This is a genomic window from Acinetobacter corruptisaponis (assembly GCF_030053775.1).
GTDB classification, from domain to species: Bacteria; Pseudomonadota; Gammaproteobacteria; order Pseudomonadales; family Moraxellaceae; genus Acinetobacter; species Acinetobacter corruptisaponis.
The window spans coordinates 1,959,313-2,189,998 of sequence record NZ_CP125669.1 but is presented as its reverse complement, the minus strand read 5'-3'; the positions used below and the strand labels follow the sequence as shown (position 1 = coordinate 2,189,998).

207 protein-coding genes, 9 tRNA genes, 3 rRNA genes, 3 pseudogenes and 1 riboswitch (2 of these 223 running past the window's edge) are annotated in these 230,686 nt (G+C 43.9%); of the genes and pseudogenes, 149 read left to right on the top strand and 73 right to left on the bottom strand.

Going from position 1 to position 230,686, the window contains the following annotated elements; genetic code table 11:
* From acnD to QLH32_RS10305, 20 genes are all read left to right on the top strand, one after another.
* Positions 1 to 1,959 carry the 3' portion of a Fe/S-dependent 2-methylisocitrate dehydratase AcnD gene (gene acnD / locus QLH32_RS10400; protein ID WP_283266167.1) on the top strand. 672 nt of this gene lie to the left of the window's left edge, so the window shows 1,959 of its 2,631 coding nt (coding positions 673–2,631); its start codon lies off the left edge, out of view; it ends in the stop codon at positions 1,957 to 1,959.
* A gap of 63 nt (positions 1,960 to 2,022) precedes the next feature.
* Positions 2,023 to 3,339: an AAA family ATPase gene (locus QLH32_RS10395; protein ID WP_283266166.1), complete on the top strand. Its 1,317-nt coding sequence runs from the start codon at positions 2,023 to 2,025 to the stop codon at positions 3,337 to 3,339.
* Positions 3,332 to 4,090 (top strand): hypothetical protein, encoded by a 759-nt coding sequence (locus QLH32_RS10390; RefSeq protein ID WP_283266165.1) that lies wholly within the window; start codon positions 3,332 to 3,334, stop codon positions 4,088 to 4,090. The genes QLH32_RS10395 and QLH32_RS10390 overlap by 8 nt, the downstream gene beginning before the upstream one ends.
* Positions 4,091 to 4,199: 109 nt before the next feature.
* Positions 4,200 to 4,343: a zinc ribbon-containing protein gene (locus tag QLH32_RS10385; RefSeq protein WP_267981847.1), complete on the top strand. Its 144-nt coding sequence runs from the start codon at positions 4,200 to 4,202 to the stop codon at positions 4,341 to 4,343.
* Between the two features lie 126 nt (positions 4,344 to 4,469).
* Positions 4,470 to 5,048, top strand: coding sequence for a DUF4126 domain-containing protein (locus QLH32_RS10380; protein WP_283266164.1), 579 nt, complete (start codon positions 4,470 to 4,472; stop codon positions 5,046 to 5,048).
* A gap of 15 nt (positions 5,049 to 5,063) precedes the next feature.
* Entirely contained in the window at positions 5,064 to 5,759 is a 696-nt protein-coding gene (locus QLH32_RS10375; protein ID WP_283266163.1) for a hypothetical protein, read from the top strand.
* A gap of 172 nt (positions 5,760 to 5,931) precedes the next feature.
* On the top strand, positions 5,932 to 6,819 hold the full coding sequence (locus QLH32_RS10370; RefSeq protein WP_283266162.1) for a DMT family transporter: 888 nt from the start codon (positions 5,932 to 5,934) through the stop codon (positions 6,817 to 6,819).
* Positions 6,820 to 7,390: 571 nt separating this feature from the next.
* Positions 7,391 to 7,840: a hypothetical protein gene (locus QLH32_RS10365; RefSeq protein ID WP_283266161.1), complete on the top strand. Its 450-nt coding sequence runs from the start codon at positions 7,391 to 7,393 to the stop codon at positions 7,838 to 7,840.
* A 96-nt stretch (positions 7,841 to 7,936) separates the two neighbouring features.
* Positions 7,937 to 8,602 (top strand): pseudouridine synthase, encoded by a 666-nt coding sequence (locus tag QLH32_RS10360; RefSeq protein ID WP_283266160.1) that lies wholly within the window; start codon positions 7,937 to 7,939, stop codon positions 8,600 to 8,602.
* 19 nt (positions 8,603 to 8,621) lie between these two features.
* Positions 8,622 to 9,095, top strand: a complete 474-nt coding sequence (locus QLH32_RS10355) for a GNAT family N-acetyltransferase (RefSeq protein ID WP_283269322.1) — start codon at positions 8,622 to 8,624, stop codon at positions 9,093 to 9,095.
* A 120-nt stretch (positions 9,096 to 9,215) separates the two neighbouring features.
* Positions 9,216 to 9,581, top strand: a complete 366-nt coding sequence (locus QLH32_RS10350; RefSeq protein ID WP_283266159.1) for a ribonuclease E inhibitor RraB — start codon at positions 9,216 to 9,218, stop codon at positions 9,579 to 9,581.
* Positions 9,582 to 9,891: 310 nt separating this feature from the next.
* A complete protein-coding gene (locus QLH32_RS10345) occupies positions 9,892 to 10,716 on the top strand; it encodes an ABC transporter permease (protein WP_279960396.1) in 825 nt (274 codons plus the stop codon).
* Positions 10,713 to 11,384, top strand: coding sequence for an ABC transporter ATP-binding protein (locus tag QLH32_RS10340; RefSeq protein WP_279960395.1), 672 nt, complete (start codon positions 10,713 to 10,715; stop codon positions 11,382 to 11,384). The genes QLH32_RS10345 and QLH32_RS10340 overlap by 4 nt, the downstream gene beginning before the upstream one ends.
* Positions 11,365 to 12,465 (top strand): KpsE/RkpR family capsule polysaccharide export protein, encoded by a 1,101-nt coding sequence (locus QLH32_RS10335; RefSeq protein WP_283266158.1) that lies wholly within the window; start codon positions 11,365 to 11,367, stop codon positions 12,463 to 12,465. The genes QLH32_RS10340 and QLH32_RS10335 overlap by 20 nt, the downstream gene beginning before the upstream one ends.
* Positions 12,466 to 12,469: 4 nt before the next feature.
* Positions 12,470 to 14,143, top strand: a complete 1,674-nt coding sequence (locus QLH32_RS10330) for a polysaccharide biosynthesis/export family protein (protein WP_283266157.1) — start codon at positions 12,470 to 12,472, stop codon at positions 14,141 to 14,143.
* A gap of 241 nt (positions 14,144 to 14,384) precedes the next feature.
* Positions 14,385 to 15,431, top strand: a complete 1,047-nt coding sequence (locus tag QLH32_RS10325) for a hypothetical protein (protein WP_283266156.1) — start codon at positions 14,385 to 14,387, stop codon at positions 15,429 to 15,431.
* Positions 15,428 to 16,399, top strand: coding sequence for a hypothetical protein (locus QLH32_RS10320; protein WP_283266155.1), 972 nt, complete (start codon positions 15,428 to 15,430; stop codon positions 16,397 to 16,399). Before QLH32_RS10325 ends, QLH32_RS10320 begins: the two co-directional genes overlap by 4 nt.
* Positions 16,389 to 17,045 carry a 6-hydroxymethylpterin diphosphokinase MptE-like protein gene (locus QLH32_RS10315; RefSeq protein WP_283266154.1) on the top strand — a complete coding sequence of 219 codons (657 nt, stop codon included), beginning with the start codon at positions 16,389 to 16,391 and terminating at the stop codon, positions 17,043 to 17,045. The genes QLH32_RS10320 and QLH32_RS10315 overlap by 11 nt, the downstream gene beginning before the upstream one ends.
* Positions 17,046 to 17,050: 5 nt before the next feature.
* Complete coding sequence (locus QLH32_RS10310; protein WP_283266153.1) at positions 17,051 to 17,950, top strand: FkbM family methyltransferase; 900 nt, start codon at positions 17,051 to 17,053, stop codon at positions 17,948 to 17,950.
* A 111-nt stretch (positions 17,951 to 18,061) separates the two neighbouring features.
* Positions 18,062 to 18,442, top strand: a complete 381-nt coding sequence (locus tag QLH32_RS10305; RefSeq protein WP_283266152.1) for a hypothetical protein — start codon at positions 18,062 to 18,064, stop codon at positions 18,440 to 18,442.
* A 73-nt stretch (positions 18,443 to 18,515) separates the two neighbouring features.
* Here QLH32_RS10305 and QLH32_RS10300 read toward each other — a convergent pair whose 3' ends face one another.
* The 6 genes from QLH32_RS10300 to QLH32_RS10275 form a co-directional block, all read right to left on the bottom strand.
* Positions 18,516 to 18,992, bottom strand: a complete 477-nt coding sequence (locus QLH32_RS10300; RefSeq protein WP_283266151.1) for a YqiA/YcfP family alpha/beta fold hydrolase — start codon at positions 18,990 to 18,992, stop codon at positions 18,516 to 18,518.
* Positions 18,989 to 19,231, bottom strand: coding sequence for a hypothetical protein (locus QLH32_RS10295; RefSeq protein WP_283266150.1), 243 nt, complete (start codon positions 19,229 to 19,231; stop codon positions 18,989 to 18,991). Before QLH32_RS10295 ends, QLH32_RS10300 begins: the two co-directional genes overlap by 4 nt.
* A gap of 23 nt (positions 19,232 to 19,254) precedes the next feature.
* Positions 19,255 to 20,409, bottom strand: a complete 1,155-nt coding sequence (locus QLH32_RS10290; protein WP_283266149.1) for a glycosyltransferase — start codon at positions 20,407 to 20,409, stop codon at positions 19,255 to 19,257.
* A gap of 144 nt (positions 20,410 to 20,553) precedes the next feature.
* Positions 20,554 to 21,411, bottom strand: a complete 858-nt coding sequence (kdsA, locus tag QLH32_RS10285) for a 3-deoxy-8-phosphooctulonate synthase (protein WP_283266148.1) — start codon at positions 21,409 to 21,411, stop codon at positions 20,554 to 20,556.
* A 97-nt stretch (positions 21,412 to 21,508) separates the two neighbouring features.
* Positions 21,509 to 22,039: a KdsC family phosphatase gene (locus tag QLH32_RS10280; protein WP_279960386.1), complete on the bottom strand. Its 531-nt coding sequence runs from the start codon at positions 22,037 to 22,039 to the stop codon at positions 21,509 to 21,511.
* Positions 22,039 to 23,028, bottom strand: coding sequence for a KpsF/GutQ family sugar-phosphate isomerase (locus tag QLH32_RS10275; protein ID WP_283266147.1), 990 nt, complete (start codon positions 23,026 to 23,028; stop codon positions 22,039 to 22,041). The genes QLH32_RS10280 and QLH32_RS10275 overlap by 1 nt, the downstream gene beginning before the upstream one ends.
* A gap of 295 nt (positions 23,029 to 23,323) precedes the next feature.
* On the opposite strand from QLH32_RS10275, the gene QLH32_RS10270 reads away from it, so the two are divergent.
* Entirely contained in the window at positions 23,324 to 25,324 is a 2,001-nt protein-coding gene (locus QLH32_RS10270; RefSeq protein WP_283266146.1) for a capsule polysaccharide biogenesis protein, read from the top strand.
* Positions 25,276 to 26,517 (top strand): capsule polysaccharide biogenesis protein, encoded by a 1,242-nt coding sequence (locus QLH32_RS10265; protein ID WP_432442282.1) that lies wholly within the window; start codon positions 25,276 to 25,278, stop codon positions 26,515 to 26,517. Before QLH32_RS10270 ends, QLH32_RS10265 begins: the two co-directional genes overlap by 49 nt.
* A gap of 15 nt (positions 26,518 to 26,532) precedes the next feature.
* Here the strand turns inward: QLH32_RS10265 and QLH32_RS10260 are convergent, their stop codons facing one another.
* On the bottom strand, positions 26,533 to 27,000 hold the full coding sequence (locus QLH32_RS10260; protein WP_279960383.1) for an Lrp/AsnC ligand binding domain-containing protein: 468 nt from the start codon (positions 26,998 to 27,000) through the stop codon (positions 26,533 to 26,535).
* Positions 27,001 to 27,139: 139 nt separating this feature from the next.
* Here QLH32_RS10260 and QLH32_RS10255 point away from each other — a divergent pair, with 139 nt between their 5' ends.
* The 3 genes from QLH32_RS10255 to QLH32_RS10245 are packed head-to-tail and all read left to right on the top strand — an operon-like array spanning position 27,140 to position 29,899.
* Positions 27,140 to 28,396, top strand: a complete 1,257-nt coding sequence (locus QLH32_RS10255; protein ID WP_283266145.1) for a D-amino acid dehydrogenase — start codon at positions 27,140 to 27,142, stop codon at positions 28,394 to 28,396.
* Positions 28,397 to 28,420: 24 nt separating this feature from the next.
* Positions 28,421 to 29,524: an alanine racemase gene (gene alr, locus QLH32_RS10250; protein WP_283266144.1), complete on the top strand. Its 1,104-nt coding sequence runs from the start codon at positions 28,421 to 28,423 to the stop codon at positions 29,522 to 29,524.
* 15 nt (positions 29,525 to 29,539) lie between these two features.
* A complete protein-coding gene (locus QLH32_RS10245) occupies positions 29,540 to 29,899 on the top strand; it encodes a RidA family protein (RefSeq protein ID WP_283266143.1) in 360 nt (119 codons plus the stop codon).
* A gap of 83 nt (positions 29,900 to 29,982) precedes the next feature.
* Here QLH32_RS10245 and QLH32_RS10240 read toward each other — a convergent pair.
* Both QLH32_RS10240 and QLH32_RS10235 read right to left on the bottom strand, forming a co-directional pair.
* Positions 29,983 to 30,058 (bottom strand) — tRNA-Gly (locus tag QLH32_RS10240).
* Between the two features lie 45 nt (positions 30,059 to 30,103).
* Positions 30,104 to 30,179 (bottom strand) — tRNA-Gly (locus QLH32_RS10235).
* 227 nt (positions 30,180 to 30,406) lie between these two features.
* Between QLH32_RS10235 and QLH32_RS10230 the strand changes: the two genes are divergently transcribed.
* The 5 genes from QLH32_RS10230 (at position 30,407) to QLH32_RS10210 (ending at position 33,240) form a co-directional block, all read left to right on the top strand.
* Entirely contained in the window at positions 30,407 to 30,715 is a 309-nt protein-coding gene (locus tag QLH32_RS10230; RefSeq protein ID WP_283266142.1) for a BolA family protein, read from the top strand.
* A gap of 9 nt (positions 30,716 to 30,724) precedes the next feature.
* Positions 30,725 to 31,117, top strand: a complete 393-nt coding sequence (locus QLH32_RS10225) for a SirB2 family protein (protein WP_283266141.1) — start codon at positions 30,725 to 30,727, stop codon at positions 31,115 to 31,117.
* 81 nt (positions 31,118 to 31,198) lie between these two features.
* Entirely contained in the window at positions 31,199 to 32,041 is an 843-nt protein-coding gene (locus QLH32_RS10220) for a ParA family protein (RefSeq protein WP_283266140.1), read from the top strand.
* Between the two features lie 9 nt (positions 32,042 to 32,050).
* Positions 32,051 to 32,440 (top strand): hypothetical protein, encoded by a 390-nt coding sequence (locus QLH32_RS10215; protein ID WP_267981814.1) that lies wholly within the window; start codon positions 32,051 to 32,053, stop codon positions 32,438 to 32,440.
* Between the two features lie 209 nt (positions 32,441 to 32,649).
* Entirely contained in the window at positions 32,650 to 33,240 is a 591-nt protein-coding gene (locus tag QLH32_RS10210; protein ID WP_283269319.1) for a LysE family translocator, read from the top strand.
* A 7-nt stretch (positions 33,241 to 33,247) separates the two neighbouring features.
* Here QLH32_RS10210 and QLH32_RS10205 read toward each other — a convergent pair whose 3' ends face one another.
* Entirely contained in the window at positions 33,248 to 33,886 is a 639-nt protein-coding gene (locus QLH32_RS10205) for a DedA family protein (RefSeq protein WP_283266139.1), read from the bottom strand.
* Positions 33,887 to 34,121: 235 nt separating this feature from the next.
* On the opposite strand from QLH32_RS10205, the gene QLH32_RS10200 reads away from it, so the two are divergent.
* Both QLH32_RS10200 and QLH32_RS10195 read left to right on the top strand, forming a co-directional pair.
* On the top strand, positions 34,122 to 34,544 hold the full coding sequence (locus tag QLH32_RS10200) for a DoxX family protein (RefSeq protein WP_267981812.1): 423 nt from the start codon (positions 34,122 to 34,124) through the stop codon (positions 34,542 to 34,544).
* 134 nt (positions 34,545 to 34,678) lie between these two features.
* On the top strand, positions 34,679 to 35,053 hold the full coding sequence (locus QLH32_RS10195; protein ID WP_283266138.1) for a NirD/YgiW/YdeI family stress tolerance protein: 375 nt from the start codon (positions 34,679 to 34,681) through the stop codon (positions 35,051 to 35,053).
* Positions 35,054 to 35,116: 63 nt separating this feature from the next.
* Here the strand turns inward: QLH32_RS10195 and QLH32_RS10190 are convergent, their stop codons facing one another.
* Positions 35,117 to 36,343, bottom strand: a complete 1,227-nt coding sequence (locus tag QLH32_RS10190) for a DUF445 family protein (RefSeq protein WP_283269318.1) — start codon at positions 36,341 to 36,343, stop codon at positions 35,117 to 35,119.
* Between the two features lie 435 nt (positions 36,344 to 36,778).
* On the opposite strand from QLH32_RS10190, the gene guaA reads away from it, so the two are divergent.
* From guaA to QLH32_RS10145, 9 genes and pseudogenes are all read left to right on the top strand, one after another.
* Entirely contained in the window at positions 36,779 to 38,347 is a 1,569-nt protein-coding gene (gene guaA / locus QLH32_RS10185) for a glutamine-hydrolyzing GMP synthase (protein WP_283266137.1), read from the top strand.
* A 101-nt stretch (positions 38,348 to 38,448) separates the two neighbouring features.
* Positions 38,449 to 39,120, top strand: a complete 672-nt coding sequence (locus QLH32_RS10180) for an HNH endonuclease (protein ID WP_283266136.1) — start codon at positions 38,449 to 38,451, stop codon at positions 39,118 to 39,120.
* A 183-nt stretch (positions 39,121 to 39,303) separates the two neighbouring features.
* Positions 39,304 to 39,831 carry a PadR family transcriptional regulator gene (locus QLH32_RS10175; RefSeq protein ID WP_283266135.1) on the top strand — a complete coding sequence of 176 codons (528 nt, stop codon included), beginning with the start codon at positions 39,304 to 39,306 and terminating at the stop codon, positions 39,829 to 39,831.
* A gap of 14 nt (positions 39,832 to 39,845) precedes the next feature.
* Positions 39,846 to 40,235 (top strand): Fur family transcriptional regulator, encoded by a 390-nt coding sequence (locus QLH32_RS10170; RefSeq protein WP_283266134.1) that lies wholly within the window; start codon positions 39,846 to 39,848, stop codon positions 40,233 to 40,235.
* A 21-nt stretch (positions 40,236 to 40,256) separates the two neighbouring features.
* Entirely contained in the window at positions 40,257 to 40,559 is a 303-nt protein-coding gene (locus tag QLH32_RS10165) for a DUF3861 domain-containing protein (protein WP_283266133.1), read from the top strand.
* A 19-nt stretch (positions 40,560 to 40,578) separates the two neighbouring features.
* On the top strand, positions 40,579 to 40,854 hold the full coding sequence (locus tag QLH32_RS10160) for a DUF2798 domain-containing protein (RefSeq protein ID WP_283266132.1): 276 nt from the start codon (positions 40,579 to 40,581) through the stop codon (positions 40,852 to 40,854).
* A gap of 150 nt (positions 40,855 to 41,004) precedes the next feature.
* Positions 41,005 to 41,953, top strand: a pseudogene (locus QLH32_RS10155) (pirin family protein).
* Entirely contained in the window at positions 41,950 to 42,348 is a 399-nt protein-coding gene (locus tag QLH32_RS10150) for an OsmC family protein (protein ID WP_283266131.1), read from the top strand. Before QLH32_RS10155 ends, QLH32_RS10150 begins: the two are co-directional and overlap by 4 nt.
* 96 nt (positions 42,349 to 42,444) lie before the next feature.
* Positions 42,445 to 43,098 (top strand): glutathione S-transferase family protein, encoded by a 654-nt coding sequence (locus tag QLH32_RS10145; protein WP_283266130.1) that lies wholly within the window; start codon positions 42,445 to 42,447, stop codon positions 43,096 to 43,098.
* Positions 43,099 to 43,160: 62 nt separating this feature from the next.
* Here QLH32_RS10145 and QLH32_RS10140 read toward each other — a convergent pair whose 3' ends face one another.
* The 6 genes from QLH32_RS10140 to QLH32_RS10115 all read right to left on the bottom strand — a co-directional run bounded on the left by QLH32_RS10140 (position 43,161) and on the right by QLH32_RS10115 (position 48,695).
* Positions 43,161 to 43,769: an SPOR domain-containing protein gene (locus QLH32_RS10140; protein ID WP_267981801.1), complete on the bottom strand. Its 609-nt coding sequence runs from the start codon at positions 43,767 to 43,769 to the stop codon at positions 43,161 to 43,163.
* A 212-nt stretch (positions 43,770 to 43,981) separates the two neighbouring features.
* Positions 43,982 to 45,772, bottom strand: coding sequence for an arginine--tRNA ligase (gene argS, locus QLH32_RS10135; protein WP_283266129.1), 1,791 nt, complete (start codon positions 45,770 to 45,772; stop codon positions 43,982 to 43,984).
* 180 nt (positions 45,773 to 45,952) lie between these two features.
* The gene (locus tag QLH32_RS10130; RefSeq protein ID WP_283266128.1) at positions 45,953 to 46,549 is read right to left on the bottom strand and encodes a hypothetical protein; all 597 of its coding nucleotides are present in this window, start codon (positions 46,547 to 46,549) and stop codon (positions 45,953 to 45,955) included.
* Positions 46,550 to 46,629: 80 nt separating this feature from the next.
* Positions 46,630 to 47,433 (bottom strand): zinc ABC transporter permease subunit ZnuB, encoded by an 804-nt coding sequence (znuB, locus tag QLH32_RS10125; protein WP_283266127.1) that lies wholly within the window; start codon positions 47,431 to 47,433, stop codon positions 46,630 to 46,632.
* A 3-nt stretch (positions 47,434 to 47,436) separates the two neighbouring features.
* Positions 47,437 to 48,225, bottom strand: a complete 789-nt coding sequence (gene znuC / locus QLH32_RS10120; protein ID WP_283266126.1) for a zinc ABC transporter ATP-binding protein ZnuC — start codon at positions 48,223 to 48,225, stop codon at positions 47,437 to 47,439.
* Positions 48,198 to 48,695, bottom strand: coding sequence for a transcriptional repressor (locus QLH32_RS10115; RefSeq protein ID WP_283266125.1), 498 nt, complete (start codon positions 48,693 to 48,695; stop codon positions 48,198 to 48,200). Before QLH32_RS10115 ends, znuC begins: the two co-directional genes overlap by 28 nt.
* A gap of 225 nt (positions 48,696 to 48,920) precedes the next feature.
* On the opposite strand from QLH32_RS10115, the gene QLH32_RS10110 reads away from it, so the two are divergent.
* From QLH32_RS10110 to QLH32_RS10060, 11 genes are all read left to right on the top strand, one after another.
* Positions 48,921 to 49,760: a metal ABC transporter substrate-binding protein gene (locus tag QLH32_RS10110; protein WP_283266124.1), complete on the top strand. Its 840-nt coding sequence runs from the start codon at positions 48,921 to 48,923 to the stop codon at positions 49,758 to 49,760.
* Positions 49,761 to 49,930: 170 nt separating this feature from the next.
* Entirely contained in the window at positions 49,931 to 50,329 is a 399-nt protein-coding gene (locus QLH32_RS10105; protein ID WP_010589287.1) for an ATP synthase subunit I, read from the top strand.
* A 100-nt stretch (positions 50,330 to 50,429) separates the two neighbouring features.
* On the top strand, positions 50,430 to 51,305 hold the full coding sequence (gene atpB / locus QLH32_RS10100) for a F0F1 ATP synthase subunit A (RefSeq protein ID WP_283266123.1): 876 nt from the start codon (positions 50,430 to 50,432) through the stop codon (positions 51,303 to 51,305).
* Positions 51,306 to 51,387: 82 nt separating this feature from the next.
* Complete coding sequence (gene atpE / locus QLH32_RS10095) at positions 51,388 to 51,633, top strand: F0F1 ATP synthase subunit C (RefSeq protein ID WP_000424060.1); 246 nt, start codon at positions 51,388 to 51,390, stop codon at positions 51,631 to 51,633.
* A gap of 39 nt (positions 51,634 to 51,672) precedes the next feature.
* The gene (locus QLH32_RS10090) at positions 51,673 to 52,143 is read left to right on the top strand and encodes a F0F1 ATP synthase subunit B (protein WP_283266122.1); all 471 of its coding nucleotides are present in this window, start codon (positions 51,673 to 51,675) and stop codon (positions 52,141 to 52,143) included.
* Between the two features lie 11 nt (positions 52,144 to 52,154).
* Complete coding sequence (locus tag QLH32_RS10085; protein WP_283266121.1) at positions 52,155 to 52,691, top strand: F0F1 ATP synthase subunit delta; 537 nt, start codon at positions 52,155 to 52,157, stop codon at positions 52,689 to 52,691.
* 42 nt (positions 52,692 to 52,733) lie between these two features.
* Positions 52,734 to 54,278, top strand: coding sequence for a F0F1 ATP synthase subunit alpha (gene atpA / locus QLH32_RS10080; protein ID WP_004656522.1), 1,545 nt, complete (start codon positions 52,734 to 52,736; stop codon positions 54,276 to 54,278).
* A gap of 77 nt (positions 54,279 to 54,355) precedes the next feature.
* Complete coding sequence (atpG, locus tag QLH32_RS10075) at positions 54,356 to 55,225, top strand: F0F1 ATP synthase subunit gamma (RefSeq protein WP_004674080.1); 870 nt, start codon at positions 54,356 to 54,358, stop codon at positions 55,223 to 55,225.
* Positions 55,226 to 55,254: 29 nt separating this feature from the next.
* Complete coding sequence (gene atpD, locus QLH32_RS10070; RefSeq protein WP_267981791.1) at positions 55,255 to 56,649, top strand: F0F1 ATP synthase subunit beta; 1,395 nt, start codon at positions 55,255 to 55,257, stop codon at positions 56,647 to 56,649.
* Positions 56,650 to 56,677: 28 nt separating this feature from the next.
* Complete coding sequence (locus QLH32_RS10065) at positions 56,678 to 57,097, top strand: F0F1 ATP synthase subunit epsilon (protein WP_283266120.1); 420 nt, start codon at positions 56,678 to 56,680, stop codon at positions 57,095 to 57,097.
* 146 nt (positions 57,098 to 57,243) lie between these two features.
* Positions 57,244 to 59,391, top strand: coding sequence for a hypothetical protein (locus tag QLH32_RS10060; RefSeq protein ID WP_283266119.1), 2,148 nt, complete (start codon positions 57,244 to 57,246; stop codon positions 59,389 to 59,391).
* Positions 59,392 to 59,393: 2 nt separating this feature from the next.
* On the opposite strand, the gene QLH32_RS10055 is transcribed toward QLH32_RS10060, so the two are convergent.
* The 4 genes from QLH32_RS10055 to QLH32_RS10040 all read right to left on the bottom strand — a co-directional run bounded on the left by QLH32_RS10055 (position 59,394) and on the right by QLH32_RS10040 (position 62,801).
* Positions 59,394 to 60,002, bottom strand: coding sequence for a hypothetical protein (locus QLH32_RS10055; protein WP_283266118.1), 609 nt, complete (start codon positions 60,000 to 60,002; stop codon positions 59,394 to 59,396).
* Between the two features lie 130 nt (positions 60,003 to 60,132).
* On the bottom strand, positions 60,133 to 60,678 hold the full coding sequence (locus QLH32_RS10050) for a glutathione peroxidase (protein ID WP_283266117.1): 546 nt from the start codon (positions 60,676 to 60,678) through the stop codon (positions 60,133 to 60,135).
* Positions 60,679 to 60,793: 115 nt separating this feature from the next.
* Positions 60,794 to 61,567: an AraC family transcriptional regulator gene (locus QLH32_RS10045; protein WP_283266116.1), complete on the bottom strand. Its 774-nt coding sequence runs from the start codon at positions 61,565 to 61,567 to the stop codon at positions 60,794 to 60,796.
* 13 nt (positions 61,568 to 61,580) lie between these two features.
* Positions 61,581 to 62,801 carry an MFS transporter gene (locus QLH32_RS10040; protein ID WP_283266115.1) on the bottom strand — a complete coding sequence of 407 codons (1,221 nt, stop codon included), beginning with the start codon at positions 62,799 to 62,801 and terminating at the stop codon, positions 61,581 to 61,583.
* Positions 62,802 to 62,940: 139 nt separating this feature from the next.
* On the opposite strand from QLH32_RS10040, the gene QLH32_RS10035 reads away from it, so the two are divergent.
* Together QLH32_RS10035 and QLH32_RS10030 are read left to right on the top strand one after the other, a co-directional pair.
* Entirely contained in the window at positions 62,941 to 63,594 is a 654-nt protein-coding gene (locus tag QLH32_RS10035) for a TetR/AcrR family transcriptional regulator (protein ID WP_432442281.1), read from the top strand.
* 105 nt (positions 63,595 to 63,699) lie between these two features.
* Entirely contained in the window at positions 63,700 to 64,620 is a 921-nt protein-coding gene (locus QLH32_RS10030) for a DMT family transporter (RefSeq protein ID WP_283266113.1), read from the top strand.
* Positions 64,621 to 65,028: 408 nt separating this feature from the next.
* Here the strand turns inward: QLH32_RS10030 and tsaC are convergent, their stop codons facing one another.
* Genes tsaC through QLH32_RS10015 form a run of 3 tightly spaced genes read right to left on the bottom strand, consistent with a single transcriptional unit; the run spans position 65,029 to position 67,942 of the window.
* The gene (tsaC, locus tag QLH32_RS10025; protein WP_283266112.1) at positions 65,029 to 65,598 is read right to left on the bottom strand and encodes an L-threonylcarbamoyladenylate synthase type 1 TsaC; all 570 of its coding nucleotides are present in this window, start codon (positions 65,596 to 65,598) and stop codon (positions 65,029 to 65,031) included.
* Between the two features lie 36 nt (positions 65,599 to 65,634).
* Positions 65,635 to 66,774, bottom strand: coding sequence for a DNA-processing protein DprA (gene dprA / locus QLH32_RS10020; protein WP_283266111.1), 1,140 nt, complete (start codon positions 66,772 to 66,774; stop codon positions 65,635 to 65,637).
* Between the two features lie 13 nt (positions 66,775 to 66,787).
* Positions 66,788 to 67,942: a LysM peptidoglycan-binding domain-containing protein gene (locus tag QLH32_RS10015; RefSeq protein ID WP_283266110.1), complete on the bottom strand. Its 1,155-nt coding sequence runs from the start codon at positions 67,940 to 67,942 to the stop codon at positions 66,788 to 66,790.
* Positions 67,943 to 68,062: 120 nt separating this feature from the next.
* On the opposite strand from QLH32_RS10015, the gene def reads away from it, so the two are divergent.
* The 3 genes from def (at position 68,063) to QLH32_RS10000 (ending at position 71,211) form a co-directional block, all read left to right on the top strand.
* The gene (gene def, locus QLH32_RS10010; protein ID WP_267981776.1) at positions 68,063 to 68,593 is read left to right on the top strand and encodes a peptide deformylase; all 531 of its coding nucleotides are present in this window, start codon (positions 68,063 to 68,065) and stop codon (positions 68,591 to 68,593) included.
* 20 nt (positions 68,594 to 68,613) lie between these two features.
* Positions 68,614 to 69,048 carry a DUF2946 family protein gene (locus QLH32_RS10005; protein WP_283266109.1) on the top strand — a complete coding sequence of 145 codons (435 nt, stop codon included), beginning with the start codon at positions 68,614 to 68,616 and terminating at the stop codon, positions 69,046 to 69,048.
* A 75-nt stretch (positions 69,049 to 69,123) separates the two neighbouring features.
* Entirely contained in the window at positions 69,124 to 71,211 is a 2,088-nt protein-coding gene (locus QLH32_RS10000) for a TonB-dependent copper receptor (protein ID WP_283269316.1), read from the top strand.
* 45 nt (positions 71,212 to 71,256) lie between these two features.
* Here the strand turns inward: QLH32_RS10000 and QLH32_RS09995 are convergent, their stop codons facing one another.
* From QLH32_RS09995 to QLH32_RS09985, 3 genes are all read right to left on the bottom strand, one after another.
* The gene (locus tag QLH32_RS09995) at positions 71,257 to 72,036 is read right to left on the bottom strand and encodes a sulfite exporter TauE/SafE family protein (protein ID WP_283266108.1); all 780 of its coding nucleotides are present in this window, start codon (positions 72,034 to 72,036) and stop codon (positions 71,257 to 71,259) included.
* A gap of 101 nt (positions 72,037 to 72,137) precedes the next feature.
* Positions 72,138 to 73,802, bottom strand: a complete 1,665-nt coding sequence (locus QLH32_RS09990; RefSeq protein WP_283266107.1) for a bifunctional protein tyrosine phosphatase family protein/NAD(P)/FAD-dependent oxidoreductase — start codon at positions 73,800 to 73,802, stop codon at positions 72,138 to 72,140.
* A 12-nt stretch (positions 73,803 to 73,814) separates the two neighbouring features.
* A complete protein-coding gene (locus tag QLH32_RS09985; RefSeq protein WP_283266106.1) occupies positions 73,815 to 74,501 on the bottom strand; it encodes an MBL fold metallo-hydrolase in 687 nt (228 codons plus the stop codon).
* Between the two features lie 256 nt (positions 74,502 to 74,757).
* On the opposite strand from QLH32_RS09985, the pseudogene QLH32_RS09980 reads away from it, so the two are divergent.
* Positions 74,758 to 75,675 (top strand): annotated as a pseudogene (locus QLH32_RS09980) (sigma-54 interaction domain-containing protein); the annotation flags it as partial.
* A 50-nt stretch (positions 75,676 to 75,725) separates the two neighbouring features.
* Here the strand turns inward: QLH32_RS09980 and QLH32_RS09975 are convergent.
* Together QLH32_RS09975 and QLH32_RS09970 are read right to left on the bottom strand one after the other, a co-directional pair.
* Positions 75,726 to 76,487 (bottom strand): hypothetical protein, encoded by a 762-nt coding sequence (locus tag QLH32_RS09975; protein WP_283266105.1) that lies wholly within the window; start codon positions 76,485 to 76,487, stop codon positions 75,726 to 75,728.
* A 312-nt stretch (positions 76,488 to 76,799) separates the two neighbouring features.
* Positions 76,800 to 80,294, bottom strand: coding sequence for a hybrid sensor histidine kinase/response regulator (locus QLH32_RS09970; protein ID WP_279960401.1), 3,495 nt, complete (start codon positions 80,292 to 80,294; stop codon positions 76,800 to 76,802).
* Positions 80,295 to 80,479: 185 nt separating this feature from the next.
* On the opposite strand from QLH32_RS09970, the gene QLH32_RS09965 reads away from it, so the two are divergent.
* Complete coding sequence (locus QLH32_RS09965) at positions 80,480 to 80,812, top strand: DUF485 domain-containing protein (RefSeq protein WP_267981773.1); 333 nt, start codon at positions 80,480 to 80,482, stop codon at positions 80,810 to 80,812.
* A 1-nt stretch (position 80,813) separates the two neighbouring features.
* Positions 80,814 to 82,529 (top strand): cation acetate symporter, encoded by a 1,716-nt coding sequence (locus tag QLH32_RS09960; protein ID WP_283269315.1) that lies wholly within the window; start codon positions 80,814 to 80,816, stop codon positions 82,527 to 82,529.
* Between the two features lie 48 nt (positions 82,530 to 82,577).
* On the opposite strand, the gene QLH32_RS09955 is transcribed toward QLH32_RS09960, so the two are convergent.
* A complete protein-coding gene (locus tag QLH32_RS09955; protein ID WP_283266104.1) occupies positions 82,578 to 83,786 on the bottom strand; it encodes an oxygenase MpaB family protein in 1,209 nt (402 codons plus the stop codon).
* 85 nt (positions 83,787 to 83,871) lie between these two features.
* Between QLH32_RS09955 and QLH32_RS09950 the strand changes: the two genes are divergently transcribed.
* The 13 genes from QLH32_RS09950 (at position 83,872) to cysK (ending at position 97,576) form a co-directional block, all read left to right on the top strand.
* Positions 83,872 to 84,468 (top strand): TetR/AcrR family transcriptional regulator, encoded by a 597-nt coding sequence (locus QLH32_RS09950; protein WP_267981771.1) that lies wholly within the window; start codon positions 83,872 to 83,874, stop codon positions 84,466 to 84,468.
* A 45-nt stretch (positions 84,469 to 84,513) separates the two neighbouring features.
* Complete coding sequence (locus tag QLH32_RS09945; RefSeq protein ID WP_283266103.1) at positions 84,514 to 85,209, top strand: ion channel; 696 nt, start codon at positions 84,514 to 84,516, stop codon at positions 85,207 to 85,209.
* Positions 85,210 to 85,362: 153 nt separating this feature from the next.
* Positions 85,363 to 87,342, top strand: coding sequence for a BCCT family transporter (locus tag QLH32_RS09940; RefSeq protein WP_283266102.1), 1,980 nt, complete (start codon positions 85,363 to 85,365; stop codon positions 87,340 to 87,342).
* 763 nt (positions 87,343 to 88,105) lie between these two features.
* A 16S ribosomal RNA gene (locus tag QLH32_RS09935) occupies positions 88,106 to 89,642 on the top strand.
* A 59-nt stretch (positions 89,643 to 89,701) separates the two neighbouring features.
* Positions 89,702 to 89,778, top strand: a tRNA-Ile gene (locus QLH32_RS09930).
* A gap of 68 nt (positions 89,779 to 89,846) precedes the next feature.
* Positions 89,847 to 89,922 (top strand) — tRNA-Ala (locus QLH32_RS09925).
* Between the two features lie 381 nt (positions 89,923 to 90,303).
* Positions 90,304 to 93,198, top strand: a 23S ribosomal RNA gene (locus QLH32_RS09920).
* Positions 93,199 to 93,375: 177 nt separating this feature from the next.
* A 5S ribosomal RNA gene (gene rrf / locus QLH32_RS09915) occupies positions 93,376 to 93,490 on the top strand.
* The 16S, 23S and 5S rRNA genes sit together here with 2 tRNA genes alongside, the layout of an rRNA operon.
* A gap of 148 nt (positions 93,491 to 93,638) precedes the next feature.
* Positions 93,639 to 93,791, top strand: coding sequence for a hypothetical protein (locus QLH32_RS09910; protein WP_283266101.1), 153 nt, complete (start codon positions 93,639 to 93,641; stop codon positions 93,789 to 93,791).
* Positions 93,792 to 93,931: 140 nt separating this feature from the next.
* Complete coding sequence (locus QLH32_RS09905) at positions 93,932 to 94,315, top strand: dihydrodipicolinate reductase C-terminal domain-containing protein (RefSeq protein WP_283266100.1); 384 nt, start codon at positions 93,932 to 93,934, stop codon at positions 94,313 to 94,315.
* A 48-nt stretch (positions 94,316 to 94,363) separates the two neighbouring features.
* Complete coding sequence (locus tag QLH32_RS09900; RefSeq protein WP_283266099.1) at positions 94,364 to 94,756, top strand: hypothetical protein; 393 nt, start codon at positions 94,364 to 94,366, stop codon at positions 94,754 to 94,756.
* A gap of 37 nt (positions 94,757 to 94,793) precedes the next feature.
* Positions 94,794 to 96,401, top strand: coding sequence for a Na/Pi cotransporter family protein (locus QLH32_RS09895; protein ID WP_283266098.1), 1,608 nt, complete (start codon positions 94,794 to 94,796; stop codon positions 96,399 to 96,401).
* 173 nt (positions 96,402 to 96,574) lie between these two features.
* The gene (cysK, locus tag QLH32_RS09890) at positions 96,575 to 97,576 is read left to right on the top strand and encodes a cysteine synthase A (protein ID WP_283266097.1); all 1,002 of its coding nucleotides are present in this window, start codon (positions 96,575 to 96,577) and stop codon (positions 97,574 to 97,576) included.
* A 56-nt stretch (positions 97,577 to 97,632) separates the two neighbouring features.
* Here the strand turns inward: cysK and QLH32_RS09885 are convergent, their stop codons facing one another.
* Positions 97,633 to 98,199 (bottom strand): lytic transglycosylase domain-containing protein, encoded by a 567-nt coding sequence (locus QLH32_RS09885; protein ID WP_283266096.1) that lies wholly within the window; start codon positions 98,197 to 98,199, stop codon positions 97,633 to 97,635.
* 317 nt (positions 98,200 to 98,516) lie between these two features.
* On the opposite strand from QLH32_RS09885, the pseudogene QLH32_RS09880 reads away from it, so the two are divergent.
* The 5 genes and pseudogenes from QLH32_RS09880 to QLH32_RS09860 all read left to right on the top strand — a co-directional run.
* A pseudogene (locus tag QLH32_RS09880) lies at positions 98,517 to 98,669 on the top strand (MerR family transcriptional regulator); the annotation flags it as partial.
* A 13-nt stretch (positions 98,670 to 98,682) separates the two neighbouring features.
* Positions 98,683 to 99,876 carry an MFS transporter gene (locus tag QLH32_RS09875; RefSeq protein ID WP_283266095.1) on the top strand — a complete coding sequence of 398 codons (1,194 nt, stop codon included), beginning with the start codon at positions 98,683 to 98,685 and terminating at the stop codon, positions 99,874 to 99,876.
* A gap of 123 nt (positions 99,877 to 99,999) precedes the next feature.
* The gene (locus tag QLH32_RS09870) at positions 100,000 to 100,506 is read left to right on the top strand and encodes a hypothetical protein (RefSeq protein WP_283266094.1); all 507 of its coding nucleotides are present in this window, start codon (positions 100,000 to 100,002) and stop codon (positions 100,504 to 100,506) included.
* Positions 100,507 to 100,675: 169 nt separating this feature from the next.
* Positions 100,676 to 103,048: a YgiQ family radical SAM protein gene (locus QLH32_RS09865; RefSeq protein WP_283266093.1), complete on the top strand. Its 2,373-nt coding sequence runs from the start codon at positions 100,676 to 100,678 to the stop codon at positions 103,046 to 103,048.
* 323 nt (positions 103,049 to 103,371) lie between these two features.
* Positions 103,372 to 103,908 (top strand): DUF2726 domain-containing protein, encoded by a 537-nt coding sequence (locus QLH32_RS09860; protein WP_283266092.1) that lies wholly within the window; start codon positions 103,372 to 103,374, stop codon positions 103,906 to 103,908.
* On the opposite strand, the gene QLH32_RS09855 is transcribed toward QLH32_RS09860, so the two are convergent.
* The 8 genes from QLH32_RS09855 to mdtD form a co-directional block, all read right to left on the bottom strand.
* Positions 103,905 to 104,261, bottom strand: coding sequence for a RidA family protein (locus tag QLH32_RS09855; protein ID WP_283266091.1), 357 nt, complete (start codon positions 104,259 to 104,261; stop codon positions 103,905 to 103,907). The genes QLH32_RS09860 and QLH32_RS09855 overlap by 4 nt on opposite strands.
* Positions 104,262 to 104,335: 74 nt before the next feature.
* Entirely contained in the window at positions 104,336 to 104,530 is a 195-nt protein-coding gene (locus tag QLH32_RS09850; RefSeq protein WP_283266090.1) for a hypothetical protein, read from the bottom strand.
* Between the two features lie 61 nt (positions 104,531 to 104,591).
* Positions 104,592 to 105,971, bottom strand: coding sequence for a cell envelope integrity protein CreD (gene creD / locus QLH32_RS09845; protein WP_283266089.1), 1,380 nt, complete (start codon positions 105,969 to 105,971; stop codon positions 104,592 to 104,594).
* Between the two features lie 75 nt (positions 105,972 to 106,046).
* Positions 106,047 to 107,513, bottom strand: coding sequence for a two-component system sensor histidine kinase CreC (creC, locus tag QLH32_RS09840; protein WP_283266088.1), 1,467 nt, complete (start codon positions 107,511 to 107,513; stop codon positions 106,047 to 106,049).
* Positions 107,514 to 107,527: 14 nt separating this feature from the next.
* Positions 107,528 to 108,244: a two-component system response regulator CreB gene (gene creB / locus QLH32_RS09835; RefSeq protein WP_283269314.1), complete on the bottom strand. Its 717-nt coding sequence runs from the start codon at positions 108,242 to 108,244 to the stop codon at positions 107,528 to 107,530.
* Between the two features lie 299 nt (positions 108,245 to 108,543).
* Positions 108,544 to 109,611: a DNA polymerase IV gene (dinB, locus tag QLH32_RS09830; protein ID WP_283266087.1), complete on the bottom strand. Its 1,068-nt coding sequence runs from the start codon at positions 109,609 to 109,611 to the stop codon at positions 108,544 to 108,546.
* Positions 109,601 to 110,362 (bottom strand): glycoside hydrolase family 25 protein, encoded by a 762-nt coding sequence (locus tag QLH32_RS09825; protein WP_283266086.1) that lies wholly within the window; start codon positions 110,360 to 110,362, stop codon positions 109,601 to 109,603. The genes dinB and QLH32_RS09825 overlap by 11 nt, the downstream gene beginning before the upstream one ends.
* Before the next feature lie 28 nt (positions 110,363 to 110,390).
* Positions 110,391 to 111,779 (bottom strand): multidrug transporter subunit MdtD, encoded by a 1,389-nt coding sequence (gene mdtD / locus QLH32_RS09820; RefSeq protein WP_283266085.1) that lies wholly within the window; start codon positions 111,777 to 111,779, stop codon positions 110,391 to 110,393.
* A 163-nt stretch (positions 111,780 to 111,942) separates the two neighbouring features.
* Between mdtD and QLH32_RS09815 the strand changes: the two genes are divergently transcribed.
* On the top strand, positions 111,943 to 113,967 hold the full coding sequence (locus QLH32_RS09815) for a choice-of-anchor I family protein (protein ID WP_283266084.1): 2,025 nt from the start codon (positions 111,943 to 111,945) through the stop codon (positions 113,965 to 113,967).
* 41 nt (positions 113,968 to 114,008) lie between these two features.
* On the opposite strand, the gene QLH32_RS09810 is transcribed toward QLH32_RS09815, so the two are convergent.
* Positions 114,009 to 114,629 (bottom strand): LOG family protein, encoded by a 621-nt coding sequence (locus QLH32_RS09810; protein ID WP_283266083.1) that lies wholly within the window; start codon positions 114,627 to 114,629, stop codon positions 114,009 to 114,011.
* Positions 114,630 to 114,954: 325 nt separating this feature from the next.
* Between QLH32_RS09810 and QLH32_RS09805 the strand changes: the two genes are divergently transcribed.
* From QLH32_RS09805 to QLH32_RS09795, 3 genes are all read left to right on the top strand, one after another.
* The gene (locus tag QLH32_RS09805) at positions 114,955 to 116,538 is read left to right on the top strand and encodes a TerC family protein (RefSeq protein ID WP_283266082.1); all 1,584 of its coding nucleotides are present in this window, start codon (positions 114,955 to 114,957) and stop codon (positions 116,536 to 116,538) included.
* 81 nt (positions 116,539 to 116,619) lie between these two features.
* Entirely contained in the window at positions 116,620 to 117,090 is a 471-nt protein-coding gene (locus tag QLH32_RS09800; RefSeq protein ID WP_283266081.1) for a YchJ family protein, read from the top strand.
* Positions 117,091 to 117,142: 52 nt separating this feature from the next.
* Positions 117,143 to 117,787, top strand: a complete 645-nt coding sequence (locus QLH32_RS09795) for a trimeric intracellular cation channel family protein (RefSeq protein WP_267981608.1) — start codon at positions 117,143 to 117,145, stop codon at positions 117,785 to 117,787.
* Positions 117,788 to 117,889: 102 nt separating this feature from the next.
* Here the strand turns inward: QLH32_RS09795 and QLH32_RS09790 are convergent, their stop codons facing one another.
* Both QLH32_RS09790 and QLH32_RS09785 read right to left on the bottom strand, forming a co-directional pair.
* The gene (locus QLH32_RS09790; protein ID WP_283266080.1) at positions 117,890 to 118,564 is read right to left on the bottom strand and encodes a CatB-related O-acetyltransferase; all 675 of its coding nucleotides are present in this window, start codon (positions 118,562 to 118,564) and stop codon (positions 117,890 to 117,892) included.
* Between the two features lie 77 nt (positions 118,565 to 118,641).
* Positions 118,642 to 122,220, bottom strand: coding sequence for a hypothetical protein (locus QLH32_RS09785; protein WP_283266079.1), 3,579 nt, complete (start codon positions 122,218 to 122,220; stop codon positions 118,642 to 118,644).
* A gap of 351 nt (positions 122,221 to 122,571) precedes the next feature.
* Between QLH32_RS09785 and parC the strand changes: the two genes are divergently transcribed.
* Positions 122,572 to 124,791 (top strand): DNA topoisomerase IV subunit A, encoded by a 2,220-nt coding sequence (gene parC, locus QLH32_RS09780; RefSeq protein WP_283266078.1) that lies wholly within the window; start codon positions 122,572 to 122,574, stop codon positions 124,789 to 124,791.
* Between the two features lie 157 nt (positions 124,792 to 124,948).
* A complete protein-coding gene (locus QLH32_RS09775) occupies positions 124,949 to 126,628 on the top strand; it encodes an AMP-binding protein (protein WP_283266077.1) in 1,680 nt (559 codons plus the stop codon).
* Positions 126,629 to 126,950: 322 nt separating this feature from the next.
* Here the strand turns inward: QLH32_RS09775 and QLH32_RS09770 are convergent, their stop codons facing one another.
* Together QLH32_RS09770 and QLH32_RS09765 are read right to left on the bottom strand one after the other, a co-directional pair.
* Positions 126,951 to 127,340, bottom strand: coding sequence for a hypothetical protein (locus tag QLH32_RS09770; protein WP_283266076.1), 390 nt, complete (start codon positions 127,338 to 127,340; stop codon positions 126,951 to 126,953).
* A gap of 297 nt (positions 127,341 to 127,637) precedes the next feature.
* On the bottom strand, positions 127,638 to 128,204 hold the full coding sequence (locus tag QLH32_RS09765; protein ID WP_283269313.1) for a TetR/AcrR family transcriptional regulator: 567 nt from the start codon (positions 128,202 to 128,204) through the stop codon (positions 127,638 to 127,640).
* A 717-nt stretch (positions 128,205 to 128,921) separates the two neighbouring features.
* Here QLH32_RS09765 and QLH32_RS09760 point away from each other — a divergent pair.
* Positions 128,922 to 129,320, top strand: a complete 399-nt coding sequence (locus tag QLH32_RS09760; RefSeq protein ID WP_267981602.1) for an MAPEG family protein — start codon at positions 128,922 to 128,924, stop codon at positions 129,318 to 129,320.
* 115 nt (positions 129,321 to 129,435) lie between these two features.
* Entirely contained in the window at positions 129,436 to 129,963 is a 528-nt protein-coding gene (gene ppa / locus QLH32_RS09755; protein ID WP_005060879.1) for an inorganic diphosphatase, read from the top strand.
* A gap of 102 nt (positions 129,964 to 130,065) precedes the next feature.
* Here the strand turns inward: ppa and QLH32_RS09750 are convergent, their stop codons facing one another.
* The gene (locus tag QLH32_RS09750) at positions 130,066 to 131,352 is read right to left on the bottom strand and encodes an OprD family outer membrane porin (RefSeq protein WP_283266075.1); all 1,287 of its coding nucleotides are present in this window, start codon (positions 131,350 to 131,352) and stop codon (positions 130,066 to 130,068) included.
* Positions 131,353 to 132,087: 735 nt separating this feature from the next.
* Here QLH32_RS09750 and QLH32_RS09745 point away from each other — a divergent pair.
* Together QLH32_RS09745 and QLH32_RS09740 are read left to right on the top strand one after the other, a co-directional pair.
* The gene (locus QLH32_RS09745; protein WP_283266074.1) at positions 132,088 to 132,855 is read left to right on the top strand and encodes a TorF family putative porin; all 768 of its coding nucleotides are present in this window, start codon (positions 132,088 to 132,090) and stop codon (positions 132,853 to 132,855) included.
* 454 nt (positions 132,856 to 133,309) lie between these two features.
* Positions 133,310 to 134,074 carry a TorF family putative porin gene (locus QLH32_RS09740; RefSeq protein ID WP_267981600.1) on the top strand — a complete coding sequence of 255 codons (765 nt, stop codon included), beginning with the start codon at positions 133,310 to 133,312 and terminating at the stop codon, positions 134,072 to 134,074.
* A 52-nt stretch (positions 134,075 to 134,126) separates the two neighbouring features.
* Here the strand turns inward: QLH32_RS09740 and QLH32_RS09735 are convergent, their stop codons facing one another.
* Positions 134,127 to 135,614, bottom strand: a complete 1,488-nt coding sequence (locus tag QLH32_RS09735) for a YifB family Mg chelatase-like AAA ATPase (RefSeq protein WP_283266073.1) — start codon at positions 135,612 to 135,614, stop codon at positions 134,127 to 134,129.
* 69 nt (positions 135,615 to 135,683) lie between these two features.
* On the bottom strand, positions 135,684 to 135,911 hold the full coding sequence (locus tag QLH32_RS09730; RefSeq protein WP_004674247.1) for an accessory factor UbiK family protein: 228 nt from the start codon (positions 135,909 to 135,911) through the stop codon (positions 135,684 to 135,686).
* A 275-nt stretch (positions 135,912 to 136,186) separates the two neighbouring features.
* Here QLH32_RS09730 and glnK point away from each other — a divergent pair, with 275 nt between their 5' ends.
* From glnK to QLH32_RS09695, 7 genes are all read left to right on the top strand, one after another.
* Positions 136,187 to 136,525, top strand: a complete 339-nt coding sequence (gene glnK / locus QLH32_RS09725) for a P-II family nitrogen regulator (RefSeq protein ID WP_000780326.1) — start codon at positions 136,187 to 136,189, stop codon at positions 136,523 to 136,525.
* Positions 136,526 to 136,593: 68 nt separating this feature from the next.
* On the top strand, positions 136,594 to 138,009 hold the full coding sequence (locus QLH32_RS09720; protein ID WP_283266072.1) for an ammonium transporter: 1,416 nt from the start codon (positions 136,594 to 136,596) through the stop codon (positions 138,007 to 138,009).
* Between the two features lie 167 nt (positions 138,010 to 138,176).
* Entirely contained in the window at positions 138,177 to 138,641 is a 465-nt protein-coding gene (nrdR, locus tag QLH32_RS09715) for a transcriptional regulator NrdR (RefSeq protein ID WP_267981597.1), read from the top strand.
* 12 nt (positions 138,642 to 138,653) lie between these two features.
* Complete coding sequence (gene ribD, locus QLH32_RS09710; protein ID WP_283266071.1) at positions 138,654 to 139,739, top strand: bifunctional diaminohydroxyphosphoribosylaminopyrimidine deaminase/5-amino-6-(5-phosphoribosylamino)uracil reductase RibD; 1,086 nt, start codon at positions 138,654 to 138,656, stop codon at positions 139,737 to 139,739.
* Positions 139,736 to 141,028, top strand: coding sequence for a DNA adenine methylase (locus QLH32_RS09705; protein WP_267981595.1), 1,293 nt, complete (start codon positions 139,736 to 139,738; stop codon positions 141,026 to 141,028). Before ribD ends, QLH32_RS09705 begins: the two co-directional genes overlap by 4 nt.
* 370 nt (positions 141,029 to 141,398) lie before the next feature.
* The gene (locus QLH32_RS09700) at positions 141,399 to 142,238 is read left to right on the top strand and encodes an MIP/aquaporin family protein (RefSeq protein WP_283266070.1); all 840 of its coding nucleotides are present in this window, start codon (positions 141,399 to 141,401) and stop codon (positions 142,236 to 142,238) included.
* Positions 142,239 to 142,390: 152 nt separating this feature from the next.
* Positions 142,391 to 143,050 (top strand): riboflavin synthase, encoded by a 660-nt coding sequence (locus QLH32_RS09695; RefSeq protein ID WP_267981594.1) that lies wholly within the window; start codon positions 142,391 to 142,393, stop codon positions 143,048 to 143,050.
* Positions 143,051 to 143,095: 45 nt separating this feature from the next.
* Here the strand turns inward: QLH32_RS09695 and blhA are convergent, their stop codons facing one another.
* Genes blhA through QLH32_RS09680 form a run of 3 tightly spaced genes read right to left on the bottom strand, consistent with a single transcriptional unit; the run spans position 143,096 to position 145,618 of the window.
* Positions 143,096 to 143,722 carry a cell division protein BlhA gene (gene blhA / locus QLH32_RS09690; RefSeq protein ID WP_283266069.1) on the bottom strand — a complete coding sequence of 209 codons (627 nt, stop codon included), beginning with the start codon at positions 143,720 to 143,722 and terminating at the stop codon, positions 143,096 to 143,098.
* A gap of 36 nt (positions 143,723 to 143,758) precedes the next feature.
* Positions 143,759 to 144,166 carry a DNA polymerase III subunit chi gene (locus QLH32_RS09685; RefSeq protein WP_004674261.1) on the bottom strand — a complete coding sequence of 136 codons (408 nt, stop codon included), beginning with the start codon at positions 144,164 to 144,166 and terminating at the stop codon, positions 143,759 to 143,761.
* 3 nt (positions 144,167 to 144,169) lie between these two features.
* Positions 144,170 to 145,618, bottom strand: coding sequence for a leucyl aminopeptidase (locus QLH32_RS09680; RefSeq protein ID WP_283266068.1), 1,449 nt, complete (start codon positions 145,616 to 145,618; stop codon positions 144,170 to 144,172).
* 156 nt (positions 145,619 to 145,774) lie between these two features.
* Between QLH32_RS09680 and lptF the strand changes: the two genes are divergently transcribed.
* From lptF to QLH32_RS09660, 4 genes are all read left to right on the top strand, one after another.
* Positions 145,775 to 146,875 (top strand): LPS export ABC transporter permease LptF, encoded by a 1,101-nt coding sequence (gene lptF, locus QLH32_RS09675; protein WP_279960240.1) that lies wholly within the window; start codon positions 145,775 to 145,777, stop codon positions 146,873 to 146,875.
* Positions 146,875 to 147,945, top strand: coding sequence for an LPS export ABC transporter permease LptG (gene lptG, locus QLH32_RS09670; RefSeq protein ID WP_267981590.1), 1,071 nt, complete (start codon positions 146,875 to 146,877; stop codon positions 147,943 to 147,945). Before lptF ends, lptG begins: the two co-directional genes overlap by 1 nt.
* A gap of 120 nt (positions 147,946 to 148,065) precedes the next feature.
* Positions 148,066 to 149,610, top strand: coding sequence for a 2,3-bisphosphoglycerate-independent phosphoglycerate mutase (gpmI, locus tag QLH32_RS09665; RefSeq protein WP_283266067.1), 1,545 nt, complete (start codon positions 148,066 to 148,068; stop codon positions 149,608 to 149,610).
* 71 nt (positions 149,611 to 149,681) lie between these two features.
* Positions 149,682 to 150,860 carry a S41 family peptidase gene (locus tag QLH32_RS09660; RefSeq protein ID WP_283266066.1) on the top strand — a complete coding sequence of 393 codons (1,179 nt, stop codon included), beginning with the start codon at positions 149,682 to 149,684 and terminating at the stop codon, positions 150,858 to 150,860.
* A 46-nt stretch (positions 150,861 to 150,906) separates the two neighbouring features.
* Here QLH32_RS09660 and QLH32_RS09655 read toward each other — a convergent pair whose 3' ends face one another.
* Genes QLH32_RS09655 through gacA form a run of 3 tightly spaced genes read right to left on the bottom strand, consistent with a single transcriptional unit; the run spans position 150,907 to position 154,580 of the window.
* Positions 150,907 to 152,340, bottom strand: coding sequence for a sigma-54-dependent transcriptional regulator (locus QLH32_RS09655; RefSeq protein WP_283266065.1), 1,434 nt, complete (start codon positions 152,338 to 152,340; stop codon positions 150,907 to 150,909).
* A gap of 22 nt (positions 152,341 to 152,362) precedes the next feature.
* On the bottom strand, positions 152,363 to 153,928 hold the full coding sequence (locus QLH32_RS09650; RefSeq protein WP_283266064.1) for a sensor histidine kinase: 1,566 nt from the start codon (positions 153,926 to 153,928) through the stop codon (positions 152,363 to 152,365).
* A 16-nt stretch (positions 153,929 to 153,944) separates the two neighbouring features.
* The gene (gene gacA / locus QLH32_RS09645; protein ID WP_267981582.1) at positions 153,945 to 154,580 is read right to left on the bottom strand and encodes a response regulator transcription factor GacA; all 636 of its coding nucleotides are present in this window, start codon (positions 154,578 to 154,580) and stop codon (positions 153,945 to 153,947) included.
* A 211-nt stretch (positions 154,581 to 154,791) separates the two neighbouring features.
* Here gacA and pbpG point away from each other — a divergent pair, with 211 nt between their 5' ends.
* Together pbpG and QLH32_RS09635 are read left to right on the top strand one after the other, a co-directional pair.
* Positions 154,792 to 155,868, top strand: a complete 1,077-nt coding sequence (gene pbpG / locus QLH32_RS09640; RefSeq protein WP_283266063.1) for a D-alanyl-D-alanine endopeptidase PBP7/8 — start codon at positions 154,792 to 154,794, stop codon at positions 155,866 to 155,868.
* A 215-nt stretch (positions 155,869 to 156,083) separates the two neighbouring features.
* Positions 156,084 to 156,986, top strand: coding sequence for a hypothetical protein (locus QLH32_RS09635; RefSeq protein WP_283266062.1), 903 nt, complete (start codon positions 156,084 to 156,086; stop codon positions 156,984 to 156,986).
* Between the two features lie 59 nt (positions 156,987 to 157,045).
* Here the strand turns inward: QLH32_RS09635 and thrC are convergent, their stop codons facing one another.
* Both thrC and QLH32_RS09625 read right to left on the bottom strand, forming a co-directional pair.
* Complete coding sequence (thrC, locus tag QLH32_RS09630) at positions 157,046 to 158,185, bottom strand: threonine synthase (RefSeq protein WP_283266061.1); 1,140 nt, start codon at positions 158,183 to 158,185, stop codon at positions 157,046 to 157,048.
* 58 nt (positions 158,186 to 158,243) lie between these two features.
* The gene (locus QLH32_RS09625) at positions 158,244 to 159,545 is read right to left on the bottom strand and encodes a homoserine dehydrogenase (RefSeq protein WP_267981574.1); all 1,302 of its coding nucleotides are present in this window, start codon (positions 159,543 to 159,545) and stop codon (positions 158,244 to 158,246) included.
* Positions 159,546 to 160,036: 491 nt separating this feature from the next.
* Between QLH32_RS09625 and posA the strand changes: the two genes are divergently transcribed.
* Positions 160,037 to 164,017, top strand: a complete 3,981-nt coding sequence (posA, locus tag QLH32_RS09620; RefSeq protein ID WP_283266060.1) for a delta-poly-L-ornithine synthetase PosA — start codon at positions 160,037 to 160,039, stop codon at positions 164,015 to 164,017.
* 49 nt (positions 164,018 to 164,066) lie between these two features.
* Here the strand turns inward: posA and QLH32_RS09615 are convergent, their stop codons facing one another.
* Both QLH32_RS09615 and xerD read right to left on the bottom strand, forming a co-directional pair.
* Positions 164,067 to 164,882: a DsbC family protein gene (locus QLH32_RS09615; protein ID WP_283266059.1), complete on the bottom strand. Its 816-nt coding sequence runs from the start codon at positions 164,880 to 164,882 to the stop codon at positions 164,067 to 164,069.
* Positions 164,883 to 165,015: 133 nt separating this feature from the next.
* Positions 165,016 to 165,936 carry a site-specific tyrosine recombinase XerD gene (xerD, locus tag QLH32_RS09610; protein ID WP_283266058.1) on the bottom strand — a complete coding sequence of 307 codons (921 nt, stop codon included), beginning with the start codon at positions 165,934 to 165,936 and terminating at the stop codon, positions 165,016 to 165,018.
* 148 nt (positions 165,937 to 166,084) lie between these two features.
* On the opposite strand from xerD, the gene QLH32_RS09605 reads away from it, so the two are divergent.
* The 7 genes from QLH32_RS09605 to ftsW all read left to right on the top strand — a co-directional run bounded on the left by QLH32_RS09605 (position 166,085) and on the right by ftsW (position 172,605).
* Positions 166,085 to 166,345 (top strand): FeoA family protein, encoded by a 261-nt coding sequence (locus tag QLH32_RS09605; protein WP_267981570.1) that lies wholly within the window; start codon positions 166,085 to 166,087, stop codon positions 166,343 to 166,345.
* Complete coding sequence (gene feoB, locus QLH32_RS09600; RefSeq protein ID WP_283266057.1) at positions 166,342 to 168,195, top strand: ferrous iron transporter B; 1,854 nt, start codon at positions 166,342 to 166,344, stop codon at positions 168,193 to 168,195. The genes QLH32_RS09605 and feoB overlap by 4 nt, the downstream gene beginning before the upstream one ends.
* A 20-nt stretch (positions 168,196 to 168,215) precedes the next feature.
* Positions 168,216 to 168,473: a DUF6587 family protein gene (locus QLH32_RS09595; protein ID WP_283266056.1), complete on the top strand. Its 258-nt coding sequence runs from the start codon at positions 168,216 to 168,218 to the stop codon at positions 168,471 to 168,473.
* 165 nt (positions 168,474 to 168,638) lie between these two features.
* Positions 168,639 to 169,466 (top strand): mechanosensitive ion channel family protein, encoded by an 828-nt coding sequence (locus QLH32_RS09590; protein ID WP_283266055.1) that lies wholly within the window; start codon positions 168,639 to 168,641, stop codon positions 169,464 to 169,466.
* Positions 169,467 to 169,622: 156 nt separating this feature from the next.
* Complete coding sequence (locus tag QLH32_RS09585; RefSeq protein WP_283266054.1) at positions 169,623 to 169,760, top strand: hypothetical protein; 138 nt, start codon at positions 169,623 to 169,625, stop codon at positions 169,758 to 169,760.
* Positions 169,761 to 170,042: 282 nt separating this feature from the next.
* The gene (murD, locus tag QLH32_RS09580) at positions 170,043 to 171,401 is read left to right on the top strand and encodes a UDP-N-acetylmuramoyl-L-alanine--D-glutamate ligase (protein WP_283266053.1); all 1,359 of its coding nucleotides are present in this window, start codon (positions 170,043 to 170,045) and stop codon (positions 171,399 to 171,401) included.
* A 10-nt stretch (positions 171,402 to 171,411) separates the two neighbouring features.
* A complete protein-coding gene (ftsW, locus tag QLH32_RS09575) occupies positions 171,412 to 172,605 on the top strand; it encodes a putative lipid II flippase FtsW (protein WP_267981555.1) in 1,194 nt (397 codons plus the stop codon).
* Positions 172,606 to 172,664: 59 nt separating this feature from the next.
* Here ftsW and gluQRS read toward each other — a convergent pair whose 3' ends face one another.
* The 5 genes from gluQRS to thiC form a co-directional block, all read right to left on the bottom strand.
* The gene (gene gluQRS / locus QLH32_RS09570; protein WP_283266052.1) at positions 172,665 to 173,528 is read right to left on the bottom strand and encodes a tRNA glutamyl-Q(34) synthetase GluQRS; all 864 of its coding nucleotides are present in this window, start codon (positions 173,526 to 173,528) and stop codon (positions 172,665 to 172,667) included.
* A 150-nt stretch (positions 173,529 to 173,678) separates the two neighbouring features.
* Positions 173,679 to 174,212, bottom strand: coding sequence for an RNA polymerase-binding protein DksA (gene dksA, locus QLH32_RS09565; RefSeq protein ID WP_267981553.1), 534 nt, complete (start codon positions 174,210 to 174,212; stop codon positions 173,679 to 173,681).
* A 457-nt stretch (positions 174,213 to 174,669) separates the two neighbouring features.
* A complete protein-coding gene (gene cpdA, locus QLH32_RS09560) occupies positions 174,670 to 175,485 on the bottom strand; it encodes a 3',5'-cyclic-AMP phosphodiesterase (protein WP_283266051.1) in 816 nt (271 codons plus the stop codon).
* Positions 175,486 to 175,506: 21 nt separating this feature from the next.
* On the bottom strand, positions 175,507 to 176,118 hold the full coding sequence (locus tag QLH32_RS09555; RefSeq protein ID WP_279960218.1) for an NUDIX domain-containing protein: 612 nt from the start codon (positions 176,116 to 176,118) through the stop codon (positions 175,507 to 175,509).
* 75 nt (positions 176,119 to 176,193) lie between these two features.
* On the bottom strand, positions 176,194 to 178,089 hold the full coding sequence (thiC, locus tag QLH32_RS09550; protein WP_283266050.1) for a phosphomethylpyrimidine synthase ThiC: 1,896 nt from the start codon (positions 178,087 to 178,089) through the stop codon (positions 176,194 to 176,196).
* Positions 178,090 to 178,178: 89 nt separating this feature from the next.
* Positions 178,179 to 178,313, bottom strand: a riboswitch (TPP riboswitch).
* Positions 178,314 to 178,450: 137 nt separating this feature from the next.
* On the opposite strand from thiC, the gene phoU reads away from it, so the two are divergent.
* On the top strand, positions 178,451 to 179,173 hold the full coding sequence (phoU, locus tag QLH32_RS09545) for a phosphate signaling complex protein PhoU (RefSeq protein ID WP_267981545.1): 723 nt from the start codon (positions 178,451 to 178,453) through the stop codon (positions 179,171 to 179,173).
* Between the two features lie 403 nt (positions 179,174 to 179,576).
* Here phoU and QLH32_RS09540 read toward each other — a convergent pair whose 3' ends face one another.
* Both QLH32_RS09540 and argH read right to left on the bottom strand, forming a co-directional pair.
* Positions 179,577 to 179,852, bottom strand: coding sequence for an oxidative damage protection protein (locus QLH32_RS09540; protein ID WP_267981544.1), 276 nt, complete (start codon positions 179,850 to 179,852; stop codon positions 179,577 to 179,579).
* 9 nt (positions 179,853 to 179,861) lie between these two features.
* The gene (gene argH, locus QLH32_RS09535) at positions 179,862 to 181,295 is read right to left on the bottom strand and encodes an argininosuccinate lyase (RefSeq protein ID WP_283266049.1); all 1,434 of its coding nucleotides are present in this window, start codon (positions 181,293 to 181,295) and stop codon (positions 179,862 to 179,864) included.
* Between argH and QLH32_RS09530 the strand changes: the two genes are divergently transcribed.
* From QLH32_RS09530 to QLH32_RS09385, 30 genes are all read left to right on the top strand, one after another.
* Positions 181,286 to 182,440 (top strand): sensor histidine kinase, encoded by a 1,155-nt coding sequence (locus QLH32_RS09530; protein ID WP_283266048.1) that lies wholly within the window; start codon positions 181,286 to 181,288, stop codon positions 182,438 to 182,440. The genes argH and QLH32_RS09530 overlap by 10 nt on opposite strands.
* Positions 182,441 to 182,497: 57 nt before the next feature.
* On the top strand, positions 182,498 to 183,238 hold the full coding sequence (locus tag QLH32_RS09525; protein ID WP_279960216.1) for a LytR/AlgR family response regulator transcription factor: 741 nt from the start codon (positions 182,498 to 182,500) through the stop codon (positions 183,236 to 183,238).
* 110 nt (positions 183,239 to 183,348) lie between these two features.
* The gene (gene hemC / locus QLH32_RS09520) at positions 183,349 to 184,266 is read left to right on the top strand and encodes a hydroxymethylbilane synthase (protein ID WP_283266047.1); all 918 of its coding nucleotides are present in this window, start codon (positions 183,349 to 183,351) and stop codon (positions 184,264 to 184,266) included.
* Entirely contained in the window at positions 184,266 to 185,042 is a 777-nt protein-coding gene (locus QLH32_RS09515; protein ID WP_283266046.1) for a uroporphyrinogen-III synthase, read from the top strand. The genes hemC and QLH32_RS09515 overlap by 1 nt, the downstream gene beginning before the upstream one ends.
* Positions 185,039 to 185,869, top strand: a complete 831-nt coding sequence (locus tag QLH32_RS09510; RefSeq protein ID WP_283266045.1) for a hypothetical protein — start codon at positions 185,039 to 185,041, stop codon at positions 185,867 to 185,869. Before QLH32_RS09515 ends, QLH32_RS09510 begins: the two co-directional genes overlap by 4 nt.
* A 6-nt stretch (positions 185,870 to 185,875) precedes the next feature.
* A complete protein-coding gene (locus tag QLH32_RS09505) occupies positions 185,876 to 187,069 on the top strand; it encodes a heme biosynthesis protein HemY (protein WP_283269312.1) in 1,194 nt (397 codons plus the stop codon).
* An 8-nt stretch (positions 187,070 to 187,077) separates the two neighbouring features.
* The gene (locus tag QLH32_RS09500; protein WP_283266044.1) at positions 187,078 to 187,515 is read left to right on the top strand and encodes an acyl-CoA thioesterase; all 438 of its coding nucleotides are present in this window, start codon (positions 187,078 to 187,080) and stop codon (positions 187,513 to 187,515) included.
* 387 nt (positions 187,516 to 187,902) lie between these two features.
* Positions 187,903 to 188,229, top strand: a complete 327-nt coding sequence (locus tag QLH32_RS09495; RefSeq protein WP_283266043.1) for an H-NS histone family protein — start codon at positions 187,903 to 187,905, stop codon at positions 188,227 to 188,229.
* Positions 188,230 to 188,408: 179 nt separating this feature from the next.
* Complete coding sequence (gene gspN, locus QLH32_RS09490; RefSeq protein ID WP_283266042.1) at positions 188,409 to 189,152, top strand: type II secretion system protein N; 744 nt, start codon at positions 188,409 to 188,411, stop codon at positions 189,150 to 189,152.
* A complete protein-coding gene (locus QLH32_RS09485) occupies positions 189,152 to 189,991 on the top strand; it encodes a type II secretion system protein N (RefSeq protein WP_283266041.1) in 840 nt (279 codons plus the stop codon). Before gspN ends, QLH32_RS09485 begins: the two co-directional genes overlap by 1 nt.
* A 40-nt stretch (positions 189,992 to 190,031) precedes the next feature.
* Positions 190,032 to 192,290, top strand: coding sequence for a type II secretion system secretin GspD (gspD, locus tag QLH32_RS09480; protein WP_283266040.1), 2,259 nt, complete (start codon positions 190,032 to 190,034; stop codon positions 192,288 to 192,290).
* A gap of 64 nt (positions 192,291 to 192,354) precedes the next feature.
* Positions 192,355 to 192,972, top strand: a complete 618-nt coding sequence (locus tag QLH32_RS09475; protein WP_283266039.1) for an FHA domain-containing protein — start codon at positions 192,355 to 192,357, stop codon at positions 192,970 to 192,972.
* A gap of 66 nt (positions 192,973 to 193,038) precedes the next feature.
* Positions 193,039 to 193,731 (top strand): phosphoglycolate phosphatase, encoded by a 693-nt coding sequence (locus tag QLH32_RS09470; protein WP_283266038.1) that lies wholly within the window; start codon positions 193,039 to 193,041, stop codon positions 193,729 to 193,731.
* An 81-nt stretch (positions 193,732 to 193,812) separates the two neighbouring features.
* Positions 193,813 to 195,306: an anthranilate synthase component I gene (gene trpE / locus QLH32_RS09465; RefSeq protein ID WP_283266037.1), complete on the top strand. Its 1,494-nt coding sequence runs from the start codon at positions 193,813 to 193,815 to the stop codon at positions 195,304 to 195,306.
* Between the two features lie 99 nt (positions 195,307 to 195,405).
* Positions 195,406 to 195,481, top strand: a tRNA-Thr gene (locus QLH32_RS09460).
* 52 nt (positions 195,482 to 195,533) lie between these two features.
* Positions 195,534 to 195,617: transfer RNA gene (locus QLH32_RS09455), tRNA-Tyr, on the top strand.
* A 33-nt stretch (positions 195,618 to 195,650) separates the two neighbouring features.
* A tRNA-Gly gene (locus tag QLH32_RS09450) sits at positions 195,651 to 195,726 on the top strand.
* 11 nt (positions 195,727 to 195,737) lie between these two features.
* Positions 195,738 to 195,812, top strand: a tRNA-Thr gene (locus QLH32_RS09445).
* A 164-nt stretch (positions 195,813 to 195,976) separates the two neighbouring features.
* On the top strand, positions 195,977 to 197,167 hold the full coding sequence (tuf, locus tag QLH32_RS09440) for an elongation factor Tu (RefSeq protein WP_283266036.1): 1,191 nt from the start codon (positions 195,977 to 195,979) through the stop codon (positions 197,165 to 197,167).
* 54 nt (positions 197,168 to 197,221) lie between these two features.
* Positions 197,222 to 197,297 (top strand) — tRNA-Trp (locus QLH32_RS09435).
* A gap of 76 nt (positions 197,298 to 197,373) precedes the next feature.
* Positions 197,374 to 197,814: a preprotein translocase subunit SecE gene (gene secE / locus QLH32_RS09430; RefSeq protein ID WP_267981522.1), complete on the top strand. Its 441-nt coding sequence runs from the start codon at positions 197,374 to 197,376 to the stop codon at positions 197,812 to 197,814.
* Between the two features lie 7 nt (positions 197,815 to 197,821).
* On the top strand, positions 197,822 to 198,355 hold the full coding sequence (gene nusG, locus QLH32_RS09425) for a transcription termination/antitermination protein NusG (protein ID WP_241335825.1): 534 nt from the start codon (positions 197,822 to 197,824) through the stop codon (positions 198,353 to 198,355).
* Positions 198,356 to 198,467: 112 nt separating this feature from the next.
* On the top strand, positions 198,468 to 198,896 hold the full coding sequence (rplK, locus tag QLH32_RS09420) for a 50S ribosomal protein L11 (protein ID WP_004637639.1): 429 nt from the start codon (positions 198,468 to 198,470) through the stop codon (positions 198,894 to 198,896).
* Between the two features lie 3 nt (positions 198,897 to 198,899).
* Entirely contained in the window at positions 198,900 to 199,595 is a 696-nt protein-coding gene (rplA, locus tag QLH32_RS09415; protein ID WP_283266034.1) for a 50S ribosomal protein L1, read from the top strand.
* A 248-nt stretch (positions 199,596 to 199,843) separates the two neighbouring features.
* Positions 199,844 to 200,350: a 50S ribosomal protein L10 gene (rplJ, locus tag QLH32_RS09410; protein WP_005163057.1), complete on the top strand. Its 507-nt coding sequence runs from the start codon at positions 199,844 to 199,846 to the stop codon at positions 200,348 to 200,350.
* 42 nt (positions 200,351 to 200,392) lie between these two features.
* Positions 200,393 to 200,761, top strand: coding sequence for a 50S ribosomal protein L7/L12 (rplL, locus tag QLH32_RS09405; protein ID WP_087543097.1), 369 nt, complete (start codon positions 200,393 to 200,395; stop codon positions 200,759 to 200,761).
* Positions 200,762 to 201,072: 311 nt separating this feature from the next.
* Entirely contained in the window at positions 201,073 to 205,161 is a 4,089-nt protein-coding gene (gene rpoB / locus QLH32_RS09400; RefSeq protein WP_283266033.1) for a DNA-directed RNA polymerase subunit beta, read from the top strand.
* A 130-nt stretch (positions 205,162 to 205,291) separates the two neighbouring features.
* Positions 205,292 to 209,485, top strand: a complete 4,194-nt coding sequence (gene rpoC / locus QLH32_RS09395) for a DNA-directed RNA polymerase subunit beta' (protein ID WP_283266032.1) — start codon at positions 205,292 to 205,294, stop codon at positions 209,483 to 209,485.
* Positions 209,486 to 209,648: 163 nt separating this feature from the next.
* A complete protein-coding gene (locus QLH32_RS09390; RefSeq protein WP_283266031.1) occupies positions 209,649 to 210,014 on the top strand; it encodes a DNA transfer protein p32 in 366 nt (121 codons plus the stop codon).
* A gap of 229 nt (positions 210,015 to 210,243) precedes the next feature.
* The gene (locus tag QLH32_RS09385) at positions 210,244 to 210,603 is read left to right on the top strand and encodes a YMGG-like glycine zipper-containing protein (RefSeq protein ID WP_279961151.1); all 360 of its coding nucleotides are present in this window, start codon (positions 210,244 to 210,246) and stop codon (positions 210,601 to 210,603) included.
* Positions 210,604 to 210,669: 66 nt separating this feature from the next.
* Here the strand turns inward: QLH32_RS09385 and QLH32_RS09380 are convergent, their stop codons facing one another.
* Entirely contained in the window at positions 210,670 to 211,176 is a 507-nt protein-coding gene (locus QLH32_RS09380) for a DUF4442 domain-containing protein (RefSeq protein ID WP_279961152.1), read from the bottom strand.
* 93 nt (positions 211,177 to 211,269) lie between these two features.
* On the opposite strand from QLH32_RS09380, the gene QLH32_RS09375 reads away from it, so the two are divergent.
* From QLH32_RS09375 to htpG, 5 genes are all read left to right on the top strand, one after another.
* Positions 211,270 to 212,145 (top strand): alpha/beta fold hydrolase, encoded by an 876-nt coding sequence (locus QLH32_RS09375; RefSeq protein ID WP_267981514.1) that lies wholly within the window; start codon positions 211,270 to 211,272, stop codon positions 212,143 to 212,145.
* 121 nt (positions 212,146 to 212,266) lie between these two features.
* Positions 212,267 to 213,688, top strand: coding sequence for a Na+/H+ antiporter family protein (locus tag QLH32_RS09370; protein ID WP_283266030.1), 1,422 nt, complete (start codon positions 212,267 to 212,269; stop codon positions 213,686 to 213,688).
* Between the two features lie 499 nt (positions 213,689 to 214,187).
* The gene (locus QLH32_RS09365) at positions 214,188 to 214,790 is read left to right on the top strand and encodes an OmpW/AlkL family protein (RefSeq protein WP_267981512.1); all 603 of its coding nucleotides are present in this window, start codon (positions 214,188 to 214,190) and stop codon (positions 214,788 to 214,790) included.
* 136 nt (positions 214,791 to 214,926) lie between these two features.
* Complete coding sequence (locus tag QLH32_RS09360) at positions 214,927 to 215,274, top strand: lysozyme inhibitor LprI family protein (protein WP_279961154.1); 348 nt, start codon at positions 214,927 to 214,929, stop codon at positions 215,272 to 215,274.
* A 105-nt stretch (positions 215,275 to 215,379) separates the two neighbouring features.
* Positions 215,380 to 217,299 carry a molecular chaperone HtpG gene (gene htpG / locus QLH32_RS09355; RefSeq protein WP_283266029.1) on the top strand — a complete coding sequence of 640 codons (1,920 nt, stop codon included), beginning with the start codon at positions 215,380 to 215,382 and terminating at the stop codon, positions 217,297 to 217,299.
* A gap of 92 nt (positions 217,300 to 217,391) precedes the next feature.
* On the opposite strand, the gene QLH32_RS09350 is transcribed toward htpG, so the two are convergent.
* The 5 genes from QLH32_RS09350 to QLH32_RS09330 all read right to left on the bottom strand — a co-directional run bounded on the left by QLH32_RS09350 (position 217,392) and on the right by QLH32_RS09330 (position 222,506).
* Positions 217,392 to 218,276 carry a selenocysteine synthase gene (locus QLH32_RS09350; protein ID WP_283266028.1) on the bottom strand — a complete coding sequence of 295 codons (885 nt, stop codon included), beginning with the start codon at positions 218,274 to 218,276 and terminating at the stop codon, positions 217,392 to 217,394.
* Between the two features lie 135 nt (positions 218,277 to 218,411).
* Positions 218,412 to 219,473, bottom strand: a complete 1,062-nt coding sequence (locus QLH32_RS09345) for a hypothetical protein (RefSeq protein WP_432442313.1) — start codon at positions 219,471 to 219,473, stop codon at positions 218,412 to 218,414.
* A 323-nt stretch (positions 219,474 to 219,796) separates the two neighbouring features.
* A complete protein-coding gene (locus QLH32_RS09340) occupies positions 219,797 to 221,221 on the bottom strand; it encodes a hypothetical protein (RefSeq protein ID WP_283266026.1) in 1,425 nt (474 codons plus the stop codon).
* 11 nt (positions 221,222 to 221,232) lie between these two features.
* Positions 221,233 to 221,418, bottom strand: coding sequence for a hypothetical protein (locus QLH32_RS09335; RefSeq protein ID WP_267981505.1), 186 nt, complete (start codon positions 221,416 to 221,418; stop codon positions 221,233 to 221,235).
* 395 nt (positions 221,419 to 221,813) lie between these two features.
* A complete protein-coding gene (locus tag QLH32_RS09330; protein ID WP_279961160.1) occupies positions 221,814 to 222,506 on the bottom strand; it encodes a DsbA family oxidoreductase in 693 nt (230 codons plus the stop codon).
* A 176-nt stretch (positions 222,507 to 222,682) separates the two neighbouring features.
* On the opposite strand from QLH32_RS09330, the gene QLH32_RS09325 reads away from it, so the two are divergent.
* Complete coding sequence (locus QLH32_RS09325; protein ID WP_283266025.1) at positions 222,683 to 223,432, top strand: hypothetical protein; 750 nt, start codon at positions 222,683 to 222,685, stop codon at positions 223,430 to 223,432.
* Between the two features lie 64 nt (positions 223,433 to 223,496).
* Positions 223,497 to 225,302: an ABC transporter ATP-binding protein gene (locus QLH32_RS09320; protein WP_283266024.1), complete on the top strand. Its 1,806-nt coding sequence runs from the start codon at positions 223,497 to 223,499 to the stop codon at positions 225,300 to 225,302.
* Positions 225,303 to 225,344: 42 nt separating this feature from the next.
* Here QLH32_RS09320 and QLH32_RS09315 read toward each other — a convergent pair whose 3' ends face one another.
* Positions 225,345 to 226,043 carry a YidX family protein gene (locus tag QLH32_RS09315; protein WP_283266023.1) on the bottom strand — a complete coding sequence of 233 codons (699 nt, stop codon included), beginning with the start codon at positions 226,041 to 226,043 and terminating at the stop codon, positions 225,345 to 225,347.
* Positions 226,044 to 226,347: 304 nt separating this feature from the next.
* Between QLH32_RS09315 and QLH32_RS09310 the strand changes: the two genes are divergently transcribed.
* Together QLH32_RS09310 and QLH32_RS09305 are read left to right on the top strand one after the other, a co-directional pair.
* Positions 226,348 to 226,863 (top strand): hypothetical protein, encoded by a 516-nt coding sequence (locus QLH32_RS09310; RefSeq protein ID WP_283266022.1) that lies wholly within the window; start codon positions 226,348 to 226,350, stop codon positions 226,861 to 226,863.
* A gap of 95 nt (positions 226,864 to 226,958) precedes the next feature.
* A protein-coding gene (locus tag QLH32_RS09305) for an IS3 family transposase (RefSeq protein ID WP_432442280.1) occupies positions 226,959 to 228,325 on the top strand; the annotation gives its coding sequence in 2 pieces (ribosomal slippage) (positions 226,959 to 227,492 and positions 227,495 to 228,325; 1,365 coding nt in all).
* A gap of 63 nt (positions 228,326 to 228,388) precedes the next feature.
* On the opposite strand, the gene fadA is transcribed toward QLH32_RS09305, so the two are convergent.
* Positions 228,389 to 229,561 (bottom strand): acetyl-CoA C-acyltransferase FadA, encoded by a 1,173-nt coding sequence (gene fadA / locus QLH32_RS09300; RefSeq protein ID WP_267981496.1) that lies wholly within the window; start codon positions 229,559 to 229,561, stop codon positions 228,389 to 228,391.
* A gap of 12 nt (positions 229,562 to 229,573) precedes the next feature.
* Positions 229,574 to 230,686, bottom strand: the 3' portion of a protein-coding gene (gene fadB, locus QLH32_RS09295) for a fatty acid oxidation complex subunit alpha FadB (protein WP_283266021.1). Its footprint extends 1,041 nt past the window's final position; only the last 1,113 of its 2,154 coding nucleotides appear in the window; its start codon lies off the right edge, out of view; the stop codon is at positions 229,574 to 229,576.

The window sequence follows — 230,686 nt, the reverse complement described above, 5'->3', positions numbered from 1 at the left end:
GCTGAAAACGTCATGCTTGGTCGTGCATCCTGGATGCGCCTGCCAGACATTATCGGTGTTGAGCTAGTGGGTCAGCGTCAAGCAGGCATTACTGCAACCGATATCGTACTGGCTTTAACCGAGTTCTTGCGTAAAGAGCGTGTGGTTGGTGCATATTTAGAGTTTTTTGGCGAGGGTGCGGACAGCATGTCTGTGGGTGACCGTGCTACGATTTCTAATATGACCCCTGAATATGGTGCAACCGCTGCCATGTTCTATATCGACCAAAACACCATTGACTATTTACGCCTCACAGGTCGTGAAGATGCACAAGTGGCATTGGTTGAGCAATACGCGAAAGAAATCGGTCTTTGGGCATCTGATATGATCAAGGCTGAGTACCCACGTGTACTACGTTTCGATCTTTCAACTGTAACCCGTAATATTGCTGGCCCATCAAACCCACATGCACGTGTATCTACGGCTGATTTGGCGGCAAAAGGTATTGCAGGAAATTTAGAAGCGGCTAAAGCACAAGAAGCAGAAGGCTTAATGCCTGATGGTGCGATCATTATCGCGGCGATTACATCTTGTACCAATACCTCAAACCCACGTAATACCGTTGCGGCAGGTTTATTGGCACGTAAAGCCAATGAACTTGGTTTAGTGCGTAAACCTTGGGTGAAATCGTCTTTTGCACCTGGTTCTAAAGCGGCTGCATTGTATCTTGAAGAAGCTGGCGTACTGAAAGACCTAGAGAAACTTGGTTTTGGTATCGTGGCGTATGCATGTACTACCTGTAACGGTATGTCAGGTGCGCTTGATCCAGTGATTCAACAAGAAATTATTGATCGTGACTTGTATGCGACTGCAGTACTTTCAGGTAACCGTAACTTTGATGGCCGTATCCATCCATATGCAAAACAGGCGTTCTTGGCATCGCCTCCGTTGGTTGTGGCTTATGCGATTGCAGGAACCATTCGTTTTGACATCGAAAAAGATGCACTCGGTACAGATAAAGATGGTAATCCAATTTACCTGAAAGACATCTGGCCATCTGATGCTGAAATTGATGCGCTGGTAAAAGAAGCGGTGAAGCCTGAACAATTCCGTAAAGTCTATATTCCAATGTTTGATTTGGGTGTGACGGAAGAAGCTGAAAGCCCATTGTATGATTGGCGTCCAATGAGTACCTACATCCGCCGCCCGCCATATTGGGAAGGGGCATTGGCTGCACCGCGTACCTTAGCCAACATGCGTCCGCTTGCGATTTTGGGTGACAACATTACCACTGACCATTTATCACCATCCAATGCAATTATGATGGATTCGGCTGCGGGTGAATACCTACACAAAATGGGTGTACCTGAAGAAGACTTCAACTCATATGCAACGCACCGTGGCGATCATTTGACTGCACAACGTGCAACATTTGCCAACCCGAAATTGTTTAATGAAATGGTGGTTCGTTCAGACGGCACTATTAAACAAGGTTCAAAAGCGCGTGTAGAGCCAGAAGGCGAAGTGATGCGTATGTGGGAAGCGATTGAAACCTACATGAACCGTAAGCAACCATTAATCATTGTGGCAGGTGCGGATTATGGTCAGGGTTCAAGTCGTGACTGGGCTGCTAAAGGTGTTCGTCTTGCAGGTGTGGAAGCGATCGTGGCTGAAGGTTTTGAGCGTATTCACCGTACTAACTTGGTGGGTATGGGTGTTTTACCGCTTGAGTTTAAAGCTGGTGTGAACCGTAAAACATTAGGTTTAGATGGTACTGAGTTGTATAGCGTGATTGGTAATATTGCACCGCGTTCGACTCTAACTTTAGTGATTGAGCGTGCTACAGTGGATGGTAAGGAAGAGATTCTTGAAGTGCCTGTCACTTGCCGCCTAGATACAGAAGAAGAAGTGTCTGTGTATGAAGCGGGTGGGGTATTACAACGCTTTGCGCAGGATTTTTTGGAAGGTCAAGTGGCGTAAAATATTGTATTTTTTGAAAAATCCCTCTATTCTTTTAGAGGGATTTTTTTATGAAAAAAATATATGATTACAAGTCTTTCGCTTGAGAATTTTAAATCTTTTAAAAGTCTAGATAATTTAAAAATAAAGCCATTAACTATATTATTAGGACGTAATAGTTGTGGTAAGTCTTCAATAATTCAGAGTCTACTACTTTTAAAACAGACAATTAGTGAAGAAAATGATTCAGAACTTAATGTTGAAGGTAAATATCTAAAGTTTAGTAGTTTAAAAGATATTAGTTATGGAGTTCCTAAGATTAACCAAGCAGCTATTTCTTATAGAATTGGTATTGAGAAAAGTGGCGAATTAGCTAATATTGATCTTGAGTTTAAGAATAAAAAATATGAAGACTCATATATTCCAAAGTTAAGTAAATTTATTTATTCGAATAATAAAATTGAAATTGACTTTAAAAAAATTAGTCATAATGTTTTGTCGAAAAATATGAAGAATATTCTTTCTGATGTAAAGAAAAATAAAAAATTTAAGGACATTAAAACAAATGGTAAGTTGGAAGCATTATTTAAAAACTTTATGCCGATCAATATTAGATTGAAAGATCATCAAGGTTTTGTATTTCCTATATATTTTGCATTTGATGAAATTTTTTTGGATACTTTTTATCAAGATTTAAGAAAAATAAAATATTTAAGTCCTATTAGAGCCAATCCAGAAAGAATTTATATCCACTATTCTAACAATGCTTTAGATATCAATGAAAATGGAGCCAATAGTGCTCATGTATTATGGTCAAAGAAAAATGAAATAGTAGAATTTAATAATGAAAAATTGAAACTACTAGATGCTCTACATAGTTGTATAGCAATATTGGGATTAGGACAAGAGATTTCTTCTGAAAAAATTAGTGAAATGGTTTATCAAATTGGATTGAAAATAAAGGATTCTAATGCAGCAGTATCACTAGCTGACGTAGGGTTCGGTTATTCACAAGTATTACCAGTTATTTTATTAGGGTTGCTGAATAATAATGATAATTTATTATTGATAGAACAACCAGAAATACATTTGCATCCATCCAGTGCATCAAAATTAGCAGATTTATTTTTAATGTTTATTAAAGGGAAGAAGAAATTTATTATTGAGACACATAGTCAGGAATTGATTAATAAGCTTAGATTGCGAGTAATTGAAAACCCATTACTAAAAGAATATATTAATATTGTTTTTATTGATCAGGATGAGAATGGTACGCAAATTAAGCAATTTGAAATTGATGAGACAGGTATGTTTCCTGAATGGCCTAGAGGTTTTTTAGATGAATCTGAGAATATTGCTAGAGAAATTTTAAAAGCTAGGGTGAAATCAAGAAATGCCTGATATTACATTATGTCCACATTATTTGGTTGATTATCCTTACAAAGATGCTATTCAAATTGAAGATAATATAATAAATAGCTTAGTAAGAATATTTGAAACTATAAATAATGAAAAAGATATTCAATTAATTATTTCAGAAAAAATATATGAGTTACATCAAAACAATTATCCATGGAATCTATATGAAGATGAAAAGTGGTCAGGGGTCTTAAATTTATGGAGTAGCGCCATAGTACCTGAGTTAGGTCGAGCTAAAATTCTATCTCATTCAAATAATAGTGAAAATATATTAGATAAACCCTGTAGATTTTTATTAGATTCAACACAACTAATCTTTCAGGATTTTTTAAAAGATTTTGGTAAATATAAGATAGCTAGAGTCAAACATGAAGAAGCTATATTTACTCATGAAAATTGTTGTTATCCAATAGATTATAAGGGTTACCTAATCTTAAATGAAAAGCTATCTAATGTTGGAATTTTACTGAATCCATGGCTAAGGGTTTATCCTGCAAATATTCCATTGCCAACTTCTGGTCATTATAAGTTTATACCACCAAATACATGGTGTAATTCACTTAATCCAATTCGTCACCATAAAGCTCCTTATGGATTTATAGATCATAAAGGACATATATGGAAAATGGATACATTACATAGAGATCATTGGGATGTGCAACTAAGTTCTGAAAGTTCAAGAGGAAATTATCTTAATGTGACTCCTGAAGGAAAAATATTAGAGAGAAAATAACTCTATAATTAACCCAAGAGCCACCACCATTCGTCAGAAAGGACAATCTTTAATCTATGTTATCACGCTATAGTATATGTACCATTTCTAAAATCTATGGAGAACAAAAATGGTCATAGCTGGCGAAAAACCTGGTATCGGCTTTTATTTTTGTGTCCAATGCGGACACCGCACCTATTTAGAAATTGGTACTGATCGTTTACCTCCGTGTACCAAATGCCTTGGCAATCAATTCAACAGTAAGAATGCCTAAGCCGCAAAATACCAAATAGTTACCCACTGTTTGAATAAAAGCCCTGTCACTCGATAGGGCTTTTTTGTTACCTTAAAATATGAAATAACAAGAAATACGCCTCAAGGAAAAATAAGGAAAACCCAGATGGAAACAATATTAGGACTTTGTATCGGCGTAGGATTAAGTGCAGCCTGTGGTTTTCGAGTCTTTGTTCCTTTGTTGGTGATGAGTATCGCAACTCTCATGGGATGGTATGAACCAGCAAAAGGTTTTGAATGGTTGGCATTGCCCGCCGTGTGTGCTGCGCTTGGCTTTGCCACTCTCTGTGAAATCGCTGCCTACTATGTGCCTTGGGTTGATAATCTTTTGGATACCATCGCCACGCCTGCGGCAGTGGTTGCTGGAACACTGACCACAATGGCGGTCAGTAGCGGGGAAATGTCTCAGTTCGCCACATTGGCGGCTGCGATTATTGTCGGTGGTGGAACGGCAGGCGTGGTGCAAATGAGTACCGTTGCGGCACGTGGTGTCTCAACTGCAACCACAGGTGGACTCGGTAATTTTGTAATCGCAACAGGTGAGTTGATTGGCTCGGTCTTGTTGTCGATTTTGGCATTTATTATGCCTGTGCTGATTACGGTGTTGGTGATTGTTTTAGTGATTGTGGTCGCACGTTGGGTACAGAAAAAAAGACAAAATAATCTTGATCAGTCAGCTTACTAAAGAAAAAGGTTGAACATGGACTCAGATAACCTAAGAAACATCATACAGAATTCATTTAATCAAGCTGTTCAATATTGTGATGCTTCTGAGTTGGAAAAACTTGACTGTGAAGACCGATTGCGTAATGCAAATCGTAGTCGGGTATGGATTGAAACCTTGGCAAAATCGTTGCTGAAAGCCTCTCAATTAGAAATTTCAATAGAAAAATATCAAGCGTTTTATCGCAAGAATCGAAAAAATGATCATCAGGTTGATAACAATGCACAGATGTTCGGCTTAACTGAATTTCTGTTTGATATTGTGATTGCGGAAATGGTCGAGTTTGATACAGCCAGTAAAAAGAGGAATATCAAGTCAAAATATACAAAGCTTCAGGTGATCCGAAAAGCAGTCTGGATTATCGAATGTGAGTTTCAGCGTAAAGATTCAAGAGCGTTATTGCTTGATATGAACAAGCTGGTTTTAGGGCGGGCTGAGCATAAGCTGTTTATTATGAGCCAGGATGAAAGCGAAACCCAGGATTGGGCAATTGAAACTTTTAATGTGCTTTCAAAAGATGATGATGCGAAGATTTTTCTGGCACGGATACCGCATCCTTGTGATTGGGGCAAACAACACAATAAAGTTGAAGTATTTGAAATCCCTTATATAAAAGAGAAAAATACCAATAAGGTTGACCAGAGTACAAAGATATTGCCTCAAGTGATTTGAAACAATAAGATTGAAATTTAACAGTTTTATGTAGTGAAGTTAAATTGTCCAGTTTAGTCCATAAGGGAAACAGATTTTTAGGGTTCAATATCATGAATGGATATATTGACCATCGAAAAACTGTTTAAAACAGAGTAAATTACCATCACTTTTTGATTTTGCGTTTCAATCTATGGCAATCACCTGGATTCTATTCACTCTCATGGCCGCTTTCATGCAGGCATGGCGTAACGCATTTCAAAAACAACTCAGTACCACAGTTGATGTCTATGGAACGACGCTGGCTCGATTTCTATTTTCGCCCATCTTTGCCTTTGGCTATCTGGCGTTTCTCTATCTGCACCAACCTGTCACAGCGCAGATTCATTTCTCCCATAAATTCTGGTTCTATGTGGTAATTGCAGGCACTAGCCAGATTTATGCCACAGCATTAATGGTCAAGTTGTTTCAGCAGAAGAACTATGCGATTGGCGTTGGGCTGGCTAAAAGTGAAGCCATTCTGGCGGCTTTAGTTGGTATTTTGTTCCTACAGGAACACTTAACCGCCTGGGGCTGGGTCGGCGTATTGATTGGTGCTGTGGCGGTCTTTCTACTGAGTAAAGGCCGTCAACACACCGAACTTCCATTTAAAACCTTGATGATTGGTTTAGGGAGTGGATTATGCTTTGCCATCACTTCATTACTGGTGAGGGAAGCCAGTCTGGAGCTGACCATGTTGCCATTCCTGCATCGTGCAGGATGGGTGCTTTGTAGCCTGATCAGCTTTCAGTGCATTGTACTTTTACTCTATCTGGGGATTTTTAGCCGAAAGACACTTTATAAAATGTGGCAGCGTCTTGGCCTAACCTTACGTGTGAGTATCTGTAGCTTTCTCGCTTCAGTCGGCTGGTTTAGTGCCATGAGTATGCAAACGGTGGCAATTGTCAAAACTTTGGGACAGGTGGAAATTCTATTTAGCCTACTGATCTCGGCCTTTTTCTTTAAGGAAAAACTCGCCAAAACTGATCATTTGGGTTTGTGGCTGGTGATTGTGGCAGCGATTATGGTGATTTGGGCTTAAATCTGTTTTTTAAATGAAAAAATACACAGATAAAATAGGATATATCGGAAGATAAGTGGCAAATCTATACTCTATTTGGAAAATAATTCCAATTATAAAACTGGATACGCAAAATTATTTCATGACTGGCTAAAAATAGTAATTTTTAGGAAAACAATCCCACAGCAATCTGCCTAAACTATGTCTCAAGGGTGTGAAAGGGATCGAAAAGAGTAGCATGCACCGAAGCTTATAAAGCAAGTGTGTACTTACCCAAAAGGTCTCGATTCGGCTTAGGACGCTATAGATCAAAAGTTTATAGGCAGAGGTTATAACTTACAAAGTTATAGGTGTTGAAGTAAACAACATGTTTTCCCTTGATACCCTGAAAAATTTAATGAAATAGAATATGACCAATCAGACTTAAATAATAAAAACCACATCAATAAAATCTAATATAAATGTGAGGTTAATCCGTAAAGCTTTGCTATTTTGAATATAAGTCGATGTTTTTATATTAAAAAACAAAATGATATAATTGGAACAATAGGTAAAACCAAAAGATGATCACAGGAAATAGGTCAGAACAATAATGAATGAGTTTGAGCTTAAAATACGCTATCCACATCATGTCAACCGAAATGAAATCGATCATTTGGGTGCATTTGATTTAGCGACTATTTTAACGAAATTTGACGAAATGGCATGGCGTCAGCAACTTGTTCGTCAACTACAGCTCAATGGATCAGATACCAGCTTTATTGTCACTGATGGCTATTCGGGACAAACGCTCTCGATTACGCTGGATGCCTTTGCCAAGTCGCAACAGCTTGAATTTAAGCTGGAGAGTGACATTCCCGTAATCATCCCCAAAAAAGATGTGTTTGGATTGGTAACACGCAAAACCAAGGATATGGTTTCATTCAGGCAACTGAGTCTGGCACGGGCAAAAGACTACCTGATTGCTTTTCTTAATCGTGAAATTGCGACACTGGAAGAGATGTATAAAGAGAATTTAGCCAAGAGCATTAAAAATTCCTAATTGTTCTTAAACCATCAAGCTTAAGGACTCTTGCTAAACCCCTTGGCAGAACTATAATCTTTGCCAATTTGCGTTTATTCAGGCTGCCTGTTGCCCATGCCCTTAAATAACGACTTTATCTATATGCCACCACAGGAACCGCTTGAAATCATATATGAAGATGAAGATCTGGTGGTGGTCAATAAGCCTGCTGGATTATTGTCGGTAATGGGACGTTTACCTGAACATCAGGACAGTGCCTACTTGCGGATTTTGGAAAAATTTCCAACAGCTAAAGTCACTCATCGCCTGGATATGGCCACCTCTGGCTTGTTGATGTTTGCCAAACACCGCGATGCTGAGGTTGTGGTCAGCAAGATGTTTCAGGCACGTACAGTAAAAAAATACTATATTGCCTTGGTACAGGGACAGATTCAGGCTGAGGGAAGCGTCGAAGTTCCCTTGATAACTGACTGGGAAAATCGTCCGCGTCAAATGGTACATTTTGAACTGGGTAAACAGGCCAAAACCCTGTTTCAGCTGATGGAATATGATGCGGAAACAGATCAAAGTCGAGTCCGTCTGGAACCTGTTACAGGACGGTCACATCAACTCCGCGTCCATATGATGCATATTGGTCATCCGATTATGGGAGATAAACTCTATCATCCTGATCCAGCCAGGTTTCATTTAAAACGCATGGCTTTACATGCGGCATATTTGGCATTCCAGCATCCCTTGAAAATGCATGATATTGAACTATATTCAGATGTGAAGTTCTAACATTATGAATGTAAAAGAAATATATTCGATCCAGCAAGTAAGATGGATGGCATTACAAAAATCACAACAAGATCAGTTAAAGCTACTTTTACTAGAGTCAGACCCAAGTTGGGAGCAGGTTTCCACTTATCTATCACAGGCAAATATCTTTATTCTCTTGAATCACCAAGACAATATCATTGCCCAACTCTGCCTATTACAAAATAATGATCGGGCCGAGATTAAGAATCTGGCTGTAGATCAAAAACATCAAAAGCAGGGCTTTGCTAAGGTATTAATTCAGCAGGTTATTGAGAATGCCAAACACCTTAAAACCAAAAATTTGTGGGTGAAAACAGGCAACTCCAGTCTTGATCAGTTGGCACTTTACCAGAAATGTGGTTTTCGTATGTCACATATCGAGCGTGATGCCTTTAAAGGCTACCCTAAGCCAATCTATGAAAATGGGATTCGCTGTCTTGACCAAGTGGTGCTTTATATTGTCTTTGGTTGAGTTATACCTATAGGTAATTTCTTAACTACAATAATTATATTAACGTGTCTAAAAACTGACATAAAAATAGGTTAATCTATAGCCAAATTATCAATTTAAAACATAACAAAGGATACTGATATGACACGTGACTATGACCAATTTCCAGATAATGATAATGGCAATGTACTGTGGCAAATGGTTGAGGATGGTAATGACCTGAGTGAACCACATGAGGTTGAATTCTCGATTGTTTTTGAAAAACAGGAACAGGCTGAAAAATGTGCCTTGCATCTTTTGCACCAAGAGCAAAAAATTTCACTCTATCAGGAAGAACAGCACTCAGATGGTTCGGACCTGTGGGTGCTGAATATCCATGTCAATATGATTCCTGAATATGCAGATATTGAAGACTTGGAAGAATGGATCATACGTATCGCCCAAGAGTTTGATGGTGAATATGATGGTTGGGGGTGTATGAGTTATATTTACGATAAAGATGAGTAAAATTAATTATGTGAATTGTTGTTGAATTAACAAATAAATACATTCTTTTCATTCCCTGCTATAGGGTGGGGAATTGATTTTTAAATTTATAACCCATTGAAATGTAGTTGTTTAAAAAAATTTTGTGATCGGGTATTCTACTATACTAGTTTAATACGTGTTGTATTCGTATCATTTTTTAATAGATGAACTTTCTTGTAATGTGTGATATTGAACATTTTGAAACTTTAAATTATTAAAAAAATACTTTAAGCTTCGCTTGCAAATATTATAAGGCATATTGAACAAAGTATGCGCCTCAGGGGGGAAGATGGATGAGCAATCGACCAGTTTAAGGGCACTACCACGGCTTAAGTCCCGTGGTGGACTAAAGGTGATGTATGCTGCAATTCGTGCACTTTTCTTGCGTGAACTACAAACACGTTTTGGTCAGTACCGTCTTGGCTACTTTTGGATACTCTTAGAACCTGCTCTGCATATTGGGTTTATGCTGATATTGTTTGGAAGTATAAGTTCTCGTACAACGCCTGGCATAGATTATGAAGTTTTTCTGGTCAATGGCATTCTGCCATTTTTTATGTTTAGACAAATTTCGACACAATCTTTAAATGCTATATCAGCGAATAAAGGACTATTTAGTTATAAACCTGTAAAACCAATTGATGCCTTGCTCGCCCGTAGTTTCCTGGAACTTCTATTGCATTTTACAGCCTATCTATTTTTTAGTCTGGTCTTACTTTGGTTTGGATATCACATCAGTATTGATGCTATTCCTCAATTATTGGGATATTGGTTCTTACTCTTTATCTTAACCACCAGTATGGGGCTGATTTTCCTAGTGGTTGGTGATATCTCACCAGAAATTAATAAGTTTATCTCTACATTCTTTTTTATTTTATATTTATTATCAGGCGTTATTTATACAATTCATGTCATTCCAGTCGAATATCAGGGGTATTTGCTTTGGAATCCATTAATACATATTTTTGAATTGATGCGTCATGCTGTTGCTCCGAATTATCCTCTTGTTTCAGGTGTTTCTCTAGGGTATGTCATGATATGGCTCTTGGGGTCATTGCTATTAGGCTTATTACTTTATACCCGATTTGAGCAACGTATGGTGAAGTCAAAATGATAGAACTTCGTGGCTTAACTAAATCCTATGTCACTCCGAAAGGGCGACATTATGTCTTCAAGGATCTAAATGCAATTTTACCTGAAAATAAAAGTATTGCGATTCTTGGGAAAAATGGTGCAGGTAAAAGTACCTTATTAAGAATTATAGGTGGCATAGATTTTGCTGATAGTGGTAAGGTCATTACCAATAAAACCATTTCATGGCCAGTAGCATTGTCTGGTGGTTTTCAAGGAAGTTTAACAGCTCGGCAAAATGTACGTTTTGTTGCAAGGCTCTATCTTAGTAGTGAGGATGAAGTTGATCAGGTGATTGATTTCGTTGAGTCATTTGCAGATATTGGAAAGTATTTCGATATGCCAATCAAGAGCTATTCATCTGGTATGCGCGGGCGAATTGGTTTTGGGCTCAGTATGGCATTTAATTTTGACTATTATTTGCTGGATGAGGCAGGGGCCGTTGGTGATGCCAATTTCAGGAAAAAAAGTCAGGCTTTACTGGATGAATTAAAGCAGAAATCAAACATCATTATGGTATCTCACGATTTAAATGATTTAACGCGGAATTGTGACGTGGCTTTTTTAATGCGTGATGGTCAAGCTGAATATTTTGAAGATGTTGCACAAGCAATAGAGGTATATAAAGCATATGCGGTCAATAACAAATAAAGGCTTGGCAATTAGCTATATTGTCATCGTCATTTTACCTCTATTACTGATTATTGGGTATCTTTGCTTTTTTGCTCAGGAACGCTTTGTATCCCAATCTACTTTGTTGGTTAAACAAGTGGGCGAGGTTTCAGATGTGTCTGCCTCAAGTGGATTAAGTACACTTTTAGGGGTCAGTAATACCAGTAGCGAAGACGCGCATATCTTGACTGCGTATATCAATTCACGAAATATGGTTGAACAGCTTGATAAGAAGTTGAGTTTGCGTAAAGCATTTATTGCACATAATGATCCAGTTTTTGGATTAAACTCAGATGCCTCCGTTGAGGATTTAGTCAAATATTTTAATCAAAGAGTCAAAGTTGACTTGGATGAAAAAACCATGATGATGACCATATCGTCTCAGGGTTTTACTCCAAATTTTGCATTGCTGCTTAATCAGGAAATTTTAAAAAGCAGTGAAACTTTTATTAATGGCTTGTCTCAACAAATCGCTGAAGAACAGCTTAAGTTCGCGGAAAATCAACTCAACGATTCTAAAAAACAATTAGCTGATGCCCGAGATACCTTACTTGAGTATCAAAATAATAATCAAATGTATGATCCACAGGCACAGGCACAGGCTATTGCCACGTTGGTCGCAGGCTTGGAGTCAAATCTGGCCCAACTCCGTACTGAAGAGAGAACTTTATTAAGTTATCTTAATCCAGAAGCACCACAAGTGGTTGCAATACGTAGCCAAATAGAGTCAGTACAAAAACAGGTCAATGATGAAAAGGCAAAGTTGACATCACCGAATACCAGCAAGCTCAATAAGAGTGTGGCTGATTTTGAAGCCCTTAAAGCCAATGTTGAGTTTTCAACCGATCTTTATAAGCTGTCTTTGGCTTCACTTGAGAAAGCCCGTTTGGAAGCATCACGTAAATTAAAGAAACTGGTTGTGATCTCTACACCAGAATTGGCACAAGATGCACTCTATCCACGTACGTTATATTTGATTGCCACATATTTCCTAGTATTAAATATTTTATTTGGAATCGCCATGTTGATTTATTCAATTATTCGTGAGCATAAGGAGTAACAAAATGAAAAAAATAGTATTAACCAGTATGCTTGCGTTCTATTCAATCAACAGCTTTGCAATAGAGACCAATAGTTTATTACCTCAGGATTTAGCTACTAATATCAACCAACCTGCGGAAAATACCGATAATACAATTTTACCTAGCCAATCTGTCATTGGATTATCTCCCAGCAATGCTCCCAAGTATTCAACACAGACAAAAATGTTTGGTGAGCAGCTCTTTAAAGGTGCCTTTGCCAGTACAGCAGGTTCAACTTTTAATGACAGTTATGTACTCAACCCTGGCGATAATATTAATTTACGCCTATGGGGAGCTTACCAGTTCGCTGGGACATTAACAGTTGACCCTCAAGGAAATATTTTTATTCCAAATGTGGGTCCAGTAAAAGTTGCAGGCACAACCAATGGAGGTTTGCAGTCATTAATTGAACGTTACGTACGTAAAATCTATGTTGCAAATGTTGGGGTTTATGCAGCATTAGTACAGGCACAGCCTGTCAAGGTCATGGTTACAGGATTTGTCAATCAGCCTGGTTCCTATGGTGGTGTTGCCAATGACAGTGTATTGGCCTATCTGGATCGTGCTGGGGGGGTTGATGCTCAACGCGGCAGTTATGTTGATATTCGGATTATGCGGAATGGTCAGCTTAAACAGTATGTGAATTTATATGACTTTTTAATGGCAGGAAAATTGCAGTCATTTAGCTTTAAAGATGGTGATGTGATTGTGGTTGCGCCGCGAAGCCATACCTTTTCAGTTGGGGGAGAAGTGTTTAATGCCTACGATTTTGAGTTTAACGTGCCAGAAGTGACGATTGCACAGGCCTTGTCTGTGGCAAAATTGAAGCCTGGGGCAACCAATGTGAGTATCATGCGCCGTCAAGGAAGTGAATACCGTAGTGAATATTATCCGCTTTCTGCTGCAAATAATGTGGTGATTGAGGATGGTGACATTCTAACTGTTACGGCTGATCGTTATGCGGGAACGATTCAGGTGCGGATTGAGGGTGCACATAATGGTGCACATGCTGTTGTGTTGCCTTATGGTTCAAAACTCTCTGAAGTATTAAAACAAATCCAGCCAAATGTTCTTTCTGAAATAAAGGCTTTACAGCTCTTTCGTCCATCAGTTGCCAAGCGACAAAAGGAAATGCTGAATGTTTCTTTGGACAAGTTAGAGGAAGCGACTTTCTCAGTACGCTCCACCACTCAGGAAGAAGCCAATCTACGTGTTAAAGATGCTGAACTGGTTAAACAGTTTATTGCTAAAGCACGTCTAATTGAACCAAAAGGACAAGTGGTCTTAAATGCCAAAGACTTTGATGATGTTATTCTGGAAAATGGAGACATCTTAAATATTCCTGAAAAAACTTCCGTTATTATGATTCATGGAGAAGTCACTTTTCCAAATGGGGTGATCTGGCAACCTGATATGTCAGCCAAGTCTTATATTGAACAAGTGGGTGGCTATACTCAAAAATCGAATAAGTCCAAACTGGTGGTGATTCATCAAAATGGTGAGTCTGAGTTAGTAAGTAGTCGCTATAAGATTCAACAAGGAGACGAAGTTTTGGTTTTACCTAAAGTACAAACTAAGGGTGTTGAGTTAACACGTGGAATCACACAGATCCTCTATCAAATTGCGATAGCGGCTAAAGTAGCTTTAGATTTGTAAGACAAAATTTAATATCTATATAACATATTTTTGATATATACCTTAGAGAGATGGATATCATTAGCTATATAAGGTATTGAAATGTTTTATAAGGTATTTTGATTGATAGATTTAAAAGGTATAGTAATATTCAATAAAGTTTATTCAAATGATTTGAAAAACTAGGATAAATACTATTTATATTAAGTCCATTTAGTGTTGAATCAAAATTATTGATGGGGTTTTGGAAAGAGAGATAATTATGTTTACATTGCAGCGAAAGGTGAAAAAACTTATAAGAGATCCAAAAAAATTTTTTGAGGATTCTCGTTTAGTAAAAAATGTTATGCAAAATAACAAATTAATTTCTGCTCCAGAAAAGCCTACCCCTGCTGTAGCTTTGACTCAAAGGCTGAGCACAAATCATAATGGCGAACAAAAAATAAAAAGTATATCTGGAACGACATGGAATAAAAGATTAGGCAATATGCCGTATGAAGGGAAAATTGATTTTAAAAAACCTCTAGATAAACCAATAGGTATGATTGTTTGTATTTTTTATCCTAAAGGACTTTCCGAACAAAAAATTAATCTGTTATTTGATAAATTAGATCAATATGACGATTTTAGATACTTGGGAAAAGAAAGATTACACTATGTTACATATAACCCAAATATCCCAGGGAATGCTTTAGAAATATTTGAGAGAATGGATGTGGAATCACGTAAAAATATTTCTAACCTAAATCATATCATATTTATTGATGCACCTATGAGTATATGTGAGGCAATTAGAGGGTGTGGGCCGAATGGTCGTATTATTTATATTAATTACTTAAATACAGATATATTAAACCAAAATATATTAGATGTAGTTATTCAGATTTCAAATGAAGATAATAATTTAACGAAAAGCATGCCTAGATTAATACAAGTAAAAGAATTTGAATACTTAGCGCCTGCAATTAGAAAAATTGTGCAAGAAGGAGCACCTAAAGAAATTGATATGCTTATTCCAGTATTTGGTTGTAATCAATTTTATAGAGAGGAATTTATGTCATTTTTATATAATAAACAACATGGCATTATTTGGGTGAAAGAAACAAAATTTTCAAATTTTGAAAATATGCGTGAATTTTACAATATTTTTGCCGATAATATTATAGGATTAGCAATAAAAGAATCAGTTTTTTTAAGGTATCAAGATTATATAAATAACTCAAAGAAAGGCTTGGAGTTAGCTTTGTTTTTAGAGCGATCATTATCTGAAGGTTATAGTTTTGATATAAGAGAGGTAAGTGATAAATGAAATATTTTAATATTGTACATATTTCTTTAACACCTTTAGTTGCCGCTCCTGGTAAAATGGCTAAATTACAGCGAGAGTTTGGGCATAATGCATGTTGTATAGTTTTGAATGATTATCCTTCAAAAGGACCCTTAGCAAATAAATTTCTTGATGACTCAATTCTATTTACTAAGGAAATGACACCTTTCATAGAAAACTCCATAAGACAAGCAGATATAATACATATACACAATAATTGTCCTATTGATAAGGCACAATTAATTAATAGATTAAATCAAAAAACTAAGTTTATTTATCATGTACATTCTCCCTTAAGAGAGGGGCCATTATTTTTAGATAGAACTCAAGATATGGGAATAGTTTTTGATGATTTTTTAGTGGTAGGGCAACATTGGCCAAAATTATATCCAAATTATAAGCCAGTACCTAATATTATATTTCATACCCCAAGTATCAATTTAAGACAAAAAGGTGAGAAATTAAGGATTGCATATAGTCCTACACATCAGCATATTGGAAAATGGACAAGTAAACATTGTCAAGAGCTTAATGATACTATTAATAGCTTATCTAGCCTTGGATTAATTGAGTTAATAAGACCAGAGTCACCTGTACATCCGAATACATTGATGTATATGCGTAGATATTGTCATTTAACAATAGATGAGATTGCTACAGGAGGGTATCATCAAGTTTCTTTAGAAGGACTGTGTGCAGGAAATATAGTAATTAATGGTGCTGATTATTTTGGTAAAAAAGTGTTAGCAAATTTTTGTGAAAATGTTGATCCACCATTTATTCATGCCCATTCTTCAAACATAGCTGAAGTAATTACACGATTTGTACAATCTGAGGAATTAACCCGTGAATGGCAAACTAAATCTTTAGAGTATTTTCAAAAATATCTATTACCCTCACGATTAATTCATATCTATAATGCAATTTATGAGAAACTATATGAAAATTAATAGTTTATATAATAAAGAAGTTGGAAAAAGAGCTTTTATTTTAGCAAATGGCCCTTCTGTACTTAATCAAGATTTGAGCAAATTACGTAACGAATTAGTAATTGGAATGAATGCATCTATATTGTTAGATGAGAAATTCAAATTTTTCTCTAAATACTATGTAATCTCTGATCATAGATTTATGACCCATCCTATAAAAAAAGATTTAGGGACAAAAAAATTAAATAAGAATACAACTAGAATATTAAGAAAAGAACTAGAAGAGTTAGATATGAAGTCTCTAAACTCTAGGACATGTTATATTCAAGCAATAGGGAAAAATGGATTTTCTGAAAATTTAAAATCTGGCTATTTTTTTGGCTGTACAACTACTATGCTAGCTATTCAGTTGGCATATTATTTGGGGTGTACTGAAGTATATCTTTTGGGTTGTGATTTAAGATATTCAACGGAAACTCCACGATTTTATGAGGAAGAGAACCCACAGTTGGAAGACTCATTCACTAGTGTGCAAATATACAATATAGCAAATGCTTCAGTAAAGTTCGAACAGAATGGGAAGAAATTATTTAATTGTAGTCCTATATCCTATTTATTACCATATTTACCTTATTGTGAATATGATAGTTTATTTAAGGGAGTATAGACACCATGAATAATAAGGCCTTGAAAAAATTAAGAAAATTAATAAGAGTTTATCCAGAATTGTATAGTAATTCGGATATTAGAGAAGTCTTTTTAAAAAAACTTAGTTATTTTGGTTACTTATCAATTAAAATAATAGATAGCAAGTTTTATATGTTTTCAAATGGGGATGATCCTATCGTTCAAGAAATATTTTGGTTTGGAGTAGATACTTATGAGAATACTTCATTGAAAATTTGGTCAATTTTAGCCAAGCAAAGTAAAAATATGATTGATGTTGGGGCTTATAGTGGAATTTATTCTCTTGCTGCGGCTTCAAATAATAGAAAATGTAAAATATATGCTTTTGAGGCTTTGGATAGAATATACTATCGTCTATTGTTAAATAAGATGGTAAATAAGTTTGCTAATATAAATACATATAATTTAGCAATCTCAGAAAACAAAAATATAAAGGATTTATATGTTTATTCTGGTGAAACAATATTGGTAACAGGTTCATCCGTAATAGATTTAAACTTAGATAGGGATATTTATGAAGTAAAAAAAGTTAATAGTATTTCTTTAGACTTATTTGTGAATGAAAAAAACATTAATAGAGTTGATGCAATTAAGATAGATGTAGAGGGAGCAGAAAATTCTGTACTTCAAGGTGCAAAGGAGATAATATTAAACTACTCTCCTGATATTATAGTTGAGATTTTGCCATTTTCACTAATTGATAATACTCATTATATATTCTCTGAATTAGGTTATAATTCATATATAATTGATGAAGAAAATTGTAAAATAATAAGAGAAGAGTTTTTAACTAGAAGTGATGGTATTAAAAATTTAAACAGATTTTTAACATTGCGCTCTGAAAAAGAGTTAATTGATATTTTTGGTAAAGATTTTTTATTTTAATCTATTTTTAAGATTTAGTAAGGAATATTTTTTATGAATATAAGGTTACATTTTTTTATTCTTAAAGTAAAATATACGATACAATTTTTTAATATCAGGAGTTCTTGATTTATGAATATTTTGCAAACATATCATCAAACTTATTTAGCTATCTCTTTAAATGATTTTTCATTATTACAGTTGAATGAATATGATAATATAAAGGAAAGTCAAGCCATTATTCAAATAGAAAATATAAATATGAAATGGGCTCTTTTTTTTACTTATAAAAATAATAAATTTTATATTAAAAATATTTATAATGATAAATATATTAATTTTACACATACTTTTACAGAAAATATATTACAAATAAAAGAAAATGAAAATAATCTTTTTATCATTATACAAAATAAGAAAAATTTGTGTGCTAGGCCAAAAAATGACAATCAATATTTTATTTTTAAAGATGTTTTGGGTGAATGGGAGTCTTTTATAAAAGTCCAAATCTAAGAATTGGTTTATTTTATATTAATATACTAATAGATAAAGATTGTTTGATTACTACAATCTTTATCTTGAGAGTTTAGGTTTCTAAACGTAAAGGCTCATTTTCAAAAAAAAGTATGGTAGCTTCTATTGTATTTTTAAAAAGTGAATTAACTGTATGGCCTGACCACTCTTCTTTGCGAAGAATTAAAAGACAATTACTTTCTATTAATGCTTTAATAAGATATTCAGCTCCTTTTTTATCAGCTGGATAACTGCCATATTCTAGATAAATAGCAGGTTTATATTCCGATCTAACGGCTAAAACATCTAAATCAACCCATTGAGTACCCATTTCTCTAATATGCCTTTCCCAATTTTGGTATTGGTGCATTTGAGCTGCCTTAAAAGTAACTTGAGGATTCGCTACGATAGCAGCTCTAGCTTTAGTATAAAAAGCAAAATATATAGCTGCATAGCCTCCCATAGATACTCCAAGCATATATGTATAGTAAGGTTCGATGTTCATTAAATTTTGGTAATAATTAATTACTTTTTTAACACTATCTCTCATTTTTTTTCATCAGTGCCTAAAAAATAATGAAAAGAATCATCTTTGAGAAATAAATAACTTGTTTCTTCCCAATTTTCGTTTTCATCCCAAAACCATGAATATCTATCATAGCGATCTTTTCCCATGCTGCTAAAGAAAACTAAAAGCCTCTTTGCTTTTTTTGCTGGAAAAAATATCCCATCTATACCAAGCATGGAAATTCCATACTTTTCACGAACATAATTTCTATCCCACTTCATTTTACTTTAAACCTAACATAAATTTATATAAGAAAATTATTTCGAATTTTGATGATGAAATCAATAAAAAAATTAATTGGATTTGTTATTAATTTTTTTATTTTTCTATAAAAACGATTACGTCTGTTAAAAATTGAAAGATTTTCAATTTTTATTTTTAAATCATTTAATTTTAATTGTTTTACTGCAAGATCGTGGGGAGGGAGAGCAGTTGTTCTTAGATTTAAAAAATCATGAAAGAAATTTATGAATAATATATTTATTTTTTTTACTTCTTCTTTTTCAAAATACTCTTTATTTTTTAAAGTATTTAAAATCATTTCCGAAAATAGTTCAATATTCCATGGTTTAATTACTATAATTTTGTCATTATCAAAATATTCAGTTATACCGATATGAGACCAAGTAATTACTTTTGCCTGACATGCAATTGCTTCTAGAGATACCATAGAATAAATATCAAAAATACTAGGGACAATCAATATTTTGGTTCTTGCTAAAATTTCAAACTTTTCTTCTACAGTATTATGATATTTAACACTAAAAATTGGAGACTTATAAGATTTATCACTTGTTAGAATGGTTATCTTAAAAGGTAGTTTTTTTTGTATTTTTTTTAAGAAATTTATTCCTTTTAGATCTTGAAACCTTCCTAAGAATAAAACAGGAATGTTTTTATTATCAAAAGAGTATTCTGGTATAAAAGAAAGATCTAATGGATTAGGATATATAAGGATGCTTCTTTTTACCTTATAAAAATCAGAGGTAAATTCCCAACCTAAATAGCTAGGTGAACTTACCCATTTTGCTTTTGTTATTGCTTCTTTCTCAGCAAAATATTCCTCTTTTTTATAATATTGATTTTGAATAAACTTTCCTAAAGTTTTGCCACAATGAATTCTTATATGTACTTTTGTATAGTCTTCTAAGAAGCGAGAAGTAGCCATGGATTCTGGAAATTCTACACAGAAATAATCCATTTTTTTTAATAAACTTGCTACTCTTAAACTAAATTCATAGATAGATTCTGTATCCTTTATTTGAATAATATCTACTTTAATAATCAAGTTTTCTTCTAAAATTTTTTTACTAGCTTTGATATAGTTGGTTACGCCACTATTAGATGAGTTAAATGGATCTATATATATATATTGAGATTTAAATGTATATTTTTTCATAGATTATCTTGCATTAGATCATATACTCATTTATTGTAATACAATTGTATTTGCTTAGTTATAAGTCAATTATTATATAATAATTGACTCATAACTTACAAAATAATTATATGTTTGAGTCTAAATTATAGTTGATAATAAAGTTTATATAGTATCAAGTTTTTTGAATCCTTTAATCAAAGTATCCAATTCTTTTAATTGCGCCAAGAATGGCTCAAGCTGTGATAAACGCAAGGCACATGGTCCATCGCATTTTGCATGTTCAGGGTCTGGATGTGCTTCAAGAAATAATCCTGCCAAGCCCGTTGCCATACCTGAACGCGCTAAAGTCGTGATTTGGGCACGGCGACCACCAGCGGAATCAGCACGTCCACCTGGTGTTTGCAAAGCGTGGGTCACATCAAAAAATACGGGCACGTTCATTTCTTTCATGATGTCAAAGCCCAGCATATCAACCACAAGGTTGTTATAGCCAAATGCTGAACCACGTTCACAAAGGATAAGTTTGTCATTTCCCGCTTCCAGACACTTATGCAGGATATGGCGCATTTCATGTGGGGCAAGAAACTGTGCTTTTTTGATATTGATAATGGCTTGGGTTTTTGCCATTGCCTCAACCAGATCAGTCTGGCGACTGAGGAATGCGGGAAGCTGAATAATGTCGGCAACTTCGGCAACAGGTGCTGCCTGATAGGGTTCATGGACATCAGTAATGATTGGGACATTAAACTGTTTTTTAATCTCCCCCAGCCATTCGATGCCTTTTTCCAGACCAGGCCCACGAAACGAGTTCAGGCTGGAACGGTTGGCCTTGTCAAAACTCGCTTTAAACACATAGGGAATGTTTAATCGTTTACAGATATCAATATAAGTTTCAGCAATCTCAAAAGCTAAATCTTTTGATTCAAGTACATTCATTCCGCCAAATAATACAAATGGCAAATGATTTGCCATTTGTATATCGCCTAAACGTACAACTTCTTGTGGCTTTAAATGCGGCATATTTTTCCCTATATAGTACAAAAAGATTATGAAAATTAAATGTATACAGCTAAATTTAGATCAAAAAGGTTTTGAAATGATCATTAACACTACTTTTTTAATCTAAAAACTCGTTTAAAAAGTTTTCGTAAACTCCTTTGGATTTTAAAATAATATCACAAATTTCTCTTACAGCCCCCCGTCCGCCAAACGCCTGAGTAATAAGATCTGCCCGATTGCGGACTTCTTCGTGTCCGTTGGGAACGGTGACTCTAACACCAGCTATCTTAAAAGCTGAAAGATCTGGCCAGTCATCTCCCATATAAAGACAGCTTTCAGGAAGTATATTTAATATCTTACATGCTTCAGATAAAGCACGGCCTTTATCCTCTCTTCCCTGATAAACAAGGTCGACCCCCAGATCAGACATGCGTTTCTCAACGATATGGCTTTGGCGTCCTGTAATAATGATCACTTTGAGTCCAGCTTTCTGAACAAGTTTCATACCTAGGCCATCACGAATATCAAATGACTTTATTTCATCCCCATTATTAGTAAATGTAACAAACCCATCACTTAAAATACCATCTACATCAAAGACCAGCGCCTGAATATCTTGAGCTTTTGTCGTAAAAGAGAGTAAACCCATTATGCAATACCTGCTTGCATTAAAAGATGCATATCTAAAATCCCGATAACTTGATTACAGTCATTGGTAATAATACAGTGATTTATTTTTTTACTTTGTAATTGCTCTAATGCATCAACAGCGCGAGCATCTTTAAGAATTGTAAGAGGTGATTTAGACATTAAGTCTGAAATAGGTGTCGAGATATCAAAGGTTGGATTTTTTTCAATTAATCTTCTAAGGTCACCATCAGTGAAAACACCTAATAAAATATTATTTTGGTCTACAATGGTTGTCAAACCTAAACGTTTGGTATTAATCTCAAAAAGAGCATCACCTAAAGAGCTGTCAGAAAAAACTTTGGGAATATTATTTTCTTTTGCCATCAAGTTTTCCACTTTTAAAAGTAGTCGTTTTCCTAAAGCGCCAGCTGGATGAGATCGCGCAAAGTCATCAGAAGTAAAACCACGTGCCTCAAGTAAGGCTACAGCTAATGCATCACCCAGAGCTAATGTGGCTGTTGTGCTAGATGTGGGTGCTAAGCCGAGAGGGCAAGCTTCTTTTAGACCACCTAAAGTAAGGGCTACATCTGCATATTTGGGCATAGTGCCCAGATTATTTCCTGTAATTGTAATCAATGGGACTTTTAAATGTTTAATTAAAGGCATTAGCATCATTATTTCATCACTTTTGCCAGAATTTGATATGGCGATTAATATATCACCAGCAACTAACATGCCAAGATCACCATGACCTGCTTCACCTGGATGCATAAAAAATGAGGGTGTACCTGTGGAAGCAAAGGTTGCTGCCATTTTTCGACCAATATGCCCTGATTTACCTACCCCTGTAATCACCAGTCTGCCTTGGCAATTTAGAATTAAAGCACATGCTTTGACGAAACGATCATCTATTTGTGTCGCAAGATGAGCTAGACTTTGCTTTTCGATTTCTAAAGTTCTTAAAGCACTTTCTTTAAAATCAACCATATATTTGCTTGATGTATTCATTTGACCACCCTCTAAAGACTACTTATTCAAATTTTATAAGTAAAAATAGCTAAAAAGACAATGTATAGATTCTAAGAAAAATAATCCATGTTGGCAAAGATACAATAAATATAAACAAAATAAATTGGTTTACGTTTTAATTTCAATCCTAAACCATGTTTTTTAGCTCTAAATTCTTAACAATATTATTAGGCATATCATAATCAGTTGGAATGGTGCAGCTTCTCTAGTGGTATAATTCTAAGTGTAATTTAAAAATATAAGTATTTAAGTTGTTGATTTTTGTGAGTAATTAATGGAAAATATACCCTCTGGAATACGAAAGATATTATTTATAGATCAATTTTTGCTCAATCTAGATAAAAACACCTATGTAGGATGGGGACGAAAAAAAAGTTTTTTTCGAGCAAAAAAATTATCCAAAAAATATAATACTTCATGTATCTGCTTAGAGGATGGATTTATTCGATCACTGGGTTTAGGAAAACTGAATGTACCGCCTCTATCATTGGTGATGGATAGGGCTGGAATCTACTTTGATGCTTCTATGTGTTCTGATCTGGAAAAGCTAATTAATCAATCAGAACAAGTACAGCAGAATATTCGGGCAAGACATTTAATTGAAAAGATTCTTGAACTTAAAATAACCAAATATAATCAATACTTTATGCCTTTGGATGTTACTTTCTTTAATACTCAGAAAAATATCCTCATTGTAGACCAAACTTTTGGAGACCAATCGATTCAGTATGCTCTGGCATCGGAAGACTCTTTTCAGCAGATGCTGGAACATGCCTGTTCACATCATCCTGATGCTACGATTTGGATTAAAACTCATCCTGATGTGATTGTTGGAAAAGCAAAAGGACATTTTCCCTCATCATTGAATAATAATCATAGAATTCGCTTTATTTCAGAAAATTATAATCCAATCGAATTATGTCAGATGATGGCAGAGGTCTATGTAGTCAGTTCACAACTTGGCTTTGAAGCACTATTGTGTGGCAAGCCTGTTCACTGCTTTGGTATCCCTTGGTATGCAGGTTGGGGCTTAACTCAGGATCACATAACACTCCCTGATGCTGTTCTTAATCGCAGAGTTGAGCCGCGTTCTCTGGAGCATTTGTTTACATGTGCTTATTTAAAATATGCAAAGTATGTTTCTCCTGTGTCCCATCAATTATGTGAGTTGGAAGAAATACTGGATATTCTTGCACCAAATTTACAATTTCAACAACGATTGGTGCACCAGAATATTGTGGTTTATGGGTTTAGTCGTTGGAAACGTCAATTTATTGCTGATTATCTTGGATTTCCATCGATTAACTTAAGATTTATGCAGTGGCGAAAACCTAAAAAAAATCAGTATGTGGTTGCTTGGGGAAGAAAAGCAAAAACGTTAAAACAATCAGGTTATCCACATGTATGGACAGTTGAGGATGGCTTTTTGCGTTCTTTGGGGCTGGGTGCCAAGTTAATTCGTCCTTTTTCATTGGTTTTTGATGATTTAGGCATTTATTACGATGCGACAGCACCCTCACGATTAGAGGTTTTACTAAACCAGGTACAATTGACTGTGGAGCAGACAAAACGTATTCAATGGCTGATACAAGAAATTGTGCAACAGAAGTTGACGAAATATAATGTTGGTGAAGTTGTACCTACAAAACTTCCACAAATTGCTTTGAATAAAAAGGTATTATTGGTTATTGGACAGGTCGAAGATGATTTATCTGTACAATTTGGTGGGATTGATATTAAAACCAATGAAACCCTGATTAAAGAGGTAAGGGCAAACAATCCAGATGCTTATATTATTTATAAGCCTCATCCAGATGTGGAGACAGGGTTGCGTAAGGGTAAAGTTAGTCAGGACGTGATGAATGCACATATTGATCATATTGAAGCCAAGCTTTCCATTATAACACTGTTTGAATATGTTGTTGAAATTCACACAATAACCTCTTTATCGGGATTTGAAGCACTTTTGAGGGGGCTTAAAGTATACTGTTATGGAATTCCTTTTTATGCAGGGTGGGGATTGACCGTTGACCGTCATCATTGTCCAAGGCGGAACCGTAAGTTAATGTTAGAGGAGTTGGCGTATACCACCTTGATTGAGTATCCAACCTATAATTTGCCGCATACGCGAAAAATGCAAATTCCATTGGTGACACCAGAGCATGTATTACAACATATGCTTCATCTACAACAGGTGAGGTCTATGCAACCTACATATCGGGGATCATGGCTATTTACAAGGTTACGCCAGTTAAAAAATACAGTTTTAAGGTAGATGCATTGTCTAAATTTTTAGATGAATTATTAGCAGCTCATCGAGTTTTGCTGCTACAAGGTCCAGTTGGTCCTTTTTTTGCTGATTTAGCTGATTGGTTAATCTCTAAAGACGTTGAATGTTTTAAAGTTAATTTTAATGCTGGTGATTGGCGTTACTATGCTGCTCGGCCAAATATTTGGCACTATCGGGCCAAGGCGGACCAGTTTGATCAGTGGTTGACTGATAAAATCAAAGAAAATCAAATTGATGCAATTATTTGCTTTGGTGATTGCCGTTTTTATCATAAACAGGCTAAATTGGTTTCCCAGTCACTCAATAAAAAGTTTTATGTATTTGAAGAAGGCTATATTCGTCCTGATTACATTACTTTTGAGAAGAATGGGGTCAATAATTATTCCAGTTTTTCGCAGGATTTTTTAAGTCAGTCAGTAGTTGATAAACCAAAGAATAAGTTAACGAATAGTGACAATCAATATTCTCTTATGGTATGGAGTGGTTTCCAGTACTATTTATTCTGGACACTATTTTTCTGGTTATACCCTTTTTATTTACATCATCGTGGTTATGGGCCAGTGATGGAATGTTATTACTGGCTAATTTCAGCCATACGTAAAATCAAAAACTCCCTTATCGAACCTCCATCTTTTGAAAGCCTAATCGTTAAACAAGATCACAATTATTTTGTTTTTACTCTGCAGGTGCATAATGATTCCCAGGTTCGCATACATAGCCACTATCAGGATATCCGAGACTGTATTACTGAAGTGATTGATTCTTTCGCCGTTAATGCACATCCTGAGCATCACTTGGTTTTTAAACATCACCCCATGGATCGGGGTTATCGACATTATGGTCGTTTCATTCAGCGGCTGGCAAAAAAGCATGGCATTGAAGACCGTGTGCATTATTTTTGTGATGTGCATTTACCAACTTTGCTGAAGCATAGTTTGGGATTGGTTACGATTAACAGCACGACAGGTATTCAGGCGCTTTACCACCATATCCCAGTCAAAACTTTGGGGCAGTCCCTATATGATTTACCTCGGCTTACGGCCCAGATGGATTTAGACCAGTTTTGGCAGGCACCTCCTAAGCCAGATGAAGATTACTTTCATTTGTTTCGGGAAAGCCTGATTCAGGCTACGCAGCTCAATGGTGCGTATTACGGTAAGCACTTCTGGATGAAATAGCCAAAAGTAATTGTTTTATATTCCCATATCTAAATATAAGGACTCCTTGACTTCCTCCATCACCACATAACTATGTGATGAAGCTGAAGCAGGGAGTTTTTTTAATAAATCTCCAAGCAGTCGACGATAGGCACTCATTTCCTTAAGGCGTGCCTTGACCAGATAGTCAAACTCGCCTGAGATCAGGTGACACTCCAATACTTCTGGAATGTCCACTAAATCTCGTGCCACCTGATCAAAAACATCACCCGATTTGGCGGAAAGCTTGATCTCCAGAAACACTAGCAGGTTGCGGTCAACATGGGCAGGATTAAGTCGGGCATAATAGCCCATGATGATACCCTCGCGCTCCAGGCGCTTGACCCGTTCTGAACAGGGAGTGGTTGACAGGTTAACACGTGAGGCAAGTTCACTGATCGCGATGCGCCCTTCACGTTGCAGGATGTCTAAAATCAGGCGATCAATACGGTCCAGTTTACGCATAGAGTATTCCCTTTTATTTTAATTTTTTCGTGATGAAAATATGAAATTACCTGGATTATAGTCATAAAAATAGTGAAAAAAACTATTGATGCAAAAATATACTAGTTAAATAAACTAGTGTGGGCGCGAGGGAAGCATTATGCGCGTAATCGTTTTAGGAAGTGGCGTCATTGGTGTGGCAAGTGCCTATTATCTTGCACAGCAAGGTGCGCAGGTGACAGTGCTTGACCGTCAGTCAGGTCCTGCCAGGGAGACCAGTTTTGGCAATGCGGGCCAAATCTCCCCTGGATATTCAACTCCATGGGCAGCACCTGGTATCCCATTTAAGGCAGTCAAGTGGATGTTCCAGCATCATGCACCGTTGGCAATCAATATTGATGGCAGTATGTGGCAGTTGCAGTGGATGGCACAGATGCTAAAAAACTGTAATCCACACAGCTATGCGGTGAACAAGGAACGCATGATGCGTGTTGCGGAGTATAGCCGTGACTGTCTACGTGATTTAAGGGTACAAACGGGTATTCACTATGAAAACCGTTCTAAAGGGACGCTACAGGTTTTTCGTAGTGATGCGCAACTTGAGGCGGTACAACGCGACATTCAGGTATTGAAAGAATGTGGTGTGGATTTTAATTTACTCAATACCGAAGAGCTTGGCAGTGTTGAACCTGCACTGGCCCACACCGATAAACTGGTGGGTGGTTTACATTTGCCCAATGATGAAACAGGTGACTGTTATCTATTTACCAATGCTTTGGCAAAAGTTGCCCAAGACTTGGGTGTCGAGTTTAAGTTTGATCAAAATGTCGAGAAACTGATCGTTGAGGGGGATGAGGTCAAGGGGGTGATGGTCAATGGCGCTATCCTGACCGCAGACCGCTTTGTGCTGGCATTTGGCAGCTATTCACGTGATTTTCTTAAACCGCTGGAATTAAATTTGCCTGTTTATCCTGTTAAAGGCTATTCATTAACGATTCCCATTGTTGAACCAAAATTTGCCCCACAATCTACTGTGCTGGATGAAACCTACAAGGTTGCGATTACCCGTTTTGACCAGCGGATCCGTGTCGGTGGCATGGCAGAGTTAAGTGGCTTTAATCTGGGCTTGAATGATGACCGTCGTGCAACGTTGGAAATGGTCACCCAGGACCTGTTCCCAGGTGGAGACTTGAAGCAGGCATCATTCTGGACAGGTTTGCGTCCAATGACACCAGACAGCACACCGATCATTGGTGCAACCAAATACAAAAATCTGTTCCTGAATACGGGCCACGGTACTTTAGGCTGGACCATGGCATGTGGTTCAGGAAAACTGGTGAGTGATCTGGTACTGAATCATCATCCAGACATCAGTACTGATGGTCTGTCAATCCAGCGTTACTCACACGCGGCGTAATGCTTTTGTACAAGGAAGTTTAGTATGCCACGTCCAATTACCGCGGTGATCCATACCCAGGCACTGTGCCAAAATCTGGAGGTGATCAGGCAGTCTGTACCAGAGAGCAAGGTTTTTGCTGTGGTGAAAGCCAATGCCTATGGGCATGGTATTGAACGCGTTTATGAATCATTCAAGACAGCAGATGGTTTTGCCTTGCTCGATATTGATGAGGCAAAGCTTTTACGTGCCTTGGGCTGGACAGGACCCATCTTGCTGCTTGAGGGAATTTTCTCGCCTCAGGACCTGTTTGACTGTGCACAGTATCAATTGAGCTTTACTGTGCATAGTGAGCAGCAGGTGGTCTGGCTGGAGCAACATCAATATCCAGCCCAGTTTGATATTTTCCTGAAAATGAACAGTGGAATGAACCGATTAGGGTTTAAGCCACAGCAATACCGTGAAATCTGGCGGCAGTTGAGCCAGTCCGCCCATGTTGCCACGATCACCCATATGATGCATTTCTCGGATGCTGATGGAGACCGTTTTGGAGATCAGGGGATTGACTATCAACTGACGGAGTTTGAAACCACCATTCAGGGCTTGCCAGGTGAAAGGTCGGTTAGTAACAGTGCCGCCATCCTAAGATATCCGCATCAGATTCAGTCGGATTATGTTCGTGGTGGCATCATGCTGTATGGAAGCTCGCCAGACTATCCAGGACACAGCATACAGGACTGGGGACTTGCACCAACCATGAGTCTGCGCAGTGAGATCATTGCCATCCAGCGGTTGAATGCCAATGAAAGTGTGGGATATGGTTCAAGTTTTGTGGCGGGCCAAGCCATGACCATTGGCATTGTCGCATGCGGTTATGCGGATGGGTATCAGCGTATTTCACCAACAGGTACACCCGTGCTGGTCAATGGCATCCGTACCCAGACCATTGGCCGTGTCAGCATGGACATGCTGGCGGTTGACCTCACCCCAGTCACTGATGCTGAGGTGGGCAGTGAAGTGGTGCTATGGGGTAAATCCCGTACAGGAACAGTTCTCGCAATTGACGAGGTTGCGGCAGCATCAGGTACAGTGGGCTATGAGCTGATGTGTGGTGTCACTGCGCGTGTCACATTTATAAACCAGCAATAAAATAAGGACGTCATGATGTCAAATTCAGATATTCAGAAAATCAACACCACTGAAGTGATGAGTGCTGTAACGGTATTTAACAAGGTGGTGTATTTGTCAGGGCAGGTACCTAAGAATGCCGATTTGGATATTGAGGGGCAAACCCGAGAAGTACTGGCAACCATTGAGCAGCTTTTGGCTTTGGCAGATACCGATAAATCTCGTTTACTGTCGGCCCAGCTATTTTTAAAGGATCTTTCAGACTTTCCAATTGTGAATGCGATCTGGGTAGACTGGTTAAAGGGGCATGTTGCACCCTCGCGCGCCACAATCCAGGCTGATCTGGTCAATCCAAAATGGTTAATTGAGATTGCGGTCATTGCAGCGCAGAAATAATACAGTCATTTTAAAATTTGCAGTCATTTAAATTTCTAAAACAAAAAAAAGGCCCTAATCATTTGACTAGGGCCTTTTAAATTTGGAGCGGGAAACGAGACTCGAACTCGCGACCCCAACCTTGGCAAGGTTATGCTCTACCAACTGAGCTATTCCCGCATATTGAGCAGTTTTTACTAAAACTTACACTTAAAAAAACCAATCTGGAGCGGGAAACGAGACTCGAACTCGCGACCCCAACCTTGGCAAGGTTATGCTCTACCAACTGAGCTATTCCCGCGTGCCAGCTATAATACATTAAGCAAAACAACGGTCAATAACTTTATGTAAAGAAATTGCTTAATTGCATAAAATAAAAGCATTTTCAGCCTAAAAACTAGGAAAAACGCACTTTTGCTTAGGATTGGGTGATCCAGACATCGAAGTCGCTGTGAAATCTCAACAGACCCACCACTTTCAGTCATGTATACTTGGCAGCTATCTCAATCTGACCTGACAGAGTGACCGATGAATTTAGAACAACAGTTGATTGAACGTTTACAAACCTTGACACCCATCCATCTTGAGGTGATCAATGAGTCGGCAGGGCATGGGGGATATTTCCCAGGCAAGGAATCCCACTTTAAGGTGATTGTGGTGAGTGAGGAGTTTCAGGGGCTGCGTCTGGTACAGCGCCATCAAAAGGTCTATGCCGTCGCGGCAGGGTTGATGAGTCCTGGGCAGATTCACGCACTGGCAATTCACGCCTATATTCCAGCGGAATGGCAGGGGCAGGCATCTGCAAGCCCTGAATGTGCCCATGCACCAAAAAACTAAGGATCAATGATGGACGCACATTTACTCACTAAAATTGTTCATATGTCGGCTGTAAGTCTATTGATTCTGGTATTTTTTACCCGTGCGGCAACCCTATATATGGGTGTCAGGGACCAGCAGCCCAACAGCCATGCGCGTAAAGGTTTTGTGGCATTACAGCATCTATCCCTCACCCTGATTATTGTGACGGGTGCGGTTCTACTGTTTATGAATAAATTTGATGTACAGCCATGGTTTTATGCCAAGATCATTCTATTTTTTGTGTTGTGGTCTTCCCTGATCAAAACCTACAAGAAAGATGACAGTATCTTGCTGGTGCAGCGGCGTGCTGGTTTATTGATCGGTGCGGTGGCGCTGGTGGGGATTCTGGGGCTGGTCATCATTAAACCAGTTTTTGCGTAATTGTTTGACATTGTTTTAGTAATTGTTTTGGCTCTAGGTTAAACTGCGTGCAGTTTACAAAAATCTTGTTAGAGGGAAATCATGTTAACTCGTGTGGTATTTAACCAAAAAGGCGGTGTGGGGAAATCAAGTATTGCGGTCAATCTGGCGGCGATCAGTGCTCAACAGGGCTTAAGAACCCTGGTGATTGACCTTGATCCACAAGCAAACTCAAGCCAGTACCTTTTGGGTGAAGATGCCACCTATTCTGCCGATAAGGCAGCATTGGAGCCAAACATTGAAAACTTCTTTGACGATGTGCTGGGAACCACGCAGCAAAAGGGTTTGATTGGCAATGCCATTGGTTCGATTTTAAAAGCACCCCGTGGCAAGGGACTGGACAGCTATGTGCACCGTTCCGCTTTCGCAAATCTGGACGTGATTCCTGCCAGCCCAAGCCTGGGTGCGCTGGAGCATGCGCTGGAGAGCAAGCACAAGATTTATAAATTACGTGACTCTATTCAGGCGCTCAGCGCCCGCTATGACCGTATCTTTATTGATACACCACCAGCATTTAACTTCTTTACCCTGTCTGCGCTGATCTCGGCAGACCGCGTGCTGATTCCATTCGACTGTGACGTGTTCTCAAAACGTGCGTTACAAACTTTGATTGAAAATGTGATCGAAACCCAAGATGATCATAATGATCGCTTGGAGATTGAAGGGATTGTGGTCAATCAGTTCCAGTCTCAGGCAAAACTTCCCCGTGAAGTGGTTCAGCAGTTAAAGGATGATGGTTTACCTGTGCTGGAAAGCATGTTGCCGCCATCAGTATTGATGAAAGAATCACATCAGAAGAATTTACCCTTGATTCATTTGGCATCTGAACATAAATTGACCGTCGCTTATGTCACGCTGTTCAATGAGATTGAGTCAAAGAAATAAGAGAATCTTATGAAACGCTTATATTGGATGCCTGTGCTGGCGGCGAGTATGTTGTTGGGTGCCTGTGCATCGACGGTTAAACCAGCCTACGTGTCACCCACCCAGTACCAGTCGCTCAATTGCCAGCAGTTGCAGGCAGAGTACAACCGTATCCAGCAGTATATCGACAATGGCGTGCAGACACCAAAACGTACAGGTGTGGGCGTGGGTGTTGGACTCGGTGGTGGCTGGGGCAAGGGCGGATGGGGTTTTGGTCCATCCATCTCGGTCAATATGGGGCAGTCAATGAACACCAAGAATACCGAGCTTGCCAATGTGCTTGGACAGCAGGATGCCATTGTGCAGGCGGCACAGTTCAAGGGTTGTCCAATTATTGTGAAGCAACGTCCAAAATCATAAGTGTTGATCTTCTGTCACCGTGGTTTGCCACGGTGACATATAACTAAATTTTAGCAAAATGTTTCAAAAAATAATTAATAAAATCAATATATTGTAAATTTTAAAGCACTGATTCTGCGTATTTTCCCTCTCATACAACATCCTAAAATTTGTGTTCTTGTCCCAAATTCGTTTAAGGTGGCGGGCATGTAGGGTTATTCGGTATGTCTATGATTGAGAGTTGGTTTTTTGTTTTTGCGATGATCGCGGTGTTATTGATTCCTGGGCCGACCAATGCTTTACTCGCCAGTTCAACCCATCAACAAGGTGTATTGAAAACCCTGCCGTTTATTCCTATGGAATGGTTGGGCTATGTCTATGGCATCGGATTGTGGGCACTCTTTATTCATTTGTTCCATCCCATCTGGCCAGCACTCACCCACATTCTGCATATTGCCAGTGTGGCCTATGTGTTATGGCTGGCCTTTCATTTATGGAAAAGTTCACACCTGCAAAAACATGACCAGCATCATCCACATATCCGAACGCCGCAGTTGTTTGTCTCGGCCTTGCGAAACCCTAAAACCTTGCTGCTGGCGGCAGGGATTTTTCCTAGTGAAACATGGGACTCGGTAGAGAATACAGTTCTGGTGTTTGCGGTGTTCAGTGTAGTGCTGATCCCTGTTTCAATCTTCTGGATGGTGTTTGGCCGTGCCTTGCTGGCAGGTAGCCTGGTTGGAATCAAGGCCGACCATTTATATAAAGGATCGGCCATGCTGCTGCTGATGTGTATGTTGCCAATGATCTTTCGTTTCTTCTAGGCTTGAATTATTGTGCTTTACGGCTATTCAGTTTTTGGCGAATAAAACCAATCACACCTGGCAGGATACTGATAATGATGATGCCAAAAATGAGGTGGGTGAAATTGTCTTTCACAATTGGCATGTTTCCGAATAAATAACCGAGGGTAATGAAAGAGGCAACCCAGCAGAAAGCGCCAACCACATTATAGGTCAGGAAAAACTTGTAGTTCATGCTGCCTGCACCCGCAACAAAAGGTGCAAAGGTGCGTGCAAACGGCACAAAACGAGCAAAGATAATGGTTTTTCCACCGTGACGCTGAAAAAACTGCTGGGTGTTGATCAAGTGCTGCTGATTGATAAAACGTGAGTTGATTTCAAATACACGCGGGCCAATGTAGCGGCCAATATGGTAATTGACGGTATCACCCAATACCGCTGCGATAAACAGCAGGATACCGAGTGCCCATGGGTCCATGGCACCCGTTGACGCAGCCAGCGCACCCGCAGCGAACAACAGGCTGTCGCCTGGTAAAAAGGGCATCACCACCAAACCAGTTTCAACAAAGATGATTAAAAACAGAATGGCATAAATCCATATGCCATAATTGGTAATGAACTCTAAAAGATGTTCGTCAACGTGCAGAATAAAATCAATGAGTTCCATAAAATGTGAATACAATAAATTTGAGCTAAATCCTAGCAGTGCCTTTAGGGAAAGTCAGTATAAAAAGCAAAATTATTGGTAACTTTACAGTGTGGTTGAAAAATGATGGATTGAGGCGAAAAAGACTTTTTTGTTGCAAATATGGAATGATGTATTCACAAATATGCTGTTTATTGCAAAATAAAACATTCCTACACTGTTGTCATGTTAAAAAATAAACAGTGTGGAGCTGATCATGTTTAATCCGAATGTCGTTGTAAAAAATATCGTCACACAGCCGAGCGTTGAGAATATTGTGACACTGGTGGCGCGTATCTTGATCGCACAAATTTTCCTGATCTCTGGCTGGGGTAAAATTACAGGTTATGCTGCAACTGCACAGTATATGGAATCGATGGGGGTGCCTGCTGCGCTGTTACCCCTCACCATTTTAGTTGAGTTTGGCGGTGGCCTAGCCCTGTTGTTTGGTTTTCAGGCACGCTTTGCTGCCTTTGGCTTGGCAGTTTTTAGTGTCTTAACGGCTTTCTTGTTCCATGATTCAACGGATCATAGCCAGCAGATTAATTTCATGAAGAATGTTGTCATGGCGGGTGGGCTACTTTATGTGATGCTGTATGGCGCAGGTCGTTTGAGTCTTGACCATGTAATTGAAAAGTAGTGAACAGCAATCCCGCTTTTGTTAGCGGGGTTAGGTATATACATAAATAAAGTTTACTGTTGATTACAAACTTAAGCCGACAGAACAATAAATTTCTGTTTAGATCATAAGAGTTTAATACAGGATAGGTAAAAATGAAAAAAATGATTGCGGGCTGTGGCATTGTGTTGTTGACAGCTTTATCAATGGCCACCTGGGCTGGTAAACCTGACCAAGCCATTGTGCAGGAAGCGGCCAAAAATGTGGTTACAGCCACTCAGGCGGCCAAGCTGGCTGATGAAACAGGCGTAACCTTAACGGGCCAGATTGTGAAGCATCTTCAGAGTGACCATTACGAATTTAAGGATGCAAGTGGTTCAATCAACGTTGAGGTGGATGATGACATCTGGCGTAAGGCAGGTTTGAAAGTAGGTGACCATGTGCGTCTGGTGGGTGAGGTGGATACACATCGCTATAAACCAACCGATGTTGAGGTGATCAGCATTGAAAAGGTTGCACATGCTCATTAAGTTTTAAATCATAAAAAACAGGGAGCCAATTGCTCCCTATTTTTAATTGTACGGATTTTAGATTTACAGCATAAAGTGGATCTGCATTTCCCCAACAAGGAAACCTAGCACCGCGCCCACAATGATCAACGACCATTCATCTTCTTTAAATGCAGGACGGAGCATTCCCTCAAACTCTTCAGGGCTCAGTTGTTGCATGCGTTCAATCAGGGTGTTACGAATGTTCATGGCATCTTCAGCATAGGATTCCACATAACGCATGGTTTCTGGCAGTTGCTGTAAAATACGTTCAGCCACTTCGGTCTTAAGGTTTTGATATTTTTCACCGCCAATCGCGTACACCACCAGTGGGCGAACAATACCTGCCTGTAAGTCAATTTCCTGCTTAACATGGCGGCTGACCAGTTCAATCACCTTGTCTGAGTGTGTGCCAGAAAACAGCTCTTCCATCATGTTGCGGGAGGTGAGCAACTGTTTGGAAATCAATGCTGCATAATCGGCAGCGACCTCATTCTGACGTTTAATAAATAAACCTTGCATGGTGAAACCCATGATTTTTTTTGGGTATAGTGGTCTAAACATCAAGTGTAAAGCAATCCAGTCACTAAAAAAGCCGACAAAACCACCAAACATTGGCAATAACCAGGGATATTTCCCCTGGGTAACGACCCATACCGCCATTTGCACCACGCCAATCGCAAAGCCAAACACAAAGCCAATATTGCTAAAAAACTTAAACTCTTGCCTGCCAACTTTTTTAAAGATCTCGTTGAGCAGTCGTTTATCCTTGAGCAGGTTGCTCACGACCATGTGTTTAATATCAAAGTATTTGATGACATCTTTTTGCACCTCGCCCATGATATGCTCAACAATTTCAGGTGCTTTGTCCTGTACACGCTTGATCAGCTTTTTGCGGGCAAACTCTGGCATGCCTTCCCATAAACCAGGATGGTATTCCTGTGCAACTTCGCGGGTAATGTCTTCGGCAGCGGCCATCAGGGGTTTTTCAATTTCCTGGGCGATACGCTTGGGGTCGAGTCTGGCAAAAATTTCCTGTGGTTTAATCAACTTGGAGGTCATTAGCTCAACGGCAGTGGTTGCCATCTTTTCAGCCTTGCGGGGAACAATCCCTTGCCATCCAATTGGAAGACCAAATAACCTTAATCCCTTAAACTCAAGTGGTGCAAACATCATTTGAATTGCAATCACTTTGGTCACATAGCCAATAAAACCACTGATAAACGGGATTGAAATATATAACCAGAAATTCTGTTGAAAATCCGCAATCATTTCTTGAAACATTATTGTATTGGTCCTTCAAGTCCTAATTGTTGCCCGTGAATGGGCAAGCCATAGATGATAGTGAAATATTTTAGGACATTGGCGATGCACCAATTTCCCTTATAGGCTTTTTAATTTTCCTTTGCTCAAGGACATCGCCATCCCATAAAAAGGAAACGATGTAGTCGATTGAATACCTTTCCATGGTAACGCATCTCTAACTCAACATCTTAGCACCAATTTTTGCTTTGTGTTGAGCAGAATGGGCAAGAATTGTTGATTTAACTCTCTTTTATCCGCATGTTTGGCTGAGATTTTGGTTTAAATATCAGGCCTGATTGACAACCACAGCTAAAAAATAAGATAGATGATGAATTGCGGTGCGTCAAAGCGTGAAAAATGCTAGAATATGGCGCTTAATTCATTTGCCTTTAATGATTCGCCATGACGACCAATACTCAAATTACTGAAGATCGTATCCTGATTCTGGATTTCGGCTCTCAATATAGCCAGCTCATTGCACGTCGTGTACGTGAAGCGGGTGTCTACTCTGAAATGTATGCGTTCGATATGTCTGAGGAGGATATTCGCGCATTTAATCCAAACGGGATTATTCTGTCAGGTGGTCCTGAGAGCGTGCATCAGGAGGGTAGCCCACGCGCACCTCAGGTGGTGTTTGAGTTGGGTGTGCCAGTACTGGGTATTTGCTATGGTCTGCAAACCATGTCTGAGCAACTTGGTGGTAAGGTGGAGCCAGGTACGGTACATGAGTTTGGCTATGCCGAGGTTGACATTCTGGTGCGTGACCAGTTGATTGGCAACTTGCAGGATCGTGAAAACCAGCTTCATGTCTGGATGAGTCATGGTGACAAGGTCAGCACAATTCCTGAGGGTTTCAAGGTAACCGCAAGCACACCAAGCTGCCCATTTGCTGCGGTCAGTGATGAAACACGCCGTTTCTATGGGGTGCAGTTCCACCCAGAAGTGACTCACACCGCGAAAGGTGCGGAACTTCTTTCTAATTTCGTGCATCAAATTTGTGGTTGCCGTGGTCTCTGGACACCAGAACACATTATTGATTTACGTGTGGAACAATTACGTAAACAAATTGGTGATGAAAAGGTTCTATTGGGCTTGTCTGGCGGTGTGGACTCATCTGTGGTTGCCGCATTGTTGCATAAGGCGATTGGTGACCAGCTTACCTGTGTGTTTGTGGACAATGGTTTGCTTCGTTTAAACGAAGGCGACCAGGTGATGCAGATGTTCGCGGACAACATGGGAATCCGAGTGATCCGTGCTGATGCTGAAGAACGTTTCTTAACCGCATTGGCGGGTGAAGTTGATCCTGAGAAGAAACGTAAGATCATTGGCCGTGAATTTATCGAAGTGTTTGCGGAAGAGGCACGTAAGCTTGATGGCGTGAAATTCTTGGCACAAGGGACGATTTATCCAGACGTGATCGAATCTGCTGCAAGCAAACAGGGTAAGGCACACGTGATCAAGTCACACCATAACGTAGGTGGTTTGCCAGAAGACTTGGCTTTTGATCTGGTTGAGCCATTGCGTGACCTGTTTAAGGATGAAGTGCGTAAACTCGGTACAACCCTTGGTTTGCCGCACAGCATGATTTACCGTCATCCATTCCCAGGCCCAGGTTTGGGAGTGCGTATCTTGGGTGAAGTGAAGAAAGAATATGCTGACATTCTTCGTCTTGCTGATGACATCTTTATGCAGGAACTTCGTGTGAGTGGTTGGTATGACAAGACTGCGCAAGCCTTTGCAGTATTCCAGCCTGTGAAATCTGTGGGTGTTGTAGGTGATGGTCGCCGTTATGCATGGGTGATTGCGCTTCGTGCAGTTGAAACGGTTGACTTTATGACAGCTCGTTTTGCACACTTACCGTATGAATTGGTTGATAAAATCTCAACCCGTATCATGAACGAAATTAAAGATGTTTCACGTGTGGTTTATGACGTTTCATCTAAGCCACCTGCAACGATTGAGTGGGAATGATTTTCTTTTTGAAGAAAATTGATTGCTAAAGGACGCTTAGGCGTCCTTTTTCATTAAAAATATTGTATTTTAAATCAACTAGATTAGTTTTTAGATGAAAAATGGATTTTTATCAATGGTTAAGAAATAAAGGATTATCTTTGAAATCTTCTCAATCATATTCAACGGCAATTTATAAAACTATGCCAAATTGGATTGAGGAGATGGAGATTCCAAATACACTTTATGATTTTTATGCGTATAAATATATTTTAGAAAATAATCAGCTATTTAAAGAAAAGAATATTCAGGGACATAATATGTATTCCGCTTCCTTGAAACACTTTGAAAGTTATTTAAAGGAAACTGAATTTGTAGAAATTGATCAACAAGTTGAGCTTGGTGATTTAAGCAGTGAACAGAAAAAAATAGTGAATATCAGAATTGTTCAAAATAAGTTTAGGAAGAGCTTATTCAAGCTATGGAGTGGATGTTGTATTAGCGGCTGTTCAATAAAGACTTTATTAATAGCTTCTCATATTAAACCTTGGAGCCAGAGTACTTATCATGAAAGGGTTGACTCGTACAATGGAGTACTATTAACTCCTAATTATGATGCTTTGTTTGATAAAGGATTTATAAGCTTTGAAACTGATGGAAAAATACTGATCTCTTCTGAACTCAATCAGCCAGATATAGATTACTTTCAAATACCTGAGAAAACTAAGCATCAATTTTCTAATAAGCACGCAGGGTATTTAGAGTATCATCAAGAAATGATTTTCAGAAAATAACTATGTTTCAGGGATGTGTAAGCATCCTTTTTTATTGCTTATTCATCTTTAGATACCTTTTTAGAAATAAATAACTCACTCAATATCAAGGTGTTAGAATTTAAAGATATATCTTATCTTGCTATAAGATTATTTAAGATATATCTTAATAAGCATAAATTGTGCAATATGAGAAAAATAAAGATGAGACATCAATCAGATCATCATGAAAGCGAACACGATACACATCATCGAGAGCATCACCGCACAGGCCGCCGTGGACGCTTGTTTGAATCAGGGCGAATGAAGCTTTTGGTTTTACATTTGATTCAGCAAAGCCCAAAACATGGTTATGAAATTATTAAGGAAATTAGTGATCTGGTGGGGGATGGATATAGCCCAAGTGCAGGCACGATTTATCCAACACTGACCAGTTTGGAAGAAATGAATTTTATTTCACTACGTGATGCCGAACGTAAGCAATATCAGGTGACCGAATATGGCGAGGCTTACCTGAAAGAGCAGCAGGAGATGCTGGATGGGCTATTGGAAAAGCTGCGACTGCGACGTGAGATTCACAACAATGACCAACTGATTGAGATTCATCGTGCGATGGAGAATCTAAAAACCGCGCTGCGTTTAAAGCTGAATATCGCGGACTTGCAACAGGAGCAGATTTATCAAATTGCTGAAAAAATTGATCAGGCTGCAATTGCGATTGGACGCCTATAAGTTGGGAGCAAGCGATGTTACAGCTACAGCAAAAAATCAGGCAGGCAGGGTTAAGGGTAACGCATCCACGTATGGCGGTTTTGTCCTTATTGGCACAGCAAACAGAAGACCTTACGGTGAAGCAAATCTATCAGCAACTGCATGTACAAAAGCAGCAGTTAAGTTTGGCAACGGTCTATCGTGTGGTCAGTGATTTGGTGGTGGCAGGTTTGCTTGCCAGTGATCAGTTTCATCGTGCCGAGACGAAATTTAACCTCCCCACCTTGTCTAAAAGTCAACTGCTGCAAATTCGTTGTACAGATTTAACCACAGCAAAGCAGGCACAATTTTTACAGTCGCTGAAAGTTGTGTTTAAGCAATATCAAGTTGACCTGATGCAGGTCGAAATTAAGGAAAGTGCTTAAAAAGGCATATTGGAGAACATTATGAAACAACATCAATATCATGTCACCGTACAGCATTTAAAGGACCCGAAAGGGCTGGCTTCAACCTACACGGAGCGTCTGGAATTTTATACGGGCAACCATGATGATATTTTTGAGGTCGTCGAGCGTTTGAGAAAAGCGGAGTTGTTTAACGATCAAACCACCACATCATTTGCGGTTGGTCTGAAACTATTTAGTGAGGTCATGCTGGAAAATCGTGATCACCCCCTGTTTGAAGAATTTTTCCCCCAGTTTGGCCAGTTTATGAAAAACCTAAAACAGCAGGTGAAGAAATCAGCATGATGATGAATGGCAACAGGAAATGGGGAGGTCAAAATTGACAACAAAAAAACGATTTATGGCCAAGCTGCCAGCAAAGTATGCAGGCTGGATTATACCTTTATTCTTGTCATGTTTAATGAGTGGAACCATATCATTCATTAACCTGCTTATGAATATGGGTTTTAACGCGGGTTTTATCAACCAATGGCTTGCCACCTGGATGTTTTCCTGGGCGATTGCCTATCCTGTGGTGCTGGTTTTCTTGCCATTGGTGCGACGCTTAACGAGCCTGATTGTGGAGATGCCACCCCACTGAGCGAAAGAATGCTGATTATCAGTCCTGAGTCAGGATTGTCCCATGCATAACACTCTGCGTATTACCAAAAGACTATATTGAATGGGGTTTGTGTTGCTAAGATCAATAAAACAACTCATTGCAACAGCATAGGTAAAAGAGAGCGATATCATGAGCAATAATAATGATTACGATATTTCTGATTCAAAAGACTGCGAAACCTACATCAACCAATTTATTCAGGAATTCACCATACGTTCAGCCGAAATTGGCAAGGGGACAGTCATCAAGCGTGCCCTGCCTAGCCGCCACAAGCGTCTGGTGGGTGCATGGTGTTTCCTTGACCATGCGGGGCCTGTCAGTTTTGCTGCGGGTGATGGCCTGGATGTTGGACCTCATCCACATATCGGCTTGCAGACATTCACATGGATGATTGAAGGTACCATGATGCATACTGACAGCCTTGGTTCAAAGCAGTTGATTCGTCCAAAACAGGTCAACCTGATGACAGCGGGGCATGGAATTTCACATACCGAGGTGGCACCTGATACTGAAACCAAAATGCACGCGGCACAGTTGTGGATTGCCTTGCCTGATGCCAAGCGCGATATGCAGCCCAAGTTTGAGCATTATCCAGAATTACCTGTGGTCAGCAAGGATCAGGTTGAGTTTACGGTGCTTGTGGGGGAGTTTTTACAAACCGTGTCGCCTGTTCAGGTGCATACAGCATTGGTGGGTGTGGACTTGACCGCACAGGCCAATACCAGAACCCGTATCCCCCCTTAATCCAGAGTTTGAATATGCCTTTATGGCACTTGAGGGCACCGCTCGGGTCAATGGCCATGAACTGAATACCGATAATATGGTGGTGCTGGAAACAGGGTTAACTGAGATTGAGGTTGAATTGATTGAGGGCCATCGCCTGTTGTTGATTGGTGGTGAACCATTCGAATCACCAATTCTATTGTGGTGGAATTTTGTTGGGCGTACGATGGAGGACTTGCAACAGGCACGTGAGGACTGGATCAACCATCATGCGCGTTTTGGGGAAATTCCTGATTATCTAGGTAAACGACTGGAAGCACCTGCCTTGCCTGATCAAATGAGGGCTTCAAAATGAGTATAATTGCGAGTGCAAACGTTCAAACATTGCCTGAACCCTGGAAAGGAGAGGTGAGCAGTGGAATACACCAGTATCTGACAGATAAGCCAGAAGCATTTGGTGGGCATGATACAGGTCCAGCCCCTTATGATTTCCTGAGCGCCAGTTTGGCATCATGCACCATGATCACCTTGCGGATGTATGCCAAGCATAAGGATATAGATTTGGGCGAGTTTAGCGTTGAGGTTGAATTCCATAGCAATCGTGAGCAACAGGAACGGATTGAACGTCGGGTAATATTTAAACAACCTGTTTCACAAGACTTAAAAGAAAAACTTCTTAATGTGTGTAGTAAAACGCCCGTCACTAAAACTTTGTTACGTAGTTTAGACATTCAGACCATGATTGTTTAAGACTAAAGTGCTATTGTGCTTGAGCAAAATATAATTCTAAACGCAATTGTCAGAGGGATGGACACGGCAGTTGCGTCGCACAAAGCAGGCACAAAAATGATTACCATACATTATCTGCAATGCTCACGTTCTTTCAGGATTCTGTGGGCATTAGAGGAGCTTGGTGTGGACTACCAGGTTGAGTACTACCAAAGAACATCCAGCTACGCCGCCCCAGAAAGTTTAAAGAAAATCCACCCACTGGGAAAAGCCCCGATTCTGGTCGATGATGATGAGGTGATTGTTGAGTCGGCAGTCATTCTGGATTATCTACAGCAGGAATATGATGAACAGCAGCAATTCAAGCCGCCACATCCCAAAGAACAGCGTCAGTATTCCTACTGGATGCACTATGCCGAGGGGTCGCTGATGCCATTGCTGGTCATGACGCTGGTGATGAATAGTGTAAGCAAGCATGTGCCCTGGGTCATCCGTCCGATTGCACAGAGGATCACTGATGGGGTCAAGGCAGGCTTTGTGCGTCCGCGGGTAAAAGAGCATATTCTCTACCTGGAAGAATATTTGGCGAAACATGAATATTTTGCGGGCGATTTTTCCTTTGCGGACATTCAAATGGCTTTTCCACTGATTGCGATTCAAAATCGGCTGCATGGAAAATATCCCAATATTCAGGCCTTTGTCCAGCGTGTCCAGCAACGTCCAGCGTTTCAGCATGCTGAGCAGAAAAGCCTGCACTCTCAATGTGCTTAAAGCCAGATATAAAATAGAAAAAAGGGGAAACATATCGTTTCCCCTTTTTAATTCTAAATTTATTAACGCTTGATCACGATGGAGTCAATACCGCTGTGTTGCAGGGTTTGTTGTGCCGCCAGTGCCGCATCCTGACTATCATAAGGACCAGAGAAAACACGGTACCATGTCTGGCCATTTTCCACTGTTTTAACCACATCGGCAGATAAGCCATTCAAGATAATTTCGGCACGACGGGCATCGGCACTGTCAGGATCAGGATAGCTGCGTACCTGTAAAATATAAGTTGGACGGGCTGGAACTGTTTCTTCAGTTGCCGTGATATTTGCAGGGTTTTCCACTGTGGTTGTTTCAGGTTTTGGTGACTCAATAATGACCACATTGCCCTGCTGCTTGGTTTCTGGCACAGCCTGTTCAGGAATTGGCGTCACTTGCTGTTGTGGCAACAGGTCATAGAAACGGTAGTCCTTGTTGGTGTCCTCTTCCTGATCATGTGGAGAAGTCACCTGAGTCTTGGTAGGAACAGGTTGCCACGGCTGCCAAAGCATCAGCATGACACCCACGCATAGAATCGCCAGAATTGCGACAAGCATCCCCAGCCATTTTGGAATGAGTGGTTTCTTGGGCTTGTTTGGTCGTTCAGATACACCACGTTGCGTTTTTCCAAACACCTGAAATTCCTCTTGATTCTATTATGTTATGGGTTACTTGAATCTTCGGTAAACAAGGCATTATGTCTAACATATGCTTTGCTTGCCGTAATGCCTACTGTATATCTTATATTGTGCAGTTTAAGCAACATTGTTCCGCAAGTGTCTTGCTTTGGCATAAGCCCTTGTCTTGCCGCCTGAGCGACAACTTTGCGTAAACAGAGTTGCTTTGCTTACATCGCCTCAGGAGCAGACACACCAAGCAATTCTAAACCATTGTGTAGCACTTGCTGTACGTTGATTGAAAGCAATAAGCGGGCTTGTGTAAGTGATGCATCATCACTTAAAACCTTATGTTCATTGTACCAACCGTGGAACAGGGCAGCCAATTCCTTGAGATAGTTGCCGATCTGGTGTGGTTCATAGGCATTTGCTGCACGTACCAGAATGTCAGGATACGCGGCAAGCTTGGACAAGATTTCAGTTTCAGCATCAAGTTCTAGGCGGTTGGCATGCTCACGTGCTGCTGCGGCATCAATATTGATGCCTGTAGAAGCGGCTTTTTCCAGCATACGGCAAATACGGGCATGTGCATATTGAATGTAATACACCGCATTGTCCTTGCTTTGTGAAACCGCAAGGTCTAGGTCAAAGTCGATGTGTTGTTCAGACTTACGCATGACATAGTAGAAGCGCGCTGCATCGTTGCCCACTTCTTTGCGTAGGTCACGTAAAGTCACGAACTGACCAGAACGTGATGACATCTGCACCATCTCACCGCCACGCCATAAGCTGACGAACTGTACCAAAAGAACAGTCAATTTTTTCGAGTCATAACCCATTGCATCAATCGCGGCCTTGACACGTGAAATATAGCCGTGGTGGTCTGAACCCCAGATATCAACCAGGTCGGTATAACCGCGTTGCAGTTTATTCAGGTGATAGGCAATGTCTGAGGCAAAATAGGTGGTTTGACCATTACGACGTTTCACCACACGGTCTTTCTCATCACCAAATTCGGTTGACTTAAACCAGATGTTGCCATCCTTTTCATAAAGGAAGCCACGTTGATCCAGTGTTGCCAGTGCTTCATCAATCTTTTCGGTTAATGATGCTTCACTAAACCATTCATCAAAGGTCACGCCAAAGTCAGCGAGATCGTCCTTGATGTCATCTAGAATGGCATGTAAAGCCGCTTGATGGAAAACGCGATAACCAACACCTAACAGTTGTTGTGAATTGGCAATCAAACCATCGATATGTTTTTCCTTATCACCAGATAGAACGACTTTGTTGCCATCTGCATCCAGTTCATCCGCATATTGCACATCTTCTGGTACATCTTTATAGACATCGGCAACTGGACGAACGTGTGCGTCACCATCCTGATCGATAATGCTTTGTGCAATCTCTTTAACGTAGTCGCCTTGATAGGCATTTTTAGGGAAGACCAGAGTTTGGCCTGTAAGCTCTAAATAACGTAAATAGGTTGAGGTCGCCAGAATATCCATTTGGCGGCCTGCATCATTGACATAGTATTCGCGGTCAACCTTGGCACCTGTTGCTTCTAATAGGTTGGCAACGGTCATGCCATAAGCTGCACCGCGTCCATGCCCCACATGCAGGCTAGAGGTCGGGTTTGCGGAAACAAACTCCACCTGAATTTTCTTGGCTGCATTGGCTTGGCTGCGGCCATATTGGTCTTTCTGTGCCTGAATCTGGTCAAGCACAGCAAAGCGCTGATCGGCATTTAAAAAGAAGTTGATAAAACCTGGCCCAGCGATTTCCGCCTTGCTAATGTCAGCCACTTCTGGGAGTGCCGCCAAGATTTTTTCAGCAAGATCGCGTGGTTTCATGCCAGCTGGCTTGGAGCCGATCATGGCGATATTTGAGGCGAAGTCTCCGTGACTTCGGTCTTTGGTACGGGTTAAATGGCTCGTATTGGTCCAATCGGAAGGAAGTACCCCTTGTTGTTGAAGGGATTGTACCGCATGATCAAGCGCTGATTGTATTGCCGTATTCATAGTTACCGAAATAAGTGTCGCGGAAAAACGCTAAATATAGCAAATTTTGTGGTTTTCACCAAATTGGCAAGAGATTGATTAAAGTTGTAATGGAGTAGTTAGATGAATGGGGCTATCTATTGTTTGAAATCAGGCGTGTGGGTTGAAGAAATTGCTGGCTACTATGATTCCCAATCACTACTATTTTGAGGTCTGGTAGCCAAATTTTGGTAAGAACCAGTGCAGGCCCGCGCTTAAAATCGCTACGGCCACCACACATGAAATCACGAAATAGGACTGCTGGATATGTTGTGGGAACAGGACATAGAATGCGCTGATCCCAATGCTGTTGCATGCCAGAATCAAGACGGCACAGGCATAGTCGTGAAAACGTCGGGCGTGGTTGGAGTCATTGACCCACTGTTGATCAGTGTTGTAGCTTGGAATGTCGAGATGGGCATCGTGATAACGTTCCAGACTTGAGAGAAAACGCCGTAAATTGGTAATGATGCGTTCATATTTATAGTTCAGGAATGCAAAGGTGGCGGAAGCGACAGGGAAGCCGAATAAGATCCATTCAATATGGGAGTTTAGGCTGGTGGTTGCATTGTGGGCTGCAATCAATGCGGCCAAAAGACCAATAAAAAAGGTGATGAAAATCGTCAGCGCCTGCTGGCGTTGTGAGGTACGGGCATTCAGCTCATTATAGGCTGAAATATAACGGTAGTTCGCAGTGACATATTCCTGTGCAAACTTCTCTATCATTTTAGTCTGGAGTGTCTCTGGATGATTGGACATTCTCGTCACACCTTGGGTTTGCCTTACAGCATTATAGTTTGTACTGGGTGGGCATTTCGATGGAAAAAAATTAACCTATTTTATTGGGAATGTGAACTCAGTTTCTGTCCCATAAAAATGATGGCAAAACAAAGTGCCATACACAATACAATACTTAAACCTGTGGCAATGTTGAGCGCCGCACTTGACCATAGCCCAACTGTAACGCCAAATTGAGCCAGTATGAATGCCCAGATCACCATCTGTTTAGGTGAGTGCGCCAGCAAACGGGCACTAAGCGCAGGAATCACCAGTAGCGCACCCATCAGTAGTGAACCCACGGCACGTAATGCCAGTACAGTAAACAAGGCCAGCAACAGCATGAAAATCAGGCGTTGCCAGTTGGCATTGACTCCTTCGCTCATGGCAATATCGGGGTCAATGGCAATCTGGATTTGTGCCGACCATGAACGGTAAAGCACCACAAGGGCGCTGATGATCACGATTGCAAAGATAGGTAAATCATCCCATTCAATACTGAGCAGGTCACCAAACAGATAGCTTAACAGTTCTGGACGTAAGCTCGGTACTTGCTGGATTAATAAAAGGCCTGAGCAAAGCAGGGTCGCTGAACACAAGGCGAGCAGGGCATCGTTCGGTAAACGTGAGTCGTGCAAAACCCATAGAATGGCAACCAGCAATGCCGCCAGACAGCCAACACCCAGCCAGAAAGGTAAATGCAGAATGCCTGCAACAGCGACACCAAGCAGTGTGCCATGCGCCATGGTGTCTGCAAAAAAGGACATTCTACGCCATAGCATTAAACAACCCAGTGGCGCAGTTAAAAACACCAACAATGTGCCCATGATCCAAGCGGGTAATAGTAGTTGTAACCATTCCATCATGGCTTAGGCCTTTGGTTCAGGGTGAATGTGGGGGCGTGGATCGTGGCTACAGGGTTCAGCATGGTCACTATGTCCGCAGTGGTTGTGATGATGCTGGTAGAACATGCGTTGTGTACCGAAAATCGCCTGATATTCAGGATGCTGCTGAATACTTTCAGGCAGACCACTGCAACAGATATGTTTATTTAAACAGACCACACGATGTGTACCCTGCATGACCCATTGCAGGTCATGGGAGACCATCAGTACCGCGCAGCCATAGCGTTCGGGCAAACTACGCACATAGTCATACAGCTCTGCCTCGGACTGAATATCCAGACCCTGCATTGGTTCATCCAGCACCAGAATGTCTGGCTGGCGCAACAGGGCACGTGCCAGTAACACCCGCTGCCGTTCACCGCCTGAAAGTTGCTGGACCTTGGACTGCTGTAGTTTCAGGATACCTGTATCACGGATAATCTCTTCACGTAAATGGGCTTCGCAAACTTCCAAGTCCAACAAGTCCTGTACACGTAAAGGGAGGCTGGTAGATGGATTAAACTTTTGTGGAACATAGGCCATTTTTAGCTTTTTGGAAAAATGAACCTTGCCTTTATTGGGTGGCATGATGCCAAGCAAGACCTTGATCAGGGTGGACTTGCCTGCACCATTCGGACCAATCAGCGTCACAATCTCTTTTGCCTGCAAGGCAAAGTCAACGTTACGCAAGATATCCCGTTCATCGCGTCGAACTGAGATATTCTCCAGTTGGATCAGCGGAGGGTTTACTGAAGCAGGCTGCACTGGTGACATTTTCCAGAAATCTCAATAATGCTGTGTTGAGCAGAAAATTGGTCAGAGGCGGCAAGTTGATCCAGTTGTTGAATCAGGCCCTGTGCCGATGCCTCCTTAACCGAGTGACATTCTGTACAAATCAGGAATGCGGCCTGATGCCCCTCACGTGGATGACAGCAGGGAATATAGGCATTAATTGAGGTCAGCCGATGGATTAAGCCTTTCTCCAGCAAGAAGTCAAGGGTACGGTAAACTGTAGGTGGGGCGGCAGGGCGGTCTGCCTGTCCCTTGATTTTTGCCAGGAGGTCATAGGCACCCATTGGAGCAGAGGCATTTAAGATGAGTTCAAGCACTTCTTTACGCAAAGGTGTCAGGCGAGCGCCCGCCGCAGTGCATAAAATCTCTGCTTCGGCAAGTCGCGCCTTAATATCGTGATGACCGTGAACACCGTGTAATGCATTGTCATGTTCGTGTGAACAAGAACTCATAAATTGACCTCATTGTTTTTGTAGGGCCTATTGATATGTCGACTATATATAACCTGTGTCGCAGGTGTACCAACAGACGCACTATCATATCATGCAATTCATCTATAACGATCTATATTAAATGGACTGGGTAATAGATAGTGTGATGAATCCTGAAAATAGACATAGGCATTTTTTAACTTTTGTTATATTATAACATGCTTCGCTTTCTTGAGTAATCCTGTGATGTTGCGCCTTTTTCTTCTGGTCTTGTTGTCAATGTTGAGCACATGGGGCTGGACACAAAGTTTAGTGGTTTCAACACATCCCATTTACCTGATTGCAAAAGAAGTCACCGATGGTGTGGAAGAACCAGTACTGTTGCTGGGTGACCAGACAGGCCATGATGTACAGCTTACCCCAGCCCATCGCAAGGCGATTCAGGATGCCTCATTGGTGTTATGGCTCGGTAAAGTGCATGAAGCGCCTTTGGAGAAGCTACTCAATCAAAACCGCAAGGCGATTGCACTGCTTGATTCAGGAATCCTGACCACCTTACCACAACGCAACTTACGTGGGGCCGCACTGGCAAATACAGTGGACAGTCATGTATGGCTAGATCCCAACAATGCCGTTCGTATTGCGTTCTTCATCGCGACTTTACGTGGGCAACAGTATCCAGAAAATAAGGCAAAATATCTTGCCAATGCCAAAGACTTTGCTCAGCAGATGTTACAAGCATCACAACAATTCGATAGTTCGAATAAAGCCAAGCCCTACTGGTCTTATCATGATGCCTATCAGTATCTGGAGCGGGCGCTGAACCTGAAGTTTGCAGGGGCATTAACCGATGATCCGCATATTGCACCGACTGCTGCCCAGATTAAATATCTCATGGACAATCGGCCTAAAGCACAAATGTGCCTATTGGCTGAAACATCTGCCAGCAGCAGCCAGTATCAAAAATTGAACCCAGTGGTTTTCCAGCCCGTGGATGAAAGCATGCGTGGTGAGGACAATTTTGTAACAGCGTGGAAAAAATTGGCTTCAAAAACCGATAAATGCGTATTAAGTACACAAAATTGATGAAAAAAATAAAAACCAATTGACTCTATCGTCAAAAAATGGGCTAACGAAAAAAACAGACTTAAGTCGAGAAAAGATTGCATGTTCAGGGGTGTAACTCTATAATGCCTGCGATTCAAAACAATCATGATTAAAACTTGTCAAGCAGTTATGCTGTAAGTGGGTAAAAAATGAGCCGAACTAGTCGCTTGATTGACCGACGATTAGCAAAAGCTTTGGTCTTCTTACAGGCGTGCATGATTCCTGTGGCAGCGTTGCTGGCATGGTTGATAAAAGACACCACTGCCGCCCTGAGTGCTGCGCTTGGGGCACTGGTTTGTTGGTTGGCGCATTGTTATTTTGCCTGGCAGTCGTTTAGGACAGCTGGGGCAAGGGCGTCAAGACAGGTCATGCTGAATATGTATCGGGGAATGCTCGGTAAGTTTGCAATTGTGATTGTGGGTTTTATTTTAATTTTGAGCAATGTCAAACCGTTGTCAGCGGTGGCATTGTTTTGTGGATTTATCCTCGTTCAGGCTATGTCGTGGGTTGCACCATTCTGGGTGTCACGTCTCCAGCAACGAGAATGAAACACATTTTTGAGATTTTTGGAAGAGGGTACGAGATTTTTGCAGTTCGCAGGATTCGTTCCGCTTCTTTTTAATGATTGACATTGACCAGGTGTGATTTATGGCTGCTGAAGAACATGCCCTGACTTCGACCGAGTATATCAAGCATCACTTGACCAATATGACCTATGGCAAAATGCCTGACGGTACATGGAAATTGGCTGAGACTGCTGAAGAAGCTCAAACGATGGGGTTCACTGCAATTCACTTGGATTCAATGGGTTGGTCTATCGGACTTGGTGTTATTTTCTGTTTGTTGTTCTGGACAGTTGCGAAAGCTGCAAATGCAGGTGTTCCAACCAGATTCCAGTCAGCAATTGAAATGATCATCGAGTTTGTGGACTCAAGTGTTCGTGATACTTTCCACGGCAAATCACGTTTAATTGCTCCATTATCATTGACCATTTTCGTGTGGATTTTCCTCATGAACGCAATGGACTTGATTCCTGTTGACTGGATTCCTTATCTAGCTCAACAGATTGGTGCAGGTGTGTTTGGCATGGACCCTCACCACGTTTATTTCAAGGTTGTCCCATCTACTGACCCGAACATTACCCTAGGTATGTCCCTGTCTGTATTTGTGTTGATCTTGTTCTACAGTATCCGTGAAAAGGGTATTGGTGGATTCGTTGGCGAGTTGGCACTCAACCCATTTAACCCAAGTAACCCAGTTGCAAAAGCGTTATTGATTCCAGTGAACTTGATTTTGGAATTAGTAACTTTCCTTGCTCGTCCAGTTTCGTTGGCTCTACGACTGTTCGGTAACATGTATGCGGGTGAGTTGATCTTCATCTTGATCGCATTGTTGCCGTTCTGGATCCAGTGGGCGTTATCTGTGCCTTGGGCTATCTTCCACATTCTTGTAATCACGCTGCAAGCATTTATCTTTATGATGCTGACCATCGTTTACTTGAGCATGGCAAGCGAAAAGCATTAATGGTATTGCCTGACTGTCACCTGACGGTTGGGCTTAAATTTTAGTTTAATTTGGTAATAACCTAACCTCTGAGGAATTTTTCATGGAACTCACTTTAGGTCTAGTTGCAATTGCATCTGCTATCTTGATCGCTTTCGGTGCTTTAGGTACTGCGATTGGTTTTGGTCTTTTGGGCGGTCGCTTCCTGGAAGCTGTTGCTCGTCAACCAGAATTGGCTCCACAACTTCAAACTCGTATGTTCTTAATCGCGGGTCTTCTTGATGCTGTGCCTATGATCGGTGTTGGTATTGGCTTGTTCTTCATCTTCGCTAATCCATTTGTAGGTTAATAGCTTAATTCCTAAATCCACATATTGAGGAATAGCGAAATGAATATCAACCTCACATTGATTGGCCAGGCAATTGCATTTGCGATGTTCGTCGCATTCTGCATGAAGTTTGTTTGGCCACCACTAATCAATGCGATTAGTGAGCGTCAGCGTAAAATTGCTGATGGCTTAAACGCTGCTGAGAAAGCCAAGTCTGACCTTGCCGATGCGCAAGCACAGGTTAAGGCGGAACTGGATGCGGCGAAAGCACAAGCGGCTCAATTGATCGAACAAGCGAACCGTCGTGCAGCACAATTGGTAGAAGAAGCGCGTACCCAGGCATCTGCTGAAGGTGAACGTATCCGTCAACAGGCGAAAGAAACTGTTGATCAGGACATCAATGCTGCTCGCGAAGAATTACGTCAACAAGTTGCTGCCTTGGCAGTTGCTGGCGCAGAAAAAATTCTGAACCAACAAGTTGACGCAGAAGCTCATAATGCCATGCTAACGCAGCTGGCTGCTAAACTTTAAGCGAGGGAAATATGGCTGAACTCTTGACGTTGGCACGCCCATACGCTAAAGCAGCATTTGGTTTTGCCGCTGACAAAGGTAATTTGGATTCATGGTCTACATTACTTCAAAAGTTAAGTCTAATGATGTTGGATCACGACTTCTCTGCATACATCAATCAACCTAGATTCACAGATGTTGATAGAGTAAATGCTATATGGGAAGTTATTGGTGATAAACACTCCCAATCAGTGAAGAACTTTATTACTGAACTTTCTCGTAATGATCGTTTAGCTTTATTACCTGCTATCTCGGCAGAGTATGAACAGCTTAAATCGCAGAACAACAACACGGTGGAAGTGGAGATTGAATCTGCTTTCCCATTAGATGCGACCCAAGAGCATATTTTGGCTCATGCGCTTGAAAAACGTTTTAACAAAACTGTTCATGTGACTGTTAGCGTTAATCCAGCGTTGATCGCAGGTGTTGTGATTCGTGCAGGCGACCAAGTGATAGATGACTCTGCGCTTAACAAGCTTGAAAAAATGCGGACTCGTCTTCTTGCCTAACAGCAAAAAGACTGAACTTAAAAAAGATTGAGGAATAGCGCAATGCAACAACTGAATCCATCCGAGATCAGTGCGCTCATTAAACAGCGTATCGGCGATCTGGACACCAGCGCGACCGCTAAGAATGAAGGTACCATCGTCATGGTATCTGACGGTATCGTGCGTATTCACGGTCTTGCGGATGCAATGTACGGTGAAATGATCGAATTCGACGGCGGCTTATTTGGTATGGCACTGAACCTAGAACAGGATTCAGTGGGTGCCGTTGTTTTAGGTAACTACCTAAGCCTGCAAGAAGGTCAAAAAGCTCGCTGTACTGGTCGCGTATTAGAAGTTCCAGTTGGTCCTGAACTTCTTGGCCGTGTCGTAGACGCTTTGGGTAACCCAATTGATGGCAAAGGCCCAATTGATGCAAAACTGACTGATGCTGTTGAAAAAGTGGCACCAGGTGTAATTTGGCGTCAGTCTGTCGACGAACCTGTTCAAACTGGTTATAAATCAGTTGATACCATGATTCCTGTAGGTCGTGGTCAGCGTGAGTTGATTATTGGTGACCGTCAAACTGGTAAAACAGCAATGGCGATCGATGCGATCATCGCTCAGAAAAACTCTGGCATTAAATGTGTATACGTTGCGATTGGTCAAAAACAATCAACAATTGCAAACGTGGTGCGCAAGCTGGAAGAAACTGGCGCTATGGCGTATACAACTGTTGTCGCAGCTGCGGCCGCTGATCCTGCAGCAATGCAGTATTTGGCTCCGTACTCTGGCTGTACAATGGGTGAATACTTCCGTGACCGCGGTGAAGATGCGTTAATCATTTATGATGATTTGTCTAAGCAAGCTGTTGCTTACCGTCAAATTTCATTATTGTTACGTCGTCCACCAGGTCGTGAAGCGTATCCAGGTGACGTATTCTATCTTCACTCACGTCTTCTTGAGCGTGCTTCTCGCGTTTCAGCTGATTATGTTGAGAAATTCACGAATGGCGCAGTAACAGGTCAAACTGGTTCTTTAACTGCATTGCCAATCATTGAAACTCAAGCGGGTGACGTATCTGCATTCGTACCAACCAACGTAATTTCGATTACTGACGGTCAGATCTTCCTGGAAACATCATTATTCAACGCAGGTATTCGTCCTGCTGTGAACGCGGGTATCTCTGTATCCCGTGTTGGTGGTTCAGCTCAGACCAAGATCATCAAAAAATTGTCTGGTGGTATCCGTACCGCTTTAGCACAATACCGTGAATTGGCTGCGTTTGCTCAGTTTGCTTCTGACCTTGATGAAGCAACCCGTAAGCAACTTGAGCATGGTCAACGTGTAACTGAGTTAATGAAGCAAAAACAATATGCTCCATACTCAATTGCTGACCAGGCTGTTTCTGTATATGCATCTAACGAAGGCTACATGGCTGACGTAGAAGTGAAGAAGATCGTAGACTTTGATGCTGCGTTAATCTCTTACTTCCGTTCTGAACATGCTGCGTTGATGCAACAGATCGATGAAACTGGTGATTACAACAAAGACATCGAAGCAGCATTCAAAGCAGGTATTGAGAGCTTCAAAGCGACTCAAACTTACTAAGTTAAGCTTTAGTTAAGTTTGGTTCACGGATCAACCTTCGGAAGCTCGAAAGGGCTTTCGAATACTAGGTTAAGCGTATGGCAAATTTAAAAGAAATTCGCGCCAAAGTAGCTAGTATCAAGAGCACGCAAAAGATTACTCGCGCGATGCAAATGGTAGCTGCTTCTAAAATGCGTCGTGCGCAAGAGCGCATGGCTCAGGGCCGTCCGTATGCCGATAATATGCGCCGTGTAATTGCTCACCTGGTACAAGCGAACCCTGAATACAAACACCGTTATATGGTTGACCGCCCAGTTAAGCGTGTTGGCTATATCGTGGTGTCTTCAGATCGTGGCTTGGCAGGTGGCTTGAACATTAACTTGTTCAAGAAAGTTGTGCAGCATGTCAAAGCACAGCAACAGCAGTCAATTGAAGTTGAATTTGCTTTGATTGGTCAAAAAGCGGTTTCGTTTTTTAAGAATTACGGCGGTAAGGTGCTTGGTGCAACCACCCAACTTGGCGATGCGCCGAGTTTGGAACAGTTGACTGGCTCAGTACAGGTGATGCTTGACGCATTTGACAAGGGCGAGCTGGATCGTATCTACCTCGTGTCAAATGGTTTCGTCAATGCGATGACCCAGCAGCCTAAAGTGGAACAACTTGTTCCTTTGGCACCAGCACAAGCAGGCGATGATCTCAACCGTACTTATGGTTGGGACTATATCTACGAACCAGAAGCAGAAGTATTGTTGAATGGTTTGTTGGTTCGCTATATCGAGTCTATGGTTTATCAAGGTGTGATTGAAAACGTTGCATGTGAGCAGTCAGCTCGTATGGTCGCGATGAAAGCGGCGACAGACAACGCAGGACAATTGATTAAAGACCTACAGCTCATTTACAACAAGCTGCGTCAAGCCGCGATTACTCAGGAAATTTCCGAGATCGTTGGCGGTGCCGCTGCCGTTTAACATTATTAGTTTGAATTGAGGAGACAGCAATGAGTAGCGGTCGTATCATTCAGATCATCGGCGCGGTTATCGACGTCGAGTTTGAGCGCAATAGCGTTCCTAAGATCTATGACGCTCTCCAAGTTGACGGTACTGAAACTACACTAGAAGTTCAGCAACAGCTTGGCGATGGTGTTGTTCGTACCATCGCAATGGGTTCTACAGAAGGTCTTAAACGTGGTCTTAATGTAACCAGTACAAATGCACCGATTTCTGTTCCAGTTGGCCCAGCTACGCTTGGTCGTATCATGGACGTTTTAGGTCGCCCGATTGATGAAGCAGGTCCTGTAGCGACTGAAACGCGTTTGCCAATTCACCGTCAAGCGCCTTCTTATGCTGAACAAGCAGCTTCTACTGACCTTTTGGAAACTGGTATTAAAGTCATTGACTTGCTTTGCCCGTTTGCGAAAGGTGGTAAAGTTGGTCTGTTCGGTGGTGCGGGTGTTGGTAAAACCGTTAACATGATGGAGTTGATCAACAACATCGCGAAAGCTCACTCAGGTTTATCTGTGTTTGCTGGTGTTGGTGAGCGTACTCGTGAAGGTAACGACTTCTATCACGAAATGAAAGATTCTAACGTTCTTGACAAGGTAGCCATGGTCTACGGTCAGATGAACGAGCCACCAGGTAACCGTTTACGCGTAGCGTTGACTGGCCTGACCATGGCTGAATACTTCCGTGATGAAAAAGACGAAAATGGTAAAGGTCGTGACGTATTATTATTCGTCGACAACATCTACCGTTATACACTTGCAGGTACTGAAGTATCAGCATTGTTAGGTCGTATGCCATCTGCGGTAGGTTACCAGCCGACACTTGCAGAGGAAATGGGTGTTCTTCAAGAGCGTATTACATCGACTAAATCTGGTTCGATCACTTCGATCCAGGCGGTATATGTACCTGCCGATGACTTAACAGATCCATCACCTGCAACAACGTTTGCCCACTTGGACGCAACTGTTGTATTGAGCCGTGACATCGCATCTTCTGGTATTTATCCAGCGATCGATCCACTTGACTCAACTTCACGTCAGCTAGACCCATTGGTTGTTGGTCAAGAGCACTATGAAATTGCACGTTCTGTACAGAACGTATTGCAACGTTATAAAGAGCTTAAAGACATCATCGCAATCCTGGGTATGGATGAATTGGCTGAAGAAGATAAACTGGTTGTTTACCGTGCACGTAAAATCCAGCGTTTCTTCTCTCAACCGTTCCACGTAGCTGAAGTGTTTACTGGCGCGCCTGGTAAACTAGTACCACTTAAAGAAACGATTCGTGGCTTTAAAGGTCTATTAGCTGGTGAATACGACCACATCCCAGAACAAGCGTTCTATATGGTTGGTGGTATTGACGAAGTGATTGCTAAAGCCGAGAAACTTTAATTAGCAACTCTAATTTAAGGAGATTCTCATGGCGACTATGCAATGTGATGTTGTAAGTGTTAAAGAGTCGATTTACTCTGGACAAGTTACGATGTTGATCGCAAAAGGTGCGGGTGGTGAGCTTGGTATTTTGCCAGGACATGCGCCACTTGTGACCTTGCTCCAACCAGGACCGATTCGTGTTCAGTTGGAAAATGGTACAGAAGAAATTGTTTATGTATCAGGCGGTGTGCTGGAAGTTCAGCCTCATGTTGTGACCGTGCTTGCAGATACTGCAATCCGCGCTGACAACTTAGATGAAGCAGCAATTTTGGAAGCTCGTAAACAAGCTGAACAATTGCTTGCCAATCAAAAGAGTGACTTGGACTCAGCTGCTGCACTGGCATCTCTATCAGAGATTTCAGGTCAGCTTGAAACTATCCGTAAGATGAAAAACCGTGCATTATAATTTGCTGGTTTGACATTGAGAAAGCCACCGTAAGGTGGCTTTTTTATTGTTTGAAAACATACTAAGATGGATGTTTAGAAATTATTTAAAGACAATTTAAATTCTAGATAACCAGTAAATTTGATAAGAAGTTGATTAGGAAAAGTATGTTAGCAAGCAATGTCTTAAAGTTGCGTCTGGATCGCATTGAACAGCAAGGACATCATTTATCTGCCAAAGATCAATTGAAGCTTGTAACACTTGAGCAGCCTGAACTCACTGCTGGTTTATACACGCATCTATTCCACATTGCCCTGCCTAAAAGCTGGGATTTTCCGCACAACACGGCTGAAGAAATTAATTGCTCCCTACGCCTGATCAAGTTGATCAATCAGGTGTTTATTCCTGCCTACTCACAACATGCCCATCGTTATGCCTGGTTTGAACAGGGCCTTGCCTTTAGTTTGCAGTATGCGGATGAGCAATATAATGCTCAGGCTTTGGATGGGCTGTTGTCACATCTGGCAAAGTGTAAGGACAGTCCCCTAAAACTAAGCATCCTGAAACAGTTGCATGATGAATATGACGACATCAAGATAAAACTTGCGCTGGCTAAGCTATATCAACATTTTGAAGAATGGTCGGTTGCCATTGAAATGTATCATGCTTTATTCGCGCAGCAGTCGTTACAACCTGAGCATGTGCATTATGATTTTATTGAGTGCCTGTTAAATCGAAATGGCTACCTGAATGAACAGGGCAACAGTGATGTGGTTGAGGCATTGCAACGCTTGGGACAATTGGATCATATCCAGCAACAGGCAAGGTATGAACAGCTTACCAGTCGTACAGTTGCCTTAATGTTGCCTGAGACATTACAGACAAACTTCACTGATTCAACCCAGCCCTTGCTGGACATACAGCAAAAACTAAAGTTTGTTGGGTATTCCCTGAATCACTGGCTGGCAGCCAGCGAATTTATCATTCCTTATTACAAGCATGTGATCGAGTCTGCTCCAAAATTATTAAACAACCACGATGTGGTGATGCATCTGGATCGGCATAAGGTGGCTAATACAGCTTTACAGCGTATCCTGACAGGGCGTGAGCTCAAACTGGTGAGTGGGGTGAATGCTGCCAATTATAGTCTGGGCTTTATCTGGAATTATTTACAGATCAATCCCTTGGTGCTGGATGCGCTGGTTGCGGCATCAAAGGGAAATCCAGATGCATTCTATAACCTAAAACAGATCCCCGCGCCTGATTATGATCATGAGGCAGCCTTGTCGCGTGTTTCATCCTATCTTGCCAAACAGCAGGTGGCCTACAACCTGAGTCAGCAGGGGCATACCATTGAGTTTGCGGAACATTCACATTTGGCGGGTTTTGACCTGATTGTGGATGGCACGCCGATGCAGGTGAAATGCACGATGGATGTGGAGGCGATCGAGAAGTTCGCACAAAACCATCCGCATATTGCGATTGTGGTCAATATTGAGCTGGCACATCTACAGGAAAAATATCCCTCGGTTTTTGCCGATTTGGCCTTGAGTTATGAATCGGTGCAAAGAACCGCCCAAGCCAGCCTACAACATTTGGCAGGCATGGATGATTTCCTACCCATTCCTCTGATGAATACTGGATTTGCGGTTTATCGCAATTTTGGTTCATCCCAAAGCAAGGCAATATCCCGTCCTTATTTGCAGTATAAGCCGTCTGGTTCAGTCATGAAGAATAGTCTGGCAATTGGTGCGGCGATTGGTGGAATTGTTTCAGGTTCAATTGGGGCTTTTGTGGTGGGTGGACTGGCAGTGTATCGTACATGGCGAGTCCAGAAGATCGAGCAGCGTAAGCCAGCCCAGGAAAAACAGCAGTTGTTACTGCAATGCCAGCAGGTCATGGAGCTGTTGATTGATTTTGCGGAGTGGTTTAGCCAGAATCTGTTAAAGTACCGTGTTGATTTATATGCCTATCAGCTTAGGCAGATTGAAATGAAGTTGATGGGAGAAATCCCAGAAGCGGCAATTTCCACCACCTTGTTTGCCTATAAGTTTGAAGCACATCAACGGGCAATGAAGCTTTATGAGTGGATGCAAAAGCAGCTTAGCCATGACAATCCAAAGCAAAGGGCACAGGCAGGATGGGTGGCCTTGGCGCAGTCAAACCAGTTTATGTCGATTGAACTCAAACAGCGTGTAACCCAGTTGAATATTGAGCTGGAAAAATATAAGCAGATGACCCAGCATGGCTTACAGCTATCCAACCTGAGCAAACAGGCGGGTCATCATTTTAAACCTGCCTATCCAGTGCAATAGCTCTAGGTGTTTGCATTTTCAGAATTGGCTTGCTTGCCCAGAACCAGCGTTGTGAGTTTGACCATATCCATTTGAATGGTGTTGAATTGTTTTTCAATTTTTGCAAAGTCTAGCTGGGCAATGTCCAGTTGACCATGCAGCAAGGGCATGCTTAGAAGTTGCTGGTTGGCCGTAAGCAGACTCTGGCGAATCTGGTCAACCTCATTACTTTTTAGGTTTAGTGAAAGTAAAGTGTCATGCAGTCCGTGTAATTCCTGCTTAAGCTCACCTGTGGTATGTTGCAACTGCTGAACATTTTGATCCTGAATCGCCTGTTCAAGACTGCTTTGCGACTGTTTTAACAGGGCCACATAATCATCGGTTTCAAGCTGCAACTTTGCAATATCGCGTGCGATGTTGAGCATATTGCCACGACTCAGGTTTTGGGTGTCCTGCGCCTTGATCATTTCGGTGCTGTTATCCTCATTGATTGTTGTGGCAGGCTGTTCAAATTCAGACGCTTGTTCCACCTGCTGATTGTCATGGGGAACTTGATCACAGCCTGTCAGTGTAAATGCAGCAACAAGTGTCACGGCTGAAAGAATGGCTTTGATTGACAGATTTTTCATCATGGCTGAACCGCACCAAAATATGTGAAAAACGTCACTATAATGAAAAAATATGAATAAAAAAGTGATTTTTGTAAGGCTTTACATTTTACATAAAAAAGAGCGCACAAGGCGCTCTTGTAATTGTTCTGAATTATTTAGTCAGCTCAGCTTCAATCGCACTGACAATACGTTCGTCATCGGCAGTAATGTCTGGTGCAAAACGCGCAACGACTTCGCCATTCTTATTGACGAGGAATTTTTCAAAGTTCCACAACACTTCAGGTGGGTTGTTTGGGGTTAAACCATAGTCCACAAGGTCTTTCCACCACGGACCCTCACCCGTACGTTCAGGAATCGCCTGAGTCAGTCTCTGGTAAAGTGGATGCTTGTCATCACCTGCAACAGAGATTTTGGCGAAAAGTGGGAAATGCACGTCATAGTTGAGAGAGCAGAACTGTTCAATCTCATCGTTTGTGCCTGGTTCTTGCTCTAAGAAGTTATTGGCTGGGAAACCGAGAATTTCCAGCCCCTGATCTTTTTTGGCCTGATAAAGTTTTTCCAAACCCTCATATTGTGGTGTCAAACCACATTTTGATGCAACGTTGACGATCAATAGGACTTTACCCTGATATTGATCAAGATCAACGTCCTGACCCTTAATGTCCTTAACTGGAATGTGGTAAACCGATTGGCTCATGTGATTATCCTAATTTGTTGTTGTACAAGACCTGTTTGTTTTAACTGCTATTCAGCCAGAGTGCAATGCTGTTGAGATGAATCCATACAAATAATCCATAAAAACAGCGCGTTCTTTAAATGGAGGCATTTTTAAGCTGGATGGGAGTCTGGCCTGTATAGCGTTTAAAGAACTCAATAAAGCTGGAACTGTGGTGGTAGCCTAAGGCAAATGCCAGTTGCTTGATGGTCATGCCCTGACGAATCTGGTTGATGGCAAAGATGATCTTGGCCCGATTGCGCCATTCAGACAGCGAAAGCTGCAACTCCTGCTGGCTTAGGCGCAAAACATGACGCTCACTCACGGCAAAGTCCTGTAGTACCTGCTGGAGGCTGGCATTAAATAAATCGGGATTAGAAAGTTTTTCCAGAATCGGCGACAAGACTGGATGGGTGCTTTGCGGTAAATAATGTGAATAAGCAGGCGCTTGTCTCAATTGGTCAAACAACACCTGTAGCAAGTGTTCAAGGTATTCAGGTCGCGTATCCTGTTTCTTCTGTTCCAGAATCTGTACCACCAAGGCACGGAAAAAGGGTTCAATACTAAAGCAACGGCACACATCACCTAAATATTGTCCGAATTTTGGATGCAAACGAATACAGATATAGTGGATTTCATGTTCGACGGGAAGCGACTGATGTTCAGTACGCGGTGGCAACCATAGTCCATAACTGGGCGGAGAAAGATAGTATTGCCCCTCAATGTCAAATTCCAGCGTACCATTTAAACTAAAATTGAAATCGCCCCAGAGTGAGGAATGTGGACTGACAATATCATCCTTTTGGTACAGAAATTCATGCACTTCTATACCATTCAGAAAGGGAAATTGCTCAGCATCATCATGCTTCATCTGGGTGCCCATTTTAGTTTTCGCAGGTGACTTTAGGGTTGTTCAGGCCTTTTGCCAGGGTAAAGATACTCATCAAGGCCAAGGCAACAAAACTGATTACCCCATAAATTAAGATATTTTCATTGAAATGATCAACCACATATCCGCCCAGTAACGAGCCTGTCGCAATCATCACCTGAAACATCCCCACAAACAGCGGCATGCCTTTCTCAACGGCATGTGGTGCATGCACAAACATCCAGATGTTGGCGGCTGTTGGGAAAGCCCCGAATGCAAAGCCCCATAGGGCGGTGAGTACAATCGCACCAAATTCATGCACCGCAAATACAGGAAAGCCAAAGAACACAATCGCAAAACAGATGCTGACAAAGGCCAGGGTATAGCGCACATTGAGGTTGCCACTATAGCCTGCAAAGGCATTGCCAAAAATACCTGCAATCCCATAAAGCAACAGCAGCGAGCTAATGGTGGTGCCATTGAATCCCGCAATATTTTTAAAGAATGGTGCCAGATAACTATAGGCACAGAAATGCGCCAAGCCGATCAGCAGCACGATCAGCATGCCACTGCGTGCCTTGGGTGTGCGTAACAATGCGGGCAGGTCTCGAAAGTGGATGGCTGAATCAGGTTTTAATTCAGGCAGAAAGATAAATTGCAGCACCAGCACAATCAGTCCAATGGCCGCAGTGATACCAAAGGTACTGCGCCAGCCGTAGAACTCACTGAGCCAGGTGCCAATTGGAACACCTAGAACAGTGGCAAAGGTGACACCTGCCATCACCACAGCAGTGGCTTTGGCAATGGGTAAATGTGATGGCGCAAGCTTGCCACTGAGGGCAATCGCGGTGGCCCAGAATCCACCAATTGAAATGCCCAGCACCAGACGGCTGAGTAACAATACATGAAAACTATCGGCAAAGGCGGTGATGGTATTGGCAATCACCATAATCGCCGTGAGCAGGATCACCACATAGCGACGATCAAGCTGCTTGACTGAAATGGGAAGTAGCGGCGCGGCAATTGCAGCCATCACCCCAGGCAGGGTGATGATCAGGCCTGCTGTACCCACAGAAATGTTCAGGTCTGTTGCCACACTATTCAGTACACCAACGGGCAGGAATTCACTGGTGACCAGTGCAAAGGCACCAATAGCCACTGCCAGTATGGCAAACCAGCTACCTTGTGTCTGGGTGGAATCTATGGGTCGAATTTCGGAAGTGGGAGAATGTTCCATAATAATTTCCTGATTTGCCCATCATCTGGCAAAAGGGCTAAAGAATAGGTTAAAATTTTATAACGATCGCTATAAAATAAAATAGTTGATAAAAATTGCTGCGTCAATTAATTTAATAATGATCGTTATGAAAATAATTGTGACCCTTATGACAAATGCATCTGAGTCTTTAGCCGTTCCCTGTGATGACACGCAGAAAAAGAAGCGTGGCCGTCCCAAGTGCTTTAATGAGCAGCAGGCACTGGAAAAGGCGATGTTGTTGTTTTGGGAACATGGCTATGAAGCCACTTCAATGAGCGATCTCACTCAGGCGCTTGGGTTGACCGCACCGAGCCTGTACAGCAGCTTTGGGGATAAGGCAGGCCTGTTCCATAAATGCATTGATTATTATCTGGCCCATGAAGCCTGTCCCATCGAAACCATCTTTGCAGAGGCTAAAACGGCGAAAGTTGCCTTTGAGCTTTATCTGTATGACAACGTCAAGCGCTTGGCCCAGCCCAATAAACCTGCGGGTTGTATGCTGGTTGTGGCAACCATGAACTGTTCCGACAATGCACAGGAGGTACAGCAAAACATTCTGGAAAAGCGCCTGAAAACCAAACAAAAACTATTGCAACGACTTCAGCAGGGCGTTGCTGATGGCGACTTGCCAACCAGAGCGCCTATACAAGAAATGGCGGATTTCTATGCCACTGTGGTGCAGGGCCTCACCCTACAGGCACGGGATGGAGCAACAGCAGGGCAACTGCATAAGGTGGTGGAACATGCTATGCGTGTCTGGGAACTGTTTTAAAACAGGCATGTCTTAACCGCGATATAAATGTCTGAAATGCGATATTTCAATTATTTTGGACATCTTTCACAATAGGGACATTGCTGAGATATTGCGAGAATGATGATGGGTCAGTTAACAAAATATCAGAAATGGGCATTTGTATTGCCGTTGATCGCCGTATTGATTTGGTCACTGAACATTGCGGTGACCCGCTATGTTGCGGACTATATTTCTCCAGTGAGCATTAGTTTTTACCGCTGGTTGATCGCCTTTATTATTCTAACGCCGTTTATGTTGCCAAAGGTTTGGCAGCAGCGTGGGCTGATTCGTCAGTCGTTGGGTAAACTGGCAATTTTCAGTGCCTTTGGCATGGTGCTGTATCAGGGTCTTGCCTATACCGCAGCGCATTACACCACGGCCACCAACATGGGAATCGTGAATGCCTTTGTGCCGATTTTCACCATCTTTATTGCCTACTTTATTTTAAAGGATAAGCCAAATCTGTTTGCCATTCTGGGCAGCGTATTGTCCTTTGCTGGCCTGATTTACATTATCAGTCAGGGACACTTGTCGAGCCTGCTGCAACAGGGTGGACACTGGGGTGATGCCCTGATGGTGGTTGCGGTGACATTCTATGCCTTTTATGGGGTGTTCCTGAAAAAGTGGCAACTACAGATTCCTCTTATGAGCAGCCTCTATGTCCAGATTGCCTTTGCACTACTTTACCATCTGCCGTTTGTGCTCTGGTTTGGTCTGGACAGTATCAATGCCAGTAACGTCAGCAGTGTCCTGTATGCGGGTATCTTTCCATCGTTGATCGCACCATTGTTGTGGATGCTGGCAGTACAGGCGATTGGACCAAACCGTACCAGTATTTTTATGAACCTGATGCCTGTGTTTACCGCGATTATTGCCAGCCTCTGGTTGTCTGAACAATGGACGGTCTACCATAGCATTGGTGGTGTGATGATTCTGGTGGGTATTGTGATGGCACAGAAGAAAACCGTAAAAGCACCAGCCAGAATGGTTGAATCAGCTCATTAAGGTCAAAGAAGCGGTGTGTTTGTTGAAAATAAAAACAAACACACCAAAAAATTTATCTAATGATCATTCTTTCTATATGATTTACAAATATATTTTAAAGTGTGACTAAATTTGTCATCTAAAAAAAGCTGAATAAAAATAGAAATATAATTTTATTAAAATAATGAAAGTGACAAAAATGGTACGCTTTTCACATTTTTTGTTAGATAAATAATATATTTGTATAAGTTGAACAATTGTTCCATAATACCGCCCACAGCAAGCTGATTCGTTATGAGAATGAAGAAGTTGCTTAGCGAATTTGTGAACCCTCTGGATGTGATTATCCACATCCTTTTTATGCTCAGTTATCCCTATATAACTGAGCTTTTTTTTGTCTGCTCTTCACCGAATTACATGATTAATGTACTAAGCACGAATCACTTCGCCTGTGAGTGCATTTAAGATTCGGCTCGGTTGCTGGCTCAGTCCCAGATCACCCTTTAAATAATGCAGCGATGAGGCAAAGTAATCCTGTGCCTGTTGCAGGTTATGTGCAGGTGTTAAACCCGCAGGATTGGCACTGGTTGAAACAATAAAGCCACCAAAGCTGTTGCACAGCCCAACACACAGGGGATGGGTGGTCACACGTACCGCGACGAGGGGATGCTGTCCCTTAATCCAGTCTGGAATGTGCTGATCGGCAGGGAGCAGCCAGGTGGTGGCACGCTCTGTCGGCAAACGGTCGGACCAGCTTGCAATGACTTGCTGGCGAATGTCGGCTGTTAAACTTTGTAGTAAGTGTTCAACCTGATCAAGGTGCCCAGCCAGTAAAATCACCCCTTTTTCCACTGGACGATGCTTCAGTTCCAGAATGTGCTGAAACGCCTGTTCATTGAATGGATCACAGCCCAATCCCCAGACCGCTTCAGTGGGATAGGCAAGCACTTTACCCTGTTTTAAGAATTGTGCCGCTTCGGAAATGGAGGATGTGATCATGCGAAAACTGAGACTAAGGGAATGGATGTTGCTAGTTTAATGCATTGGGCGGCAACGTAAATAGCGTCCACCTTGCTGAATACATAAACCAAGCAATTCCAGTTCCATTAACTGGGCGGTGAGATCAGCAATTGATGCTGAATAGCGTTGCGCAAGTTGGTCGAGGTCTTGTCCAACCCAGTCCAGTATCTGGTAGAGTTCGATCAGGTGCGTAGGCAGGCTGGGTGGTGGAGGTGCTGTTTCTTTGGGTTCTTCAACACGTTGCTGCTGGGCTTGCCATTGGGTTGGTAAAGCCAGGTCTTCAATGATCTGTTCAGGATGGTCAACCAGGGTTGCGCCCTCCCGAATCAGTTGATGGCAACCTTGATGATGCTCGCTGTAAATGTGTCCAGGAATGGCGAAGACCATTTTGCCCTGATTTGCCGCTGCATTTGCTGTGGTGATGGAACCGCTTTTTAATGCCGCCTCCACCACCAACACGCCAAGGCTTAAGCCGCTGACAATACGGTTACGCCGTGGAAAAAACGCGGCTAAAGGCAGGGTGGCGGGCAAGAACTCAGTCACAATTGCGCCTGATTGACGAATTTCTTCGGCTAATTGTTTATGCTGGGCAGGATAAATGGTATCCAGTCCTGTGCCCATCACCGCAATGGTTCGCTGATGGGCCAAGCCACCACGATGTGCTGCCTCATCAATGCCATGTGCCAAACCACTGCTGATATAAAAGCCTTTTTCACTTAAATAATAGCCAAAGTCATAGGCCATTTGCCGTCCATGGGGGCTAGGCTTGCGACTGCCAACTACAGCAATTTGGGGTTGCAGCAGTGCCGATGCCTGTCCCTGTCCAAATAAAATCGGTGGGTGGTCTGAATAGGGCAATAGTTGGGTGGGATAGCCAATATCGTCAGGCGTTAAGATGAAGTCACTGTGTTTTTGAATGAGTTGAACGATCTGTGCAAACTGCTGCTGTCCCTGTGCAGTCTGGAATTCCTGCAAACGTTTTAAATGACTGGCATGTAGGCCAAGTTGCTGCCATTCTGTAAAGCGGTTGGGTTGAGTTGCCTGTTCACAACTGCCAAAGTGATGAAGAATTTTTTGAAAACTGGAGAGGGAATGTTGAACCAAATACCACACCAACACAGTGGCGTAGTGCTGAGGTGATAATTGATCCAACATGGGTCTTTAGGACTTAGTCGTCAAGACGAGGTGGCTTGATGTTTGAACCAATCTTGATTGGTAGCTCACTTTCCAGCACATAGGCATAGCTGATACGGTCAAAGCTCTTAAAGATCATGACGCTGCCCACATATTGTCCAGGAAGTTTAACCGTTTCCTTGGTTTTAGGGTCACGAACAGTTTCACCATCCTGATAGGTGCTGAAAACCTGTCCGATTTCAATACCATCAGCCGTACCACGGTCTACGGTCACCACACCGTTTTTCGCAGCAGTTCCAATTGAACCCATGACACGAATGATCTTGCCACCGTCTTTGACCTGACCTGCATCGGTTGGATAGAACAGGGTAGGCAGCATGGCATCCTGTTCAGCCATGACGCGGTCGCCACGACGGACTTCACCATTGTAGCTGTCGGTCAGTTCAACCGTGGTGATGTCATTTTCGTTGCGAATGGCGACACCTGAAGCCACCTGGGTCAACTCAAGGCCAAGCACCTGTTTCTTGCCTTTCTCATCCAGCACCACGTATGGTTCACCCTCACGGAACACACCATAGCGTTGACCATTTTCAAGACCCTGACCACGGACATAAACGCTCTGGCCCTTGCCTGCAAGAACACGGTTGTCTGCTGTACCCAGAATATACGGTGTGTTGGCAATCGCATCGGCTGGAAGTACCGAGGTGCGTTCCAGCCATTGCTGGATATGGGCCAATGGAATGACAGGAACGCTGTTGTTCAACGCCTCAATGCGCACCTGTGGGCGCAAGGTTGATGCGGTGTTGCCTGTATAGCGGCGGATAATGCCATCACAGCCATCACCCTCATCCTTACCAATTAAAGGTTTACCGTTCAGGCTACAGAGTAGCAGTTTGTCACCTGGATAAATCCAGTGTGGGTTTTTAACGTGCTTGTTGCTTGCCCAGATTTCAGGCCAGCGCCACGGCTTGCTTAAAAACTTGCCTGAAATGTCCCAAAGCGTATCGCCTTTTTTCACCACATAGACATGCGGTGCGCCTGCTTTCACGGACGGTGGGCTGACATTCGGGCTTGCTGCATGGGTCAGGTTGATGCTCATGCCCAATCCAGCACAAATTGCAGCGGCAATCAGTTGTTTTTTTAACCCCAAGGCATGAAATGATTGTATGCCGTTTAAAACCTTTTTCATTATCATAATTCCTAAAAATTATCTGTGTAGTTGCGCTATAATAACGACTTTACACACAATTTTTTGATCAAGCATTCCCTTCAGTTGGTTTTTTGATCAATGGCATAAGTGAGGAACAGTATGGCCTTATTACCTATTTTAAGTTTTCCTGATCCCCGTCTTCGTACCATTGCCAAGCCAGTCGAAGAAGTCACTGATGAGATTCGTCAGCTTGCAGCGGATATGTTCGAAACCATGTACGAGGCACCAGGTATAGGCTTGGCGGCGACTCAGGTTGACCAACATATCCAGCTTATTGTCATGGACCTCTCTGAAGAGAAAAACCAACCGTTGGTGTTCATTAACCCAAAAGTCACTCCACTGACTGTAGATACACAGCCTTATGAAGAAGGCTGTCTCTCCGTGCCTCAAATATACGATAAAGTTGAGCGTCCGTCACGCGTAAAAATCGAGGCAATTAACCTTGAAGGTCAAGCGTTTGAGCTGGAAGCTGACGGACTTCTCGCTGTTTGTATCCAACATGAAATGGATCACTTAAATGGCAAGCTTTTTGTTGACTATTTATCGCCATTAAAGCGACAGCGTGCACGTGAAAAAGTGGAAAAGGTGGTGCGCCAGCGCGAAAAAGAGAAAGTTGCAGTCAAACGTTAGGCTGTAACGATCATTTGAACATGCCATCCCTGTTTCGTTGTGGAATGTTGCTTGCATTTACCGCGGTCTGTTTACAGATTGCGGTTTTCCTGCAACCCCTGCTGCCGAAGCAATACCAGATCGCACCCGTCTGTGAGACCATCACCCAGGCATTGTTGCTGCCTAAAAGCCAGATGGCCGAAAGTCCAGCGCATCATGTCCATCACCACACACATCAGCTTGTACAGGCCGATGGCTCGGCACCACAGCATGACCACCACGATCCAAACCATCAATGCCAGTACTGTACCGTCTATGCCAATCTGGTATTGCCGCCTGAATTTGGCGTAAAAGAGGTGCTGGTCCGTATCCAAATCCGTTTAGTTGCTTATCAACAAGCCTTTAAGCATGTTTATTTTGCACTGCAACGGTTGTTCCTCTTGCCACAAGGGCGGGCTCCGCCACTCTTTGCATAAATTAAAACTTTATTTTCGTTAGGGTTTTTTTAGAACTCTGACCCTGTTTTATCTATGTTTTAAGAGAGACCGATGATGGCTCAACCTAAATTTTTATTACAACCGCTGACGGTTGCGATCTTGGCTGCTTCAAATACGATAATGGCGTGGGCAGAACCTGTGCAGCATGGGCAGGCGCATGTCTCACTTGCACCCATCGTGGTCACTGCACAACCACCCAATCAAGGCAATGGCTTGGTGGTTCAGGCCGATCCCAAGCAACCGATCCAGCCGATTCCTGCAACGGATGGGGCGGATTATCTACAAAGTATCATGGGCTTTAATGCCATTAAAAATGGTGGAACCAATGGGGATGTCACCTTTCGGGGCATGTTTGGTTCACGCATTAAAATTCTCACTGATGGCACAGAGAATCTGGGTGCATGTCCAGCGCGTATGGATGCACCCACTTCTTATATTCAGCCTGAAAGCTTTGACAAAATTACAGTGATTAAAGGACCTCAGACAGTTCAATATGCCAATACAGGTTCGGCTGCAACCGTTGTTTTTGAGCGCGAGCCTGAAAAGTTAACCCAGGAAAAGCCCTATCGTGGACAAGCGAGTGTGGTTGTTGGGTCTTATGGGCGGCTTGATCACAATGTCGAGGTGGCAGCGGGTGATGAAAGCAAATATGCGCGTTTAAATGCCAACCGTTCTGTGGCGGATGATTATCAGGATGGGGATGGTCAGTCGGTTCACTCAAACTGGAAACGTTGGAATGCTGACCTTGCACTGGGCTGGAAACCAACCGACGACTCATGGCTGGAACTTCGTGCTGGCAAAGGCGATGGTGAAGCCGCCTATGCAGGCCGCAGCATGGATGGTTCACAGTTCAAGCGTGAAAGTCTGGGGCTACATGCCGAACAGAACAACCTGACCGAGGTGGTTAAAAAGCTTGAGGCACAGATTGACTATAGTTATAACGACCACATCATGGATAATTTCCGTTTGCGTGCCGCACCCATGACGACAATGAATATGCATGGTATGCAGATGACTGTACCCAACAAAATGGAGATGGAGGTTGCCCGCCGTACCTTAAACTCACGTCTGGCGGTAACCACGGACTGGGACAGGTTCAGTGTGGTGTCTGGCGTGGATAGCCAGCGCAACACACATGGTGGCAACATGATCATGTATGCAATGCCAAGTATGAACTCGCCATTTGCCAATGACCTCAAGTTCCAGTCTTATGGTGCTTTTAGTGAATGGACGTACAACATTGATCCTGATCAGAAATGGGTTGCGGGTGCGCGTGTGGATCAGGTCAAGATTGACAGTTTAAAAAATGGCAAGAGTCGCAGTGATAGCAACCCAAGTGGTTTTATCCGTATCGAAAAAACCTTGCCTGAACATGGTTTCAAAACTTACGCAGGGCTGGGTTATGTGGAGCGTAGCCCAGATTTCTGGGAACTGTATAGCACCTCAACAGATCGTGGTGTTGGCTCAACCGACATGATGGGAATGACCACCTATCGCATGCTCGATAATCTGGACAACCTGAACAATGAACGTACTGCGCAGTTGGATGTTGGTTTTCAGGCAGAGCATGGCACATGGAATACTTGGGCTTCGGCTTACGCAGGTTTAATCAAGGACTTTATTTTGCTGCAATACAATGGGGCAAATGAGCGCTATCCTTTGGCACGTAATGTGGATGCAAGCATTGCAGGGGCTGAGGCAGGTATTGGCTATCAATTTAGCGATCATGTTCAGGCTGATCTGTCAGGCATGTATGCATGGGGTAAAAATACCTCTGATGGACGTCCGCTTCCCCAGATTGCGCCTTTGGAGGCACGTATAAATCTTCGCTATGTCGATGAAAAATATAGCCTAGGCTTGTTATGGCGTGCGGTTGCCAAACAGGATCGCATTAGCCTGAATGAGGGCAATGTGGTCGGTTATGACATGAATGAAAGCAAGGCATTCAACACTTTGGCCCTGAATGGGACTTATAAGCTGACGGATGCTGTTGATGTTTCGGTTGGTGTGGATAATGTGCTGAATCAAACCTACACCGAACATTTAAACAAGGCAGGCGCCTCCATGTTTGGTTATGCGGCCAGTGAACAGTTCAATAATATTGGACGTAACTACTGGATGCGGATGAGCATGAAGTTCTAACAACGTGAGTGATCAGCCCAGACCATTTTGCTGGGCTGATACAGTTCAAAAAATCGCCTTAAACAGTATATAGTTTGCGACACAAAAAACGGTAAGGGCGAAGATTTTTTGTACAGTTTTCACTGAAATTAAACCAATGGCTTTACGTCCAATCAGCATGCCGATGATACAGGCGGATACGAAGCCTAGACTGATATCGACTGGATAATGAAAACCATCCAAAACATGAATCAGAATACTAAAACCACCAATCAGGCAAATAATCAGTAAAGAGGTGGCCACAATGCTGTGCATGTCCAGGTCAGAGACCTTGCGTAAGGCGGGAACAATGACAAAGCCTCCTCCAACGCCGAGTAAACCTGTTAATAGGCCTGCAAGTATACCAATACTGCCTAAAATCGATGCTGTTTTCATGTCCCAAATCAGGCGGCCAGTGGAGGGGTTGACTTTACAGGGTGGATCAACAAAATCATCAACTTGGTTGGCAAATACGCGGTAAGCAACAATGAACATAATCAGGCTAAAAGCGACACTGAGCCATGTGGCAGGTAAAATTCCACTTAAATGCACGCCATAACGTGCGGAGGGAATACTGATGATGGCAATCCAGATGGCTGCACGATAACGTACAATCCTTTTATATAATCCCTGAACTGTGCCAACCATGGCGGATAGCGTCACCGCAAGCAAACCCACAGGGGCAGCCTGCGCCACGGTCCAGCCCTGACTCGCCATCAGCGCGGGGACAGCCAAAATCCCACCACCAGCACCCGTCATGCCAAGCAGACAGCCGATGGCGAGACCTTCCAACACCAATAACCACATGATGACCTATCCCAAGTACTCAATAGGGTACTTTTTGAAATGATGAACCTACCCAACCTGACTATATGTACAGTCAGGACAGAGATTTTTTTAGATTGAAATCAATGTGATGGTAGTTTAGGCTTGACCAGCCACTCATGTCCTTTCAACATGCCATCCCAATACATGGGCGGTAAGATCTGTTCCTTGAGTAACCATGCCAGACGAGAGGGTTTTTGCCCATCCAGTAACCATTTGGGAAAACTTGGCAGCAATGCACCGCCATAGCCAAATTCCGCCAACACAATCTTGCCGCGTTCAACAGTTAAAGGACATGAGCCATAACCATCATAGCGGGCAAACAGTGAACTTCCCTTGAGGTACTGCAATACATTTACAGCAACAATAGGCGCTTGTTTACGTGCAGCCGCCGCTGTTTTGGCATTTGGTGCATTCATCACGTCTCCCAATGCGAAAATATTGGGGTATTGTGTGTGTTGAAGCGTATGCTGGTTCACATTGACCCAGCCAGCAGCATCGACCAGATTACTGGCCCGAATAAAATCAGGTGCCTGTTGAGGTGGGACGACATGCAACAGATCAAAGTCAGTTTCCACAATCGAGCTATGCTCACCCTCGGTCACTTTGAAATAGGCTCGTTGCTGAGCTCCATCAACTTTAACCAATTGATGCCCAAAATGTAGCTGTGCCTGATAGCGTTGTACATATTGCATTAATGCAGGGACATACGCCGCCACACCAAACAACACCGCCCCTGTGTTATAAAAATCAAGCTGTATATCTTTTAGTACACCTTGTTTTAACCAGTGGTCGGCGGAAAGATACATGGCCTTTTGTGGCGCACCCGCGCATTTAATTGGCATGGGTGGTTGAGTAAAAACCGCTTTGCCACGTTTTAGTTGACTGACCAACTGCCAGGTATAGGGTGCGAGGTCATAACGATAATTTGAGGTCACTCCATTTTTACCCAGCGTTTCACTGAGGCCCTCAATACCTTGCCAATTCAGTTTCAGTCCTGGGCAGACCACCAGAGCATCATAATTCAGGGGTTTACAGCCCTCCAATAAAACCTGCTGATGGTCGGGGTCAAAGGCCGCCACGGCTGCCTTAATCCATTGCACCTGTTTTGGAATCAGGCTAGCCATGGTACGCACGGTTTTTTCAGGTGGAAAAATCCCACCACCCACCATGGTCCAGCCAGGCTGATAGTAATGAATTTCGGCAGGATCAATAATGGCAATGTCTAGTTGGGGTTGACGGGAAAGCAGGCTGGCAGCCACGGAAATCCCCGCCGCACCTGCACCGACAATCACCACCGAATATTTGGCGACAAGACCTGATTGGGGCTGGGATTGCTGGGATAAGCGAGGCACCAAACCCTGTAGGTCGTAGCCTAAACCTTTTCCAGTTAGCAGCATCTGATCAAGACTCTGTTCCGCAACCTGTGATAATGCCCACAAGGTGATGGAGCGTGTGCCAGTACGACAATAGGCCAGCAGTGGCTTGGCCGCCTGCTGATAGCGTTGTTTAAATTGCTGGGCCTGTTCATCGCTGACCTTGCCACTGACCACAGGTAAATATTCCACCTGAATGCCAAACTGGATTGCCACCTGCTGAATCTCAATAATATTTGGTTGGTCTGCACCCTCACCATCAGGGCGGTTACATAAAATGGTCCTGATGCCCTGACGGGCAATCTCAGGTAGATCCTGTGCGGTGATTTGATCAGCAACCCAAAATTCACGGTTTACAGATTTTAATTGCATGACACATTTCCCCTAGGCTTGTCCACAGGCTTTGTTGGCAGGCAATGCAGTATCTATTTTTTGAGGATAAGGTAGATTGAGATGGCTCATAATCTCAATAAATTCCTCTTTGCTGCGCCCATTGCCCAGACGTGCATTATGCAGGCGCTCCTGTCCAATGCTGGAACACAGACGCCCTTGATAGTCATGCCCAGGGTAGACAATCGTGTCATCGGCTAGACTAAACAATTGTTGATGGATACTGTCATACAGGGTGCTGGCATTACCTTCCTGAAAATCAGTACGTCCGCAGCCATTGATCAACAGGGCATCTCCAGTAAAGACCATGCCACCCACCACATAACTGGTGCAGGCATTGGTATGGCCTGGGGTATAACGTGCCTCAATTAACATGCTGCCAATCCGAATGGCACTACGGTCTGTAATGAAAATATCGCCACATTCGACACCAGAATTCCGATGCAGCACGGTTTTACAGCCAAATCGTTGGCGCAGGGCATTTGCACCTGTGACATGGTCCGCATGAACATGTGTATCCAGACTGAAACCTAGGGTTAAGTTTTCCTGTGCCAAATAGTGGGCATAAACCTCGATTTCAGAAGCCACAGGATCAATTAAGACGGCTTCATGGCTTTTTTCATCTGCCAATAGGTAAGTATAGGTTGAGCTTTCAGGCTCAAAAAACTGTTTAAAAATCATGGTTGTTTTCTCAAAATATTTTGCTTATCTTTAAATTTGCAAAACCAATGCCAATTTTTTCATATTATGAATATGTATAATAAAATCATGAGGATAAAACCGATTAAAATCAATTAATAAAATCTAAATGGTTTCATATTTGTTTTATTTCTGGTTTTGGTGATACATTAATGAAACATAAAGTGAAACATAGACGAAATGGGGAAATATGCAGGCTAAACAACTTTCACAGGTGATTGCGGAACTACAGCAGACCTTTCATAGCCAGTCGCCTGAAATGCTGCATATGTTCACCATTATTCAACGGGTTGCGCTGACGGAGTTTCCTGTGTTGGTGCGTGGTGAATCGGGTAGCGGCAAGGAACTGGTGGCAAAGGTCATTCATGACTATAGTCAACGGCATGACCAGACCTTTATTGCGATTAACTGCGCTGCCTTGAATGCCAATATGCTTGAAAGTGAATTATTTGGCCATGTTAAAGGCGCATTTACAGGGGCGATTCGGGAACATAAGGGGGTTTTTGAACGTGCCGAGGGTGGAACACTATTTCTGGATGAAATCGCTGAAATTCCGCTGGAACTACAGGCAAAGCTATTAAGAGTGCTGGAAACAGGTGAGTTTTATCGTTTGGGGGGTGAAAACGCGATCAAGGTCAATGTGCGGATTATTGCAGCGACCCATAAAGCATTGCGGGAAGAAGCGAGACTTGGACGTTTTCGGCAGGATTTACTTTATCGTCTGCGGGTGATTCCAATCTTCATTCCACCCCTGAGAGAGTGAAAACAGGATATTGCCCTGATTAGTGAAGCAATTTTACAGCAATATAAAAGTACCCGCTCTATTCCAAGATTAACCGAGGCAGCTTTAAAGGCATTTATGGCATATGACTGGCTGGGGAATGTACGTGAATTAAAAAATACCTTGCTCTATGCCTTAACCATGGCACATGACCATGACTGGATTGATCTGCAAGACCTGCCACAGGAGATTATTCACCATGAACTCGCCCAATCGGTTTCCGATCCGCAGCATGATCAGGAAGATAGCCTCATCACCAAACTACGTTTGGACGCTGTATTGAAACAATATGATTATCGTTTAAACCGAGTGGCACAGGCTTTGGGTATCAGCCGCTCAACCTTATGGCGCTACCGAAAAAAATATCAACTTTAATAGCATGAGGAACCTGGGTCCCTCACCATAATTCTTGATCAGTAAGCCAATTAAGCCAAACAATCCTGTTTTGGCATTAAGCTGTCGCAGTACAAAGGGTTGAGTGCGCATTGCAGATCATCAATCTGTTCCTGGGTGACATAGCCCTTAGCCTTGAGATATTCAGCCACACGGTCATCACGTAAACTCAGGAACGCCGCATCATATACACCCAGATCAACGAATAGCGCGGCTGTTTCCAGACTGTTGAAGTGGTCTAGAAACACTTCATTTTCATGCATCAGAAAAATATGCGGCAGTGTTGCACCTGAATCCACTTTTAAACGCTGGGCCAACTGTTCAGGACGGGTTTTAATAAACAGCAGGTCAGAAAGCTCATCAAACTGGGTTTTATCCAGTTGGCTGCCGCCCGTTTTTACATGACCCAGCCAAGCCTTGAATACCAGTACCGCACCGCCACGTAACAGCATGCTCCACATCTGATGACGTGTTTCATGGTCCAGATGTGCTGACTCGGTTTCAAGGATGTTCAGGAACTTTTCTTCCTGCTGCGCCAGTTTTTCAAACAATCCCAAACCCTGCGGATGGTAGGCGGCAGGTGCGAACACATCAAAGTTCAGTTCATGGAAAACATTCAACGCAAGTGGAACAGCAGCTTGGTAAATCGTATTCAGTGCACGTAAATGGGTATCGTTAAGCTTGCTTTGCGCAAAGACGTTTTGCCAGTCTAGTTCTGGTAATAAGGCGTTGGCACTGTATTGGCGGTAAAATTGTTGTGAGGTATGCTCAGAGGTGGGGTGGCTACTATTCATGATCAATGTCCTTTGTGATAGTTTTGCTAGAAACCTAAACGCATGAAAAACGGCTTCTATCAAGTTGATCAATTTTTGCGTGTTTGTGGATGCAAGTAGAATACGACTAAAGTTGTAGATGGGTTTTTTATGGTAAAAATCATAAATAAAAACAATGAATTGTATAATTGTAAGTAAGTGTACAAACGTTCACTAATGTAAGTGAACGTTTTTGCCATAGTCAAAAATCATTTGAGCACTTTGGTCAATTTATTATTCAGAAAATCCTGTGGTTTTGATGGTTTTTGCCTATCAGGAAAAATATTTTGCTATTTAGCCCATCGGCATGATTTTTAAGCCTGATAACCATGCGCGCAATCCAGCAGGTTTCAGTGGTTTTCTCAGCAAAACAATATTCTGTTGCTTTAGGCACTGGGGAAGTTCTGGATCGGAATCCGCAGTAATCAGGGCAACAGGAATATGGGCTGGACGATATTTTTCAATGAAATCCAGTCCGCGCTGCTCATTGTTGAGATGCTGGTCAATCAGCCAGACCTGAATGTCTTCCTGTTCAATCAGCCTGAGCGCCTCCGCAGGTTCAGTCGCGGTAAAAATCTGGTAGCCCCACTTGCTCAACAAGGTACGCATGCCTTGCAGAATGGTTTCATCATTGTCCAGACATAGCACTTTATAGGCAGTGTGTTGCAGCGCTGTTAGCTGTGGAGTAGGGGCTTGTTGCTGTGGTGCTTCAGCCAATGGTACTTCAATGATAAAGCAGGAACCTTTGCCCAGTTCTGAATAGACATGAACTGGAAAATCCAGCAGGCTGGTCATACGCTGCACGATTGCAAGTCCTAATCCCAGACCTTGCTCACCCCAGGGCGAGGTATGACCACAACGCTCAAATTCCTGAAATAGCTTTACGCGTTGCTGTTCATTAATCCCAGGCCCTGTATCCCAAACCCCGATCCGAATATGCTTTGGACGTTGTGCCGAACGCAGCACACCCACCACCACACGACCCTGGGCAGTATAGCGCAGGGCATTGCTGACAAAGTTCTGGATAATGCGGCGCATCCATTGCGGGTCGGTATCTACCCAGAACCTGGTGTCGTGAACAGACAACTGGATATTGCGCTGTGCGGCAATCGACTTAAACTGTAGTTCGAGGTCATTTAACAGGTCATGCAGTGAATAGGCCTGACGTTTTGGCTGAATGGTTCCGCCTTCCAGACGTGCGATGTCCAGTAGGGCTGACAGCATGCTTTCCGCGCCATACAGGGCACGGTCCAGTTGCTGCAAGGTTTGTATGTCCTCAGTTTTTTCAACGCTCTGCTCCAGTGCGGTACTGAACAGGCGTGCTGCATGCATCGGTTGCAGCAGGTCGTGGCTTGCCGCGGCAAGGAAACGGCTTTTCGACTGGTTGGCCTTGTCGGCCTGTTCCAGTGCCAATTTCTGTTCGGTCAGGGCATTGGCAAGCTGCTGGGTACGGTCATTGACCCGCTCTTCCAGCACCGCCTCATTTTCACGGAACGCGGTAATATCGGCAAAGGTGGTGACAAAGCCGCCGCCTTCAATTGGGTTGCCACGCATCTGGATCACCAGACCATCCTTGCGAATCCGTTCAAATTCATGCGCACTGCCGACTTTCATCCAGTGAATCCGTTTATTTACATGCTCTTCAACTGAACCTGGTCCACATTCACCCTGTTCCGCGTTATAACGGATTAAATCAGCAATGGGGCATCCCACATAAACCAGATCTTTGGGATAATCAAACAGTTTCAGGTACTGATTGTTCCAAGCCACCAGACACATATTTTTATCCACCACACTGACCCCCTGAGTCATATGGTCAATCATGGTCATCAACAGGTTTTGGTTAAAGCGCTGCCACTGGGAGGCCTGGTCCAGAATATTCGCCACCTGCCCCAAAGCCAGACCGTTATTGATCATGGCAGTCGTGAGTAAGGTACGGGCAGAGGCCGCACCAATAATTCCCGCCAGATACTGTTCGGTAAAACGCCACCACATGCCATTTGCCACATGGTTTTCATTGAGGATGACATGGTTCTGCTCACAGAACTGCTGGAATGCCTGTGTGGTTGGACGGTCCCCCGTAATCCGTTTTGCCAGCGCCAGCAAGTCACCCACTTTAAGACGGGCTGCATTCTGGTGTAGGTCAGTCAGGTCGGTATTAGACTGGGCGGATGGCAGGGGCTTGCTTTCATAGTAAAAAAAGCTTTCAGCCTGAATCTGTTCAGCAACACTGGGACGATACAGGCGTGAGACCCAGATATATGAAACCACATTTAATCCCAGAGACCACAGCACACCGTGGGTCAGGGGCGCAAAGGACTCAAAGCCGAGCAGGGCTTCTGGACGCAAGCCATTGATGTCAAACGGACCAAACATCAACAAATGCTGGGCAAAAGCCTGATAATGCTCAGGCAGGCTGCGCAACACTGTTGGGAAAAGCAAGGTGTAGCTCCACATGGCAAAACCGATCAACAGGCCTGCATACACGCCCTGACGGCTTGCGCCACGCCAGTAAAGACCACCAATCAGGGCTGGCGAGAACTGTGCAACGGCACTAAATGCCAGTAGGCCAAAAACCGAGAGCTGGTTAATGTCATTGAAGAAATGGAAGAATAAAAAACCCAATGACATCACGCTGACAATACTGAAACGCCGTGTCAGTTTCAGCACTCGGGGAAGTTGCTGGTCTTGTCGGGAAATAATCTTAAAGCGCCATAGTGCGGGCATGATCAGGTCATTGCTGAGCATGATCGAGAGGGCAACGGATGCCACCAGCAGCATACCTGTGGAGGCGGAGAAACCGCCCAGAAATGCCAGCAGGGTCAACCAGTCCTGTTGGTAGCTGAGCGGCAGGGCCAATACCGCAACATCAGGTGTACCCAGCGATTCAGGCAGCGAGTGTAGCGCCCAACTGGCAATCGGAATAATCGCAATGATGGTCAGGATTAAGTAGGCTGCAAACCAGCGCCGTGCGCCACGAATATGCTTTTCATCGCGTAACTCGACCACCGCCACATGGAACTGGCGTGGCAGGCAAATCATTGCCAGTGCAGCGAGCAGGGTTTGAATCCAGAATGTTTCAGGTACACCAAGCTGCTGGAGGTCATGAAAATGCTGGCTGACATCGCTGCTGACCTGCCTGATGTTTTCTGGTGACTGCAATAAAAAGAAACCCGCGACGCAGAGCAGAGCAAACAGCTTGACAAAAGATTCAAACGCCACCGCCAGCATCAGGCCACCATGCTGTTCAGTATGGGCAATATGACGTGTGCCAAAGATCATCGCCAAAATCGCAAGTACGCCTGTCAGCACCAGCACACTGTTGGTGGTGGTGTGGATGTGGGCATTTTGTTCCAGAATCACTGATGCACTCAGCGCAATGGCACGGAGTTGCAGGGCAAGGTAGGGCACAATGGCAATCACGGCAAGGATGGTGACCAGCGCAGCCAGACTGCCACTTTTTCCGTAGCGAGCCGCGACAAAGTCGGCAATCGAGGAAATGGCGTGGTGCTGGCGAATACGGCCCAGCCGTCTCCAGATGTCATAACCGAACCAGATAAACAACAGCGGACCCAGATAGATCGGCAGGAAAATCACCCCCTCACGAACCGCGGCACCTGTGGCACCGTAGAAAGTCCATGATGAACAGTACACACCCAGGGTTAGGCTGAACAGCAACATGCGGCCGCGCGGGCTAAGGCGGCTGGCGTGTTTCTCTCCGAAAAACGCGCAGCCAAATAGCACCACAATATACAGGGCAAGTACCCCAATAATCAGCCAACTGTTCATATTGCTCACGTGATCAAGTCCCATTTTTTATCATACCGCGAAGCGCGGAACGTGCGTTAAAACAAGATTACATTTAGAGACCAAAGTCTAAGTTACGAGTCAAGTGGAATCTTGCTAATTTGAATAATGAAAAATCCCATTCGAAAAAGGGGTCCACGGTTGGACACAAAAATAAGGAGTTGGTTATGGATGATTCACAGGTAGATCGAATTCTACATAATCCAAAGTTTCAAGAGATGGTCAGCAAAAAACGCACACTGAGTTGGACATTAACAGCAATCATGCTGTTTATCTACGTTGGTTTTATGCTTTTGGTTGGCTATAACAAAGAATTTTTGGCAAGTTCATTTAGCGGCGGTATCACCACGTGGGGGATGCCCCTCGGTTTAGGCATTATTGTGCTGTCATTTGTGTTGTGTGGTGTGTATTCCTACATTGCCAACAACAAGCTTGACCAGCTGAATGAAGAGGCCCTCAAGGAAGTTGAGGCGATTGCACATGAAAAAGGAATGCACTGAGATGAACGGAACATCAATCAAGGCGGCAGTGTTTGCGTTTGCAAGCCTATGTTGCTCAAGTCTCGCATTTGCCAGTCCAGATTTGGGTGCGGCAGAGCAGCAGGCCACCAACTGGCATGCAATCATCATGTTTACAATCTTTGTTGGCTTCACCTTGTTTATTACCAAGTGGGCGGCAAAACAGACCACCAGTACTGCGGATTTCTATACGGCAGGCGGTGGGATCAGTGGTTTCCAGAATGGTCTGGCGATTGCGGGTGACTATATGTCAGCGGCATCGTTCCTCGGTATTTCCGCAATGGTGTTTAGCTCAGGTTTTGATGGCCTGCTCTATTCACTGGGTTTCATGGTGGGCTGGCCAATCGTATTGTTCCTTGTGGCTGAACGTCTACGCAACCTCGGAAAATTCAACCTGTCTGATGTGGTGTCGTTCCGTCTTGAAGAAAAGCCAGTTCGTACCCTGGCGGCATTCAGTTCACTGGTTGTGGTGGCATTCTATCTCATCGCACAGATGGTGGGTGCGGGTCAGTTGATCAAGCTGCTTTTCGGCCTGAACTACAATATTGCTGTGGTGATCGTGGGTCTGTTGATGATGGCCTATGTGATCTTCGGTGGCATGCTGGCAACCACATGGGTACAGATCATCAAGGCGGTGATGCTGCTCAGTGGTGCGACATTCATGGCATTCATGGTGATGAAAGCGGTTGGCTTTAGTTTCACCAATATGTTTAATCAGGCGATTGGTGTATATAGTCAGGCACACAGCATGAGCTGGGATGAAGCCGCAAAAATCATGGGGCCAGGCAAGCTTGCCGCAAACCCGATTGATGCACTGTCCCTTGGTCTTGCCTTGATGTTTGGTACAGCGGGCCTACCGCATATCCTGATGCGTTTCTTCACCGTGAAAGATGCAAAGGAAGCACGTAAATCAGTTGTGGTTGCAACAGGCTTCATTGGTTACTTCTATCTTTTAACATTCATTATCGGTTTTGGCGCGATTCTGTTTGTTGCCAACAATCCACAGTTCCTTGATGTGGCCAAAGCCGCAGTGACAGGTAAACTGGAATTGGTGGGCGGTAACAATATGGCGGCGGTTCACCTGAGTGATGCCGTTGGTGGTGACCTGTTCATGGGCTTCATCTCAGCAGTAGCATTTGCAACCATCCTTGCGGTGGTGGCTGGTTTAACCCTGTCAGGTGCGTCAGCAATTTCACATGACCTTTATGCCAACGTATTCAAAAAAGGCCAAACCACCCCTCAGTCTGAACTGCGTATGTCAAAAATCGCAACTTTGGGCTTGGCGATCTTTGCCATGATTCTGGGTATCCTATTTGAAAAGCAAAATGTTGCGTTCATGGTGGGCTTGGCATTCTCAGTGGCGTGCTGTGCAAACTTCCCAGTGCTGGTGTTGTCTATGTTCTGGAAAGGCTTGACTACACGCGGTGCCGTGATTGGTGGGGTGGTTGGCTTGGTGGGTGCGGTGAGCCTGATCATCCTGTCTAAAGCAGTGTGGGTGGATACACTGGCAATTTCTGAAACTGCGCCAAACCCATTCAATGGCCCAGCATTATTCGCAATGCCACTTTCATTCTTCTGCTGCTGGTTGTTCTCAGTCACTGACAAATCAGCTCGTGCAGAGAAAGAACGTAAGGCGTTTGATGCACAGTTTGTTCGCTCAATGACAGGGATCGGTGCTTCTGGCGCGTCAGATCACTAATTATCCCTGATCAAAAAAGCCCTCAATTGATGAGGGCTTTTTTATGGTTTACTGATGCATGCTTGCCAGTTGCTGTGATTGATTGCGATACAGCGACAGGCCAATTTTCTGTAAATGCCGTCCATTCTGTTCAAGGAAATGATTTAACTTTGGAATATGTTTGGCGCCTGTATACAACGCTAAATTCCGACCGATCAGATAATAGGCAAACCATGAGGCCGATTGCGGTGTCAGGCCAAGCTTTTGCATTTTTTTACGTCCAATAAAGAACTGGGTAATTTCCAGATGCTGTTTGTAGGCCAGTTTTTGTTGGAAAGAGCGCAGATAGCGATATTTCCGTTCAAAGGGTTCTTTAGATAGACTGGAACCCAGTGAAACACTGGTGGCATCAGCTTGGGGATGCGCAAACTGCATCCAGTAAATCATTTTCCAGCCCTCAGCTTCTTTATCCACCAGCCATTTTTCTTCAATGCCCATCAACCAGCCTGCGTATTTCCAGAAATGTAGAAAGTTGTCAACTTCCTGCTTGCTTGGGAAAATCCCCAAAGCCCGAATACCCAGCAATACCACACCGCTAAAGGCAATATTGGTCATGGCCTGATCATATTGGTTGATGGGCAGTCCCCAGGTTTCAGCATCCCATTTTTCTGATTTTTGCAGTTGATGGCGTACCAGTGAATGAATAAAACGCACAAAAATTGTTGAGGTAAAGCCTTTGCTAAAACGTTCAAACCCATCTTGCTCGGTGATATCGACCCACCATTTGGTGGTTTCGGCCAAACGGGTGCCCGCCTGTTTCTTTAATGCGCCTGTCAATACCAAAGGCTGGTTAAAGCCAGGATACAGATAGCCTGTCATGAGGGAAACATCTCTCAGGATGAGGCCGTTGTTCACACCCAGCCGATAGGTAAATTTCAGTGCCTCATCAATCTTGCCTTGATCGTACCAAACGGGTTTTTGCTCAATGAGCTGAAAAAAATTGCTGAGTTCAGGAATCTCATGAGGCAGCTTGTCCAAACCCTCATATAGTGCCGTTTCAAAATACTTGCGGTGCTGTTTTGGATTTTGCAGCACCCAGCGCAACACCTGATCCATCGGCTCATCACCACTTTGCAGGGCGGTATTCAATGCCAGATAGTCCCCATAACTCGGCTGAATATTCTGACGAGTCATATAGCTTAATATTTTGGATTTTACATTCGACTGAATCATGTCTTCAAATGCAGCCAGACGTTTAGGTTTAACGATGCTTTGCATTGCATAAAGCCCCTGATTGTTATTTAATCAAAGCTTAATATGAATAAATATTCGTATTCAATTCGCATTTTCCTTGAGGCTGAGCATGAGAAAAAGACCACAGCAGCAACGTGCCAAAATGATCGTGGAAAGCATTTTGCAGGGTACACAAAAATGCATTTCTGAGTATGGCGTGTTGCATGTCACCACACCTAAAATCTCTGAAAAATCAGGAGTAAGTGTTGGTTCGATTTACCAGTATTTTGAAAACAAGGAACAGATTGTGGCGGAACTGCTGCTACGTAAAAGTGAGGATCTGGGGCAGGCATTGAAACAGTTGGTGATGCTGCAACAGCAAACCAGTATTCAGGACGTCATCACATTAAGCATTGCCTTTGGCTTTGAATCGTTGAAGTCTGATCAGGGCTTTTTTATTGAAATCTTAAAGAACTGGCATGCCTACAGTGACTCAGATGCGGCACAGGTGCTGGAAAGACATTTTCTGGAAATTGGGATGTACCTGTTTGGGCGTTACTATCCACACTGGGACTTTGAAACACTCAAGCATAAATCATTTGTGATCATTAACAGCACCCTGTTTACCATGATGCGTTACGTCAGCAAAAATAATTTCCTGATTCAGGAGCAGCGCCTGCAACAAGAACTGTCCAAAATGATCGTTTCCTTTCTGGATGCAGTATGATGTTATAAACATAATGAAAACCATAACAAGACTTGGGAAAACCACATGCAAACCTTGAGGGAATTTTGGAAAACGTTTCGTTTACTCCCATCCGCATGGCTGTTACTGGTGCAACTGGCCCTGTTGATTTTATATATGCTGACCTCTGGTGACACTGAATACCGTGCCTTGACCTGGTCATTGGGTGTATTGGCGCTACTGATTATTGCCAAGGTAATTCGCCAAACGCCTGTATTTACCTTTTGGGGACTGGTTTTTGTCAGTGGTGCTTTCCTGTTTTCCATCCTGATTTTTATTGGCTATGGTAGCCCAGCCATTCAGGTCACAGCCTATAGCTTTGAGGCGCTTGCCTATTTTTATGCCGCCTATGGACTGCTACGTTATATGTTTGCCGACCGTTACCTCACCAAGGATGAGCTATTTGCTGCGGGAGCGGTCTTTACCCTAATCGCCTGGGGCTTTGCCTTTTTATATGCTATTTGCCAGCTTGTCCTGCCTTATAGCTTTCAAAATCCCAATCAGGTACAGCCATTGCAAAGCTGGCTGGATTTGCTGTTTCTCAGTTTCAGCCTGCAATCCGCCACGGGATTGTCTGATCTTATGCCACTTAGCCCAGCCGCACGGGTACTGGCGATGCTGCAAATGTTTGGTGGGGTGATGTACCTTGCGGTGGTGGTGTCACGCCTGATCGCACTGCAATATATTGCCCATTTACCCAAGCAGTTTACTCATAAGGAATAGCCCTGTTACAGCATTACAACTGCGTTATTTTTCACGTTTCCTATAATAAATGTCGAGTTTTGCATGTACTGAACTCGCTTTTATTCACCTTGTGAATGTCTTGTTTGACCCATTAGGGTCTGTCCATGATCATTAAAATAACGTGGGGTAACCATGCCTTCCAAACCAACTTCGCAGTTTGCGAATGTCAATCCAAACGTGTTTTTAAGCACGGTGATTATCATTGCGATTTTTTTGGCAATTGTCATTATCGCACCCAGTTCGTTTGAATTTCTCACCCAGCAGCTCAAGCAGTGGATCACCGATTCCTTTAGCTGGTTTTATGTTCTGTCTGTTGCGGTGTTCCTGATTCTGCTGATTTATATTGCCTGTTCAGCCAGTGGCAAAATTAAACTAGGGCCCGACCACAGCCAGCCTGAGTATAGCAATGGTTCATGGTTCGCTATGCTGTTTACCGCAGGCATGGGCATCGGCCTGATGTTCTTTGGTGTCGCTGAACCCGTGATGCATTATGTCAGTCCGCCTAGTGGCGACCCTGAAACCGTTGCATCGGCTCAGCAGGCCTTGCGCATCACCTTTTTCCACTGGGGTCTGCATGCCTGGGCGATTTACGCCATTGTCGGACTGTCCCTGGCCTATTTTGCCTATCGCCATAATCTGCCCTTAAAAACCCGTTCCGCCCTGTATCCGATTATCGGTAAGAAAATTTATGGGCCTTTGGGCGATAGCATTGATATTTTTGCCACCATCGGTACGGTTTTTGGTGTCGCAACCTCTTTAGGTTTTGGGGTGACCCAGATCAACTCGGGTTTACACTACCTGTTTGGCATCGAACAGAGCAGCAATGTTCAGGTTATCCTGATTATTTTTGTCAGTGCCTTGGCTTCCTTATCTGTATTCCTTGGACTGGATAAAGGGGTAAAGCGTCTCTCTGAACTAAACCTGATTTTGGCACTGGTACTTTTAGCCTTTGTCTTTATTGCTGGCCCAAGTATCTATTTACTCCAGACCACCATTCAAAACATGGGTTCGTATATATCCAACCTGTTTGGCATGACATTTAACCTGTATGCCTACCAACCGAATGGCTGGATTGGTGGTTGGACAATCATGTACTGGGCATGGTGGATTTCATGGTCGCCATTTGTGGGGATGTTTATTGCCCGTGTATCACGAGGGCGAACCATCCGCGAATTTATCATTGGTGTACTGTTAATCCCAACAGGTTTTACCATTATCTGGATGGGCTTTCTAGGCAATGCTGCACTGTTCAGTATTTTGCAAGAACACAATACCACCCTGATTCAGGCGGTACAAAATGACTCATCGGTGGCCTTGTTTGAATTTCTAAACCATTTGCCTTTTTCAACCGTAATGAGCCTGCTTGCAACCGTATTGGTGATGCTGTTCTTCGTGACCTCAGCAGATTCAGGAGCTTTGGTTACCGATTATCTGACCGCAAAAACGGAGAACTCACCCACATGGCAAAGACTGTTCTGGACTGTGCTGATGGCGGTGCTGGCGATTATCCTGTTGCTGGTCGGTGGTCTATCAGCCTTGCAATCCTCCATTATCATGAGCGCCTTACCCTTTACTTTTGTGATGCTGCTGATGAGCTGGGGCCTGTTAAAAGCCCTGAAGCTTGATGTGACCAAGATGAACGCCATTCAGGAGGCCCGAATTACCCCGCGGGCGATTCATAATCCACGGAGTTGGCAGCAACGTTTGGGCCTGATCATGCACTATCCGCATACCGAGGCTGAAGTGCGGCAGTATATCAATACACAGGTGCGTCAGGCATTTGAAAGTATCCAGCGTGAATTTAAACGCCGTCATTTAGATGTTGATATTCGGGAGATTGAACAGGGCCTGCAACTGCATGTTGACCATCACCATGAAATTAATTTCACCTATAAAGTGGTCTCACATGAAACTGTGCCACCAAGCTTTATGCTGGGGCGGGCGGATGAAGATGCGGCCAGCTACTTTCAGGCGGAAGTGCTTTTACGGGAAGGTGGTCAAAACTATGATGTGATGGACTGGACTCAGGAGGACTTGATTCAGGATATTATTGACCAATATGAACGTCATCTTTATTTCCTGAATATTGTCAGAACGACAACCTCTTCATAGATGGTTGTCATTTAACCAGTTGGAACAACGGTTTTGATTCATTCAAAGCCGTTGTTTTCGTCTAAGCGTTTAAATTTAAATCGAAGAAATTACACGAAAAAGCTTTTATAAAAAGATAAATAACAGGGAATTGATAAATAAAAGACCTAGTTGTGGAAAAATAAGCAACTTTCACAAGATTTTTAGCTGATAATTAAACCAATATTAATAAAAAATCATTGAATAACAGTATGTTGAATTAATGTTTAAATGAGCTAAATTGCTTTTAAAGATAATGAATAAATTTTAAATTATATAAATCAGTAGATTAGGTAGCTTAAAGTTTAAAAAGAAGACAACCGATTGACTAAGATTTTAAAAACGCTTGCGTCTCTTCTGAAATGCTGTAGAATGCCCACTCATCGGCGGTGATGCGGATAAAAACTTGTTGATAAACAAGGATTTGATTAAAGTGGTCTAGATTCTAGGCTGGATTGGTCAGGTTTGTTTAGGTTAAGATAAGTTTTAAGAAATCCAAATTATCAGTTGACTTTAAAGAGATTTAGGGTAACATAGCCGACCTAGCTTGATGATGACGAATCATCGAGAAGATCATTAAGAGAATAGAAGAACAACTTGTGTGGATTTTTACTGGTTGATCGATCGATAAATTATCATTGATTAATTGGTTAAAATTTCTCGAAGTTTATTTGAGCGAATATATAAGTCAGTAATTGATGAGCCAGAATTGGCACCTTGTCTTTAATAAGGTGCAAAATGATTTTAACTGAAGAGTTTGATCATGGCTCAGATTGAACGCTGGCGGCAGGCTTAACACATGCAAGTCGAGCGGGGTGAGGTGCTTCGGTACTGATCCTAGCGGCGGACGGGTGAGTAATGCTTAGGAATCTGCCTATTAGTGGGGGACAACATTCCGAAAGGAATGCTAATACCGCATACGCCCTAAGGGGGAAAGCAGGGGATCTTCGGACCTTGCGCTAATAGATGAGCCTAAGTCGGATTAGCTAGTTGGTGGGGTAAAGGCCTACCAAGGCGACGATCTGTAGCGGGTCTGAGAGGATGATCCGCCACACTGGGACTGAGACACGGCCCAGACTCCTACGGGAGGCAGCAGTGGGGAATATTGGACAATGGGGGGAACCCTGATCCAGCCATGCCGCGTGTGTGAAGAAGGCCTTTTGGTTGTAAAGCACTTTAAGCGGGGAGGAGGCTCTTGAGGATAATACCCTTGATGAGTGGACGTTACCCGCAGAATAAGCACCGGCTAACTCTGTGCCAGCAGCCGCGGTAATACAGAGGGTGCGAGCGTTAATCGGATTTACTGGGCGTAAAGCGTGCGTAGGCGGCTGAATAAGTCGGATGTGAAATCCCCGAGCTTAACTTGGGAATTGCATACGATACTGTTTGGCTAGAGTATGGGAGAGGATGGTAGAATTCCAGGTGTAGCGGTGAAATGCGTAGAGATCTGGAGGAATACCGATGGCGAAGGCAGCCATCTGGCCTAATACTGACGCTGAGGTACGAAAGCATGGGGAGCAAACAGGATTAGATACCCTGGTAGTCCATGCCGTAAACGATGTCTACTAGCCGTTGGGTCCTTTGAGGACTTAGTGGCGCAGCTAACGCGATAAGTAGACCGCCTGGGGAGTACGGTCGCAAGACTAAAACTCAAATGAATTGACGGGGGCCCGCACAAGCGGTGGAGCATGTGGTTTAATTCGATGCAACGCGAAGAACCTTACCTGGCCTTGACATACTAGAAACTTTCCAGAGATGGATTGGTGCCTTCGGGAATCTAGATACAGGTGCTGCATGGCTGTCGTCAGCTCGTGTCGTGAGATGTTGGGTTAAGTCCCGCAACGAGCGCAACCCTTTTCCTTACTTGCCAGCATTTCGGATGGGAACTTTAAGGATACTGCCAGTGACAAACTGGAGGAAGGCGGGGACGACGTCAAGTCATCATGGCCCTTACGGCCAGGGCTACACACGTGCTACAATGGTCGGTACAAAGGGTTGCTACCTAGCGATAGGATGCTAATCTCAAAAAGCCGATCGTAGTCCGGATTGGAGTCTGCAACTCGACTCCATGAAGTCGGAATCGCTAGTAATCGCGGATCAGAATGCCGCGGTGAATACGTTCCCGAGCCTTGTACACACCGCCCGTCACACCATGGGAGTTTGTTGCACCAGAAGTGGGTAGTCTAACCTTAGGGAGGACGCTCACCACGGTGTGGCCGATGACTGGGGTGAAGTCGTAACAAGGTAGCCGTAGGGGAACCTGCGGCTGGATCACCTCCTTAACGAAAGATTGGTGACTGGTAAGAATCCACAACAAGTTGTTCTTCGAAGATGTATCTGAGGGTCTGTAGCTCAGTTGGTTAGAGCACACGCTTGATAAGCGTGGGGTCACAAGTTCAAGTCTTGTCAGACCCACCACTACTGACGAAGTGATGAATAGTCACAAGCTGCTAGATGAGAAGATATATCGTTCAAGATGATAAGCTGGGGACTTAGCTTAGTTGGTAGAGCGCCTGCTTTGCACGCAGGAGGTCAGGAGTTCGACTCTCCTAGTCTCCACCACGAATTAAATGGAAACATTTAATTTAAAGCTAAATAAATTATAGAAATTAATAAATGTATAAATAAATCAAAAGAGATTTTGATTTGAGTTTATTAACTTCTGTGATTTATCACAGTTTACTACTCGCTGACGAGGCAGTAGTTAATCATTAACAGATTAGTAGAATTGAGTCTGAAATAAATTGTTCAAACTCGATTAAGTATTAAATTAACAAATAATTGTTAAGAAGATATTTAATCTGAGAACTAGCAAAAACACTGAATCAAGCGTTTTGGTATATGAATTTAGATTGAAGCTGTACGGTGCTTAAGTGCACAGTGCGTCAAACTGAAATGTTGGTAATACTACTTGTAGGTATTAACGACTGTTTGGGGTTGTATAGTCAAGTAATTAAGTGCATGTGGTGGATGCCTTGGCAGTCAGAGGCGAAGAAAGACGTGATAGCCTGCGAAAAGCTCCGGGGAGGCGGCAAATATCCTGTGATCCGGAGATTTCTGAATGGGGGAACCCACTTACCATAAGGTAGGTATTATATTCTGAATACATAGGAATATAAGGCGAACGAGGGGAAGTGAAACATCTCAGTACCCTTAGGAAAAGAAATCAATTGAGATTCCCTTAGTAGCGGCGAGCGAACGGGGATCAGCCCATTAAGTGGTGTGTGTTCTAGTGGAACGCTCTGGGAAGTGCGAACGTAGAGGGTGATATTCCCGTACACGAAAGGGCACACATCATGATGACGAGTAGGGCGAGGCACGTGAAACCTTGTCTGAATATGGGGGGACCATCCTCCAAGGCTAAATACTCCTGACTGACCGATAGTGAACCAGTACCGTGAGGGAAAGGCGAAAAGAACCCCTGTGAGGGGAGTGAAATAGATCCTGAAACCGCATGCATACAAGCAGTGGGAGCCCACTTTGTTGGGTGACTGCGTACCTTTTGTATAATGGGTCAGCGACTTACATTCAGTAGCAAGGTTAACCGCATAGGGGAGCCGTAGGGAAACCGAGTCTTAATAGGGCGTATAGTTGCTGGGTGTAGACCCGAAACCAGGCGATCTATCCATGAGCAGGTTGAAGGTTGGGTAACACTAACTGGAGGACCGAACCCACTGTCGTTGAAAAGCCAGGGGATGACTTGTGGATAGGGGTGAAAGGCTAATCAAGCCTGGTGATAGCTGGTTCTCCCCGAAAGCTATTTAGGTAGCGCCTCGGACGAATACCATTGGGGGTAGAGCACTGTTTCGGCTAGGGGGTCATCCCGACTTACCAAACCGATGCAAACTCCGAATACCAATGAGTACTATCCGGGAGACAGACTGCGGGTGCTAACGTCCGTAGTCAAGAGGAAAACAATCCAGACCGCCAGCTAAGGCCCCAAAATCATAGTTAAGTGGGAAACGATGTGGGAAGGCATAGACAGCTAGGAGGTTGGCTTAGAAGCAGCCACCCTTTAAAGAAAGCGTAATAGCTCACTAGTCGAGTCGGCCTGCGCGGAAGATGTAACGGGGCTAAAACTATGTGCCGAAGCTGCGGATTTACGCATTAGCGTAAGTGGTAGGGGAGCGTTCTGTAAGCCGATGAAGGTGGATTGAGAAGTCTGCTGGAGGTATCAGAAGTGCGAATGCTGACGTGAGTAACGACAAAACGGGTGAAAAACCCGTTCGCTGAAAGACCAAGGGTTCCAGTCCAACGTTAATCGGGGCTGGGTGAGTCGACCCCTAAGGCGAGGCCGAGAGGCGTAGTCGATGGGAAATTGGTTAATATTCCAATACTTCTGTGTAATGCGATGAGAGGACGGAGAAGGTTAAGTCAGCCTGGCGTTGGTTGTCCAGGTGGAAGACAGTAGGCATGCATCTTAGGCAAATCCGGGGTGCTCCATGCTGAGAGTCGATAGCAAGCTGTACTTGTACAGTGAAGTGGCTGATACCATGCTTCCAGGAAAAGTCTCTAAGCTTCAGTTACACAGGAATCGTACCCGAAACCGACACAGGTGGTCAGGTCGAGTAGACCAAAGCGCTTGAGAGAACTCTGCTGAAGGAACTAGGCAAAATGGTACCGTAACTTCGGGAGAAGGTACGCTGCTGACGGTGATGGGACTAGCTCCCTGAGCGGTTGGCAGCCGCAGAAACCAGGCCGCTGCAACTGTTTATTAAAAACATAGCACTCTGCAAACACGAAAGTGGACGTATAGGGTGTGATGCCTGCCCGGTGCTGGAAGGTTAATTGATGGGGTTAGCGTAAGCGAAGCTCTTGATCGAAGCCCCAGTAAACGGCGGCCGTAACTATAACGGTCCTAAGGTAGCGAAATTCCTTGTCGGGTAAGTTCCGACCTGCACGAATGGCATAATGATGGCGGCGCTGTCTCCAGCAGAGGCTCAGTGAAATCGAAATCGCTGTGAAGATGCAGTGTACCCGCGGCTAGACGGAAAGACCCCGTGAACCTTTACTGCAGCTTGACATTGAACTTTGACCTTACTTGTGTAGGATAGGTGGGAGGCTTTGAAGTACGAACGCTAGTTTGTATGGAGCCGTCCTTGAAATACCACCCTGGTAATGTTGAGGTTCTAACTCTGCCCCGTAATCCGGGGCGAGGACCATGTCTGGTGGGTAGTTTGACTGGGGCGGTCTCCTCCTAAAGAGTAACGGAGGAGTACGAAGGTGCGCTCAGCGTGGTCGGAAATCACGCGTAGAGTATAAAGGCAAAAGCGCGCTTAACTGCGAGACCCACAAGTCGAGCAGGTACGAAAGTAGGTCTTAGTGATCCGGTGGTTCTGTATGGAAGGGCCATCGCTCAACGGATAAAAGGTACTCTGGGGATAACAGGCTGATACCGCCCAAGAGTTCATATCGACGGCGGTGTTTGGCACCTCGATGTCGGCTCATCTCATCCTGGGGCTGAAGCAGGTCCCAAGGGTATGGCTGTTCGCCATTTAAAGAGGTACGCGAGCTGGGTTTAGAACGTCGTGAGACAGTTCGGTCCCTATCTACCGTGGGCGCTGGAAATTTGAGAGGATCTGCTCCTAGTACGAGAGGACCAGAGTGGACGAACCTCTGGTGTACCGGTTGTGACGCCAGTCGCATCGCCGGGTAGCTATGTTCGGAAGGGATAACCGCTGAAAGCATCTAAGCGGGAAGCCTACCTCAAGATAAGATTTCCCTAGGACTTTATGTCCTCTAAAGAGCCGTTCGAGACCAGGACGTTGATAGGTTGGGTGTGGAAGCACGGTGACGTGTGAAGCTGACCAATACTAATTGCTCGTGAGGCTTGACTATACAACACCCAAACAGTTGTATATAAAGCATCAACTTAAATGATTAAACCAAAGTAAAACTTGATTTAGTGCAGAAACTAGTTAAACTACGAACACTAAAACAGACTCAACAGCTAATCCGTTAAACTCTTCGGTACTAAGTGGCAGAATGTAAGACCACCGAAAGCCAAAACAGTTTGCTGGCGACAATAGCAGGAGTGAACCACCTGATCCCTTCCCGAACTCAGAAGTGAAACCTCCCCGCGCTGATGGTAGTGTGGCGTTTGCCATGTGAGAGTAAGTCATCGCCAGCTTTTAAATTGAAAACCTCCCAACCAATGTTGGGAGGTTTTTTTATGCTGAAGAAATAGAGAAAAGTATAAACAAAGAAGATTCCAACAAAATTTAATATCCATTTATACTCAATAAAATTTACATACTTACACACTATAAGTGAAACCGATGACAAATGTTTATATTGCTGGTTCTGGTAAATTAGCCCTTGAATTATTGAATGGATTAATGCCTGACCATAATTATGAGGTACAGGCATGGGCTGATAGAAAATTGTCAGAACCCTGTATTGTGTACACGCTGGTTCAGGACGGGAACTAAAGGACATCATTGAGTATTGTGAACAGACAAACTCTGTTTTGGTTGAATTATCAACTGAAACGGACCTATCATCTGAGCCTTTAAATATTCCAGTCATTCTATGTCCCAATACCAACATTTTAATGCTCAAGTTTATGTTTATGCTGGAAAAGGTAGGCTATAGCTTTAGTCAATACCAGATTAACCTGACTGAGTCGCATCAATCGGGCAAGACTTCAACGCCAGGAACCGCAATTGCCATGGCGAAGTCATTAGGGCTGGCAGAAGAGAATATTGAGTCGATTCGTGATCCTAAAATACAGCGTGAGGAACTAAAAATTCCAGAACAGAGTCTGAATCGGCACGCCTATCATCGAATTGAGATTTCTGATCATCAGTCCTGTTCAATTAATATGGAAACCAAGGTATTGGGTGGTTCACCCTATGCTGAGGGTGTGAGGCAAATTATTATTGCCGTCAGCAACAATACACTCGAAAAAAGGTTTTATCAGGTTACGGAATTTATTGATAAAGGCTGGATATAAACCAATAGCACTGCATTGATTGCTAGGGCTTATTTTTAGAATAAAACCATGTATAGAAAATTTTATTGGGATTATATTTTATATGCCTTGATTGGGTGTAGCCTACTTGTTGGTTATGCCTACATTGATCAGGAACCCTTTAACTGGGTGGCTGTCATATTTGCCTTTATTTTTGGCATTTTATTGATGACATTTATCATGATTAGGTTGCCCCTATTTAATCAATATTATATTCATCGCGCTCAATTAAAGCATAAGATATTAAAAATGAAAGCACATGATCATGGTACTCATCGTGTTGCACTGGTCATGACCAGTTTAATCTCAGCAATGATTTTCGGTATTATTCTCTATGTTTTGGGTTTTGAATCTTTTAAGGTTGAATGTTTTGTTGCTGCAATTGCAACTGGGGTGATGAGTTTTTATTACGCTCCTGATTAGTGGTCTGTACCTTAAAAATCATAAAAAGGAAGTTTCTGTGTTGAATGTCATTGTGCAGTTGATGGGTGGAATCGGGTTGTTCCTTTTAGGCATGACCTTGATGACCGATAGCCTGAAAGCAATGGCAGGGGAAGCACTACGTCAATGGTTGGTGAGATTTACTGATTCTCCAATCAAGGCGGTTTTATCAGGTATTGGGTTGACTCTGGTCGTGCAGTCCTCAACAGCAACCACTTTGGCTACCATTGGTTTTGTAAGTGCTGGTGTACTCAGTTTCAGTCATGCGATTGGGGTCATTATTGGCGCCAATATTGGAACGACCAGTACGGGCTGGATGGTGGCGCTACTTGGTTTAAAGTTTTCGATTTCAAGTTTTGCCTTACCGCTGATTGGCATCGGTGCCTTACTAAAATTATTAGGAAAAGAAAGGGTTGGGTTTATTGGACTGACCCTTGCAGGTTTTGGTCTATTGTTTTTTGGTATCCAGCTTTTGCAGGATGCCATGAGTGGCGTGGCGGAACTGATTGATCTCTCGCGCTGGGCGGAACCGACGCTGTTGATGCGTTTGTTTCTGGTGCTGGTGGGTATTCTCATGACCATCGTACTCCAGTCATCCAGTGCGGCAATTACCACAACCCTTGCGGCGTTGTCTACCCAAACCATTAATCTGGAACAGACCCTGGCGTTGGTGATTGGGCAAAATATTGGAACGGTGGCTACGGTTCTTTTGGCGGCAATCGGGGCAACCACGAGTGCCAAGCGAACGGCTGCGGTTCATGTCATTTTTAATGTGGTTACTGCGGTTTTTGCATTTACGCTTTTATCTCCAGCATTTATATGGGCGTATAACCATATTGAAGCCATTCATCAACTAGGAGCGGTTTTGCTGGTTGCCGCATTTCATACTTGTTTTAGTGTATTGGGGGCATGTATTTTTATGCCTCTTTTACCTAGGTTTGAGCAGTTCATTATTTACTTGCTTCCAGAAAAAGAATATTCAACAACACGTTATTTGGATGAGTCTCTGTATAGTGTTCCTGCGCTGGCAATTGCCGCAGCAGAACGGGTGCTATTGCAATCGATTGCTGATATGTATGGAATTTTTGTACGCTGTATCCGTCGGGAAATCGTTGCTGGGTTGGTGAGGACAGATGAGCTTGATCATATTCTGGTAAAAGTTGAAAATTATCTGGATGCAATGACTATTCCACAATCCCTTGCAGATCAACGTCGCTTTATTATCCTGTTGCGGCTGGCTGTTTATGTCCGTGTTTTAAGGAATGACTTAAAGGATGTCTCAAAGATTGAAACTATTCAACGTCAGGCTGCCATTTATGATTTAGCACAGCATTTTGCGGCATTGATTGAGCAGTATATTCCTTATTTATTGCAGGAACCATTTGTAAAAATACCTAAATCTTTAGTGGATGAATTGAGCTTGATCGCGAATGCAATGAAAGAGAGACAGGAATCTGTAAGGCAAAAGATTATCGAGGATTCCGCCCATCGAAATGTTTCTGCAACCTATACTCTGGAATTGCTCGCTGCCCAGCGTTGGCTGGAGCATTTGGTTGTACATTCTGAACGGGTTGCAATTCTGCTGGGTGATACCGATCAGGACATTGTCCATGAGGAGTTGGCTTAATGCAGAAGTGTGGTTAAAAGCCAGAACAGGCAATAATAGAAAAAGAGTCGTGAAGCCTGAACTAGAAAGTTTTGTTATAAATCAGCATCACAAATCGTTAAATATCAATTTTTGATGATAAGGTTAAACTGCGTATAATCTTTTTAAAGACGATAAGATATAAAGGATCATTCATGACAACCGACCAACAATTTCCAACACCTGCCAATCTTGGTATTGCGGTATATGCAAATAATGCGGAAGCGATTGGGAATACCCCACTCATTCGTATCAACCGTATTATTCAAACAGGGGCAACGGTTTTAGCCAAGGTTGAGAGCCGCAACCCTGCATTTTCAGTGAAATGCCGTATTGGTGCGGCCATGATTGCTGATGCTGAACAGCGTGGTGTACTCAAGGCGGGCATGCATATTGTTGAACCGACCAGTGGCAACACAGGGATTGCACTGGCGTTTGTGGCGGCGGCAAAAGGTTATCCCATTACCCTGACCATGCCTGCAAGTATGAGCCTGGAACGTCGTAAGGTGCTGAAAGCCCTGGGTGCGAACCTTGTACTGACTGAACCAGCCAAAGGCATGAAAGGTGCGGTGGATGAGGCGGTACGCTTAGCCACTGAAAACCCTGAACAATATTTCTTACCACAACAGTTTGAAAATCCAGCCAATCCACAGATTCATACAGATACTACAGGTCCTGAAATCTGGAATGCGACAGGTGGTAATGTTGATATTCTAGTGGCGGGTGTGGGAACTGGCGGCACCATTACAGGGATTTCACGTTATTTTGAGCAAGTGCAGAATAAGCCATTGTATTCAGTGGCAGTTGAACCAGCTGAGTCTCCAATCATTACCCAAACTAAAAATGGTGAGAGTATTACACCTGCACCGCATAAAATTCAGGGGATTGGTGCCAACTTTATCCCTAAAAATCTGGATTTGGACCTGGTTGATGAAGTTCTGCCAGTGAACAGTGCCGATGCGATTGAATGGGCAAGAAAGTGTGCCACTCAGGAAGGCATTCTGGTGGGGATTTCAAGTGGTGCGGCATTAGCGGCGGCGGCCCAGATTGCTGAACGTCCAGAAAATGCGGGGAAAACCATTGTGGTGATTTTACCTGACAGTGGTGAGCGTTATCTATCTTCAGTGTTGTTTGAGGGCTTGTTTGACGAGGCTTAATCAGTCGTTGAATATAAAAAACCATGTTTTTAGCACATGGTTTTTTATTGTCCAATTTAAAGTGCTTTCTTTAAAGCCTTTTCATGTCGCTTCACCGATCTTGCATATTTCTTGCCTTTGTGTCGTGTCCAGAAACTGCGTTGATAACCTGTTGGTCCGACATTGTAATAGGCAACAGCTTTTGACCAGCTTCCTGCGGATTTATAGTAGGTCGCAAGCACTTGCGTGCCACAATTAATATTGACACTTTCATCATAAAGATTGCCAGGACAGGCCTGACGCCAGTGGCTTGGAATGATTTGGGTCAGTCCCACCGCGCCCGTCGGTGAGCGTGCGGCGCTATTGTAGTTGGATTCCTGTCGAATAATCGCCGCAATTAAAAGTGGCGAAACATCGTAACGCTCTGAGCTTTGAATGATGATGGGCGATACGCGATTGGCGGTACTAGGTGAAACAGAATAAGCGGTTTGTAATCCTGATGAGAGTTGATTGGAACGATTGGCAAATGATCCGCTTAGACTGCTGCATGCAGACAGGGTGATAGCGGTCAGAACCAGACCGATTCTTAAAAGCAGCAAGATGGGTTTTTCAAAAATGTATTGTTGAGTTGTTAGGATTTGCAAAGCAAACAACCAGAAAAATAAAATGATCAGTCATGGTATTAAGCCAAATTGAGTGAGTCAATAGCGATTGTTTTATCGTTCTATGTGTATGCGAATTAATCATCAAGCCAATAAAAAAGCCCCGACATCCTGTCGAGGCTTTCTCATATTTGGTTTCTTGCCGCCAACTCCTGTCAACGACCACGTCCTGTGCTTCTTGTTGTTCTGAATGAGACTTCCTGTCTCTCTATGATTTGTATATTAAGGGATAAACCTGCTATCAGCTATTCGCCAATCACCGCAACCTGTGTACGTTTTAACCTACAAAATATAGGGTCATGGCCAGATGGCTACATTTTATCAGTGAGGGGTTGAGGCATGCGGCAGTATGTCCCGCAGAAAACCATATGCAATGCCCAACTTTTCAGGGTTTTTTAAAGGCGGCCATTACAGGGAGTCTAAAAGGAACTAAAATCAAACCAGACCTGTAGAAAAAGCTGATTTATGTCGGATATTGTCAAAACCCATATTGAATATGGTTCAAAATCATTTACCGCGATTTTATGGTCATTGTTCTTTGCAGGGTTTGCCTCGTTCTCATCCCTGTACTGTGTGCAGCCGATGATGCCGATTTTTGCAAAGTTCTTTCGGGTCACCCCGACAAATAGTAGTTTTCCATTATCCTTTTCCACCATTGCCCTGGCCATTGGCCTGCTGTTTACAGGCTTTATTTCTGATCGTTTCGGGCGCAAACCGATTATGGTGTTTGCCTTGTTCCTGGTTTCGGTTTTGTTGCTGGTCAGTGCGTCTTTTCCAATCTGGGAAATTTTCTTAACAACTCGTATTTTTATAGGCTTGGCAGTGAGTGGTGTTGCCGCAGTTGCCATGACTTATATCGGAGAGGAGATTTCACAGAAAGATATTGGCTTTGCGATGGGGCTGTATATCTCAGGCACAGCGATTGGAGGGATGGGCGGACGTTTGATTGCAGGGGTGTTGGTTGATTTTATCTCATGGCAATCAGCAACTTATATTATTGGTTTTATCAATCTTATCATTGCCTGTCTGTTCTATTTACTCTTACCCAAGTCCCAGCATTTTCAACCCTATCCTTTTCGATTTTCCCGTTTTAAGGCGGCGTTTGAACAAAACTTAAAAGATCGTAAATTACGCATCCTGTTTGCCGAGGGTTTTATCTTGATGGGATGTCTGGTTACAGTATTTAACTATATTAGTTATCACCTGCTGGAAGCACCATTTCAGTTATCACAAAGCTGGATTGGCTTAATCTCGATTGCCTATTTGGCAGGAATTTACAGTTCATCAAAAGCAGCGCAGTGGAGCTTTAAGTATGGGCGGGACAAAGTCTTACCCCTCATGTTATTGATGATGATGGCTGGACTGCTGATTACCCTGATTCCAGCACTTTGGGCAATTTTGCTGGGGTTGATTATTTTTGCCTTTGCTTTTTTTGCAGCGCATTCCACCGCCAGCAGTTGGGTATCTGTGCAGGCAATTCAATATCGGGCGGTGGCTGCATCGCTGTATTTATTCTGCTATTACATCGGTTCCAGTTTGTTGGGAAGTAGTGGTGGCTTGATCTGGGAAAACTTTGGCTGGGTCGGGATCAATCTCAGTGTGGTGTTGGTATTGGCAGTGGGACTGTTTCTGACATTTTATCTCCATGATGCAAAATAATTATTTTCTCAACTTAAACGACAGTTACAGTCGCAGGGCACTTGCTAAAAACCATTGAATTTCGGTAACTTAAGCACGTGCGATATTCAGCATGACAATACAAAATAAATATGGGGAAAGCAGATGGAATTACATAGTCGTGTTTATTATAAGCATCCTGACTCAACAATCATGGGGCAATTAGAAGCGTTATTTACCACACACCAGGGAGATGAGGAGAAATTTAGTCAGGTAGCTTTATTGATTAATTCGCAGGCAGGTGAGATTACTCAAGAACTGCTTGATTTGATTGATTCGATTGAACATGACCTTGCGCCAGAGACGCTTGATTATGTTGCAGGCTTTGCAGTGCTCGATTTTACCCATGGCTCAAACGGTGATGAAAATATTGAGAATATTTTAATTTTCCTGAAAGGCCTATTACCAGAAATTGTTGTACAGGCTTGGGGCTGTGGTGACGATGATCCCTGGGAATTCTGGTTTAAATTTAATGGTGATGAATTAGTTCGTGAAGATGATGAGCCATTCAATGACCCTGAACAGGATGAGGAAATCAAGGCATCCATTTATGCATGGTGGCATCAGGGCTTGCCAGTGGAAATCAAGGAAGGTTTCCTAAACGAAGAATAAGGTTTATCAATCCCTTATCTCTATATTTCCCCATAATTCTGATCAGAGAAGTGGGGAAATATGATTTGTTTATTTTTTAATCTATAAAAATGAATCAAATTCATGTTAAAATGATCGGCTTTCATCTTTAGATGTCTCTCCTCCATCTGCTAGCCGAGATTCGCAAGCTATGTCTACTGCCTACACCATGCAGACCGCGCCCAAAGCGCTGTTTGATTACGACAAATATTGGGCGTCGTGTTTTGAACCCGCACCATTTTTGCCGATGTCACGAGAAGAAATGGACCTGCTCGGCTGGGATGCTTGTGACTTTATTTTAGTCTGTGGTGATGCCTATATTGACCATCCTTCCTTTGTATCGGGTGTGATAGGGCGTGTGCTTGAGGCACAAGGCTTCCGTGTTGGGATTATTGCGCAGCCAGACTGGACCAATGTCGAGAGTTTCCGTGTGCTGGGCAAGCCCACCATTGCGTGGGGGGTAACGGCTGGGAACATGGATTCAATGATCAACCGTTATACGGCAGATCGTAAAATCCGCTCGGATGATGCCTATTCTCCAAACAATGAAGCCAATAAACGCCCTGACCGTGCGGCAACCGTGTATTGCCAGCGTTGCCGTGAGGCATTTCCAGATGTGCCTGTATTGCTGGGGGGGATTGAGGGCAGTCTACGCCGTATCGCACACTATGATTATTGGTCAGACAAGGTTCGCCGTTCCATTCTGATGGATTCAAAGGCTGACCTGTTGATGTATGGTAATGGTGAGCGTGCCATTATCGAGGTGATGCACCGCTTGGCCAAAGGTGAAAAGGTGCATGACATTACTGATGTTCGTGGCACTGCATTTATTATTAATAAGCACAATAAAGCCTCTAAGGCAAAATTCGTTGAAATTGCCAGTAATGATGTCGATACCATTGGACGTGTCGATCCCATCATCAATCCGTATGTGATGACAGAAGATATTGATGGCTGTGAGGTTGAGAAAGAAAAAGGCAACTCTTTAGCCCAATATCAAAATTTCCAGAAAGAAATTGTGGCAAATCCAATTGTACGTGAGGGTGATCAGTTAGACCCTGATACCCAGATTGTGCAACTGAGAGCTGCACCATCCAAGGCGATTAAGCATAAACTGCCACCACGTGAACTGGCGGTGATTCGTTTGCCATCATTTGAAGAGGTGGCAAATGATCATGTGCTGTATGCCCATGCCAACCGTATTTTGCATCTTGAAACCAATCCAGGCAATGCACGTGCCCTTGTTCAGCGCCACGGTGAACGTGATGTCTGGATTAATCCACCGCCTATTCCACTGACCACAGAGGAAATGGATTACGTGTTTGACTTGCCGTATGCACGTTTACCACACCCTGCGTATGGGGATGCACGTTTCCCTGCATTTGACATGATCAAGTTCTCTGTCAATATCATGCGTGGCTGTTTTGGTGGCTGTACATTCTGTTCGATTACGGAGCATGAGGGACGGATTATCCAGAACCGTTCGGAAGACTCAATTTTACGTGAAATTGAAAAGATTCGTGATACCGCACCGAATTTCACAGGCATCATTTCAGACTTGGGTGGCCCAACCGCCAATATGTACCGTCTGCACTGCAATGATCCTGAAATTGAGAAGAACTGTCGTAAGCCATCCTGTGTCTACCCAGGCGTATGCCAGAACCTGCACACTGATCACGCACCACTGGTTCAGCTTTACCGTAAGGCGCGTGAAATCAAGGGTGTGAAGAAGATCCTGATTGGTTCAGGTTTACGTTATGATTTGGCTGTACTCAATCCTGAATATGTCAAGGAACTGGTTCAGCACCATGTCGGTGGTTACCTGAAGATTGCGCCTGAGCATACCGAACAGGGGCCACTCTCCAAGATGATGAAACCTGGAATTGGTACCTATGACCGTTTTAAGCAAATGTTTGAGCGTTTTAGTAAGGAAGCGGGTAAGGAACAATATTTGATTCCATACTTTATTGCCGCACATCCAGGCACAACCGACTATGACATGATGAATCTGGCGGTCTGGTTGAAGAAGAATGGTTTCCGTGCCGATCAGGTACAGACGTTCTATCCATCGCCGATGGCCACCGCCACTACCATGTATTATTCAGGTAAAAACCCACTGTCCAAGGTGGCGCGTTACACTGAAAATGTGGACATCGTCAAAGGCGAGAAACGTCGCCGTTTGCATAAGGCGTTTCTGCGTTACCATGATCCAAACAACTGGCCTCTATTGCGTGAAGCCTTAAAGGAAATGGGGCGTTCGGATTTGATTGGGAATTCCAAGCAGCACCTGATTCCAACCTACCAGCCACAGGGAACCGCTGAGGGGGAATATAAGTCTGCTCGCAAGAAGAACTCCACTGTGGCGGGAGATTCCGCAAAACGTACAGGACAGCCACAATCAGGCCAGAAACGTCCACAAAAAGGGCATATTCTGACCCAACATACGGGCTTGCCACCGCGTGAAACAGGTGAGAAACGTCCTTTCTCGGCAAAGCCAAAACCGAAGTCCAAGGCCCATCGTTAAGTTGAGTTTGGGAAAGCATGAACCCCTCATGCTTTCCTTTAGATACACAAATGAGGGGGTAGTCACAGATTATTGGTAAAACTACAATTTATAGAAACATATACTGACAATATCGACTTGAATATTCCCCGCAGGATGATTATAAATAAAGGTGCAGGACGCTTTTACGACTTTGGTCGGCTGTTCAAACACGATTAAAAAATTTAAGTTTGTACTGCTAAAATGACTTTGCTATCGCTCGCTGTTGATTAAAAAAGTATTGACTAAAAAAATTGGCATCAAAGCCAAAATGATTATAAAAAATCTAAAGGGATTGGTTGGAAATGTATTATTTCATAACAATAGTTGGACTACTGTTTATTACAGTATTTGCAGTTCGAAGTTTGCAGCAAAATCGGCGTCAGGACAGCCCACTGAAACGACGTGGTATCCTGAATATTTCTGAACAGATTACCCTGATGCGTTTACAGGCGGTTTTGCCACGGCATACCGTATTGGCGCATGTGTCTTTTGATGCCCTGCTCACCACAAAGTTTGCCCATACCCGCCGTAAGTATCAGGGGCTGGTGGCCGATTTTGTGGTGCTGGACCAGCAGCATCAGGTGCTTGCCATCATTGAGATTGCAGACGAATCCTATGTCAATCGCCTGCAACAAAAACATTATCAGGACAGTCTGCTGGAACTGGCTGGATACCGTGTATTGCGTTACAGCGCGATTCCAACTGAACAGGAATTAAGGGAAGACCTGATTCCTGACCTGTTCGCGCCTGCTACACCAAGAAGTGCTACACCAGTGACCATGCCACAGGCGGCGGAGCGCGCGATAAAATACAATGTTCTGGCGGTGAAATCGTCCTAGTCTGGACGCACTGCCGTGACGGTCATTTCCACCAGAACATCAGGCGCATAGAGCTTGGATTCCACACAGGTACGTGCTGGGGGATGCCCCTCAGCAATCCAGGCATCCCAAACGGCATTCATGGCCGCATAATCTTTTTCAATGTCTTTCAGGAAAATAAACACAGATAAAATATGGGTTTTGTCTGTGCCTGCCTCAGCCAGTAAACGGTCAATGTTGTCTAAGGTCTGCTGGGTCTGTGCGTGAATATCCACGCTGGTGTCATCTGCCAGTTGTCCAGCCAGATGAACCTGGTTTCCTGAAATTGCAACTTCGCAATAACGTGAGGTGACATGAAGTCGTTGCACAGACATAATGGTGACCTAATTAAAAAAACATAGGCTGATTGTACTGCATGCCCTCTAGCCACAGTGTAATTTTGTATAAATCAGCCAGCAAAGCTTTCCATGCGAACCAGCCTGCGTTGCTGGAAAAATAAAATGGAGTGTTGCTGTGGGCAAATGATCATATTGCCAAGATTCAGGAATTGAATTTTTGCCTCTCTCAGTTGGTTTAGGCAGGAGGCGATTGAACTGTGTAATGGGCAGAGCTGGTCAAGCATCATCAAGCTGGTGTGGTACATGGTATTTTCCTTATTTGCAAAATAAAGGATGGAACGAAGTCATGACTCCGTCCCAACCGCTTTAGACCGTTTGTTGTTCAGATTGATACCAGTTGACATGGCGTGTGACGAACATGACACAGGCGATTAGTACAAAGGACAGGATGGAACCGAAAAGGAATGTTTTTCCACTGGATTGCAGCAGCAGGTACATCATGCCGTAGAGCACACTCAGCAAAATACCAAATAGGATTGCAGCTTTGAGGTCCTTGACCACGAAATATAAATACCAGGTGATCAGGCCCACACAGGCAATTGCGGCAATCAGGTATGCCAGACTAAAGCTGTAATATTCACTGATAGATAACAGCAATACAAAGAATACCCCTTGTGCCATCGCGACCAGCGCATACTGGACAGGGTGGATTTTCAGGTTCTTTAACACTTCAAATAGAAAGAAGCAGCCAAAGGTAATGATAATCACCATGATGCCGTATTTGATGGCACGATCTGTTTGGGTATAAATATTGACCTGATCGAGAAACTGAATTGAAAGGCCCGACTTGGTGGCTGCATTTGGGTAGGCAGCCGATGCATCAGGCTGGGAATTGAATTGCTGATAAAAACATTCACTGTTTTCACACATGGAAAGCTGGTCAAGATTACGTTTGCCCAGCGCGATATTTTTCCAGTCTGCCTGAAACTGCTGTTGCTGGCTGGATTTTTTAAAAGGCAGGCTTTGACCGTCATATTTGGCATCGCCCCAATTGCCCTTGGCCTGATAGGTCATTTCATAACTGGTGGGAATAAAGGTAAATTCACTCAGTCCCTCAAGCTCAAACTGTAGGTTGAATTTAAAGCCTTGCTGTAATTTCTGGATCAGTTCAGGATATTGCTTGGTGGTGATATGCATCACATCAAAGCCACGCTGGCTTTGGCTCTGTTCAGCAAAGTCAAATTTATAGGCCTTGCCATCAATGTTAAAGTTGGGTTTGGCATTCAGTCCGCGTGCATCCTGAATCGGAAAAATAATTTCAGCCTGATCCCAAAGATAGCTGCGTTGTGGCTCATTGGAAAGGCTTTTAAATATGCCCTGTGCTGTCATGTGGTTCTGGTAGCTGATTGCCTTATAAATCGTGCGCTTATACGTGCTATCCGACACCTTAAACGCTGCTGTCCAGTCGGAATTTTCTGCGCCTATGGTGATAAACCGTATTTCATTACATTGATAGGTTTCTTTATTTTCATTGGTACAGGTGGTGTGAACCTGATAAGGCAGTTTTAAGTAAGGGGCAATCACTTGTTGTGGACGGATTTGCTCATTGGCAATGTCTTTAATGACCTGCTGCTGGTAACGTTGTCGTTCGTTCACCAAACCTGAAATAAACAGCAGTCCGAGATAAAAAATCAGGATCAGGAACAGAATCGCTCCAATCTTAAGGTGAATAAAGTTACGGCGCATCGTGGAGTCCATTGTCATTGTAATAGGACAAGTATCTAGAACTGATATGCGCTTAGGATGAGCTGGGCTTGAAGCTTAAGTGAAGTTTGTGTGAAGTGTGATGCTGACCAGTACACCAGATGCATGATTTTTCAGGAAATCCAGCGTGTTCTCGGCAATATTCTGGATATGAATCTGTCCGTGGTGCTGCTGAACAATCTGCTGAACGATACTGAGTCCAATGCCTGTGCTACGTTGCTGATTGTGGGGTCGGGGCAGGGAAAAGTAGGTTTCAAAAACACGGCCCAAAGCATATTCGGGAATCGCCTCGCCTTCATTAAACAATAGAATGTGCAGATGATGCTGGGCAGGGTTTGCCTTAAGTTGCAGTGCAATGATTCCCTGTGCTGGGCAGAAGTCTCGCGCATTATCCAGCAGGTTGTTGAGTGCCTGTCTGAGCCAAAAGACATCGGCATATACGCCGCATTGTTGAGGCAGATCAAGCTGTAGTTGAACCTGCTTGAGTTGTAGGGCGCTATGTTGCTGTTGAACACATTGTTGAATCAGGGCATTCAGGTCAAGGGTCTGGAATTCTAGAACATGCTGGTTTTTTTCCAGACGGGTCAGCAACAGCATCCGCTCAATCAGGGATTGCAGGCGCTGGCTTTGCTGTACGATATGGGTGGCAAACTGCTGCTGGTCAGTCAGTGGCAGATCATCCTGCAACAGTTCAGCACTGGCTTGAATTGCGGTCAATGGACTTTTAAGTTCATGGGTGAGTGTGTTGACATAGTTTTCAACATAGGCACGGTCTTCCAGTTTTTCTCGCATATCGCTTAATGCCTGGGTCACCTGATTCAACTCTTTGGCGGAGTAGAAAAAGGGAGCCTGGTTGACGGGTGCAAGTGCCTGGGCATAACGCCGTACCTTATCAATGCTATGTCTCAGCCAGTAGGCGACAATACTTGCCAGTAATAAACTGAGCGCCGCAATCCACAACGCCTGATAAACCAGTTGCTGTTCTGCACGCTCAATATAAGGTTGTACCGACTGGTTTGGTTTGCCAATACTCACCACACCGATGAGTTGCTGTTGATGGATAATCGGTGCGGCAATATACATGACGCTGCTATTTCGGTCATAGGGATAGATGGCTGTGGAACGTGCGCCGTATTTGCCACGCAGGGTGAGATAGACATCATTCCATTTGGAATAGTCCTGTCCAACGGCTTGGTGTTCAGAATCGTAAATCACAATCCCGTTTTGGTCGGTAATATAAAGCTGCTGGTTGATTTGATTCTTTTTATGCTGCCAGATGGTGGCATTCAGTTGGCGTGACAGCGCCGCCTGTATTTTCTGGTCGAACTCGGGAGTATTGACCTGATGCTGGGTGACATCCTCCGCAACCAGTTGTGCAATGATGTTAGCGTTTTCAGCCAGTGTGTCTTCAACCACTTGCCGTACATTGGGTTTGACCTGCTGGGTCAGGGTATAGGCGATAAAGCCTAGACTGAGGATAACCACCAGACTAAAGAAAAACCAGATACGGATAAAGATGGACATTGCTTATTCCATTATTATTTTTTTAAACTATAGCCAAAGCCCCGATGGGTTCGAATAGGCTCATCATCAGGTCTAACCTGTTTTAGTTTTTGCCTTAAACCCTTGATATGGGTATCAACTGTCCGTTCCAGACTATGTTCGGGATGCTCCCAGATATGATCCATCAATTGCTGACGGCTAAACACCTGTTCAGGATGCTGAATCAGCAAAAATAACAGGCGATATTCATAACGGGTGAGCTGTAGGATTTGTCCGTGATACTGGATTTGCAGCGACTGCGGAAAGCATGACCATACTGAGGACTGAAGTAGGGATTCTGTTCGTGGTGATGATGGGATTGGAGTAGCTATCGCAGTTTGGGCTTCCATCCTGCGCCAGATGGCTTTAATCCTCGCCACAATTTCACGCGCGCTAAAGGGCTTGCTGCAATAGTCATCCGCGCCAATTTCCAGACCGACCACACGGTCAATCTCATCATCACGTGCCGTTAAAAAGAGTAAAGGGGTCTGATACTTCTGGCGCAGTTGCTTGCATACCTCAAAACCATTGATATCAGGTAGGCCCACATCCAGAATAATAAAATCAAAACCCTGCTGTGAAAGCAGTTGTAGTGCCTGAGTCCCCGTATTGGCCCAACTGACCTGCCAGCCCTCACGTTCAAGTGCGTAGCGCAAGGGTAAAACAATGGCGGATTCATCTTCCACGCATAGAATTTGTTTTTGATTCATGATGATTGATCATTCAAGATATTCTAATTGTATGGATACAGTTTAGCCGAACACGGCAGGGAGAAAAGTGCAATCCTGAAAATTTTATGGGCGGGGAAATTGAGAAAGGACACCAGAAGCGCCCTGTAATATTCGGATTTGATCGTCACGCCAACCACAGGAGCAGATGCTAAAAGTGAGGATTTCTGTAGCATCAGCAAATCACATGGATAATGTGACTGCGCTGCCTAGAGTACTGAAAAGCGCATAAAAAGCAAACATAAATTTAAACAGAAACCATGCTTTTGAGTAAAAAAACGCCATTACCATAAGCAAAGCTGGGGTTCCTGCTGGGCTTGCTGTAATTGATACACGCCCACACCAACCAGCCGAAACTGTAAACTGGGTTCAATATGCATTTCATTCAGCAACTGCAACACCACCTGCCACAGGTCCTGCTGCGATTGCAGGGGCTGTTTAAAGCTTTTACTGTGCTGTAAAACCTGAAAATTCTTTAACTTCAACTTGACATTGACACCACGGGCCACCAACTGCTTCTTATTGAGGCTACGCCAGACCTGTTCTGTCAATGGTTGCCATGTATGGCTGCATTGATCAAGGGTGTAATCATCATCAAAGGTAATCTCCTTGGAAATTTGCTGCCGTTCCCGTTCAGCCTTGACAGGGCGTTGGTCAATGCCTTGAGCATATAGATAGAGCTGTTTGCCATATTTGCCAAAATGGTGAATCAGTACCTTTTCCTCAATTTGTTGCAGTTGGCCCAAAGTATGCAGATTGAGTTGATGTAGCTTGTGCTGGGTCACCTTGCCAACACCATGAATTTTGCTGACAGGCAAATCCTCAATAAAGCTGAGTACCTGTGAGGGCTTGATCACAAACAGGCCATTGGGCTTGTTCCAGTCGGATGCGATTTTTGCCAGAAACTTATTCGGGGCAACGCCTGCAGAAGCGGTCAGTCCAGTGGCTGCCAGAATATCGGCACGGATCTGTGTTGCAACCTCGGTGGCGCTGGGGATGTTTTTTAGGTTCTCGGTCACATCCAGATAGGCCTCATCCAGTGACAGCGGTTCAATCAGTGGGGTATATTGCTGAAAAATCTGGTGGATTTGCGCAGACACCTCTCGGTATTTCTCAAAGTTCGGTTCAAGCACAATCACCTGTGGACAAAGTTTTCGTGCCTGCCCCATCGACATGGCGGAACGCAGGCCAAAGACACGGGCAGGGTAGGAGGCGGCGGCAACCACACCACGGGTATGATGAAAGGCCACCACCACAGGCAAATCCTTGAGCTCGGGACGTTCCTTTAACTCAACTGAGGCATAGAAAGCATCCATGTCGATATGGATGATCTTGCGTAGCTCATTTGCCATCCTGAATGCCTTGTTGTTTTAAAAATATTCGCCACTGTTTGGCAGAGTCGGCATAAACATTTAAATCGACAGGTTTATCAATGCCATCAATTTTGCCATTCTGGGTATGTTGCCAAAACAGCCATTGCCGTCCATCTTTCAGTTTGGGCTGTTCCTGATAATCACGTACCCAGAGCGGCGTATTAACGAAGCTGCCCATCAGCACAATATGGTAAAAGCTCTTGGAAATATAGAAAATGGGCTGCTTGCTATAATGCTGCTGTAGCTGGTCGTGCATGACCTGAATTTCCCTGAGTAACTGCTCCTTGGTAAAGGTGTTGATGCAGTTGCTGTCATATTCAAGGTCAATCACGGGTGGCAGGGCATCCGCTTTGTTGGGTACGGTGGTGATAAAGTTTTCCGCCTGCACCTTGCCATCCCGACACAAACGATAGAAGTGGTAGGCACCGACATGCAGGCCCTGTTCGCGTGCCTTAAGCCAGTTTTCCTGAAAGTTTCGGTCCTTAAAGTCGCCACCCTCAGTGGCTTTTAGATAGACAAACTGGTACTGCACTGGAGAGATCTTTTTCCAGTTAATCTCACCCTGATGGTGTGAAACATCAAAGCCACGAATGGCGTAGTCCTGCGCAGACGCTTTTTGCTGATGGAACAGGCCGAAATAGCTCATCACACCAAGCATGACAGCCAAGCCAACACTGGCATAGGTTGGATAATATCGGGAGAGTGGATGTTTCGCAGGTTTCTTTGCCATGTCGTCAGTTATATTCTTTGCATGCGGTCTAGTCTGCCATTTCTTTTGGAATTTGCCAAAACACCAATGCAGTGATCAGGTTGATACAACCCAGTGTTATTAATGTGGCATGGAACGCAGTGGTGAGGGAAGCGGTTGAGAAATGCTGACCAAACACATTAATCAAGGTTCCTGCCAACGCCACTCCGATACTCATTGACAGCATCATGATCATGGAAAGGAAACTGTTGCCACTGCTGGCATCCTGTTGCGGCAGGTCTTTCAGGGTCAGGGTGTTCATCCCGACAAATTGCAGCGAATTGAGTGTACCAAAGATAAACAGATGGAGCACTTTAAGCCATAGAGGGGTGGTTGCTGTCATTAGGGCGAAACTGGCGATACATAATCCAACCAGAACGGTATTGGTCAGTAGAAAACGGCGGTAGCCAACACGCTGGATCAGTGGGCGGATAATTGGCTTGGAAAATAATGAGCCTAAGACCAGTGGAATCATCATTAAACCTGTGAAGAACGGTTCAAAACCAAAAGCCACTTGTAGCATCAGCGGTAAAATAAAGGGAATGGCGTTACTGCCCAGACGCGCAAAGAAGTTGCCCAAAACCCCAATCGAAAAAATTTTGTAGCGAAACAGGCGACCATGAAACAGCGCATTTTGATGGCTATGCGCATGATAGGCATAGCCAATGGTGGCAATGGTTCCCATCACCAGCAGGCTAATGCTGACAAGGCGGGAATATTGGGGTGCCGCAATATTTTCAATACCCAACGACAGCCCGACCATCGCGATCATCAACAGGATGAAACCACTTAAATCAAAGGGTTTTACCGTCGGTTCGGTTTGGTTGGGCATGACTTTCAGGGTCATGATCATGCCAAGTACGCCCATCGGCAGGTTGATCAGGAAAATCCAGTGCCATGTCGCCACCTCAACCAGCCAGCCGCCCAGCGTCGGTCCCATCAACGGGCCAATCAGGCCTGCAAGGCTCATTAAACTCATGGCGGAAAGGAACTGCGAGCGCGGAATGATTTTCAGCAATGCCAAACGTCCCACGGGCATCAGCAATGCGCCACCAATACCCTGAATCACCCGAAAAAACAGCAGTTGATTCAGGTTTTGCGATAACCCACAGCCCAGTGAGGCAAGGCTAAAAATCACCATTGAGGCAAGGTAGACATTGCGAATCCCAAAGCGGTCGGCTAGCCAGCCACTCAATGGAATGCAGGCCGCCACAGACAGCACGTAGGCCACGATTACTCCATGCATCTGCAAGGGATTTTCATTGAGCTGGGCCGCCATGCCTGGAATTGCAGTGTTGACAATGGTGGTGTCCAGTGCCTGCATAAAGAAGCCAATGGAAACCAGTAGCACCAGCAATCGAAATTCAGGCTGTACGGCTTGATGGGTGGTTGTGGACATGCAATATCATGAATAAAGGTTTTAGCTTAGTTTAAGGCAACCCTGATGAAAATAAAGGCTTAAATTGTCAAGGAGCCGTCATGGAATTGACATGAAATTGTCATCCAACTTGAATCTCAAGGCATTAGCTTAGCCGTACAAAACAAATGTATGGAAGTTGATGATGAAATTTAAGATTTCAGTTTTATTGACGGCACTGCTGTCAGTGGGGATGGTTGGCTGTGAAGATGATCAGGACATTTTGCCGAAAGAAGAGGTGCAGCCAAAACCAGAAGTGGTTGAGCCGAAGCCTGAACCTAAGCCAGAGGTTGAAGCAACGCCAGAGCATATTCAACTCAGCTTGTTGGGACGTTATGAAGCGGGTGCGTTTGGTGTCAGTGCCGCGGAAATTCCAGCCTATGATCCTGCAACGAAACGCGCGTTTATTGTCAATGCCAAAGCAGGTGCATTGGACGTACTTGATTTATCCAATCCAGCCCAGCCTGTGTTGCTGAAATCGCTGACTGTAACAGATATTGCTGCGGGTGCAACCGTGAATAGTGTCAGTATTCGTCAGGGGATTATTGCGATTGCCATTGAAGCAGGCAAGAAAACCGATACAGGTTTTGTCGCTTTTTATCAGGCAAGTGATTTAAGCCGTCTAAGCTATGTGCCTGTGGGGGCATTGCCTGATATGTTGACCTTTAGTCCAGATGGTCAAACGGTATTGGTTGCCAATGAGGGTGAGCCGTCGGATGATTACAAAATTGACCCTGAGGGTTCAATCAGTGTGATTAATGTCAGTGACATTCATAAGCCAACCGTGAAAACAGCAGATTTCAAGGCATTTAATAATCAAAAAGAAGCATTGCTTGCCAAGGGTGTGCGTATTTATGGGCCGAACGCCAGCGTTGCCCAAGATTTAGAGCCTGAATATATTGCGGTTTCCAGTGATGGCAAAACCGCCTGGGCAAGCCTACAGGAAAATAATGCGATTGCGGTGATTGATATTGCCACAGCAACCGTGACTTCAATTGAGGCATTGGGACTGAAAGATCATGGTTTAACGGATAGCTCATTTAAATCCATGCTGGATAGCAGCAAAAATTCAAGTAATGCATTGGATGTGAGCGATTTTGATGGCAAGAAAACCGTACAGGATATTCTGATCAAGGCATGGTCGGGCCTGAAAGGGATGTATCAGCCAGATAGTATTGCTGCATATACCGCAGCGGATAATAAAACCTATTTGATTTCTGCCAATGAAGGCGATTCGCGTGCATGGGGCGAGACGACCGTAGAATATTTTGGTCTGACTAAGCCAAAAGATTTAGAGAAAAATAAATTAAAACGTTGTGATAACGACAACAGCAAAGGCTTTGTTGAAGAATGGCGTGTGAAGCACTTGGTGCATAAAGATGGTTTTGACCGCCGTTGTGCCGATGATCTACCTGCACATTTACGTGATCTCGCTGCAGGTGCACACCTGAATCCAACTGTGTTTAGCTATTGTGGTGCAAGCAAAGGTGATGCAGGCAACTGCCGTGATGATAACCAGTTAGGTCGTTTAAAAGTGACATGGACACAAGGTTATCAAACTGAAAATGGTAAACCTGTTTACTACTCCAAAGCAGGCGATAAAATCGGGGTCAATGGTAATCCACTCACTGACTATTTGATGTATGACGCGTTATATGTATTGGGTGGCCGTTCATTCTCGATTTGGGACACGCAGAATCAGGTCAAGATAGCTTATGATTCAGGCGACTTTATTGAACAATACCTGAATAGTGATCAGTGTAAGTTAGGTAAGGCGCGTAACATTCCATGTAAAAACTGGTTTAACAGCAACCATGAAAAAGGCAATACACTGGGTGGACGCAGCAGTAACAAAGGCCCAGAACCAGAAGGTCTGACCATTGGTAAAATTGGCAATAACCAATTCCTGTTCTTAGGCCTTGAGCGTATGGGTGGGGTGATGGTCTTTGATGTGACCCAGCCAAAACAACCGATTTTTCAGGATTATTTAAATACCCGTGAAATCTGGGATGAAGCAGATCCATCAAAGAACTTGTCTGCACATGGTGATCTAGGCCCAGAGGGATTGATCTTTATTGCCGCCAAGGATTCACCAAATGGCAAACCAATGTTGATCGTTGGTAATGAAGTCAGTGGTTCAACCGCGATCCATCAGGTCAATACACAGTAAAAAATAAAGCGGATCACCAGATCCGCTTTTTTATGTTCTTTTTAAACCCTGATATGTTCAGGACTATTCAGATTTTTGATGACATTGGAAATCTGCTCAGGACTTTCACAAATAATCAGTTTGGCACGATGCTGGGGCGGTAAAAAGCCCTCATCAACGGCATGGTCAAGCTGGGCAATCAGCGCATCATAAAAACGGTTGACGTTATAGATAATCATCGGTTTCTGGTGCTGGTTGAGCTGTCCCCAGGTGGCGATTTCCAGAATCTCCTCAAACGTTCCCAATCCGCCTGGCAGGGCGATAAAGGCGCTGGCACGTTCCGCCATCAAGGCCTTGCGTTCATGCATGCTTTTGACGATATGCAGTTCGGTCAACTGGCTGTGTGCAATTTCATAGTCCAGCATAAATTCGGGAATCACCCCAACCACTTCACCGCCATGCTCGAGCACGGTGTCGGCAACCTGACCCATCAGCCCAATGCTGGCCCCGCCATAGACGATTCCGAAACCCTGCATGGCAATATGCTGGGCCAGTTCAATGGCTGTGTCACGGTAAATGGGTTTGTTGCCTGCACGGGAACCGCAATATAAGGCAATCAGGGATTGGGTGGTTTTGATGGGAGATGTTTCGTTGTTGTCAGTCATTTTTACAATACTATTCATTCAGTTTATTTTTACCTTATCATTTTCACTGTCGTTGTCTAGGTTAAATGACTTTTATGACAGTTTGATGCACACTTTCCGTACAGGCTTCTCTGTAAACTTTAGAAAAAAATTACCAAGATCATCCCCATAAAAATGATGAATTTCACCGCAATCTTGCCTATACTGAAAATCCTTTTATTAATCTATGTACCTCTATGAGTAGTGGTTGTTGTCGCTCCGCTTTGTTCTTTTTTCCTATAAAAAATGTTTTGGCTACCTGTGCCGACCTTTTAGATTTTAAATTTCATCATAACACTGCCAATTTTGCAGAGGAGTCAGCTCAATGATTCTGGAATGGATGTCCGACCCCTCTGCATGGGTTGGTCTGGCGACATTGGTTGTACTTGAAATTGTACTGGGTATTGATAACCTGGTCTTTATTGCCATTTTGGCAGAGAAACTACCACCGCACCAACGTAACGCCGCCCGTAGGGTGGGATTGGTGCTCGCATTGCTGATGCGTCTGGTGCTGCTTGCATCCATTGCATGGGTGGTGACCCTAACCGAACCACTATTCCATATATTTGGCCATGCTTTCTCAGGTCGAGACCTCATCCTGTTGTTCGGTGGTGTGTTCCTGTTGTTTAAGGGAACCATGGAGTTGCATGAACGGATTGAGGGCAAGCAGGCATTAAAAGAGGAAAACCCTGTCCATGCCGCGTTCTGGATGGTGGTGGTGCAGATCGTGGTGCTGGATGCCGTATTCTCACTTGACAGCGTGATTACCGCCGTGGGGATGGTGAAAGAGCTTTCCATCATGATGATCGCGGTGACCATTGCAATTGGTATCATGCTGCTGGCGTCACGCCCGTTGATGGATTTCGTCAATAAGCATCCAACCGTGGTGATCCTGTGTCTTGGTTTCCTGATGATGATTGGTTTCTCACTGGTGGTGGAGGGCTTCGGTTTCCATATTCCGAAAGGCTACCTCTATGCGGCGATTGGTTTCTCTGTGCTGGTCGAAATGGTCAACCAAACCATGCGCCGCAATCAGGAGAAACTGGTCACCACCACGGATTTACGCTACCGCACCGCATCGGCTGTTTTGCGTATGCTTGGCAGTAAGGGCAATGGTGGTGAAGGGCAGAACAACGAGTCTGAAGATGTGTTGGCGACACAGGCCTACGCCAAGGAAGTGTTTGATGAGGACAATGGCGTTTACCACAGCGTACTGGTGCAGGGCGTATTGGGTCTGTCTGAGCGTCCTGTAAAATCGGTAATGACACCACGTCCTGAACTGGAATGGCTGGACCTTGAGGCTGACCCAGCTGAATTGAAAGAACGCTTGATGGCAATGACCCATTCACGCCTGATCATTGCACGGGGTGAGCTGGATAATATTGAGGGCGTGGTACTGACCCATAAAATTCTCAATGAATACATTGAAACAGGAACGATTGATTTCAGTAAACATCTGCGTGAACCTGTGATTGTGCATGAAAATGCTCAGGTGTTGATGGTGATGGAGCAACTGCGTCAGGCACCGTTACAAATGGCAATCGTACTGAATGAATATGGTTCGATTGAGGGCATTGCCACACCAATTGACGTACTGGAGGCGATTGCAGGTGAATTCCCTGATGAGGACGAACTTGAGGCAGCGGCGGAAAGTCTTGAAGATGGTTCCATGATATTGGAGGGTTCAACCGATATTCGCCATGTTTCATTGCTGCTGGGTAAAGATCTGGTGGATGAAAGTGAGGAATACTCAACCCTGTCTGGTTATCTCCTGTTCCATTTGGGCCGTTTACCTGAAAATGGTGAGACGGTTGAAGCAGATGGCTACCGCTTTGAAGTGGTGACCATGGATGGGCACAAGATTGAGAAAGTGCGCATTATCGCGGAAGAGAAACAGGCAGAGAAGTAATTAGTTTCCATCTCAATAGCCTTTGAGTTTGATCTTGTTGTACAAGATTTTCTCAGGGCTATTTTTATTTGAGGGTTGAAAATGACCTCCTTGGAAAACTGTCCATGTGGACAGGGGCAATATGTAGCGTGCTGCCAGCCCCTGCATTTGAAACAGAAAACGGCCCAAACTGCTGAACAGTTGATGCGTTCACGCTATAGCGCCTTTGCCTTGCAGCAGATTGACTACATTCTGGAAACCACGGCGTTGGGACAGCAGGCTTTTTTAGACCGCGCCGCAATTGCGGATTGGAGCAAGGCGAATCAGTGGCTGAAACTGGAAGTGGTACAACACCAGCCCAAGCTTGATAAAAGCCATGCCTTGGTAGAATTCAAGGCCTATTACCATGATGGAAAACAGCAAGAAGTTCATCATGAGGTTTCACATTTTGTGTTGCATCAGCAACACTGGTATTTTCTTGATCCAACGCTGGATATGCAGATCATCATGAAACAACCCTGTATCTGTGGCTCGGGGAAAAAATTTAAGCAATGCTGTGCGCAATTCATCTAAGTTTGACTTAAAATAGCGCACACTTTTATGCCTGATTTAAGGATGTAGGCAGATGTTGCTCACCGTGATTTATATAATTGCCATCACTGCGGAAGCCATGACAGGTGCACTGTCGGCAGGGCGACGGAGTATGGACTGGTTCGGTGTGGTGCTGATTGCCTGTGTCACTGCACTGGGTGGTGGCTCCGTGCGTGATGTGTTGCTGGGACATTATCCTCTAACTTGGGTCAAGCATCCTGAATATCTGGTTTTGACCTGCTGCGCGGCATTTGTCACCATCATTATTGCCAAATGGATGAAGCATTTACGCAGTGTGTTCTTATTGCTTGATGCTATGGGATTAATTGGTTTCACCATCATTGGCTGTCAAATTGCCTTGTCGATGGGACATGGTTTTGTGGTTTCCGCCGTGGCTGGGGTGTTAACAGGGGTATCGGGGGGTATTTTGCGCGATATCCTGTGTAATGATGTACCGTTGGTATTCCGTCGTGAGCTGTATGCCAGTATTTCCTTTGTTGCGGTGATTTGTTATTGGGTTTGCCTGGAAATTGGGCTACCACATGATCTTACCGTAATTTTTACATTGGTTTTTGGTTTTACCTTGCGTGTAATCGCAATTTATTTTGGTCTGGAAATGCCAAAATTTATTTATAAGGAAGATGATGCTGAGTCTGCATCTTCAACGGATGAGCATTGATTTGAATTATAGGGAACTTGTCTGCAAGAAAGGCAAAGACATTCTTATAATTTCTTAGATGAAAAGAATGAGAACCGTGGAAATAAGCTCTCATTTTACAACTTATAACATGGTAAGCAGGTTATCTTTAATGAAATAGCGAGGATAAGCAATGAGATGATCTGGACCAAGTTTTTTAATATTTGTGATGAAGTCTGTAAGATCTGATGGATCTAGGCCGACAAAAGAATCTAGAGCATAGTTCCACCATTTAATATGTTTAAGCTCAGAGACAAGATGAGGCTCGAATCGCATACGAATTTTCTTGGCGGGTACGCCGCCGTAAATTGTATAAGGCTCAATATCCTTGGTAACTACAGCACCAGCGGCAATAACAGCGCCATCGCCAATGTGGACACCACGACAAATTACCACATTTGCACCAATCCAGACATCATTACCAATAATGGGGCGCTGGTGCTTGGAGAGGGATAAGTCCCTGGGCTTTCCAATTCCCGCTGGAATATTCTTGAAAACATGGTTCGATGCATAAAAAAATGGATGAGTAGATACATATTCATACTCATGTTCACCCAAACCAATAATCACATTTGGTGCGACTGAACAAAATCTTCCAATTTCCATGTCACCAATGATGCAGTTGTCACCAAAATAAGTAAAAGCACCTACCTGAATATGTCCCATCACCTTGGCTGATCTTGAGAAATGGCATTGTTCTTCAAAACGGATTGAAGCTGTTTTTACCATGACAGGCATGTTGTTCATTATTGCATTCATCTTTGGTCTTTCTTATCGTTGGCTTAATGTATAAACAAAAAGCGATTTACTTATACGGCAAATCGCAATTGTCTGGTTCAGCGTCCAATCATACGTCTAACGACTTTTTTGGCAAAACGGCCCATTTCATGTTGTTCATCAAATAACTCTTTAAAGACCTGTACATTTGGGTTTTTAGCATCGGCAAAAAACTGATAGGGATTTCTTGAAAGTTTTGCCAATTTTTTATTGAAATGGTCTTCGCTCAAATTCACAACAGCTCTGGCTTTTTCAGTCCAGGTCAAAGGTGGATTCATGCGGGTGACATTGACAAGTTGAGACTGGCCTCCATCTTTTAGGGTTACCTTGGCTACAACTTGAGGCTGTTCAGCATTTGGATTGATTAAATAGTTATAGTAGGTCCTGGCTCCAAATTTCCATTTTGAACGATCCACCAGCTGATTCACCAAATCATTTGTTAAACCAACCTTGGCTGGTGGTTCTGCAATCAGGCAGACTGAACCCCCACCAAATAGATTTTCCACCTCAAAGTTGACAAACATACTTGCATCAAGTCCTGTTGGCTGGCTTGAAAACTTGAAGATCAGTGCTGAGGACAGCAATGGGGAAATTTCATAGTCGTAGGCATAATGACCAAAACGGTTGACAAAATGCTGGATAAAATCATCTGAACCACGATGTATGGCATTGACCAGGTATTGTCGTCTTTCTTCCTCTTCGGCATGTAAAAAGATGAATTTACGTTCTTTTCCTTTGCCCCGAATAGAAAGCAGGCTACCTTCAGGCGAGCTTAATGCTGATTCAAAGATAAAAACGTGGTCATTCAGGGAATGTCTAAAACCGATTTTATGATCGTCAAGATTTTGCAGATAACCTTCAAAGATATCTTTTCTAAATACATCACGGGAATGATGGTGGGTCAGGTAATAGTATCCAGCCAGTGTTTCCAAACCCAACATTTTTTTCAGATACATCTGCATGGAACCGCTATAACCAATATCGACTACGGCACAATCCTTATTCTTTGCATTTTCAATGAAGTTCAGACTGTTTAAATAATCAATATAGTCTTCTCGTTCTGTTTGGGCTTTCGCCAAGATGGTTTCTGAAATTGCCGTTAGGAACTTTTTAAGTTTAGGCTGTTCATAATAAGGACTCACAATATCATTGCGTTTATAGCCATATTGTTTTGTGATTTCGGATGGAATCTCATTCCAGCTTAAGCCGAAACGACTGTCTAATAGGCTTTCTATACTTCTGGCATTGAAATTCTGGTCAACCAGTTCATAAATACAGTCTTCAGAAAGAATGGAGGGCACCATCACCGCTCTGCGAGAGCAATATAGATAGTATGATTTCGGTGCATCCTTAACATCTTTATATAAATCATCATATGCTTTTTTGAGCACCCACCCATCTCTGGCAAGGAAATAGAGGTGATTGATGTTATGAAGCTTGGCCCGATGATATAGCCATTGTACAAAACCCAAAACCAGTGGTCCCAGTGTAGTGAAACCATATTGATATGGATCTGCACTGTAGAAACTTTTAGTATTTTTTCTGTTCCAGACCGCAGAGTAAAATTTGTTGGCAAATATTCCCGCCATGACCGAGGTGGAAATACCTCCCATTTTATGGGCAGGAAGCAGAAACTCTTTACCTAACCTAGACTCCTTAAAATTATCCAATGCCTTAGGGAATATATAGGTTTTCATGCCATATTTTTTGGCCATATCACCATCGGCAATTCGATTGTCACCCACATGCAATAAGCGTGAGGCAGGAACCTTTTGTTTCAATGCCGTTTGAATCCAGTCAATATACTCTGGATATAAAGTTCCATTATGCTTTCTTGTTTTGGTTTCCGCAGAGATCCATAAGGAAGCATAACGGTTGACCTTGATTTTCTTTAGAATGGTTTCAATGACAGTACGGTCATGATAAATATCAGTAATAATGGAGCGTTTTTCAACAAGCAAACTGGCAAAATTATACTCTTTCAGCATTTTTCGTTTAGGGTGCACCAATGCAATTTCCGCATCGATTTCCATCTGCTTAATCTGCGTGACCTTTTCAGTGCCAAGGCCCGTAATTTCTTGGAATTTCTCATAGATTTGATCCAGCGTGACTTCGAATTCGCCATGGGTAGGCCTGCGGACATCAGCCTCAGCCTGCTTCCTAAAGTAATGAAACATAAAATTTTTATTATTTAGATATTTTCTAACCCTAGGTTCAATGAACAGGAATAATTCATGCGGCTCTGCAAAGTCACGTTCGGCCAAGGTATCAAATAAATCAAATGAAACAGCCTTGCATTCCGAAATACTGATACGTAAATAATCTGGAGAAATTCGGTCTTTATACTTCTCTGACTCTTGTTTCAGTAACCAGCCACGAAAATCGCCTATCAGCATTGCCTCAACTTCTTCTGGGGATTTTTGGTGGGCGAATGTATCAAAACCAGCTTCCGAAAGACGATATGCAGATGCGATGCGGGTCAGTATCTCAAGATATTTGGCGCCATCAGCAAAAACTTCAGAACGATATGAAAAGTTTAAATGGGAGAGAAGATAATAGAGTTCAGCATCTTTACTAGACTGTTCCTGACGTAAAACCTTTCCACAGAATGTTGCATAATGGGAACTGTAGGCAAGCACATTTAAATGGGAGGAACCCACCACAAATAATGGTTTTTTCCAGAGGGCCGCCTGATAACCAAGAGATGAAGAAACGGTAACCACACCATCCAAATATGGAATTAAAAACTGTGAGGCCCCATTGATTTTTTCTTCTAAATAAATAAAGTTGGGATATTTATTTTTTAGCTTAACAACGAGATCATCTGATATTTGTCTGCTATAGCCATGTTCAGTCACCACCACACCAATATTATCTGGTGTTTTTAATAAAGTATTCTCTAGTATACTGAGTTGGCTTTGACCGTCAACACATCCATTATAGGCAAAATAATTATCAATTTGACATGCAAATAGAATAACTGAATCAAACTTCGAAATAATATCATCAACTTGTTTCTTTAAGGGCAAATAAGTTGAGAGGCTTTTAGTGACTTCTCTACGGAAACGTGTCAGGACATGTTTTTCCTGACTGGATAAAGTAGCTTTTTGTATTTGCTCTTTAAATTTAGATGCAAAGGCGTTGCCAAATAAGCCAAATGGATCAGCTGTAAACATCGCTGGGTAAGGTGCCCTGGAGAATGCACCAAACATCAGGTTGAGTAAGACTGCTTCTGGATAAGCCCTATTGAGAAAGGGCGCAGGTGACTCATAGGATAGAATCAGGTCTGGTTGAAAGTGCTTGCCAATCAGTTTTTTATAAAATGTTGAGTATTTGTTCAGTGTCTGATGGCTATACTGACCACTTTGCCACATCATGGACAGTTCATATGATTGCCCGTTTAGTGATAAAAGCTTTTCAATGGGGACTATAATCAGGTCAACATAATCATGCTCGATTTTTTGATCTTCAAGTTCATGAGCAATAATATCACTTACAATAATTTTTATATTTAAATCTGGGTGGGCTTGCTTTAATGCCTTTATTTCTGGAAGTAAAATACTTTTTAAACTTGAAAACCTAAATAAAGAATCATTTAGCTCAATATGTGGCTCTAAGTAATATAAAATATTTTTCATTCGAACTTCCTTCACAGAATATTACTAAAATCTACTTTGGTGAATAACTCTGTAAATAAAATTAAGAGTATTAAATTTTTCCTGAAATCTAAATAAACCAAATATTCATCGCTATATTATTTATTTGGTTTTTAGAATTAAGATTAATAATATAAATAGGCGATGTGACGTTTTGATGACGATTTTGTGACAGTAAATTAATAGAAATTCTTATCTTAAGTTTTATATTCTGATTGGTTTTAAAAAGACACCACTTGACGCATAAACAACAACAAACGCTTGTCACATCAGCTTCTCCGTCATAGCATACAAGGCATTGACGATAACAATGATTTTGGATGACTTGCTGATATGACCAGCCTTGCACATCATGCAACAGAAAACCGCTCCGTAGCCGAATTCACAGAACAAGCTTACCTCAATTATGCCATGTACGTGATTATGGACCGTGCACTGCCACATATCAGTGATGGCCTAAAACCCGTACAGCGCCGTATTGTTTATGCCATGAGCGAGCTGGGCTTGAAGTCAACAGGCAAGCCAAAGAAGTCTGCACGTACCGTGGGTGATGTACTCGGTAAATATCATCCGCATGGTGACTCTGCCTGTTATGAGGCGATGGTGTTGATGGCACAGCCATTTAGCTATCGCTATCCACTGATTGAAGGACAGGGCAACTGGGGTTCGCCTGATGATCCAAAATCATTTGCGGCAATGCGTTATACCGAAGCCAAACTTTCTGCCTACAGTGAACTGTTGCTGAGCGAGTTGGGACAGGGCACCAGTGAATGGCAGGACAACTTTGATGGTTCGATGAAAGAACCAATCACTTTACCCGCCCGTATTCCCAATATTCTACTCAATGGTACGACAGGTATTGCAGTGGGTATGGCAACCGATATTCCACCACATAATTTACGTGAGGTGGTGAAAGGGACGATTGCGCTGATTCGTAACCCTGAAACCACCGATGAAAAACTGGCGGAATATATTCCTGCACCAGACTTACCGACCAAAGCTGAAATCATTACCCCGCCTGAAGAGTTGTTAAAGATTCAAACCACAGGGCGAGGTAGCTATCGGGCACGTGCGGTGTATACAGTAGAAAAAAATGAAATCGTGATTACGGAGCTTCCATATCAGGTTTCAGGCTCTAAAGTTGTGACTCAAATTGCCGACCAGATGATTGCGAAGAAGTTACCTCTGGTCGCAGATATTCGTGATGAGTCGGATCATCGAAATCCAACGCGTTTAGTCATTGTATTGCGATCTAATCGTGTCGATGCGGAAACAGTGATGAGCCATTTATTTGCAACGACAGATTTAGAATCAAGCTATCGCGTTAACCTCAACATGATTGGGGCCGATGGTCGTCCGCAGGTGAAATCTATTCGCCGTATTTTATTGGAATGGATCGAGATTCGTAAGCAAACCGTCACCCGCCGTTTGCAATATCATTTAAATAAAATCGAAAAACGTTTGCATATCCTGGCAGGTCTTTTAATTGCCTACCTTGATATTGATACCGTGATTCGCATCATCCGTGAGGAAGACCAGCCGAAACCTGTGTTGATGCAGCATTTTGGTATTGATGACATTCAGGCCGAAGCCATTCTGGAACTCAAACTTCGCCATTTGGCCAAGCTTGAAGAAATGGAAATCCGCCGCGAGCAGGAGGAGTTGGAGGCAAAAGCAGCCATTATCCGTGAACAACTGGCAAATCCAGAATCATTGAAAAGCCTGATTATCAATGAACTGAAAGAAGATGCGAAAAAGTTTGGTGATGACCGACGTTCTCCAATCGTTGCGCGTGCGGATGCCGTCCAGATTAAGGAACAGGATTTAATGCCTGCCGAAACCGTGACGGTGGTGTTGTCTGAGGCTGGGTGGGTACGTGCCGCCAAAGGTGCGGAAGTTGATGCGGCCAACCTGAATTATCGTGCAGGTGACCAATACTTGAGCCATGCTGTGGGTAAAACCAATCAGAGGGTGTATTTCCTTGATGAGACAGGGCGTAGCTATGCCTTGCCAATCAGCAGTTTGCCATCGGCACGTGGTTTGGGTGAACCCCTGAGTTCCAAACTTGCGCCAGCAAGTGGCGTATCCTTTATTCAGGTCTTTATTGAGGATGATAACAGTGAGCTGCTTGCCGTCAGTTCAAATGGCTATGGCTTTAAAACCCAGGCCGCACAGTTGGATACCAACGCCAAGGCAGGTAAAGCGTTCTTAACTGTTGCAGACAAGGCGACCGCCTTGCCATTGCTTCCAATTCAGCAGGCCACCCATGCCGCAATCCTGAGTTCATCAGGCCGTTTACTGATTATTGACTTGGCCGAACTGCCTGTCCTGAACAAAGGAAAAGGTAACAAGTTGATACAACTTGAGGAAAAAGAGCAGATTTTATCCATGACAACCCTGACGTTAGATGAAATAATCCAAGTCGCTGCAGGACAACAGCACTTAAAACTGAAAGGGGATGATCTCCAAAAATATATAGGAAAAAGAGCAACAAAGGGGCAACTTTTACCACGGGGATACCAAAAAGCAAATAGACTCTTCATTCAGAGATAAGGCTAGTATTCTGTAATACAAATACGTTATATATGACAATGTATTCATATTGTTTGAATAGGTTGACAGGGCAATTCAAAAAGTTAAAAAAAATGTTTTGTCATGGAAAGTAACGTTGTTACATTTTTAAGGATTACCACTCGGAGATAATGGCATTATGGAAAAGATTTGGTTTGCTGAATACCAAAAGACAGGAATTCCAGAAACAGTTGCACTGCCTGCTGAAAACACCTCACTTGTTGATATTTTTGAACGCAATTTCCAAAAATTTGGTTCACGTGATGCCTTTATCTTTATGGATAAAGTTTTAACGTATAATGAATTAGAAGTCGCTAGCCGTAAATTCGCAACCTACCTACAAAGCCTTGGTTTGGCAAAAGGATCGCGTGTTGCGGTGATGATGCCGAACGTATTCCAGTATCCAGTGGTGGCATTGGGTGTGTTCCGTGCAGGTCTGGTACTTGTGAACGTGAATCCGCTCTATACAGCGCGTGAGCTTGAGCATCAGTTAAATGACTCAGGTGCTGAAGCACTGGTGATCATTGAAAACTTTGCCAGCGTATATCAAAGCATCATTGGCAAAACACCTGTGAAGCATGTGATTGTTGCCTCTGTAGGGGATATGTTGGGTACGCTTAAAGGCACCATCGTAAACTTTGTTTTACGCAAGGTTCGTAAGCAAATTCCAGCATGGAGCATCCCTGGCCATGTGAAGTTCAACACTGCGTTGAACAAAGTCAGCCCAAGCAACTACAAGCGTCCAAGCCTGACTTTAAGCGACACGGCTGTACTTCAATATACGGGTGGTACAACAGGTGTTTCAAAAGGCGCTGAGTTGACTCACCGTAACCTTGTATCAAACTTATTACAATGTGAAGCCATCTTCTCAAGCAAGTTTGGTGAAGGTGATGGCACCAAAGAAGACCGTATTGTGTGTGCATTGCCGCTTTACCACATCTTTGCATTCATGGTGTGTGCCATGTATGGGATGTATAAAGGTCAGGCCAATATCCTGATTCCTAACCCGCGTGATCTTCCAGCGGTTGTGGGCGAGTTGCGTAAATACCAGCCTTCATTCTTCCCAGCAGTGAACACATTGTTCAATGCCTTGGTGAATAACGAAGAGTTCAAGCAGCTTGACCATAGCAAATTGAAGATGGCGATGGGTGGTGGTATGGCAGTATTGCCATCGACTGCTGAAGCGTGGAAAAAAGTGACAGGCACCATCATCATTGAAGGTTATGGCTTGTCTGAAACTTCACCAGTTGCAACAGCAAACCCACCAGCAACCACGGAGTTCAGTGGCACAATTGGTATTCCATTGCCGTTGACCGAAGTTGCATTGCTTGATGATGATGGTAATGAAGTTGCTCAGGGCGAACAGGGTGAAATCTCGATTCGTGGCCCTCAAGTCATGAAAGGCTACTGGAACCGTCCTGATGAAACTGAAAAAGTCATGACGAAAGATGGTTTCTTCCGTACTGGCGATGTCGGTGTCATGGACACACGCGGTTACTTCAAGATTGTAGACCGTAAGAAAGACATGATCTTGGTATCTGGCTTCAACGTTTACCCAAGTGAAATTGAAGAAGTGATTGCAAAACATCCGAAAGTATTGGAAGTGGCTGCAATTGGTGTTCCAGATGAAAAATCAGGCGAAGTGCCGAAGTTGTTCATTGTGAAGAAAGATCCATCTTTAACCACTGAAGAAGTGCTTGCTTATGCAAAACAAAACCTAACTGGCTACAAGTGCCCACGTTATGTTGAGTTTATGGATGAATTGCCTAAATCAAACGTTGGTAAAATCCTGCGTAAAGATTTACGTAAACCAGCTTAAGCTGTGCTGTAAAAAACGCCGCAATTGCGGCGTTTTTTTATTTAATCTGAGTTAAATATAAAATTCTAAGTGAAATATGATACTCGGAAACGTCATCCGCAATTGTTTGAGACAGGACTCCGTTAATAAAGTATTGTTTCTGCGATTCATTAATTAGCTGATGGTAGTCAACGAGTTTTGCGGATGACAATGCCTTTGCTTACTTTGGGCGAAACCAAAGTAAGGCGAGCCGCAGGTTGATCCTGAAATTGGATGAGCACTCGGCAAGATTCCACCAAGAATTTTTCCAATAAGTTAGAGAAGTCTTGAAGCCTAACTCAGGTTATTTATGATTAGATTTCATTAACCAGCGATCAATATAAGGGCGGCCAATACCCACAATTCCTACAAACACCAGCATGGTGGAAAGCTGAAAGCGTAAACGGCTCGGGTCGATTCCATTAAAGCTAAAATAATTATCGGCAAAGACATACAGCACAATCACCAGTAGCCAGTGCCAAAGAGTGAAACGCTGAATCCCCACCGCATAAAAGGCAATGGTCAGCACCACAAAAGTTCCCAAGGTAGACTGCCAGTTTAAGTTGGCACAAATCACGCTTAGCAGAAATGCCATAATAGGCAGGACCACTTTCAGCGCGCGATCAACCAAAAGCTGATGCTGTCGTTGTTGGGCCAGAACATCAAACATTTCTTTTTGATCTTGAGGTTGCATAACTTGACCTTAAAACAGTATGAAAAACACCACTTCTACACAAAGAAAACAAGTAACCTTGCATTCAGCTACACTTAATTTATCCCATCCACCATCCTCTCATCTTATCAATACAGCATCAAAGTGCTTTGCTAAGGTTCAGGGTTGTGTGAGGAATAGGGCAAATTGTATATTCTTTCTGAGTTACAAACTCTACAATTTGTGTGTAGTGATCACTCACCACTACACGAGGGAATATACAAGATTAAATATTTTTGTACAGGTAAAGCGGCATTGCATTTTTTTTATGCACCAGAATCAGATCATCAGCAGGAAATAATCCAGCAGGCTATCTTGTCTCTCGCCCCAATTCATTCTTAAAAGTTCAACAATAGACCCATCAATAATAGAACCATCAATAATGAATAAAAATATCGCTGCATCCTCCATTGTGGCGCTAGTTTTGATTTTTAACAGTAAAGACCAGATTTGCTCCAGTAGCCATGTTCTATATTCAATAACAATTTGATAGGCGTTGGGATATAACTTCTCGAGCTCAAAAATAGCCTTAAACAGCAAATGATAGGGGCCATTTAAATCAACATGGAGCAGATAGATTTTCCTCAACTGGTCAACCACATTTGAATGACGATAAGCCGTCTTAATATTGCTGATTTTTTCTTCCAGAGTTTCTTTTTGAAAAACAAGGCACAGTTCTATAAGTTTTTCTTTGGACTGAAAATAACGATAAAACGTTGCTTTCGCCACATTGGTTTCCCTAATAATCCGATCCACACCCACCTCTTGAAATCCATACAAGTTAAAAAGATTTCTTGAGTAATCAAGCACTGACAAGGCTCGTGAGGAGATTTGCAAATTTGGTATAAGCACACCACCGAACATAAGTTTTTTTGTTGTATATACATGAGATCAAAACATCAGTGTCTTTTCAGGAACGTAGAAAATAGACAAGACTGTGCCTTAGCCATCTCACATGCTTTATTGTTGATATGATTTTTTAGTTGGTCTGATCTAAAGTTTGTAAAACCTATAGACGATCAAACAGCATGAAAGGTTTGCTGGAATGTATGGGAATAAAGGCTTTGGCAATGATTGCCGATGAAAAAGCAGAAATGGTGCGCATACTAAACCCCTAAATAAAAATAGAAGTTCTACCAAACCATTGCCTGATTATGGTGGCAGAACGAAAGAGGGTTGACAGACTGGGCATACAGAACCAGCACGCGTGAACGCGTCCCTCATCCGTTCTACCGCAAAGGAGGCACGGCTATAGACACTTGAAGTCTTGCCCCAAACCGTTGCGGATGAAGTGTCCGAGTATTATATTTCATCAAGGATTTTATATCGAACTCAGATGATTAAATAGGGTGGCAGAACGAAAGAGGGTTAGCAGACTGGTTTAGACTCCAGCACACCCGAAAGTGTCCCAATCTCGTTCTACCGCAAAGGAGCATAAACACTTGCAGATGACGTTTTCAGACTATATAAAAGAAACACTTGGTGAACAAGCACAAATGAAAATTCGATAGATTATGAGTTATGATAGCATGATCAGAAGAACTTCAAATGATGGATGTGAGCATGCAAGGTATTAGCGGCATTATATTGATTATTATCGTCGCATGTTTGTTGCCGTATGTTTTTACCCTGATTGCAAAATCAAAAGGTGGTTTTCAGGCAAAGGATAACCAGAATCCGCGTGAGTTTCTAGCCAAGACCACAGGTCTGGCGGCCAGAGCCAATGCGGTGCAGCAAAACAGTTTTGAAAGCCTGCCCCTGTTTATTGCCGCAATACTGATGGCCGAATATATGGTGGTGCCAGAGAAATTCATTCTTACCCTGGGCTGGGCATACATCGTATTTCGGGTGATTTACGGAATATGTTATTTGGCCAATCTGGCGACCTTGCGTTCAATCATCTGGTTTTTTTCAATACTTTGTCCCATCTTCCTTTTTGTGATTACCATTAAAATGACCTAAGCAGCGTTGGGCAGAAAATTCACCAGCGCTCAGCATATCTAGCATCATTTTCCTTGTATTCACGTTATAATCTGTCGGATTTTCATCTGACTTCACAATATAAACGAGTGTTGATATGAGTTATAGCAATATTCCTGCGGGTAAAGACGCACCAAACGACATCTATGTCATTATTGAAATTCCTGCAAACGCAGCGCCAATCAAATATGAAATCGACAAAGATTCTGATGCGTTGTTTGTAGACCGTTTCATGGGTACAGCAATGTTCTACCCAGCAAACTACGGTTATGTGCCAAATACATTGTCTGAAGATGGTGACCCATTAGACGTGCTTGTTGTAACTCCACATCCTGTTGCTGCTGGTTCTGTGATTCGTTGCCGTCCAGTGGGCAAACTGAACATGGAAGATGACGGTGGTATCGATGCGAAACTGATCGCTGTTCCACACGAGAAGTTATCTCCACTATATAAAGATGTTCAGGAATATACCGATCTTCCTCCGCTGTTGATCAGTCAGGTTGAGCATTTCTTTGCACACTATAAAGATTTAGAGCCTGGAAAATGGGTGAAAATCAGTGGTTGGGAAAATGCCGCTGTTGCGAAAGAAGAAGTTTTGAAAGCAATCGAAGCTGCTAAAAAATAATTTTAAAAGATAAAGCCTGATTTTATCATCCTAAAATCAGGCTCATAAAAAAACCGCCATTCAATTGAATGGCGGTTTTTTTATGAGTTGATCTAAATTGAATTAGAACAGTTTCACTGGAATATCAAGGAACAGGCGCCATTCATTAGTGTCACCGATGTATGCCTTGTCATAGGCATCGCTGGCACGGTAGTGTGAATAACGTACTTTCAAGCTGGTCTCTTTTGCGAAACCGCTTTGAATCTTGTAAGACACCTGATTGAAGAACTCACGTTCCTTTGCATTGTCATCAACAAGGTTGTTCTTGTTGTCTGTCGCATGGATGTTCCAACCATAGACATAGGCTGATGTCCAGCTTAAACCTGCAAGGTCAAGCGCGGAGAAATCAAAGGTGTATTGAAGCTGGGCCGATTTCTCGCGGTTACCAATAAAGTCAGACAGGTAAGAGTTCGGCAGGTAAATACTTTGTCCACCGTCAGCATTTTGACCATAGTCATAACCGACATTACCCGTGTTTTGTTGGTAAGCCAACATCACAGTGTGTGGGCCTGTGTTATAGGTGGTTGAGAACGCCCAAATATTGTTTTTCTTATCTTCGCTGGCTGGGCCAGTGGCAGAGTAAGTGTTGGCATTCTTGTCAAACTTGGTGTGGTAGCCACTCAGGTCATACGTCAGTGAGCTTTTGTCAGCAAGGGATTGCTTGTAGTTCACATTGGCATAATGACGCTCAAGCGTATCTTTACTGTCCAAACCATAGTATGCCGTATTGAGCTGATCATTCACCTTGTATTTGGCACCCCAAACCACTGCACGGTCCAATTCGTTCTGGTCAGTGGCGATCTGGTCTGGAAGCTGGTTCTTGGTAAATTTACCCGCAGTTAATTCCAGCCCGTTAATTTCACGGCTGGTGATCAAGGTCCCTTCAAAGTATTCAGGCACCATACGCGTGGTCATGCTTGCCAATACAGGCAGGTCGAGAACCTGTGTACCGTAGCGTACAGTGGTGTTTGAGAAACGCGCCTTCACGCTACCACCACCACGGGTCCACTGGTCATAAGGTGAATTGTCATTCTTTCTTGGCACCATGCTGTTGCCAGAATGTTCATTGTCACCAATTTTAAAAGAGAAATCGCCTACCGCACCGACACCAAAACCCACGATGCCTGGGGTAAAGCCTGATTCAACATTCAGCATTGCTGACTGTACCCATGAACTGGTGTCTGGAGCACCATTTTTTTTGTCACGGGAAATATAACCGTTACGTAATAAAAGAGATGCCTGGGTATCTTGCACAAACCCTTTTGCTTCGCTTTGTTCACTTGCATATGTTGAGGAGATCAATGCGGCATTAATCAAAACCGCCAATATAAGTTTCTGTGCCTTTGGCATGCTAAGCCTCATAAATAACAAATTTGGGGAGAGAAACTGAAAATTTGACCAATTGTATAAGTTGTGCGTAAAAAAGATAGATTTTTATTAAAATAATTTAATTAATTTTAAATAAAATACTTATAGGATATTGTGATTTATTTCCCATTTAAAATCGCCATTTGTTTGATTTAATTATTTGATTGTATTTGAATTAATATTTATTTTTGATGATGGTTTTGATGGATTGTTTTTTGATTTATTTTTATTAAAATATGTGATTATTTGATGTATTTTTTCTTTTAATTTAATTATTTATTTACTACTTGGTTAAAAATAGCCCAGCTTGGCTGGCGAAAAACACCATCCCGACGAACGGTATTGGTGCTGAATTACATCTCAGTAGATTCCATCTGGCGCATTGTTCCACTTTTTCTGCACTTTTATTGAACATTTTATCTGGAGAGGGGCTGTAATATGAATTTCAATCATTCCAACGGTTTTCATGGGTTAAAAAAGCATTGTTTTTGTGCGAAAAATAGTCTGGTTTTATTTATGTGCCTTTAAATGGTTCAAATTTCAGCCAAAATCCTGCATCAAGCTTATAAATAATGAGGGTGAAAATGCGTTTTAGCCCTTTAATGATACAAATATGCGATTTTATTGGCTTTTATCGAGTTGGCATAGCCTTTGCAAGATACATTTTGATGCAATTTAAAACATAAATCAGTCAAATATCCATCATGGGGAGATCAAATGATGAAACTTGCATATAAAGCAGTGGCGTTAAGTGTTATGGCGATGGCTTCAACTTTGGCAATGGCTGAAGAATCGAATGCGCTGTCTCAGGCAGGTGTAAGCTTTGCAGGAACTGCTGCCTTAACTTCAGATTACCGTTATCGTGGTGTGACCCAAACTCAAAATGACCCTGCGGTGCAAGTTGGCTTTGCATTAACGCATGAATCAGGCCTTTATGCGGGTGTCTGGGGTTCCAATGTAAATTTTGGTGGTGCTGATCCACATCTTGAGCTAGACCCATATGTTGGCTATGCAACTGAACTGCCATTTGCAGGCAAACCAACCTTGGATGTTGGCCTATGGTATTACGGTTACCCAAGCGCATCAGATATCAATTGGCTTGAGCTTTACGCGAAACTTGGATTCAAGGATGTATTGACCTCTGGTGACAGCTTGTTGGGAGCAGTCAACTATACCAATGACTTTGCTGGTCTGGACGAGAATGGCTGGTATGTAAATGCAACCTATAGTGTGCCGTTTGCCGCTGGCTTTGGTGGTGTGGCAAGTGTTGGCTATACCAAGGTGGATAACTACGACTTTAGCGACAGCGGCAGTGAAGATGACACCTATGTTGACTGGAAAGTGGGCCTAACCTATAACGTGAAGTCTGTTTCTGGCTTGACTGCTGAATTGGCTGCGATTGGCACCAATATTGATGCCAATGCCCAACCATACAAACGCGGTACAGAAACGGGTGCGGTGTTTACCTTAACCAAGGCATTCTAATGTGGCTAGGGATGTGTTGAACTTTTATTTATAAAGGTTTGCCAGATCCTCTAGCGAAGAAAACAGCCAGCACATATGCTGGCTGTTTTTTTTATATCCGAAATTCGCCTAATGTGAGTGATCCATTCAGTATAGGGAAAAGCATTCCTGCACTTTTAGGGCGCACAGGAACGCTAAAAAAAAGCGCCGTTTTCATGCGCCAACATTCTCCATGACTGCACATTATTACTGCACCATATCGGTAAATCCTGAGTAAATGTTAAAATTTATCAGGAGGGGTAATCATAATTAATTTTTATATCTAATTGTTATTTAATATGAAAATATATTATTTTACAAAATTTTTTCTAAAGGTCCTGCATTCCATAAAAACTGGCACAGCATTTGCTAATTACACAGTGATGCAATTCAAAATATGAATCAGTTGAACATCTATAATATGGGGGAGATCAATATGATGAAATTTGCATGCAAGGCTGTTGCTTTAAGTGTTATGGCTGTAACGTCAACTTTCGCTTTGGCTGAGGATAGTAAGCTTCCATTCCCAGGTGAAGTCACAGGTAATATTAGTGCTGTATCCAGCTATAATTTACGTGGCATTACCAATGCACCTGAAAATAGTGGTCCAGCTGTACAGGGTGGACTGGACTATGGCTACAATGGCTTCTATCTAGGTTATTGGTTTTCAACCCTGGATTATTCATATGCCTGCCTAAACCCAGATGGCTGTAGCGATACAAACTCAAGGGATTCTTTTGAAAGTGATTTTTATGCAGGTTATAAAGGCAAAATCACAGATGATCTAGGCTATCAGGTTGGTGGAACAATTTATTATTACTATCCTGGCTGGGAATCAACAGGATATGAAACTTTCCTGGGTCTAAGCTATAAAGAACTCACCGTAACGGCTCAAACGCTACTCAACAACGTTACTTTCGGTAATAAGGGCGACACTTATTTCCTTGCGACTTATGCACCTGCATTGCCTGCTGGTTTTACAGGTAAGGCGCAGATTGGTGCTTATTATTATGGGGATGATGATGAGTTCACTGCAAAAACAGAAAACACCTTTGCTTTCCGTCATGCAACGCTTGGTTTGTCTCATGCTTTAGGTGAAACAGGTGCAAACTGGAGTCTGGATTACATCCTGGGTGGCTATGACCGTACTGACACCAAACAAAAGAACAAGGTTGTGTTGGGACTGGCTTACGCTTTCTAATAACAATAAAAATCAAAGCGACCTCTAAGGTCGCTTTTTTTATGGCCTGATTTTAGGCTGAATTACCCCGATAAGACAGTGCTTCAGTTAAGTGCGAACTTGAAATGATTTCACTTTCTGCCAAATCCGCAATGGTTCGTGCCACCCTTAACACCCGATGGTAGGCACGGGCTGAAAGGTTCAGGCGTTGTTGGGCCATCTCAATAATTTTGCTTGAGCTGTCATCCAGACAGGCATATTGTTCCAGCAAAGTGGGTGAAAGTGCCTGATTTAAACATTGCTGTCGCTGAATTTGCTGTTGATAGGCTTTCATCACCCGCTGACGCACCGTTTCAGAGTTTTCACTCGGTGTCCGTTCCTGTAATTCCTGTGCCTGCAAAGGGGGTACATCAATATGCAGGTCAATACGATCCAGCAATGGGCCAGAAATACGGTTTTGATAGCGCTGGATACTTTCAGGTGAACATTGGCAGCGACTGTCCTGATTAAAGGCATAGCCACAGGGACAGGGATTCATCGCGGCAATAAACTGGAAGTTTGCTGGAAAGGTCATTTGCCGTGCGGCGCGAGAAATGACAATTTCTTTAGACTCAAGTGGCTGGCGTAAAACTTCAAGGACTTTTCGGTCAAACTCAGGCAATTCATCCAAAAATAACACACCTAAATGGGCCAGGGTAATTTCACCTGGTTTGGGTTGTGAGCCACCCCCAACCAATGCAATTGCCGAAGCAGTATGGTGCGGTGCGCGAAACGGCCTCTGCCCGAAAGTGTGCTGAGCATTTGCAACTGAGTAGATGCTGGCAACCTCTAAATTTTCCTGTGCATTTAATGGCGGCAAAATAGAGGGTAAACGCGAGGCGAGCAGGGTTTTACCTGTGCCTGGCGGCCCCTTAAATAATAATGAGTGTCCACCTGCCGCGGCAATTTCCAGCGCACGGCGGGGGCGTAACTGTCCTTTGACATCGGCAAGGTCAAATGGATAGCGTGAGGATGCCGCAGTTGATTTTTGTGGTGCAGCTTTTAGTGGCGAACTGCCCAGAAAATGTGCACACACTTCCTGTAAATGATTGGCTGCATACACTTCAAATTCAGGTAGTTGGCTGGCTTCATCAAGATTGGCGGTTGGCAGTAACAAGCGATGTTGTGCCTGCTGGCAAGCCATGGCAATGGTCAATGTCCCTGAAACAGGGCGTAAATGCCCATCCAGTGCAAGTTCACCAATAAACTCAAAACCATCGGTACAGTTTTCGGGTAACTGTCCAGAGGCGATCAGAATACCCAGTGCAATCGGCAAGTCTAAACGGGAACCATCCTTGGGCAGGTCTGCGGGTGCCAGATTAATGGTTAAGCGCTTGGTTGGAAAAAGAAAACCACTGTTGATAATCGCAGAGCGCACACGATCCTTGCTTTCACGGACTGCGGCTTCAGGCAACCCCACAATGGTCAAGGAGGGTAGGCCTGAGCTGATATGGACTTCCACTTCGATCTGAGGGGCATGTAGCCCCAGTAAGCCCCTCGTATAAATTTTGGCAAAAGACATTTTGTTATTGTTCCATCATGGTGCTTTATTTTTAGTCATTGTTCAGTATTGGTTGCACTGAGTTGGTGCTTATTTTTTGTTCTGCACCATTTCTTCAAGTGTTTTCATTTGCTGTTGTAACTCACTCAAGCGCTGGTTGGCCAAATTCAGTGCTGTTCGCTGACGATCCAGCTCCTGTTTTGAAACCAGGTCCAGTTTTTCGATACTTTCATTCAGGAGGGCGCGTAAATTTTTTTCTAAATCTTTTTTCGGCTGGTCAACTTGCTGCAAAATGGCTTGTAAAAGTGTCTCAATCATAAAGTGCTCAATCGGTTATGGGTATTTGTTGCCCAGTGTATCACTGCTCACCGCATTCCCATAGCCTTGTGCATCATGGCTGGATGAGTGACTGATAAATCTAGCTAAATAGTCGCAGTTGAAACTTATTTTCGATTGGGCATCTACATCTTCAAGGCTAAATAGGTTATAAAGAAAGCTTGTGTCCAGTATTTTAAAACCCCCAACCTTTAAATATTGGCATGAAAATTGAACATAAAACCTTACTGGTGAAAATAAGCCGAAGGAAAACAAACATGAAGCTTGTAACTGCAATTGTAAAACCATTCAAATTGGATGACGTGCGTGAAGCACTCTCTGATATTGGTGTTCAAGGGATTACCGTAACTGAAGTCAAAGGTTTCGGGCGTCAAAAAGGTCACACAGAACTGTACCGTGGTGCAGAGTATGTGGTTGATTTCCTACCAAAAGTAAAGATTGAAATTGCGATTAGCGATGAAATGGTTGATGCGGTGATCGAATCAATTACCCGTGTCGCAAGCACAGGAAAAATCGGTGACGGAAAAATCTTTGTCACCAATCTAGAACAAGTCATCCGTATTCGTACTGGTGAGACTGGGCCAGACGCTGTCTAAATTGGCATAAAGTTTGCTGAGTTAGAAATTAAGACAGATAGCTCACAAAATAAGGTTGGGGGACACGAATGAAAAAAATGCTTATGGCGCTCAGTCTATCTGGCGCACTCTTAGGTGGCTCTGCTGTGGTCTGGGCAGAAGACGCCGCATCTACACCAGTCGCTGCTGAACAAACTATGGCGGCAACTGACACTGCGGCTACAACACCAGAAACTGTGGTGGCTGAGGCGCCTGCAACTGAAGAGGCAGCTCCTGCCGCTGAAGCTGCACCGACAGTGGATACAGGTGACACGGCGTGGATTCTGGTTTCAACAGCGTTGGTTCTGTTAATGACCATTCCAGGTTTGGCTTTATTCTACGGTGGTATGGTACGTAAGAAAAACGTACTGAGCACCATGATGTTCAGCCTTTCTGCGGCAATTCTGGTCAGCTTGATCTGGGTGATTGCAGGTTACTCACTTGCGTTCTCTGGTACTGGCGCATACTTTGGCGACTTGTCGAAAGCCTTGCTGAATGGTGTTGCATTCGATGCCTTGAGTGGAACCATTCCTGAAAGCCTGTTTGTTATTTTCCAAATGACCTTTGCCATTATTACTGTTGCGATTATTAGCGGCTCAATTGCAGACCGTATGAAATATTCAGCATTCATGGCATTCATCGCAGTTTGGGTGATCCTGGTTTACGCACCAATCACACACTGGGTTTGGGCAGCGGATGGCTGGTTATTCAAGGCAGGCGCACTGGACTTTGCTGGTGGTACAGTGGTTCACATCAACTCAGGTGTTGCTGGTCTGGTTGCTGCATATATGCTGGGTAAACGTACAGGCTTGGGCCGTGAGTCAATGGCGCCGCATAACCTGACTTTAACTGTTGTGGGTGCAAGCCTGATCTGGGTGGGTTGGTTCGGCTTTAACGGTGGTAGCGCATTGGGCGCTGGCGCTCGTGCAAGTATGGCAATCCTGGTCACTCAAGTCGCTGCTGCCGCTGCTGCATTCTCCTGGTTGGTGGTTGAGCGTGTCGTTCGTGGTAAAGCCTCAGTTCTTGGTGGTGCTTCTGGTGCGGTTGCTGGTTTGGTTGTGATTACACCTGCTGCTGGTTTCGTTGGTGTCGGTGGTGCGTTGGTGATGGGCCTGATCGGTGGCGTGGTTTGCTTCTGGGGGATTACTGCACTGAAACGCCTACTTAAAGCAGATGATGCATTGGATGCCTTTGGTCTACACGCTGTGGGTGGTATGGTAGGTGCCGTATTAACAGGTGTCTTCTATAGCGATGAAATTATCAAGGCGGCTGGTGTGGTTCTTGCTCCAACATTTGCAGGTCAATTGTGGATTCAAGTTGAAGGTGTGTTGGCAACCATCGCATATAGCGCAGTGGTGACATTCATTATCCTTAAAGTGATTGATCTGGTGATTGGTATCCGTGTCAGCGCTGATGACGAACGTATGGGTCTTGACCTAAGCCAACATGGCGAACGTATCGAATAACTGATTATTCAGTGATCCCAAAACAGCCCATCAGGGCTGTTTTTTTTATGTATTTATCCTTGAGCTTTCCTTATGCTGTGATTAAAACAGTGCTCTGCTTTTGCCCAGGTTCAGCAATTGCCGAAACTTTGCTACACTTAAGCAAAGTGATAAATAACTGCGCCACTATGCATTGTCCATTTTGTAACGCTGCTGATAGTAAAGTCATTGACTCCCGTCTGGCTGCTGAAGGTTGCCAGATTCGCCGTCGCCGTGAGTGTGTTGTTTGCGGCGAGCGTTTTACCACCTTTGAGAGTTATGAAGTGGTGATGCCGCGTGTCATTAAATCAGATGGAAAAAGTGAACCCTTTGATGAGGCAAAACTCCGCCGCTCATTGATGCATGCCCTGCAAAAGCGTCCTGTGACCCAGGAACAAATTGAAACGGTGCTCAGTGATATTCAGTCGCAAATTCGTCGTCTGGGTGAGCGGGATGTGAAGTCGAGAACCATTGGTGAGATTGTCATGCAGGCATTGTTTGCGCTGGATCATGTCGCCTATGTTCGCTTTGCCTCTGTTTACCAAGATTTTCAGGATGTTGAGGCATTTCGCCGTCAGATTGAGCAAATGCAGCAACGTGAAAATGAAACCTGAGTTAGATAAATCATGTCGGAATTAAAGTCAGATCAATATTGGATGCAACGTGCCATTGAGTTGGCTCGGCTTGGACAATATTCAACTAAACCGAATCCGAATGTAGGCTGTGTCATTGTCAAGGATGGTCAACTGATTGGAGAGGGTTTCCATCCCAAAGCAGGGCAGCCGCATGCGGAAGTATTTGCATTGCGTCAGGCAGGTGGCAATGCCAAAGGTGCAACTGCTTATGTGACTTTGGAACCCTGTTCGCATTACGGCAGAACACCTCCATGTGCCGAAGCCTTGGTGAAAGCACAGGTCAGGAAAGTGGTGGTTGCCTGTTCAGACCCAAATCCACTGGTGGCAGGGAAAGGTGTGCAAATCCTGCGTGATGCGGGGATTGAGGTTGCAATAGGTGTTTGTGAGGCGCTTGCAAAAACACTCAATTTCGGTTTCTTAAAGGCCATGTCCACAGGCTTGCCTTATGTACGTTTGAAAATTGCATCCAGTCTGGATGGGCGTACCGCGATGGCGTCGGGTGAATCAAAATGGATTACAGGTACGGCTGCCCGACAGGATGTACAGCATTGGCGAGCATTTTCTGGTGCTGTGATTACGGGTATTCAAACGGTACTGGTGGATGACTGCGAACTCAATGTGCGTTCCTTGGACAAGGTTGATATTGAGACTGTGGTGCAACCCAAACGTATCGTGTTAGACCGTCAGGGACAGTTGCCACTGTCTGCAAAGATATTACAAAATCCTGAAACAGTGATGGTGATGACACCATTTCGTCAGGAACTTGCCGATTTAGGCGTGATACAATTGCCACCGCAACCTTTAAACCAATTATTGCAGACCTTAGCTCAACAATACCAAATTTATGATGTATTGGTTGAGGCTGGCGCAACTTTATCCACCGCCTTTTTACAGCAGGGTTTGGTTGATGAAATGATCAGTTATGTTGCACCCACCTTACTTGGTCAATCTGCCCGCGCTATGTTCAATGCTGAATTTAGCCAGATGGCAGAGCAACTGCGGTTTGAGTTGGTCGATGTAACCCAACTTGGGCAGGATATTCGCCTGAGATTGCTCCCTATCCAAGAGATGATATGAATCCAGAACCATCGGTTTATCACAAACGTCGGCACGCGGCACGCACCACTGACGAGTATCTTTTTCATCAGCTCGTTCCCTATCTCGGTAATAAGCGTCGTCTATTGCACCTTATTTTAGAGGCGCTTGAGATTACGGGAACACTGAATAGCAAGAAAAAGAACCCACCGATTTTTGCTGATTTCTTTGCAGGGAGTGGTGTGGTCTCTCGTTTGGCGCGCCAGAATGGCTATCGTGTGATAGCCAATGACTGGGAACCCTATAGCCATGCGCTTAATCATGCCATTTTGGCCTGTGTCGATGCGCCTGCCTTTAAGGAACTGGGTGGCTATCAAAAAGCCATTGATTATCTTAACCGTCTGCCTGAAGTTAAGGGCTGGGTTACGCACAACCTCTGTCCACGCAATGACGATGTGTATGATCCAGCACGTGACCGTTTGTTCTTTAAACGCCGTAATGGCATGCGTATTGATGCGATCCGCCAGCAAATCGCAACCTGGCAGGCGCAGGGTGCAATCAATGATGTGGAAATGAGTGCCTTGTTGGCACCACTTTTGTATTCGGCTAGTTTTGTCAGTAATACCAGTGGCGTATTCAAAAGTTTCCATCAGGGCTGGGGAGGTAAAACCCAAACTGCATTGGAACGGATTGAATCCTTACTGTGGCTGACCCCAAGCCGTTTCTGTGAGATTGGCGATACGAAGCGTCCTGCGGCTGAAATGTGGTGTGTGGATGCCCAACATCTGGCCAATCAAATGAGTGGCTTTGAAGTGGATGTGGCTTATCTCGACCCACCCTATAATCAGCATGCCTATAGCAGTAATTACCATGTGCTCAATGCGCTGACCTTATGGGATCAGGTCGATTTACCCTCCCCAGATACCAAGGGCTTTAAAAGCGGTATTGACCGTGCATGGCGTAAACAGCGCCCAAGTCCTTATAACTCATCCAAATATGCCAAAGAGGCGTATGAGAAGTTATTGGAAACCATTAATGCCCGCTATATTTTGACCAGTTATTCGACTGATGGAAATATTGAACCGAAAGACCTGCTGACCGCCAATTTAAAACGCGGCAAGGTCACATTGCTGACTCAGGATGTTCCTCGCTATCGGGTCAGTAAACAACGTCAGTCTGAACGGGCACGCGTACTGGAATTTATCGTGATTACCGATACCCATGCCAAGTCTGGTCCACCATTGCGACAACTTCTGGGGCAGTTGTATCACTTTGCTGAATTGGGTGGGGTGGATACCACAGGCAACAGTACCCAGCTTGCACTTTGGTAAATTTAAACAGACACCACTTTGCTCAATAAAGTGGTGTCTAAATCGATTATTTCTAATTTTTTCATTTTCCAACAAACTTAAATCAATTCTTCCAATAAATATTTGTTTTTATGTGAATTATCTATCATTTCTAAATGGTTGTTTTAAAGATTAATATCTTATGTTTTTGGTGGTTTTTAAAAAAATTAAAATAAAAACAGAGTCTTAATTAAATATGTTTTAGATTGCCTTGCTTCTTTTTCTTTAGATGTATTTTACCATTTGGTTATAAAATTACCTTAAAAAGATTGAACATTTTCAAAAATGAATATATTTTGCCGAGCTTGTTTTAGGTCATGTCGATGTGCAGCACTGATCAGGAGAGGTTGTGATGAGTCGCTCAGAACCCACTTTGTTGGGGCAATGTGTAGCTGAGTTTTTTGCTACAGCAGTTTTTCTATCCTTTGGGATTGGTGTGGTGGCTGCACTTAAGCTTGCAGGGGCAAGTCTGGGCCTGTGGGAAATCAGTATTGTCTGGGGTTTGGCTGTTGCATTGGCGGTTTACTTGTCTGCTGGTATTTCTGGTGCGCACCTTAATCCTGCGGTGACCATCGCATTGGCATTATTTGCAGGCTTTGATAAACACAAAGTGCCTTTCTATATTGTTTCGCAAGTGGCTGGGGCTGCGCTAGGCGCATTTTTAGTCTACAGCCTCTACAGTAATCTATTTCTTGATTATGAGCAGAGCCATCACATGCTGCGTGGCAGCGTTGAAAGTCTGGAGCTGGCGGGAATTTTCTCGACCTATCCACATCACCTGCTGTCAATTGGTCAGGCCTTTATGGTGGAAATGTTTATCACCATGTTGTTGCTCTGGTTGATTATGGCAATTGGTGATGACAGTAATGGTTTGCCACGTGGGGCTTTGGCACCAATTCTGGTTGGTTTGCTGGTGGCGGTGATTGGTGCATCCTTTGGTCCATTGACTGGCTTTGCCATGAATCCAGCCCGTGATTTTGGTCCCAAGATGGTGGCCTATTTTTCTGGCTGGGGACCTATTGCTTTCACAGGTGGAAGAGAGATTCCCTACTTTATTGTACCGATTATTGCACCCATTGTCGGTGCCTGTTTGGGCGTGCTGGGTTATAAACTGTTCTTTAGCTATTTCCTGGTCAATCATAAAGTCAAAGCCAGCCAGACCACTGAAAATCAAGTGACTGAAATGCAGTAATCATGGATTGAATAGGATAAGGGTGATTAAGTGATCGCCCTTTTTATTTGCCTATATTTGCACTGCGCATGCCTTGTTATCTCAGATTCTTTGCTTTAAGGTATCTGGTTCACTGTGACGTATGCTGCAAATAAAGGTAGGTGGGAAGTCTCATGTTTACAGGTATTATTGAAAGTTTAGGTAAGGTTGAGAGCCTGCAAAGTGTAGGCGGTGATGTTCGTCTACGTATTCAAACTGATTTGGATATGTCTGATGTGCATTTGGGAGACTCAATTGCCACCAATGGAATTTGCCTGACGGTCATTGAGTGGGGTGAAAACTGGTATGCGGCGGATGTTTCGCGTGAGAGTTTAAACCGTACCACACTAGGCCAATGGAAAGTTGGCCAAGCGGTGAATGTTGAAAAGGCGATGCTGCCGACTACACGTTTTGGTGGGCATATTGTCAGTGGGCATGTCGATGGTTTGGGTGAAATTACCCTGGTACGTCAGGATGCACGTTCTTTGTATTTTGAGGTCACCGCGCCTGCTGAATTGGCAAAATATCTGGCCGAAAAGGGTTCTGTGACGGTTGATGGCATTAGCCTGACCATTAACCATTTACGTGGCAATATCCTGAGCCTGAACCTGATTCCTCATACCGCTGAGCGTACCAATATTGGGACTTGGCAGGTTGGAACCAAAGTCAATCTGGAAGTAGATGTATTGGCTCGTTATATTGAGCGTTTATTGTTGGGTGATAAGGCCGCAGAGCAAAAAACCGAATCGAATATCAGTATGGCGTTTTTAGCGGAAAATGGTTTTCTAAAATAGAATGGCAAGCATAAAAAAGCCCAGTTTGATGAACTGGGCTTTTTATTATTTCTCGTCTGAGAACTGACTGTTTTTCAATATGTAGTCAATTTCATCCTGAGCCAGTGCATGCAACTTGGCACGGAACACAGTGACAGCTTGCTCAATCAGACTTTCCGCTTCCAGTTCCAGTCGAACACGGACACTTTCCAGTTCAGACAGAATTTGCTGATCTTCAATCACAACGCGCTGACCTTGGGCGTAATCAACACTTGGCTGTTCAGGATTGACCTGATAACGTTCAGTGTGTTGTGCAATTTCCTGATCGATATGGCGACGCAACACAATCAGGCTTTCAGTTTGCTGTTCAAACTGCTGTTCTTCATCTGCCTGTAGCTGTGCCGCATAAGCCGCCTCGGCAGCACGTTTTTCCGCCAAAGCCTTTTCCAAAGCCTGCTGTTTGCGGATACGTGCCTGTTCAATCAATTCCGCCTTTAAGTCGGCATAGGCCTGATCAATGCGTTGTTGGGAACGCTGCTGCGCTTTCTCTTCGTGTTGCGTCCATGTTTGAATCAGGGTTTGCGGCAGCAATAGATCACAGATACGTGCCAAATCTTCCTGATAAGTCTGACGGACCGTTTCAGGTGCATTTAACCAGCGTTTTTTAAAATCCTGACCTACATTTAATGCCACGCGACACTCCTCAAAATGATGCTCTTTGTTGCAGACTTATAATTTAAATGTTCGAGGTTCAATACCCAAACGACGATACATTTTAAACTTTTCCCGACCAGCCTGTTTCGCAGTTTCATTATTTTCAATAATTTCGATAATGTGGCGAAAATCCTGAGTTTGTTCAAGTGCATGATTGTTAAAATTAAACACGATCCAATCGTTGGATGGTGGTAATTGTTCTGAAATGCAGACAGAACTATGCGGTTGATGAATACCATGCGGTATAAAACTCTGGGGATCAAAAGTCCAAAGCTGTTCATCCAGTTCGGTTTGTAATTCTGGATCAGCACAATACCACCAGATATGAGGATGCTGATTCAGGATTTTTCGACATAAACGGCAAGCACTTTCGACTTGCCGTTCGGTACTATTTTCAAACAGATAAAAACTGATTTGTGCCATGTGTTAGTTATTCGTTGCAACACGATTCGCTAAAAACTGCATCAGTAATGGTACTGGGCGACCTGTTGCACCTTTGGCGGCACCTGACAACCATGCTGTACCCGCCACATCCAGATGTGCCCAACGATAGTCACGGGTAAAACGTTCAAGGAAACATGCTGCCGTAATTGCACCGCCGTATGGGCCACCAATATTGGCGATATCAGCAAAAGGAGAATCCAGCAACTCCTGATATTCCTCCATCACTGGCATACGCCATACACGATCCAGTGACTGCTCGCCTGCCTGTTGTAAATCCTGGGCCAGTTCATCATCTGGTGTAAATAAACCACTGACCACTTTACCCAGCGCCACCACACATGCACCTGTCAGCGTCGCAATGTCAATCACAAGGGCAGGGTTGAAACGTTTGATATAGGTCAGTGTGTCACAAAGTACAAGACGGCCTTCGGCATCGGTATTTAGAATTTCAACGGTTTGACCGCTCATAGTGGTCACGATGTCACCTGGACGGGTGGCATGACCTGATGGCATGTTTTCAGCCGCCGCCACCGCACCGACCACATGAATTGGGAGTCGGGCTTCGCATAATGCGCGGATTGTGCCAAGTACCGAGGCTGCGCCACACATATCAAACTTCATTTCATCCATACCCAAGCCTGGTTTGAGTGAAATGCCGCCTGTATCAAAAGTCACGCCTTTACCCACCAGTACCACAGGTGCCTGATCTACCTGGGTATTGTATTCCAACGTGATCACGCGCCCTGGACGTTCTGAGCCTTTGCTTACGGCAAGGAAAGCATACATGCCCAGGTCAGCCATTTGCTGTTCATCCAGCACCGTAACTTTGAGCAGGTCTGGATATTGTGCGGCAAGGGCAAGGGCCTGATCAGCAAGATATTCTGGGAAACAAAGATTCGGCGGGCAGTTGCCCAAATCACGCGCATAGTTTTGACCTGACTGAACCGCATGAATCAGGTTGAGTTGGGCATCATTCAGTGAGCTTTCGCTTGCAACCAGATCAATGCTTTCCAACACAAATTCATTTTTCTTGGATTTAAATGCATCATAGCCATAAGCTGCCTGTGTCAGGTTCAAGGCAAACAATGCATGTAAATCAGTTGGTAACGCCGAAATGTCTAGCGTGATGTGCTTAAATTTATTTTGTGATGATTTGATAATGGATTGTGCGAGTTTTGCTAATTTAATGGCTTTTAATTCTGCACTTTTCCCAAGACCCAGTAGCTGGGCGTTTGGCTGTAGCGCAATATTGGCAATTAACGGCAGGCTTTCATTAAAACCCGCCTTAAATTGAGTGGCATTGAGAATGTCATCTAGCTGGTTGATTTGATAAGCATTTAAATTCTGTTGTAATTGTTCTGAATCAACCAATATCCACAAAGATTCACTTGATGTTTGTGCTGGAAATGCGGTTTGCAGTGTAAATTTCATTGTCTGTTTCGAACCTAATGGACAAAAAAGAAAGATAAGTCCATTAAACACTTTCGGATATGAGGTTGCAATCGGCAACAAGCGATAGGTTTTATATTTTTAACATTCGGGTAAACTACAGTTTCCCCTCGACTGACTCTATCTGGAAGCATTACCTTGATTATTCGGCGTTACCTCGTCAAACAAGTGGTGTCCACCTCGCTGGTGGTGACTGCCTTGCTCACCTTAATCATTATGGGCGGTCAGTTGATCAAGATTTTTGGACGTGCTGCACAAGGTCGCCTGGACGGTGGTGTTCTACTGAGCATCATTGCCTATCGCCTGCCTGAGTTTTTAACGTTGATCCTGCCATTGGGCTTTTTTATTGGCCTGATGCTGGTGTTTGGCCGTCTATATGTCGATCACGAAATGGCGGTGCTGAATGGCAGTGGGGTGAGCCGCAACCAGTTGGCACGGCTGTTATTGCCAATGACCCTGGTGTTTTTGATTGTTCAGTCTATCTTGATGTTTTGGGGAGCATCTTCAGGAATACGCGCCTATGAAAGCCTGATGCAGACCCAGGCTGTGCGTGCGGGCTTTGATCTGGTTAGACCAAAGGAGTTTATTTCCTCTGGGCCGTATACCATTTATGCAGGTTCGCTTTCGGAAGACCGCAAGAATTTAAAGGATATCTTTTATTACCAAAAGGCGGATCGGGAAGATAAACCTGATGTGATGATTCTGGCGAAAGAGGCTACCCGTGTGGAAATGGCAAATGATACTGCCAATGTGGTTGATCTGGTTCAGGGGCGTCGCTACGAAATCTATCCAAACCAGCCTCGATATACCCAGGCCGAGTTTCAGTCCTATCGTTTACGTCTGGAAAATGATAAGGATGTCAAATTTGAAAGTGATGATGTGGAAGCCTTGCCGATGAGCAAGCTATGGCAAAAGCGCGATGATTCCGTGGTGCGGAGTGAGCTGGGCTGGCGGATTTTTGGTCCATTGGTCATGGTGATTGCCCTGATGCTGACCGTGGCCTTGTCTGAAGTTAGTCCACGGCAGGGACGTTATTACCGTCTGATTCCCGCCATTTTCATTTTTGCCAGCCTGATTGTGTTGATGATCGCGATTAAAACGCGGATTAGTAAGGAACAACTGGATATCTGGGCCTATCCAGTGGTGTTGCTGGTGTATGCGGGTGCTGCGGCAATTTTTGCCCGTAAACAGAAGCTGGCACCAAAAATCAAGAAAAGTATGCAGCGAGTGGGGTTGTGATGTTAGCACGTCGAATAGTCGCCAGACATGTCACCAAAACCACGGTTCTCGCCATGTTGGGAACCACGCTGGTACTGTCTTTTCTACAGGTGCTGTTTACCTATCTGGGTGAGCTGGGTTCACTTAAGCCTGATTATAACGCATGGCAGGCGTTCCTGTTTGTAATGTGGGGTGCGCCGCGTTATCTCTATGAAATCCTGCCTGTTGCGGCATTGATTGGTTCAGTTTTAGGACTGGGGGCATTGGCATCCAATAGTGAGCTGATTGTGATGCGTTCAGTGGGCATCAGCCTATGGCGCATTGTGGGTTGGGTGATGCGTTCCGCTTTATTGCTGATCATCCTGTCGTTTGCCTTGAGTGAATGGGTGATCCCATATACCAATGAAAAAGCGCAGAGCATTAAAAAACAGCGCAGTGTCGCATCTTTGGGTGAGGTAAAAGGCTATTGGTCACGTGAGGGGCAGCGCTTTATCTATATTGACTATGCCAATGCTCAGGGGCAACTTCGTAATATTAATGTCATTGATTTCGATCAAAACTACCGTTTGCAGTCTTTTGTCAGTGCTGAACAAGGGCAGTTTGTCAAAGATGGACAGTGGACTTTAAAAGAGTCGCATCAGGTCGATTTACTAGCGCAGGGCAATGCGATCAAGACTGATCATGAGCAACAGCCATTGGGTCTGGCATTACAGCCTAAATATGTACATATGGTTACGCTGGACCCAGAGGATTTGTCGCCAAGTCAACTGATCAGTTTTATGCGCTACCTGAAAGAATATAGTCAGGTGCCAAAAACCTATGAATTGGCATTCTGGCAAAAAGTTGCTTCACCCTTTGCCCTGATTACGCTGGTATTGATCGCCTGTTCCTTTATTTTTGGCCCATTGCGTCAGCAGTCGATGGGTTTCCGTCTGGTGATTGCACTGTTCACAGGACTGGGCTTTTTCTATTTACAGGACTTTTTGGGCTATGCGAGTCTGGTCTATGCACCATCGCCTGCGTGGTTTGTCTTGCTGCCAATCCTGTTGATGTTTGCGGCAGGGAGCTATTTGCTCTATCGTGCACGCTAGAGGTCTGTATAGTTTGAATTGATAATCATTATTGATTAAAGCATCTGCAAGATCATGGAGAAATTTGTCAAATTTCGGTAAACTATGCCGATCAAATGATAGACAAACAGAGAGTCCATTATGACGGATGCAAATGCTGGCAAAATTCCTCACGTTCTGGTCATTATGGATGGCGTGGGACATCGTGAAGCGGTTGAGGACAATGCTTATCTGGCGGCAAAAACGCCAAACCTCAGCGCCATGAAAGCCAAGCATCCCAATAGTTTAATTTCTGGTTCAGGTGAGGATGTGGGCTTGCCTGATGGACAGATGGGCAACTCAGAAGTTGGACATATGAATCTGGGTGCAGGTCGTGTGCTGTATCAGGATTTTACCCGTATTACCAAAGACATTCGTACAGGTGATTTCTTTGAGCATGAAGTGCTGGTGGATGCGGTGGAAAAAGCCAAGGCAGCCCATGGCGCGGTGCATGTGATGGGGTTGCTGTCAGAGGGCGGTGTACACTCGCATGAAGACCATATCGTTGCCATGTGTGAGCTTGCGCTAAAACGTGGCGCAACAGTGTACCTGCATGCATTCCTTGATGGTCGTGATACACCACCACGCAGTGCCAAGCCATCACTGGAAAAACTGGATGCCATGTTTGCCCAATACCCAAATCAGGGGCGTATTGTTTCAATGATTGGCCGCTATTTTGCCATGGACCGTGACAATCGCTGGAACCGTGTTGAGGAAGCCTACCGCCTGATAACAGAGGGAGAGGCAATCCGTGTTGCCTATTCTGCGGTTGATGGCTTGCAACAGGCCTATGCGGCGGATGAAAACGATGAATTTGTTCGGGCGACCCGTATTGGTGAAACCGTCAAGGTACAGGATGGCGACAGCATTGTATTTATGAATTTCCGTGCTGACCGTGCCCGTGAAATCACCCGTGCCTTTGTTGAAAAGGATTTTGCAGGCTTTGAACGTAAAGTTGTTCCGCATTTGTCAAAGTTTGTGATGCTGACCCGTTATCAGGCCAGCATTGATGCACCTGTTGCCTATATGCCTGAAGAACTTAAAAATTCCATTGGTGAATACCTGTCTGGTTTAGGCAAAACCCAGTTGCGTATTGCTGAAACTGAAAAATATGCACACGTCACGTTCTTCTTTAGTGGTGGCCGTGAAGATGAATATGCAGGTGAGAAGCGTATCCTGATTCCATCACCAAACGTGGCAACCTATGACCTGAAACCTGAAATGAGTGCCATAGAAGTCACTGATGAACTGGTGAATGCCATTAATTCAGGTGAGTTTGACCTGTTGGTGGTGAACTATGCCAATGGCGACATGGTTGGGCATACGGGCGTGTTTGACGCTGCGGTAAAAGCGGTTGAGACAGTGGACACCTGTTTGGGACGTGTCTATGAGGCTGTCATGGCAAACAAAGGGCATATGTTAATTACCGCCGATCATGGTAATGTAGAGCAAATGCAGGACTACGACAGTGGACAGGTTCATACCCAGCACACCACTGAACTGGTTCCATTTATCTATGTTGGACCAACGCAGGCAACCATTGCCGAGGGTGGGGTTTTGGCAGATGTTGCGCCAACATTGCTTCATTTGATGCAGATTCCTGTACCGCCAGAAATGCAGGGTAAAAATTTAATTACTCTAAAATAAATCTCCCCTAATCCTGAGAAGCGTTTAAAGCTTTGCAAGGTGAAAGAGAGAGTTCTTCATAAGGTGAACGAATGACCCAGCACAACAACATTTACAGGGCTTTATATGCAGGTTTGTTGATGTGTTGGGGGCATATCCTATATGCAGCACCAAGTCCACATCCGTCGGGCTGGGTGGATGAGACTGCACCGCATAGCACCGCCGAAGTGCCAATTGAGTCAATTCAACAGTTTGTACAGATCTATGGCATTGTACGGGACAACTATGTTGACAAGAAATCTGATGATGCCCTGTTCCAGCAGGCCATCAAGGGATTGGTCAGTGGTCTGGATCGCTATTCCCGTTATCTGTCTGCTGAGGAATATCGCCAGCTGATTCAATATACTGAGGGTGATCTGGCTTCTGTTGATTTTAATTTAAATTACGACAGCTTTGCCCGCTTATGGCAGATTCATGACCTAAAAACAGGGTCGGACTCCAATAAGCTGGGATTGCGTAATGGGCAAACCATCCTGAAAATTGACAATCAGGAATTAAAGAGCCTGAATCAGGATCAGGTGCAGGGTCTGCTTTATGGAACGATTGGCAGCACCCTGCAAATACAGCCTGAAAACAGCAATAGCACCGTAATTCTGGTTCGGAATAAAAAAGTCGAAACCGATATTGAACCTGTTTTATTGCATAATCAGGTATTGGTACTCAAAATTCGGGTATTTCAGCAAGATACAGCCAATGAAATCAAACGTCTGATTGAGGAATACAGTTCAACCAAGTTAAAGGCAGTCGTGCTGGATTTACGCAATAATCCAGGTGGACTGCTTTCCGCTGCGGTTGAATCCGCAGACTTATTTCTGAATCAGGGACTCATTGTCACCACAAAAAGCCGTTCTGAGGGCGATCAGCAGTTTCAGGCATTGCCCTCCAATGATTTTCAAAATATTAAACTGGGGATTCTGATCAACCGCCGTTCCGCATCGGCGGCTGAAGTGTTTACCGCAGCCTTGAAAGAACATAAACGGGCATGGGTGATTGGGGAGAACAGTTATGGTAAAGGCGTGGTGCAAAAGCTTTTCCCACTTCCAAGTGGTGCAGCTTTACAAATGACGGTATCGCATTATTACACTCCAAATGGCAACATGATTGAGGGACAGGGGATTCAGCCAAACCAAGCCTATCCTTTGCTACCAGAAATGAAAGAGGACAGTTATTTAGAGCATGTCACTGAACTGGTGCTGAAAAGTAAGCTTTAACATAATAAAGCCCCTTTTAAAGGGGCTTTATTTTTAGATCAGCGTATTACTCATCATCTTCAGTATCGAGTCCAAATTTTTTCAAACGATAGCGTAAAGAGCGGAACGTCATGCCCAGTTTCTTGGCGGCCAAGGTACGGTTCCAGTGGGTGAGATTGAGTGCATTGAGCAGGATTTCTTTCTCAATATTCTCTAGATAACGTTCCAGCCCCTCAGGTGGAAGCTTTTTAGAACTTATTGCAGGGCTGGCACTTTGATGAGTCTGTTCATGCTCTTCCTGTGTTGCGAATGGCATGGTGACAGGAGTCGCAATTGAGCCGCGTAATGGGGCTGTTTGCAAATGTGCAAGATCGATGTTTTCATCATCACTGAGGGTGATGGCGCGTTCAATGATGTTGCGTAACTCACGCACATTGCCTGGGAAATATTGCTGTAACAGGAACTGTTCTGCACGGGAAGACAGGGTTTTTGCAGGAAGTTCCCATTCCTGGCTAATTTTCTGGATAAAGTGATTGGCCAACAAAAGAATGTCCTGGCCACGCTCACGCAAAGGTGGCAGCACGATATCCATGACGTGAATACGGAAAAATAAGTCCTGACGGAAACGGCCCTGCTGAACCAGAAGTTCAAGGTCCTGATGGCTGGCACTGATCACACGGAAATCAACATCAATTTCCTGATCTGAGCCGACAGGACGGATTTTCTTCTCCTGTACGGCACGCAATAATTTGACCTGCATATTGAGTGGTAGTTCTGCGATCTCGTCCAGAAACAGGCTGCCACCGTGTGCTGACAGAATTAAGCCCTGTTTGTCCTGTGCCGCACCTGTAAAACTGCCTTTCTTATGTCCGAACAGTTCACTTTCCATCAATTCAGTTGGAATGGCACCGCAGTTAATCGCAATAAAAGGCCCTTCACTACGGTTACTTAGACGATGAACCAGATTGGCAACGACTTCCTTACCTGTTCCAGACTCGCCCGTGATAAATACAGGTGCCTGAGAACGGGCAATTTTCTTGAGTGCGATCCGTAATTGTTGAATCGGTGCCGAACGGCCAATCAGTAATTTATTTTCTAAAGCTGTTTCAGCCGCTTCCTGTTCAGGTTGCGGGCGATTTAACGCCTTTTGAATCAACTGGTCTAAATGTGTTTGATTGACAGGCTTACTGACAAAATCAAATGCACCCGCTTTCAATGCCGCAATGGCAATATCCATATTGCCATAGGCGGTTAGTACCGCAATCGGTGTATTGGGATAGTTCTGCGTTACGTGTTTGACTAAATCGAGACCATTGCCATCTGGAAGGTTTAGGTCTGTTAAACAGGCATCATACTGAAATTCAGTAAAGAACTTTTTTGCTTGCTCTACGCGATAGGCAAGATGGGTTTTAATCCCCATTCGTGCAAGCGTCATTTGCATGAGGAGACATAAGTCTTCTTCATCGTCTACCAGCAAGACGAGTGGTTGTTTAGTTGCCATTTCCCCGAAAACCTAATCTAAATCAATGAATTTTTGAGCATTCAATCCTGAAACATGCTCCTTGTTGTCGCTCTACATAGGTGAGCTTTGCATGATTTGCCTCACAAAAGCTATGAGACAGGTACAATCCTAAACCAGTTCCTTTAATTTCGGTACTAAAAAATGGCTTGAATAGCTGAGAAATATCACGTTTTGCCACGCCTGTACCAAAATCAATGACATCAATACAGGTTCGTCCCTCTTTTAAATGCACCTGCACCTCAATATATTCGGCATCTGCGGCATTATGTCTCAATGCATTGCGAATCAGGTTGATCATGACCTGCCTTAACTGTTTTTCATCAAACAGGATACTGGCTCGTTCGGGAAGATTGAGCTGAATCTGTTGTTTTGCATCAGCCAAATCTTCATTGAGTAGGCTACCAAAAAAATCAGTCAGGTGAATGACCTGCGCCTCTGTCGGCTTGTTGCGTGCCATTTCCAGCGTATCCTGAATGATGCTGTCAATCCGCTTGGCCTGTTTGCCAATCATGCGTGAAAGCATGTCCTGCTGATGGGCATCACTTTCCTTGAGCAGTTCATTGGCCTGTACAATTGCAGCCAGAGGGTTGCGAATTTCGTGAGCGATACTGGCTGAGAGCTGTCCTAAAGCCGCCAGTTTCAATTGCTGGACTTGCTGGTTAAGTTTCTGTGCATCTTTTAAAATCAATAAAATGAGAGACTGTTCAGGAACGATGAGGTGTTTAACCTTTACATTGACGGTATAAGGGCTTTGCTGCGATTCAAAACTAAATTCCTCACCATCTTTCAGGTCACTGAGCCTGATCAGTTCGAACAGGTCGGGCTGCCATTTGATCAGTGGTGTTTTTTCCGCCGAAATGGGAAAATGAACACCCAGCAGGGTATTGGCGGCGGGATTGCTGAGTACAATATGGCTGCTTTCATCCAGCACCAGATAACCATCCTCGATCTGTTCGAGAATATAGCGGTTAATGTTCTGGAGTTGATGGATCTCGATAGATTGGTGGAAAGTTAAGGTTTCCAGAATTTTAAAGCGTTGCACCGCAATACGGCCAATCGCATGCACCACAAAAAATAGAAAGGCAAGGAGAGCACTATTGCCGAGATGATTTAAATTATTGTAGTCAAAAAAATTACCCAGAAAACGCTGGTAAACCACCATAATTACTGCGAACAGCGTCACGATCAAAGACAACTGGGCATTAAGCAAAATGGCGGATGAAAAAATAATAATAACATAGAGCAGGCTAAGCTGGAGGTTTGGCCCACCTGCTGAAAATGTAATCATGCTCAGGCAAATTACATCAACAATAAAGACAAAGATCAGTTGCTTGGTGATTTGCAGTGGAAGTAGTTTCAGTAAAAAGAGCTGGAAAATATTGATGCAGATATAACACAGCAGTGTATAAAAATAGAGAAAGGGGTATTGATAGTTGTTGCCTAGTTGTTCTGCGGTAAGTACATAAATCAGGATCAGGCTGACTGAAATAATCAGGCGATAACCACTATACCAGATCCCTAGTCGATAGATGGTTTGTGATATAGAGGAGGCAATTTGTCCCAACATAGGCGATGACTAATGATTAAGGTTTAATGAGTCCATATCGAATCGCAAGATGGGTGAGTTTGACATCGCTATCAATTCCCAGTTTTTCAAAAATACGATAACGATAGGTGTTTACGGTTTTTACACTGACGAATAATTTATCTGCAATTTCCTGGGCACTGATACAGTTGACTACCATCATGGCCACCTGCATTTCCCGTTCAGAAAGAGCATCAAATGGAGATTGCTGGGTGTCGGAAAGATAGGAACTGGCGAGTTGTTCGGCTATGTCGGCACTGAAATATTTACCGCCCTGCATCACCTTGTTAATGGCACGCACCATTTCTGCAATCGGCGCACCTTTGGTGATATAACCCTTTGCCCCAGCCTTAAGTAACAGGGATGGATAAGGTTCTTCTGCAAGGCCACTCACCGCGATCACCTTGGTGTCAGGTGCGGTCTGCAATAGCCGACGCGTGGTTTCAACCCCACCAATGCCAGGCATGTTTACATCCAACAGCACCACCTGAGGGTGTTTTTGCCGAACTAGCGCAATCGCTTCCTCTCCTGACTCAGCCTGCCCAACAACATCAACATCTGGATGGTCTTCCAGCATACGGCAAATGCCTGTGCGTACGAGCTCATGATCATCAACAACAAGAACAGTGATCAAGAAGACCTCCTTTTTTTCAGAAAAACTGGTTTTTTGTTACATAAAGCAAAATTAGCTTGCATTGAAACGACAAAATTAGCAATCCTATTCTCCGTTTCTAGCGAATAGTTGTACACAATTGTGTCTATAAAAGCTTTACCCGATTTGTTCAAATGTAAGGCATAATGATAGTAAGCGCAAATGTGCAGCGTCCTGAGTTGAGTATTGTGTCGTGAAAAATTCTAAAAAATCTGTCATGCATGTGTTGGGCATGTCTATCTTGTTGGCGTGGAGTTCAACAAGCTTTGCCGAGCTGGTGGTCAATAACAGTCCAGTTGCTTCGGGTACAAATGGTTCCGCGTCATTAAACTGGTCTGCGAATGATGCCAGCCAGTTAATGGAGGAAGATGAACCTTTAGAGATTAGTCCGCAAGGCTCGACCTCTGTGACGACAACTTTACGCAGTGGTGGTTCTGCAACCATTACATCGTCGAGTAGCCCTAAAAATACTGTACAAATTCGCGACACTTTTAGCAACAGCAGCAATTATAGTAGCCAGCCTTCAGTCAATGCCCGCGCTGCGCTAGTGATGGATGCGCAAACGGGTGAAGTGCTGTACAGTAAAAACAGCAATATGTCTGTGCCAATCGCTTCAATCACTAAACTGATGACAGCTGTGGTGACTGCTGACGCGCGTTTAAATATGTCTGAAGAAATTACACTGGAATCCATTGATTTTGCGGGTGCGGGTGGTAAGAACTCCAGTTCAACCCTGCGTGTTGGCGACACAATGAACCGTGCAGAAGCATTGTTGTTTGCCTTGATGAAGTCTGAAAATCCTGCGGCAGCCGCTTTGGCTCGTACCTATCCAGGTGGCCGTCCTGCCTTTATTGCAGCCATGAATGCTAAGGCAAAGCAATTGGGTATGAGTTCTACTCGTTATGCTGAATCAACGGGTCTGGATCCTCATAATGTTTCATCAGCACGTGATCTAGGCATTCTAGTTAGTGCAGCTTCACAATATGGCTTGATTCGACAGTTCTCAACCACACCAACCTATGACTTCAATCTAGGCTATCGTGTGTTGAAGTCAAACAATACCAATGCCTTGGTGCGTAATGGTGGCTGGAACATTAATCTGTCAAAAACAGGTTATATCAATGAGGCGGGACGTTGTGTGGTGATGCACACCACAGTCAATTCCCGTCCAGCGGTTGTTGTATTGCTTGGTGCATCCAGTTCACAGGCACGTACCAATGATGCAACCAATCTACTGAATTGGGTTGCAACACTGCCAAAACGTATTTAATACTGCGTAGATCCGTTTTTAAAATAAAAACTCTTCATCAAGAAGAGTTTTTTTATGCCAAAATGAAGCGACATAATTTGTCTTGTATCAACCCATGATATTGGTTTTTAAACTAAAAATCGATTAATGTTGATTCACAACACTGGCTTTACAGTGCTTAAGTTTTACATCAGAAAAAACAAACAATTGAGTGATAAATAAATTAGGGGAACAACATGGGCACCTATGTGATTCGTGAGAAATACTTTGGTTATAATGATGAGGTTTTTTATGCATCAGGTAACCGTATTCACAATGTTTTTGAGGATAAGGAGCAAGCTGAAACGGCCTATAAGCAACTGGAAATCAATGGGGCGCGTGATTTCGCACTCTATGAGGTTGAATCATTGTTTGATGCAGATGAGGGATTATTAAAAAAACTGGATGATTTTGTCTTTTCACGTTGTGGCGAACATATTTATCAGCAGGGCGAAGTCTCTCGTGATACGCTGCCTGAAAGCTTAAGTGATGAGGATACTTTTGCATTTATTCAACTTGCAGATATGCAGAAATTTCAACTGGTTCAGTTTGAACAGGAAGCTCGATTTTATGCACTGTGGTCAGTCAAAAAACAGCAATGGGTGGAAGAGCATGATGAATTTTTTGCAAGTTTAGCTTATGCAGATCAACCTGAACAATTAAAGAGTCATGTTAGAACCATTTTTGCAGATTATGATTATGGTGATATTGAGCTGAAAGGTTCATTTGAAGATTTATCTGAACAACCTGTATTATTACAAGCCTTAATAAAAAATAATAAAGCGTTAAAATATAATGATAAAAGTCAAACGTTAATCATTCTGCAAGGTTGGGAGGAAGAGGGTTTATATGCTGTTAATCCTTTGCTCAAACAGCCTTTATTTGAGATCAAGGAAATTGGTTTAGAGGAAATTCAAACGATTGAAAAAGAATTGGTCAAGCAGTATAGCTATGATGAAGATGGCTGGGGAGAAGAAGAGGGTGAAGACTTTGATGCCGAAGCCATTGTTGAAGAACTAATTCAGGAGTTGGCAGAAGAATTGGACTTAAGCGATGAACAGCGGGCTGAACTGTTTGAGGAAATGAAAAAAGAATCTTAACGCCTGAAGATCAAAAAAACCTGCCGTAGCAGGTTTTTTTGATCTATCAATGATATAGCTTACATATTTGAAAGAATAGAATCTTTCACTTGAGCCATGGTGGCATCGATTGACAACATCACCGCGTCCGCACATTGCTTGATAGCAGTATCAGGATCTTTAAGACCATTACCTGTTACGGTACATACAATCACAGAACCCTCAGCAATTTTACCCGCCTTGATGTCACGGATTGCGCCACCGATAGAGGCAGCAGAAGCAGGTTCCACAAACACACCTTCATACATTGAAAGTAGGCGTTGCGCTTCAAGAATTTCAGCATCCTGTAACTCATCAAACCAGCCTTTAGAATCACGTACCACCGCTTTGGCATGGTTCCAGCTTTGTGGATTACCAATACGAATCGCTGTTGCAACAGTTTCTGGATTCTCTACAGGCGCGCCACGTAAGAATGGCGCAGCACCAGCAGCTTGATAACCGACCATGGTTGGTAAACCTTCTGGTTTAGGTCCTGTGAATTGATCTGTAGCCGCATCATAGATCACTTGTTCAAACTGGTCAGCAGGCTGGTTTGCAACTGCTTCTGTATAACCCATCCAGTGTGCCGTGATATTCCCTGCATTACCGACTGGCAGGCAGTGATAGTCAGGTGCACGACCCAATGCTTCCACGATTTCATAGGCAATGGTTTTTTGACCTTGCAAACGGTACGGGTTGATTGAGTTTACAATCGTTACAGGGGCTTGGTCAGCCACTTCTTTGACCAGACGCATACCGTCATCGAAGTTACCGCGAATTTGCATGGTGATCGCGCCGTACATCATCGCCTGTGCCATTTTACCCATGGCAATCTTGCCTTCTGGAATGAGGACAAATGCCTTGATGCCTGCACGGGCCGCATAAGCTGCCGCAGCAGCAGAGGTGTTGCCTGTAGATGCACAGATAATTGCTTTGGAACCTTCCTCAACTGCCTTGGTCACCGCCATGGTCATACCACGGTCTTTAAATGAACCCGTCGGGTTCAGACCTTCGTATTTGACATAGATTTCGACGTTTTTGCCAATAATACGTGGAATGTTCTCTAGTTTGATCAGTGGAGTATTACCTTCACCCAAAGAGATTGCACGTGTAGTTGCAGACACAGGTAAACGGTCACGATAACGGTCTACAAGACCAGTATAACGATTGGCATTCGACATGATGGTGTTCCAATATGAGGTAGAGCGGGGAGAGGGAAGTCATTTTCCCTCAACCTGATTAACTATCGAGCGATTCTAAACGAATTCTGATGATTTCGCCATGAATTGTAGGTAATGCCTGAATTTGTGCAAGCGCTTCATCCATCTTGGACTCAAGCACTGGATCAGTCAAAATCACAATTGGAATCAAATCCTTTAAGCGTGATTGCTGCATGATGGCATCAATACTGATCCCCGCACGGCTGAGAATGGTGGTGACATCGGCTAATACACCCGTCTGGTCTTCGGCATTTAGGCGGATGTAGTAGCCAGTGGTCATTTCCTCTCGGCTGAGGATTGGCACATTGGTGAGTGCTTCAAATGCCAATTGTGGAATGGTCCCAGCACCATCTTCGGTATAGGAAATATCACGTACGATATCAATCACGTCGGCGACCACAGCAGAAGCGGTTGGGCCTGCACCTGCACCTGCACCGTAATATAAGGTTGGGCCGACTGCATGAGCCTGCACAAGAACGGCATTCTTAACGCCATTGACATTGGCAATCAGTTGTTCAGCTGGGATCAATGTTGGATGGACGCGTAACTCAATTCCATTGGCTGCACGGCGTGCAATACCCAGATGCTTGATGCGGAAACCAAGATCTTCTGCATATTTCACATCTTGCGCGGTAATCTTGCTGATGCCTTCGGTGTAGACTTTGTCAAACTGTAGTGGAATACCAAAAGCACAAGAGGCTAAAATGGTGAGTTTATGGGCCGCATCAATGCCTTCAACATCAAAGGTTGGGTCAGCTTCGGCATAGCCCAGCTCTTGTGCTTCCTTTAACACATCTTCAAAGGCACGGCCTTTTTCACGCATTTCTGTCAGGATAAAGTTGCCTGTACCATTGATGATCCCTGCCAGCCATTCAATATGGTTTGCTGCAAGACCTTCACGGATCACCTTGATAATTGGAATACCGCCAGCAACCGCCGCTTCATAGGCGATCTGTACGGCATTGTCTTCTGCCGCCTTAAACAGTTCATTGCCATGTTCAGCAAGCAAGGCCTTGTTTGCGGTAACCACCTGCTTGCCATGTTTAATGGCTTCCATGATGACTTCATAGGCAGGATGAATGCCCCCCATGACCTCAACCACAACATCCACATCAGGCTGACGTACGATGTGCATCAGGTCATCACTTTGTTGAATACCCTCAAGATTTAAGTCTGGACGTGGACGGCGTGTACCCACATGGGTAATTTGAATTTCTCGACCAGTACGGCGTTTAATTTCAGCAGCATTTTCTTGTAATAATTTAAGGGCTCCACCACCAACAGTACCAAGACCGAGTATCGCCAGACGAACTGGTTTCACGTCACACTCCATTTTATTCAATCGTTTTAATGAAGCTTGATCATAGCTAAAAAACTGCGTAGACACTAGGGCCTGTTGCCACTTTATAAATGAATTGCGTTGTAAGCTAAAAATTCATCAGACGAGGCATGAAACGCAGGGGATGGTATTCCCTTGCCAAGTTTCATAACAAAGTATGAGGGATTTTTAGCTACAACCCTTTGGGACAGGGACATTTTTTGCCGCTACTGCGTTATGTTCTGCTCATTTAGAATGCTAAATTTCGCAAAACATGCCTTATATCGTCTAAAAAATGTCCTCTGTCGCAATCATGGATAAAGTGGCAACAGGCCCTCATTATTAAACTTTCCTTAAGCAATTCATGTCAGTTATAGGAACGTACAGAATCACCACTGTAATTGTTAGAATAATACACATGCGATTTAACGCTGTTTTAAGGATTGGCACCTTATTATTCAAATTATTTTTGTCATTTGAATAGCTGAAAAAATATGCAAATAACAGCCATTGTCCGAGGCACAAACCAGCCAGAATTTTTAAAACAAGAAGTCCTTGCTGATATTTTTACTGAAACTGCGCACCGTATTCCAGATAAGGTCGCCCTAATTGAGGCAACGCAACAGATCAGTTATGCCGAGCTATATCGCCAAGCATCCAATATGGCGCAACATTTAATCCTGGATGGGGTTAAAGCAGGTGATATTGTTGGTTTATGGCTGCCAAGGGGAATCGAGCTTTTAACCTCACAATTGGCGATTTGCCTCAGCGGGGCGGCATGGTTGCCTTTCGATATGGACACACCCGCAGACCGTATGGCGGTTTGTCTGGAGGATGCCAATGCCGTTGGCATGATTACCAGCGATGAATGGTATGAGCATCTTGAGGTGGTGCCACAGACCAAGTGGACAGCAACTGAGTTGCAGCGACCACTGCAACAGCAGGTCACTTTACCGAAAGCATCGCCAGATCAGCCTGCCTATATTATTTATACCTCTGGTTCTACAGGTAAACCGAAAGGCATTGTGATTACCCAAAAGAATATTTGCCATTTTTTGCGTAGTGAAAACAGCATCTTGGGAATTCAAGAACAGGATAAGGTTTATCAGGGTTTCTCGGTGGCCTTTGATATGTCCTTTGAGGAAATCTGGCTGTCCTATCTGGTGGGTGCAAGCTTGTGGATTGCACCTAAATCCTTGGTCAGTGATCCAGAGCGTTTGTGTAAAACCTTGCAGCAGGAAAATATTAGCGTTTTACATGCGGTGCCAACCTTGTTGGCCTTGTTTCCAGAAGATGTGCCGAACCTACGGATTATTAATCTGGGTGGGGAAATGTGTCCTGACTCACTGGTGGAGCGCTGGGCCTTGCCGCATCATCAAATGTTCAATACCTATGGTCCAACTGAAACCACTGTTTCGGCCAGTCTGGAACTGTTGCAACGGGGCAAGCCTGTGACCATTGGCAAGCCATTGCCAAACTATGGCATGCTGGTGATCAATGAAGAACGACAGTTATTGCCACAGGGCGAAACAGGCGAGTTATGTATTTTTGGCCCCAGTGTGGCACAGGGCTATTTGGGACGACCTGACCTGACTGCGGATAAATTTATTCAAAATCCGTGGGCGGAAAACCCTGATGAGGAAAGTTTATACCGAACAGGTGATTTGGCGCGGATTGATGAGTTCGGGCAGGTGCATTGTCTGGGACGTGCCGATGACCAGATCAAGATTCGGGGCTTCCGTGTGGAGCTGGGTGAAATTGAGGCTGCGCTGTGTGATCTGGATGGGATTGGTACGGCTGCGGTGATTTTACGTGCCGAAGATGGCATTGATCAGTTGATTGCCTTTATTGCGGCAGAAATTGACAGTAAACAGCCGATTGAAATTAAACAGCTTCGTGCTGCACTCAGTCAGCGTTTACCACCATATATGGTGCCGAATCGTTTTGAAATCATTGAAGATGTACCGCGCTTATTGTCTGGGAAAATTGACCGTAAAGCATTAAAAGCACGACCATTGATCAGTATGGTGGATCGTAGTGAATCCGATCTACCGCAAAATGTGGCGGAAGAAGTGTTATTTGAAATTCTGAATCGCTTATTTCCGAATATACCGATTAAGCTGGATGCCGATTTCTTTGATGATCTCGGTGGACATTCCTTATTGGCAGCCGTGTTGGTTTCGAATTTACGTCAGCATGAAGATTATCGTCATCTGACTATACAAAACCTGTATCAAGCCCGAAAAGTCGGGGCAATTGCAACCTTAATGCTGGATACATCGAAGCAAGCACAAAATGAACAGCTTGGACAGGATAATCCGCGTAACCAGACGTATAAGTGGCTGTGTGGTTTGGCTCAATTGATCACCATTCCAACCCTGATCTCAATCAATATTTTACAGTGGCTGGCGCCATTCTTTACCTATCATTATTTTACAGGTGGGGCACGGGATAGTATTCCTTATGCAATCCTGCTTTCGCTGTTGGTTTATGTCAGCGTGATCATTGCCAGTTTTGCCGTATCGATTGGGATAAAACGACTTTTGATGCTGGGAGTAAAAGTAGGGCGTTATCCACTTTGGGGCATGACCTATTTCCGTTGGTGGCTGGCAGATCGGATCGGCAGTATTTCACCTGTGTACCTGTTGTCAGGTTCAACTTTACTGAATCTATATTTGAAAGCTTTGGGTGCGAAAATTGGCCATGATGTCAATATTAGCTCGGTGCATATTCGGATGCCGTCTTTATTGACCATTGAAGATGGGGTGAGCATCGGCTCAAACGTCAATCTGGAAAATGCCAAAGTGGAACATGGGCATCTGGTGTTGGGTTCGATTACGCTTAAACAAGACAGTTATGTTGGTTCCTATGCAGTGTTGGAAGAAAACACGGTTCTGGAAGCCAAAGCCCATGTCAATGCCCTGACAGCCATTGAATACAATACCACTGTGCCTACAGGTGAAATCTGGGATGGTACGCCTGCCCGTAAAATTGGCCATGTCGATGAGCTGACAAAAATGCCAGCCCGTCCTGCGTTGTCATTTGTCCGTAAAATATTGGAATATGGCTATTATGCAGTAAGTGCGCTGATCATTGCCTGTATTTTCTTTATTCCCATCTTTCCAAGCTTTATTCTGGTGGATTGGTTGGATGTGAACGTGTTTAACCTTGATCCGAATAACCATTTACAAATCGCCCTGTATTACTTCCTGTTGGCGATTCCAGCCAGTGCCATGATGATGGTGATGACGGCGGTGATTTCATCCATTGTTCGTAAAGTTGCCTTGCCTAACCTGAAAACAGGAACCTATCCTGTGCATGGTGGGGTGTATTATCGCAAATGGTTTGCCGCCCAGATTCTGGAAACCAGTTTGCAGACCCTGCATGGTTTGTTTGCCACCATTTATGCACCGACATGGTTTCGGATGCTGGGTGCAAAAGTTGGTAAAAATACCGAAATCTCAACTGCAACAGGCGTGATTCCTGAAATGCTGACGTTGGGTGATGAAAGCTTTATTGCCGATGCGGTGATGTTGGGCGATGAAGAAATCAAGGGCGGCTGGATGAGCTTAAAATCCACTCAAATTGGTCATCGTAGCTTTGTGGGCAATAGCGCCTATATTGCTGATGGAACGGTATTGCCTGATAATGTCTTGATCGGTGTGCAGTCCAAAACACCTGACAATCGTGAAATGTATTCAGGACAGACATGGTTTGGTTCGCCTGCCTTGTTATTGCCTGCACGGGAGGCAGCGCAACACTATCCAGATCATCTCACCTTTAAGCCAGGTATTGGACGTCGTTTGATGCGTGGTTTGATTGAGGGTTTGCGTATTGTACTGCCTGCTGCGTTGGCGATTGGGGTGGGCTATATGATCGTGCTGGAAATTATTGATGTGATTAACATCTATAATGTTTCGGTTGGCTTGCTGGCTCTGACTCTTGCTGGACTACTATATGGTGTTGGCTGCTTTATTATTGTGGCTTTACTCAAATGGATGCTGATTGGACGTTATCAACCTAAGTCTGCGCCAATGTGGACCATGTTTGTCTGGCTCAGTGAGGGTATTACCAGTTTATATGAATCGGTTGCCATTCCGAACTTCCTCAATTACTTGCGTGGCACACCGATGTTGCCTTTCTTCCTGCGTCTGTTGGGTGTGAAGATTGGTCGGGATGTGTATCTGGATACCGCAGATATTACCGAGTTTGATTGCGTCAAAATTGGTGATCGGGCTGAATTTAATAGTTTCTCTGGACCACAGACGCATTTATTTGAAGACCGTATCATGAAGATTGGTCAGGTGAATGTCGGAAATGATGTAGTGGTCAATGCGCGTGGCATTATTTTATACAATGCCAATGTGGATCATCATGCTGTGCTGGGGCCACTGACGCTGGTGATGAAAGGGGAGAATATTCCTGCAAAATCAGCATGGATTGGTTCACCTGCGGTGCCGTGGAATGATTACTAACAGGCTGGATGTAAAAACACCATTCAAATGAATGGTGTTTTTTTATTTATTATTTATCCAGACGTTTGATGATTTCCTCTGGGGTCATATAACCACCCAGATATTCACCCTCAACATTGTAAATTGCTGGGGTGCCATTTACGCCCATGTTGAGACCCAGTTGATATTGATCACGTACTGGATTTTTACATTCTCCAGCGAGGACAGGTAAACCCTGAACGGCTTGATTAAAGGCGGCCTTACGGTCTTCACTACACCAGATCGCGGTCATGGTTGGCATAAACTGTTCGCCGCGTGGCCATGCGATATAACGCACTTCAATACCTTTGGCCGTAATCTCTGCAAGATGTTCATGCAGTTTGTGGCAGTATGGGCAGCTTGAATCGGTAAACACATAAATCACATGCTTGGCTTTACCGCCCTGTGCTGGATAAACAATCAGGTCTTCTGTTTTTAGTGTAGCCAAATGTTTTTTATTCTCGGTCGCTTGAAATGCTTCACTGACATTGTGCAGTTGCTTCTCACCTAAGCGAATTACATCACCTTGAAAGATATATTTACCATCAACTGTGGCATAGACCGAACCCATACCTTCCAGACTCACCCAGTATAAATTGGGCACTTCGGTTTTTTTCACCGCCAAAATTTTGGCATTGATATTGGCGGTTTTAAAATGCTTTTCCAGGGTTGAAGCTAGACGCTGCTGGGCATTGCGTTCATTTAAGGTCGATGCTTCACCTGTTGCAGGTGCACTCGCTGTCAGGGCATCTTGTTTTTGTGCTGAGTTTTCTTTTGAGCAAGCACTTACCAATAATGTCGATGCTAATGTACATGCAAGTACAAGCTTGGAACGGGTAAACAACATAAAGAACCTTTTTTGTTCATATTCATATATTCAGGGGCTTAGCATAACAAAAAAATGCCATGACTTCGTTAAATCTTGCTGATGCATTGTGAACGAAATCAAATTTTATCCCAATCTTGGACAAGTGGTGGTTTTATCCCCGTGGATGGTATTTGCCATGCAGTTCCTGCATACGGTGTTGAGCAACGTGGGTATAAATCTGGGTGGTGGAGAGGTCACTATGCCCAAGCAGCATTTGCACCACACGTAAATCCGCGCCGTGATTGAGAAGATGAGTGGCAAAGGCATGGCGTAAGGTATGTGGTGATAGCTCAGCCTGAATATTGGCCTGTAGCGCATAGCGTTTAATCGCGTACCAAAAGTTCTGGCGGCTCATGATGCCACCGTGCTGGGTGAGAAACAGATAATCAGTACTGCTCTTGTAGAGCTGCGGACGTGATTCAACCAGATATTTCTCAATCCAGTCACAGGCATATTGTCCGAGTGGAACAAGACGCTCTTTATTGCCTTTGCCTGTGATGCGTAAAAAGCCCTGCTTTAAATTGATCAGTTCCATGCGTAAATTAAGCAACTCTGATACACGTAAACCGCAGGCATACAGCACTTCCAGCATGGCACGGTCACGTAGGCCTAGGGCGGTGTCAGTGTCAGGCGCATTGATCAGCGCCTCAACATCCTGTTCTGATAAATCCTTTGGCAATGCCCGACCAATTTTAGGGGATTGATGGACGGCAACAGGGTTGTCATCTCTCAGTTTCTGTTCCCTTAAAAACTTATAGAACTGTCTTAGTGCCGATAGGCAACGCGCAATTGAACGGGGACTTCTACCTGCCTTGGTCAGCGCAATCAGCACATCGGCAATGTCATCACTCGACCATTGTGGTAATGAAACCGATGTGTGTAATTCGCTGCACTGAATCAGGTCAGAGAGATAGGCGTTACGGGTATGGGGGCTTACGGTTTGCGCCACCAGATAATCACGGAAACCCTGTAAAAAACTCAGGTGTTCTGGAATGGTGACCGCAGCGGGAATACGAGGTTTTTTATTTAACATAACAGCCAGTGTCCTTGATTCATCTGCACTGTAAAAGAAAAATATTGTGTTGTCGATCTGTGACAAAGCCAAACGCCATTGATATTGTTTTTGGTAATTATTCTCATTTATCTGTATACTAGAATAAAAGAGTTAAGGGTTAGAAGCGGTGCGATTGTCAGCATTAAAAGTCAAGCAAACGGCGGTAATCACCAAGGTGAATCGCCTGGTCGATGAGACTGGACAACCAGATCTTGTAGCGGTGCGTTTAGAGAGTTTGGGTTTTGTGCCAGGCACTCAGGTGCAGGTGATTACCAAAGGTGTTTTTGGTGGCGACCCGATTCTAATCCAGATTGGTTTTACCCGTTTTGCATTACGCAAGCTTGAAGCCGAGAAAATTGAAATTCAACTTGAAGGAGCACCTGCATGAGTGATGCGTTACGTGTTGCCCTTGTGGGGAATCCAAACTGTGGTAAAACCTCTTTATTCAACCACCTGACAGGAACCCGCCAAAAGGTTGCCAACTATGCAGGGGTAACGGTTGAGCGTAAGGTCGGACATTTCCAGTTGCCGTCAGGACGTAGTGTTCGTGTTCTGGATTTGCCAGGAACCTATAGCTTACAGGCCACCAGTCCAGATGAGGAAATCACCCGTGATGTCTGTCAGGGCAAGATCGCGGAAGAGGGGCAGCAGGATGCCTTTTTATGCGTGGTGGATGCAACCAACTTAAAGTTGCATTTGGGCTTGGTGCTGGAAATCATTGAACTGGGCCGACCAATACTGGTGGTGTTGAACATGATGGATGAGGCGCGTCGCCGTGGCATCCAGATCAATACCCAGAAACTGTCAGAACGTTTGGGCGTGCCCGTGGTCGAGACTGTTGCAGTCCGTAACACAGGCATTGAAAACCTGCTACATGCGCTTGACCAGGAGAAATACACGGTTCCACAAACAGAGCTCAGTGGTTTAAAAGGTGGACACCACCAAAAAATTGAAACGATTTTCAGGGATGTGGTGAATTTCGTTGATCAGGAAGATAAGCGTACAGATTTTCTTGATAAGATTTTCCTGCATCCAGTGCTGGGCTTGATTAGTTTGGCTGTGATGATGTTTATTGTCTTTCAGGCGGTCTTTGCCTGGGCTGCGCCATTTATGGATGGGATTGAAAGCCTGTTTGGCTGGCTTGGAGAAACCCTGGGACAACACATTTCCCAGCCATTGCTGCAAAGTCTGGTCGTGGATGGCATTATTGCAGGAGCTGGTGGTGTGGTGGTGTTCCTGCCACAAATCCTGATCTTATTCTTCTTTATTCTGGTACTGGAAGAATCAGGTTACTTGCCACGGGCAGCGTTCCTGTTAGACAAGTTGATGTTCAAGGCTGGTCTGAGTGGGCGCGCCTTTATTCCATTGCTTTCAAGCTTTGCCTGTGCCGTGCCTGGAATTATGGCAACACGTAGTATCAGTGATCCACGTGATCGTTTTACCACGATTATGGTGGCACCACTGATGACCTGCTCAGCACGGTTACCTGTGTATGCCTTGCTGATTGCGGCCTTTATTCCAGAGCAAACCGTGTGGGGCATTTTCAACCTGCAAGGTCTGGTGTTGTTTGGCCTGTATATGTCAGGTATTGTCAGCGCGCTTTGTGTTTCCATCGTGATGAAATTCCTGCAAAAGGACAAATCACAACATGCGTTGTTGCTTGAGTTGCCAAGTTACCGTATTCCAGACCTGAAAAGTGTCGGGATTGGACTGCTGGATCGCGGCAAAATCTTTATGAAACGTGTCGGTGGTATTATCTTTGCCCTGTCGATTTTGTTGTGGTTCCTGTGCACTTTTCCGCAGGCACCAGAGGGTGCAACACAACCTGCAATTGACTACAGTTTTGCGGGGATGCTGGGGCATGTGATCCAGCCAATTTTTGCCCCGATTGGCTTTAACTGGCAAATCTGTATCGCCTTGATCCCAGCGATGGCGGCCCGTGAAGTGGTGGTGGCTGCACTGGGTACCGTCTATGCACTGTCTGGTGCGGATGATGATGCAGTGGCACAAGGCTTGGCACACTTGATCAGTGCTGATGGTACAGGTTGGTCGCTGGCAACAGGTTTGTCTTTGCTGGTGTGGTTTATCTATGCGCCGCATTGTCTGGCAACATTGGCAACGGTACGCCGTGAAACAGGTTCATGGAAGCATGTGGCGGTGATGACCGCTTATCTGTTTGGATTGGCCTATTTAATGTCTTTCTTTACCTACCAAATTGCATCACGCATTTGGGGGTAAGTAGAGTGGGAGTATGAGCTATGTTTGAGTACTTGATTGTTGCTGTATTGGTGCTGTGGAGTGCTGTGGTGGTATTTAAGAAAGTATTTCCTCAAACAGCAAATGCAGCATTTCTGGCTTTATCCAACCTGTGTCAGCGTTTGGGCTGGCATCGTTTGGCAACGTGGTTAAAACCTAAAATGGTGATGGGTTGTGCTGGTGGCTGTGGTTGCTCCAGCGATGACAGTGCCGCAGCTAAAAGTAAGGAACCCATCCAGACAGTAGTAAAATGGCGTTAAGTTAATACATTCACTGGTTTGAGCCTGTTGATATTCTGGAAATGTAAACAGGCTCAATTGCTATATTTTTTAAAGACCTATATAAGAATAAAAATGTTTGTTTTGCACATTTGTGAAATAAATTTAACTAAAATTTAGTATCCAGCATATAAAAGGATAACAATCATGCAAGTTCCATTTGACTTTAATAGCGCCGCATTGCTGGCATTTATTACCGCGTTGATCTGGAAAGTACTGGGTGCATTGGCACTCTGGATCATTGGGCGATGGCTCATTAATTTTGCAATCAACCAACTGCGTAAACTGTCTATGCATCGAAATCTGGATGCAACCTTGACCCGCTATGGTTTATCCATCTTAAATATTACCCTGAATATTCTGCTGGTTATTGGGATTCTGGGTTATTTTGGTATCCAAACCACAACGTTCGCAGCCCTGTTTGCTGCTACAGGCGTGGCGATTGGTTTGGCATGGTCTGGACTTCTGGCAAATCTGGCTGCTGGCGTATTTCTGATTATCTTGCGGCCATTTAAGGTGGGGGATTTTATTCAGGCGGGTGGTGAAATAGGTACTGTCACTGAAATTGGATTATTTGCTACGACTATAGATACTATGGATAATATCCAGACGATTGTAGGCAATAATAAAATCTTATCGGACAATATCCAGAATTTCTCCCATAATGCCTATCGCCGTGTTGAGTTGCAGGCACAACTTTCTGCAAGTACTGATCCCAAACAGGCAGCCGTTTTGTTAAAAGAAGCCATTGCCAAAATTCCTAATGTTCTGGTTGAGCCTGCGGTGGATGTGGAAGTGCTGGAGCTGAATTTAATTGGGACAATTATTGCAGTACGCCCATACACCCATAATGACCATTATTGGCAAGTGTATTTTGATACCAACTATGTCATTCAGGATGTTCTTGGTAAGGCTGGATTTATTGCCCCTGCCCCGACACAAAATATTGTCGTGCAGCAACCACTTAATCCATAACATAGAATGTGAATAGAGTCTTATTGTCATTTATGGTAAGGCTCTAAATTTGTATCATGTTCTCAATGCAAGAGCATCATATTTAAAAATGATGTTGTTCTTGGGTAGGGCTGAAGCTTAATCATTTAGAGAATATAGGGAATTATAAAAGAATATATGAACCAGATTGAAGCCACTGAAGAAACATCATTAAGCCTTAAGCATAAAATTATTCTGGCTGGATTTATGGTCTTGGTCACCATTATCTTTCTATTGGGACTGGGGGGGAGGGTACACCTTATCGGGCTGGAATAAACTGGATCGGTTCTATCTTATGTTTTATCTATTTATGGTTTCGTCCTGAGGTGATCGAGCTAAAAATAAAGGGAATCAAACCCAGGAAAATTGACTGGCTGATGTATCTGGCACTGGGGTTATGGTTTATTGCGGTCTTTATTCCATTTTGATCTGTATATCCAGTCTGGCTTTTACGCACTGACACAAAAAAGCCTGAATAAAACCAAAACTGAAAAAGCATTTAAAACAGTAAAGTGCTAACATTTTTGCCATTCTGTGAACTGCAAAAATGGAACGAAAATGTTAATACAGCGTGGTGGATTAAAAGTCGTGGCAGGCCTGGGGATTTCAGGCGTGTCGGCGGTCAACTTTTTACATGAACAAGGCTACCAGGTTGCAGTTACGGATTCTCGGGAAACTCCCCCTGGACATGACCAGATTCCCGCTGGAGTGAAAACCAGCTTTGGGAAACTCGATTCAGAACTTTTACAACAAGCAGAAGAAATTATCCTAAGTCCAGGTCTTGCGCCGCAGCTACTTGAAATCCAGCAGGCTATTGAGCAGGGTATTGCTGTTGTGGGCGATATTCAACTGTTACGTCGCGCAACAGAAGTTCCAATTATTGCAATTACAGGTTCAAATGCAAAAAGTACCGTGACCACACTGGTTGGCTTGATGGTGCAGGATGCAGGCAAAAAAGTGGCTGTGGGTGGTAACCTTGGCCGTCCTGCACTGGATTTACTGAAAGATCAACCTGAGTTGATTGTACTGGAACTGTCCAGCTTTCAGCTTGAAACAACCTCACACCTGAATGCAGAAGTGGCTGTGGTGTTGAACATGAGTGAAGACCACCTGGATCGTCATGGCAATATGCTGGGTTACCATAAGGCCAAGCACCGTATTTTTCAGGGCGTGAAAAAAGTGGTGTATAACCGTGATGACAACCTAAGCCGCCCGTTGGTTCCAGATGTCACGCCGATGCAAAGCTTTGGTCTCAATGCGCCTGACCTGAATCAATATGGTGTGTTGCGAGATGCAGATGGCACCATGTGGTTGGCGCGTGGACGTGAACGTTTGCTTGAAACTTCCGAAATGTATATTCAGGGAATGCACAATGTTGCCAATGCGCTGGCCTGTCTGGCATTGGGTGAGGCGGTTGGCTTGCCGATGCAATCCATGCTTGAAACCCTAAAAACCTTTAAGGGATTGGAACATCGCTGTGAATATGTCAAAACAGTCGATGGGGTGCGCTATTACAACGATTCCAAGGGAACCAATGTCGGTGCGACACTGGCTGCGATTGATGGTCTGGGGGCTGCGATTGAGGTTAAGAAAGGCAAGCTGGCACTGATTCTTGGTGGGCAAGGCAAGGGACAGGATTTCAAGCCGTTACGCGATGCAATTCAGAAATATGTCAAGAGCGTGATTCTCATCGGTGAGGATGTGGCAGTAATTGAGCAGGCCATTCAGGGAACCACCATCATCCAGCATGCCAATAGCCTAAAGCAGGCAGTGGAATTGGCCCAGCAGGCAACACAGGCGGAGGATGTGGTTTTACTCTCGCCAGCATGCGCCAGTTTTGATATGTTTAAAAGCTATAATGATCGTGGACACCAGTTCGTGGCATGTGTAAATGCCTTGAATGAAAATAAAAACTAGGGATAGCGTTATGGCTGATTTAGCCCAAAATACCACACAAAAAATTGCACAGCTATTGAGTCGTTTGCCCAAGTTTCCAGCTGAAATGACGGCGCGCAATATCCTGATTTTCTGTGTGATTTCCTTGCTGTGTTTCGGTTCAGTGATGGTGGCGTCGGCCTCGATGCCCTATGCGGAATATATACATGAGAATCCATTCTACTTCCTCATCCGTCACGGCATCTCAATTGTGGTTGCGGCGGTGGTGGCATTTTTAACCTATCGGGTCTCCCTGAATCTGTGGTTTAAAAATGCGTTCCCATTATGGTTAATTACCATTGTATTGCTGCTCGCTGTACTGGTTGTGGGTTCTGAAGTGAATGGGGCACACCGCTGGATTAAGGTGGGTGGCTTTACCTTGCAGCCGACAGAGATTGCCAAGATCGTGATGGCAATTTTTACCGCTGACTATGTGGTTCGCCGTGCCAAAGAGGTGCGAACGCACTGGAAAGGTTTGCTGCGCCTGAGTGGTGTCATGGCGCTAACTGTTGGCTTCATTGTGGCTGAACCTGACTTGGGGGCCACTGTCGTGATTGTCTTGATGATGGTGGGTGTATTTTTTCTGGCAGGTGCGCCAGCAACACAGTTCCTGATTATGCTGGGGGCAATTGTTGCGGGTGTGACGGCCCTGATCCTGTTTGAGCCTTTCCGTTTTCAGCGCCTGATTTCATTTACCAATCCCTGGGCTGATCCATTGGGCGTTGGCTACCAGCTTTCCAATGCGTTGATGGCATTTGGACGTGGTGAATGGTTTGGCACGGGATTGGGACACAGTGTCCAAAAGCTGTCCTATCTTCCAGAAGCACATACCGACTTTATGTTGGCAGTTCTGGGTGAGGAGTTTGGTTTTGTTGGCGTGACCATTGTGATGGTGCTGTCATTTACCATGCTGGCATGCTGTATTCGTATTGGCCACCGTGCATTGCAACATAACTACCTGCGTGCAGGCTATTTGGCCTATGGCATCAGCATTATTTTCCTGCTACAGATTCTGGTGAATGCGGGCATGAATATGGGTCTGATGCCAACCAAGGGTTTAACACTACCATTCATTAGTTATGGTGGTACGTCATTGATGATGTGTGCAGCCATGATCAGTTTGATTCTGAAAATTGATGCATCAACGCAAGAGTTAAACCCAGTAAAAGAAGAATCAAACTTCTAGTCAATCAAGCCTAAAAGTTTTACAGAAGCCCTTTGCCATGCATAGGGCTTTTTTATTGCCTATAGATATATTCCAGCCAAATGAATGCCTTTTGGAATTAAAGCAATATTCCATTGTTGCACCGCCTGTTTGAGCATGATTCGGGGTTGGTCAAGTTCAATATTAGGCTGACCTAGCGCTAAAATCGCCTGCTGTAGCAGTTCTGGAGCTTTAGAAGTGTCTAATGCCTGCGCCATATTCTGCTTTGACAGTTTTTGTCCCTGATCATTCATGGCAAGCGGGAGGTGCATATAACTCAAAGTCGGATAATTCAGCAACGAACCGAGCCAGATTTGTCGTGCTGTGTTATCCAGTAGGTCTGCGCCACGCACCACATGGGTAATCCCCTGTAAATAATCATCGACTACGACAGCCAATTGGTAGCTGATAATACCATCTCGGCGTTTTAGGACAAAATCACCAAGTTCATGATGTAGATTTGAGCACTGTTGTCCCTGTAAGCGGTCATCAAAACAAATGAGCTGATCAGCGACCTTTAGACGAATCGCCTGCTGGTTGAAATCAAGATGCAGGTCACGACAAGTACCTGCATAGATATGATTGGAACCCAACATTTTACGTGTGCATTGGCAGGCATAAACCGCCTGGATTTGTTTAAGCTGTTCAAGCACCTGTTCATAAAGGTCTAAACGATCTTTTTGAAAAATGATTTCGGCATCAGGTTCAAACTGAAATGCATCAATACAGGATAGAATGTGGGCTTCACTATGGGGATAAATGCGTGGAATGTCGGTATCTTCAATGCGAACTAGCCATTTGCCATGATTGGTCTTGGCATCACAATAGCTTGCGACTGCGGTAAGCAGGGACCCAAAGTGCAGTGGACCTGTGGGAGAGGGGGCAAAACGTCCGATGTAAGACATGAGGGAAATGATGTTGTGGTGGATGTAAAGGAAGCTGTCAGATTCTTGACCTCACCCTAACCCTCTCCTAAAAGGAGAGGGAGCACCACGAATCATATAAGTTGATTGGATTCGTGGAAGTCCCCCTTTTCAAAGGGGGACTTGGGGGGATTATCCGTTGTTTTGCTTTTCTTTGATTTCTGCCAAAGTTTTGCAATCGATACAGAGTGTTGCCGTTGGACGTGCTTCCAGGCGACGCAGGCCAATCTCGATACCACAGGTTTCACAGAAGCCATAGTCTTCGTTCTGGATCGCCTCAATCGACTGTTCGATTTTACGAATCAATTTACGCTCACGGTCACGGGTACGCAACTCAATCGCAAACTCTTCTTCCTGTGTTGCTCGGTCATTGACATCAGGCAGTGCGGTTGATTCATCCTGCATGGTGTTCAGGGTACGGTCAACTTCAGACATTAACTCGGCTTTCCATGCATTTAAAATTTGACGGAAATGCTCAAGCTGTCCTTCAGACATATATTCTTCGTTTTTCTTTGGCTGATAAGGTGCGATACCAAACAAGCTTGCAGTGGTTCCACTTTCCGTAGACTTGGGCTTGGTTTTACGCACACGTTTTGCAGGCGCTTTTTGATCGTCAATCACTTCTGTCTGTTCGTCCAGGACTTGATTTTGGTTGTCATTCGCCATATAGGGCATTCCTCATCATACACGTACTATCTATACGCAAAAAATATGGTGATATGCAAGTGTTTTTATACAAACCGAAGATGGTTTTTTCCATCAGGGGCCGTCATCATATAGAGTTTTTAGACAAGATGGTAGTCATTCCTGTCTAGATTTCGTGAGAAATCGTGGATGTGATGTGTAATCAAAGTTATAGGGTCTGTTGATATTTCAACCATGCCTTGCGTTATAGGCTAAAACGACATAAACAAGGCATGAAACGTAGGCAATGGCGATTCCCTTGTCAAGTTTCATAACGAAGTTTGAGGCAGTTTTAGCCATAACCCTACGGGACAGGGACATTTTTTGCCGTTACTGCGTTATGTCTTGCTTACTTAGAGTCACTAAGTTTCGCAAAACATGCCTTGTATCGTCTAAAAAATGTCCTCTGTCGCAAGCATCTGTGAAATGTCAACAGACCCTAATCATATCCCAAAACTTCTGAGCTATTCATCCGCTGGGAAGTCGGAAGGCGATAGACCTGTGTCTCCAGTTCTCCATTGGCCTTAAGGCAAATATAACGGTAACCTGGGTGTTCCTCATCCAGCGCGAATTTTTCACTTTTCGGCTTGAATTGAATACAGGTGGACGGGGTTGATAAAAAATCGACACCCTGCCAGCTATGAATGGAATCCTGATGCACATGACCGCAGACAATCGCCTTTACATTGGAAAAGGGCTGGATGGCGTCCAGCAGGTCAGAAGAATTCTTTAATTTATGCTGGTCAATCCAGGCCGACTGCATTGCAAAGGGATGGTGATGACAGGCAATGACCACATAGCGGTCTTTTAGCTGTTCCAATAGTTTGGTCAACTGCTCTAACTGACCATCCGCGATTTTTCCATCAATACGTTGTGGCTGTGCACTGTTCAATAAAATGATGCACCATTTGCCAAGCTCAACCACTGTTGCCTGTGTCTGGTCGCTTTCATGGAAAGGGAAATGAGCGACATCATCATGATTGCCTGGGGTGTGGAAGAAAGGAATACCCAGACTCTGCATATGTTGCAGATAGCGATTGTAGGTCACTGGTGTCGGATTCTGGGCCAGATCACCTGTATGCACAATCAGGTCAATATGGGGGTGCTGTTGGCGCATCAAGTCGATTACTGCATGAAAGCTTTGCTCGGGATGCATCCCGACAAACTCCAGATGCGGATACTCCAGTAAATGGGTATCAGTAATCTGTATCATCACAAAATCATTTTGCGATAACGCTGAGACCTGGAAAGTCACCGTCTGTAGCCCCTCAGATTCTTATCGTTGTTGTAAGTGTTGAGCCAGCCACTGCAATGCCATAATCACAGGTGCATTTCTCAAACGCCCATTCTTAAGTAAAGTGCCTAGTTCTGAATAGTCAAATAAATGAAGCTGGATGTTCTCCCCTTCATCTGGCATCCCAAAGATGCCCCCCATTTTTGGTAATTCTACTTCTGCCGCATACAAGTGAAAAAATTCAGAGCATGCCCCCGCAGAGGGGTAAAAACTAAATAAATGCTGTAGCTGTTGAACCTCGCAACCCGATTCTTCCAGGCTTTCCCGACGGATACAGTCTTCTGGTGCTTCATCTCCATCCAGCACGCCTGCAATGATTTCAAGCTGCCATGCCGAGTCGGTATCATTCAATGCACCGACCCGAAACTGCTCAATCAGTGCAAAGCGTTGTTGTTGGTCATTATAAAGCAAGACACCAGCGGCTTCTGGACGATGGATCAGCTCACGCTGAATCACGGATGAGTAGTCTGGCTGATTAAACAGTCGGTGCCGAAAGCTCACTTTCTCAACTTGAATGAATCCCCGAAAGATCGGCTCTCGGGATTCTATCGTTACGTCTGATGCTGAATAGCTGGCGTGGTCAAGAATATTCATCTTCAATCAGGATGAGATTGTACATATCTCATCCTAACCGAGAATGATTCGCGGGAAAATCTTTTTTTAGTCGATTCACACCTTGTGGTACAATTTTTGACCATGTTCCTGATAAGCGGTTTTCATGGCACTGAGACCTGCTTCAACATCTTTTTCCGCATCATTTGACTGATTGGCATTGTGTTGATTTTGCGCATAATCTCGCACATTCTGGGTGATCTTCATGGAGCAGAATTTTGGTCCGCACATGGAGCAGAAATGGGCTGATTTATGCGCCTCTTTTGGCAGGGTTTCATCATGCATGCTGCGTGCCGTATCTGGGTCCAGACTCAGGTTAAACTGGTCATCCCAACGGAATTCAAAACGTGCCTTGGATAGTGCGTTGTCACGTACCTGTGCACCTGGATGGCCCTTTGCCAGGTCCGCTGCATGCGCCGCAATCTTGTAGGTGATAATCCCATCCTTGACATCTTTCTTGTTGGGTAGACCTAAATGCTCTTTAGGAGTGACATAACAGAGCATGGCGGTGCCATACCAGCCAATCATCGCGGCACCAATCGCCGAGGTGATATGGTCATAGCCTGGTGCAATATCAGTCGTTAATGGCCCCAGTGTATAGAATGGTGCTTCCTTACACACTTCCAGTTGCAGGTCCATATTCTCCTTGATCATATGCATTGGCACATGACCAGGTCCCTCAATCATCACCTGTACATCATGTTCCCAGGCGCGGTGTGTCAGTTCACCTAAAGTTTTGAGTTCGCTGAACTGCGCTTCGTCATTGGCATCCTGAATACAGCCAGGACGCAAGCCATCACCCAAGCTAAATGACACGTCATAGGCTTTCATGATTTCACAGATTTCATCAAAATGGGTGTAGAGGAAATTTTCCTTATGATGAGCCAGGCACCATTGCGCCATAATTGAACCACCACGCGACACGATGCCTGTCAGACGATTGGCGGTCATTGGCACGTAGCGTAGTAGTACACCTGCATGAATGGTGAAGTAATCCACGCCTTGCTCGGCCTGTTCAATCAAGGTGTCCTTAAAGATTTCCCATGTGAGGTCTTCGGCCACACCATCGACTTTTTCCAAAGCCTGATAGATGGGTACTGTGCCGATTGGAACAGGTGAGTTGCGGATAATCCATTCACGGGTCTCATGGATGTTTTTCCCTGTCGATAGGTCCATGATGGTGTCGGCACCCCAACGGGTTGCCCAGGTCATTTTTGCCACTTCTTCATCAATGGATGAACCGAGTGCAGAGTTACCGATATTGGCATTGATTTTTACCAGAAAATTACGGCCAATAATCATCGGTTCACATTCTGGATGGTTAATGTTGGCAGGGATAATGGCACGGCCCGCAGCCACTTCCTGACGGACAAACTCAGGGGTGATTTCCCTTAAATTTTGTGCACCGAAGTTTTGTCCCGCGTGTTGGCGCATATCCACATCATTGCGTTGGCGCTGGTTTTCACGAATGGCAATATATTCCATTTCAGGGGTAATCATGCCTTGCTTGGCATAATGCATTTGTGTCACGTTTTTGCCCGCTTGAGCACGGCGTGGATTCTGAATGTGGGCAAAACGAATGTCAGCGGTACGGATATCTTTTAAGCGGGCTTGTCCAAACTCGGAACTGAGGCCTGCAAGCACATCGGTATCGTTACGTTCCTCAATCCATGTTTGGCGAACTGAGGGTAAGCCTTGATTTAAGTCAATCCGTATGTTTGGATCGGTGTAAACGCCCGAAGTGTCATAAACCATCACAGGTGGGTTGTGCTCACCACCCAAACCTGTTGGGGTGTCAGTGAGGCTGATTTCACGGAATGGAACCTGAATGTCGGGGCGGGAACCCTCGACGTAAATTTTTTTAGATGCGGGTAGAATACGGGTTAAATCTTTAGCATCCTGCTCATGTTGGGCAGAAATATCAGCAGGGGAAAGATTCGTTAACTGGTTCATGACATGATCCTTATGGAAAGCATTAACGAATCAAGCACGACCAAAAACGATGGCGGATTTATCCTGGAAAATGGATAAAACTGGGCTGGGTTTTTGCTGGGCTTGATTCCTACGCAGGTGTTAACCTGATCAGGTTCAACGGTACTTGTCTTTAAATCCTTGGGATAAAAAAATAGGGTTAAGACAATCTCAGCAGTTTGTTAACTGCGCTCCGTCAAGCTAGGCCTAGACTACCAGATTTTTAGCTTTTTGTTGTATCAATTCACACCATTCTACAATGCGCATGTTATTGTCATAAAACTTTCATGATTGCTGTGTTTTAATCACCCATCATTTTCCATGTGTCTAGTGGAGGCATACTGTGAGTCCAAGTAATCCTGTGTTAAGTCACCATATTTCTTCACAATTTAATGAAGACTTACAAGCTGTGCATACCAAGTTTATGACCATGGGCGGTTTGGTCGAGCAACAGGTTGCCAATGCAATTCATGCCCTGCTTGATACCGACGCAAATCTGGCGATTGATGTTCAGTTCAAGGACAATACCGTCAATCAGCTTGAACGAGATATTGATGAGGGCTTAACCCTGATTCTGGCACGCCGTCACCCAGCAGCGATTGACCTGCGTATGGTGATTGCGATGAGCAAGGCCAACACCGACCTTGAGCGTATTGGTGATGAAGCGGCAAAAATTGCGCGTATTGCCCAAAACCTGTGTGAAGAGGGAGAGTCTCCACGTGGTTACATGGAAACACGCCATATTGGTAATCAGGTTCGCGTGATGATCCATGATGCACTGGATGCATTTGCCCGTCTGGATGTGGATCAGGCCTTAAAGGTGGTCATGGCGGATGTGGATATTGACCGTGAGTACCAGTCGGCAACGCGTACCCTGATGACGTATATGATTGAAGACCCGCGTCATATTTCCCGTGTCATTAATGTGATGTGGGTGCTGCGTTCATTGGAACGGATTGGTGACCACGCGCGCAACATTTCCGAGCAGGTGATTTATATGGCTAAGGGAATGGATGTGCGCCACACCAGCATTGAAGAAATTGAACAGAAAGTGAATCAAAAATAATTTCAGGAATTAATATTAACCACTGAATGATCAGTGGTTTTTTTATTGGAAAAATCCCAGATAAAAAAATCCCAGACTTCGGGGGAAAAGTCTGGGAGAGAAATATCATGCGTTATGTGAGATATCAATGTATCTCTTTATCTTTCTTAGACTCACTATAAGTATATTCCCCTCAAGTGTCATGTAGACAACTGTGTATACTGTGTAAGGCTTTATTACTTGTGTAAATGTAACGTAAAAAGAGAGCTGAAAATCAGCTCTCTTTGGTGCGTTCTTGCGTAGTGATAATTGTTGCTTTCCTGTTTAACTCGAAGCCTAGCTTCTCGTTTTGCATAAGTGATTCTTTTTTAATTGTAGCCTACGCGGACTTCGTCCTTGTCTTGCAGAAAACTAAAGCGTTGCTTTAGTTTTCTTCAGGCTTCCACCCCTCAGCTTTTTCAACGCTGTCATCATTATCAAAGAACTTCTCACGTTGTTCTTCAAGAAATTTTTTCGCGTCAGGTTCAAACACATTCAAGCGTTTTTCATTGATGAGCGTGGTTTGATGCTTTAACCATTCCTGCCAGGCCTGTTTTGAAACAGTTTCAAAAAACTCCTGACCTTTCGCGCCTGGAAATGGTGCAAAGTCCAAGCCCTCAAGTTCCTGTTTGTACTTACGGCAAAATACTTGTCTAGTCATCATCAATCCTTAAGCGTATAACTGTTCTAGTCGAGTGTGTGCACGGGCAATCGCGGCTTCCACCTGCTTGGGTGCTGTACCGCCAATATGGTCGCGTGCATTGACAGAGGCCTCTAAAGTCAAGGCTTTATCAAATACATCGGCTGTGATCAGGTCAGAGAACTGTTGTAGCTGTTCAAGTGTCAACTCAGACAAGTCTTTTTCCTCTGCCACACCCAAGGCTACAGCCTTACCCACAATTTCATGGGCATCACGGAAAGCAGTACCTTTTTTCACAAGGTAGTCTGCGAGGTCGGTTGCGGTTGAGAAACCACGTAATGCTGCTTCACGCATAATTGCAATATTGGGTACAAGTGCTGGAATCATGTCGGCAAATGCCATCAATGAACCACGAACTGTATCAATCGCATCAAACAAAGGCTCTTTATCTTCCTGATTGTCCTTGTTGTATGCCAATGGCTGACCTTTCATTAACGTCAATAAGCTAATCAAGTCACCAAATACACGGCCTGACTTGCCCCGAATCAACTCAGGCACATCTGGATTTTTCTTCTGTGGCATAATCGAAGAACCAGTACAGAAGCGGTCTGGAATATTCACAAACTTGAACTGTGCTGAAGTCCATAAAATCAGTTCTTCTGACATACGTGACAGATGCATCATGATCAGTGAGGCAGCCGCGTTAAATTCAATGGCGAAGTCACGGTCAGAAACGGCATCCAGCGAGTTTTCGGAAACTGCCTCAAAACCTAGAAGTTCTGCGGTGTAGGCACGGTCAATTGGATAGGTCGTGCCTGCCAGTGCTGCTGAACCGAGTGGCATACGGTTAACGCGTTTACGGCAGTCCTGTAGACGTTCAGTATCGCGCACCAGCATTTCAAACCAAGCCAACAAATGATGACCAAAAGTCACCGGCTGTGCGGTTTGTAGGTGGGTGAAACCTGGCATGATGGTGTTGGTGTTGTTGCCTGCTAGTTGCAGAATGCCATTTTGTAAACGCTGTAAAATAGTCAGGATGTCATCGATTTCATCACGCAAATATAAACGGATGTCCGTTGCCACCTGATCATTACGGCTACGGCCTGTATGCAGTTTTTTTCCAGTGATACCGATTCGTTGAGTCAGGCGTGACTCAATGTTCATATGCACATCTTCCAGATCAATGCGCCATTCAAACTGACCCGCTTCAATTTCGGCCTGAATGGTGCTTAAACCCTGAATAATGTCGTCACGTTCTGCTTCAGTGAGTACCCCAACCTTGGCCAGCATGGTGGCATGTGCAATTGAACCCGCAATATCCTGTTTATAAAAACGTTGGTCAAACTGCACAGATGCGGTAAATTCTGCAACAAAGGCATCTGTTGCTTCAGAGAAGCGACCGCCCCACATTCCAGAGGTTTGGTTCGGGCTTGCTGAAGAAGAGGATTGAGAAGATGTGGTCATGGCGGCTCAGTAAAATAAAAAAGAGTATAGCAAATCCAAACGCAGTTGCCGAAACTCGACGCAACAAGTTATCGCAAATGCGTCAGGACAATGTACAGGATCAGACATCAGCTTCCTATTTTTTTACGAAAATTGGGCAATGGCAACACTTATTGGAACTTATTGTTGCCAGTAATGTGCTGGCGATGGTGTTGGCGCTGGCAGAGGCACGTTCATGGCAGGCACTGGAAACCGCCCGTGTTTTGCAATATATCTGCTTTATTAACTGGGTGATTTTGTCCTTTTCTGCACTGGTTGATTATTTTCAGGAGTTTTTTGCCAAATTTAGTCAGAAAATGGCATTAATTTTAGGCTTTATTTTACTTCAACTGGTTGTTTTGTTTACCACTTGTGCGGTAAATATAATCCAGTTCTGGGCTTCCCGCTCGACTGACTTTTCAGAACAGGTTTTATTTCAGGGGGTGGGCCTGCATTTAAGCTACGGCATATTGCTGGGCGCGTTTTGCATGCGTTACCTGTATATGCGTGAACAATGGCTCAAACAGCAATACAGTGAACTGAATGCACGCATTCAGGCAATGCAGGCACGTATTCATCCACACTTTTTATTTAACAGTTTAAACAGTGTGGTGAGCCTGATTGCGATAGACCCTGATCGGGCTGAAAATATGCTGATCAGTTTGTCCCGCTTGTTCAGGGCAAGCTTTCAGGAGCTTAAACTGGTCAGTCTGGCGGAAGAGATTGATTTGTGCCAGCAGTATTTAAGTATAGAAAAAATGCGTTTAGGAGAACGTTTAAATGTAGAATGGAATATACAGGCAACGCCAATTGAGTTAAAACGGGTGACGATTCCACTATTAACATTGCAACCTTTGCTTGAGAATAGTATTTTTCATGGGGTGGAAAAGGTTTTACAGCCATCAACCATCAGTGTATTGGTTGAAATATTGCAAAATCAAGTCAGTATAGTCATTACTAACCCTTATTCTCACGATACAATAAAATCGAGAAAAGGGAATGGAATTGCGATAGAAAATGTGAAACAGCGCCTGAAAGCCTATTATGGGCAAACAGTCAAGTTTCAGGTTTATGGGGGAGCATCGCTCTATACGACGGTGGTAAGCTACCACTATCGAGTAAAATAATAAGTCCAGTTAACCATAAAAAAGATGGATGAAGTTAACGGTGACAAGGAGGAGAGGATGAAAGTTCTGATTGCTGATGATGAACCTCTCGCAGTAGAGCGTTTGTCACGTTTAGTGACCCAGATGGGGCATGAGGTTGTTGCGACGGCACAGCATGGGCAGGATGTGTTGAACCATATTGAAAATGATTCGCCTGATGTGGTTCTACTGGATATTCAGATGCCAGGAATGAATGGACTGGAATGTGCCGAGCAGTTGAGTCAGCTCAACCCGCGTCCCGCGATTATCTTCTGTACAGCCTATGACCAGCATGCATTGGAAGCATTTAAGTTTCAGGCACAAGGATACCTGCTTAAACCTGTTGCACAACAAGACCTGCAACAGGTGTTTAATCATTTAACCCAACTTACACAAGCACAAATGACTGGTTTACAACAACAAGACGATATGTACGATACTAAAACCCAACGCCATCAGATTGCTGCGAAGACTTATCGCGGTGTGGAACTGATTCCCCTGGAAAATATTTATTATTTTTTGGCCGATCAAAAATATGTCACTGTACGCCATAAAAATGGCAGTGTGCTGATTGATGAAACCCTCAAGGATTTGGAGCAGGAGTTTTCAGACCGCTTTATCCGTATCCATCGCAATGCCTTGGTCTCGCTTGATTATCTGGAAGGCTTGGAGCTGATCGCTGCTGGACAATATCAGGTTCGGTTGCGTGAGCTGGATGAACGCCTGTCGGTGAGTCGCCGTCATTTGCCGAGCCTGAGAGAATGTATGCATCAGCTCTAAAGACTGCATTTTCAGCATGATTGCTGCGCACTTTATGATTTTTTACTTGCAATTTTAGGTGATCAAGTTAAGTTGGGAACAATTGCCTTGATCAATCCTCATTTAGCGCTATGAAAACCCTAAAAATTGCGACTCGACAAAGCCCCCTTGCCCTATGGCAGGCAGAGCATATTCGTTCTCGTTTAAATGAACTTTATCCAGACTTGACGGTTGAGCTGGTGAAATTTGTCACCCAGGGGGACAAGATTCTGGATACGCCCTTGGCAAAAATTGGTGGCAAGGGATTGTTTGTTAAGGAGCTGGAAGCCGCATTGCTGGATGGGCGTGCTGACTTGGCGGTTCATTCGATGAAAGATGTGCCGATGCACCTGCCTGAGGGTTTAAGCCTGGCGGTGATTTGTGAGCGTGAAGATCCTTTGGATGCGTTTGTTTCCAATCAATATCAACATTTTGATGAGTTGCCACAAGGGGCAAAAGTTGGAACCTCAAGCTTGCGCCGTAAATGTCAAATTTTACAGCTACGCCCTGATTTAGAGATTATCGATTTACGTGGAAATGTAGGGACGCGTTTATCCAAGCTGGATGATGGTTTGTATGATGCGATTATTCTGGCAAGTGCAGGTTTAAAGCGTTTGGGTTTGTCCGATCGTATCCGTCATTGTTTGACACCAGTGCTAAGTTTGCCCGCAGTGGGGCAGGGTGCGCTGGGTCTGGAATGCCGTGCTGACGATGAAGCATTATTACAACTCATTCGACCTCTGCAACATGAGGAAACCTCGATTTGTGTCCGTGCGGAGCGCGCCTTTAATGCTTATCTCCAAGGCGGTTGTCAGGTTCCAATAGCAGGTTATGCAACCCTAAATAACCAACAGTTGCAGATTGAGGGTCGTGTTGGCAGTGTGGATGGTAAAACCTTGCTCAAACAACAGTTGTCTGGTTCAGCGGATCAGGCCGAGCAATTGGGTGAACAACTTGCACAGGATTTATTGCAACAGGGTGCAGGTGAATTGTTGAAAGCGTTATATTGATGCTGTTCATTAATACTCGCCCTCCAGATCGTGCCTCCAGCCTCACCCAGGCATTGACTGAGGCAGGCTATCAGGTTGAAAGCCTGCCCTTGCTGGAGTTGGTGGCGGAGCCTTTTTCTGAGGTCTTGCAGCAACTTTACCAACAACTTGAGCGGGTGCAGGTGATTGTTGTGGTCAGTCCAACCGCTGTTGAGATCGGGATGCGTTATCTGCAACAGGCAGGCATCACTTTGGAACGGTTGGTGCATATTCAGTGGATTGCAGTTGGAAAAACCACCGCACAGGCATTGGCAAAGTATAATATTAAAAGTGATGCACCTGAGATTGAAAACTCTGAGGGCATGCTGCAACTGCCGATTTTAAGGCAGCATCCCCATTTAAGTCGGATTGCGTTTTGGCGTGGTCAAGGTGGGCGACAGTTTATGATGCAGCAACTGCAACAGCAGGGTATCAGCATTGTTAACTTTGTGCTGTATCATCGGCAGTGTCCTGAAATAAGCTTGAAGCGTTTTCCCGATATCTTATCAAGAATTCAGTCCAATCAACCGACGATGGTGCTGATCAGCAGCGAGGCGAGCTGGAATTACTGGCAACAGCTTTGCGGCCAAAACCTTATTCAAGCACAATGGGTTTATCTGGTATTGGGTGAGCGTTTGGTGAAGATACTGGAAAATACAGCAAAGCGAACAGGCAGGGCATTTAACATTATTCCGCTTGAAAATTTGTCTGCATCAGGGATGATTCAACGCATACATGACTGGCAAGGAAATCTATGAGAAAAATTGTATATTTAATATTAGCACTGGGTTTGGTGTGGTTGGCCAAGCTGAGTTATGATGTTGCACAATATTTTCAAACGATTTCCCAGCTTCAACAGCAGCTTGATCAAACAGAACAGCGCTATGCACTGCTGAATGACCAGTTTGTTGCTGTACAGCGTCAGGCCCAGAATAACCGTGTTGTGGAACCTGCTGAAAACATGGTGACGATGCCAGCGACAGTGACAGGTGTCGCGCCTATTATTCTGATTAAGCAACACTTGCAGTTGATTCAGTTTGCAGTGGAACAGCAGCAGTTTATCTATGCACTTGACCATTTAAATCAGTTACAGCAACAGATCGTTCAATATGCGGTTGCTCCTGCATTGCAACAAAGTTTAATGAAGGCAATTGAGCAGGATCGGCTAGCCATTCAACAGTTTGTACTGGCACAAACACAACAACAGCAGCAACTGGATCATCTACTGCAACAACTGGATCAAAAAATCCAGCAAGAAATCTCCAATCCCAGCATTACGCTGCAAAAGAATGCAAGTGGTTCATGGTGGCAATGGTTCAAGCTGGAAAGGGTTGAACAGCCTGCTACGGATTTAATGAACCGTCATGTGGTACTCAAGGAGGCGCAGTTACGATTATTGCTGGCATCCCAGGCCTTAAACCAGGGACAAACTTCTGAATACCGAAAGTCAGTTCAGGAGGTCATACAGCTACTGGTGAAATTGCCTGACCAAAAGAGCCAACAGATCAGGTCGCGACTGGAAAAAGTATTAAATTTACCTCCTGTGCCCACACCAAAACTAACAACGCTTAGTTTGTTGGGGTAGCGAATGATGAAACAGCTTGTATTGATTTATCTACTTGTCAGTCTATTGATCTTTGCCTTTCTTGCCGTATTGAACTATGGCTATGGCGCGGGTTATGTCTATATCTACTGGCGCGATTGGCAATTCCAGAGCAGCGTTTGGGGTCTTATCCTGCTGTTTATTTTGGTGAGTCTGTTTGCACAGTTATTATGGATATTTGCCCGACGTTATTTAGCACGTGAGCAACGAAAAAAAGAAACAGTTTTGCATTTTAGAGACCTGCATCCCTATGAACAACTCGGCATTGTTTGGTTACTGGATGCCGCCAAAGACCAGCAGGTATTTATTGAACGTGTTTTTACACAATCAGGCTTGCTGAATAATATTGTGGATGCGCAGTTTGATTATCGAAATGGAGATTATGAAACTGCGTTGCAGCATCTGGAAAGATCGGCACCTATGGCTTTTGAACTGGCTGAGTTACAGCGTATCGATATTTTTCTAGAACAGCAGGAAACTGAAAAGGGACTGACGCATTTGGAATTTCTTGCCCAGCACCAGCTTTCTCCTTGGTTAAGTGAAATTGAAACAGCATATCAGCAACGTATCACGATTTTATGGGGTAAGTTGGCATTACAAAAACCGTGGTTATTTTTACGTACCACGCAGCAGGGTTTACTTGATGCTGAACATCGTGATTTATGGTTGCAGCAGTTACTCATTCAGTTTGACCAGGCTTCAGTCGATGATTTAATTGCCTTGCAGCAACGTTATTTGGCACTGCAAAGCGAGATTCAGGCGCGACCATACAGTAGTAAAGTCCTATGGCTGAAATTAATGGCACGACTGCCAGAAATGAGCCTGCAACACGAAGATTTAGCCTTACATTTATTGCAGGAACATTTTGACCCAGAGGTGTTTTATCTTTGGTTCCAGCAGCAGTTATTAAAGCAGATTCCAGATTATGCCTATGTGGAACAGCGTATAATCCAGCTTGAGCAGCGTTATACCAGTGTACCCATGTTGACGTTCGCCAAGTGGCATATTTATGTGGCGACACAGCGCCAGCAAGAGGCGGAACAGCTCTTAAGCCTATATCCAGATAACATTTTAATGAGCTACCTACGTATTAAAACCGTGCTTGGCGATAATCCTGATTTAATCAGACAGTTGAATTTAATCTTTGAAAATGATGTTAATTTTCTTAACTTTAAGATATGAGTGGAAATATGCAAGAACTGTCTATCTATCCTGTTGTTCACGAGCAAACTGTGGCTTGGGGAGATATGGATGCTTTTGGCCATGTCAATAATGTGCAGTATTACCGATATATTGAAAGTGCGCGAATTGCGTATTTAATGGCATTAAATATATTCGAAAATGATATATTGACTGTGGTGGCTTCCAGTCAGTGTAAATATTTAAGACCAGTATTCTATCCCGATGTATTGCATATTGGGGCACGCATTGAAGAACTGAGAAACAGTGCATTTCGTATGCATTATATTTTATGGAGCCAGGCACAAAACCATGTTGTTGCAACGGGTGAAGCTGTGTTGGTGTGTGTAGATAAGCAAACCTCACAGAAAGTGAATATTCCAGAGTTGATTAGAGATAAAATTATTCAGCTTGAAGCCAGTGTAGGACATAATCTTATCTCTGATTAATAAAGACAATTATGTCTATTTTTAGGTGCCTGAAATAGATATTTATATCATTGGGTTCTTTTGTAATTCTAATCATGCATTGAGCGAATAGAACCCTTTTATAGATCATCGAATAAGAAATATTTTAGTAAAAATTAAGAAAAATTTAATATTATTGCTATCGAACCTCAGTCACAATTCATTTAGTTTAAGTTCATTTAATTGATCGGAATCCTGTATGTTTTATTTAATTGTAAATAAAAAAGTGATTTTATTGTATATATGCGATTAAGTAGACTATTCTGATATTGATTATTTAATCACTTATAAATTAATATGGAATTGAATTTTTAAATTCGTTTTTATTTTTGAGTGATATATTCCCTTTTTTGATTTGGAGTGGTTCGAATGAAACCCGATATTAGTGATTTATCTGTTGAAGACCTAAAACGTTTGCAGGTGGAAGCAGAAGCTTTAATTGCAAGTAAAAAAGACCAGGCCATTGAAGATGCCTATGACCAGATTCTTGCGATTGCTGAAAGTGTTGGATTCAGTATTGAGGAACTATTGGAGCTTGGTGAGCAAAAACGTAAAAAAACAACGCGTAAAGCAGTAGAGCCGCGTTACCGTAATAAAAATAATGCTGAAGAAACCTGGACAGGTCGTGGTAAACAACCACGCTGGTTGGTTGCTGAATTAGAAAAAGGTGCAAAACTTGAAGATTTCTTAATCTAATCAAGTTTTAAAAGTCATTGTTTTGTCATACGATGACTTTATCCTGATTCAAGAGCCAGGCTGAAAAAGCTTGGTTTTTTTATATAAGAGAATTGGCGATGTTGAAAAAGTATGCATAATGTCATTCGGGGAGCAAGTTTCTCGAAACGGAAGGTCTGTTGCATGTTGGTAAGGATGGAATGAAGAAAAAAACCAAACAATGGAAATGGTGGGTTTTCACCATATTTGCATTTTTAATTTTTATTATTTTACAAATTCCAGCAACATGGTTAATTGCGAAATTTTCAAAAGATAATCAAATATTACATAATGTCAGCGGCAATATCTGGCAGGGGCAGGCAGATTGGCAGCAAGGCCAGCTGCGTGGTTCCGTACACTGGAAAACACGTCCTTTAGACCTGTTGCTCATGCGCTTGGGTGCCAATCTCGATATTCATAGTGGCAATACCCAATTCAATGGTGTGTTTGGATATGGTTTTGGCCAAAAAATCATGGTCAAGGACTTGCAGGGAACAATTTCACCTGAGACCCTAAAATATTTTGCAAATTGGCAATGGCCACAAAATGCGATTCAGCTCAAGGATGTACAGTTAAACTATCAGAAAGAAAAAGGTTTTGGTTCGGCAAAAGGCCAGTTGCATTGGGGTGGCGGTGAATTGAGCTATACCTTTGGCCAGCGTCAGGACCGTATGAACATGCCATCCCTGATCGCTGAATTAAAGGATGAAAACGGGCAACTACAGATTGATGTACGTGACCAGCGCAGCCAGAAAATGGCAAATCTCAGTTTAGATCCAAGTTTCATGTTGGATGTACAGTTGACACAACGTATGCTGTTGAATATTCCATCATATCAAGGCAAGGCTGGGCTGGACACCTATGTAATCAGTTCCCGTCAGCCATTGTTGCAGGGTGGTTTCTAATGAATGCATTGATGCAGAGAATGCAGCAACTACGCTGGCAAAAGCTGGATAAACTTAGCGCACTGGTTCTGGCATTGCTGATCCTATGGTTATGCTGGAAGCTGGCCTCATTGTTCTGGTGGGTGGTTGCACCGCCACAGCCGATGCAGTTTGATCGGGTTGAGCTGGGTTCACAGCAGGCAAGGGTGCCAAACATCAGTTCATTTGCCCTGTTTAATGAGCCTGCTGCAACAACGGCACAGGACAATGTGAATTTGGAACTACAGGGTGTCCTGCTGGGCTACCCAAGTTATTTATCTTCCGCGGTGATTAAGCTGAATGATACCGCCGAGCGTTATCGTGTGGGGGAAACAATTGGTTCGACTTCATATCAACTGGCGGAAGTATATTGGGATCATGTCATTTTAAGGCAGGGCAATGGTGCAACTCGTGAAGTCAAGTTCAAGGGACTGGATAAGGGGCTTTATCAGCCAATTGCACCAGTATCAACGAATAATAACAGCAACAGTGTGCCACCTCAGACACCACCAGCACAGAATACTGCCCAATCTGCTCTAGGTCAGGCTATTCAGCAAATGCAGGACAACCGTGAGCAATATCTGAAAAATATGGGTGTTGCTGGCGGAGCGGATGGTTATGAAATATCGGATCGGACTCCCAGTGCCTTAAAAAACACCTTGGGTTTACGTTCGGGTGATCGTATCCTATCGGTCAACGGTCAGACCATTGGACCAGGACTCAGCGAAGTACAATTACTAGAGCAAGTACGTCGTGAGGGGCATGCCAAAATAGAAATAAAACGTGGTGATCAAGTGATGACCATACAACAGAGTTTTTAGTGATAACACCGTCACCACAAGTTAGGAACAAGTGCAAGTTATGGCTTTCTTGAATCATCAACGTCCACTTTGGGCACTACTTGCCGCCGCACCGCTGGTTGCGGCCATCAGTACCCAGGTGCAAGCACAAACATGGAAGATCAACCTACGTGATGCGGACTTAACCGCATTTATCAATGAAGTTGCTGACATTACAGGCAAGAATTTTGCAGTTGATCCACGTGTGCGTGGCAATGTGACGGTTATCTCCAACAAGGCGCTCAATAAAGATGAGGTGTATGACCTGTTTTTGGGTGTGCTGAATGTCAATGGCGTGGTGGCGTTACCCTCTGGAAATACGGTAAAACTCGTTCCCGACAGTAATGCGAAAAACTCGGGTATTCCTTATGATGCACGTAACCGTGCAGGTGGCGACCAGATTGTCACCCGTGTCATCTGGCTGGAAAATACCAATCCGAATGACCTGATTCCTGCATTACGTCCACTGATGCCACAGTTTGCACATTTGGCGGCGGTTGCTGGCACCAATGCATTAATTGTTTCAGACCGCGCGACCAATATTTACCAACTGGAAAGCATTATTCGCAATCTGGATGGTACAGGCCAGAATGATATTGAAGCCATTACACTGCAATCGAGTCAGGCTGAAGAAATTATCGGTTTGCTGGAAACCATGAGTGCCACTGGAACATCCAAGGACTTTATTGGTTCGCGTGTACGTATCATTGCTGATAATCGCACCAACCGAATCCTGATCAAGGGTGATCCTGATTCACGCAAACGTTTGCGCCATACCATTGAAATGCTGGATGTGCCATCAGCAAACCGTTTGGGTGGTTTAAAGGTATTCCGCTTAAAATACGCCAGTGCCAAAAATCTGGCTGAAATTCTGCAAGGATTGGTGACGGGGCAGTCGGTTTCCTCATCATCCACCTCAAATAATGCGAATAAATCCAGTTCGATTAATAGCCTGACTTCCAATAGTCAAGGTCAGACTGGTAATTCCTCCTCAGGTGTCAATTCATCCATTAACCTGAACAGTGGTTTTAATAACAGTCAGAACAATGCTGGCATCACCAGTTTTAATGGCAATGGTGTCAGTATTATTGCCGATGGTACTCAAAATGCCTTGGTGGTAAAAGCTGACCCACAACTGATGCGTGAAATTGAAGCGGCAATTCAACAACTGGATATTCGTCGTCAGCAAGTATTGATTGAGGCCGCAATTATTGAGGTATCAGGAAATGATGCAGATCAATTGGGGATTCAATGGGCATTGGGCGATTTAAGCAGTGGCGTTGGCCTTATGAGCTTTAGTAATGTCGGGGCAAGTTTGGCATCAATTGCCGCAGGTTATGCCAGTGCTGGGGCAAGTGGCGCAGCCGCAGCCATTGCTGGAGATGCGAGTAAAGGCAATGGTGCCACATTCGGGGTAGGTAATTTTGAGAATTCACGCAAAGCTTATGGTGCGTTGATACAAGCCTTGAAAACCAATACCAAATCTAATTTCTTGTCTACCCCTTCGATTGTGACGATGGACAATGAAGAAGCCTATATTGTTGTGGGTCAGAACGTTCCGTTTGTGACAGGTTCGGTATCGACAGGAACGTCGGGTACGGTTAACCCTTATACCACTGTTGAGCGCAAGGACGTTGGTGTCACCTTAAAAGTGGTTCCGCATATTGGCGAAAACGGTACAGTTCGCCTTGAGGTTGAACAGGAAGTTTCGGATGTTCAGAACAACAAGGGCCAGGCAACCGACCTTGTCACCAATAAACGTGCCATTAAAACGGCTGTGCTTGCTGAGCATGGTCAAACTGTGGTGCTGGGTGGTTTGATTGCGGACAATACTGCATTGTCACGTCAAGGTGTTCCTGGGCTGAGTGATATTCCTTATCTGGGGCGTTTATTCCGAGCTGACAGTAGAAGCAACGAAAAGCGTAACCTACTGGTCTTTATCCATCCAACCATTGTAGGCGATGCCGATGATGTACGCCGTTTATCGCAGCAACGCTATAACCAGCTTTACAGCCTACAGCTTGCAATGGACAACAATGGCAACTTTGCAAAACTGCCAGAAAATGTTGGGGATATTTACCAGCAACAACCTACGCTGAATAACTCACCCTATCAAAAAGTTCCGACAGCAACGCAAAGCAAGACAGTTGTGGTGACAACACCTGTTGCAATTGATGCACCACCTGTACAGAAGCAAAGCATACAGCTTCCTGCCAAGGCGACTGAACGAAGCAAAAATACGGTGACAACAACAACCATCCGCCCTGCGTATTCACAGTAGATGCACAGAAGCGCTTGTGTCAAAATGTTATTATTGCAAGAAAATATGATAAGGATAGGCATCTATGACTTGGAAACTGCAAGCCATTACAGGTGAATTTACGGGGCAGGAAATTAACGTTGAGCGAGACATGCTGGTGGGGCGGCATCAGGACGCTGATATTTTGTTGCAGTCCGCTGATGTTTCACGCCGTCATGCCGCTTTATTGCTTAAAGACCAGCAACTTTGGGTGCAGGATCTCAATTCATCAAATGGCACGTTTATCAACGACCTGAGAATTGAGCAGGAAACAGAGCTGCACGATGGGGATATGCTGCAATTTGCAAGTTTTGTATTTTCAGTGCTTGTACCAGCCAGCCAGAACAATGAATTACCTGAAATTGAGGTTGAACCTGTAACAGTAGCGCCGCATGATCAGGGAATGCCAAGCATTGCCGAGCGTGCCGCTGAAACAGGTATTACGCGTGATGGTATGCCACAACAGGTTTCCATCCCAAAACCTGCACCAATACCAGAAAATGTACAAGTTGAGGCGGTTGCTGAACCAAAGCCTGTGCCTATGGAGGAGCCAGTCTCCCGTGTGGCTCAGGAAAAGGAGCAGCAGAAAAATGCTTCGGTTGGCCTGATTTCAATTATTATTTTAGTGATTTTGGCGGTGATTGCCTGGCTGTTCTTTAAATAATCAGTCTAAGCTTCTACAATGAAAGGCATGCTAGAAAGCATGCCTTTTTATTTCTGGGTAAATTCAATGTCAGTTGCACAGTTACAAAGCCGTAGTCTCATTTTATTTGATTTGGATGGAACATTGGTTGATTCCGCTGCCGATTTATATCGTGCCATGAACCTGAGTCTGGAAAAACTGCAATTTCCTTTGGTGACGGAAGAGCAGGTGCGCGCATGGGTGGGTAAGGGCGCGGCAAAACTATGTGAGACCGTACTTGAACATATATTTGGGCAGGTGAATGCTGAGCGGCAAAAGCAATTGCTGGATACGTTTGTGGACATTTATGCTCAGGAGTTGTGTGTCAATACTCAGGTCTACGCGGGTATCTTGCCTTTTCTGGATTATTGCCAGAGCCATAACATTGCGATGGCATGTGTGACCAATAAGCCTGAACATTTGGCGCGAGGTATTCTGGATATTCTGTCACTTTCTCACTATTTCAACATGGTCATTGGCGGTGATACCTTGCCTGAGCGCAAACCCCATCCATTGCCATTACTGCATTGTATGCAGCTGTGTCAGGTATCCGCGGCGGAAACCCTGATGATTGGGGACTCAAGTAATGATGTAGAGGCTGCAAGACGTGCAGGTATAGATTGTATTGTGGTCAGCTATGGCTATAATCATGGAGAAAATATCCATGACTGCCAGCCACAACAGGTGGTGGACAGTCTGGAAGAGTTGGTTGAGGAAGATATGGTGAGGAGAAAGGCATGAAAGCTGTTATGGTTTTTCGATGGCGGGCTTGAAGCAGCATTAAACGAAAACGCACAAAAATCGAAACTATAGAGAAAATTCATGACCACCCTCGTACAATTTGAGCAACTCAAGGCCGCTGGCTATAACACCATTCCCGTATACCGTCAGCGACTGGCAGATACAGAAACACCACTCTCAGTTTTTGCACGCTTTAAAGAGCAAAAGCAGGCCTACTTATTTGAATCAGTGGAAGGCGGGGAGAACTGGGCGCGTTATTCCATGATCGGCTTGGGCGAGTCAACTGTCTTTTCATGCAATGCGGGCATCCTTACGGTTCAGCAGGCGGATGGTTCCGTATCCCAGCAAGACTGTAACGATCCATTCCAGTATATTCGCGACTTCCAAAGCCAGTTTAAGGTTCCCACCCAAAAAGAATTGCCTGATCTACCTAGCTTTACAGGTGGACTGGTTGGATATTTGGGCTATGACGCTGTTCGTTATATCGAACCAAAATTAAAAAATGTTCCAGCCGCTGACCCTGTCACCTTGCCTGACTTGTGGTTGATGCTGTCCCAAACCGTGATTGTGTTTGACAACCTGAAAGATACGCTGTTCCTGATTCATCATGCCGATGCAAACCAGGCAGATGCCTATATGCAGGCACAGACTAAGCTGGACCAGCTGGAGCAACTGCTTGCAGTCCCTGTCAGTCTACAGGCCAAGCCACATACACCACCGCATTTTGAATCCATCACAGGTAAGGCGAGGTTTCTTGAGACTATTGAAAAGGTCAAGGAATATATCCGCGCTGGTGATGTGATGCAGGTGGTGCCTGGACAGCGGATGGTGTCTGATTTTGATGGTGAAGCCTTGCAGGTTTATCGTGCATTGCGTCATCTCAATCCATCACCCTACCTGTTTTTGGTGCAAGGGCAAACCCTGACAGACCAGAAACCTTTTCATATTGTGGGTTCTTCGCCAGAGATTTTATCCCGTCTGGAAAATGGCATTGCAACTGTACGGCCTTTGGCGGGTACACGACCAAGGGGCAAGACCAAGGAGGAAGACCTAGCGTTGGAGCAGGACTTGCTGGCAGATGAAAAAGAGATTGCTGAGCATTTAATGCTGATTGATCTTGGGCGTAATGATGTGGGGCGTGTCTCCAAGATTGGCAAGGTGCAGGTGACTGATCAAATGGTGATCGAACGCTATTCGCACGTCATGCATATTGTTTCCAATGTGCAGGGAGAGGTGCGTGATGATGTGGATGCGTTGGATGTCTTTAAGGCAACTTTCCCTGCGGGCACGCTTTCAGGCGCACCAAAAATCCGTGCAATGGAGATCATTGATGAAGTTGAGCCTGTAAAGCGTGGCGTATTTGGTGGGGCAGTCGGTTATCTGGGCTGGCATGGGGAGATGGATATGTCGATTGCAATCCGTACCTGTGTCATCCGCGATCAAAAGGTCTATGTACAGGCGGGAGCGGGACTGGTGGCGGACTCAAATCCTGAGTCTGAGTGGAATGAAACCCAGATAAAAGCTCGCGCAGTGATCAAAGCGGTTGAATTATCGTCAAACGGATTGATTTTATGAGTTTTTCGCAGTTTTTCTAAAAAAACTGCTTGCATCATGTGTGAGTTTTGCTAAACTGCACACCGTTCCGATACGAAACGTATCAAACGCTAAGATAAAGCCGGCATAGCTCAGTTGGTAGAGCAACTGACTTGTAATCAGTAGGTCCACAGTTCGAATCCGTGTGCCGGCACCATCTTAAAGTTGATAGGTTGAATAAAGGATGGCACTGCAAGTAAGTGCGATATGGTGGGATTCCCGAGCGGCCAAAGGGGGCAGACTGTAACTCTGCTACGAAAGTTTCGAAGGTTCGAATCCTTCTCCCACCACCATTCGACTTCGATATAAGTGGTCAGTACCAACATGCGGGAGTAACTCAGTTGGTAGAGTGGCAGCCTTCCAAGCTGCATGTCGCGAGTTCGATCCTCGTCTCCCGCTCCATCGAAGAGATCGCTCTTATAGCTCAGTGGTAGAGCACTCCCTTGGTAAGGGAGAGGTCTCGAGTTCAAATCTCGATAAGAGCTCCAGATATACAGCTTAGTAGAGAATATCTACAAAATTTAAAGAAGCAGGCTATTATAGTCTGCTTTTCAAGTATTAGGTGTCTAGTTTTTTAGGCGAATGTCGATAAAGAAAGTTTTTCAGGGTTGTTTTTCTCTAAACTGGTGTCGACGTAAACGAGGAAAATCAAATGGCTAAGGCTAAGTTTGAACGTAATAAACCACACGTAAACGTGGGTACAATTGGTCACGTTGACCATGGTAAAACAACTTTAACTGCTGCGATTGCAACAATCTGTGCAAAAACTTACGGCGGTGAAGCGAAAGACTACTCGCAAATCGACTCGGCTCCTGAAGAAAAGGCACGTGGTATTACCATTAATACTTCTCACGTGGAATACGATTCTCCAATCCGTCACTACGCTCACGTAGACTGCCCAGGCCACGCCGACTATGTTAAAAACATGATCACTGGTGCTGCACAGATGGACGGCGCGATCCTTGTGTGTGCTGCGACTGATGGTCCAATGCCACAAACTCGTGAACACATCCTGCTTTCTCGTCAGGTAGGTGTACCTTACATCATCGTGTTCCTGAACAAGTGTGACCTTGTTGATGATGAAGAATTGCTTGAGTTGGTTGAAATGGAAGTTCGTGAACTTCTTTCTACCTACGACTTCCCAGGTGATGACACGCCAATCATCCGTGGTTCAGCGCTTCAGGCGTTAAACGGTAACGATGGTCAGTATGGCGAGTCTTCTGTTCTTGCACTTGTAGAAGCACTTGACTCTTATATCCCAGAGCCAGAGCGTGCGATTGACAAGCCATTCCTAATGCCAATCGAAGACGTGTTCTCGATTTCTGGCCGTGGTACAGTGGTAACAGGTCGTGTGGAAGCAGGTATCATCAAAGTTGGTGAGACTGTTGAGATTGTTGGTATCCGTGATACAGTTGCAACGACTGTAACTGGCGTTGAAATGTTCCGTAAACTTCTTGACGAAGGCCGTGCGGGCGAGAACTGTGGTATCCTTCTTCGTGGTACCAAGCGTGAAGACGTACAACGTGGTCAGGTACTTGCTAAGCCAGGTACAATCAAGCCACACACTAAATTCGATGCGGAAGTATACGTACTTTCTAAAGAAGAAGGTGGTCGCCACACTCCATTCCTTAACGGTTACCGTCCACAGTTCTACTTCCGTACAACTGACGTAACTGGCGCGATCAAACTACAGGATGGCGTTGAAATGGTTATGCCTGGTGACAACGTAGAAATGTCAGTAGAGTTAATCCACCCAATCGCAATGGACCCAGGTCTACGTTTTGCGATCCGTGAAGGTGGCCGTACTGTAGGTGCTGGTGTTGTTGCGAAAGTAACTGCATAAGCTCCATACTGTGTTAGACTCAAATCGAAAGCTTCGGCTTTCGATTTGCATCATAGGCCAGTAGTTCAATTGGTAGAGCGTCGGTCTCCAAAACCGAATGTTGGGGGTTCGAGTCCCTCCTGGCCTGCCACTTTTTTTAAATAAAAAAGCTTGATTCTGGCTAAGTTGTCATATAATAAGTCGCGAATTCTACGACGAGTAAAAAAATGTCGAATGATAAATCGCGTGACGCATTAAGCGACGCGCCAATCCCTCAAAGAAATAATGCTGTAGAAGTTGTTGGTTCAGGTTCTCCGCTGGATGCTGTCCTGTGGTTGATTGCGATTGCCTTATTGATCGGTTCAGCATTGGTGAATCAGCATTTACCTGCCTACTGGGCACCAGCAAATGACATTTGGGTGCGTATTGGGGTAATTTTGGCTTGTGTCGTGGTCGCTTTAGGTTTATTATACGCCACCCATCAAGGTAAAGGCTTTGTGCGTTTATTGCAGGATGCGCGAATTGAACTGCGTCGAGTGACCTGGCCAACAAAACAAGAGACGATCACGACATCGTGGCAAGTGCTTTTGGTTGTGATTGTTGCATCATTGGTTTTATGGTGTTTCGATTACGGGTTAGGTTGGTTTATTAAGTTAATTATCGGGTAAGAGTGCGATGAAACGTTGGTATATTATTCATGCCTATTCAGGTTTTGAAAAGCAAGTGATGCGTTCACTGAATGACCGAATCCAGCGCAGCACTGTTGCTGATAGCTTTGGTGAAGTCCTTGTTCCTACTGAAGAAGTAGTTGAAATGAAGGATGGTAAGAAGCGTAAGTCTGAGCGTAAGTTCTTTCCAGGCTATGTATTGGTCGAAATGGAAATGAATGATGATACTTGGCACATTGTAAAAGAATGTCCAAAGGTTCTTGGTTTTATCGGTGGTACACCAGAAAAGCCAGCACCGATCTCACAACGTGAAGCTGATGCGATTCTTGCGCGTGTACGTAACACTGGTGAGGCACCACGTCCTAAGACGATGTTTGAACCAGGTGAAGAATTGCTTGTTATTGATGGTCCGTTCACTGACTTTAAAGGGGTCGTGGAGGAAGTACAATACGAGAAGTCACGTTTAACGTTGACAATTAATGTATTTAATCGACCAACCCAGGTTGAACTCGAGTTTCGCCAAGTCGAAAAAACGATTTAATCTGTGTAGGTTGATAAGCGCCCGATCTGATCGGGCATTGTTGTTCTAACACTTCGGTGTTGTTTAATTTTTTGGGGAGCCTGGCGGCGTCTGTACCCAGAGGTAATTTTCAATGGCTAAGAAGATTGACGGCTATATCAAGCTGCAAGTTCCAGCTGGTAAAGCGAATCCATCTCCACCAATTGGTCCTGCTTTAGGTCAACGTGGTGTAAACATCATGGCATTCTGTAAAGAATTCAATGCTGCTACACAAAAACTTGAAGTTGGTTTGCCAATTCCTGTCGTGATCACTGTGTACAACGATAAGTCGTTCACTTTCATCATGAAAACTCCACCTGCATCTATTCTTCTCAAGAAAGCTGCTGGTATTCAAAAGGGTTCTTCTGTACCGAACAAAACCAAGGTTGGTAAGTTGACCCGTGCTCAGTTAGAAGAAATCGCGACTACTAAAGAACCAGACTTAACTGGTGCTGACTTAGACGCTCGTGTGCGTACCATTGCTGGTTCTGCACGTTCTATGGGCTTGGAAGTGGAGCTATAAGACATGGCAAAGTTAACTAAACGTCAAAAAGCCATTGCTGCTGCTGTTGAAGCAAACAAAGTTTACACTTTGGAAGAAGCGGTACAAGTTCTTAACAGCCTTCCAGCTGCGAAGTTCAAGGAATCTTTGGACATCTCTGTAAACCTTGGCGTAGACCCTCGTAAATCTGACCAGGTTGTTCGTGGTGCGACAACTTTGCCTGCGGGTACTGGTAAAACTGTACGTGTTGCAGTGTTTGCTCAGGGCGCTGCTGCTGAAGCTGCGAAAGAAGCTGGTGCGGACATCGTTGGTTTTGATGACCTTGCTGAAAGTATTCAAGGTGGAAACCTTGACTTTGACGTGGTGATTGCTGCTCCAGATGCAATGCGCGTTGTAGGTAAGCTAGGTACGATTCTTGGTCCACGTGGCTTAATGCCAAACCCTAAAGTGGGTACGGTAACGCCTGACGTTGCGAACGCGGTTAAGAATGCCAAATCTGGTCAGGCACGTTACCGTGTAGACAAAGCTGGTATCATCCACGCTGCGATTGGTCAGCTTGGCTTTAGCGAAGAAGCTGTACGTCAAAACGTTGAGACTTTAATTGCAGACTTGAAACGTTTAAAACCTGCAACTTCTAAAGGTGTATACGTTAAGAAGATCACTTTAAGCTCGACTATGGGTCCAGGTCTTACTGTTGACGTAAACAACGTTTCTAAGTAATTAGACAGAATTTTAAAGCCTCGGGCTCTTTTGTTGAAAGAGGGTCTGAGCAAACTTTGAATTGGTAAATGAATATTTATCAGCGTCAAAGACCTCAGGCGAGAAGTGTTTTCGGATACTTTTCTTAAAAATTCAGCCTGAGTAGACGTGGTGGTGTGATTTGTTCCTCCTCCACGTGTAAGTCGAAAGGCTTACGAATTGGGAGTGTGCCTGTATGGGTGCATAAATCACCGTTAGGAGGTTTTACAATGGCTCTTCTTATCGAAGGCAAAAAACAGATCGTTGCAGAAGTAAGCGAAGTTGCTTCTAAGGCGTTTTCTGTTGTTGTGGCTAACTATCAAGGTTCAAGCGTAGAGCAGTTGACACAACTTCGTGTTGAAGCTCGTAAGTTGGGTGTTACAACGCGTATCGTACGTAACACTTTGGCTAAGCGCGCATTAGAAGGTACTCAATTCGATATCTTAAATGACAACCTTGTTGGCCCAACCATTCTCGGTTTCTCCACTTCTGAAGATGACATGGGTGCAGCTGCACGCTTGTTCGAAGAATTTGCGAAAACTAACAAAGCATTTGAACTTAAAGCTGCCGCATTTGACGGTAAGGTTTATCAAGGTGCTGACGTTAGCGTAATTGCAAACCTTCCGAACCAAGAAAAAGCGCTTACTATGCTCGCGTCTGTTCTTCAAGCTCCTATTTCGAAATTGGGTCGCCTCATTACGGCACTCAAAGAGAAAAACGAGTCAGAAGCGGCTTAATCCTATTTTCACACCATTCAATATCCATTTGGAGTTATTCTCATGGCTTTAACAAACGAAGAAATCTTAAACGCAGTTGCTGAAAAAACTGTTCTTGAACTTGTTGAATTAATCTCTGCTTTCGAAGAGAAATTTAACGTATCTGCTGCTGCTGTTGCTGTTGCTGCTGCTCCAGGCGCTGCTGCTGCTGTTGAAGAACAAACTGAATTCAACGTTGAGTTGACTTCTTTCGGCGCGAACAAAGTTGCTGTAATTAAAGCAGTTCGTGAAGCAACTGGTCTTGGTCTTAAAGAAGCGAAAGATCTTGTTGAAGGCGCTCCTGCTGTTCTTAAGGAAGGCGTTTCTAAAGAAGAAGGCGAAGAGCTTAAGAAGAAGCTTGAAGAAGCTGGTGCTACAGTTACACTTAAGTAATACTGTAGGGAGTCGATTATTTTTGATAATCGGCTCCAAAAAATGGCTGATGGCTCTTGGGTCATCAGCCTTTTTGCGTTACAATAATCGGCTCGTTTTTTGTTAGTTTTACGGTTTTTGAACGTATTTTTTAGATAAACGATGAAATATCAAATGCTTACCAATATTTTTTTGCCTATAAAAATATTGTTAAGCGTTTTAATACCACTAAAAATTGCAGCATTTGTAAACAGTGGTGGCCATATCGGCCTGCGTAATTCTTTCCAAACCCGTTCTGCAGGCGGGATTGGTTTACTTTCCGAGGACTCCAGATGGCATACTCATATACCGAAAAGAAACGGATCCGTAAGAATTTTGGTAAATTGCCCCATGTAATGGAAGCACCGTACTTACTATCGATTCAGGTCGATTCGTACCGTACATTCCTACAAGGCGGCAAAACTCCAAAAAATCGCGAAGATATCGGTCTCCAAGCCGCATTTCGTTCAGTTTTTCCTATTGAAAGTTATTCTGGCAATGCTGCTTTAGAATTTGTTGAGTATAGCCTTGGTAAACCAGAGTTTGACGTACGTGAATGTATTTTACGTGGTTCAACTTATGCGGCACCAATGCGCGTAAAGATTCGTTTGATCATCAAGGATCGTGAAACGAAATCAATTAAAGACGTTCGTGAACAAGAAGTTTACATGGGTGAAATGCCACTCATGACCGATAACGGTACGTTCGTGATCAACGGTACTGAGCGTGTGATCGTATCTCAGTTACACCGTTCACCAGGCGTGTTCTTTGACCATGACAAGGGTAAAACCCACTCAAGCGGTAAAGTGTTGTATTCAGCACGTATCATTCCTTACCGTGGTTCATGGTTAGACTTTGAATTTGATGCAAAAGACTTGGTATTCGTACGTATTGACCGTCGTCGTAAATTATTGGCGACTGTGATCTTACGTGCCTTGAATTATAGCAATGAACAAATCCTGAATTTGTTCTATGAAAAAGTACCTGTATATCTTGATATGGGTAGCTACCAGATTGACCTCGTTCCAGATCGCCTGCGTGGTGAAATGGCGCAATTTGATATCTTGGACAATGATGGCAAAGCAATCGTTGAACAAGGTAAACGTATTAATGCACGTCACGTACGTCAAATGGAAGCAGCTAACCTGGCGAAGCTTTCTGTACCTGATGAATATTTATATGAGCGTATTACTGCTGAAGACATTACACTGAAAAGCGGTGATGTGATTCCTGCCAATACTGTACTTAGCCATGACATCATGGTGAAGATTGCTGAAGGTGGTGTGAAGCAGTTTAACATCCTGTTCACCAACGACATCGACCGTGGTCCTTTTGTTGCAGATACATTGCGTGCGGATACCACAACAGGCCGTGAAGAAGCGCTGGTTGAAATCTATAAAGTCATGCGTCCAGGCGAGCCACCAACGAAAGAAGCCGCTGAAAACTTATTCAACAACCTGTTCTTCTCTTCTGAGCGTTATGACCTTTCTCCAGTTGGTCGTATGAAGTTCAACCGTCGTTTGGGCCGTCCTTACGAAGTCGGTACTGATCAGAAGTCGCGTGAAGTTGAAGGTATTTTATCGCACGAAGATATCATTGATGTACTGCGTACATTGGTTGAAATCCGTAACGGTAAAGGTGAAGTCGATGATATCGACCACTTGGGTAACCGTCGTGTGCGTTCTGTGGGTGAAATGACAGAGAACCAGTTCCGTGTGGGTCTGGTTCGTGTTGAACGTGCTGTTAAAGAGCGTTTAAGCCAGGCAGAAACAGATAACCTGTCTCCACAAGACTTAATCAACGCGAAACCAGTTGCTGCTGCAATCAAGGAATTCTTTGGTTCAAGCCAGTTGTCTCAGTTCATGGACCAAAACAACCCATTGTCTGAGATTACACACAAACGTCGTGTATCTGCGCTTGGTCCTGGTGGTTTGACTCGTGAACGTGCGGGCTTTGAAGTACGTGACGTACATCAAACTCACTACGGTCGTGTTTGTCCAATTGAAACGCCTGAAGGTCCAAACATTGGTTTGATCAACTCGCTTTCTGTTTATGCGAAAGCAAACGACTTTGGTTTCCTGGAAACACCATACCGTAAAGTTGTAGATGGCCGTGTAACGGATGATGTTGAATATCTATCTGCAATTGAAGAAGTGGGTACTGTCATTGCACAGGCTGACTCCGCTGTTGATAAAGATGGCAACCTGACTGAAGAAATGGTTTCTGTCCGTCATCAAGGTGAATTCGTACGTATGTCGCCTGAGCGCGTCACCCATATGGACGTTTCTGCACAGCAGGTTGTTTCAGTTGCCGCATCATTGATTCCATTCCTTGAACACGATGACGCGAACCGTGCCTTGATGGGTTCGAACATGCAACGTCAGGCTGTTCCTACATTGCGTGCTGACAAGCCGCTTGTTGGTACAGGTATGGAAGCAAACGTAGCACGTGACTCAGGTGTGTGTGTAATTGCTAACCGCGGTGGTGCGATTGAATATGTTGATGCATCTCGTATCGTGATTCGTGTCAACGAAGATGAAATGATTGCGGGTGAAGCGGGTGTAGATATCTACAACCTGATCAAATATACCCGTTCTAACCAGAATACCTGTATTAACCAAAATGTCATCGTTAATTTGGGCGACAAAGTTGCTCGTGGTGATATCTTGGCTGATGGTCCATCGACTGACATGGGGGAACTTGCGCTTGGTCAAAACATGCGCGTCGCGTTCATGACATGGAACGGTTATAACTATGAAGACTCGATCCTGCTTTCTGAGCGTGTACTTCAAGAAGATCGTTTAACGTCGATTCACATTCAGGAATTGTCATGTGTCGCACGTGATACCAAGTTAGGCGCAGAAGAAATCACTGCCGATATTCCTAACGTTGGTGAGGCTGCACTGTCTAAACTGGATGAGTCAGGTATTGTTTATATCGGTGCTGAAGTAACTGCGGGTGACATCCTTGTTGGTAAGGTAACGCCTAAAGGTGAAACTCAGTTAACACCTGAAGAAAAACTGCTTCGCGCAATCTTTGGTGAAAAAGCGGCTGACGTAAAAGATTCATCTTTACGTGTTCCGTCTGGTACTAAAGGTACAGTGATTGATGTTCAAGTCTTCACACGTGATGGTTTGGAAAAAGATGAACGTGCACAGGCAATTGAAAAAGCTCAGCTTGATGCATACCGTAAAGACTTGAAAGAAGAATACAAAATCTTCGAAGAAGCAGCACGTGAACGTATTGTTCGCTTGTTGAAAGGTCAGGAATCTAACGGTGGTGGTACAACCAAACGTGGTGACAAGCTTTCTGAAGACCTATTGTCTGGTTTAGAGCTGGTTGATCTACTTGAAATCCAGCCAAATGACGAAGCAATTGCTGAACGTTTAACTCAGATTCAGGTATTCCTGAAAGAGAAGAGCTACGAGATTGATGAGAAGTTTGCTGAGAAGAAACGCAAACTTTCGACTGGTGATGAGTTAACAACTGGCGTATTGAAAGTTGTTAAGGTTTACCTTGCAGTTAAACGTCGTATCCAGCCTGGTGACAAGATGGCGGGTCGTCATGGTAACAAGGGTGTTGTATCAAACATCCTGCCTGTTGAAGACATGCCGCATGATATCAATGGTGTACCTGTTGACATCGTACTGAATCCATTGGGTGTACCATCTCGTATGAACGTGGGTCAGATTCTTGAGACTCACTTGGGTATGGCAGCCAAAGGTTTGGGTGAGCAAATCGACAAGATGCTGCAACAGCAACGTGCGGTTGCAGAATTGCGTGTGTTCCTTGACAAGATTTACAACAAGGTGGGTGGTGAGCAGGAAGAGCTTGATAGCCTGACTGATGAAGAAGTCTTGAAACTTGCGGGCAACCTGCGTGCAGGTGTGCCTTTGGCAACACCAGTATTTGATGGTGCAGAAGAAAGTCAGATCAAGGAATTACTTGAACTTGCTGAATTGCCACGTTCTGGTCAAACGGTATTGTTTGACGGGCGTACAGGTGAACAGTTTGACCGTCCTGTCACTGTGGGTTACATGTACATGCTCAAATTGAACCACTTGGTTGATGACAAGATGCATGCGCGTTCAACGGGCTCTTACTCACTTGTGACTCAACAGCCGCTGGGTGGTAAGGCACAGTTCGGTGGTCAGCGTTTCGGTGAGATGGAAGTATGGGCACTGGAAGCATACGGTGCAGCATATACCCTTCAGGAGATGCTTACTGTTAAGTCGGATGACGTTGAAGGCCGTACCCGCATCTATAAGAACATTGTAGATGGCAACCATTATATGGACCCAGGTATGCCTGAATCGTTCAACGTATTGACCAAAGAGATCCGTTCTTTAGGTATCAACATTGAACTGAAAAATGGTGACTAAGACTCTCCCTTAACCCCTCTTCACGGAGAGGGGAAAAGCCCTCCTTTTATAAAGGAGGATTTTTCAGTTAAAAAACAATATTTGTGACCCAGTCGGGTGGGCCTGGCTCCCCGACACACGGAGAAAAAAATTGAAAGACTTGCTCGATATCATGCGTAAGAAAACGGATTCAGATGGTCATACACCAGTTGAATTTGACCGTATCCGTATTGGTCTTGCGTCACCAGAGATGATTAAGTCATGGTCTCACGGTGAAGTTAAAAAGCCTGAAACCATTAACTACCGTACTTTTAAACCTGAACGTGACGGTTTGTTCTGTGCCAAGATCTTTGGTCCAGTAAAAGATTATGAATGCTTGTGTGGTAAATACAAGCGTATGAAATACAAAGGTGTCATTTGTGAAAAATGTGGCGTTGAGGTAACAACCGCCAAAGTTCGTCGTGAGCGTATGGGTCACATCGAACTTGCATCTCCAGTTGCGCATATCTGGTTCCTGAAATCATTACCGAGCCGTATTGGCTTGCTTCTTGATATGACATTACGTGATATCGAGCGCGTATTGTATTTCGAATCTTATGTAGTGACTGATCCTGGTATGACTCCGTTTGAAAAGTATCAACTTTTAACGGATGAAGAATACTACAATGCACTTGAAGAACATGGTGATGAATTCACTGCGAAAATGGGTGCGGAAGCAGTTCAGGATTTGTTAAAAGACATCGACCTTGAAGCGGAAATTGCACGTTTACGTGAAGAAATTCCTCAAACAACCTCTGAGACGAAACTTAAAAAAGCGTCTAAGCGTTTGAAATTGATGGAAGCTTTCAAGGAATCGAACAACAAGCCTGAATGGATGGTGATGAATGTACTGCCAGTACTTCCACCAGACTTACGTCCGTTGGTACCACTTGAAGGTGGTCGTTTCGCGACTTCAGACCTGAACGATCTATACCGTCGTGTGATCAACCGTAACAACCGTTTGAAGCGTCTTCTTGACCTTGCAGCGCCAGACATTATCGTACGTAACGAAAAACGTATGTTGCAGGAGTCTGTAGATGCGTTGCTGGATAATGGTCGTCGTGGCCGTGCGATTACAGGTTCAAACAAACGTCCATTGAAATCTTTGGCAGACATGATCAAGGGTAAACAAGGTCGTTTCCGTCAGAACTTACTTGGTAAGCGTGTTGACTATTCTGGTCGTTCGGTGATTACCGTTGGCCCTACTTTACGTCTGCACCAATGTGGTCTTCCGAAGAAAATGGCACTTGAACTGTTCAAGCCATTCATTTTCGCGAAACTACAAGCCTCTGGTCAGGCAACAACCATTAAAGCTGCGAAGAAAATGGTTGAGCGTGAGACAGCAGAAGTTTGGGACGTTCTTGCTTCTGTGATTCGTCAACATCCAGTCATGTTGAACCGTGCGCCAACACTTCACCGTCTAGGTCTTCAGGCATTTGAACCGATCCTGATCGAAGGTAAGGCAATCCGTCTTCACCCACTCGTTTGTGCCGCGTTCAACGCCGACTTCGATGGTGACCAAATGGCGGTACACGTTCCATTGACATTGGAAGCACAGTTAGAAGCACGTGCACTGATGATGTCAACCAACAACATCCTGTCACCTGCAAACGGTGAGCCGATCATCGTTCCTTCTCAGGACGTGGTCCTGGGTCTTTACTACATCACCCGTGATGCGGTAAATGCCAAGGGTGAGGGCATGGTGTTTGCGGATACGCATGAAGTGAACCGTGCCTTGGCGACAGGTAAAGTGAATATTCATGCACGTGTCAAAGTACGTGTACATCAAACCGTGATTGATGAAAATGGTCATCGTGAAAAGCAGACCATTATTGTTGATACAACCCCAGGCCGCTGCCTGTTGTGGGAAGTGGTTCCACAAGGCTTAAGCTTTGACATGATCAACCTTGAGATGACCAAGAAAAACATCTCGAAGTTAATCAACTCTTGCTATCGTAAGCTTGGTTTGAAAGACACAGTTATCTTCGCTGACCAGTTGATGTATTTGGGCTTCCGTCAAGCGACGCGTTCAGGTGTGTCCGTCGGTATGGAAGACATGCTGATTCCGCCAACCAAACAGGTCATTATTGACAAGGCAGAAACTGAAGTTCGTGAAATTGAACAACAGTTTGAGCAAGGTTTCGTAACTGCGGGTGAGCGTTATAACAAGGTTGTCGATATCTGGGCACGTACTAACGACCAGGTTGCGAAAGCGATGATGGACAACTTGTCTTATACCCTTGTGAAAAACAAGCAGGGTGAAGATGAGAAACAGAAATCATTCAACTCAATTTATATGATGTCTGACTCGGGTGCCCGTGGTAGTGCGGCGCAGATCCGTCAGCTTGCTGGTATGCGTGGCTTGATGGCGAAACCAGATGGCTCGATCATTGAGACACCAATTAAGGCAAACTTCCGTGAAGGTTTGACTGTACTTCAGTACTTCATCTCGACACACGGTGCGCGTAAAGGTTTGGCCGATACCGCATTGAAAACTGCGAACTCTGGTTACCTGACCCGTCGTCTTGTAGACGTGGCACAAGATTTAGTTATTACTGAATCTGACTGTGGTACAGCTGGCGGCCTGGTGATGACACCATTCATTCAGGGTGGTGACGTGATTGAACCATTACGCGATCGTGTATTGGGGCGTGTAACTGCGGAAGACGTACGTCGTGCATCTGATGATGAAGTGGTTCTTCCACGTGGTACCTTAATTGACGAGAAAATCGCTGCCCAGCTTGAAGAAGCGGGTGTCGATGAAGTTAAAGTTCGTTCAGTTATTGCGTGTGAATCTACATTTGGCGTATGTGCGAAATGTTATGGCCGTGACCTTGCACGTGGTCACTTGGTGAACCCAGGTGAATCTGTTGGTGTAATGGCTGCACAGTCAATTGGTGAGCCAGGTACACAGTTAACCATGCGTACGTTCCACGTGGGTGGTGCTGCGAGCCGAACCTCTGCTGCAAACAGTGTTCAAGTCCGTAACAAAGGTACTGTACGTTTCCACAACGTGAAAACTGTACAACATGCCAAAGGTCACTTGGTATCTGTTTCACGTTCAGGTGAAATTGGTATTGCGGATGACTTGGGACGTGAGCGCGAGCGTTATAAACTTCCTTACGGTGCAAGCATCTTGTTGAAAGATGGTGAAGCTGTGGAAGCTGGTGGTATCGTGGCGACTTGGGATCCACATACACATCCACTCGTTACCGAAGTTGCAGGTAAGGCACGTTTCAGCCAGATCGCTGATGGTGTAACTGCAACCTCTAAGACTGATGATGCAACAGGTATGACCACTGTTGAAATCTTGCCTGTAACAGCACGTCCTGCTTCTGGTAAAGATTTACGTCCTGCAATCGTGTTGGATACAACCGATGGCGGCGAACAGTTCTACTTCCTGCCACAAAACACAATTGTAACTGTCCGTGATGGCGAAACAATTGGTGTGGGTGACGTTATTGGTCGTGTACCACAGGAATCTTCACGTACCCGTGACATTACGGGTGGTCTGCCACGCGTAGCTGACTTGTTCGAAGCACGTAAGCCGAAAGAGCATGCGATCTTGGCAGAAGTGTCTGGTATCGTGAGCTTTGGTAAAGAGACCAAAGGTAAGAACCGTTTAGTGATCACACCAGATGATGGTTCGGAGATCTACGAAGAATTGATTCCAAAATGGCGTCAAATCAACGTGTTCGAAGGTGAGCATGTCAACCGTGGTGAGACTATTTCTGATGGTCCACAAAACCCACATGACATCTTACGCTTGAAAGGCGAAGTGGCATTGACCAACTACATCGTGAACGAAGTTCAGGACGTTTACCGTCTGCAAGGTGTAAAAATCAACGATAAGCACATTGAAGTTGTTGTACGTCAAATGTTGCGTAAAGTTGATATCACTGATGGTGGTGACACAAGCTTCATCAAGGGCGAGCAAGTGGATTACATCCGCGTTGTTCAGGAGAACCAGGCTGTCTTGGCTCAGAACAAGTTCCCAGCGAAGTTTGAACGTCAATTGATGGGTATCACCAAAGCGTCGCTTTCTACTGACTCATTCATCTCTGCTGCATCGTTCCAGGAAACAACACGCGTGTTAACTGAAGCTGCTGTAACAGGTAAAGAAGATGACTTACGTGGCTTGAAAGAAAACGTTGTTGTGGGTCGCTTGATCCCAGCAGGTACAGGTCTTGCGTATCACCTAGAGCGTCGTCGTCAGGAAGCGGAAGCTGCTGAATTTGAACTTCACAATGATTTCAGTGAAGTTGATCAGGCATTTAGTCAAGCGTTGAACTCAGACCAGTTCTAAGTTCCAGCAAATCAAAGAAGGCACCTTGCGGTGCCTTTTTTGTCGAAAAAACAAGCAAATGTTACAAAAACACATTACAGCATCAGCACTTGATTACTTAATCAGGGTAAATGCTTCATGAAAGCAGTCTATGCTACGTTCAATTGAGAGAGGAGAAGTTCTAATGAAAAAAGTGATGATGATTGCGGGTGTTGGTCTAATGTCAACCACATTGTTTGTGGGTTGCCAAAATGTAAGTCCAGAAAATAAGCGTATTGGTTCGGCTGCCATTGGTGGTGGTGCAGGTGGTGCTGTCGGAAAAGGTCTAGGCGGTAATATTGGCGCTGGACTGGGTGCGGCGATTGGTGCGGGTGTTGCTGCCAATGCAAAAGGTGCGAATAGTAAAAACACCAGAAACAGTGCGATTGGTGCTGGTGTGGGTGCGGCTCTGGGTGGCGCGGTTCTGGGGGGAGAGGCTGGTGCTGCGGTAGGTGGCGCACTGGGCGGTAGTGCTGGCGCAGCGTATGGTGAGAAAAAAGGCAAGTACTAAATACTAGAATTTAGAAGTACGCCAAGTATTGTTTAAAAATCAGGAAGAAGCCCTTGTCTAGGATAAGGGCTTCTTTTTGTCATTTAAAGCGTCAATTTAATGATGATAAAAATGGATAGTCTTTACAAAACATTAATCGATTGGGACATTCCAATAACACAATAAGATCAAACTCCCCATAAAAGAAGATTATGCTTTTTAGTAGAACCGAACAGGAGTGAGTATAGTCATGAAAAAAACAATGGGTTTAGTTTCTACTTTGATGTTATCGGCGGTGATGTTTACAGGCTGCCAGAATATGACCCCATCTGACCAGCGTATTGGTGCGGCGGCGCTTGGTGGTGCTGTCGGTGGTGGCGTAGGTAATCATGTGGGTGGTGGTCTTGGTGCAGGTGTCGGTGCGGCAGCTGGCGCAGGTGTCGGTGCAAACGCCAAGGGTGGTAGCAGCAATTCAACCACAAGCAGTGCCATTGGTGCAGGTATTGGTTCCGTAATCGGTAAATCAATCTTTGGTGGTGATTCTGGTGCTGCTATTGGTGGCGCAATCGGTGGTGGTGCTGGTGCAGCCATTCAGGAGAAGAAAAAATAAGTTTTATCTGATTGATTTAAAAATGCCTGCAACTGATTGCAGGCATTTTATTTGAAAAAAGACTGGTTAAGAGCTGGCTTTGGGTTTCTTACGACGGATGTATAAAACCTTTTCAACTTCTGCAATTCGCGTTCCCGCATCATCCACAATATTCAATGTATAGTTTCGAAACACAGATTCATGATTTTCAGCCAGTTGCTTAATTTCCGCAATTTCAGTGGCACTGAGCTGTATATCCGCATAGACGGTGCTGCGACCTGGTGACAGGAAATTAATCGAGGCACTTTTATCCCACACAATGTATTTATGGCCTAAATGGTGCATCAGGATCAGCATATAAAATGGGTCAACCATTGAATATAAACTGCCACCAAAATGTGTCCCAACAATGTTACGGTTTTTTCGGGTGAGCGGCATTTTGACACGGATGTGGTAATTGTCCAGATCAATGGTTTCAATTGCGATTCCTGCACCACGGTAAGGGGAGTAGTGGTTGATCATAAATTTGGAAACTACAGGAATGGTTCGAATTTTTTTGAAAATGTCTTTCATGGTCAATTTTTTTTCTTGCAACTCTATTCATACTCCATAAGTATCATTTTTATTGTATCGCTGGCAATGGCTGTTTTATGACCATGCCGACTGAAAACAAAATGGGAAGGAATTATGCAAGTACAAGTAAAAACCGTCACCACATCTGATCAGCAAACACTTTGTGTCAAAACATGGGGTGATGAGAAAAAGACACCATTGGTGCTGGTACATGGCTATCCAGACAATCAGGAAGTATGGGAACCGATTATTGAGAAGTTGGTAAATGACTATTTTGTCGTGACCTACGATGTTCGTGGTGCGGGGCTGTCTTCCATTCCTAAACGCATCAAGGATTATCGTTTACCACGTTTATCGCTGGATTTGCAGGAAGTGGTTGATCAGGTTCTGCCAAACCGTAGTTTCCATATGGCAGCGCATGACTGGGGTTCTCTACAGTCTTGGGAATCGGCAACTGAGCCAAAACTAAAGGGTCGCTTATTGTCCTATACCACCATTTCAGGACCTTGTCTGGACCACGCCTCTCTGTATCTACGTGAGAAATTTAAGTCTGCTCCAAGCAATGTCTTGAAGATGTTGACTAAATCATGGTACATCGGTGCATTCCATTTACCATTGCTTGCACCAACAGTATGGACATTCTTTAGTCCAGAGAAATGGGGCAAGATTTTAAGTGGTCTGGAGAAAAAACAGGATCTACCATTGAATGCCAATATTGTGGCGGATGGTAAATATGGAATTAACCTGTACCGTGCCAACTTTATTCCATCCTTGACCCAGCCACGCCAGCGTTATGCACAGTGTCCTGTACAGGCAATTGTGTTAAAGCGCGACGCGTTTGTCAGTCCTGAATACATTACGGAATCCATGCCAAAATGGGTGGAGAAGTTTGAATATACCGAGCTGGATGCCAATCACTGGGCAGTACTCAGCCAGCCAGAAAAGATTGCTGAACTGATCCGTCAATTTATCCAGCGTCAGGCGGCCTAAGGCTTTAGCGGATTATTCAGAATAAAAATCACATAAGAACGATCACAATTCGGCGATATTTTCAGCTAGGTTTTCATGAATCTGCTAGAATATCGCCTTTTCTTTGCTCCTGAATTTTTTCATGAATGCTGTTGTCATTGCGATTGCCGTGATGTTTATCCTGTCACTGGCACGCGTTTCTGTTGTTCTCACATTGGTGGTCTCCGCCATTATTGGCGGTCTGGTCGCAGGTCTAAGCCTTTCTCAAACGGTCGAAGCCTTTAATGCAGGGCTGGGGGATGGTGCTGAGGTTGCCTTGGCTTATGCTGTGCTCGGTGCTTTTGCCTTGGCGCTTTCAAAATCAGGCTTGCCTGATTTACTCGCCCATAAGCTGATTGGTTTATTAGGTATGGAAGCAGGGAAAAGTCAGGAAAAAAAGGTGAAATATCTTTTATTGACCATTTTACTGATTGCAGCTATTTTCTCCCAGAACCTGATTCCAGTGCATATTGCCTTTATTCCAGTATTGGTGCCGCCATTATTAAAGGTGATGAACCACCTAAAGCTGGACCGACGTGCAGCGGCGTGTGTACTGACGCTGGGTCTGGTTGGGACCTATATTTTTCTGCCAGTCGGTTTTGGTGCGATTTTCCTTGAACAGATTCTGATGGGGAATATCAACAAGATTGGTGCGGCCTATGGGCTGCATGTCGAGCGTGGCATGATGCCATTGGGGATGGCGATTCCTGTGCTGGGCATGGTGATTGGTACGCTGGTGGCGGTGTTTATCAGCTATCGAAAGCCACGCGACTATATTGACCGCTCAATTACCCCTGTCACCACCATTGACCTGGACAAGCCACTTCGGGCAACTGCACAGTCGGATTATGACTTGAAAGCGGATGCTGAAGAACTCAGGCATGAAGCAGAAAATGTACCTTATATCTCGAAGAAAACCATGTTGATGGCCCTGCTTGCCATCGCTTTAACCTTGGTGGCACAGTTGTATTCGGGTTCAATGATTCTGGGTGGTTTGGTCGGCTTTGCAGTACTGTCGGCATCTGGCATTTTTAAATGGCAGGATGCTGATGATGTGTTTGTACAGGGCATGCGTATGATGGCGCTGGTGGGCTTCATCATGATTTCGGCGGCGGGTTTTGCCTCAGTGATGACCCACACTGGTGATATTAACCATTTGGTGAATGGCGTGGTGCACATCATTGGTGACAATCATGCGTTGGCTGCATTCCTGATGCTGTTTATTGGTTTGTTTGTCACCATTGGCATTGGTTCTTCGTTCTCAAGTGTGCCTGTGCTGGCAGTGATTTATGTGCCTTTGTGTGTACAGTTTGGCTTCTCACCCTTGGCCACCATTGCGCTGATTGGAACAGCGGCGGCACTGGGGGATGCAGGTTCACCTGCCTCTGATTCGACTTTGGGACCAACCGCTGGTTTGGGTGTTGATGGTCAACATGATCACATTTGGGATACTGTTGTGCCAACATTTATACACTTTAATATCCCGCTGCTCATTTTTGGCTGGATTGCCGCAATGGTTTTATAATGAATAGAGAATGGTTCCATAAGGAACCATTTTTTATATTAAGAAATAATAAAATATCATTTATATTAAATATAATAATTATGTTTATTAAATAATAACTATATTTGTTTTAAACCACCTTAATATGAATAATTGCTATTTATTTATCATGGAAGAAATAAAGTGACATTTTTTGTATTTTATTGCTGTTTATTATATTAAGTTCTCATTTTATTTTGTAATAAAACTAAATTTATTTAGTGTATACTTTAAAAGATTTATTTTAAATATATCTTTAAGCTGGTTAATTCTGATAAAAATACTTGGTTTTCAATTGGTTAATCCTAGTAAATTGGTTTGATTTATAAATAATTACATATCTTTACAAATTTATATTGTTGTTAATCAGATGTTTGTAAAAATAATTAAATTGGTCGGAATTAACATGTATTGCATAAAATAAAAAGACATGATTATTATTAAATACAGATTGAAATTTTGATTAAAGAGGTTTTTTTAAATGCTAAAAAAATTATTAGTTATTACATTATTGGGGTTGTCTTCAACTGCATTTGCTGGCGGTTTTCAGGTTAAGGTAGGTGGCAGTGTAATTTCACCCACAGATGAGACAAAAATCACTGGCTTGGGCACTTTAAAGGCAGATTATGAATATGCATTTACCCCATCGGTAGAATATTTCCTGGGTGATACGCCATTTTCTGCGGAAATCTTGCTGGCAACTCCAATCTCACATGATGTGAGTCTGGATGGCACCAAGGTGGCAAAGCTTAAACATTTACCACCAACGATCACTGCAAAATATAACTTTAAAAATGCAACTGGCTTTACGCCATATATTGGGGTAGGTGGTACAGCTTTTGTGGCATGGGATGAGAAAGGTGTCGGTCCTTTGGCTGGGGATAAGGTAAAAGTAAAAGAAGACTTTGGTTTTGCTGGGCAGTTGGGTTTTACTTTCCAACCTGCCGATGCGAAAAACTGGGGTGTGTTCTTTGATGCGCGTTACGCACAGCTCAGCCCAGAAGTAAAAATAAATGGTACCAAACTCACCGATTTGGATATTAATCCAATGGTATACACACTGGGCTATAGTTATAAATTCTAAACCCAGCCTTTACATGAGGAGCCTCGCAGTTACGCGAGGCTTTTTTATTTTGCAATTTGGCTATAAAACAGATACAGGTTGAAAACATGGAGTTTTGTATGCTGGAAATAATTTAAAGTCGTGTGGAGTAAAGGGTATGAACAAACTGTTGGCCTATGGAGTATTGGTTTCCTTAATGGCCTTGCCACAGGCACATGCGGCAAGTTTCTCCTGTAAAGCCGCCAAATTAAAAGCCGAACAGCAAATCTGCCAGAATATTGGACTGAATGATGCTGATGTAAAACTGGCAACCACCTATCAGATTATCCTGCATGCATTGCCAATGGGCGGGCGGGATGCAGAAAAGGACAAGCAGTTCCAGTGGTTAAAGCAGCGTAACTCCTGTGGGGCCAATACACCATGCCTGAAACGTGCCTATGCACAGCGACAGTTGCAGCTTGACCAGTTGTTGCAGGATCGCGTGCTGAGTCACGGGCCATTTTAATGGTGGGCGCGTATAAAAAAATTTAGTCCTAAGGATTGAAAAATCATGGAAATACTCCATTCATAAATCATTCTAAATTTAAGCCTCACAAATAAGGAGTGATTTATGAGTGAACAAGCCTCAAAAAATTATAGTTTCCAAGCTGAAGTTGCTCAGTTATTGCATTTGGTGACGCATTCCCTCTATTCCAATCCTGAAATTTTCCTGCGTGAATTGATTTCCAATGCATCGGATGCCTGCGATAAGCTGCGTTTTGAGGGGATAAACCATCCTGAATATTATGAAAATGATCCAGACCTGCATGTTCGTGTCATTCTGGATAAAGACAACAAGACCTTGACCATTTCAGATAATGGTATTGGTTTAAGCCAGCAGGAAGCGATTGACAACCTTGGTACCATTGCAAAGTCAGGCACCAAGGACTTTATGTCCAAACTGACAGGTGACCAGAAAGCCGATGCGCAACTGATTGGCCAGTTTGGTGTGGGTTTCTATTCAGGCTTTATTGTTGCCGATAAAATCACGGTGGAGTCCCGTCGTGCGGGGCTGGATGCGGCCGAGGGGGTGCGCTGGATCAGTGGCGGTACAGGCGAGTTCGAAGTTCAGCAAATTGATAAAGCGAGCCGTGGTAGCGACATCATTCTGCATTTACGTGATGATGCGCTTGATTATCTTGAATCGTGGAAAGTCAAACAGATCGTCAATAAATATTCAGACCATATTAGCCTGCCAATCCAGATGCAAAAAGAAGTCTGGCAAGAGGAAGAGGTTACCGAGGGTGAAGAGCCTAAAGGCGGCCAGATGGTCAAAACCGATGAATGGGAAGTAATTAACTCAGCCAGTGCATTGTGGACCCGTAGCAAGAGCGAGATTACTGACGAACAGTATATAGAGTTCTATAAAAACCTCAGCCATGACTTTGCTGAGCCATTGGCATGGGCACACAACCGTGTTGAGGGCAGTACCGAATATACCCAGTTGCTGTATATCCCAAGTCAGGCGAAGCAGGACTTGTTTACCCGTGAGGCAAAGGCGGGCATCAAGCTCTATGTTAAACGTGTGTTCATCATGGACGAAGCAGACAATCTGATTCCAAACTATTTACGTTTTGTTCAGGGCGTGGTGGACAGTGCTGACCTACCATTGAATGTCAGCCGTGAATTGTTGCAGGAAAGCCGTGATGTCAAAACCATTCGTGAGGGCAATGCCCGCCGTGTTCTGACCCTGTTGGATGGCTTGGCAAAATCGGAAGATGAGAAAGACCAGGAAAAATTCAAGACGTTCTACACTGAATTTGGTTCAGTGTTAAAAGAAGGTTTGGGTGAAGATACGGGTAACCGTGAGCGTATCTTAAAGCTGTTACGTTATGCGACATCCACCAATGATGAAATCTCAACCTCTTTCGCTGACTATAAAGCCCGCATGAAAGAGGGGCAGAAAGCCATTTATTATGTGACAGCGGATAACTTAACCGCCGCGAAAAATTCACCACAGCTTGAAGTGTTCAAGAAGAAAGGCATTGAAGTCTTGTTGATGGCAGACCGCGTCGATGAGTGGGCAATGAATTTTGTCTTTGAATTTGATGGTACGCCATTACAGAACGTCTCTAAAGGTGCTGTGGATTTAGGTGATTTACAGGATGCGGATGAGAAAAAGGCGCTTGAGGAAGCGGCTGAACAGTTTAAACCTGTGGTGGAACGTTTAAGCACCTCATTGAAGGACAAAACCAAGGAAGTCCGTGTGACCACCCGTTTGGTTGACTCACCTGCATGTTTGGTCACCAGTGAGGGCGAACTCTCTCCACAGTTGATCCGTATGCTGAAACAGGCAGGTCAGGCGGTTCCTGAAAGCAAGCCGACTCTGGAAATTAACCCTGAACATCCATTGGTAAAAAAACTGGAAAGCTCAGCACAGTTTGATGACCTTGCCAACGTGATTTTTGATCAGGCGGTGATTGCTGAGGGGGGCTTGCCAGAAGACCCAGCGGCTTATGTCAAACGCATCAATAGCCTGTTGTTGAAGTAAGCCCTTAAATAATAAAAAACCTCTGATTCGTCAGAGGTTTTTTGTCTCTATGGATAACATTGAAGTTATCCACAGTTGTGCTGATGTTTTTATCAGAAGTGCATCTCAAAGGACATTTGATAGTTGAAATGATTGTCCTGTTTATCGGATGGAATATTTAAATAATTAATGTCGTTTTCCATAAAGATCCAGTTGCGCCAGACGGGGCGTTTCCAGGAAAAGTAAGGTCCCCATTCATTGACACGCAGCTCCCTGTTTTCATAGTCACCCGTACTGAAAACACCATAGCTAATATTGTTTTTGGACAGCAGCGATAGTTTCTGGAACGTACGGTTACTCCATGTATATTCTTCATTCTGGCTTTTAGAGACATTCAACTGGGTTGAAAACAGGCTGTGATATTTAAGCTGCTGGGTTAAATCCAGATTGGTTTCCGCATAGTTCTTGCTGCTTGAACCATAGCGGAAGATTTGTGCGGTATCCAGATGCATACCTGAGGCTAAGGCCCAGTTCTTCTTTGCTAAAAACTGGACATAAATATCTGTGTCAGAATTTGTGCCTAGATCAAGATCATTGTTAAAGGGTAGCCAGCCTGAAAGGGTTGACCAGCCTGCACTGATCGGATTTGCTGTGGGTATGGTTTTATGCGCACTATGCTTGCTATTTTTTCCCAGTTTTTTTATGGTTTGGGGCTGTTGTGCGCGTTGCCACAATGAGTCGTCGCCAAACACCTGCATGAGTTCCTGTCTGAGTTGTTCATCACCTGACTCATTGCTGGAGTCTACGGGCGTGGTGCAGGTTAAGGTGTGGATTAGGTGGTGTTGGCGTTGAAAAGAGCGTTTAGCGATGGAAATGGGTGAGTGAACCACATGCCTGCTTAAGGGTAAAAGTATGGGAAAGAATGGACTGAGTAGATAACCCAGACACAGGTTGCCAACAATCAAGAAATACACAGGCAAGGCGTATTGTTGATTCATGCTGAAATGCAGAAAAATAAAAGAGGATAAATATAGTAATCAAAGCTTAAACCTATATTTATTAAGGAAAGAATTTTTACAAATAAAAAAACCCAATCGCTATGTTGATTGGGCTTCTGTCTGGTTTAGCTGTGTTTAAAACAGGGTTTCAAGACGAATGAATGTGCTGACATAATGGTTACGGTCTTCGCGGTGGTCATTGAAGTAGTTCAGGTCGCCCTGCACATAGAACCATTCACGCCATAGCGGTTGACGCCATGAAACAAAAGGCCCCCAGCTATTGAGGCGCAGGTTGTTGTCATTGTAGTAACCACCAGTATAAATGCCATAGTTGAAATTGTTGTGGGCAAAAAATTGATGCTGGCGGAATGTCCTGTTTTCCCAGGTCAGGTCATCATCCTGTTCATCAGCATAGATCAGGCTAAACTGGTTGGATAAAAAAGGCTGGTTGGGACGTGCGTGGACCAGCTCCAGATTGGTACGCAGGTAGTTTTCACTGTCACTGCCATAACGATAAATCTGTTCGGCGTTGAAATGGAAGTCATTGCGTAGGGTCCAGTTTTTTTCAGCCCTTAAGCGTAGGTAGACATCATCACCTGAACGGATACCAATATCGGCATCGGTTTCAAAAGGCAGTCGCTTGGAGAAATTTGAAAAACGTAGCGCAATAGAGCCGTTGTTATCCCGCGCCTGTTTTGAATCAAGCCTTTTGCTGGAGTCCTGATTCGGTTGATTGTTGATGTTGGCAATATTGTTGTCAAACTCATCGTCCAGCGTATCATCACCGAAGACCAAACTCAGGCGTTTCTCCAAGGTGGGGAGTTTAATCTTCCCTCGAATACGGGGTTTCACCTCGTAATTGTCGTATTCATTCCAGTAATTATCGAGCATAAAGCGGATGGTGGCGGAAGCGGGCTTTTCTGGGTCTACCTCCCCAAACCAGTCATCAATCTTAACTGAGGTGCGGTCAGCCCATTCGCGGATATTGCGCTGTTTGCGGTCAATCCATGTCCTGTCTTCCGTTTCCGCCGTTGGCGGCACAATTGGCTGATTGGACTGCTCAGGAAAAACAGTTGGGGTCGCATCCACCCATTTTGGAATATAGTCCAGAAAATTTTCAGATGTCGCCGCTTCCGTCTGTGGAGGTTGGGGCTGTGGTGGATTCTGTGGCTCAGTGTTTGAAGCCGCATAGACCATGCTGGCTGAACCTAGAGAGCACGCCATAAAGCTATAAAATAAAGGTCGTGACACCATTTTTGGGAAAATCATCATAATGCAGGCTTATATATTGTTCTTGCCTCAACTCTTGATGATTTACTGAATAAAATCAAGTGATAGACACAAAAAGTAGTCATATCAACAAAGCTTGTTGACACTTGGTTGGAAGATGTTTCAGGGGTGGATGGTGAACAGGTCAATCAGTGGAAAATAATGGCTTGCAATAAAAGTCCATCATCTCCAACCACAACAGAATGTTGAAGGGAAAATGATGGACTGAGGGGGTAAAACTTAGGATGGTTTTAAGATGATTCTGAGGCCGCACTGCTTTCCAGTGCCTGATAAAGGTCATGTACAGAAATGGGTTGTGGCAGGCGACTAATTACCTGACGGATCAGTTGCCAGGTATATCCCTCGGCACGGTCCAGCAATAGGTATGGATAGGCCTGGTCTTCACTGGATAGCCTAACGCGTTCTGAACCGTGAATGATGCGGATTTTCTGGCGTTCCCTTAACAGAATAACAGGGGTCAGGAACGTTGCCGCAGTTTCCTCGAATGGAATGAATTTCTGAGTATTGATAAATGATACAGGGATATAAGGATATACCCGTTGGTCGCGCTGCCAGACCAAAGTGCCATTCATGACACATTCATTAAACAGGGTTTCATGCTGGTGGTAATGCTGCTTGAAATTTATCCAACTCGTCTGGTGGATCGAGCTGGTTCTGGTGTGACGCTGGTCGGTATAGGCCTGTAGGATGGTGGTCGCATATTCAATGTTGTGTGTACCCACAAGTACCACATAATGCGAGAACTGGCCCTGTGCATACAACTGCTCTGCAATAAAAACCTGTGCAGATTCCCAGATTGGTTGTGCGTCATTCTCTGCCTTGAGATAGAGCCAGTCAATTTTAATGTTCTGGTCAATGTCATTGTGCAGATCAACACGGTAAAGCGAAGGGAATGTACGTGCGTCAACACGTTCCAGGCGGCACAGCAAACCATCCAGATTGAAGTCTTTCAGTGCAATCGGCTTGGCCTTGTTCAGGTTCGCTGTAGGGCGCACATTCTGTTTAAAGCCTGATTTGGCACGCGTGGTGGTCGCTGTGGATGCAACAGGCTGGATTTTTTCCTGAATAATCGCTTCCAACTGTGACTGAAAGTTTTCGGTTTCTTCTCTCATTATCGACAGTGCATCCTTATGGGCTGCCTGATCTGAAAGGGCATCTGTTGAATTCTGATGTATGGGTTCCAGAACAGGAATCAGGTGTTCAAGCTCATCATCTGTTTTTACATAGTCGCTGGCATGGAGCTGTAGCCATTTTAACGCATCTTGGGATGAGTTCATCCACGGGCTTTTAAGGAAAGACAGGGCTGGGCGAATCACCCAGACTTGCCAGTGCTGTGCCTGACGTAACGCGGCCCAGCCCATGTCCCCAGAAGCGAACAGGGCATTCTCGACGCGCCCCATAAAGTTAAAGGTGCCACGGTAAGTCATGGCGTAGCCATAATCTGCGAGTTCTTCTGCGGAAAACTCTTCATTCTGGATAAATTGTTTAAACGGAATCAACTGGTCCTGAAAGGCAGGATCGTCACAAGATGCACAAATGTCTTTAATACGTTGTTTTGATTTTGCAATTTCAAAAAGCGAAGTTTTATTGTCATTGAGCCCATCAATGAGAGTTTTGAGCTCATCAACCAAAAGAGCTTTCTCTAATACGTCCATCGATAGTTTCCTTAGAGATAGGCTTGAGCCTGTTTTAAATAGTGAAGCAGTACAATATTGACAGCAATCTCTAACAGTTTGTATTCAGTTGTAGTCGTTGAAGTATGCTGTTTCGCCCACGTTACAAGCTGTTCAATGCATATTTGTTCTGGTTGGGTCTGACCGTTAATGAGGGCTTGTAACGCTTGCATTTCCATAACAAAAGAATGTCACTTTATGACGATTATAGAAGAAAACAATGCAAAATCCATAGCCTATGAGTTAGTAAAAAATCTCATTTAGCTATTCCAAATAGAGAAATTGTTCATGGTTTAGCTTTGAAAATAAAAACATTTTAAAAGTATGCATCGGTTAATTAGATCACAAAACTAAATTGTATCTGTAAATTTATGGCTGAGTTGTGACCAGCCGCACATATCTGCTGGTGAAAAGCCCAGCAAACAGGAGCGCTTAAAAAATGACGGAATGATGACCCTAGATAAAAGGTGGTTTTTTTATGATAAAAGGTTGATATAAAAAGAGATTATACAGGTCTGTATATGAATGGGTAAGCTTCGGCCTGACGTTGAAGCTTACCCAATGACCAGCATTATTAAGGTTTGATTTCGCAACTTTCATCATTACATTGCGCAGCATCATCCTGCTCAATTTCTGTTATTGCTGACTGGGCCTGTTGCAGCGCCTGCAAGAAAATCTCACGTGGTTGTGCGCCAGAAAGTGCGAGTTTCTGGTCAAACACGAAAAACGGCACCCCTGTGATGTTGAGCTGTTCGCGGGCAATTTTTTCGTCGTGACGAACAAAATCGGTCAGTTCATCTGAATCAAGCACATACTCGACTTCGGCATTGTCCAAACCAATCCGTGAGGCAATTTCCTCAACCACCTCACGCTCACCAATCGCCAGGCCCTCAGTCATGTAGGCATGGAAAAAGGCCTCTTCTGCCTCATTGCCCAGACCCTTGCTCTGTGCCAGATGGATGATGCGGTGGGCATTGAAGCTGTTGCCTGAGTTGGCTTTCTGCCACTGAAAATCAATGCCCTCAGTAGCCGCCATTGCAGCTACATTGCGTTCCATCTCCTCCATTTCGGCATAGCTTCGACCATATTTCCTGGCTAGGCGCTCAGTATTGGAACCCTCATGTTTTGCAGGCGCGTTTGGGTCCAGTTCATAACTGTGCCAATGCACCTCCAGTTCAATACCCGCCTCTGCCGCCACATGCTCAAGACGTTTTTTACCGATATAACAAAAAGGACAGACCACATCTGACCAAATATCCACACGCATGGCGTATCTCTTCAATTCTAGTTAAACAGATAATAGGGGCGAAGCCACTGAATTTAAAGCGATGAAAATGTAATGCTCCGTTACGAGAATTGAAATAAAAAATGATAAAACAGAGGCCTGTTATTGATTAGACTGGGTTTTACAACATAAAAAATATAATTAAATCTGGAGGCGATATGCGCCGTTTTTTATTCTTTCTTGCGCTCTTGGTGAGCTGTATCGGTTCTTTTTTCCTGTATCAACATCGTCTGCAACAACATGCGGTCAACAGTCAGCAAATGTTTGAGGTGGTGATGGCGGAGAAAATGCGTGAACTCTATGATCAGGCGCAAGACTGGTCAATTCCTGTAAAGCTGGATGTGCATGATCCACGTTTGTCGGGTGATTACAAGGTGATGTCTGAGTTCCTGCTCACCTACTGGATGCAAAACATTGAGGCGCGTAACCATTATTTACGGCAACTGAAAGAAGTGCACTGGGACACGTTTTTAGATGTGGAACGTTTGGATCAGGATCGCCAGCGGAATTATAGGGAAACAGAACAAATGCTGGCTGATGTGAATAAAATCTCAGCTGAATATGAACAGGAACGGCAGCATATCCAGTTACGCGCACTTGAGCAGGCAAAAAGTCTTGCGATCCACCATGATATGAGAAAGTCGCTGCAAGAAAAACTGGAGAACAACCTGAAAGCGGATAAGGCCCATGACATTTTCCCGATTGAGCAGCAGATCATTAGCAAGGCACAGGCCATGTTTGATATGCTGAAAAACAGTCAGTGGCAGCACAAAGATAAAACCATTCTTTTTCATGAGACCTCTCAGGTGAAAAAGTTTAATACGCTTTATCAGGAAGTTCTCAGGCTGAACAGCAAGATGGAAAAGATCAAGAAGAATAATGCCGAGGTGTTGGAAGAGGAACTGTAAGGCAACTGCAAATTATTATAAGGAAGCTCTAAATCAACCCATTCGAAATGAAGAATTTTAAGATATGAATTTATTAGAACTGTTTTATAAGGTGAGACCTTTTGTATTGCCTTATAAGTTACTGGTTGCGGTGACGCTGGTGCTGACACTGATCGGTGCCTTAACTGCACAGGTGAATGCGTTGACCTTGCAGTATGCGGTCGATCGCATCAATGCCGTGGTTGAATCGGGACAGGGCTTGAATGCAGGCGGGCATATTCTGGTCACCATCAGTGTGATTTTATTGTCTAAGGAAGTGATCAATATCTTTATCCAGTTTGGACAGAAATTTTTTGGGGAGAAGTTAAGGATTTTGGTTGCACAGGATGTGGCGCAGGCCATCATCGTCAAATTCCTGCAATATCGGCTGGCTTTCTTTACCCAGGATGACAATCAGGCAGGAAAATTGCAAACTCGTATTGATCGTGGTATTGGCTCCATTACCCGACTGGTTCAGATCTTCTTTATTGATATTTTTCCATTGTTTAGCAGTGCTATTATTGCACTGTGCCTGATGTTCTATGCCAATGTCTGGATTGGTTTGGTGGCGCTGTGCATTGTGCCGATTTATTTCTGGATTACCTTTAAGCAGGCGCAGAAACTGGGTGGAACACGGCGCAATTTACGTGATGGCCGCGAGCGTAAAAGTCAGGGTATTTTAAGTATTATTAATTCCATTACCGTGATTAAATCTTTTAACCGTGAACAAATCGAGGCGGAGAAACAGCTCAGCCTACAAAAACAGCTTACTGACAACCAGATGCATACCCGTCAGCTCAGCTTTCTGTTTGATGGACTAAAAACCTTTATTGAGCAGATTGGCGTGGTGTTTATTATCATCCTGACCGCTTATTTTGTGCTGGTTGGTGATATGAGCATTGGCATGATCATGTTTCATATCCTGCTGTTTAATAATGTGTCTGCCCCTATCCGTTCATTGCACCGCATCTATGATGAAGTAAATGACGCGATGATTTATGCGGAAAGCTTCTTCAAGATACTGGAAGCCGATGATGAAATCGAAACCTCTGGAGAGCTCAAACCACACCCGCTGACAGGCAGGTTTGAACTGAAACAGGTGAATTTTTACTATCCCAATGGCTTCCATGCACTGAAAGATATTAACCTGACCATACAGCCGAACAAGATCACTGCATTGGTGGGCTTGTCGGGGGCGGGTAAATCCACCCTGATCAGTTTATTGGATAAATTCTATTTACCTCAGTCAGGAGAAATCCTGCTCAATGGCACACCATTAACCGAGATTGATACCCAGTATTTGCGCGACCATATTGGTCTGGTGCTGCAAAAGAACCATATTTTTCAGGGCACCATTGAGGAAAATATTCGCTATGGCAAGATGGATGCAACACAGGACGAAATTATCCTTGCCGCTCAAAAAGCCTCCATCCATGAGCAGATTTTGAAGTTGCCACAGGCTTATCAGTCCAATGCCCTATTACTTTCGGGAGGGCAGCAGCAACGTATAGCCATTGCACGGATGTTCCTGAAAAATCCGCCAATTATTTTTCTGGATGAACCCACTGCAAGCCTTGATGCGATTGCAACCGAACAGATCAAGCATAGTCTGGATGAGATTAAGCAGGGCCGTACCGTGATCATTATCTCGCATAGCCTTTCCCAGATTATTGATGCCGATTATACCTATGTGATGCAGGACGGCATGATTGTGGAGCATGGTGAACACCACCAGCTTTACCAGCAACAGGGTGTGTATAAAAATATCTTTGATGCGATGGCAAAGAGCCTCAATATTGAGAAAATTTCCAAGACCTTTGAGGGCGATGATGAGGAAGAAACGCACAGTTAGCTATGTTCACCATCCCGTTGGAAAAGTCTTTATATTTTGGGATTAATCAAAAATCTTGTCCGCTGCCTGAAATGGCAAACTGACCACATCAATTGCAACGGCAAATGGCAGCAGAACCAGTTTTTCGAAAGGATTCATGCCAGATTTGGATGTATATCTTTCCTCTTTCTGGGTATAAATAGTGACCTGATAAGGCTTGCTTAAGGCTTTTAATGAAGTTAGGTTGTTTGCGGCAGGGTAGACCACACCCGCCAGCTTAACATCAAAGCAGAAGCGTTGCGCCTGCATCCGTTCGTCACTGGAGGAAGAACATTCCTTGGCGCCATTTTCAATAAAAAACTCCAGGTCTTTTTTGCCTAAATCCTCTTTAAGCTTTACATAGGAAAGTGGCAAGGTGCCCGAAAAATTTCCATCGTTCTTTTCAGAATAAAAGTTTAGATCCCGTGTGATCTGAATATTTTTAGGGTCAAGCTTGCTAATCAAGGTCACAAACTGGGAGCCACCCTGCGTGAGGATATAGCTATTCTTTTGTCCTGCAATCACGATGCTGTCTCTAGGTAAATTCAGGGCCGCTTGTGCAGGCCGTCCGAAAGCAACCACATTGTCTTCAACTAAAGTGATTTTGGTGGTTCGATTATAGGTTTTACCATCTTTGGTGATGAGGGTTTTGGTGGCGCAACCTGTTAAAAATGTGGCAATGATTGCTGCACCAAGTGTTGCCTTGCTTAGGGTCGAAGACATCCATTTACTCCTAATGTTTTGAATTCTAAATTAAAATAATGATTGATATTGATATAATCCTGAGGAAACAATAATAAAAAATATCCGTATAAGCGAGGGTTTTATCGATCAAATATGACCATATTTACAAAGATTAAACATGACCACTCTCAAACATGGATTTTATCTTTGGTTCAAATTTTAAATCACGGTGACCGTTTATCTGAGCCATACTGAATCGAACAGCACTTTGTTGTAGCCTATTCATAGATGCTTTTATTTAACTCACTGTTTTCTTATGGATGAGAGATATTTGGAGCAAGCGATGAACTTTCTAAAACGATCTGTCTTTCTTTCCCTATTTGCTTTTATGACGTTACTAACCGTGCAGGCAGAAGAGGTGACCACATTGCCAACGATTCGGGTTATGGCTGAATCCGAATTGCGTGAAGAAGTGGGACCTGTGCCATTTCAGGAAGACATGAAAGTGCGTCAGGCTTTGCAACACCGCATATATAAGACCCATAGCGATATGCAGAATGAGCCAATAAAAGAAACTACGGCGACAGTCGATTATCAGCCGAAAGTAGCCGATCCTGATCCATCGCAGATTCCATTGACATTGCAACCCTATAATATTTTTGCTGTGGCGGCGGGTTTTCAGTCATCAGACCCAACCAATGGGCTTTTTAAAATGTTGCAACCTTTTAATATTACTCGCGATAATGTCGATGGCATTCGTGATGGAACAATAAAAATTAATTTTGATGAGGTTCTGAGATTACAGCAGCAGATTCGTGATGGATTAAATAACTCTCAAAATAATTTGTGGATGCGTTAGCATTTGGATTGCATCTGAAATAAAAAATCCCTGCATAAAGTGAACTGCACCCCGAAAGTTGGACACTCTTAGTCTAATTTGAAGGGTGCTTTTTAATGGCTAAATACAACAAAGCATTAAAACTGAAAGTTGTTCAACATTACTTATCAGGTTATGGTTATCCAACAACCTCTAAGTTTTTTAATATTGACCAAAGTCTCGTTCGCCAATCGGTAGCTCAATATAATAAAAACGGTGAAGCAGCTTTTTCTGAAAAACAAAGACATCGGGTACTTTCTCTTGAAATTAAACTGGCAGTGATAGAGTCGGTTCAAACAGATGGTTTATCCGCTCGGGAAGCAATGATTAAATTCGACCTTAAAAGCCCATCACAGGTATTTAATTGGTTGCGTCAATATCGAGAGCAAGGTATAGATGGCTTAAAACCGAAGCCTAAAGGGCGAACCAAACTTATGCCTAAACCGATCAAACTGTCTAAGGCAGACCAAGATAAAACCCAAAAAGAGTTACTGGAAGAATTAGCATATTTACGTGCAGAGAATGCCTTTTTAAAAAAGCTGAAAGCCTTAAGGCTGGAACAGGAAGCAAAAGAAGCTGCCGAACAGCAGCGCTTGCAAGACTTATATCAGGATTAAGGCAAACCTACTCATTAAAGCATTTATTACATGCAGCCAAGATGTCACGCAGTACTTACTATTACCATGTGCAAATATATAAACATGAAGATCAAGATTATGATTTGAAAAAGAAAATCAGGGTAATCTATCATCAGCATAAAGGAAGATATGGTTATCGTAGGATTACCCTTGCCTTGAGGAATTTAGGTTTGGTGATCAATCATAAGTGTGTTCAACGATTGATGCAGTCTATGCAACTTAAATCACGTGTCAGAGCCACGAAATATCGCTCTTACAAAGGACAAGTGGGCAAGATTGCAGACAATGTATTACAACGTCAATTTAAGGCAGAACAGCCCAACCAGAAATGGGTAACTGATGTGACTGAGTTCAATGTTCGAGGTGAGAAGCTTTATCTATCACCAGTCATGGATTTATTTAATGGCGAAATCATAGCTTTCCATATTCAACGCAGACCAGTATTTGGATTGGTGAAAGATATGCTCAAGAAGGCTATAGATAAACTAAAACCTGATGACAAACCGATGATCCATTCAGATCAGGGATGGCAAAACCAAATGCATTATTATCAAGAACAATTGAAACAGAATGGCTTAACACAAAGTATGTCACGTAAAGGAAATTGTTTAGACAATGCCTCTATGGAAAGCTTCTTTGGAATACTGAAATCAGAGTGTTTTTATGGAGAAGAATTTAAATCCATTGATGAACTGGAACAAGTCGTGAAAAAATACATCCACTATTACAACCATGATCGAATCAAGGTGAAACTAAAAGGACTGAGTCCTGTACAGTACAGAAATCAGTCCTTAAAAACCACTTAATCAAACTGTCCAACTTATTGGGGTCAGATCAAAGCAGGGATTTTTCTTTTATCTTAGTGTTGATTAAACACGTTCGATAATGGTCGCGATACCTTGACCAAGACCGATACACATGGTTGCAAGACCGATTTGCGTATCCTGTTGTTCCATCACGTTCAACAATGTTGTTGTGATACGCGCACCAGAACAGCCCAATGGGTGACCCAATGCAATTGCACCACCGTTATGGTTGATGATGTCTTGCTTGTCATAGATACCCAAGCCTTTCATGACTGACAGGCCTTGAGCAGCAAATGCTTCATTCAATTCGATGGTTTGAATGTCAGCCATGCTGAGACCAGCACGCTTAAGCGCTTTTTGAGTTGCTGGAACTGGACCGTAACCCATGATCGCAGCATCACAACCTGCCACAGCCATTGAACGAATCACAGCACGTGGTTTTAAGCCAAGTGCCTGAGCGCGTTCAGCAGACATCAACAACATCGCAGAAGCACCATCAGACAAAGCTGAAGATGTTGCAGCAGTAACTGAACCGCCTTTCGGGTCAAATACAGGTTTCAATGCAGCAAAAGCTTCTAGGTTTGCATCTGGACGAATCACTTCATCGACATCGCAAAGCTCAAGGAAGCCTTCCTGGTTATGACCCAAGATGCCTACGATTTCGTTTTTGAAACGACCTTCCTGAGTTGCCGCCCACGCGCGAACGTGAGACTCAACACCAAACTTGTCCTGCTCTTCACGGCTAATGCCATTCATGCGACCCAACATTTCAGCGGTTAAGCCCATCATGTTCGATGCTTTGGCATAGTGTTTAGATGCTTCTGGGTTTAGGTCGATGCCGTGCATCATACCTACGTGGCCCATGTGCTCTACACCACCGATGATGAAGATATCACCTTGATTGGTTGCAATCTGTGCAGCAGCGGTGTGGATTGCCTGCATAGAGGAACCACAAAGACGGTTAACCGTTTGACCTGCAACAGTCTTAGGTAGGTCAGCAAGTAAACCAATGTTACGAGCAATGTTCATACCTTGCTCTAAAGTCTGGTTTACACAGCCCCAAATCACGTCTTCAACTTCATTTGGGTCAAACTGGTTACGGGCAACGAGGGCACGAACCAATTCAGCAGATAAACTGTCGGCACGTACATTGCGGAACATACCGTTACGTGATTTGCCCATAGCAGAACGAACGCCATCAACAATCACAACGTCACGTGGATTTAAATTAGCCATTCACGTCGCTCCTTAACCGTAGAATTTTGTGTTGTTAGCAGCCATGTCACGCAACATTTGTGGCGCTTCATAAGCCTTACCTAAGTGTGCATATTTGTCGCAAAGTGCAACGTATTCAGCAACACCTGTTTGGTCGATGTAACGGCATGGACCACCACGGAATGGAGGGAAACCGACACCCATGATCATTGCCATATCCGCTTCAGAAGCCGTTGCAACAATGTTGTCTTCCAGGCAACGAACGGTTTCGTTACAGAAAGCAAGCATCATGCGGTCAATGATTTCCTGGTTATCAAACTCACGTTTTTCACCAGTTACGAAAGGTGCAATCACTTCATATGCTGTTGGATCAACAGTTTTTGCTTTCTTACCTTTCTTGTCTAATACGTACTTATAGAAACCAACATCGTTCTTTTGACCAAGACGTTTTGCTTCGTACATCGCTTCAATCGCGCCTTTGTAGTCTGGCTTCATACGGTCAGGGAAACCTTCTGCCATGACTTCTGCACCATGAACACCTGTGTCGATACCCACAACGTCGATGAGGTAGGCAGGACCCATTGGCCAGCCAAACTTCGCCATCACATTGTCAACTTGCTGGAAGTCCGCACCGTCTTTTACAAGAAGATCGAACGCACCGAAGTAAGGGAACAATACACGGTTTACAAGGAAGCCTGGGCAATCGTTTACAACGATTGGTGTTTTACCCATTTTTTGGGCAAGTACAACAGTGGTTGCAATCGCTTCTTCAGACGTTTTCTCACCGCGAATCACTTCAACCAATGGCATCATGTGTACTGGGTTGAAGAAGTGCATACCTACGAAGTTTTCAGGACGTTGTAATGCTTTCGCCAAACGTGTAATTGAAATCGTAGATGTGTTAGATGCGATGATCGTGTTTTCACGAACATGCTTTTCAGTATCAGCAAGCACGATTTCTTTTACTTTTGGATTTTCAGTTACCGCTTCGATCACGATATCCACTTCTTTAAACTCGTCATAGCTTAAAGTTGGACGGATGCGAGCCAGTGTTTCACCCATTTGCGCAGGTTTCATTTTCTTGCGTTCAACTTGCTTGGTCAGCAAGCCATTCGCTTCTTTCATACCGAGTGCAAGTTGCGGGTT

Coding starts and splice junctions, on each gene's coding strand:
- QLH32_RS10395 (WP_283266166.1), top strand. CDS start 2,023: ATGATTACAAGTCTTTCGCTTGAGAATTTTAAATCTTTTAAAAGTCTA.
- QLH32_RS10390 (WP_283266165.1), top strand. CDS start 3,332: ATGCCTGATATTACATTATGTCCACATTATTTGGTTGATTATCCTTAC.
- QLH32_RS10385 (WP_267981847.1), top strand. CDS start 4,200: ATGGTCATAGCTGGCGAAAAACCTGGTATCGGCTTTTATTTTTGTGTC.
- QLH32_RS10380 (WP_283266164.1), top strand. CDS start 4,470: ATGGAAACAATATTAGGACTTTGTATCGGCGTAGGATTAAGTGCAGCC.
- QLH32_RS10375 (WP_283266163.1), top strand. CDS start 5,064: ATGGACTCAGATAACCTAAGAAACATCATACAGAATTCATTTAATCAA.
- QLH32_RS10370 (WP_283266162.1), top strand. CDS start 5,932: ATGGCAATCACCTGGATTCTATTCACTCTCATGGCCGCTTTCATGCAG.
- QLH32_RS10365 (WP_283266161.1), top strand. CDS start 7,391: ATGAATGAGTTTGAGCTTAAAATACGCTATCCACATCATGTCAACCGA.
- QLH32_RS10360 (WP_283266160.1), top strand. CDS start 7,937: ATGCCCTTAAATAACGACTTTATCTATATGCCACCACAGGAACCGCTT.
- QLH32_RS10350 (WP_283266159.1), top strand. CDS start 9,216: ATGACACGTGACTATGACCAATTTCCAGATAATGATAATGGCAATGTA.
- QLH32_RS10345 (WP_279960396.1), top strand. CDS start 9,892: ATGGATGAGCAATCGACCAGTTTAAGGGCACTACCACGGCTTAAGTCC.
- QLH32_RS10340 (WP_279960395.1), top strand. CDS start 10,713: ATGATAGAACTTCGTGGCTTAACTAAATCCTATGTCACTCCGAAAGGG.
- QLH32_RS10335 (WP_283266158.1), top strand. CDS start 11,365: ATGCGGTCAATAACAAATAAAGGCTTGGCAATTAGCTATATTGTCATC.
- QLH32_RS10330 (WP_283266157.1), top strand. CDS start 12,470: ATGAAAAAAATAGTATTAACCAGTATGCTTGCGTTCTATTCAATCAAC.
- QLH32_RS10325 (WP_283266156.1), top strand. CDS start 14,385: ATGTTTACATTGCAGCGAAAGGTGAAAAAACTTATAAGAGATCCAAAA.
- QLH32_RS10320 (WP_283266155.1), top strand. CDS start 15,428: ATGAAATATTTTAATATTGTACATATTTCTTTAACACCTTTAGTTGCC.
- QLH32_RS10315 (WP_283266154.1), top strand. CDS start 16,389: ATGAAAATTAATAGTTTATATAATAAAGAAGTTGGAAAAAGAGCTTTT.
- QLH32_RS10310 (WP_283266153.1), top strand. CDS start 17,051: ATGAATAATAAGGCCTTGAAAAAATTAAGAAAATTAATAAGAGTTTAT.
- QLH32_RS10305 (WP_283266152.1), top strand. CDS start 18,062: ATGAATATTTTGCAAACATATCATCAAACTTATTTAGCTATCTCTTTA.
- QLH32_RS10300 (WP_283266151.1), bottom strand. CDS start 18,992: ATGAGAGATAGTGTTAAAAAAGTAATTAATTATTACCAAAATTTAATG.
- QLH32_RS10295 (WP_283266150.1), bottom strand. CDS start 19,231: ATGAAGTGGGATAGAAATTATGTTCGTGAAAAGTATGGAATTTCCATG.
- QLH32_RS10290 (WP_283266149.1), bottom strand. CDS start 20,409: ATGAAAAAATATACATTTAAATCTCAATATATATATATAGATCCATTT.
- kdsA (WP_283266148.1), bottom strand. CDS start 21,411: ATGCCGCATTTAAAGCCACAAGAAGTTGTACGTTTAGGCGATATACAA.
- QLH32_RS10280 (WP_279960386.1), bottom strand. CDS start 22,039: ATGGGTTTACTCTCTTTTACGACAAAAGCTCAAGATATTCAGGCGCTG.
- QLH32_RS10275 (WP_283266147.1), bottom strand. CDS start 23,028: ATGAATACATCAAGCAAATATATGGTTGATTTTAAAGAAAGTGCTTTA.
- QLH32_RS10270 (WP_283266146.1), top strand. CDS start 23,324: ATGGAAAATATACCCTCTGGAATACGAAAGATATTATTTATAGATCAA.
- QLH32_RS10265 (WP_432442282.1), top strand. CDS start 25,276: ATGGCTATTTACAAGGTTACGCCAGTTAAAAAATACAGTTTTAAGGTA.
- QLH32_RS10260 (WP_279960383.1), bottom strand. CDS start 27,000: ATGCGTAAACTGGACCGTATTGATCGCCTGATTTTAGACATCCTGCAA.
- QLH32_RS10255 (WP_283266145.1), top strand. CDS start 27,140: ATGCGCGTAATCGTTTTAGGAAGTGGCGTCATTGGTGTGGCAAGTGCC.
- alr (WP_283266144.1), top strand. CDS start 28,421: ATGCCACGTCCAATTACCGCGGTGATCCATACCCAGGCACTGTGCCAA.
- QLH32_RS10245 (WP_283266143.1), top strand. CDS start 29,540: ATGTCAAATTCAGATATTCAGAAAATCAACACCACTGAAGTGATGAGT.
- QLH32_RS10230 (WP_283266142.1), top strand. CDS start 30,407: ATGAATTTAGAACAACAGTTGATTGAACGTTTACAAACCTTGACACCC.
- QLH32_RS10225 (WP_283266141.1), top strand. CDS start 30,725: ATGGACGCACATTTACTCACTAAAATTGTTCATATGTCGGCTGTAAGT.
- QLH32_RS10220 (WP_283266140.1), top strand. CDS start 31,199: ATGTTAACTCGTGTGGTATTTAACCAAAAAGGCGGTGTGGGGAAATCA.
- QLH32_RS10215 (WP_267981814.1), top strand. CDS start 32,051: ATGAAACGCTTATATTGGATGCCTGTGCTGGCGGCGAGTATGTTGTTG.
- QLH32_RS10210 (WP_283269319.1), top strand. CDS start 32,650: ATGATTGAGAGTTGGTTTTTTGTTTTTGCGATGATCGCGGTGTTATTG.
- QLH32_RS10205 (WP_283266139.1), bottom strand. CDS start 33,886: ATGGAACTCATTGATTTTATTCTGCACGTTGACGAACATCTTTTAGAG.
- QLH32_RS10200 (WP_267981812.1), top strand. CDS start 34,122: ATGTTTAATCCGAATGTCGTTGTAAAAAATATCGTCACACAGCCGAGC.
- QLH32_RS10195 (WP_283266138.1), top strand. CDS start 34,679: ATGAAAAAAATGATTGCGGGCTGTGGCATTGTGTTGTTGACAGCTTTA.
- QLH32_RS10190 (WP_283269318.1), bottom strand. CDS start 36,343: ATGATTGCGGATTTTCAACAGAATTTCTGGTTATATATTTCAATCCCG.
- guaA (WP_283266137.1), top strand. CDS start 36,779: ATGACGACCAATACTCAAATTACTGAAGATCGTATCCTGATTCTGGAT.
- QLH32_RS10180 (WP_283266136.1), top strand. CDS start 38,449: ATGGATTTTTATCAATGGTTAAGAAATAAAGGATTATCTTTGAAATCT.
- QLH32_RS10175 (WP_283266135.1), top strand. CDS start 39,304: ATGAGACATCAATCAGATCATCATGAAAGCGAACACGATACACATCAT.
- QLH32_RS10170 (WP_283266134.1), top strand. CDS start 39,846: ATGTTACAGCTACAGCAAAAAATCAGGCAGGCAGGGTTAAGGGTAACG.
- QLH32_RS10165 (WP_283266133.1), top strand. CDS start 40,257: ATGAAACAACATCAATATCATGTCACCGTACAGCATTTAAAGGACCCG.
- QLH32_RS10160 (WP_283266132.1), top strand. CDS start 40,579: ATGGGGAGGTCAAAATTGACAACAAAAAAACGATTTATGGCCAAGCTG.
- QLH32_RS10150 (WP_283266131.1), top strand. CDS start 41,950: ATGAGTATAATTGCGAGTGCAAACGTTCAAACATTGCCTGAACCCTGG.
- QLH32_RS10145 (WP_283266130.1), top strand. CDS start 42,445: ATGATTACCATACATTATCTGCAATGCTCACGTTCTTTCAGGATTCTG.
- argS (WP_283266129.1), bottom strand. CDS start 45,772: ATGAATACGGCAATACAATCAGCGCTTGATCATGCGGTACAATCCCTT.
- QLH32_RS10130 (WP_283266128.1), bottom strand. CDS start 46,549: ATGTCCAATCATCCAGAGACACTCCAGACTAAAATGATAGAGAAGTTT.
- znuB (WP_283266127.1), bottom strand. CDS start 47,433: ATGATGGAATGGTTACAACTACTATTACCCGCTTGGATCATGGGCACA.
- znuC (WP_283266126.1), bottom strand. CDS start 48,225: ATGTCACCAGTGCAGCCTGCTTCAGTAAACCCTCCGCTGATCCAACTG.
- QLH32_RS10115 (WP_283266125.1), bottom strand. CDS start 48,695: ATGAGTTCTTGTTCACACGAACATGACAATGCATTACACGGTGTTCAC.
- QLH32_RS10110 (WP_283266124.1), top strand. CDS start 48,921: ATGTTGCGCCTTTTTCTTCTGGTCTTGTTGTCAATGTTGAGCACATGG.
- QLH32_RS10105 (WP_010589287.1), top strand. CDS start 49,931: ATGAGCCGAACTAGTCGCTTGATTGACCGACGATTAGCAAAAGCTTTG.
- atpB (WP_283266123.1), top strand. CDS start 50,430: ATGGCTGCTGAAGAACATGCCCTGACTTCGACCGAGTATATCAAGCAT.
- atpE (WP_000424060.1), top strand. CDS start 51,388: ATGGAACTCACTTTAGGTCTAGTTGCAATTGCATCTGCTATCTTGATC.
- QLH32_RS10090 (WP_283266122.1), top strand. CDS start 51,673: ATGAATATCAACCTCACATTGATTGGCCAGGCAATTGCATTTGCGATG.
- QLH32_RS10085 (WP_283266121.1), top strand. CDS start 52,155: ATGGCTGAACTCTTGACGTTGGCACGCCCATACGCTAAAGCAGCATTT.
- atpA (WP_004656522.1), top strand. CDS start 52,734: ATGCAACAACTGAATCCATCCGAGATCAGTGCGCTCATTAAACAGCGT.
- atpG (WP_004674080.1), top strand. CDS start 54,356: ATGGCAAATTTAAAAGAAATTCGCGCCAAAGTAGCTAGTATCAAGAGC.
- atpD (WP_267981791.1), top strand. CDS start 55,255: ATGAGTAGCGGTCGTATCATTCAGATCATCGGCGCGGTTATCGACGTC.
- QLH32_RS10065 (WP_283266120.1), top strand. CDS start 56,678: ATGGCGACTATGCAATGTGATGTTGTAAGTGTTAAAGAGTCGATTTAC.
- QLH32_RS10060 (WP_283266119.1), top strand. CDS start 57,244: ATGTTAGCAAGCAATGTCTTAAAGTTGCGTCTGGATCGCATTGAACAG.
- QLH32_RS10055 (WP_283266118.1), bottom strand. CDS start 60,002: ATGATGAAAAATCTGTCAATCAAAGCCATTCTTTCAGCCGTGACACTT.
- QLH32_RS10050 (WP_283266117.1), bottom strand. CDS start 60,678: ATGAGCCAATCGGTTTACCACATTCCAGTTAAGGACATTAAGGGTCAG.
- QLH32_RS10045 (WP_283266116.1), bottom strand. CDS start 61,567: ATGAAGCATGATGATGCTGAGCAATTTCCCTTTCTGAATGGTATAGAA.
- QLH32_RS10040 (WP_283266115.1), bottom strand. CDS start 62,801: ATGGAACATTCTCCCACTTCCGAAATTCGACCCATAGATTCCACCCAG.
- QLH32_RS10030 (WP_283266113.1), top strand. CDS start 63,700: ATGGGTCAGTTAACAAAATATCAGAAATGGGCATTTGTATTGCCGTTG.
- tsaC (WP_283266112.1), bottom strand. CDS start 65,598: ATGATCACATCCTCCATTTCCGAAGCGGCACAATTCTTAAAACAGGGT.
- dprA (WP_283266111.1), bottom strand. CDS start 66,774: ATGTTGGATCAATTATCACCTCAGCACTACGCCACTGTGTTGGTGTGG.
- QLH32_RS10015 (WP_283266110.1), bottom strand. CDS start 67,942: ATGAAAAAGGTTTTAAACGGCATACAATCATTTCATGCCTTGGGGTTA.
- def (WP_267981776.1), top strand. CDS start 68,063: ATGGCCTTATTACCTATTTTAAGTTTTCCTGATCCCCGTCTTCGTACC.
- QLH32_RS10005 (WP_283266109.1), top strand. CDS start 68,614: ATGCCATCCCTGTTTCGTTGTGGAATGTTGCTTGCATTTACCGCGGTC.
- QLH32_RS10000 (WP_283269316.1), top strand. CDS start 69,124: ATGGCTCAACCTAAATTTTTATTACAACCGCTGACGGTTGCGATCTTG.
- QLH32_RS09995 (WP_283266108.1), bottom strand. CDS start 72,036: ATGTGGTTATTGGTGTTGGAAGGTCTCGCCATCGGCTGTCTGCTTGGC.
- QLH32_RS09990 (WP_283266107.1), bottom strand. CDS start 73,802: ATGCAATTAAAATCTGTAAACCGTGAATTTTGGGTTGCTGATCAAATC.
- QLH32_RS09985 (WP_283266106.1), bottom strand. CDS start 74,501: ATGATTTTTAAACAGTTTTTTGAGCCTGAAAGCTCAACCTATACTTAC.
- QLH32_RS09975 (WP_283266105.1), bottom strand. CDS start 76,487: ATGAATAGTAGCCACCCCACCTCTGAGCATACCTCACAACAATTTTAC.
- QLH32_RS09970 (WP_279960401.1), bottom strand. CDS start 80,294: ATGAACAGTTGGCTGATTATTGGGGTACTTGCCCTGTATATTGTGGTG.
- QLH32_RS09965 (WP_267981773.1), top strand. CDS start 80,480: ATGGATGATTCACAGGTAGATCGAATTCTACATAATCCAAAGTTTCAA.
- QLH32_RS09960 (WP_283269315.1), top strand. CDS start 80,814: ATGAACGGAACATCAATCAAGGCGGCAGTGTTTGCGTTTGCAAGCCTA.
- QLH32_RS09955 (WP_283266104.1), bottom strand. CDS start 83,786: ATGCAAAGCATCGTTAAACCTAAACGTCTGGCTGCATTTGAAGACATG.
- QLH32_RS09950 (WP_267981771.1), top strand. CDS start 83,872: ATGAGAAAAAGACCACAGCAGCAACGTGCCAAAATGATCGTGGAAAGC.
- QLH32_RS09945 (WP_283266103.1), top strand. CDS start 84,514: ATGCAAACCTTGAGGGAATTTTGGAAAACGTTTCGTTTACTCCCATCC.
- QLH32_RS09940 (WP_283266102.1), top strand. CDS start 85,363: ATGCCTTCCAAACCAACTTCGCAGTTTGCGAATGTCAATCCAAACGTG.
- QLH32_RS09910 (WP_283266101.1), top strand. CDS start 93,639: ATGACAAATGTTTATATTGCTGGTTCTGGTAAATTAGCCCTTGAATTA.
- QLH32_RS09905 (WP_283266100.1), top strand. CDS start 93,932: ATGCTGGAAAAGGTAGGCTATAGCTTTAGTCAATACCAGATTAACCTG.
- QLH32_RS09900 (WP_283266099.1), top strand. CDS start 94,364: ATGTATAGAAAATTTTATTGGGATTATATTTTATATGCCTTGATTGGG.
- cysK (WP_283266097.1), top strand. CDS start 96,575: ATGACAACCGACCAACAATTTCCAACACCTGCCAATCTTGGTATTGCG.
- QLH32_RS09875 (WP_283266095.1), top strand. CDS start 98,683: ATGTCGGATATTGTCAAAACCCATATTGAATATGGTTCAAAATCATTT.
- QLH32_RS09870 (WP_283266094.1), top strand. CDS start 100,000: ATGGAATTACATAGTCGTGTTTATTATAAGCATCCTGACTCAACAATC.
- QLH32_RS09865 (WP_283266093.1), top strand. CDS start 100,676: ATGTCTACTGCCTACACCATGCAGACCGCGCCCAAAGCGCTGTTTGAT.
- QLH32_RS09860 (WP_283266092.1), top strand. CDS start 103,372: ATGTATTATTTCATAACAATAGTTGGACTACTGTTTATTACAGTATTT.
- QLH32_RS09855 (WP_283266091.1), bottom strand. CDS start 104,261: ATGTCTGTGCAACGACTTCATGTCACCTCACGTTATTGCGAAGTTGCA.
- QLH32_RS09850 (WP_283266090.1), bottom strand. CDS start 104,530: ATGTACCACACCAGCTTGATGATGCTTGACCAGCTCTGCCCATTACAC.
- creD (WP_283266089.1), bottom strand. CDS start 105,971: ATGCGCCGTAACTTTATTCACCTTAAGATTGGAGCGATTCTGTTCCTG.
- creC (WP_283266088.1), bottom strand. CDS start 107,513: ATGTCCATCTTTATCCGTATCTGGTTTTTCTTTAGTCTGGTGGTTATC.
- dinB (WP_283266087.1), bottom strand. CDS start 109,611: ATGGCAAATGAGCTACGCAAGATCATCCATATCGACATGGATGCTTTC.
- QLH32_RS09825 (WP_283266086.1), bottom strand. CDS start 110,362: ATGGCAAAGAAACCTGCGAAACATCCACTCTCCCGATATTATCCAACC.
- mdtD (WP_283266085.1), bottom strand. CDS start 111,779: ATGTCCACAACCACCCATCAAGCCGTACAGCCTGAATTTCGATTGCTG.
- QLH32_RS09815 (WP_283266084.1), top strand. CDS start 111,943: ATGAAATTTAAGATTTCAGTTTTATTGACGGCACTGCTGTCAGTGGGG.
- QLH32_RS09810 (WP_283266083.1), bottom strand. CDS start 114,629: ATGAATAGTATTGTAAAAATGACTGACAACAACGAAACATCTCCCATC.
- QLH32_RS09805 (WP_283266082.1), top strand. CDS start 114,955: ATGATTCTGGAATGGATGTCCGACCCCTCTGCATGGGTTGGTCTGGCG.
- QLH32_RS09800 (WP_283266081.1), top strand. CDS start 116,620: ATGACCTCCTTGGAAAACTGTCCATGTGGACAGGGGCAATATGTAGCG.
- QLH32_RS09795 (WP_267981608.1), top strand. CDS start 117,143: ATGTTGCTCACCGTGATTTATATAATTGCCATCACTGCGGAAGCCATG.
- QLH32_RS09790 (WP_283266080.1), bottom strand. CDS start 118,564: ATGAATGCAATAATGAACAACATGCCTGTCATGGTAAAAACAGCTTCA.
- QLH32_RS09785 (WP_283266079.1), bottom strand. CDS start 122,220: ATGAAAAATATTTTATATTACTTAGAGCCACATATTGAGCTAAATGAT.
- parC (WP_283266078.1), top strand. CDS start 122,572: ATGACCAGCCTTGCACATCATGCAACAGAAAACCGCTCCGTAGCCGAA.
- QLH32_RS09775 (WP_283266077.1), top strand. CDS start 124,949: ATGGAAAAGATTTGGTTTGCTGAATACCAAAAGACAGGAATTCCAGAA.
- QLH32_RS09770 (WP_283266076.1), bottom strand. CDS start 127,340: ATGCAACCTCAAGATCAAAAAGAAATGTTTGATGTTCTGGCCCAACAA.
- QLH32_RS09760 (WP_267981602.1), top strand. CDS start 128,922: ATGCAAGGTATTAGCGGCATTATATTGATTATTATCGTCGCATGTTTG.
- ppa (WP_005060879.1), top strand. CDS start 129,436: ATGAGTTATAGCAATATTCCTGCGGGTAAAGACGCACCAAACGACATC.
- QLH32_RS09750 (WP_283266075.1), bottom strand. CDS start 131,352: ATGCCAAAGGCACAGAAACTTATATTGGCGGTTTTGATTAATGCCGCA.
- QLH32_RS09745 (WP_283266074.1), top strand. CDS start 132,088: ATGATGAAACTTGCATATAAAGCAGTGGCGTTAAGTGTTATGGCGATG.
- QLH32_RS09740 (WP_267981600.1), top strand. CDS start 133,310: ATGATGAAATTTGCATGCAAGGCTGTTGCTTTAAGTGTTATGGCTGTA.
- QLH32_RS09735 (WP_283266073.1), bottom strand. CDS start 135,614: ATGTCTTTTGCCAAAATTTATACGAGGGGCTTACTGGGGCTACATGCC.
- QLH32_RS09730 (WP_004674247.1), bottom strand. CDS start 135,911: ATGATTGAGACACTTTTACAAGCCATTTTGCAGCAAGTTGACCAGCCG.
- glnK (WP_000780326.1), top strand. CDS start 136,187: ATGAAGCTTGTAACTGCAATTGTAAAACCATTCAAATTGGATGACGTG.
- QLH32_RS09720 (WP_283266072.1), top strand. CDS start 136,594: ATGAAAAAAATGCTTATGGCGCTCAGTCTATCTGGCGCACTCTTAGGT.
- nrdR (WP_267981597.1), top strand. CDS start 138,177: ATGCATTGTCCATTTTGTAACGCTGCTGATAGTAAAGTCATTGACTCC.
- ribD (WP_283266071.1), top strand. CDS start 138,654: ATGTCGGAATTAAAGTCAGATCAATATTGGATGCAACGTGCCATTGAG.
- QLH32_RS09705 (WP_267981595.1), top strand. CDS start 139,736: ATGAATCCAGAACCATCGGTTTATCACAAACGTCGGCACGCGGCACGC.
- QLH32_RS09700 (WP_283266070.1), top strand. CDS start 141,399: ATGAGTCGCTCAGAACCCACTTTGTTGGGGCAATGTGTAGCTGAGTTT.
- QLH32_RS09695 (WP_267981594.1), top strand. CDS start 142,391: ATGTTTACAGGTATTATTGAAAGTTTAGGTAAGGTTGAGAGCCTGCAA.
- QLH32_RS09685 (WP_004674261.1), bottom strand. CDS start 144,166: ATGGCACAAATCAGTTTTTATCTGTTTGAAAATAGTACCGAACGGCAA.
- QLH32_RS09680 (WP_283266068.1), bottom strand. CDS start 145,618: ATGAAATTTACACTGCAAACCGCATTTCCAGCACAAACATCAAGTGAA.
- lptG (WP_267981590.1), top strand. CDS start 146,875: ATGTTAGCACGTCGAATAGTCGCCAGACATGTCACCAAAACCACGGTT.
- gpmI (WP_283266067.1), top strand. CDS start 148,066: ATGACGGATGCAAATGCTGGCAAAATTCCTCACGTTCTGGTCATTATG.
- QLH32_RS09660 (WP_283266066.1), top strand. CDS start 149,682: ATGACCCAGCACAACAACATTTACAGGGCTTTATATGCAGGTTTGTTG.
- QLH32_RS09655 (WP_283266065.1), bottom strand. CDS start 152,340: ATGGCAACTAAACAACCACTCGTCTTGCTGGTAGACGATGAAGAAGAC.
- QLH32_RS09650 (WP_283266064.1), bottom strand. CDS start 153,928: ATGTTGGGACAAATTGCCTCCTCTATATCACAAACCATCTATCGACTA.
- QLH32_RS09635 (WP_283266062.1), top strand. CDS start 156,084: ATGGGCACCTATGTGATTCGTGAGAAATACTTTGGTTATAATGATGAG.
- thrC (WP_283266061.1), bottom strand. CDS start 158,185: ATGTCGAATGCCAATCGTTATACTGGTCTTGTAGACCGTTATCGTGAC.
- posA (WP_283266060.1), top strand. CDS start 160,037: ATGCAAATAACAGCCATTGTCCGAGGCACAAACCAGCCAGAATTTTTA.
- QLH32_RS09615 (WP_283266059.1), bottom strand. CDS start 164,882: ATGTTGTTTACCCGTTCCAAGCTTGTACTTGCATGTACATTAGCATCG.
- xerD (WP_283266058.1), bottom strand. CDS start 165,936: ATGTTAAATAAAAAACCTCGTATTCCCGCTGCGGTCACCATTCCAGAA.
- feoB (WP_283266057.1), top strand. CDS start 166,342: ATGAGTGATGCGTTACGTGTTGCCCTTGTGGGGAATCCAAACTGTGGT.
- QLH32_RS09595 (WP_283266056.1), top strand. CDS start 168,216: ATGTTTGAGTACTTGATTGTTGCTGTATTGGTGCTGTGGAGTGCTGTG.
- QLH32_RS09590 (WP_283266055.1), top strand. CDS start 168,639: ATGCAAGTTCCATTTGACTTTAATAGCGCCGCATTGCTGGCATTTATT.
- QLH32_RS09585 (WP_283266054.1), top strand. CDS start 169,623: ATGAACCAGATTGAAGCCACTGAAGAAACATCATTAAGCCTTAAGCAT.
- murD (WP_283266053.1), top strand. CDS start 170,043: ATGTTAATACAGCGTGGTGGATTAAAAGTCGTGGCAGGCCTGGGGATT.
- ftsW (WP_267981555.1), top strand. CDS start 171,412: ATGGCTGATTTAGCCCAAAATACCACACAAAAAATTGCACAGCTATTG.
- gluQRS (WP_283266052.1), bottom strand. CDS start 173,528: ATGTCTTACATCGGACGTTTTGCCCCCTCTCCCACAGGTCCACTGCAC.
- dksA (WP_267981553.1), bottom strand. CDS start 174,212: ATGGCGAATGACAACCAAAATCAAGTCCTGGACGAACAGACAGAAGTG.
- QLH32_RS09555 (WP_279960218.1), bottom strand. CDS start 176,118: ATGAATATTCTTGACCACGCCAGCTATTCAGCATCAGACGTAACGATA.
- thiC (WP_283266050.1), bottom strand. CDS start 178,089: ATGAACCAGTTAACGAATCTTTCCCCTGCTGATATTTCTGCCCAACAT.
- QLH32_RS09540 (WP_267981544.1), bottom strand. CDS start 179,852: ATGACTAGACAAGTATTTTGCCGTAAGTACAAACAGGAACTTGAGGGC.
- QLH32_RS09530 (WP_283266048.1), top strand. CDS start 181,286: ATGTGGTCATGGCGGCTCAGTAAAATAAAAAAGAGTATAGCAAATCCA.
- argH (WP_283266049.1), bottom strand. CDS start 181,295: ATGACCACATCTTCTCAATCCTCTTCTTCAGCAAGCCCGAACCAAACC.
- QLH32_RS09525 (WP_279960216.1), top strand. CDS start 182,498: ATGAAAGTTCTGATTGCTGATGATGAACCTCTCGCAGTAGAGCGTTTG.
- hemC (WP_283266047.1), top strand. CDS start 183,349: ATGAAAACCCTAAAAATTGCGACTCGACAAAGCCCCCTTGCCCTATGG.
- QLH32_RS09515 (WP_283266046.1), top strand. CDS start 184,266: ATGCTGTTCATTAATACTCGCCCTCCAGATCGTGCCTCCAGCCTCACC.
- QLH32_RS09510 (WP_283266045.1), top strand. CDS start 185,039: ATGAGAAAAATTGTATATTTAATATTAGCACTGGGTTTGGTGTGGTTG.
- QLH32_RS09505 (WP_283269312.1), top strand. CDS start 185,876: ATGAAACAGCTTGTATTGATTTATCTACTTGTCAGTCTATTGATCTTT.
- QLH32_RS09500 (WP_283266044.1), top strand. CDS start 187,078: ATGCAAGAACTGTCTATCTATCCTGTTGTTCACGAGCAAACTGTGGCT.
- QLH32_RS09495 (WP_283266043.1), top strand. CDS start 187,903: ATGAAACCCGATATTAGTGATTTATCTGTTGAAGACCTAAAACGTTTG.
- gspN (WP_283266042.1), top strand. CDS start 188,409: ATGAAGAAAAAAACCAAACAATGGAAATGGTGGGTTTTCACCATATTT.
- QLH32_RS09485 (WP_283266041.1), top strand. CDS start 189,152: ATGAATGCATTGATGCAGAGAATGCAGCAACTACGCTGGCAAAAGCTG.
- gspD (WP_283266040.1), top strand. CDS start 190,032: ATGGCTTTCTTGAATCATCAACGTCCACTTTGGGCACTACTTGCCGCC.
- QLH32_RS09475 (WP_283266039.1), top strand. CDS start 192,355: ATGACTTGGAAACTGCAAGCCATTACAGGTGAATTTACGGGGCAGGAA.
- QLH32_RS09470 (WP_283266038.1), top strand. CDS start 193,039: ATGTCAGTTGCACAGTTACAAAGCCGTAGTCTCATTTTATTTGATTTG.
- trpE (WP_283266037.1), top strand. CDS start 193,813: ATGACCACCCTCGTACAATTTGAGCAACTCAAGGCCGCTGGCTATAAC.
- tuf (WP_283266036.1), top strand. CDS start 195,977: ATGGCTAAGGCTAAGTTTGAACGTAATAAACCACACGTAAACGTGGGT.
- secE (WP_267981522.1), top strand. CDS start 197,374: ATGTCGAATGATAAATCGCGTGACGCATTAAGCGACGCGCCAATCCCT.
- nusG (WP_241335825.1), top strand. CDS start 197,822: ATGAAACGTTGGTATATTATTCATGCCTATTCAGGTTTTGAAAAGCAA.
- rplK (WP_004637639.1), top strand. CDS start 198,468: ATGGCTAAGAAGATTGACGGCTATATCAAGCTGCAAGTTCCAGCTGGT.
- rplA (WP_283266034.1), top strand. CDS start 198,900: ATGGCAAAGTTAACTAAACGTCAAAAAGCCATTGCTGCTGCTGTTGAA.
- rplJ (WP_005163057.1), top strand. CDS start 199,844: ATGGCTCTTCTTATCGAAGGCAAAAAACAGATCGTTGCAGAAGTAAGC.
- rplL (WP_087543097.1), top strand. CDS start 200,393: ATGGCTTTAACAAACGAAGAAATCTTAAACGCAGTTGCTGAAAAAACT.
- rpoB (WP_283266033.1), top strand. CDS start 201,073: ATGGCATACTCATATACCGAAAAGAAACGGATCCGTAAGAATTTTGGT.
- QLH32_RS09390 (WP_283266031.1), top strand. CDS start 209,649: ATGAAAAAAGTGATGATGATTGCGGGTGTTGGTCTAATGTCAACCACA.
- QLH32_RS09385 (WP_279961151.1), top strand. CDS start 210,244: ATGAAAAAAACAATGGGTTTAGTTTCTACTTTGATGTTATCGGCGGTG.
- QLH32_RS09375 (WP_267981514.1), top strand. CDS start 211,270: ATGCAAGTACAAGTAAAAACCGTCACCACATCTGATCAGCAAACACTT.
- QLH32_RS09370 (WP_283266030.1), top strand. CDS start 212,267: ATGAATGCTGTTGTCATTGCGATTGCCGTGATGTTTATCCTGTCACTG.
- QLH32_RS09365 (WP_267981512.1), top strand. CDS start 214,188: ATGCTAAAAAAATTATTAGTTATTACATTATTGGGGTTGTCTTCAACT.
- QLH32_RS09360 (WP_279961154.1), top strand. CDS start 214,927: ATGAACAAACTGTTGGCCTATGGAGTATTGGTTTCCTTAATGGCCTTG.
- htpG (WP_283266029.1), top strand. CDS start 215,380: ATGAGTGAACAAGCCTCAAAAAATTATAGTTTCCAAGCTGAAGTTGCT.
- QLH32_RS09350 (WP_283266028.1), bottom strand. CDS start 218,276: ATGAATCAACAATACGCCTTGCCTGTGTATTTCTTGATTGTTGGCAAC.
- QLH32_RS09345 (WP_432442313.1), bottom strand. CDS start 219,473: ATGGTCTATGCGGCTTCAAACACTGAGCCACAGAATCCACCACAGCCC.
- QLH32_RS09340 (WP_283266026.1), bottom strand. CDS start 221,221: ATGGACGTATTAGAGAAAGCTCTTTTGGTTGATGAGCTCAAAACTCTC.
- QLH32_RS09335 (WP_267981505.1), bottom strand. CDS start 221,418: ATGGAAATGCAAGCGTTACAAGCCCTCATTAACGGTCAGACCCAACCA.
- QLH32_RS09330 (WP_279961160.1), bottom strand. CDS start 222,506: ATGCGTGTGGATATTTGGTCAGATGTGGTCTGTCCTTTTTGTTATATC.
- QLH32_RS09325 (WP_283266025.1), top strand. CDS start 222,683: ATGCGCCGTTTTTTATTCTTTCTTGCGCTCTTGGTGAGCTGTATCGGT.
- QLH32_RS09320 (WP_283266024.1), top strand. CDS start 223,497: ATGAATTTATTAGAACTGTTTTATAAGGTGAGACCTTTTGTATTGCCT.
- QLH32_RS09315 (WP_283266023.1), bottom strand. CDS start 226,043: ATGTCTTCGACCCTAAGCAAGGCAACACTTGGTGCAGCAATCATTGCC.
- QLH32_RS09310 (WP_283266022.1), top strand. CDS start 226,348: ATGAACTTTCTAAAACGATCTGTCTTTCTTTCCCTATTTGCTTTTATG.
- fadA (WP_267981496.1), bottom strand. CDS start 229,561: ATGGCTAATTTAAATCCACGTGACGTTGTGATTGTTGATGGCGTTCGT.